The 229,758-nt window shown below is 62.3% G+C and carries 194 protein-coding genes, 1 other RNA gene and 4 pseudogenes (2 of these 199 cut by a window edge); 103 read left to right on the forward strand and 96 right to left on the reverse strand.

The window, feature by feature from the left end; translation table 11 throughout:
- From OC537_RS04515 to OC537_RS04535, 5 genes are all read right to left on the reverse strand, one after another.
- Positions 1–535, reverse strand: partial view of an amonabactin ABC transporter ATP-binding protein gene (locus tag OC537_RS04515; RefSeq protein ID WP_262109791.1) — the 5' portion only. Its footprint begins 293 nt before the window's first position; 535 of the gene's 828 nt are visible here — the first part of the coding sequence; the start codon lies at positions 533–535; the stop codon falls past the left edge of the window.
- A gap of 43 nt (positions 536–578) precedes the next feature.
- Positions 579–1,661, reverse strand: coding sequence for an amonabactin ABC transporter permease subunit 1 (locus OC537_RS04520; RefSeq protein WP_262109793.1), 1,083 nt, complete (start codon positions 1,659–1,661; stop codon positions 579–581).
- Positions 1,662–1,672: 11 nt separating this feature from the next.
- Complete coding sequence (locus tag OC537_RS04525; protein ID WP_262109795.1) at positions 1,673–2,689, reverse strand: amonabactin ABC transporter permease subunit 2; 1,017 nt, start codon at positions 2,687–2,689, stop codon at positions 1,673–1,675.
- Between the two features lie 75 nt (positions 2,690–2,764).
- Positions 2,765–4,738 carry a siderophore amonabactin TonB-dependent receptor gene (locus OC537_RS04530; protein ID WP_262109797.1) on the reverse strand — a complete coding sequence of 658 codons (1,974 nt, stop codon included), beginning with the start codon at positions 4,736–4,738 and terminating at the stop codon, positions 2,765–2,767.
- Positions 4,739–4,796: 58 nt separating this feature from the next.
- On the reverse strand, positions 4,797–6,032 hold the full coding sequence (locus OC537_RS04535; RefSeq protein ID WP_262109800.1) for an MFS transporter: 1,236 nt from the start codon (positions 6,030–6,032) through the stop codon (positions 4,797–4,799).
- A 287-nt stretch (positions 6,033–6,319) separates the two neighbouring features.
- On the opposite strand from OC537_RS04535, the gene OC537_RS04540 reads away from it, so the two are divergent.
- Positions 6,320–7,066 carry a hypothetical protein gene (locus OC537_RS04540; protein ID WP_262109802.1) on the forward strand — a complete coding sequence of 249 codons (747 nt, stop codon included), beginning with the start codon at positions 6,320–6,322 and terminating at the stop codon, positions 7,064–7,066.
- A gap of 18 nt (positions 7,067–7,084) precedes the next feature.
- Here the strand turns inward: OC537_RS04540 and OC537_RS04545 are convergent, their stop codons facing one another.
- From OC537_RS04545 to OC537_RS04555, 6 genes and pseudogenes are all read right to left on the reverse strand, one after another.
- Positions 7,085–7,546, reverse strand: coding sequence for a DUF2919 domain-containing protein (locus tag OC537_RS04545; RefSeq protein ID WP_262109804.1), 462 nt, complete (start codon positions 7,544–7,546; stop codon positions 7,085–7,087).
- Between the two features lie 132 nt (positions 7,547–7,678).
- On the reverse strand, positions 7,679–8,626 hold the full coding sequence (gene corA, locus OC537_RS04550; RefSeq protein WP_005332981.1) for a magnesium/cobalt transporter CorA: 948 nt from the start codon (positions 8,624–8,626) through the stop codon (positions 7,679–7,681).
- A 310-nt stretch (positions 8,627–8,936) separates the two neighbouring features.
- A pseudogene (locus tag OC537_RS20650) lies at positions 8,937–9,026 on the reverse strand (4Fe-4S dicluster domain-containing protein); the annotation flags it as partial.
- Between the two features lie 10 nt (positions 9,027–9,036).
- Entirely contained in the window at positions 9,037–9,207 is a 171-nt protein-coding gene (locus OC537_RS20655; RefSeq protein WP_410050457.1) for a 4Fe-4S dicluster domain-containing protein, read from the reverse strand.
- Positions 9,137–9,316, reverse strand: a complete 180-nt coding sequence (locus tag OC537_RS20660; RefSeq protein WP_410050458.1) for a 4Fe-4S dicluster domain-containing protein — start codon at positions 9,314–9,316, stop codon at positions 9,137–9,139. The genes OC537_RS20655 and OC537_RS20660 overlap by 71 nt, the downstream gene beginning before the upstream one ends.
- Positions 9,317–9,333: 17 nt before the next feature.
- Positions 9,334–11,004 carry an electron transfer flavoprotein-ubiquinone oxidoreductase gene (locus OC537_RS04555; RefSeq protein ID WP_262109806.1) on the reverse strand — a complete coding sequence of 557 codons (1,671 nt, stop codon included), beginning with the start codon at positions 11,002–11,004 and terminating at the stop codon, positions 9,334–9,336.
- Between the two features lie 126 nt (positions 11,005–11,130).
- Between OC537_RS04555 and OC537_RS04560 the strand changes: the two genes are divergently transcribed.
- The 5 genes from OC537_RS04560 to aroG all read left to right on the forward strand — a co-directional run bounded on the left by OC537_RS04560 (position 11,131) and on the right by aroG (position 17,084).
- Positions 11,131–11,883, forward strand: a complete 753-nt coding sequence (locus tag OC537_RS04560) for an electron transfer flavoprotein subunit beta/FixA family protein (RefSeq protein ID WP_262109808.1) — start codon at positions 11,131–11,133, stop codon at positions 11,881–11,883.
- Between the two features lie 103 nt (positions 11,884–11,986).
- Positions 11,987–12,916: an electron transfer flavoprotein subunit alpha/FixB family protein gene (locus OC537_RS04565; RefSeq protein WP_262109810.1), complete on the forward strand. Its 930-nt coding sequence runs from the start codon at positions 11,987–11,989 to the stop codon at positions 12,914–12,916.
- 224 nt (positions 12,917–13,140) lie between these two features.
- Complete coding sequence (serC, locus tag OC537_RS04570) at positions 13,141–14,229, forward strand: 3-phosphoserine/phosphohydroxythreonine transaminase (protein ID WP_262109817.1); 1,089 nt, start codon at positions 13,141–13,143, stop codon at positions 14,227–14,229.
- Between the two features lie 310 nt (positions 14,230–14,539).
- A complete protein-coding gene (gene aroA, locus OC537_RS04575) occupies positions 14,540–15,820 on the forward strand; it encodes a 3-phosphoshikimate 1-carboxyvinyltransferase (RefSeq protein ID WP_025326697.1) in 1,281 nt (426 codons plus the stop codon).
- 208 nt (positions 15,821–16,028) lie between these two features.
- A complete protein-coding gene (gene aroG, locus OC537_RS04580) occupies positions 16,029–17,084 on the forward strand; it encodes a 3-deoxy-7-phosphoheptulonate synthase AroG (RefSeq protein ID WP_106887042.1) in 1,056 nt (351 codons plus the stop codon).
- Positions 17,085–17,165: 81 nt separating this feature from the next.
- Here the strand turns inward: aroG and OC537_RS04585 are convergent, their stop codons facing one another.
- Positions 17,166–17,888 carry a TerC family protein gene (locus OC537_RS04585; protein ID WP_404835121.1) on the reverse strand — a complete coding sequence of 241 codons (723 nt, stop codon included), beginning with the start codon at positions 17,886–17,888 and terminating at the stop codon, positions 17,166–17,168.
- Between the two features lie 109 nt (positions 17,889–17,997).
- Here OC537_RS04585 and OC537_RS04590 point away from each other — a divergent pair, with 109 nt between their 5' ends.
- The 3 genes from OC537_RS04590 (at position 17,998) to OC537_RS04600 (ending at position 21,264) form a co-directional block, all read left to right on the forward strand.
- A complete protein-coding gene (locus OC537_RS04590; protein WP_163137017.1) occupies positions 17,998–19,113 on the forward strand; it encodes an ATP-NAD kinase family protein in 1,116 nt (371 codons plus the stop codon).
- Between the two features lie 108 nt (positions 19,114–19,221).
- The gene (locus tag OC537_RS04595) at positions 19,222–19,500 is read left to right on the forward strand and encodes a YfcL family protein (protein WP_111910930.1); all 279 of its coding nucleotides are present in this window, start codon (positions 19,222–19,224) and stop codon (positions 19,498–19,500) included.
- A gap of 99 nt (positions 19,501–19,599) precedes the next feature.
- Positions 19,600–21,264, forward strand: a complete 1,665-nt coding sequence (locus OC537_RS04600) for an AMP-binding protein (RefSeq protein WP_262109829.1) — start codon at positions 19,600–19,602, stop codon at positions 21,262–21,264.
- Between the two features lie 194 nt (positions 21,265–21,458).
- Here OC537_RS04600 and cdd read toward each other — a convergent pair whose 3' ends face one another.
- The 3 genes from cdd to OC537_RS04615 all read right to left on the reverse strand — a co-directional run bounded on the left by cdd (position 21,459) and on the right by OC537_RS04615 (position 23,612).
- Positions 21,459–22,340, reverse strand: a complete 882-nt coding sequence (cdd, locus tag OC537_RS04605) for a cytidine deaminase (protein WP_163149082.1) — start codon at positions 22,338–22,340, stop codon at positions 21,459–21,461.
- A 229-nt stretch (positions 22,341–22,569) separates the two neighbouring features.
- Complete coding sequence (locus OC537_RS04610; RefSeq protein WP_262109832.1) at positions 22,570–23,256, reverse strand: LrgB family protein; 687 nt, start codon at positions 23,254–23,256, stop codon at positions 22,570–22,572.
- Complete coding sequence (locus OC537_RS04615) at positions 23,253–23,612, reverse strand: CidA/LrgA family protein (protein ID WP_106887037.1); 360 nt, start codon at positions 23,610–23,612, stop codon at positions 23,253–23,255. Before OC537_RS04615 ends, OC537_RS04610 begins: the two co-directional genes overlap by 4 nt.
- A gap of 130 nt (positions 23,613–23,742) precedes the next feature.
- On the opposite strand from OC537_RS04615, the gene OC537_RS04620 reads away from it, so the two are divergent.
- A complete protein-coding gene (locus OC537_RS04620) occupies positions 23,743–25,458 on the forward strand; it encodes a glycoside hydrolase family 36 protein (protein ID WP_262109836.1) in 1,716 nt (571 codons plus the stop codon).
- A 58-nt stretch (positions 25,459–25,516) separates the two neighbouring features.
- Here the strand turns inward: OC537_RS04620 and OC537_RS04625 are convergent, their stop codons facing one another.
- The 6 genes from OC537_RS04625 to OC537_RS04650 all read right to left on the reverse strand — a co-directional run bounded on the left by OC537_RS04625 (position 25,517) and on the right by OC537_RS04650 (position 31,560).
- A complete protein-coding gene (locus tag OC537_RS04625; RefSeq protein WP_106887035.1) occupies positions 25,517–26,023 on the reverse strand; it encodes a hypothetical protein in 507 nt (168 codons plus the stop codon).
- A 147-nt stretch (positions 26,024–26,170) separates the two neighbouring features.
- Positions 26,171–27,598: an exodeoxyribonuclease I gene (gene sbcB / locus OC537_RS04630; protein WP_262109839.1), complete on the reverse strand. Its 1,428-nt coding sequence runs from the start codon at positions 27,596–27,598 to the stop codon at positions 26,171–26,173.
- 187 nt (positions 27,599–27,785) lie between these two features.
- Positions 27,786–28,499, reverse strand: coding sequence for a metallophosphoesterase (locus tag OC537_RS04635; protein ID WP_262109841.1), 714 nt, complete (start codon positions 28,497–28,499; stop codon positions 27,786–27,788).
- Positions 28,500–28,760: 261 nt separating this feature from the next.
- Positions 28,761–29,531 (reverse strand): ABC transporter substrate-binding protein, encoded by a 771-nt coding sequence (locus OC537_RS04640; RefSeq protein WP_262109842.1) that lies wholly within the window; start codon positions 29,529–29,531, stop codon positions 28,761–28,763.
- A gap of 53 nt (positions 29,532–29,584) precedes the next feature.
- A complete protein-coding gene (locus OC537_RS04645) occupies positions 29,585–30,400 on the reverse strand; it encodes a carbon-nitrogen hydrolase family protein (RefSeq protein WP_262109844.1) in 816 nt (271 codons plus the stop codon).
- Between the two features lie 8 nt (positions 30,401–30,408).
- Positions 30,409–31,560 (reverse strand): methionine aminotransferase, encoded by a 1,152-nt coding sequence (locus OC537_RS04650; RefSeq protein ID WP_262109846.1) that lies wholly within the window; start codon positions 31,558–31,560, stop codon positions 30,409–30,411.
- A 113-nt stretch (positions 31,561–31,673) separates the two neighbouring features.
- Here OC537_RS04650 and OC537_RS04655 point away from each other — a divergent pair, with 113 nt between their 5' ends.
- The gene (locus OC537_RS04655; protein ID WP_262109849.1) at positions 31,674–32,564 is read left to right on the forward strand and encodes a LysR family transcriptional regulator; all 891 of its coding nucleotides are present in this window, start codon (positions 31,674–31,676) and stop codon (positions 32,562–32,564) included.
- Between the two features lie 111 nt (positions 32,565–32,675).
- On the opposite strand, the gene araA is transcribed toward OC537_RS04655, so the two are convergent.
- From araA to OC537_RS04670, 3 genes are read right to left on the reverse strand one after another with little or no spacing between them, the layout of a single operon-like run.
- Positions 32,676–34,175, reverse strand: coding sequence for an L-arabinose isomerase (gene araA / locus OC537_RS04660; RefSeq protein ID WP_262109851.1), 1,500 nt, complete (start codon positions 34,173–34,175; stop codon positions 32,676–32,678).
- A 15-nt stretch (positions 34,176–34,190) separates the two neighbouring features.
- Complete coding sequence (locus tag OC537_RS04665; RefSeq protein ID WP_262109852.1) at positions 34,191–34,889, reverse strand: L-ribulose-5-phosphate 4-epimerase; 699 nt, start codon at positions 34,887–34,889, stop codon at positions 34,191–34,193.
- Complete coding sequence (locus OC537_RS04670) at positions 34,886–36,577, reverse strand: ribulokinase (RefSeq protein ID WP_262109856.1); 1,692 nt, start codon at positions 36,575–36,577, stop codon at positions 34,886–34,888. Before OC537_RS04670 ends, OC537_RS04665 begins: the two co-directional genes overlap by 4 nt.
- Positions 36,578–36,938: 361 nt before the next feature.
- Here OC537_RS04670 and OC537_RS04675 point away from each other — a divergent pair, with 361 nt between their 5' ends.
- The 4 genes from OC537_RS04675 (at position 36,939) to araC (ending at position 41,581) form a co-directional block, all read left to right on the forward strand.
- Positions 36,939–37,922: an arabinose ABC transporter substrate-binding protein gene (locus tag OC537_RS04675; protein ID WP_025326716.1), complete on the forward strand. Its 984-nt coding sequence runs from the start codon at positions 36,939–36,941 to the stop codon at positions 37,920–37,922.
- A gap of 66 nt (positions 37,923–37,988) precedes the next feature.
- On the forward strand, positions 37,989–39,485 hold the full coding sequence (araG, locus tag OC537_RS04680) for an L-arabinose ABC transporter ATP-binding protein AraG (protein WP_262109858.1): 1,497 nt from the start codon (positions 37,989–37,991) through the stop codon (positions 39,483–39,485).
- 50 nt (positions 39,486–39,535) lie between these two features.
- Positions 39,536–40,537 carry an L-arabinose ABC transporter permease AraH gene (araH, locus tag OC537_RS04685; RefSeq protein WP_111910947.1) on the forward strand — a complete coding sequence of 334 codons (1,002 nt, stop codon included), beginning with the start codon at positions 39,536–39,538 and terminating at the stop codon, positions 40,535–40,537.
- A 132-nt stretch (positions 40,538–40,669) separates the two neighbouring features.
- Positions 40,670–41,581 carry an arabinose operon transcriptional regulator AraC gene (araC, locus tag OC537_RS04690; RefSeq protein WP_163156424.1) on the forward strand — a complete coding sequence of 304 codons (912 nt, stop codon included), beginning with the start codon at positions 40,670–40,672 and terminating at the stop codon, positions 41,579–41,581.
- An 82-nt stretch (positions 41,582–41,663) separates the two neighbouring features.
- Here araC and ykgO read toward each other — a convergent pair whose 3' ends face one another.
- Together ykgO and OC537_RS04700 are read right to left on the reverse strand one after the other, a co-directional pair.
- Positions 41,664–41,789: a type B 50S ribosomal protein L36 gene (gene ykgO, locus OC537_RS04695; RefSeq protein WP_262109863.1), complete on the reverse strand. Its 126-nt coding sequence runs from the start codon at positions 41,787–41,789 to the stop codon at positions 41,664–41,666.
- The gene (locus OC537_RS04700) at positions 41,786–42,055 is read right to left on the reverse strand and encodes a type B 50S ribosomal protein L31 (protein WP_262109865.1); all 270 of its coding nucleotides are present in this window, start codon (positions 42,053–42,055) and stop codon (positions 41,786–41,788) included. The genes ykgO and OC537_RS04700 overlap by 4 nt, the downstream gene beginning before the upstream one ends.
- 257 nt (positions 42,056–42,312) lie before the next feature.
- Here OC537_RS04700 and OC537_RS04705 point away from each other — a divergent pair, with 257 nt between their 5' ends.
- Positions 42,313–42,567, forward strand: coding sequence for a DinI family protein (locus OC537_RS04705; RefSeq protein WP_025326722.1), 255 nt, complete (start codon positions 42,313–42,315; stop codon positions 42,565–42,567).
- 124 nt (positions 42,568–42,691) lie between these two features.
- On the opposite strand, the gene OC537_RS04710 is transcribed toward OC537_RS04705, so the two are convergent.
- The 5 genes from OC537_RS04710 to dcuC all read right to left on the reverse strand — a co-directional run bounded on the left by OC537_RS04710 (position 42,692) and on the right by dcuC (position 49,326).
- Positions 42,692–43,456 (reverse strand): DUF2927 domain-containing protein, encoded by a 765-nt coding sequence (locus tag OC537_RS04710; RefSeq protein WP_262110556.1) that lies wholly within the window; start codon positions 43,454–43,456, stop codon positions 42,692–42,694.
- 81 nt (positions 43,457–43,537) lie between these two features.
- On the reverse strand, positions 43,538–44,041 hold the full coding sequence (locus tag OC537_RS04715; RefSeq protein ID WP_106887006.1) for a M48 family metallopeptidase: 504 nt from the start codon (positions 44,039–44,041) through the stop codon (positions 43,538–43,540).
- A gap of 131 nt (positions 44,042–44,172) precedes the next feature.
- Entirely contained in the window at positions 44,173–45,816 is a 1,644-nt protein-coding gene (locus OC537_RS04720) for a hypothetical protein (RefSeq protein ID WP_162627260.1), read from the reverse strand.
- Positions 45,817–46,210: 394 nt separating this feature from the next.
- Positions 46,211–47,872 carry a bifunctional metallophosphatase/5'-nucleotidase gene (locus tag OC537_RS04725; protein WP_262109872.1) on the reverse strand — a complete coding sequence of 554 codons (1,662 nt, stop codon included), beginning with the start codon at positions 47,870–47,872 and terminating at the stop codon, positions 46,211–46,213.
- 101 nt (positions 47,873–47,973) lie between these two features.
- Complete coding sequence (gene dcuC, locus OC537_RS04730) at positions 47,974–49,326, reverse strand: anaerobic C4-dicarboxylate transporter DcuC (protein ID WP_163149057.1); 1,353 nt, start codon at positions 49,324–49,326, stop codon at positions 47,974–47,976.
- Positions 49,327–49,647: 321 nt separating this feature from the next.
- Between dcuC and OC537_RS04735 the strand changes: the two genes are divergently transcribed.
- Positions 49,648–50,253, forward strand: a complete 606-nt coding sequence (locus tag OC537_RS04735; protein ID WP_262109875.1) for a DUF922 domain-containing Zn-dependent protease — start codon at positions 49,648–49,650, stop codon at positions 50,251–50,253.
- 102 nt (positions 50,254–50,355) lie between these two features.
- Here OC537_RS04735 and mnmC read toward each other — a convergent pair whose 3' ends face one another.
- Positions 50,356–52,371: a bifunctional tRNA (5-methylaminomethyl-2-thiouridine)(34)-methyltransferase MnmD/FAD-dependent 5-carboxymethylaminomethyl-2-thiouridine(34) oxidoreductase MnmC gene (mnmC, locus tag OC537_RS04740; protein ID WP_262109877.1), complete on the reverse strand. Its 2,016-nt coding sequence runs from the start codon at positions 52,369–52,371 to the stop codon at positions 50,356–50,358.
- A gap of 90 nt (positions 52,372–52,461) precedes the next feature.
- Between mnmC and fabB the strand changes: the two genes are divergently transcribed.
- On the forward strand, positions 52,462–53,673 hold the full coding sequence (fabB, locus tag OC537_RS04745) for a beta-ketoacyl-ACP synthase I (RefSeq protein WP_111910965.1): 1,212 nt from the start codon (positions 52,462–52,464) through the stop codon (positions 53,671–53,673).
- A 62-nt stretch (positions 53,674–53,735) separates the two neighbouring features.
- Here fabB and OC537_RS04750 read toward each other — a convergent pair whose 3' ends face one another.
- The 3 genes from OC537_RS04750 to OC537_RS04760 all read right to left on the reverse strand — a co-directional run bounded on the left by OC537_RS04750 (position 53,736) and on the right by OC537_RS04760 (position 56,020).
- Positions 53,736–54,230: a GNAT family N-acetyltransferase gene (locus tag OC537_RS04750; protein ID WP_262109881.1), complete on the reverse strand. Its 495-nt coding sequence runs from the start codon at positions 54,228–54,230 to the stop codon at positions 53,736–53,738.
- 93 nt (positions 54,231–54,323) lie between these two features.
- The gene (locus OC537_RS04755) at positions 54,324–54,638 is read right to left on the reverse strand and encodes a DUF4377 domain-containing protein (RefSeq protein WP_262109883.1); all 315 of its coding nucleotides are present in this window, start codon (positions 54,636–54,638) and stop codon (positions 54,324–54,326) included.
- Between the two features lie 95 nt (positions 54,639–54,733).
- The gene (locus tag OC537_RS04760) at positions 54,734–56,020 is read right to left on the reverse strand and encodes a citrate synthase (RefSeq protein WP_041205909.1); all 1,287 of its coding nucleotides are present in this window, start codon (positions 56,018–56,020) and stop codon (positions 54,734–54,736) included.
- Positions 56,021–56,443: 423 nt separating this feature from the next.
- Here OC537_RS04760 and sdhC point away from each other — a divergent pair, with 423 nt between their 5' ends.
- The 8 genes from sdhC to sucD all read left to right on the forward strand — a co-directional run bounded on the left by sdhC (position 56,444) and on the right by sucD (position 66,026).
- Positions 56,444–56,833 (forward strand): succinate dehydrogenase cytochrome b556 subunit, encoded by a 390-nt coding sequence (sdhC, locus tag OC537_RS04765; protein WP_025326734.1) that lies wholly within the window; start codon positions 56,444–56,446, stop codon positions 56,831–56,833.
- Complete coding sequence (sdhD, locus tag OC537_RS04770; protein ID WP_005326929.1) at positions 56,827–57,171, forward strand: succinate dehydrogenase, hydrophobic membrane anchor protein; 345 nt, start codon at positions 56,827–56,829, stop codon at positions 57,169–57,171. The genes sdhC and sdhD overlap by 7 nt, the downstream gene beginning before the upstream one ends.
- Position 57,172: 1 nt before the next feature.
- Entirely contained in the window at positions 57,173–58,939 is a 1,767-nt protein-coding gene (sdhA, locus tag OC537_RS04775) for a succinate dehydrogenase flavoprotein subunit (RefSeq protein WP_106886997.1), read from the forward strand.
- 17 nt (positions 58,940–58,956) lie between these two features.
- On the forward strand, positions 58,957–59,673 hold the full coding sequence (locus OC537_RS04780; protein ID WP_025326736.1) for a succinate dehydrogenase iron-sulfur subunit: 717 nt from the start codon (positions 58,957–58,959) through the stop codon (positions 59,671–59,673).
- A 114-nt stretch (positions 59,674–59,787) separates the two neighbouring features.
- A complete protein-coding gene (gene sucA / locus OC537_RS04785; RefSeq protein ID WP_262109891.1) occupies positions 59,788–62,598 on the forward strand; it encodes a 2-oxoglutarate dehydrogenase E1 component in 2,811 nt (936 codons plus the stop codon).
- A gap of 92 nt (positions 62,599–62,690) precedes the next feature.
- Positions 62,691–63,881, forward strand: a complete 1,191-nt coding sequence (gene odhB / locus OC537_RS04790; RefSeq protein ID WP_106886994.1) for a 2-oxoglutarate dehydrogenase complex dihydrolipoyllysine-residue succinyltransferase — start codon at positions 62,691–62,693, stop codon at positions 63,879–63,881.
- Between the two features lie 106 nt (positions 63,882–63,987).
- Entirely contained in the window at positions 63,988–65,154 is a 1,167-nt protein-coding gene (sucC, locus tag OC537_RS04795; protein WP_106886993.1) for an ADP-forming succinate--CoA ligase subunit beta, read from the forward strand.
- Positions 65,154–66,026, forward strand: coding sequence for a succinate--CoA ligase subunit alpha (sucD, locus tag OC537_RS04800; RefSeq protein ID WP_042649072.1), 873 nt, complete (start codon positions 65,154–65,156; stop codon positions 66,024–66,026). Before sucC ends, sucD begins: the two co-directional genes overlap by 1 nt.
- A 121-nt stretch (positions 66,027–66,147) precedes the next feature.
- Here sucD and OC537_RS04805 read toward each other — a convergent pair whose 3' ends face one another.
- Entirely contained in the window at positions 66,148–67,005 is an 858-nt protein-coding gene (locus tag OC537_RS04805; RefSeq protein ID WP_262109895.1) for a DUF6236 family protein, read from the reverse strand.
- A gap of 454 nt (positions 67,006–67,459) precedes the next feature.
- Here OC537_RS04805 and OC537_RS04810 point away from each other — a divergent pair, with 454 nt between their 5' ends.
- Positions 67,460–67,927, forward strand: a complete 468-nt coding sequence (locus tag OC537_RS04810; protein WP_316044142.1) for a YcgN family cysteine cluster protein — start codon at positions 67,460–67,462, stop codon at positions 67,925–67,927.
- A 114-nt stretch (positions 67,928–68,041) separates the two neighbouring features.
- Here OC537_RS04810 and OC537_RS04815 read toward each other — a convergent pair whose 3' ends face one another.
- The 5 genes from OC537_RS04815 to phnR all read right to left on the reverse strand — a co-directional run bounded on the left by OC537_RS04815 (position 68,042) and on the right by phnR (position 74,444).
- Positions 68,042–69,448 (reverse strand): FAD-dependent oxidoreductase, encoded by a 1,407-nt coding sequence (locus tag OC537_RS04815; protein WP_262109897.1) that lies wholly within the window; start codon positions 69,446–69,448, stop codon positions 68,042–68,044.
- Positions 69,449–69,466: 18 nt separating this feature from the next.
- Positions 69,467–71,233, reverse strand: coding sequence for a putative 2-aminoethylphosphonate ABC transporter permease subunit (locus OC537_RS04820; RefSeq protein WP_262109899.1), 1,767 nt, complete (start codon positions 71,231–71,233; stop codon positions 69,467–69,469).
- Positions 71,230–72,324, reverse strand: a complete 1,095-nt coding sequence (locus OC537_RS04825) for a putative 2-aminoethylphosphonate ABC transporter ATP-binding protein (protein WP_262109901.1) — start codon at positions 72,322–72,324, stop codon at positions 71,230–71,232. Before OC537_RS04825 ends, OC537_RS04820 begins: the two co-directional genes overlap by 4 nt.
- Before the next feature lie 272 nt (positions 72,325–72,596).
- Positions 72,597–73,616, reverse strand: coding sequence for a putative 2-aminoethylphosphonate ABC transporter substrate-binding protein (locus tag OC537_RS04830; RefSeq protein WP_139744385.1), 1,020 nt, complete (start codon positions 73,614–73,616; stop codon positions 72,597–72,599).
- A 120-nt stretch (positions 73,617–73,736) separates the two neighbouring features.
- A complete protein-coding gene (gene phnR / locus OC537_RS04835; protein WP_262109907.1) occupies positions 73,737–74,444 on the reverse strand; it encodes a phosphonate utilization transcriptional regulator PhnR in 708 nt (235 codons plus the stop codon).
- Between the two features lie 229 nt (positions 74,445–74,673).
- Between phnR and phnW the strand changes: the two genes are divergently transcribed.
- Genes phnW through phnX form a run of 3 tightly spaced genes read left to right on the forward strand, consistent with a single transcriptional unit; the run spans position 74,674 to position 78,042 of the window.
- Positions 74,674–75,813 (forward strand): 2-aminoethylphosphonate--pyruvate transaminase, encoded by a 1,140-nt coding sequence (gene phnW, locus OC537_RS04840; RefSeq protein ID WP_262109909.1) that lies wholly within the window; start codon positions 74,674–74,676, stop codon positions 75,811–75,813.
- On the forward strand, positions 75,813–77,210 hold the full coding sequence (locus OC537_RS04845) for an aspartate aminotransferase family protein (RefSeq protein ID WP_262109912.1): 1,398 nt from the start codon (positions 75,813–75,815) through the stop codon (positions 77,208–77,210). The genes phnW and OC537_RS04845 overlap by 1 nt, the downstream gene beginning before the upstream one ends.
- Entirely contained in the window at positions 77,203–78,042 is an 840-nt protein-coding gene (gene phnX / locus OC537_RS04850; protein ID WP_262109914.1) for a phosphonoacetaldehyde hydrolase, read from the forward strand. The genes OC537_RS04845 and phnX overlap by 8 nt, the downstream gene beginning before the upstream one ends.
- A gap of 121 nt (positions 78,043–78,163) precedes the next feature.
- On the opposite strand, the gene pflB is transcribed toward phnX, so the two are convergent.
- The 3 genes from pflB to ycaO all read right to left on the reverse strand — a co-directional run bounded on the left by pflB (position 78,164) and on the right by ycaO (position 83,478).
- The gene (pflB, locus tag OC537_RS04855; RefSeq protein WP_163136952.1) at positions 78,164–80,446 is read right to left on the reverse strand and encodes a formate C-acetyltransferase; all 2,283 of its coding nucleotides are present in this window, start codon (positions 80,444–80,446) and stop codon (positions 78,164–78,166) included.
- Positions 80,447–80,487: 41 nt separating this feature from the next.
- A complete protein-coding gene (focA, locus tag OC537_RS04860; protein WP_262109917.1) occupies positions 80,488–81,336 on the reverse strand; it encodes a formate transporter FocA in 849 nt (282 codons plus the stop codon).
- A gap of 381 nt (positions 81,337–81,717) precedes the next feature.
- Positions 81,718–83,478 (reverse strand): 30S ribosomal protein S12 methylthiotransferase accessory factor YcaO, encoded by a 1,761-nt coding sequence (ycaO, locus tag OC537_RS04865; protein WP_111910979.1) that lies wholly within the window; start codon positions 83,476–83,478, stop codon positions 81,718–81,720.
- Positions 83,479–83,788: 310 nt separating this feature from the next.
- Here ycaO and OC537_RS04870 point away from each other — a divergent pair, with 310 nt between their 5' ends.
- Positions 83,789–84,487: a B3/4 domain-containing protein gene (locus OC537_RS04870; protein WP_262109918.1), complete on the forward strand. Its 699-nt coding sequence runs from the start codon at positions 83,789–83,791 to the stop codon at positions 84,485–84,487.
- A gap of 80 nt (positions 84,488–84,567) precedes the next feature.
- On the opposite strand, the gene sugE is transcribed toward OC537_RS04870, so the two are convergent.
- Entirely contained in the window at positions 84,568–84,882 is a 315-nt protein-coding gene (gene sugE, locus OC537_RS04875; protein ID WP_106886980.1) for a quaternary ammonium compound efflux SMR transporter SugE, read from the reverse strand.
- A 329-nt stretch (positions 84,883–85,211) separates the two neighbouring features.
- Here sugE and asd point away from each other — a divergent pair, with 329 nt between their 5' ends.
- Positions 85,212–86,324 carry an aspartate-semialdehyde dehydrogenase gene (asd, locus tag OC537_RS04880; protein ID WP_262109919.1) on the forward strand — a complete coding sequence of 371 codons (1,113 nt, stop codon included), beginning with the start codon at positions 85,212–85,214 and terminating at the stop codon, positions 86,322–86,324.
- A gap of 127 nt (positions 86,325–86,451) precedes the next feature.
- On the opposite strand, the gene cspD is transcribed toward asd, so the two are convergent.
- On the reverse strand, positions 86,452–86,670 hold the full coding sequence (gene cspD, locus OC537_RS04885; protein ID WP_005300025.1) for a cold shock-like protein CspD: 219 nt from the start codon (positions 86,668–86,670) through the stop codon (positions 86,452–86,454).
- 228 nt (positions 86,671–86,898) lie between these two features.
- Between cspD and clpS the strand changes: the two genes are divergently transcribed.
- Together clpS and clpA are read left to right on the forward strand one after the other, a co-directional pair.
- Positions 86,899–87,216: an ATP-dependent Clp protease adapter ClpS gene (gene clpS, locus OC537_RS04890; protein ID WP_005325410.1), complete on the forward strand. Its 318-nt coding sequence runs from the start codon at positions 86,899–86,901 to the stop codon at positions 87,214–87,216.
- Between the two features lie 60 nt (positions 87,217–87,276).
- Positions 87,277–89,529 carry an ATP-dependent Clp protease ATP-binding subunit ClpA gene (gene clpA / locus OC537_RS04895; protein WP_106886978.1) on the forward strand — a complete coding sequence of 751 codons (2,253 nt, stop codon included), beginning with the start codon at positions 87,277–87,279 and terminating at the stop codon, positions 89,527–89,529.
- Between the two features lie 69 nt (positions 89,530–89,598).
- On the opposite strand, the gene infA is transcribed toward clpA, so the two are convergent.
- The 3 genes from infA to aat all read right to left on the reverse strand — a co-directional run bounded on the left by infA (position 89,599) and on the right by aat (position 91,306).
- Positions 89,599–89,817, reverse strand: a complete 219-nt coding sequence (gene infA / locus OC537_RS04900; RefSeq protein WP_005300033.1) for a translation initiation factor IF-1 — start codon at positions 89,815–89,817, stop codon at positions 89,599–89,601.
- A gap of 68 nt (positions 89,818–89,885) precedes the next feature.
- Positions 89,886–90,602: an arginyltransferase gene (locus OC537_RS04905; RefSeq protein ID WP_262109920.1), complete on the reverse strand. Its 717-nt coding sequence runs from the start codon at positions 90,600–90,602 to the stop codon at positions 89,886–89,888.
- Entirely contained in the window at positions 90,599–91,306 is a 708-nt protein-coding gene (gene aat, locus OC537_RS04910) for a leucyl/phenylalanyl-tRNA--protein transferase (RefSeq protein WP_262109921.1), read from the reverse strand. Before aat ends, OC537_RS04905 begins: the two co-directional genes overlap by 4 nt.
- 17 nt (positions 91,307–91,323) lie before the next feature.
- Here aat and OC537_RS04915 point away from each other — a divergent pair, with 17 nt between their 5' ends.
- On the forward strand, positions 91,324–91,794 hold the full coding sequence (locus OC537_RS04915) for a glycine zipper 2TM domain-containing protein (protein ID WP_262109922.1): 471 nt from the start codon (positions 91,324–91,326) through the stop codon (positions 91,792–91,794).
- Positions 91,795–91,895: 101 nt separating this feature from the next.
- Here OC537_RS04915 and OC537_RS04920 read toward each other — a convergent pair whose 3' ends face one another.
- The 3 genes from OC537_RS04920 to ald all read right to left on the reverse strand — a co-directional run bounded on the left by OC537_RS04920 (position 91,896) and on the right by ald (position 95,442).
- On the reverse strand, positions 91,896–93,137 hold the full coding sequence (locus OC537_RS04920; RefSeq protein WP_262109923.1) for a diguanylate cyclase: 1,242 nt from the start codon (positions 93,135–93,137) through the stop codon (positions 91,896–91,898).
- 56 nt (positions 93,138–93,193) lie between these two features.
- Complete coding sequence (gene trxB / locus OC537_RS04925) at positions 93,194–94,144, reverse strand: thioredoxin-disulfide reductase (RefSeq protein WP_106886974.1); 951 nt, start codon at positions 94,142–94,144, stop codon at positions 93,194–93,196.
- Between the two features lie 182 nt (positions 94,145–94,326).
- On the reverse strand, positions 94,327–95,442 hold the full coding sequence (gene ald, locus OC537_RS04930) for an alanine dehydrogenase (RefSeq protein WP_106886973.1): 1,116 nt from the start codon (positions 95,440–95,442) through the stop codon (positions 94,327–94,329).
- Between the two features lie 150 nt (positions 95,443–95,592).
- Between ald and lrp the strand changes: the two genes are divergently transcribed.
- The 7 genes from lrp (at position 95,593) to purF (ending at position 104,750) form a co-directional block, all read left to right on the forward strand.
- Entirely contained in the window at positions 95,593–96,084 is a 492-nt protein-coding gene (gene lrp / locus OC537_RS04935; RefSeq protein WP_005300047.1) for a leucine-responsive transcriptional regulator Lrp, read from the forward strand.
- 192 nt (positions 96,085–96,276) lie between these two features.
- Positions 96,277–98,784: a DNA translocase FtsK gene (locus OC537_RS04940; protein WP_262109927.1), complete on the forward strand. Its 2,508-nt coding sequence runs from the start codon at positions 96,277–96,279 to the stop codon at positions 98,782–98,784.
- A gap of 69 nt (positions 98,785–98,853) precedes the next feature.
- On the forward strand, positions 98,854–99,462 hold the full coding sequence (gene lolA, locus OC537_RS04945) for an outer membrane lipoprotein chaperone LolA (protein ID WP_262109929.1): 609 nt from the start codon (positions 98,854–98,856) through the stop codon (positions 99,460–99,462).
- Between the two features lie 148 nt (positions 99,463–99,610).
- Positions 99,611–100,948 carry a replication-associated recombination protein A gene (locus OC537_RS04950; protein ID WP_262109931.1) on the forward strand — a complete coding sequence of 446 codons (1,338 nt, stop codon included), beginning with the start codon at positions 99,611–99,613 and terminating at the stop codon, positions 100,946–100,948.
- A gap of 288 nt (positions 100,949–101,236) precedes the next feature.
- Entirely contained in the window at positions 101,237–102,532 is a 1,296-nt protein-coding gene (serS, locus tag OC537_RS04955; RefSeq protein WP_262109933.1) for a serine--tRNA ligase, read from the forward strand.
- Between the two features lie 187 nt (positions 102,533–102,719).
- Complete coding sequence (locus OC537_RS04960) at positions 102,720–103,211, forward strand: CvpA family protein (protein WP_106886968.1); 492 nt, start codon at positions 102,720–102,722, stop codon at positions 103,209–103,211.
- An 18-nt stretch (positions 103,212–103,229) separates the two neighbouring features.
- A complete protein-coding gene (gene purF / locus OC537_RS04965) occupies positions 103,230–104,750 on the forward strand; it encodes an amidophosphoribosyltransferase (protein WP_025326767.1) in 1,521 nt (506 codons plus the stop codon).
- A 105-nt stretch (positions 104,751–104,855) separates the two neighbouring features.
- Here the strand turns inward: purF and OC537_RS04970 are convergent, their stop codons facing one another.
- Both OC537_RS04970 and ascF read right to left on the reverse strand, forming a co-directional pair.
- Positions 104,856–106,286, reverse strand: coding sequence for a 6-phospho-beta-glucosidase (locus OC537_RS04970; RefSeq protein WP_262109944.1), 1,431 nt, complete (start codon positions 106,284–106,286; stop codon positions 104,856–104,858).
- A 31-nt stretch (positions 106,287–106,317) separates the two neighbouring features.
- Entirely contained in the window at positions 106,318–107,772 is a 1,455-nt protein-coding gene (gene ascF / locus OC537_RS04975; protein WP_262109946.1) for a PTS cellobiose/arbutin/salicin transporter subunit IIBC, read from the reverse strand.
- Positions 107,773–108,022: 250 nt separating this feature from the next.
- On the opposite strand from ascF, the gene OC537_RS04980 reads away from it, so the two are divergent.
- Together OC537_RS04980 and miaE are read left to right on the forward strand one after the other, a co-directional pair.
- Positions 108,023–109,036 (forward strand): LacI family DNA-binding transcriptional regulator, encoded by a 1,014-nt coding sequence (locus tag OC537_RS04980; protein ID WP_316044143.1) that lies wholly within the window; start codon positions 108,023–108,025, stop codon positions 109,034–109,036.
- A gap of 128 nt (positions 109,037–109,164) precedes the next feature.
- On the forward strand, positions 109,165–109,923 hold the full coding sequence (miaE, locus tag OC537_RS04985; RefSeq protein ID WP_005325367.1) for a tRNA isopentenyl-2-thiomethyl-A-37 hydroxylase MiaE: 759 nt from the start codon (positions 109,165–109,167) through the stop codon (positions 109,921–109,923).
- A gap of 145 nt (positions 109,924–110,068) precedes the next feature.
- Here the strand turns inward: miaE and OC537_RS04990 are convergent, their stop codons facing one another.
- The 7 genes from OC537_RS04990 to pspF all read right to left on the reverse strand — a co-directional run bounded on the left by OC537_RS04990 (position 110,069) and on the right by pspF (position 117,340).
- Positions 110,069–110,854 (reverse strand): ATP-binding cassette domain-containing protein, encoded by a 786-nt coding sequence (locus OC537_RS04990; protein WP_111910994.1) that lies wholly within the window; start codon positions 110,852–110,854, stop codon positions 110,069–110,071.
- The gene (locus OC537_RS04995; RefSeq protein WP_262109950.1) at positions 110,851–111,192 is read right to left on the reverse strand and encodes a hypothetical protein; all 342 of its coding nucleotides are present in this window, start codon (positions 111,190–111,192) and stop codon (positions 110,851–110,853) included. The genes OC537_RS04990 and OC537_RS04995 overlap by 4 nt, the downstream gene beginning before the upstream one ends.
- A complete protein-coding gene (locus OC537_RS05000; RefSeq protein ID WP_005325353.1) occupies positions 111,189–112,187 on the reverse strand; it encodes an oligopeptide/dipeptide ABC transporter ATP-binding protein in 999 nt (332 codons plus the stop codon). The genes OC537_RS04995 and OC537_RS05000 overlap by 4 nt, the downstream gene beginning before the upstream one ends.
- 82 nt (positions 112,188–112,269) lie before the next feature.
- The gene (locus tag OC537_RS05005; RefSeq protein WP_005325348.1) at positions 112,270–113,163 is read right to left on the reverse strand and encodes an ABC transporter permease subunit; all 894 of its coding nucleotides are present in this window, start codon (positions 113,161–113,163) and stop codon (positions 112,270–112,272) included.
- A 242-nt stretch (positions 113,164–113,405) separates the two neighbouring features.
- Positions 113,406–114,365, reverse strand: a complete 960-nt coding sequence (locus tag OC537_RS05010; RefSeq protein WP_139746169.1) for an ABC transporter permease — start codon at positions 114,363–114,365, stop codon at positions 113,406–113,408.
- Positions 114,366–114,441: 76 nt separating this feature from the next.
- Positions 114,442–116,037: an ABC transporter substrate-binding protein SapA gene (gene sapA, locus OC537_RS05015; protein ID WP_106886963.1), complete on the reverse strand. Its 1,596-nt coding sequence runs from the start codon at positions 116,035–116,037 to the stop codon at positions 114,442–114,444.
- A 259-nt stretch (positions 116,038–116,296) separates the two neighbouring features.
- On the reverse strand, positions 116,297–117,340 hold the full coding sequence (gene pspF / locus OC537_RS05020) for a phage shock protein operon transcriptional activator (RefSeq protein WP_262109956.1): 1,044 nt from the start codon (positions 117,338–117,340) through the stop codon (positions 116,297–116,299).
- 195 nt (positions 117,341–117,535) lie between these two features.
- Between pspF and pspA the strand changes: the two genes are divergently transcribed.
- The 12 genes from pspA (at position 117,536) to hutW (ending at position 128,733) form a co-directional block, all read left to right on the forward strand.
- Positions 117,536–118,213, forward strand: a complete 678-nt coding sequence (gene pspA / locus OC537_RS05025; protein WP_106886961.1) for a phage shock protein PspA — start codon at positions 117,536–117,538, stop codon at positions 118,211–118,213.
- A gap of 3 nt (positions 118,214–118,216) precedes the next feature.
- Entirely contained in the window at positions 118,217–118,453 is a 237-nt protein-coding gene (pspB, locus tag OC537_RS05030; RefSeq protein WP_106886960.1) for an envelope stress response membrane protein PspB, read from the forward strand.
- 94 nt (positions 118,454–118,547) lie between these two features.
- Positions 118,548–118,949: an envelope stress response membrane protein PspC gene (pspC, locus tag OC537_RS05035; protein WP_106886959.1), complete on the forward strand. Its 402-nt coding sequence runs from the start codon at positions 118,548–118,550 to the stop codon at positions 118,947–118,949.
- A 76-nt stretch (positions 118,950–119,025) separates the two neighbouring features.
- Positions 119,026–120,432, forward strand: coding sequence for a YcjX family protein (locus tag OC537_RS05040; protein WP_262109961.1), 1,407 nt, complete (start codon positions 119,026–119,028; stop codon positions 120,430–120,432).
- Positions 120,433–120,462: 30 nt separating this feature from the next.
- A complete protein-coding gene (locus OC537_RS05045; protein ID WP_262109963.1) occupies positions 120,463–121,494 on the forward strand; it encodes a YcjF family protein in 1,032 nt (343 codons plus the stop codon).
- A 222-nt stretch (positions 121,495–121,716) separates the two neighbouring features.
- Positions 121,717–122,511, forward strand: a complete 795-nt coding sequence (phhA, locus tag OC537_RS05050) for a phenylalanine 4-monooxygenase (protein WP_262109965.1) — start codon at positions 121,717–121,719, stop codon at positions 122,509–122,511.
- 40 nt (positions 122,512–122,551) lie between these two features.
- Positions 122,552–122,890, forward strand: a complete 339-nt coding sequence (locus tag OC537_RS05055) for a 4a-hydroxytetrahydrobiopterin dehydratase (RefSeq protein ID WP_168234970.1) — start codon at positions 122,552–122,554, stop codon at positions 122,888–122,890.
- Positions 122,891–123,036: 146 nt separating this feature from the next.
- Positions 123,037–124,584, forward strand: coding sequence for a transcriptional regulator TyrR (gene tyrR, locus OC537_RS05060; RefSeq protein WP_262109969.1), 1,548 nt, complete (start codon positions 123,037–123,039; stop codon positions 124,582–124,584).
- A gap of 195 nt (positions 124,585–124,779) precedes the next feature.
- Entirely contained in the window at positions 124,780–125,328 is a 549-nt protein-coding gene (locus OC537_RS05065; protein WP_163149018.1) for a YfiR family protein, read from the forward strand.
- The gene (locus OC537_RS05070; protein ID WP_262109973.1) at positions 125,325–126,572 is read left to right on the forward strand and encodes a diguanylate cyclase domain-containing protein; all 1,248 of its coding nucleotides are present in this window, start codon (positions 125,325–125,327) and stop codon (positions 126,570–126,572) included. The genes OC537_RS05065 and OC537_RS05070 overlap by 4 nt, the downstream gene beginning before the upstream one ends.
- A gap of 34 nt (positions 126,573–126,606) precedes the next feature.
- Entirely contained in the window at positions 126,607–127,095 is a 489-nt protein-coding gene (locus OC537_RS05075) for an OmpA family protein (RefSeq protein WP_106887963.1), read from the forward strand.
- A 264-nt stretch (positions 127,096–127,359) separates the two neighbouring features.
- Positions 127,360–128,733, forward strand: coding sequence for a heme anaerobic degradation radical SAM methyltransferase ChuW/HutW (gene hutW / locus OC537_RS05080; RefSeq protein ID WP_262109977.1), 1,374 nt, complete (start codon positions 127,360–127,362; stop codon positions 128,731–128,733).
- 58 nt (positions 128,734–128,791) lie between these two features.
- Here hutW and xseA read toward each other — a convergent pair whose 3' ends face one another.
- Entirely contained in the window at positions 128,792–130,156 is a 1,365-nt protein-coding gene (gene xseA, locus OC537_RS05085; protein WP_262109979.1) for an exodeoxyribonuclease VII large subunit, read from the reverse strand.
- 153 nt (positions 130,157–130,309) lie between these two features.
- Positions 130,310–131,224: a DMT family transporter gene (locus tag OC537_RS05090; RefSeq protein WP_262109981.1), complete on the reverse strand. Its 915-nt coding sequence runs from the start codon at positions 131,222–131,224 to the stop codon at positions 130,310–130,312.
- Positions 131,225–131,279: 55 nt separating this feature from the next.
- Here OC537_RS05090 and OC537_RS05095 point away from each other — a divergent pair, with 55 nt between their 5' ends.
- From OC537_RS05095 to guaA, 4 genes are all read left to right on the forward strand, one after another.
- Complete coding sequence (locus OC537_RS05095; protein ID WP_262109983.1) at positions 131,280–131,402, forward strand: hypothetical protein; 123 nt, start codon at positions 131,280–131,282, stop codon at positions 131,400–131,402.
- A 629-nt stretch (positions 131,403–132,031) separates the two neighbouring features.
- Complete coding sequence (locus OC537_RS05100) at positions 132,032–132,667, forward strand: YitT family protein (protein ID WP_111911013.1); 636 nt, start codon at positions 132,032–132,034, stop codon at positions 132,665–132,667.
- A gap of 268 nt (positions 132,668–132,935) precedes the next feature.
- On the forward strand, positions 132,936–134,399 hold the full coding sequence (gene guaB / locus OC537_RS05105) for an IMP dehydrogenase (RefSeq protein WP_041205879.1): 1,464 nt from the start codon (positions 132,936–132,938) through the stop codon (positions 134,397–134,399).
- Between the two features lie 83 nt (positions 134,400–134,482).
- The gene (gene guaA / locus OC537_RS05110) at positions 134,483–136,072 is read left to right on the forward strand and encodes a glutamine-hydrolyzing GMP synthase (RefSeq protein ID WP_262109987.1); all 1,590 of its coding nucleotides are present in this window, start codon (positions 134,483–134,485) and stop codon (positions 136,070–136,072) included.
- A 459-nt stretch (positions 136,073–136,531) separates the two neighbouring features.
- Here guaA and OC537_RS05115 read toward each other — a convergent pair whose 3' ends face one another.
- Positions 136,532–136,747: a phage integrase N-terminal SAM-like domain-containing protein gene (locus OC537_RS05115; RefSeq protein WP_262109989.1), complete on the reverse strand. Its 216-nt coding sequence runs from the start codon at positions 136,745–136,747 to the stop codon at positions 136,532–136,534.
- Positions 136,748–136,974: 227 nt separating this feature from the next.
- Between OC537_RS05115 and OC537_RS05120 the strand changes: the two genes are divergently transcribed.
- The 3 genes from OC537_RS05120 to OC537_RS05130 all read left to right on the forward strand — a co-directional run bounded on the left by OC537_RS05120 (position 136,975) and on the right by OC537_RS05130 (position 139,604).
- Positions 136,975–137,799, forward strand: a complete 825-nt coding sequence (locus tag OC537_RS05120) for a hypothetical protein (RefSeq protein WP_262109991.1) — start codon at positions 136,975–136,977, stop codon at positions 137,797–137,799.
- Positions 137,800–137,900: 101 nt separating this feature from the next.
- Positions 137,901–138,998 (forward strand): hypothetical protein, encoded by a 1,098-nt coding sequence (locus OC537_RS05125; RefSeq protein ID WP_262109994.1) that lies wholly within the window; start codon positions 137,901–137,903, stop codon positions 138,996–138,998.
- A gap of 141 nt (positions 138,999–139,139) precedes the next feature.
- A complete protein-coding gene (locus OC537_RS05130; RefSeq protein WP_262109996.1) occupies positions 139,140–139,604 on the forward strand; it encodes a hypothetical protein in 465 nt (154 codons plus the stop codon).
- A gap of 129 nt (positions 139,605–139,733) precedes the next feature.
- On the opposite strand, the pseudogene OC537_RS05135 reads toward OC537_RS05130, so the two are convergent.
- A pseudogene (locus OC537_RS05135) lies at positions 139,734–140,018 on the reverse strand (methylated-DNA--[protein]-cysteine S-methyltransferase); the annotation flags it as partial.
- A 190-nt stretch (positions 140,019–140,208) separates the two neighbouring features.
- Here OC537_RS05135 and OC537_RS05140 point away from each other — a divergent pair.
- The gene (locus OC537_RS05140) at positions 140,209–140,790 is read left to right on the forward strand and encodes a GNAT family N-acetyltransferase (RefSeq protein WP_262109998.1); all 582 of its coding nucleotides are present in this window, start codon (positions 140,209–140,211) and stop codon (positions 140,788–140,790) included.
- Positions 140,791–140,930: 140 nt separating this feature from the next.
- On the opposite strand, the pseudogene OC537_RS05145 reads toward OC537_RS05140, so the two are convergent.
- Positions 140,931–141,086, reverse strand: a pseudogene (locus OC537_RS05145) (methylated-DNA--[protein]-cysteine S-methyltransferase); the annotation flags it as partial.
- A gap of 139 nt (positions 141,087–141,225) precedes the next feature.
- Between OC537_RS05145 and OC537_RS05150 the strand changes: the two are divergent.
- Both OC537_RS05150 and OC537_RS05155 read left to right on the forward strand, forming a co-directional pair.
- Complete coding sequence (locus OC537_RS05150) at positions 141,226–142,587, forward strand: leucine-rich repeat-containing protein kinase family protein (RefSeq protein ID WP_262110000.1); 1,362 nt, start codon at positions 141,226–141,228, stop codon at positions 142,585–142,587.
- Positions 142,588–142,801: 214 nt separating this feature from the next.
- Positions 142,802–143,449: a thiopurine S-methyltransferase gene (locus OC537_RS05155; RefSeq protein ID WP_262110559.1), complete on the forward strand. Its 648-nt coding sequence runs from the start codon at positions 142,802–142,804 to the stop codon at positions 143,447–143,449.
- Between the two features lie 313 nt (positions 143,450–143,762).
- Here the strand turns inward: OC537_RS05155 and OC537_RS05160 are convergent, their stop codons facing one another.
- Positions 143,763–146,537, reverse strand: a complete 2,775-nt coding sequence (locus OC537_RS05160; RefSeq protein ID WP_111912010.1) for an insulinase family protein — start codon at positions 146,535–146,537, stop codon at positions 143,763–143,765.
- Between the two features lie 162 nt (positions 146,538–146,699).
- Here OC537_RS05160 and sixA point away from each other — a divergent pair, with 162 nt between their 5' ends.
- From sixA to OC537_RS05175, 3 genes are all read left to right on the forward strand, one after another.
- Entirely contained in the window at positions 146,700–147,167 is a 468-nt protein-coding gene (gene sixA, locus OC537_RS05165) for a phosphohistidine phosphatase SixA (protein WP_025326806.1), read from the forward strand.
- A gap of 133 nt (positions 147,168–147,300) precedes the next feature.
- A complete protein-coding gene (locus OC537_RS05170) occupies positions 147,301–147,507 on the forward strand; it encodes a DUF1107 domain-containing protein (protein WP_005324080.1) in 207 nt (68 codons plus the stop codon).
- A 197-nt stretch (positions 147,508–147,704) separates the two neighbouring features.
- Positions 147,705–148,625, forward strand: coding sequence for a DMT family transporter (locus OC537_RS05175; protein WP_163136896.1), 921 nt, complete (start codon positions 147,705–147,707; stop codon positions 148,623–148,625).
- A 45-nt stretch (positions 148,626–148,670) separates the two neighbouring features.
- Here OC537_RS05175 and OC537_RS05180 read toward each other — a convergent pair whose 3' ends face one another.
- The gene (locus OC537_RS05180; protein WP_262110006.1) at positions 148,671–150,287 is read right to left on the reverse strand and encodes a peptide ABC transporter substrate-binding protein; all 1,617 of its coding nucleotides are present in this window, start codon (positions 150,285–150,287) and stop codon (positions 148,671–148,673) included.
- A gap of 360 nt (positions 150,288–150,647) precedes the next feature.
- On the opposite strand from OC537_RS05180, the gene fbp reads away from it, so the two are divergent.
- Positions 150,648–151,682 carry a class 1 fructose-bisphosphatase gene (gene fbp / locus OC537_RS05185; protein ID WP_025326809.1) on the forward strand — a complete coding sequence of 345 codons (1,035 nt, stop codon included), beginning with the start codon at positions 150,648–150,650 and terminating at the stop codon, positions 151,680–151,682.
- Between the two features lie 100 nt (positions 151,683–151,782).
- Here the strand turns inward: fbp and mfd are convergent, their stop codons facing one another.
- Positions 151,783–155,235: a transcription-repair coupling factor gene (gene mfd / locus OC537_RS05190; RefSeq protein WP_262110560.1), complete on the reverse strand. Its 3,453-nt coding sequence runs from the start codon at positions 155,233–155,235 to the stop codon at positions 151,783–151,785.
- Between the two features lie 40 nt (positions 155,236–155,275).
- On the reverse strand, positions 155,276–155,851 hold the full coding sequence (locus OC537_RS05195) for a PilZ domain-containing protein (RefSeq protein ID WP_171276060.1): 576 nt from the start codon (positions 155,849–155,851) through the stop codon (positions 155,276–155,278).
- 310 nt (positions 155,852–156,161) lie between these two features.
- On the opposite strand from OC537_RS05195, the gene OC537_RS05200 reads away from it, so the two are divergent.
- The 3 genes from OC537_RS05200 (at position 156,162) to lolE (ending at position 159,434) form a co-directional block, all read left to right on the forward strand.
- Positions 156,162–157,397, forward strand: coding sequence for a lipoprotein-releasing ABC transporter permease subunit (locus tag OC537_RS05200; protein ID WP_139745702.1), 1,236 nt, complete (start codon positions 156,162–156,164; stop codon positions 157,395–157,397).
- A 97-nt stretch (positions 157,398–157,494) separates the two neighbouring features.
- The gene (gene lolD / locus OC537_RS05205; protein WP_042650389.1) at positions 157,495–158,193 is read left to right on the forward strand and encodes a lipoprotein-releasing ABC transporter ATP-binding protein LolD; all 699 of its coding nucleotides are present in this window, start codon (positions 157,495–157,497) and stop codon (positions 158,191–158,193) included.
- Positions 158,193–159,434: a lipoprotein-releasing ABC transporter permease subunit LolE gene (lolE, locus tag OC537_RS05210; protein WP_262110011.1), complete on the forward strand. Its 1,242-nt coding sequence runs from the start codon at positions 158,193–158,195 to the stop codon at positions 159,432–159,434. The genes lolD and lolE overlap by 1 nt, the downstream gene beginning before the upstream one ends.
- 100 nt (positions 159,435–159,534) lie before the next feature.
- Here lolE and yfbR read toward each other — a convergent pair whose 3' ends face one another.
- Entirely contained in the window at positions 159,535–160,125 is a 591-nt protein-coding gene (yfbR, locus tag OC537_RS05215; RefSeq protein WP_262110013.1) for a 5'-deoxynucleotidase, read from the reverse strand.
- Between the two features lie 90 nt (positions 160,126–160,215).
- A complete protein-coding gene (locus OC537_RS05220; RefSeq protein WP_106886933.1) occupies positions 160,216–160,650 on the reverse strand; it encodes a YccF domain-containing protein in 435 nt (144 codons plus the stop codon).
- Between the two features lie 430 nt (positions 160,651–161,080).
- On the opposite strand from OC537_RS05220, the gene tig reads away from it, so the two are divergent.
- The 6 genes from tig (at position 161,081) to ppiD (ending at position 169,517) form a co-directional block, all read left to right on the forward strand.
- Positions 161,081–162,391, forward strand: coding sequence for a trigger factor (gene tig, locus OC537_RS05225; RefSeq protein WP_106886931.1), 1,311 nt, complete (start codon positions 161,081–161,083; stop codon positions 162,389–162,391).
- Positions 162,392–162,477: 86 nt separating this feature from the next.
- Positions 162,478–163,101 (forward strand): ATP-dependent Clp endopeptidase proteolytic subunit ClpP, encoded by a 624-nt coding sequence (clpP, locus tag OC537_RS05230; RefSeq protein WP_005324106.1) that lies wholly within the window; start codon positions 162,478–162,480, stop codon positions 163,099–163,101.
- Positions 163,102–163,171: 70 nt separating this feature from the next.
- Positions 163,172–164,446, forward strand: a complete 1,275-nt coding sequence (gene clpX / locus OC537_RS05235) for an ATP-dependent protease ATP-binding subunit ClpX (RefSeq protein WP_005324108.1) — start codon at positions 163,172–163,174, stop codon at positions 164,444–164,446.
- A gap of 140 nt (positions 164,447–164,586) precedes the next feature.
- Complete coding sequence (gene lon / locus OC537_RS05240; protein ID WP_043130769.1) at positions 164,587–166,941, forward strand: endopeptidase La; 2,355 nt, start codon at positions 164,587–164,589, stop codon at positions 166,939–166,941.
- Positions 166,942–167,181: 240 nt separating this feature from the next.
- A complete protein-coding gene (gene hupB / locus OC537_RS05245; RefSeq protein WP_005315375.1) occupies positions 167,182–167,454 on the forward strand; it encodes a nucleoid-associated protein HU-beta in 273 nt (90 codons plus the stop codon).
- Positions 167,455–167,603: 149 nt separating this feature from the next.
- Positions 167,604–169,517 carry a peptidylprolyl isomerase gene (gene ppiD, locus OC537_RS05250; RefSeq protein ID WP_262110021.1) on the forward strand — a complete coding sequence of 638 codons (1,914 nt, stop codon included), beginning with the start codon at positions 167,604–167,606 and terminating at the stop codon, positions 169,515–169,517.
- Between the two features lie 280 nt (positions 169,518–169,797).
- Here ppiD and OC537_RS05255 read toward each other — a convergent pair whose 3' ends face one another.
- The 5 genes from OC537_RS05255 to OC537_RS05275 form a co-directional block, all read right to left on the reverse strand.
- Positions 169,798–171,390 (reverse strand): ABC-F family ATPase, encoded by a 1,593-nt coding sequence (locus OC537_RS05255; RefSeq protein ID WP_106886930.1) that lies wholly within the window; start codon positions 171,388–171,390, stop codon positions 169,798–169,800.
- 212 nt (positions 171,391–171,602) lie between these two features.
- Positions 171,603–173,258 (reverse strand): cation acetate symporter, encoded by a 1,656-nt coding sequence (locus OC537_RS05260; protein WP_106886929.1) that lies wholly within the window; start codon positions 173,256–173,258, stop codon positions 171,603–171,605.
- On the reverse strand, positions 173,255–173,566 hold the full coding sequence (locus OC537_RS05265; RefSeq protein ID WP_163148230.1) for a DUF485 domain-containing protein: 312 nt from the start codon (positions 173,564–173,566) through the stop codon (positions 173,255–173,257). The genes OC537_RS05260 and OC537_RS05265 overlap by 4 nt, the downstream gene beginning before the upstream one ends.
- A 106-nt stretch (positions 173,567–173,672) precedes the next feature.
- Positions 173,673–174,299 carry a 3'-5' exonuclease gene (locus OC537_RS05270; RefSeq protein WP_262110025.1) on the reverse strand — a complete coding sequence of 209 codons (627 nt, stop codon included), beginning with the start codon at positions 174,297–174,299 and terminating at the stop codon, positions 173,673–173,675.
- 2 nt (positions 174,300–174,301) lie between these two features.
- The gene (locus OC537_RS05275; protein ID WP_262110027.1) at positions 174,302–176,089 is read right to left on the reverse strand and encodes a putative nucleotidyltransferase substrate binding domain-containing protein; all 1,788 of its coding nucleotides are present in this window, start codon (positions 176,087–176,089) and stop codon (positions 174,302–174,304) included.
- A gap of 160 nt (positions 176,090–176,249) precedes the next feature.
- Between OC537_RS05275 and OC537_RS05280 the strand changes: the two genes are divergently transcribed.
- Positions 176,250–177,056 carry a crotonase/enoyl-CoA hydratase family protein gene (locus OC537_RS05280; RefSeq protein WP_262110029.1) on the forward strand — a complete coding sequence of 269 codons (807 nt, stop codon included), beginning with the start codon at positions 176,250–176,252 and terminating at the stop codon, positions 177,054–177,056.
- Positions 177,057–177,129: 73 nt separating this feature from the next.
- Here OC537_RS05280 and OC537_RS05285 read toward each other — a convergent pair whose 3' ends face one another.
- Positions 177,130–178,626, reverse strand: coding sequence for an alanine/glycine:cation symporter family protein (locus tag OC537_RS05285; RefSeq protein ID WP_163136877.1), 1,497 nt, complete (start codon positions 178,624–178,626; stop codon positions 177,130–177,132).
- Positions 178,627–178,938: 312 nt separating this feature from the next.
- Here OC537_RS05285 and OC537_RS05290 point away from each other — a divergent pair, with 312 nt between their 5' ends.
- Both OC537_RS05290 and OC537_RS05295 read left to right on the forward strand, forming a co-directional pair.
- A complete protein-coding gene (locus tag OC537_RS05290; protein WP_262110032.1) occupies positions 178,939–179,370 on the forward strand; it encodes a GNAT family N-acetyltransferase in 432 nt (143 codons plus the stop codon).
- A gap of 19 nt (positions 179,371–179,389) precedes the next feature.
- Positions 179,390–180,199 carry a zinc-dependent peptidase gene (locus OC537_RS05295; protein WP_163136873.1) on the forward strand — a complete coding sequence of 270 codons (810 nt, stop codon included), beginning with the start codon at positions 179,390–179,392 and terminating at the stop codon, positions 180,197–180,199.
- Positions 180,200–180,277: 78 nt separating this feature from the next.
- Here OC537_RS05295 and OC537_RS05300 read toward each other — a convergent pair whose 3' ends face one another.
- The 9 genes from OC537_RS05300 to OC537_RS05340 all read right to left on the reverse strand — a co-directional run bounded on the left by OC537_RS05300 (position 180,278) and on the right by OC537_RS05340 (position 192,189).
- A complete protein-coding gene (locus tag OC537_RS05300) occupies positions 180,278–180,874 on the reverse strand; it encodes an acetate uptake transporter (RefSeq protein WP_005315399.1) in 597 nt (198 codons plus the stop codon).
- 842 nt (positions 180,875–181,716) lie between these two features.
- Positions 181,717–184,620: a DUF748 domain-containing protein gene (locus tag OC537_RS05305; protein WP_410050459.1), complete on the reverse strand. Its 2,904-nt coding sequence runs from the start codon at positions 184,618–184,620 to the stop codon at positions 181,717–181,719.
- Between the two features lie 319 nt (positions 184,621–184,939).
- Positions 184,940–185,353 carry a MerR family transcriptional regulator gene (locus OC537_RS05310; protein ID WP_111912089.1) on the reverse strand — a complete coding sequence of 138 codons (414 nt, stop codon included), beginning with the start codon at positions 185,351–185,353 and terminating at the stop codon, positions 184,940–184,942.
- 72 nt (positions 185,354–185,425) lie between these two features.
- Positions 185,426–186,397 (reverse strand): hydroxymethylglutaryl-CoA lyase, encoded by a 972-nt coding sequence (locus OC537_RS05315; RefSeq protein WP_262110040.1) that lies wholly within the window; start codon positions 186,395–186,397, stop codon positions 185,426–185,428.
- On the reverse strand, positions 186,394–188,355 hold the full coding sequence (locus tag OC537_RS05320; protein WP_262110042.1) for a biotin carboxylase N-terminal domain-containing protein: 1,962 nt from the start codon (positions 188,353–188,355) through the stop codon (positions 186,394–186,396). The genes OC537_RS05315 and OC537_RS05320 overlap by 4 nt, the downstream gene beginning before the upstream one ends.
- On the reverse strand, positions 188,352–188,489 hold the full coding sequence (locus OC537_RS05325) for a hypothetical protein (RefSeq protein WP_171276072.1): 138 nt from the start codon (positions 188,487–188,489) through the stop codon (positions 188,352–188,354). The genes OC537_RS05320 and OC537_RS05325 overlap by 4 nt, the downstream gene beginning before the upstream one ends.
- Positions 188,486–189,340, reverse strand: coding sequence for an enoyl-CoA hydratase-related protein (locus tag OC537_RS05330; RefSeq protein WP_262110045.1), 855 nt, complete (start codon positions 189,338–189,340; stop codon positions 188,486–188,488). Before OC537_RS05330 ends, OC537_RS05325 begins: the two co-directional genes overlap by 4 nt.
- A gap of 10 nt (positions 189,341–189,350) precedes the next feature.
- Entirely contained in the window at positions 189,351–190,985 is a 1,635-nt protein-coding gene (locus OC537_RS05335; RefSeq protein ID WP_262110047.1) for a carboxyl transferase domain-containing protein, read from the reverse strand.
- Positions 190,986–191,040: 55 nt separating this feature from the next.
- Positions 191,041–192,189 carry an isovaleryl-CoA dehydrogenase gene (locus tag OC537_RS05340; protein ID WP_262110049.1) on the reverse strand — a complete coding sequence of 383 codons (1,149 nt, stop codon included), beginning with the start codon at positions 192,187–192,189 and terminating at the stop codon, positions 191,041–191,043.
- A 275-nt stretch (positions 192,190–192,464) separates the two neighbouring features.
- Between OC537_RS05340 and OC537_RS05345 the strand changes: the two genes are divergently transcribed.
- The 13 genes and pseudogenes from OC537_RS05345 to OC537_RS05410 all read left to right on the forward strand — a co-directional run bounded on the left by OC537_RS05345 (position 192,465) and on the right by OC537_RS05410 (position 205,658).
- Positions 192,465–193,976, forward strand: coding sequence for a CoA-acylating methylmalonate-semialdehyde dehydrogenase (locus OC537_RS05345; protein ID WP_262110051.1), 1,512 nt, complete (start codon positions 192,465–192,467; stop codon positions 193,974–193,976).
- Between the two features lie 109 nt (positions 193,977–194,085).
- Positions 194,086–195,243: an acyl-CoA dehydrogenase family protein gene (locus OC537_RS05350; protein ID WP_262110053.1), complete on the forward strand. Its 1,158-nt coding sequence runs from the start codon at positions 194,086–194,088 to the stop codon at positions 195,241–195,243.
- A gap of 144 nt (positions 195,244–195,387) precedes the next feature.
- Positions 195,388–196,185, forward strand: a complete 798-nt coding sequence (locus OC537_RS05355) for an enoyl-CoA hydratase (RefSeq protein ID WP_262110055.1) — start codon at positions 195,388–195,390, stop codon at positions 196,183–196,185.
- A complete protein-coding gene (locus tag OC537_RS05360; protein ID WP_262110057.1) occupies positions 196,178–197,275 on the forward strand; it encodes an enoyl-CoA hydratase/isomerase family protein in 1,098 nt (365 codons plus the stop codon). Before OC537_RS05355 ends, OC537_RS05360 begins: the two co-directional genes overlap by 8 nt.
- A gap of 58 nt (positions 197,276–197,333) precedes the next feature.
- Positions 197,334–198,254, forward strand: a complete 921-nt coding sequence (gene mmsB / locus OC537_RS05365) for a 3-hydroxyisobutyrate dehydrogenase (protein ID WP_262110059.1) — start codon at positions 197,334–197,336, stop codon at positions 198,252–198,254.
- Between the two features lie 59 nt (positions 198,255–198,313).
- Positions 198,314–199,075 carry an SDR family oxidoreductase gene (locus tag OC537_RS05370; protein ID WP_262110061.1) on the forward strand — a complete coding sequence of 254 codons (762 nt, stop codon included), beginning with the start codon at positions 198,314–198,316 and terminating at the stop codon, positions 199,073–199,075.
- A 387-nt stretch (positions 199,076–199,462) separates the two neighbouring features.
- Positions 199,463–200,899, forward strand: a complete 1,437-nt coding sequence (gene arcD, locus OC537_RS05375; protein WP_042650365.1) for an arginine-ornithine antiporter — start codon at positions 199,463–199,465, stop codon at positions 200,897–200,899.
- Positions 200,900–200,991: 92 nt separating this feature from the next.
- The gene (locus tag OC537_RS05380; protein WP_111912060.1) at positions 200,992–201,780 is read left to right on the forward strand and encodes a sulfite exporter TauE/SafE family protein; all 789 of its coding nucleotides are present in this window, start codon (positions 200,992–200,994) and stop codon (positions 201,778–201,780) included.
- 102 nt (positions 201,781–201,882) lie between these two features.
- Positions 201,883–201,979, forward strand: an RNA gene (ffs, locus tag OC537_RS05385) — signal recognition particle sRNA small type.
- A gap of 97 nt (positions 201,980–202,076) precedes the next feature.
- A pseudogene (locus tag OC537_RS20665) lies at positions 202,077–203,237 on the forward strand (tyrosine-type recombinase/integrase).
- Positions 203,238–203,296: 59 nt separating this feature from the next.
- Positions 203,297–203,833: a hypothetical protein gene (locus OC537_RS05400; protein WP_262110066.1), complete on the forward strand. Its 537-nt coding sequence runs from the start codon at positions 203,297–203,299 to the stop codon at positions 203,831–203,833.
- A 358-nt stretch (positions 203,834–204,191) separates the two neighbouring features.
- Positions 204,192–204,995 carry a DUF5677 domain-containing protein gene (locus OC537_RS05405; RefSeq protein ID WP_262110068.1) on the forward strand — a complete coding sequence of 268 codons (804 nt, stop codon included), beginning with the start codon at positions 204,192–204,194 and terminating at the stop codon, positions 204,993–204,995.
- Between the two features lie 186 nt (positions 204,996–205,181).
- Positions 205,182–205,658, forward strand: a complete 477-nt coding sequence (locus tag OC537_RS05410; protein ID WP_262110070.1) for an FAD-dependent oxidoreductase — start codon at positions 205,182–205,184, stop codon at positions 205,656–205,658.
- 74 nt (positions 205,659–205,732) lie between these two features.
- Here OC537_RS05410 and yjfF read toward each other — a convergent pair whose 3' ends face one another.
- The 4 genes from yjfF to ytfQ all read right to left on the reverse strand — a co-directional run bounded on the left by yjfF (position 205,733) and on the right by ytfQ (position 210,317).
- The gene (yjfF, locus tag OC537_RS05415; protein WP_262110073.1) at positions 205,733–206,743 is read right to left on the reverse strand and encodes a galactofuranose ABC transporter, permease protein YjfF; all 1,011 of its coding nucleotides are present in this window, start codon (positions 206,741–206,743) and stop codon (positions 205,733–205,735) included.
- The gene (ytfT, locus tag OC537_RS05420) at positions 206,736–207,758 is read right to left on the reverse strand and encodes a galactofuranose ABC transporter, ATP-binding protein YtfT (RefSeq protein WP_262110075.1); all 1,023 of its coding nucleotides are present in this window, start codon (positions 207,756–207,758) and stop codon (positions 206,736–206,738) included. The genes yjfF and ytfT overlap by 8 nt, the downstream gene beginning before the upstream one ends.
- A 1-nt stretch (position 207,759) precedes the next feature.
- On the reverse strand, positions 207,760–209,268 hold the full coding sequence (locus tag OC537_RS05425; RefSeq protein ID WP_262110077.1) for a sugar ABC transporter ATP-binding protein: 1,509 nt from the start codon (positions 209,266–209,268) through the stop codon (positions 207,760–207,762).
- An 89-nt stretch (positions 209,269–209,357) separates the two neighbouring features.
- On the reverse strand, positions 209,358–210,317 hold the full coding sequence (gene ytfQ / locus OC537_RS05430) for a galactofuranose ABC transporter, galactofuranose-binding protein YtfQ (RefSeq protein WP_111912068.1): 960 nt from the start codon (positions 210,315–210,317) through the stop codon (positions 209,358–209,360).
- Positions 210,318–210,863: 546 nt separating this feature from the next.
- Between ytfQ and OC537_RS05435 the strand changes: the two genes are divergently transcribed.
- Positions 210,864–214,157, forward strand: coding sequence for an ImpA family metalloprotease (locus tag OC537_RS05435; protein ID WP_262110079.1), 3,294 nt, complete (start codon positions 210,864–210,866; stop codon positions 214,155–214,157).
- Between the two features lie 102 nt (positions 214,158–214,259).
- Here OC537_RS05435 and OC537_RS05440 read toward each other — a convergent pair whose 3' ends face one another.
- Positions 214,260–215,138: a LysR family transcriptional regulator gene (locus tag OC537_RS05440; RefSeq protein ID WP_262110082.1), complete on the reverse strand. Its 879-nt coding sequence runs from the start codon at positions 215,136–215,138 to the stop codon at positions 214,260–214,262.
- 161 nt (positions 215,139–215,299) lie between these two features.
- Here OC537_RS05440 and fdhD point away from each other — a divergent pair, with 161 nt between their 5' ends.
- The 3 genes from fdhD (at position 215,300) to OC537_RS05455 (ending at position 219,751) form a co-directional block, all read left to right on the forward strand.
- Positions 215,300–216,085 carry a formate dehydrogenase accessory sulfurtransferase FdhD gene (fdhD, locus tag OC537_RS05445; RefSeq protein ID WP_262110083.1) on the forward strand — a complete coding sequence of 262 codons (786 nt, stop codon included), beginning with the start codon at positions 215,300–215,302 and terminating at the stop codon, positions 216,083–216,085.
- Positions 216,069–218,366: an FdhF/YdeP family oxidoreductase gene (locus OC537_RS05450; RefSeq protein ID WP_262110084.1), complete on the forward strand. Its 2,298-nt coding sequence runs from the start codon at positions 216,069–216,071 to the stop codon at positions 218,364–218,366. The genes fdhD and OC537_RS05450 overlap by 17 nt, the downstream gene beginning before the upstream one ends.
- A gap of 260 nt (positions 218,367–218,626) precedes the next feature.
- Positions 218,627–219,751, forward strand: a complete 1,125-nt coding sequence (locus OC537_RS05455; protein WP_262110086.1) for a hypothetical protein — start codon at positions 218,627–218,629, stop codon at positions 219,749–219,751.
- A gap of 9 nt (positions 219,752–219,760) precedes the next feature.
- On the opposite strand, the gene OC537_RS05460 is transcribed toward OC537_RS05455, so the two are convergent.
- The gene (locus tag OC537_RS05460) at positions 219,761–221,335 is read right to left on the reverse strand and encodes a sensor domain-containing diguanylate cyclase (protein ID WP_262110094.1); all 1,575 of its coding nucleotides are present in this window, start codon (positions 221,333–221,335) and stop codon (positions 219,761–219,763) included.
- Between the two features lie 135 nt (positions 221,336–221,470).
- Positions 221,471–222,373: a LysR family transcriptional regulator gene (locus OC537_RS05465; protein WP_262110095.1), complete on the reverse strand. Its 903-nt coding sequence runs from the start codon at positions 222,371–222,373 to the stop codon at positions 221,471–221,473.
- A gap of 156 nt (positions 222,374–222,529) precedes the next feature.
- On the opposite strand from OC537_RS05465, the gene OC537_RS05470 reads away from it, so the two are divergent.
- Positions 222,530–223,963, forward strand: coding sequence for a glycoside hydrolase family 1 protein (locus tag OC537_RS05470; protein WP_139745877.1), 1,434 nt, complete (start codon positions 222,530–222,532; stop codon positions 223,961–223,963).
- Positions 223,964–224,076: 113 nt separating this feature from the next.
- Here OC537_RS05470 and OC537_RS05475 read toward each other — a convergent pair whose 3' ends face one another.
- Positions 224,077–224,835: an SDR family NAD(P)-dependent oxidoreductase gene (locus OC537_RS05475; protein ID WP_163148180.1), complete on the reverse strand. Its 759-nt coding sequence runs from the start codon at positions 224,833–224,835 to the stop codon at positions 224,077–224,079.
- Positions 224,836–224,965: 130 nt separating this feature from the next.
- Between OC537_RS05475 and OC537_RS05480 the strand changes: the two genes are divergently transcribed.
- On the forward strand, positions 224,966–225,889 hold the full coding sequence (locus OC537_RS05480; RefSeq protein WP_262110100.1) for a LysR family transcriptional regulator: 924 nt from the start codon (positions 224,966–224,968) through the stop codon (positions 225,887–225,889).
- On the opposite strand, the gene OC537_RS05485 is transcribed toward OC537_RS05480, so the two are convergent.
- Complete coding sequence (locus OC537_RS05485; RefSeq protein WP_262110102.1) at positions 225,869–226,879, reverse strand: helix-turn-helix transcriptional regulator; 1,011 nt, start codon at positions 226,877–226,879, stop codon at positions 225,869–225,871. The genes OC537_RS05480 and OC537_RS05485 overlap by 21 nt on opposite strands.
- Positions 226,880–227,110: 231 nt before the next feature.
- On the opposite strand from OC537_RS05485, the gene OC537_RS05490 reads away from it, so the two are divergent.
- Positions 227,111–229,147, forward strand: coding sequence for a glycoside hydrolase family 3 protein (locus OC537_RS05490; protein WP_262110104.1), 2,037 nt, complete (start codon positions 227,111–227,113; stop codon positions 229,145–229,147).
- Positions 229,148–229,325: 178 nt separating this feature from the next.
- On the forward strand, positions 229,326–229,758 hold the 5' portion of the coding sequence (gene nfo / locus OC537_RS05495; RefSeq protein WP_262110106.1) for a deoxyribonuclease IV. 425 nt of this gene lie beyond the right edge of the window; 433 of the gene's 858 nt are visible here — the first part of the coding sequence; it begins with the start codon at positions 229,326–229,328; the stop codon falls past the right edge of the window.

Raw genomic sequence — 229,758 nt, forward strand, 5'->3', positions numbered from 1 at the left:
CCATCACCTCGGTCTGGTGGCCTATGTCCAGGGCGCTGGTGGGCTCGTCCAGCAAGATGAGATCCGCATCCTGGGCCAGCACCATGGCGAGCCAGACCCGCTGGGCCTGGCCGCCGGACAGCGAATTGGCGCTCTGCTGCCAGATGGCATCGAGCTGCATCCGCTCCCGGGCCCAGTCCACCATGCGGGCGTCCTCCTCGCTCCACTGATTGAACCAGCCCTGATGGGGATGGCGGCCATACTGCACCAGCTGTTCGACCCGGATGCCAGGCGGCACCAGCGGCCGCTGGGGCAGGTAGGCCAGCTCCCGGGCCAGGGCCTTCATGCCATAGCTACCCAGGGGCTTGCCCTTGAGCAGTATCTCCCCGGACTGAGGCTGCTCCTGGCCTGCCAGTAGTTTGAGCAGGGTGGACTTGCCGCCCCCGTTGGGGCCGACTATGCCCACCAGCTTGCCCTGGGGGATGGAGAGGGAGATCTCCTCGAAGATGGCCTTGTGCTGGTAGCCGAAATGGAGTCGATTCACGGTGAGCGTCATCAGGCGGCCCTCGGTCTGTCTTGGAAATGGATGAATGTCATGGTCAGTCCGCCCGTTGTCTGTCTTTGATCAGGATGAAGAGCAGCAGCAGGCCGCCGAGAATGCGGGTCATGATGCCGGTGGCCACCTCGTGGGGGCTGGCCAGCACCCGCACCAGGGTGTCGCTGGCGAGCAGCATCAGGGCGCCGCACAGGGCCGCAATCCAGAGCGGCACTATGCGATCCCGGGAGAGCCAGGAGGCGAGTATGGGGGCCGCCATGGCGATGAAGACCACTGGGCCGCCGATGGCGGTGCCAAGGGCCGCCACCAGTATGGCCTGGGCCAGCACCCCGAGCTGCACCCGGTTCACGTTCACCCCCAGGGTTCTGGCGGTGACGGATCCTAGGCGCAGCACGCCGAGTGCGCGGGAGAGATAGACGACCCAGGGGCAGATGAGCAGGATCAGTATCCCCACAGGCACCACTGTGCCGTAACCCTGGCCGACGAAGTTGCCCATGTTCCAGAGATAGAGGCTGGTGAGGTGCACCAGGGACTGGGTGGACATGGCGAACTGGCCGATGGCGTTCATCAGCTCGGAGACGCCTATGCCGATCACCACGAACAGGTAGCCCTGCTCCCCCGGCTTGTTGCACAGGGCATAGAGTACGGCGGCGGCAAACAGGGCGCCGAAGGGGGCGGCCCACCAGGGCCAGCTGCCCAGGGTCAGGTATAGGGAGAAGATGATGATGGCAAGGGACGCCCCCTCGTTGACCCCTATCATGTCCGGGGTGGCGAGGCGGTTGCGGACCAGGGTCTGTACCAGGCAGCCGGAGAGGCCCATGGCGGCGCCGGCCACCAGCACGGCGACGATGCGCGGCAGCCGGATCTTGAACACAGTCACCTCATCGAGCCGGCTCCCCTCCCCAAGCAGTGTCTGGACGACCCCCATCATGGTGATCTTGCCTGAGCCCAGGGTCAGGGCCAGCAGGGAGAGCAGCACCAGTGCGACGATCAGCGCGAGGGTGATCAGCCAGGCGCGGCGCTCCAGCAGCAGGGTGCGGCGGCCGAGGCGCAGGCGCAGGGTGCCGGTGGGGAGTCGGGTCTCGGGCAGGGTGCCCGTCAGGGTGTCATTCATGGAGTTGTTCATGGGAGGGCACCTTATTTGACGGCCAGCAGGGAGCGGAAGCCGCCGCTGCGCACCACCAGGATGAGCACGGGGGCGCCGATCAGCGCCAGAATGACGCCGTTGGGCAGCTCGAACGGCTGCAGCAGCCAGCGCGCCAGTATGTCGGCACCGAGCAGGAACAGCACCCCGAACAGGGCGGAGAAGCGCACCTGGATGGCCAGGCGCACCGGCTCCACCAGGCGGGCGCAGTAGGCGGCGAGGAAGCCGACGAAGCCGATGGGACCGGCGATGGCGATGGCGCAGGCGGTGAACAGGGTGGCGGCCAGCAGCACGCCGATGCGCACCCGGGTCGGCCGTATGCCGAGCGCCTGGGCCTGGTTGTCCCCCATCTGCATCAGGGTGAGCTGGCGGCAGAGCGCCAGGGTCATCAGCAATCCTGCCAAGGCAAACGGCATGACGGTGAGCACGGCATCGAGATCCGAGGCGGCAAGGGATCCCAGGTTCCAGAAGCGGAACTGCTCCAGCACTACCCGGTTGGAGAGCAGCAGGAAGTTGGAGAGGCCGCCGAAGGTGGCGGAGAGGGCGACCCCCACCAGGATGAGCTTGAGGGGGTTGGAGCGCCCCACCATGAGGCCGAGACCCAGCACTATGAGGTTGCCGAGCAGGGCACCCATGCCGGACCAGAGCAGGTAACCGTAGGCGGATTCGACGCCAAACCAGGTCAGGCCTATCACCAGGGCGAACACGGCGCCGGCGTTGACCCCGAGCAGGCCGGGTTCGGCCAGGGGATTGCGGGTGGCGCTCTGCAGCATGGAGGCCGCCAGCGCGAGACAGACGCCCACCACCAGGGCCGCCAGGGTGCGGGGCAGGCGCAGGGTATTGACTATCATGGCGAGTTTTTCATCGGCCACCAGGGCGGGATCGCCCAGCAGGAAACCGGCGACCTCGCGGCCACCATAGACACCGGCGCCTGTGGCCAGTGACAGAGAAATCAGCAGTAAGAGGAGCAGCACTCCGAGCCAGAACAGCTGAGCTTGGTATCTGAGCACGCAACAACTCCTTTGAAAGGGGGCAGTAGAAACGCAAAAAGGGAGCCCCGATCTCGGGGCTCCCGCAGGGAGAGCTTACAGCTTGTAATCTACGCCAGCGTAGACGGTGCGTCCTTCCAGGATGAAGTCGGCGTCGGTGGCCACCTCATCACGCTTGGTGTTGGTGAGGTTGGTGATGCCGAGCTTGAAGTCCAGCGCCGGGGTGACAGTCCAGTTGGTGTTGACGTCCAGGGTCTGGTAGTGCTTGGAGGTGAACGCCTGGGAGTTGCGGGCCGGGACCTTGATCACCTGGCTGCCGACATATTGCCAGGCCAGGTTGGCGCTGACGAGCTCGCTCGCCTGCCAGTCCAGACCGAGGTTGCCGGTGTGATCCGGGGTCTTGGCCAGATCGTCCCCTGTGCTCCTGTCCACTGAGTCCAGCAGGGTGAAGTTGCCGGTCAGTGTCACGTTGTCCAGCACGTCAACCCAGCCGGTCAGCTCCAGACCCTTGATGCGGGCCTCCTTGACGTTGAGGTAGGTCATCACGGTCGGACGGTAGCCCGGGCCCCACTGATCGCTCTGGATCAGATCCTCGATCTCGTTGTGGAAGCCGGTCACCCCGGCGCCGAAGCGCGCGGACTCGTAGGCGGTGCCCAGCTCATAGCTGACGGCGGTTTCCGGCTTCAGATCCGGGTTGCCGATGACCTGGCAGGCGCCGCGGCAGGCGGTGGTGGAGAAGCCTTCGCTGGACTGGGCCAGGGTCGGGGCCTTGAACGCCTTGCCGGCGCCACCCTTGATCACCCACTCGTCGGTCAGGGTGTAGAGGGCATAGGCGCGCGGGCTGAACTCGGTGCCATAGGTCTCGTGGTGATCCAGACGACCGGAGAGGGTCAGGGCCAGATCGCCGAAGCCGAATTCATCCTGCAGGTAGACGGCGCTCTGGGTCGCATCCACGCTGCCATTGGCGATGTTGCGGCTGTGCTCCAGCTCTGTCTTGCGCAGCTCGGCGCCTGAGGTGAGCAGGTGATCACCCAGGTAACCGCTGACCTGACCGTCAACCGTGTTGTTGGTCTGGGTGACATCCGCGGCGCCGCCATTGAGCTGGGAGTCATCCATCAGATCGATTTGTTCGAAGTAGTAACGAGCGCGGCTGTCGAAGTGCTCCCAACGGCCGTTGTGGGTCAGCCCCAGGCTCAGGCGATCCAGATTCTGCACGTTGTGGGGGGTGGCCGGTGCGGTCGGTGCGCGGGGCACGTTGTTGAAGTAGCTGTCCATGTCGTTCTGGTTGTAACCCAGATCGAAGTCGATGTCCTGGTTGTCTGCCACCAGCCACTTCAGGCTGGTCAGCACGTTGACCACTTCCCGTTTTTCCAGGGCATCGGCGTCCGGGTTGTTGGACTGATCGCTCTTCCAGTTGTCGCGCTGATAGCCTTCCACCACCACGTTGCCCAGCAGCTTGTTGTCGATCAGGGCGCCGGAAACATAGGCGCTGGCCTGGTTGGCATCACCGCCATCACCCTCGGTGGGCATGCTGTGGGTGTAACCGACGGCGGCCTCTGTCTTCTCCTTGGCCTGGCGCAGGATCACGTTGACTACGCCGCCCAGAGCATCAGCCCCGTACAGGGAGGAGACGGGGCCACGGATCACCTCGATGCGCTCGATGGCGGCCATGGGGATGGAGCTCAAGTCGAAGTCGTTGCCGTAGGCGCTGCCCAGGGTCTCGCGGGCGTTGACCCGTTTGCCGTTGATCAGCAGCAGGGTGTAGTCACCCCCCATGCCGCGGATCTTGATCTCGTTGCGGCCGGTGGGGTTGGTGGAGACTATGTTGACCCCCGGCACGTGCTTGAGGGCATCGCCGATGTTGTTGACGTTCATCTTGTCCAGATCGGCACGGGTCACCACCGAGACGCTGGCCGGGGCGGACAGCTCGGTGTGCTTGGTCTGGGTGGCGGTGACCACCATGGTCTCGTTGGCCTTGACCGACTCTGCCTGGGCCAGGCCCGGTACGGCCAGCAGGCCGAGGGAGAGCAAAATCGGGTTCAAACGAAATACGCCATGCTGCAACTGCATTGTCAAAACTCCATGAATAAACAGAGGTTATGGGGTAGGGCGCTGTGGGCCCAAATGCTCACTGACTTCCTTGTCTGGCAGTACCAGAGGCAGGATTATTGTTATCTCTTGTCCGCTCCAGTCCCCGGATGAGGAACCAGACGCCGGCGCAGGCCAGCAGGCCGCAGCCGATGTTGATCCAGGCCAGGGTGGAGAAACCGTGCAGGGCGCCCCCCGCATCGGAGACCAGGTATCTGGCCGAAAGCAGGCTGCCGACCCCGGCCGCCACATTGGTGACGGTGCCCTGGAAGGACATGAAGGCGGCGCGCTGATGGGGGGCCGGAATGGCCGCCGTGACAGCTAGGGTGGTGCTGGCGCGGGCCGAGCTCAGGGCCATGAAGAGGGTAAACAGCAGGTAGACGGGCAGGCCGAGCGGCATGGCGAAGCCGAGCAGGGTGACCAGGGCCAGCAACAGGCTGGTGAGCAGTATGGCGCCCTGGGCACGACCCTGGTCTATCCAGCCGCCGCACAGGCGCATGGTGGCCATGCTCGCGAGGCCGCCGCACAGATAGAGGGCGGCGATCTGTTCCCGCGGGAAACCTAGGTTGAACTGGAAGTAGTTGGCAAAGTGCGGGATCAGCAGGAAGTGGCCGAACATCTGCAGGCAGAGGATGCACAGAGCCCCCTGACAGAGCGGCGAGCCCAGCAACTGGCGCAGCCCCTGGCCTTGCGGGGCTCGAGTCACCGGCAGTGAGGGCAGCAGCCGGGCGCAGAGCAGGGCCAGCAGCAGGCCGCTCGCACCAAACAGCAGGAAGGGGCTCTGCCAGCCGAGCCACTGGGCGAGCACCAGGGCGACGGGCACGATCAGGATGGCGGCAAGTGAAAACGCCATCCCCACGTAGGCGAGGCGGCGTCCGCGATCGCTTGGGGGCACCAGATCCAGCACGGCGGCCATCAGGATGGCGGCAAGGGGCCCTGCCACGCAGCCGGACAGGATGAAGATCACCAGCAGTTGCTGACTGTCTTGCACCAAGGCGCAGGCCATCAGCAGCAGAAAACGCAGGGTGAGCAGCACCAGCAGGGCGGGCTTGCGATTGACTCGATCGAGCCAGGGGGCGGCCAGGAGCCCCATCAGGGCGGCGCCCAGGGTGGCGCCGCCGCTGAAGTAACCGGTCTGCTCCGGGGCCATGCCGAGGCTTGTCACCAGGTCCGGCCCGAGGGGCATCACCATCATCATGCTGCCCATGGAGAGCATGTTGATCAGCAAGGCCAGATGGATGGCTGCAGGGGAGGAGACGACAGGTTCTGGCTTCATCAGAGGCTGACTCGAAAAAATGAGTCCGAATTGTATCCGAGGGATATTGTTGTGACAACAAATGATAACCATTTTTATTTGTATTGAGTGGTCTCTCAATGAGTCTTTTCTTTGGGCTCGAAAACGAGCCGGATAAGGACCTTCATGACTCCGTCATGGGCCCGGCAGTTTTGCCCCTTGCCATTGCAATCGGGGCGCCATGGCCCATGATGGCAAGGAGTGATGAGAGAGACGCCATGAGAGACGGCAAAAGGGACGGCAAAAGGGACGGCAAGAGGGAGACGAGGATGAGAGCTTGGTGTTGGGTGCTCGGGTGCTGCGTGCTTTGGGCCTTGCCCCTGCGGGCCGAGGTGAAGGTCATACCGGTGTTTGAGGCAGAAGGGATGGTGCAGACCCTCAAGGAGCTATACCCCGAGCTTGGGGTCAGTGCCATGGGCAACCAGCTGGTGCTGAGCGGTACTCCCGACCAACTGCAGGAGGCCGAGAGGGTGCTGGATCAGCTCAACCAGCCGCCCCAGAGCCTGCTTATCGAGTGGCGGGTGGCGGGGGCGTCCAGCAGCCGGCAGGCGGGGATAGGCATCGGCAATGACAACGCCAAGCGGCAGTGGCTGCTGGAGGGGGGCGCTGAGGATTACCAGCGCACCCAGCAGGACAACTGGCAGGTGCGCGGCCTCTCGGGGCGGCCCGTGCTGCTGCAAATGGGTTCCTATCAGCCGGTCACCTTCTATCGCTGGCAGGGGGGTCGGGTGGTGGGCATGATGCCGCTGATAAGCGGCCTCTACGCCACCGCCACCCTGATAGGGGACAGGGTACAGATAGCGCTCAGCAGCGAGCAGGCCAGACTGGAGCGCGGCGACATCAAGACCGGGCAGAGCGCCACCGAGGTGAGCGGCGCCCCGGGGCAGTGGCTGACGGTGGGGGAACTCTCCACCAGTCAGGGGGGTCAGGGGGCCGCGCTGTCCAATCCTTCACAGGTCGGGGTGGCGAGCGGCAGTGAACGCCAGACCCTGCAGATCCGGGTCACCCGTCAATGAGGCGGACGACGGCGGCCATTAATGGGGTTGATCCTGGGTGTAATCCCGCAACTGACGGCTCTTGAGCAGATACCAGAGCGCCCAGAGGCTGGCGACCAGCACCAGGGCGGTGGGCCAGCTAAATGACCACTTTTGCAGATTGAGGCTGTGCAACTGCATCAGCAGACCGCTCGCGGTGGAGCAGAGCAACAGGCCCCGGCTGTGGCGTCTGAGCCAGGCGCGCAGGCTGTTAGTCTGCTGATAGGTGCCGCCAAAGGCGAGCAGTGCCAGCATGGCGGGCACGTCCGTCAGCAGGCTGATGTAGAGGCTCATCTTGTCCGGGTAGAAGAGGGTCAGGATGGCGCTGCCGCTCTCCCGGGTGACGCCGGCCATCAGAAACAGCCAGACCGAGCGGGTCAGCAAGAGGGCGATGGGCCAGAACCAGAGCGGCGGGCGCAGTTGGCCGTGATCGTCATATCGATGTTCGGGGTAGAGGGTCATAAGGCCCGTTCCGGGGTTGAACTATAGATGCAGGGGATATGGGGCGGGGGGCGGCCCTTTGCAAGGCGGGGGAATTAATCGGGGGGCCAGTGCCCCCCAATCTCTGCTTGGCTTGTCTGATGCCGGATGGCGTTACAGCCAGCCCTTGCGCTTGAAGAAGAGGCCGGTGCCGAGCGACGACATCACCATCAGCACCAGGGACATCTGATAGCCGTATTCCCAGGCGAGCTCCGGCATGCGGCCGAAGTTCATGCCGTAGATGCTGGCGATCAGGGTGGGGGGCAGGAAGATCACCGCGGCCACCGAGAAGATCTTGATCACCTTGTTCTGCTCCAGATTGGTCACCCCCATGGAGGCCTCCAGCTGGAAGTTGATCTTGTCGAACAGGAACTGGGTGTGGGGCAAGAGGGACTCCACATCGTGCAGCATCTCGTCGATCCACTTGTTCTGCTCCCCTGTCATCCGCTGGCGCAGGCTGCGTTTCAGAAAGCGCAGGGCTCGGCGGGTATCGTGCAGGGAGAGACGGATCTGGCCGTTGGCCTCTTCCTGGGCCATCAGCTCCTTGAGCATGGAGTTGATCTGATCCGGCTCGAAGATCTGATCGGCGGTGTTCTCCAGGGTCTTGTAGCCATCTTCGATGAGGTCCGAGAGGTACTCCACCTTGAGGTTCTGCACCTCCAGCAGGATGTCGAGGGCGTTCTCCACCTCCAGCCTGTCCTGACGCATGTAGTGGCGCAGCAGGCGCACCAGGCCGATGTCATCCTCGCGAATGCTGATCAGCAGGTTGTTGCGCAGGGTAAAGGAGACGTGGACACCCTTGGTGTCGCGGCCGATCCGCTGGGGGAACAGGGAGTGGATGTGCAGACCATCTGTGTCCCAGTAGAAACGGGCGGAGGCCTCGATGTCGTCCAGCTCTTCCTTGTCGGGCACCTCTTCCAGGAAGAGGCCCGTCAACCATTCTCGCTCCGCCGTGTCCGGCTTGTAGGCATCCAGCCAGACGGTGTTGTCGGGGACTATGTCGTCCGGCCCGAGCGTGACTATGTCCAGCACCTTGTTATTGAGAATGTAGGCGGTGATCATCTGTCCCCCCTTAAGAAGTCGTGGGTAATCAGGGATGGTTGCACAGGTTCATGCGGCCCTAGATCGCACAGAAAGCGATCCCATGAAATAGCATAACGAGGCCGATGGACAACCTGAATGCGGCGAACTATACAGGGGCGGGCCCCGCTTGTCAGGGGCTATTCATCGGGGGTTCAGCCTGTTTGCTCAAAAAAACGGCGAGGTCGGAGCAGCTGCCGGCATCCCGTTACCGCTTTAAAGAATGCGCTGCCTCGCCTCCCCGGGACTGGGCATCTTTGGCGTTTCCAGACTCAGATCTGGGCCGCACTGGTCACATATTTGGGTAGTTGGGGCCAGAGCCTCCCTGGGGCGGTGTCCAGACGATGTTCTGGGGCTGAGCATCCTTGATGTCACAGGTCCGTTTGCCTATCTCACATATTGGGATAGTTGGGGCCGGATCCTCCCTGAGGCGGGGTCCAGGCGATGTTCTGGGGCTGCGCATCCTTGATGTCACAGGCCCGTTTGCCTATCTCACATATTGGGGTAGTTGGGGCCGGAGCCTCCCTGAGGCGGGGTCCAGGCGATGTTCTGGGGCTGAGCATCCTTGATGTTGCAGGTCCTTGCATCATCACATATTGGGGTAGTTGGGACCCGAGCCTCCCTGGGGCGGGGTCCAGACGATGTTCTGGGGCTGAGCATCCTTGATGTCATACATCCGTTTGCCCATCTCACATATTGGGATAGTTGGGGCCGGAGCCTCCCTGGGGTGGCGTCCAGACGATATTCTGGCTGGGATCCTTGATGTCGCAGGTCTTGCAGTGGATGCAGTTGGCCGCGTTGATCTGCAAACGGGGCTGCTGCTCTGCGTTCTGGGTCTCGGCCTCAATGATCTCAAAGACCCCGGCCGGGCAGTAGCGCTGGGCGGGCTCCGCCCAGGTGGGCAGGTTGACAGTCACCGGAATGCGCTCGTCCTGCAACTTGAGGTGGCAGGGCTGATCCTCGTCGTGGCTGGTGTTGGCCAGATACACCGAAGAGAGCTTGTCAAAGCTGAGCCGCCCGTCCGGCTTGGGGTAGTCGATGGGCTGGCAGCGGCTGGCCAGGCGCAGTTGGCGGTAGTCCGGCTCCTTGTCCAGCAGGGTAAAAGGAGAGGCGCGGGCAAACAGCCGCTGCTCCAGCCAGTTGAAGGCGCCGCCTAGCCAGGGGCCGAAGCGGTGCAGGGCGGCGCCGAAGTTGCGGGCCGCGATCAACTCCCGGGCCAGCCAGCTCTGTTGCAGCGCATCGCCATACTCGGCGAGATCCCGCCCGCCCTCATCGCCGCCGCGCAGGCTCATGGCGACAGTGCCGGCCGCCAGCATGCCGGACTTCATGGCGGTGTGAATGCCCTTGATGCGGGAGAAATCCAGGGTGCCTGCATCGCAGCCGATGAGCAGGCCGCCGGGGAAATGCATGCGTGGCAATGAGTGCCAGCCCCCCTTGGTGATGGCCCGGGCGCCGTAGCTGATGCGCTCCCCCCCCTGCAATGTTGCGGTGATGAGAGGGTGGTGCTTGAGGCGCTGGAACTCGTCGAAGGGGCTGAGCCAGGGATTCTGGTAGTTGAGATCGACGATGAGGCCCACCGCCACCTGATTATCCGCCAGATGATAGAGATAAAAGCCCCCCTGACTCTTGCTGCCCCGCTGCTCCCCGAGCGGCCAGCCGCTGCCGTGCAGCACGCGGCCGGGATGAGACTGGCTGGCGGGCACCTGCCACAGCTCCTTGAAGCCGATGGCATAGTGCTGGGGTTGGTGCTGGGGCTGGGCGGTGTTTTCCAGATGGAATTGGGCGATCAGCTGCTTGCCGAGGTGGCCGCGGGCCCCCTCGGCGAACAGGGTGTAGCGACCATAGAGCGCCATGCCGGGCACGTGATCCGCCTTGGGGTTGCCCTCTTTGTCGAGACCCAGATCCCCTGTTACCACCCCTCTTATCCTGCTCTCTTCCACTATGAGTTCGCTCGCCGCGAAGCCGGGGTAGATCTCGACCCCGAGCGCCTCGGCCTCCCGGGCGAGCCAGCGGCAGAGGTTGCCGAGGCTGATGATGTGGCAGCCGTCGTTGTGCATCCGCGGCGGCACCGTCCAGTTGGGCAGTTGCAGGGCGCGCGACGCGCTTTGCAGCAGATGGACCTGATCATCCGTAACCGGTACGCCGAGGGGCGCCTCTTGCCAGCGCGCCGGCAGCAGCTCCTTGAGGGCAACGGGATCGAGCAGGGCGCCGGAGAGCAGATGGGCGCCCACTTCCGCCCCCTTCTCCAGCAGGCAGACCGAGAGATCCGGGGCCTGCTGCTTCAATGCGATGGCGGCACTGAGGCCAGCCGGGCCGCCACCGACGATGACGACATCAAATTCCATTGCTTCGCGTTCCATCTTGCCTCTGCGCTCGACTTGGCCTAGGGTAATGCTGGTAGTTTACGTAAACGTAAACCATTTTGTCAGCATAAAAGTGTGAGAGTGCAAAATGGATTCACTCAACCGATACGAGGGATGACCGCCATGAAGCTGCTGGTCGCTGTCAAACGGGTCGTTGATTTCAACGTCAAGATCCGGGTCAAGAGCGATGGCTCCGATGTGGAGCTCGCCAATGTGAAGATGGGCATCAACCCGTTTTGTGAGATCGCGGTGGAGGAGGGGGTGAGGCTGCGCGAAGCCGGGGTGGCCACCGAGCTGGTGGTGGTGACCCTGGGCCCCGAGGCGGCGGCCGAACAGCTGCGCCATGCCCTGGCGCTGGGGGCGGATCGGGCCCTGCACTATGTCACCGACGAGACCCTGACCCCGCTCACCGTGGCCCGCGCCCTGCAAAAGGTGTGCGAGCGGGAGCAGCCCAGCCTGGTGCTGCTCGGCAAGCAGTCCATCGACTCTGACAACAACCAGGTCGGCCAGATGCTCTCGGCCCTCTGCGACTGGCCGCTCGCCACCTTCGCCTCCGCCATCAAGCTGGTGGAGGGGGAGCTGCAGGTGACCCGCGAGATAGACGGTGGTCTCGAGACCCTCGGTATGGGGCTGCCCGCCGTGGTGACGGTGGACCTGCGGCTGAACGAGCCTCGCTTCGCGTCGCTGCCCAACATCATGAAGGCCAAGCGCAAGCCGATTGAGATCGCCCCCTTTGCGGCCCTTGGGGTCGAGCCTGCCGGTCAGACCCGGCTGCTCGGGGTGATGGCGCCAGCCCCCCGGCGCGCCGGCATCAGGGTGGGCTCGGTGGACGAGCTGCTGGACAGGCTCAAGCACGAAGCCAAGGTGATCCCATGAACGCATGCAGGGTCACGGCCTATCTCGCGCGCCGGCTGGCTGCCGCCAGCCGGCGCGTTGGCGAACAGACAGGAACAACAACGGACGACATCAAGGTGCAGCCATGAGCGTACTCATTATTGCCGAACATCATCAGGGCCAGCTGGCGGACAGCGCCGCCCGTCTGGTCACGGCGGCGACCCGGCTCGACGCCGAGGTCCACCTGCTGCTGCTGGGCCAGGGGCTGGCGGAGGCGGGGGAGCAGGCGGCCTCCTTGCAGGGAGTCACCCGGGTGCTGCTGGCCGAACACCCCATGCTGGCGGAAGGGCTCAATGACGGTATCGATCGGCTGCTGACTCCCGTGGTGCGGGATTATCAGCACTGCCTGATGGCGGCGAGCAGCCACGGCAAGGATCTGCTGCCACGGGTGGCGGCCAGGCTGGGGGTGGAGATGATCTCCGAGGTGACGGACATAGAGGGGCCCGATACCTTCCTGCGCCCCCTCTATGCGGGCAACGCCATTGCCCGGGTGGCGAGCACGGCGCCCGTCAAGGTGCTCAGCATACGGGCATCGGCCTTCCCTTGCGCCGAGATCGGGGGGGCTGAGGCCAGGGTCGAGCACCTTCCCGTCCCCGAGCTGGCCTGCCGCACCCGGCTCATCGAGCGGCGTGCGGTGCGATCCGCACGGCCCGAGCTCGGCGCGGCGCGGGTGGTGGTCTCGGGGGGGCGGGCGCTCGGCTCCAAGGCGCAGTTTGCCCTGATTGACGCCCTGGCCGACAAGCTGGGGGCCGCGGTCGGGGCCTCTCGGGCCGCGGTGGATGCGGGTTTTGTCGCCAACGATCTGCAGGTGGGCCAGACCGGCAAGATAGTGGCCCCCGAGCTCTACATCGCCATCGGCATCTCGGGGGCCATCCAGCACCTGGCGGGGATGAAGGAGTCCAAGGTGATAGTCGCCATCAACAAGGACCCGGAAGCCCCCATCTTCCAGGTGGCGGACTATGGCCTGGTGGGAGATCTCTTCACCCTGCTGCCGGAGCTCACCGCCAAGCTGTAAATTTGCCAAAAAGGGGCACAGAAAGCCGTCTGTGCTGTCTCGCCCCCGTTTCCATGCATGTTCTCTGCAAGCCCTGGCCCGTTCAGGGCTTTTTTCATCATGGCCTGAGCCGGGGCGGGCGACAAAAGGTTGAGCCAGCTCCCAAAAAGCCTTTGATCCTGGGGCGGCTCTTGTGTAAAACCAGACAAGTCATCGATCACTCTCATCCATTCACGGAAAGCGTCATGAGCAAACAGATTTACAACTTCTGCGCCGGCCCCGCCATGTTGCCGGTTGAAGTCATGGAGCGCGCCCAGCGCGAATTTTGTAATTTCCAGGGGCTGGGAGCCTCGGTCATGGAGCTCTCCCATCGCGGCAAGCCCTATATGGCGGTCGCCGAGAAGGCCGAAGCCGATCTGCGCGACTTGCTGGCGGTGCCGGACAACTACAAGGTGTTGTTCATGCACGGTGGCGGTCGCGGCCAGTTCTCTGCCGTGCCCATGAACCTGCTCGGCGGCGCCAATAAAAAGGCCGATTACCTGCTGACCGGCGTCTGGGCCCAGAGCGCCGTGGATGAGGCCCAGAAATACGGGGACATCCAGACCTTCAAGGGGGTGGCGAAGAACGAGCAGGGGATAAGCCACCTGCTGCCGACCCCGGCGTTTCGCGCCGATGCGGCCTATGTGCACTACTGCCCGAACGAAACCATCGATGGCATAGAGATGTTCGACATCCCGGCCACCGGCGATGTGCCCCTGGTGGCGGATCTCTCCTCCACCATCCTCTCCCGTCCCATCGACGTGAGCCGCTTCGGCATCCTCTACGCCGGTGCCCAGAAGAACATAGGCCCGTCCGGTCTGGCTATCGCCATAGTGCGGGACGACCTGCTGAACCAGGCGAGAGCCGACGTGCCCTCGATCTTTGACTACCAGCTCACCGCCAAGAACGACTCCATGTTCAACACCCCCCCCACCTACGCCTGGTATCTGGCCGGCCTGGTGTTCGAGTGGCTCAAAGAACAGGGCGGGCTGGAGGCGATGGAGGCGCGCAACAAGGCGAAGGCCGACTTCCTCTACGGCTACCTCGACGACTCCAGCTTCTACGGCAACAAGGTGGACCTGGCCTGCCGCTCCCGCATGAACGTGCCCTTCCAGCTCAAGAACGAGGCCCTGGACAAGCAGTTCCTGGCCGAGTCGGAAGCCGCCGGTCTGCTGGCGCTCAAGGGGCACCGCATCGTCGGCGGCATGCGTGCCAGCCTCTACAACGCCATGCCGCTGGAAGGGGTCAAGGCCCTGGTGAGCTTTATGGATGGTTTTGCCAAGCGCCACGGTTGAGCCGCCGCTCACGCGCTGGCTGCGACGCCGTGATCAAGGCTCATGTGCTGCGCGGAACCTCATTGATGGGTATCAACTCCGGTTCCTGTGCTGCGCTTCACCTTGTTGACGACCTCTCGCGACAGAGCGTGAACAGCCAGGGTATTGCCGTTGATGCAAGGCGCCGGGGACTCCCCGGCGTCTGTTTTTCCAGAAGATCCTGACCGCCAGCCCGGTTGCCCCGGTTTTGTGCCACAGACGGTCTTGCCGCGCGGGGCGTGGGCTGTTAACGTCCGGTCAGGTGATTTACTTGAGATTGTACAGGAAGTCTATGAATTCGTTGCGTTTGGAACCCATTTCTAGCGTGGCCGGGGTGGTCAATCTGCCTGGCTCCAAAAGTGTCTCTAACCGTGCCCTGCTGCTGGCAGCACTGGCACGGGGCACTACCCGGCTGACCAACCTGCTCGACAGCGATGACATCCGCCACATGCTGGCGGCGCTGACCCAGCTCGGGGTCAAGTACAAGCTCTCCGCCGACAAGACAGAGTGCACCGTGCATGGCCTGGGTCGCAGCTTTGCGGTATCGGCACCGGTCAACCTCTTCCTCGGCAACGCCGGCACCGCCATGCGCCCGCTCTGCGCCGCGCTCTGTCTGGGCTCCGGTGAGTACATGCTGGGGGGCGAACCGCGCATGGAAGAGCGTCCCATCGGTCATCTGGTGGATGCCCTGCGGGAAGCGGGCGCCCATATCCAGTACCTGAAAAAAGATGGCTATCCGCCCCTGGTGGTGGATGCCAAGGGTCTGTGGGGCGGCGACGTGCACGTCGACGGCTCCGTCTCCAGCCAGTTCCTGACCGCCTTCCTGATGGCGGCCCCCATGGCGGCCGGCGACACCCGCATCCACATCAAGGGGGAGCTGGTCTCCAAGCCCTACATCGACATCACACTGCACATCATGAAGCAGTTTGGTGTGGTCATCGAGCACGACGACTACAAGGTGTTCTACATCAAGGGTAACCAGACCTATGTCAGCCCCGGCGACTTCCTGGTGGAAGGGGATGCCTCCAGCGCCTCCTACTTCCTCGCGGCAGGCGCCATCAAGGGCAAGGTGCGGGTCACCGGCATCGGCAAGCACAGCATCCAGGGGGACATCCACTTCGCCGACGTGCTGGAGAAGATGGGCGCCCGCATCACCTGGGGCGACGACTTCATCGAGGCCGAGCAGGCACCTCTGCACGGCGTCGACATGGACATGAACCACATCCCGGATGCGGCCATGACCATAGCCGTCGCGGCGCTGTTTGCGAAGGGGCCCACCGCCATTCGCAACATCTACAACTGGCGTGTGAAGGAGACGGATCGCCTGCACGCCATGGCGACCGAGCTGCGCAAGCTGGGCGTGGAAGTGGAGGAGGGGCACGACTTCATCGCCGTCACCCCGCCGGAGCAGCTCAAGCACGCCGAGATCGATACCTACAACGATCACCGCATCGCCATGTGCTTCTCCCTGGTGGCGCTGTCCGATACCGCGGTCACCATCAATGATCCGGGTTGTACCTCCAAGACCTTCCCGGACTACTTCACCAAGCTGGCCAGCATCAGCCAGGCTTAAGTCCGTCGGGCCCGCCTTGTGCGGGCCCGTTCGTTTCTGCCTCCCGTCTTCTCCCCCGGTTTGCCAACACCCCTAGCAGCATTATCCAAACTTGCAAGGTGCGCCGATAAAATTCCTTGTCCAAGAATGTAATTTTCTATTTACACCGTCCCGGTCGCGGGCTAGATTGAAGTTTCTTCATCGCAGTCATTTAGCAGGAAACTTGGTCATGCAGCATCAAACCGACGACGTTCGTATCAGTGAAATCAAAGAGTTATTGCCCCCGGTTGCGGTGCTTGAGAAGTTTCCGGCGACCGAGACCGCATCAAATACCGTGTTTGAATCCCGCCAGGCCATCCATCAGATCCTGGCCGGTGAAGATCAGCGCCTGCTGGTGGTGATCGGCCCCTGCTCCATCCACGATCCGGTTGCCGCGCTGGAATACGGCAAGCGCCTCAAGACCTTGCGCGACGAGCTCAAGGGCCAGCTGGAAATCGTGATGCGGGTCTATTTCGAGAAGCCGCGCACCACAGTGGGCTGGAAGGGGCTGATCAACGACCCCTACCTCGACAACAGCTGCCAGATCAACGACGGCCTGCGCCTGGGTCGCAAGCTGCTGCTGGATCTCAACGACATGGGGCTGCCGACCGCCTCCGAGTTCCTCGACATGATCACCCCGCAATACGTGGCGGATCTGATGAGCTGGGGCGCCATCGGGGCCCGTACCACCGAATCCCAGGTGCACCGCGAGCTGGCCTCAGGTCTCTCCTGCCCGGTGGGCTTCAAGAACGGCACCGACGGCACCATCAAGGTGGCCATCGATGCCATCGGCGCCGCCAGCGCCCCGCACCACTTCCTGTCGGTGACCAAGTACGGTCACTCCGCCATCGTCTCGACCGCCGGCAACCCGGATTGTCACATCATATTGCGCGGTGGCCGCGAGCCGAACTACAGCGCCGCCCACGTGGATGAAGTGGTGAAAGGGCTGGACAAGGCCGGTCTGCCCCAGAAGGTGATGATCGACTTCAGCCACGCCAACAGCAGCAAGCAGTTCAAGAACCAGATGCTGGTGGCCGAGGACGTGGCCGGTCAGCTGCGCGCCGGCAGCAAGGCGGTGTTCGGCGTCATGGTGGAGAGCCACCTGGTGGAAGGCCGTCAGGATCTGGTGGAAGGGTGCGAACTCACCTTCGGTCAGAGCATCACGGATGCCTGCATCGGCTGGGCCGATACCGAGGTGCTGCTGCGCAATCTGGCGGATGCGGTCGCCACCCGCAACGCACTCTGAGGCCGGGGCGGGGATGCCCCGCTCACGGCAATAAAAAAGCGCGACCCCAGGGTCGCGCTTTTTGTTGGCTCAAAGAGGGGCTTACTTGGCCCGCTCCTGATGACCGCGCAGGCGGATGTTGATCATCTCCACCACCAGCGAGAAGGCCATGGCGAAGTAGATGTAACCCTTCGGAATGTGCATGTCCAACCCCTCGCCGACCAGGGCAACCCCGACCAGGATCAGGAAGGCGAGCGCCAGCATCTTGATGGTGGGGTGCTCGTCGACGAAGTCACCTATGGCCTTGGCGGCAAACATCATGACGCCGACGGCGATCATGATGGCCAGCACCATGACGGGCACGTGATCCGCCATGCCGACCGCTGTGATGACGGAATCCAGGCTGAAGATGATGTCGAGGATGGCGATCTGCACCAGTGTCGACATGAAGCCGGCGGTCTTGCTCACCATGCCGGGCTCCTCGGCGGCGCCCTCCAGGCTCTGGTGGATCTCGTGGGTACTCTTGGCGATGAGGAACAGGCCCCCCACCAGCAGGATGAGATCCCGGCCCGAGATGGCTTCATCCAGCATGCTGAACAGCGGCTCGGTGAGGCGCATCACCCAGGCCAGGGAGAGCAGCAGCAGGATGCGGGTGCCCATGGCAAGCCCCAGCCCGAGGATCCGCGCCTTCTGGCGTTGAGCCTCCGGCAGTCGCCCCACCAGGATGGAGATAAAGATGATGTTGTCGATGCCCAGCACGATCTCGAGCAGGGTCAGGGTGGCGAGCGCCACCCAGGCTGAGGGGTCAGCAATCCATTCCAGCATGATTGAACCTTGGTTGAAAAATTTGAAGCAGCGCATTCTAGCAGGGGGTTATGGCTTGTCCCAGTAGCGCGAAAAGATAAAAATGGCAGCCATCCAACGGGAGGAAAACATGTTTCGATTAGGGCTCATCATCAACCCCATCGCCGGCATTGGCGGTGCGGTCGGTCTCAAGGGCAGCGACGGCATGGTGGCCGAGGCGCTGGCGCGGGGCGCCATGCCCAAGGCCCGGGAGCGGGCCCGTCAGGCCCTTCTGCCCCTGTGCTCGCTCACAGACCAGTTCGAGCTGCTGACGGTGGCGGGAGAGATGGGGGAGACGCTCGCCGCCGAGCTGCATTTGCCTCACCGCATCCTCTACCAGCCCGCCGGGGCCCAGACGTGCGCCGAGGATACCCGGGCCGCCGCCCTGGCCCTGCGGGAAGCCGGGGTGGATCTGCTGCTCTTTGCCGGTGGGGATGGCACAGCCCGGGACATCTGCGCGGCTGTGGGGGAGTCCTGCCATGTGCTCGGCATCCCGGCGGGGTGCAAGATCCACTCCGGGGTCTACGGCGTGACCCCGACGGCGAGCGGCCGGGTGGCGGCGCGGATGATAGCAGGGGAGCTGCTGAGCCTGGTGGATGCCGAGGTGATGGACATCGACGAAGAGGCGTTTCGGGCGGGCAAGGTGCGCGCCCGCCACTACGGCCAGCTGCTGGTGCCCGGGGATCTGCGTTACGTCCAGGCGGTCAAGCAGGGCGGGCGGGAGTCCGAGGAGCTGGTGCTCGCCGATCTCGCCGCCGGCGTGGTGGAGCAGATGGAGCCTGACACCCTCTATCTGATGGGGTCGGGGAGCACAGTGGCCGCTTGCATGGCAGAGCTGGGTCTGGAAAATACCTTGCTCGGTGTGGATCTGGTGGAAAATGGCCAACTTATCGGGCAGGATCTCAGCGCCGCCGAGATCCTGACCCGGATCCGCGGTCGTCGCTGCCGCCTGATCATTACCCTGATCGGTGGTCAGGGACATCTGTTCGGGCGCGGAAATCAGCAACTGAGTCCAGAGGTGATCCGGGCCGTCGGGCGAGACCATATTCAGGTGCTCGCCACCAAGTCCAAGCTGGCGGCCCTCGAGGGACGTCCGCTGCTGGTGGATACCGATGACCCGGCACTGAACCGGTCGTTACGTGGTTATCTGCGCATAACCACGGGATACAAGGATCAGGTCATCTACCCGGTGGCCAACCCGGAATAGGACATCAAGGATGCGGCTGGCCTGGCGCCAGAGAGCCGCGATCAACCGGATCGCGGTTCCACTCCCCCGAATTTTTTGCCGGCAATCCCGGAAATGAGGCTGCGTTAAATGACGATTCACGATTTTGAACACAAGTTGTTGGGACTGATCGACGCCATGGTCGCCACGGCCAGCGAGGACGAGCTGTTTGCGGGCGGCTACCTGCGGGGTCATATCTCGCTCGCGGTGGCGCGCGCCGAGCTGGAGGGCAAGACGCTAGTGCGGGACGTAAAGAGCTATGTGCTGCGCAGCCTGAACGAGGCCATCTTGCAGGGGGAGCTCTCCGAGCAGGATGAGGTGCTGGTACAAGCCATGTGGAAGCGGCTGCAGCAGCAGGCGGAAGCTTGATCCCATTCGCAATTCAAACAGAAGTTTAAGTAATCTGCTTCCCTGAGTGTTATCAAAAGGTTAATAATGAGGCTCGCCTTTTGTTTCAGGGATTAAACTATGGCCTCCACCTCACGCATTGCCACCAAACTGCCGCTCGAGATGCTCTATCACTGGGAGCGGCAGTGTCCTGACCGGATCTATCTTCGCCAGACCATCAACCGCGAATACGTCGACTTCACCTGGGGTGAGGTCGCCGACGAGGCGCGCCGCATGGTGACGGCACTGCGTGCCCTGGGGCTGGTCCCGGGGGACAAGGTGGCCCTGCTCTCCAAGAATTGCGCAGAGTGGTTTATCGCCGATCTCGCCATGCAGATGGGGCAGTACGTGAGCGTGCCCATCTATCCGACCGCCAACGTCGACACCATCGAATACGTGCTGCGCCACAGCGAGGCCAAGGCCATCTTCGTCGGCAAGCTGGACGACTGGAAGAGCCAGGAGGCGGGGGTGCCCGCGGATCTGCTGCGCATAGCGCTGCCCTATGACACCATGCCGGCGGCCCACCAGTGGGACGCGCTGCTCGATGCCCATGAGCCCATCCCGGACAGCCCGGCGCAGGTGCCGGACGCCCTGCTGAGCCTGGTCTACACCTCAGGCAGCACCGGCAAGCCCAAGGGCGCCATGCTGAGCGTGGAGCGCTACGCCTGGTCCTGCGAGAAGCTGATGGAAGCGGTCTCCCTGACGGCTGCGGATCGCGGCTTCTCCTACCTGCCCCTCGCCCACATCACCGAGCGGGTCTACATCTACGGCGGCAGCCTGTTCAGCGGCGCCACCATCGCCTTCCCCGAGTCCCTCGATACCTTCATCGACGACGTCAAGCGCTGCCGACCCACCGTCTTCATCTCGGTGCCGCGGCTGTGGGCCATGTTCCGCATCAAGATCCACGAGAAGCTGCCCCAGAAGAAGCTGGCGCTGCTGCTCAAGATCCCGCTCATCTCGGGTCTCATCAAGAGCAAGCTGCAAAAGGGGCTGGGGCTGGATCAGGCGCGGGTGCTGGGTTGCGGCTCGGCCCCGGTGGCCCCGGCGCTGCTCGAGTGGTATCACAGCATAGGCCTCGAGATCACCGAGGCCTGGGGCATGACCGAGAACCACGCCTACTCCACCCTCAACTACCCCTTCAGGGCCGACAAGATAGGCTCTGTCGGCAAGGCGGGCCCCGGGGTGACCCTCAAGATCTCCGACGAGGGGGAGATCCTCTGCCGCTGTGACGGCATGATGCTGGGCTACTACAAGGATCCCGAGCACAGCGCCGAGGCCATCGATGCCGATGGCTGGCTCCACACCGGCGACATGGGCAAGCTGGACAGGGAGGGCTACCTCACCATCACGGGCCGCATGAAGGACGTGTTCAAGACCGCCAAGGGCAAGTACGTGGCCCCCGTGCCCATCGAGGGGATGCTGGGGCAGGAGCCCATCATAGAGCAGCTGTGCGTCATCGGTTACGGCATGCCGCAGCCGGTCGCCCTGGTGCAGCTCGCCGAGAGCGCCATGAAGGGGGACAGGGGGGCGGTCGATGCCCAGCTGGAGGCCGCCCTGACCCGGGTCAACGGCCAGCTCGAATCCCATGCCCGCCTGCGCGGCATCCTGGTGGTCAAGAGCCCCTGGAATATCGAGAACGGGGTGTTGACCCCCACCATGAAGATCCGCCGCCACCTGCTGGAGCAAAAATACGCGGACATAGGCGAGCGCTGGTCCGGTGCCAGGACCATCATCTGGGAGTCCTGACAGGGGCGCGCACTAGTTGGAATATCAATGAAATCAGGGGAGCCAGCGGCTCCCCTGATACATACTGGGCGCAAATCAGCGCGTCGCGGCCAGTGCAGACCCATGATCCGGGGGGCCTGGCAGGGGTGAAGGTATTTGGAAAATTAATGCAAAAAGGGGAACCAGTGGCTCCCCTAATACATTCCGGCGCAGGATCAGACCGCCAGGTACTCCAGCTGGACGGATCCCAGGGCCTTGAGGGTCGACTGGGCCGAATCCCGCTGGCTGATCTGGCCATCCTTGCTCTCCAAGAGCACGGCGCGGCGGACTCTGGTGAGCTCCTCGCCACCCAGCACCGCGTGGGCGCAGGCCATCTGCATGGGGGGCAGGCTTGGGTTGAAGGCGGCGTTCTCGGCGTAGCGACCGCAGAAGATGCGGCCATCCTCGAACTGCAGCGCCACAGCGGCATAGCCCTGGCTGTAGGGGGCATAGCTCTGGCGGGCGGCGGCCAGCGCGGCCTGCCACAGGGGGTCGTCGCTCTCGAGCACCAGCTCGTCGTGGGCCTGGGGGCTCATCAGGGCATCGGTGATCTCGAGATCGGCGGGGCCGAAGGAGTGGGGCAGGAAGGACTGCAGCTCGCTCAGGTCGTCCGGCAGGGAGACTTTGAGGGTCTTGGCGGTGCTCAGCTCGTTCATGAACTGGCGGCAGTGACCGCAAGGGGTGTAGTTGACGGTGATTTCACTGATCCCGGTCTCGCCGCCGAGCCAGGCGTTGGAGATGGCGGACTGCTCGGCGTGCACCGAGTGGAACAGCCCCTGACCGGCAAACTCCATGTTGGCGCCAAAATACCAGCTGCCGCTCAGGCCGCAGGCGATGGCGCCGACGAAGAACCTGGAGATGGGAGCGACCGAGCAGGCGGCCGCCAGCGGCAGCAGGGCCAGGCGCAGGGCACGATCGTCGAGCCCGGTGGCGGCTTTCAGTGTCGCCACCTGCTCAGGGGTAAAACGGGCCTGGAAATCGTCCCCCAGCATGGGCAGCAGGGCGGCCTGGAGTGGGGCGGAAAGGGTCTCGAACGGCTTGGCAAAGCGGGGATGCATACTGTGTCCTCAAAGGCCAATTGGGGGGCCATTGTAGGGAGCAAGCGCGGCGAAATGTGTGAGCGCGCTCACGCCTTGATGGGCAAAGGGCCGGGGATGGTAAAGGAAACGTTTGTCTTTCGCAATCTGTGCACTTGCTCGCAGCACTGAGGGCATGGTGGCGTCGTATGGAGGGGCAAAGAGGCCATGGCCGCAGGGGGCGGCCATGGCAGAGGGCGTGGCGCCGGGCTCAGGTCAGCCAGTGATAGAGGGCAAACAGCAGGGGGGCGACGGCGGCGGTCAGCACGCCGCACACCACCATGGCGAGCGACGAGAAGGCCCCCTGGGTGACGCCCTGCTCGGCAGAGGCGGCGGTGCCGATGGCGTGGGCGCAGGCCCCCATGGCGAGCCCCTGGGCCTCGGGGTCGGTCACCCGCATCAGCCTGAGCAGGGGATAGCCTATCAGGGCCCCCAATATCCCCACCACCACCACCACGGCGGCGGCGATGGCGGGAATGCCGCCGAGGGACTGGCTGACGCTCATGGCGAGCGGCGTGGTGATGGACTTGGTGGCGATGGAGGCGAGCAGGGCCGGATCCGCCCCCATCAGGTGGCCAATGCCCAAGGTGGTGCAGACCGAGATGAGCACAGAGGTGAGGGTGCAGAGGACGATGGGCTTGAGCTTGTCCCGGATCTGGCGGGCCTGCTGGTAGAGGGGCAGCGCCAGCGCCACCACGGCGGGCTCCAGCAGGGCAGTGATGGGGGCGGTACCGCGCTGGTACTGATCCAGCGGCAGATCCAGCCAGAGCAGCAGGCCAATGATGACGGCGGTGGGGATAAGCACAGGATTGATGACGGGCCAGGGCAGGCGGCGGTAGAGGGCCCGGGTCATGAAATAGAGCGCCAGGGTCAGGGGAATGGCCAACCAGAACATCATTGTCTGTTCATCCTTTGGTAGAGATGGCCGACGGCGCCCAGGATCAGCACTATGCCGAGCACCACGCAGAGCATGATGAGGCCGAAGGATTGACGCAGGGGCTCGAGCCAGGCCACCAGACCGACGGCGACCGGCACGAACAGGACCCCCATGTGACGGAGCAGCAGGCCGCCCCCCTGCTCGACCCAGGAGAAGCGGATCAGCTGCAAAGAGAGCAGCACGAACAGCAGCAGCATGCCGATGATGCTGCCGGGGAAGGCGAAGGGTAGCAGGGCGGCCAGGACCTTGCCCGCCAGCAGGCAGGCGATGATGACCAGAAAATCACGAAGGTAGCGCAAGGCGCGTTGCAACAACACGGGGGCCTCATCTTGGCAACTGTGAGCGAGGTCGCAGTTTAACAGGCACGGGGGGCATGGAACAGGGTCAACTGACCCACAGGGGATACAATGGCCCCGGCATCATCCCCATTCACAAGAAGGAGCTCCCATGTCGTACCCCTCTTTCCTGGCCAGATTGCGCCAGTTGCCCGCCGATCCCGCCCTGCCTCCCCAACTGCTGCAAACCCGTCAGTGGGACGGCCCCCTGTGCCGGGTGAGGCTGGACAATACCGGGTCCAGTCCCGAGGCCGTTCGCCACTGGCGGCTGTTTGAGGGGGCGCTTGGCCTCTCCCCCGACGCGGCCATCTACGGAGAGGGGTTCCAGATGCTGGCCCAGACCATGGGCAGCTGGCAGGCCCCAGAGCCGGTGGGCCGCTGCCCCGACGCCAGCGTCTATCGCATCACCGACGACGACGGCTATCACACAGTCCACAACCTGTTGCTGGTGGCCTGCGAGGGGGGCTGGCTGCTGCTGGCGTTCGCGAGCTGCCAGCGCTTTGGCGGCGAGTTCCGCCTCTATCCGGACGGCCGCCTGGAGATAGTGATGAACGCCGAAGGGCGCACCCTCGCACCCGGCCAGCACTGGCAGAGCGAGGCGCTGATCTGCCTGGAGGGGCCGGACAGGGAGACCCTGTTGGGGTCGCTGGCGGACTATATCGAGGCCGAACACCCTTCGCTGGTGGCGGACCTGGCCGCGCGCCCGAGTGGTTGGTGCTCCTGGTATCACTACTATGCGGACGTGAGCGCCGCCGACATTCGCGAGAACCTGGCGGTGCGGGCGATGCGCTTCCCGGCTCTGCGTTACGTGCAGATAGATGACGGCTATCAGGCGAAGATGGGGGACTGGCTCACCCCTTCACCCAAGTTCGAGCAGGGGGTGGCAACCCTGGCAGGGGAGATCCGCGCCGCCGGCTGCGAGCCCGCGCTCTGGGTCGCCCCCTTTATCGCCGAGCCCGGTTCGCAAGTGTTCCAGCAGCACCCTGACTGGTTCGTGAAGGGGGAGGATGGCCTGCCGCTGCCCTCGGAGCGGGTCACCTACGGCGGCTGGCGCTGCACCCCCTGGTATGTGCTGGACGGCACCCATCCCGAGGTGCAGGCCCACCTCGAACAGGTGTTTCGCACCCTGCGCGAGCAGTGGGGCATCCACTACTTCAAGCTGGATGCCAACTTCTGGGGTGCCATCCACGGGGGCCGCTTCCATGACCCCGCCGCCACCCGGGTCGAGGCCTATAGACGCGGCATGGCCGCCGTGCTGCGCGGGGCCGGGGAGGGCGCCTTCCTGCTCGGCTGCAACGCCCCCATCTGGCCTAGCCTTGGCCTGGTCCACGGCATGCGGGTGAGCGATGACGTGGAGCGCCAGGGCCCCCGTTTTCGCCAGATAGCGCGGGAAGCCTTCTGCCGCGCCTGGCAAGGCGATCGGCTCTGGGCGCTGGATCCCGACTGTGTCTGCCTGCGGGATATCCCGGGCCAACACGCCAGCGAGTCCGAGTATCAGTTCCACCTGGCCGCCCTGGTGGCGAGCGGCGGCATGGTGCTGGCCGGCGACCGGCTGCAGGATCTGGACGAGGTGCAGGGGACGCACCTTGGCAAGCTGCTGGCCCTGTGCGCGGCGCGCACCCCGGCGGCCCGTTTCGATGACATGGGGTTTGGCCGCGGCCGAGTGGCCCTGCCCGGGGGCGGCGAGCTGCTCTGCCTGTTCAACTGGGGCGAGCAAGCTGCCCGGGTAGCATTGCCTTCGGGGGGCAGGGATTTCTGGGACGACACCCCCCTGGGAGAGACGCTGGAACTGGCGGGGGGCCAGGGGCGGGTGATCCGTTATCTTTGAGTGCCGCACTCAGCAAAAAGGCTCCCTCGGGAGCCTTATTATCGGGTGGGGTTGACCCCTAGAAGTGCCACTCCATCCCGATGGCGTAGTTGGCGGAGCCATAGCCCGGGATCTCGTTGCTGGAGGCGAGCGCCTTGAGGGTCAGGCGGGCGCCCAAGGGAATGCCGAGCCCCATGCCGATGGCGACCTCGTCGCTCTGATCCCCCATCATGTCGACCCGCAGGGTGCGATAGAGGGAGAGATCCTGGCTCATCTGGGCATAGATCTGGGACGACTTGTTGTAGAGCTGACCGAAGATCTCCATCTGGAAGCCGTTCTGGGGCGTGATGGCCAGGGGAATGCCGGCGAAGCGATAGAGGTCCGAGTGGTTGAAATAGCTGTTGGTGATCTGGGGGGTGAAGTCGGTCTGCTGATAGAGGGTGCTGAAGTTGCGCTCGATCAGCTGATAGGTCTGCTCCGGCAGACGCAGCAGGTAGTCCGGCACCTCGAAACGTACCCCGGCCAGGGTGGCCTGGGGCAGCAAGGCACAAGCGACAAGGGTGAGAGCAGGCAGTGCTGAACGCATATAAGGAAAGATCCCCAACAGTCGAGGCGCGGCATCCATGCCGGCAGCGCATGTAATCATCAAACTATCAGGAGCTTGGCTCCCCCTGCTCATTATGTCGCGGGCGCGGGGAGCCGACAGGGTTTTAAGTGTGAAATGCCTCACATCTCATAGATCTTCCAGATAGTGATAGAGACTCTTTAGGATCGCAAAGTTCCGTTCGTTACTCTGATTCTGCTCCGCCAGCGCCTCGAGACGGGGCACATAGTCCGGCAGACGGCGGCTGAAGTAGTCGCTGCAATGCAGGCGCCAGCGCTTCTGCTCCGCTTCGCTCAAGGTGTGAGGCCAGTTGCGGGCGCGGTAGCGGAACAGCATCTCCGGCAGCCGCGAGTCGCTGAAGGCAAACTCCCGCTCCCCCAGCAGATCCGCCGGGGTGGCGCGCACCAGATCCATGGTGGACTTGTCGCCGTGACCGAAGAAACCGGCGTAGAGCTGGGTATCGGGATCGCTGTCATTGCTGCCAGCAAACTCCTGATTGAACACCTCCACCAGTTTCTCCCGCACCTCGGGATGGGCTCGCAGCAGATCCAGGCTCTTGCGGCACTGTTCCCTGTCTATGCCAAGCTGGTCGGCCCGCTCCGGGGTCAGGGTGGCGGCCGGCGCCAGCACAGGGCACTTGTTGATGTGCACCAGCTTCACCGGAATGGCCGCCAGATCCCCGAGATCATCCTTCCTGGTGTAGAGGCGCTCGCGGATCTCCTCGCTCGTGAGCTCGATGAGCGGGGTCGGGTCACGGGTCAGATCCACCATGATCACCGCATTCTGGTTGGTCGGATGCCAGGCGAGCGGCGATACCCAGCTTGCGCACCCCTGCCAGGGGGAGAACATGCCGGAGACATGGACCAGGGGCTTCATGGTCACCACGTCGATGAGCGCCTTCACCTTGTTCTTGTTGCGCAGGGCAAACAGGTAGTCAAACAGCTTGGGCTGGGCTTTTTTCACCAGCTTGGCCATCTCTATGGTGGCCAGCACGTCCGAGAGCGCATCGTGGGCGTTGGCGTGGGCCACGCCGTTGGCCACCGTCAGCCTCTCCAGCTTGAAGCTCGGCTTGCCCTCGTCGTCGAGGGCCCACTCTATCCCCTCGGGGCGCAGGGCATAGCAGGCCCGCAGCATGTCGAGGATATCCCAGCGGGAGTTGCCGTTCTGCCAGGCGTAGGCATAAGGGTCATAGAAGTTGCGATAGAGGGTGTAGCGGGTCACTTCATCATCGAAGCGGATGCTGTTGTAGCCCAGCACGCAGGTGTTCGGGGTGGCGAATTGCTCGTGAATTTGGCGAATGAAGTCCGCCTCGCAGAGCCCGTCCTTCATCGCCTTCTGCGGCGTGATACCGGTGATGAGGCAGGCTTCCGGCTCCGGCAGGTAGTCCGCCGGCGGCTTGCAATAAATCACCAGCGGCTCGCCGATGATGTTGAAATCGGCGTCGGTGCGAATGCCCGCAAACTGCGACGGCCTGTCCCTGGCGGGGCTGATGCCGAAGGTCTCGTAGTCGTGGAAGTAGAAGGTGGGCTCGCTGCCGGGCTGTGCTGTTTTGCTCATGTTGCTCGAGGTGAGGTGTCCGATGGCGGCGCCATGGCGCCTGGGTGGGCAGTGCCATGCACCGCAGTTGCCAGCATGGTAAACCATAGCGCAGGCAGAGCGAAGCCCGGGCGCCCTGGCTGCCGGTTTATTGAACGCTCATGGGCGTTGGCTCAGGGGGCGGTGCATGATTGCGGCTGGATGGGGCTTATCGGGTTGTACCCGGCAGCGGCATCAGGGTATGGAGGTCGAGCAGGGTGAAGTAGCCGCCTTCGTCGGGATACCAGCCGCCGGTGTCTATGTAGTAGACATTGCCAAGGCGGGCCGGGCGGCCTACCGGGGTGTGGCCCACCACCAGGGCGACGAGATCCTCGACGCCGCTCTCGTCCAGCCGCTCGATGCGGCGCCTTGACCAGAGGCAGACGTTCTTGATGGCCCTAAGTTTCCCGCCGCTCACCCCCGCATCCAGTTGGTCCAGCAGCCCCTGCCAGGAGGAGAAGGGGCAATCGGCATGGAGCAGCCCGACCGGGCCGGCCGGAGTGGCCACTTCGATGGCGATAGGCAGGGTGCGGTAGTGGGCGGCGAAGGCCGCCTGCTCGCCCGGGGTCAGTTGCTGAAACCAGCTGCCGCCGTTCTGGATCCAGTTCTCCCGATCGCAGCTCTCGTAGCGGCAGACGTAGTCGTCATGATTGCCGCAGATAGGGTGAAACCAGGGCTTGGCCAGCCACTCGAGCACAGCTGTGCAGTCGGGGCCGCGATCCGTCAGATCGCCGACGGAGAAGAGGCGATCCCGAGCGGGGTCGAATCTCGCCTGGTTCAGGGTCTGTTCCAGCTGCGAAAAGTAGCCGTGGATATCGCCGACGGCGAGATCCCGCCCCAGAGGATTGCGGGAGAAGCGTCTGATCAGCGGGGTCGGGTTCATGGCTTGCCTCCTTGTCTGGTGTGACCGGCTCGCGGCGCCGCCGGATGACCTATGGGGGAGCCGGGGCTCGTGGACAAGTGCAGCATGGCATGCTCTGCCTCGCCATAGTAGAGGCAGATGGGGGGGCTTTCGTGTCGAGGTGACAGGCGCCTGCATAAAGGAGGGCAGTTTGCCCCGTTGCCGGCAGAGCCCGGGTAAAAAGATGCCAGTCGGTGTCGACTGGCATGCAAGGTATGGCCTGACGGATGCCCGTCGTCGGGATCAGAGCAGGTCTTCGAGCTGGTACTTCTTGAGCAAGGTGTCGAAGGTGCCATCGGCCTTGACGCTCTCGATGGCGGCATCGAACTGGCTCTTGAGCTTGTCATCGTTTTTGCGCAGGGCCACCGCTACCCCTTCTCCCAGGATCTTGTCCTGGGTGCCGTTGTACTGGGGACCGACGAAGGCGAACTGCTTGCCCATCTCCTTGTCGAGGAAGCCGACCTTCAACTGCACCATGTTGCCGAAGGTGTAGTCGGCGCGGCTGGACTGCAGATCCAGCATGGGGGACTGGGCGTTGACGTAGCGCTTGATCTTGGCCACGTCACCGTAGCGGGCGGTGATGAAGTTGTCCTGAGGTGTGCCCTCCTGCACCGCTATCACCTTGCCCTTGAAGTGCTCAGGGGTGTCGGCAAAGTCGGCCGCCTTGTCGCTGCGCCCCACGAAGCGGTTCTGCATCATGTAGTAGACCTGGCTGAAGGCGACCTTCTGGCGCCGCTCGTCCGTGATGTTCATGGAGGACATGATGGCGTCGTACTTGCGCACCTGCAGGCCGGGGAGCAGGGCATCCCAGGGCTGGTTGATCACCTCGCACTCCGTCTTCATGGCTGCGCACAGGGCATAGGCCAGATCCACTTCGAAGCCGCCGAGCTTGCCGCTGCTGTCGACCATTTCGAAGGGGGGGTAGGTGGCGTCGGTGGCGATCACCAGGGGTTTGGCGGCCGCCTGGCCGGCGGTGGCCAGGGCCAGCATCATCATCAGTGTGTTGAGTTTCATGGTCAGTCCCTTGAAGTGTGGTGTCATTCCTATGGTTCTAAATGGTGCCGGCCTCAAGGGCCGACGGCTATCTTGCGATGAGTGAGGGCCGGCAGCTGGCTGCGCACCTTGTGCTGGGCCGCCAGATCCAGAGTGGCGATGGCCAGTCCCTGACCCTCCTCTACCTGGGCCAGCACCCGGCCCCAGGGATCGATGATCATGCTGTGGCCGAAGGTGCGGCGCCCGCCGGGGTGCTCTCCCCCCTGGGCCGAGGCCAGCACGAAGGCGAGGTTTTCCACCGCTCTGGCCCGCAGCAGCAGCTCCCAGTGCGCCAGCCCTGTGGTGTGGGTGAAGGCCGCTGGCAGGGCGATGAAATCGGGGGCGGGCCCCAGGCGAAACAGCTCGGGGAAGCGCAGGTCGTAGCAGATCCCGAAGCGCAGCACGCCCCAGGGCAGGGGATGGCTCACCACCTCCCGGCCCGGGCTCATGGTCGCGGCCTCGTCATACTGCTCCTGCCCGGTGCAAAAGCCAAACAGGTGCAGCTTGTCATAGCGGCTCGCGAGCTGCCCTTGCGGGTCGATCAGCAGGCTGCTGTTGTGCATCTTGCCGGGCTCGTCGCTTTCAAGGGGCAGGGTACCCGCCAGTAGCCAGATCCCGAGCTCCCGGGCCAGCCCTTGCGCCCATGCCAGCAGAGGGTGCTCGCTCACGGGGGCGGCCAGGGCCACCCGCGCCCGCTCGTCGGCAGGCATCAGGTAGAAGTATTCGGGCAGCAGGGCCAGCTCGGCCCCCTCGGCTGCGGCCTGACGCAGCAGCGCCTCGGCCTGGACCAGGTTGCTGGCGAGGTCATCCCCTGAAACCATCTGCAGGACGGCAACGCGCACAGAATCCATGGTGCCTCCTAGACGCCGCACAGGCGCTCGGCGCCCGCCAGCAGGGTGTCGTCATCCTTGGAGAAGGAGAGGCGGATGACCCGCTGATCCGTGCCGTCGTGATAGAAGGCGGAGACGGGTATGGTGGCGACCCCGTGGTCGCGGATGAGGCGCTGCACGAAGAGGCTGTCCGGCTCGTCGCTGATCCGTTCATAGCTCGCCAGCATGAAGAAGCTGCCAGCGGAGGGGAGCAGGGTAAAGCGCGAATCCCCCAGGGCCGAGACCAGCAGGTCCCGCTTGTGCTGGTAGAAGTCCGCCAGCCCCTGGTAGTGAGCCGGTTGCTGCAACAGGTGGGCGAAGCCGTACTGCATGGGGGTGTCGGCGGCGAACATGGCGAACTGGTGCACCTTGCGGATCTCCTCCATCAGGGGGCGGGGCGCCACGCAGTAACCCACCCGCCAGCCGGTGACGTGGAAGGTCTTGCCGAAGGAGAAGACGGCGACGGAGCGCTCCACCAGCTCGGGGTAACGGATCACGCTCTGGTGCAGGGCGCCGTCGAACACCACGTGCTCGTACACCTCGTCCGAGAGGATCAGGATGTCGGTGCCGCGCACCAGGCGGGCGAGGTGCTCCTGATCCCCCGCCTGCCAGACGGTACCGGTGGGGTTGTGGGGGGTGTTGAGCACTATCATGCGGGTGCGCGGGGTGATGCGGGCCGCCACCTCATCCCAGGGGATGGCAAAGTCCGGAGCCTTGAGGGCGATCACCACAGGGGTGGCCCCCTGCAGCTGGATCATGGGGCGGTAGCTGTCGAACGCCGGCTCGAACATGATCACCTCGTCCCCGGGGTGCACCAGGGCTGTGATGGCGCAGAACAGGGCCTCGCTGGCGCTGGCGGTGATGGTTATCTCCTCGCCCGCGTCATAGTGGTGGCCATAGCTGGTCCCTATCTTGGCCGCCAGTTGCTCGCGCAGGGCGGGCAGCCCGGTCATGGGGGCATACTGGTTCTCCCCGGCCAGCATGGCCTCGTGGGTCACCCGGATGAGCTCGGGATCGCAGGGGAAACTCGGGGCCCCCTGGGAGAGGTTGATGCTGGGATGGCGGGCAGCCAGATCCCCGATCACGCTGAAGATGGTGGTGCCCACCTGGGGCAGTTTGCTGACAATGCGGGGGGAAGACATGGCGCCGTCACCGATGTGTGTGAAAGATGTCCCTTTTTAGCCCTCGCTTCCTTGCCGGACAACGGATTATTCGGCATGTTATGCATGAGTTTTTCTCAAGCATGGAGGCTTGTATGTTGTCCAGCCAACCCCGCAGCCAGTTGCCCCTGTATGGCTTGCAGGTTTTCGAGTGTTCTGCCCGCCATCTGAGTTTCACCCTGGCCGCCGACGAGCTGTGCGTGAGTCAGGGGGCGGTGAGCAAGCAGATCGCCCAGCTGGAGGCTCGCCTCGGCCACCTGCTGTTCGTGCGCGGCACCCGCTGCCTGGCCCTGACCCCGGCCGCCGAGCGCCTGCTGCCCTTCGTTCGCGAAGGGCTGGCCCGCATGGGGGAGGGGCTCAGCGCCCTGCAGACCCTGCCCCACGAGCAGGCCATCAGCATCAAGGTGCCCTCCTGCGCCAGCCGCTGGCTGCTGCGACGGTTGCAGGCGTTCGAGGGGGAGGCAGTCGAAGTGCGCGGCAGCCACAGCCACGGCATCGACTTCTCCCGGGAGTCCTTCGATCTCGCCATCGTCTATCAATCCTGTCAGGCCAGGTACCCTCATAGCCAGCCGCTGTTCCAGGAGCGGCTGACCCCGGTCTGCGCCCCCGCCTTTGCCGCCAAGCACCGCCTGTTCGAGCGCACCATAGAAGAGCTGCCCCGGCTGCCCCTGCTCCATGCCAGCGCGGATCGGCGGGACTGGCGCAACTGGTTCGCCGCCTTCCTCGCCACCCCCTGGCAGCCCCAGGGCGGCCAGCTGTTCGATACCCTGGACCTGGCGATGAACGCCGCCTTGCAGGGATTCGGCCTCTCCCTCGGGGATCCCACAATCGTGGCCGAGGAGCTGGAGAGCGGTGCCCTGGTGGCCCCCTTTGCCCCCGTGCTGGAGACGGATCACGAGTACGCCCTGCTCGCCCGCCCCGACAGCCAGCGCCAGGGGGTGGCCCGCACCTGTCAATGGCTGCTGGAGAGCCGCGACCAGCCCTGATCGCCGTCAGTGCCTCCCCTGACGAAGTGACATCTGTCTGCCTCATCAAAAAAACAACAGCCCCGCTGGCGGGGCTGTTGTCATTGTGGGGGCCGCTGGCCGAGTAAGGGGTCAGTGGCAGATCTTGTAGTAGACCTCGTTCCAGCGCAGGGTCTCCTTGAGCGCGGGGATCCGGGTGTGCTCGTCGATCACCACGAACTCTATGCCCATGATGTCGGCGAAGGTGCGCAGCTGCTCTATGTCCACCGCCTGGGTGAACACCGAGTGGTGGGCGGCCCCCGCCAGGATCCAGGCCTCGGCGCTGGTTTGAAGGTCGGGCATGGGTTTCCACAGGGCGCTGGCCACCGGGAGTTTGGGCATGGCCTCTGGCAAGTCCACCACCTCCAGCTGATTGACCACCAGGCGGAAGCGATTGCCCAAGTCGATGAGGCTGGCGTTGACCGCCTTGCCGGCCGGGGCCGCGAACAGCAGGCGGGCCGGATCGGCCTTCTTGCCTATCCCCAGGTGCTGGGCGTCCAGCACGGGTTTGTCGGCGGCAATGGAGGGGCAGACCTCCAGCATGTGGGCCCCCAGCACCAGGTTGTTGCCCGCTTCCAGGTGGTAGGTGTAGTCCTCCATGAAGGAGGCGCCGCCCGCCAAGCCATGTCCCATCACTTTCAGGGTGCGCAGCAGAGCCGCTGTCTTCCAGTCCCCTTCTGCCCCGAAGCCGAAGCCTTGCTGCATCAGGCGCTGGCAGGCGAGCCCCGGTAGCTGGTGCAGGCCGTGAAGATCCTCGAAGGTGGTGGTGAAGGCGCCAAAGCCGCCGTCGGTGAGGAATTTCTTCATCCCCAGCTCCTGGCGCGCCGCCTCATAGAGGGACGCACGAAGCGGCCCGCCCGCCTGCACCGCCTCGGTCAGGGTGTAGGTCGCTTCGTATTCGGCCAGCAGCGCCTCGATATCGCTGTCGGGCACGGCGTCGATCACTTTGACCAGATCCCCGACCGGGTGGTAGTTCACCTGATAGCCGAACTGGATCTGGGCCTCAATCTTGTCGCCTTCGGTGACCGCCACGTTGCGCATGTTGTCGCCAAAGCGGGCGATCTTGAGGTGGCGGCTGTCGTGGATGGCGGCGGCGACCCGCATCCAGTTGCCAATCTTCTGTCTGGCCTCCTCATCCTGCCAGTGGCCGACCACCACTGTGCGGGGCAGCCGCAGCCGGGCCCCCATGAAGCCGAACTCACGGCCGCCGTGGGCGGTCTGGTTCAGGTTCATGAAGTCCATGTCGATCTCGCTCCAGGGGAGATCCCGGTTGAACTGGGTGTGAAATTGCAGCAGAGGCTTTTGCAGCTGACTCAGGGCCGGGATCCACATCTTGGCGGGGGAGAAGGTGTGCATCCACACCATGAGCCCAACGCATTGCTCGCTGTGGTTGGCATCGCGAGCGACGCTGCTTATTTCATCGAGTGTGGTGCCTGTGGGCTTGAGCACTATCTTGAGGGGCAGCCCGGCCCCCTCGTTGAGCTGGTTGGTGATGGTGTGGGCGTGATCGGCCACCTGCTTCAAGGTGGTGGCGCCATACAGGTGCTGGCTGCCGACCAGGAACCACACTTCCAGCTGTTTCATCAATTCCATCTTGGTGTCCTCTTTTTACGCTTTTGTCTGGCCGTAATAGGCGTGTTTGCCATGTTTGCGCTGGTAGTGCTTCTCCAGCAGGTAATGGGGCAGGGGGCGGGCCGCGGGGTTGATCTGGCCGGTGAGCCAGGCCATGCGCGCCACCTCTTCCAGCACCACGGCGTTGTGCACCGCATCCTCGGGGTCCTTGCCCCAGCTGAAGGGGCCGTGGTTGGCCACCAGCACCCCCGGCATGGTGAGGATGGGGGTCTGTTTGAGGGTCTCGACGATGAGATGACCTGTCAGCCCCTCGTAGTCCTCCTCCACTTCCCCCGGGGTGAGCAGGCGGGAGCAGGGGATCTCGCCGTTGAAGTAGTCGGCCTGGGTGGTGCCGAAAATGGGAATGGGGCGTCCGGCCTGGGCCCAGGCGGTGGCGTGGGTGGAGTGGGTGTGCACCACGCCGCCCAGTTCGGGATAGGTGCGATAGAGCACCAGATGGGTGGCGGTGTCGGAGGAGGGACGCAAGGATCCTTCCAGCTGCTTGCCCGCGAGATCCAGCACCACCATGTCCTCGGCCCGCATCCGCTCGTAGCTGACGCCGCTCGGCTTTATCGCCACCAGACCCTGTTCCCGGTCTATGCCGCTCACGTTGCCCCAGGTGAAGGTCACCAGACCGTGGCGCGGCAGATCCAGGTTGGCGGCGAGTACCTGCTCCTTGAGGGTGTTGAGGCTCATGCCAGTGCCCCCCTGTTGTAGAGGGGTTCGGCGGCGGCACCCCAGGCGAGGTAGCGCTGGTAGAGCCGTTCATATTCGGCGACCCGCACCGGATCCGGCTGGTGGGTGCGCTCCACGGCGCTTGCCATATGGCGCTGGGCATCCGCCACATCGGCGTAGAGACCGGCCGCCACGGCGGCAAAGATGGCCGCCCCCAGGGCGCAGCACTGATCCGAGGCCACCACCTGGATGGGCCTGTTCATCACATCGGCGCAGGTCTGCATCACAGTCGTTGATTTGCGGGCTATGCCGCCCAGCGCAATCACTTGCTCCACCGGCACCTGCTGACTGGTCATGCACTCCATGATGCTGCGGGCCCCGAAGGCGGTGGACGCCACCAGGGCGCCGAACAGGTCTGGCGCATCCGTGCCGAGGTTGATGCCGGTGAGGGTGCCCTGCAGACGCTGGTTGGCATAGGGGGTGCGGCGGCCGTTGAACCAGTCGAGCACCACCGGCAGGTGGGCCAGATCCCGCTGCTGCTCCCAGGCGGCGGCGAGGCTGGGCAACAGCTCCCGCTTGTGGGCCTCGATTGCGGTACGAAGCTCGGGGTATTGGGCCGCGAGGCTCTCCAGCGGCCAGCCGAGCTGGCGCTGATACCAGGCATAGATGTCGCCGAACGCCGATTGTCCCGCCTCCAGCCCCACCATCCCCGGCACCACGCTGCCGTCCACCTGACCGCAGATCCCGGCAATGGCGCGCTCGCCTATGGTGGCCTCGTCGGCGATCAGGATGTCGCAGGTGGAGGTGCCTATCACCTTGACCAGCGCATTGTTGCCGGCCCCGGCCCCCACAGCCCCCATGTGGCAGTCAAAGGCGCCGCCGGCTATCACCACCTCGCAGGAGAGGTGCAGCCGCTCGGCCCACTCCGGGGTCAGGGTGCCGACCGGCAGATCGGCGGTCCAGCTGTCGGTAAAGAGGGGGAAGTCGAGATCCTCCGTCAACAGCGGATCCAGGGCGTTGAGAAAGTCGGCGGCAGGCAGACCACCCCAACTCGGGTGCCAGAGGGACTTGTGACCGGCGGCGCAGCGCCCGCGCTTGAGGGTCGCCGGGGCCTGGGTGCCGCTCAGTATGGCGGGCACCCAGTCGCACAGTTCGACCCAGTTGCAGGCGGCGGCGCGCACCGCCGGATCGGCACGGGAGACGTGCAGTATCTTGGCCCAGAACCACTCCGAGGAGTAGATGCCGCCTATGTAGCGGCTGTAGTCGGGGAACTGGCCGCCGTGACACAGGGCCGTGATGGCCTCGGCCTCCTCGATGGCGGTGTGATCCTTCCACAGCACGAACATGGCGTTGGGGTTGTCGGCAAATTCCGGGCGCAGGGCCAGCACCCGCCCTTCCTCATCGATGGGGGCCGGGGTGGAGCCGGTGCTGTCCACCCCTATGCCGCGCACCGCGGTTCGCTGGGCCGGGGTGAGCTGACTCACCACAGCCACCACCGCCTGCTCCATGGATTCGATGTAGTCGAGGGGGTGGTGGCGGAACTGGTTATGGACCGGCTGGCAGTAGTGGCCGGCCTGCCAGCGTGGGTAATAGACGACATGGGTCGCCAGCTCGGCGCCGTCCTGGCAGCGCACGGCGAGTGCCCTGACCGAGTCGCTGCCGAAATCGAGTCCGATGGTGATCTGCTCGGACCTGGGGTGCTCAGACATAAGTGCTCCTGACCATCAATGAGGGGTGACTGGGGAGGAACCATAGGAGATGCACCGGACGGACGGTTAGCCATTGGCTGCTGGAAATATGGATTTAAACGCTACAGGCGCAAGAGAGTGACCCTGGTCGAGGATTCCGTATGTAACGATTTTGCTAAATATATAGACAAAATGGCTGCAATCTCATGGCGTGATCCTGCTCTCCATTTTTCCATGTGAAAACGATTACAACTTGGTTCGCTCATCTAGCAACAACAATAACGTCATGTTTGGACATGTTTTTATGTGGCAGTCAGAGGAATGGACCCAATGGCTGCGTTTCATGGATACATGGATTGATGGAACATCTGGAGACACTCGCATGAACAAAATCGTTAAAGGCATGATCGCGATGGGGTTTGCCCTCGGTATGGCAAATTCTGCTTTCTCGGCCGAGGCGCTGAAGCTGGGCTACCTGGTCAAGCAGCCGGAAGAGCCCTGGTTCCAGACCGAATGGAACTTCGCCGACAAGGCGGGCAAGGATCTCGGTTTCGAGGTGATCAAGATAGCCGTGCCCGATGGGGAGAAGACCCTCAATGCCATCGACAGCCTGGCGGCCAATGGCGCCAAGGGTTTCGTCATCTGCACCCCAGACCCCAAGCTCGGGGCCGCCATCATGGCCAAGGCCAACAGCATGGATCTGAAGGTCATCACTGTGGATGACCAGTTCGTCAACGCCAAGGGGCTGCCCATGGAACAGGTGCCCCTGGTGATGATGGCCGCCACCAAGATTGGTGAACGCCAGGGTCAGGAGCTCTACAAGGAGATGCAAAAACGCCAGTGGGACCTGAAGGCCACCGGGGTGCTGGCCATCACCGCCGATGAGCTGGATACCGCCCGTCGCCGGGTCGAAGGCTCCTTGAGCGCGCTCAAGGCTGCCGGTTTCCCCGAAGGCCAGATCTACCGCTCTCCCACCAAGGCCAACGACATTCCGGGGGCGCTGGATGCCGCCAACTCCATGCTGGTGCAGCACCCCGAGGTCAAAAACTGGCTCATCGTCGGCATGAATGACAATACGGTGCTCGGCGGCGTGCGTGCCACCGAAGGGCAGGGCTTCAAGGCCGAAAACGTCATCGGCATCGGCATCAACGGGGTGGATGCGGTGAACGAGCTCTCCAAGTCCAGCGCCACCGGCTTCCTTGGCTCCCTGCTGCCAAGCCCGGACGTGCACGGCTACAAGAGCATCCAGATGCTCCATGACTGGGTCGTCAATGGCACCGAGCCTGCCAAGTTCACCGAAGTGACCGATGTGGTGCTCATCACCCGCGACAACTTCAAGGTCGAGCTGCAGAAGAAAGGTCTGTGATCGCCAACCCCTGATACCCATGCCGGCATGGTGCCCTGCGCCGTGCCGGCTGGCTGGAGTCATGTCATGAATCAAGTTCCATATCTGGAGTTTTGCGGCATCAGCAAGGAGTTCCCCGGCGTCAAGGCGCTGCAGAACGTCTCCTTCTCCTGCCAGCAGGGCTCGGTGCATGCGCTGATGGGGGAGAACGGCGCAGGCAAATCCACCCTGCTCAAGATCTTGAGCGGCTTTCAGGCGCCCACCACGGGGGTGGTGAAGCTGGCCGGCCAGGAGAAGGTATTTCAAGACACGGTCGACGCCCTGGAGAGCGGGATCGCCATCATCTACCAGGAGCTGCATCTGGTCCCCGAGATGACCATCGCCGAGAACATCTACCTCGGCCAGCTGCCCACCCGGCGCGGGGTCATCGACAGGGAGAAGCTCTATCAGGATGCGGCGAAACAGCTGGCGCGCCTCGGCATGGACGTCTCCCCCGAGACGCCGCTCAAGTACCTGTCGCTGGGGCAGTGGCAGATGGTGGAGATCGCCAAGGCCCTGACCCGGGATGCCAGTGTCATCGCCTTCGACGAGCCGACCAGCAGCCTGTCGTCTCGCGAGATAGATCAGCTGTTTCGGGTCATTCGCCAGTTGCGGGACGAGGGCAAGGTCATTCTCTACGTCTCCCACCGCATGGACGAGATCTTCGCCCTGTGCGATGCCATCACCGTCTTCAAGGATGGCCAGTTCGTGCGCACCTTCGCCTCCATGGCCGAGGTCAACCGGGATCTGCTGGTCAAGACCATGGTGGGGCGGGATCTGACCGACATCTATGGCTACAGCCCGAGGGCACTCGGCGAGGTGGGCCTCAAGGTAGATAACCTGATGGGGCCGGGACTCAAGGCTCCCGTGTCGTTTGAAGTGAAACGCGGCGAGATCCTCGGGATCTTCGGGCTGGTGGGGGCCGGTCGCAGCGAGCTGATGAAGCTTATCTTTGGCGCCAACAAGATGCGCAGCGGCGAGATTGCCGTGTTTGGCAAGCCGGTGCCCATCCGCAACCCCATCGACGCCATTCACAGCGGCATCATGCTCTGCACCGAAGACAGAAAGGCCCTCGGCATCATCCCCATTCACTCGGTGCAGGAGAACATCAACATCAGCGCCCGCCGCCATAAGGCGTGGGGGGGCTTCTGGATCAACCAGAAGTGGGAGGACGAGAACGCGAGGCTCAGGATCCGCGATATGCGGGTCAAGACCCCGTCCCCCCATCAGGCCATCATGAACCTCTCCGGCGGCAACCAGCAGAAGGCCATTCTGGGGCGCTGGCTCTCCGAGGACATGAAGGTGATTTTGCTCGACGAGCCTACCCGCGGCATAGACGTCGGGGCAAAAAACGAGATTTACAACGTGATTTACGATCTGGCCAAGGTGGGCATCGCCGTGGTGGTGGTCTCAAGCGAGCTGCCTGAGGTGCTGGGCATCGCGGATCGGATCATGGTCATGCGGGAGGGGGTGATAGCAGGGGAGCTCTCCCACGACGAGGCCGACGAGGTCAAGGCGCTCAATCTGGCCATGCCGGCCCGTTAATCCCCCGTGACTGCAACGGGATAGCACCCGGAATTTTTAGGAGAAATACCATGACAACAACTACCTCTGCCGGTCAGGCCGCGACCGTCTCGGCGGCCACCGGCTCAAGAGTGCAACTGGCCCGAGTCTGGGATCAGTACGGCATGCTGGTGATCTTCGCCATCCTGTTCCTGCTGGCCTGCGCGCTGGTGCCCAATTTTGCCAGCCTGATCAACATGCGTGGCCTGGGGCTGGCCGTCTCCATGTCGGGCATGGTGGCCTGCGGCATGCTGTTCTGCCTCGCCTCCGGCGAATTCGACATGTCGGTCGGTTCTGTGGTGGCCTGCTCCGGCGTCGCCTGCGCCGTGGGCATCAACGCCACCGAGAGCATCACGGTCGGCATCCTGGCCGGCATGTCGGTGGGGGTGCTGTTTGGCCTCATCAACGGCATCGTAGTGGCCAAATTCAAGATCAACGCCCTCATCACCACCCTCGCCACCATGCAGATGGCGCGCGGGGTGGGCTACATCATCTCGGACGGCAAGGCGGTCGGCATAGTGGAAGAGGGCTTCTTCGAACTCGGCAACTCAGCCCTGCTCGGGATCCCGACCCCGGTCTGGCTGACGGCCCTCTGCTTCGTGCTCTTCGGCCTGCTGCTCAACAAGACCACCTTCGGTCGCAACACCCTGGCCATGGGGGGCAACGAGGAGGCTGCGCGCCTCGCCGGGGTCAACGTGGTGCGCACCAAGATCATCATCTTCACCATGACCGGGCTGATTGCCTCCATCGCGGGCATCATACTGGCGTCGCGCATGACCTCGGGCCAGCCCATGACATCCATCGGCTTCGAGCTGGTGGTCATCTCCGCCTGCGTGCTGGGCGGGGTCTCCATGAAGGGGGGGATTGGCAAGATCTCCTACATCATCGCCGGTGTGCTGATTTTGGGGCTGATGGAGAACGCCATGAACCTGCTCAACATCTCCCCCTTCGCCCAGTACGTGGTGCGCGGCCTTATCCTGCTCGCCGCCGTGCTGTTCGACCGCTACAAGCAGGTGCGCAAGGCGCGCGTCTGAGCTGCTGCGCCCTCAGGCACCAGGTCGGCCCTCGCTGGTCTGGTGCCTCCTTCGAGCAAGCTGTGAGCCAGTTCAATAAATTCACATCAGGCCGCTTGCGAAAATAGGTTGTTCCAACGCCGGATCTCTACAATGGCCCAAGCCGATTTTTTTACCCAAGCGCTGTTTTCCGCCATGTCTTCGATGCAAAAAGAGAAGCCGAAACAACTCAATCCCCTGTTGCCGGGTTACGCCTTCGACGTCTTCCTGGTCTCGGGCATGACCCCCATAGAGCAGGGGAGCGCCCTCGACTTCATCATCGACCGCCCCCAGGGCATGAAGGGTTTCATCGTCAACCTGACCATCAGGGGCAAGGGGCAGATCTTTCAGGGGGATCAGGCCTTCACCGTGGAACCAGGGGATCTGCTGCTGTTCCCGCCGGCGGCCGTGCACTATTACGGCCGGGCGCCGGATGCCCGGGAGTGGTATCACCGCTGGGTCTATTTCCGGCCGCGGGCCTATTGGGCAGATTGGCTCAAGTGGCCCCAGGTGACGGAGCGGGTGGGGCGATTGCAACTGGCAGACAGCCAGTTGCTCGCCGAATTTGACGCCCTCTTCCTCGACATCGAAGAGACCCACCAGCAGCTCAGACCCATGTCGGAGCAGCTCGCCATGAACCTGCTGGAGCGGCTGCTCATCCGCTGCTACGAGGCCTCCTCCCTCAGTGCCTACCCCACCATAGATCACAGAGTTCACCAGGCGTGCCAGATCCTGAGCGAGTCGCTCTGTGCCGAGATCTCGGTGGAGGCGCTGGCGGAGCAGGTCTTCTTGTCCCCCTCGCGCCTCGCCCACCTGTTTCGCGAGCAGGTGGGGGTGAGCATAGTGCGCTGGCGCGAGGATCAGCGGATCATGCGAGCCAAGCTGCTGCTGCAGACCACCCCCATGTCGGTGGCCACCATAGGCCAGCAGGTGGGCTATGACGATCAGCTCTACTTCTCCCGGGTGTTCCGAAAGCGGGTCGGCGTCAGCCCCACCGAATACCGCAAGTGCGCCACCCCCCTGTGATGCCGGGCACGGCAAGCTCCCAGAGATGACAAAGCCCTCATGGTGAGGGCTTTTGTTATTCATGGACTGCAAGGGGTGGGGATCAGCCCTGGCGAGCCTTGAATCTGGGATTGCTCTTGCAGATCACGAACAGCTTGCCGCGTCGACGAACGATCTGGCAATCCGGGTGACGTGACTTGGCTGATTTCAGGGAGGTGAGCACTTTCATGATGTCTCTTTTCCTTTGTTGAAGAATTGACCGAATCGCTGACCGAAGCGGGCGACCTGTCCTTCCTTGCCGACCTGCTTCTGCTTGCCGGTATAGAAGGGGTGGGAGGCACTGGAGACATCCAGCGTCACGTAGGGATAGGTGTTGCCATCTTCCCCTTGCTTGGTGCGATCGGTCTGCAAGGTGGATCCGATCAGGAAGCAGGTGTTGCTGGCCAGATCGTGAAACAGGACCTTGCGGTATTCAGGGTGGATGTTGGGGCGCATGATTGTCTCTTTTTTGTTATGTTATAACACAAGATAATGATGCGATGGATGAGAATCAATATCAACCATTTTTTCTCCCGAGGTGGCTAGGCAGGATGCAACGCGCTCAACGAAGGGGGGCTGGAGGGAATGCAGATGTGGTCATGACAGGGGGGAACGATGGATTGTTGAGCGATGGAAGGGGAACGAGAAGCTGAGCCTTTACTTTTGGTTTTTACTGTATAAAAATACAGTTAACCATTATGGAGACCTATCCTATGCGCCTGGAAATCATCATCGACAGAAAACATCAGATCCCCACTGCGACCATGGAGGCGCTGCGCCAGGAGTTGCTCAAGCAACTGGGCGAGCGATTCCCTGATCTGCATGTGCGGGTCGCCCCGGGCAGTGCCATGGCTCTGACGGTCAGCCGTGCCAGCAAGGAGGACAGGGAACTGGCCGAGACCATGGTGCAGGAAGTATGGGAGAACGCCGAGAGCTGGATGCCGGAGGCAGAAGGCGCCGAGGCCTGATCAGGGGCAGGTTGTCAATTTGCCTGTCCTGGTGAGGCTCTCACCCCGATTTGAACGAAACGCAGCTCAAGGCTGCGTTTCGTGTTTGTGGGCAAGGGTCGGGCACTGAGCCAGGCCAGAAAAATCAGAGCCCGGCCCAGCGTTTGAGGCTGCCGCTCTGTACCCGCTGGTTGGCCTCCGCGATGTCCCCATTGGCGCGAAGCGCCTTGAGGGCAATGGGCAGGGCAGTGCGCACCTCGTCGGCCGTCATCCCTGCCTGGAGTGCGGGATGATAGGCGAGCTTGAGCAGCACATAGTCGAGGCCGGTGGGGAAGCTGTCGATGCTGTTGTCATTGAAGATGGAGGGAAACACCTTGTTCGAGTCGTTGGGCAGCCCCATTACCTGGGTGAGCTCTTCCACCACGCAATCCAGGAAGCGGCCCTTGGCCCGGCTGTAGTCCACCGGGATGATGATGGTGGCACGGGTGATCTCGTAGCGGGCATTGGTGGCGAAATTGGCCAGGCAGATCCCCTCCTTGAGGGCAATGCTGACAGAGTCATCCTGGCGCATGGTACGGCCAGCCCAGCTGGCCATCTGCTGGTGCCTTGTCATGATGAGGGTGAGATTGGGGTTGTCGTTAACGAGCTGTATGGGGTGGCCGGTGATCCTGGCCAGATGCTGGCTCTGCACCTTGACCACCTCGGCCTGCAGCGCCTTGTCGCCAAATTCGTTGATGAGCTTGAGGCGGATGGGGCCTTGCCAGCGGGAGAAGCGTACCTGGGCCTCATGCCCATATTCCCGCTTCATGGCGACTTCCATGAAGCTCTGGACCAGATAGTCGTTGCTCTGCCAGCGTTCGGCGGCCTGCAGGGAGCAGGGCAGCAGCGCGGCGAGCCACAGGGCCAGCATCCGGCCTGGCGTGATATGACGACGGCTGTGCCCTGAACGAGTGTGCCCTGGGATCATCTTGCCTCCTTGCAGTCGATAGGGTCAGCCCGAGGAGCGTTCGATGTCACGCCAGGTGAGCCAGAGCCTGAGATCGAACTCCAGTTGATGATAGTCCGGTTCCATGTGCTGACAGAGCTGGTAGAAAGCCTTGTTGTGATCCTTCTCCCGCAAGTGGGCCAGCTCGTGCACCACTATCATCTTCAGGAAGGCGGGATGCGCCTCCTTGAACAGGGCGGCGATGCGGATCTCGTTCTTGGCCTTGAGCTTGTTGCCCTGTACCCGGCTGACATAGGTGTGCAGGCCGAGGGCATCCTTGATCACATTGATCTTGCCGTCGAAGATCACCTTGGAGAGCGGCGCCGAGCTTTTCAGGTAGCGGTTTTTCAGCTCCATGGTATAGGCCAGCAGCGCCTTGTCACTCTGGACGAGGTGGCTCTCGGGGTAGCGTTTGGCCAGCATCTCGCCGAGTTTTCCCGCCGCGATCAACTGCTGTACCTGGCTCTTGAGCGGGTCAGGATAGCCCCCCAGATAGGTCAGTTCGGCCATGATGTCTCCCCCTTCACACTAAAAAAGAGCGCCATTGTAATCATGATGGGCTCCCTTGAACACACGTCTGCACACCAATGAAAGGGGCCGTCGCTGTTGCCAGCAACGGCCCCGACTTTCGTCAACCGGTCTCAGCGACGGCGATAGAGACCCGGATCCACCTCTTCGTAGCGGTCCGTCAGATATTGATAGAAGGCGAGGCTGGAGGGAGAGCTCGGCGTTTTCAGCTGCTCTGCCACCCGCTCCGGCTTGGCGATGATGAACTTGGGGTCCTGCCGCCTGATGTCGGCCAGCACCCGCTCGCGCACGTCATAGGGCGGGTTGACGTTGGCGAAGAACAGATAGGCGGAGGCGGGCTGGCGATCTGTCCACAGATAGTATTGCGGCTGTATGCCATCGACCCAGATCTTGTCGGCAGGCCCGGTCTCGGCCTTGATCCTGTCGACCCTTACCTGGGCCGGCGGATTGAACGGCTTGCCCTTGAGGTTGCCCTCCCAGGCGTTGTTGACCAGGAGTGCCAGCATGGCGAGCGACGCCAGCCAGGGGGTGGCGCTGCGTACATCCCAGGCGCGCCAGAGCGGCACCAGGATGAGCACCGGCAGGGCCCACAAGAGACTGTTGCCGAGCACTTCGCGCACTCGCGGCAGCGACCACTCCTTGGTGCTCCAGCCGTAACCGAGCTGCTGGGCCAGCAGCCAGCTCGCGGTCAGCACCACCAGGGAGATGCAGAGCAGACCCAGGGCATCGGACTGCTGCTCGCTGCGATCCAGCAGGCAGGCGAGTGGCAGCAGGCCAAGCTGCAGGTAGAGCACGTCGTAGTGATCGAACACATGGCCGGAGACGGAGTTGGCAATCAGGGTGAAGAGCACGCCGAACAGGGTGGCGCAGAGGGCGGGCAGATACCACTCCTGGCGGCGTCCCAGCATCAGCACAATGAAGGCCGGCAGCAGCATGACGAGGCCGGTACGCAGCAAGCCGACGGCCCCCACTTCCGGGGAGAAGCCGTTGCCGTAGCTCCCCTCGAAGAAGATGCCGAAGGCGTAGTATTTGAATTCGGCCAGCAACCCGTGGTGCTGGAAGTAGGCAAACAGCGGGCCGCCGATCAGGGCCAGCCCCAGCAGGCTGGAGCAGAGCAGACCGAAGGCGCAGCGCCACTGCTCACGCAGACACCAGTGGCAGAACAGCACCAGATACCAGGCCCCCCAGAAGGCGCCGTTGTTGGTACGCATCCAGGCCACTATGGCGAAAGTGAGGGCCGCCACCAGGGCCGGGCCCCAGCGAAACTGCTTGTCCAGCAGCAAGGTGATGAAGGCCCACTGGGCGATGAGGGCCAGGTGGAAGGTCCAGTCCTCGGTCATGTTGCCGTAGTAGTAGCGGGTGCTGTAGAGCGCGAGGAGCGCCAGCATGCTGCCGAGGCGGGCCCGCAGGGAGAGACCCAGCTGGGAGAAGGCCTGCCAGCTGGCAAGCAGGCCGAGCCAGCAGAGGACCCACTCCAGCAGCCAGATCCCGAAGAAGCCCCCCAGATGGTAACCGAGGGCGTCGAGGGCGAAGATCATGGGGCCCTTGATGTCGATCATGTCCCGGTAGAGCACGCCCCCCTCGCTCCACATCTTGCCCATCACAGCGAACAGGGAGGCATCAAAGCCGGGCGCCATGCCGTGGAACAGCGGGTTACGCAAGCAAAACAGCAGCGCCATCAGGGCGGTGAGCAGGACAACCAGCGGCTTGAGCCCGGGGTTGTAGCGCTGAGGGGTAAAACGGATGGCGTGATTCATGGATGACCTGTTCCTGCGGGAAAGACGTAAAAGCGGGCCTATCTTGCCGAGGCCGGCAGTCCGATGCAATGGGCTGGGGCGATGTGTTTGAAATAATGTATAAAAGTAACGTTTTCAGTGCCTGCATTGCACAAGACGAACGGCGGTGCCTGGTGTTGCCGAGGCCGGCAGTCCGATGCAATGGGCTGGGGTGATGTATTTGAAATAATGTATAAAAGTAGCGTTTTCAGCGCCCGCAGTGGGCTAAATGATCAGCGGGACCCGCTGTTGCTTGGTGTTGCCGAGGCCGGCAATCCGCTGCAATGGGGCTGGGGACTGTGCTCGAAAAATGTAATAAGCGCCGCTCTCACGAAGAAAAGCGGCGCCTTGACAGGGGATGGCCCGATGAGGGGCCTCAGGCCATGGGACTGGCTCCCTGGTATTCCACCAGCGGCGGCAGGGGGGCCAGCTCGGGCAGATGGCGGGCCCAGCGAATAAAGGCATCGGCCAGGGTGATGCCGAGCTCCTGATTGTGCTGGGTCAGGGTGCGGGCCAGGGCCGTGTAGCCCTCCTTGCCGGAGGCGGTGTAGGCGCTGGAGACCCCCCGATAGATGGCATCCATCTCGACGCTCTGCCACTGACCCGGGCTCGCCTCCCATTCGAGGCGGGTGATCCGGCTCCCCTTGGGCCTGTCGGCCTGATAACTGAAGCGCATCCCGGCGGTATAGGGGAAGCTGCCGCTGCCATTGCCGACCACGCCGTTGTTGGTGGCGTTGTCGATGGCCCCCTCCAGCGCCTCCGCCAGTTCATGGCCGTGCACCCGGTAGAGGGTGAGCGGGATGGCAAAGGGCAGCAGGCGCCCGGCGATGTCCGCCTCGCTTAAGGGCCCGGGCTCGAGAGAGCAGCGCACCCCCCCTGCGTTGTGCAGGGCAAAATCCACCTGACCCACCTGTTCGCGGGCACCGGCCAGCATGGCTTGGGCTACCAGGGGGGCGACCTGGCTGCCGGCGGGCAGGGCGGCATCGGGCAGGCGCTGATGGTGCAGTGGCCCGGCGAGGCGGGTAACTATGCGCCGGGTCATGGTCTCGAGCTCGGGCCGGTAACGTTTGGCCAGGTGCTGCTCGAGCTCGGGAGCTGGCTCGCAGAAATGGAGGCCTGCGGGCGGGGGCGAGGCAAAGGGCCAGGGCTGCCAGGGCAGCCACTCCAGCTGGCCGCGGCTTTGGCAAACTCGCCCGCGCTCATCAAATTCCAGCTCGCACACCCCGAGGCAGAGGGCGCTGTGGGCCGCATGCAGTATGGCGACCCCCTCGATCATCAAGGGGTAGCTCCCCTCGCTTATCAGCCCGAGCGGGGCCAGATCCCCCAGCTGGCTGTGGGTGTGGCCGCCGACAATCAGGCTGAGTTCGGGGAAGCGGGCCGCCAGCCGCTTGTCCTGCTCCAGCCCCAGGTGACTGAGCAATATGATGTGCGCTATTCCTTCGGCCTTGATCTCGCCGAGGGCGGCGCTCAGGGTCTCCTCTATGCCGTGGAAGCGGGTGTGGGGATCCGGGCTCGCGATGGCGGCCATCTGCGGCAAGGTGATGCCGAGCAGGGCGAAGGGGACGCCGTCGATGACGCGTCTGTGCCAGGGGCGGCTCGCATCGAACAGCTGTGGCAAGCCGTGCAGCCGCAGCGGGGCATCGGCCGGCTCCTGGCTGCTGTCGAGGTTGGCGGCCAGCACCGGATAGTCGAGCTGGCGCAGAAACTCCACCAGCGGGCCGTTGCCGAGATCGAATTCATGGTTGCCGATCACCATGGCATCCGGTCGCAGCAGGCCGAGCAAGTCGGCGTTGGCCCGTCCCTTGAAGCGGTTGAAATAGAGCGACCCCTGGAAGGTGTCACCCCCGTGCAGCAGCAGGCAGGTCTGGCCCGCGGCGGCGGCCTGCTGGCGCAGGGCGGTCAGCCGGGTCAGGATGCGGCCGTAGCCGCCACATTGGGTGCGCCACTCGGACTCACCCTCAGGGGAGAAGCGCATGGGCGCGCCATCGAAATGGGAATGGCAGTCACTGAAGTGGGCAAGTTGAACCGTAATACTCAAGGCTCGGTCCTCCTTAGGGAAAAAGAGCACCGAGTCTACTGCAAGGGGTGGGGGGGATGCCAGCCCGGCAGGCGCCGGGCTGGAAAAGAGTCAGACGGTACTCAGGCAGGCACCAGGATCTGGGTGGCCAGGATCACCACCAGCAGGCCGACGGCGACCGGCATAGAGGTGCGTTTGACCACCTCGAACGGGGAGAGGTTGCCCATGCCCGCACAGGCGACCACCACCCCGGAGACCGGGGATATGGTGCGACCCAGGTTCGAGGCCTGCAGCATGGGGATGACCAGGTAGGCGGGGTTGACGCCCAGACTGGTGGCCAGGTGCGGGATCAGCTCCACGAAGGCGTAGAAGGGGGCGTTGCCGGAACCCGTGGTGAAGGCAGCCAGGGTGGTGATGACCACCAGCACCAGCATGATGATGATGCCGCCTGTGCCAAAGCTCTGGGCCAGATCCAGGAGGTTGGCGATGAAGCCGAGCCCCATCAGCCCCTGGGCGAAGACCCCGGCACCGACCAGCAGCATGACCACGCCGGCGAAGGCGTCAGCCATGCTGCGCCAGCACACCTGCAGACCGTCCAGCAATTCCTTGCCGTTGCGCTTGCGCATCAACTCCAGCAGGGCGGCCAGCACCAGGCAGATGACGATGATGGTGACTATGTCGAGCTTGGGGCCAAGCTTGCCGTCAAACAGCAGCACGCCGATGATGGGGGTGAACGGCAGTATGGCGTAGAAGCCGGGGGCATCTGTGATGAGATCGCTCGGGGCAACCGCCTCGTTGTGCTCGCCGGACTTTCTGTCCAGATAGCGCTGCCAGAAGAAGTGGGTCACCGCCATTGCGGCTATGGCCGTCAGGGAGATGGGCAGGGTCAGCTTGAAGGCAAACTCGATGAGCTCCATGTTGGCGGCCTGGGCGGCCATCACCACGTCCCCCGAGGTGGGGGCCAGTATGATGGCGGCCGGGGAGGCGCACACCGCAGCCGCGGCGCCACGGGAGATCCCCATGTTGACCATCAGCGGGAACAGGGTCGCCATCAGCAGCACGCCAAGGCCGGTCGCCGAGCTCACCGCCAGCGACATGGCGCAGGCCACCAGGTAGGCGGCCACCAGCAGGATATAGGGAGACTTGATGATGCCGAGGGGCTTGCTGGCCAGTTTCACCAAGATGGTGTTGGCGCCGATGTGGCTCATGTAGCCGGCAAAGCCGCACAGCACCATGATCAGCATGCCGAGGCCACCGCCCCTGTCCACCAGCAGGAAGCGCACGTACTCGAACACGTCGGTAGCCACGTGGCCGGTGGAAGCGACGCTGGCAGGCAGCACCGCCTTGCCCATCAGGGCGGTGATCGCCAGCAGCAAGAGGCCGCCGCTGAGCAGCACCCCGGTCGCCGAATAGCCCTTGAAGATGTAGCGACCCACGGCCAGGGTGACCAGGGTGCCAATAAGGAGTTCCATCATAAATAGGTTCCTGAGTATGGAGTGACGTCGGGCATCTAGCGGGCTGAGCAGAGGGTTGGACTGGCTAGCTCGACATGTGCCAACAAAAACGCCGGGATTATTACCTCATAAGGAGTAATTCACCATGGGGATGGTGGCTGGCTGTGATCTCCCTTGCAAATCCCCATCCGGAACAGGGTCGGATCCCGCCCCTTTGCCGCCCCCGGCACCGAGAGCAGGTGACAGCGTCCCTGATCGCGGTTAATCTCCCACACTGACTATTAATTCATTGATTATTAATTGAAATTACGCCGGACTCACAAGGAGCAAGGCAGCACAACGATGGGATTCTTCAGCAAGACAGGGGCGGTGGCGGCCCTCATATATGCCGCCTCAATCGGAGCGGCACCCTCCCATTATGCAGGTATTCGGGTGGCGCCCGATATCAAGGTCGATTTCCAGTTCTATCGGGTGTCAGGGGCCGATGTGGCTGCCGTGATGCGCCAGATAGCCAGGCAGGCACCGGCCCAGGCCGATGGCCATATCGGCAGGGCCAGCTATCGGCTCTCCTGGCAGTTGCAGACCAGGGCGACCCCGGCGCGCTGCGAGCTGGATCAGGCCAGCGTGACGGCCCGCATCCAGGTCAGGGTGCCGAACTGGATGGACAAGGGCAGGGCGTCCGCGGTGGAGCGGCAGAAGTGGGACAAGCTGGTGGCGGCCATGTTCGACTACGAGAGCCGTCACAAGGACATATTGCTGGAGAGCGTCAGCCAGCTTGGCATCCGGCTCGCCCAGCTGCCCGTCGCCCAGGATTGCGCCGCCTTGCAGTATCAGGGCTGGCAACAGGGGCAGGCAGTGCTGGAGGCAACCCGCGATCGATTCGCCACCCTGGCGCAGCAGACCGATAGGGGGCGCAAGCTCGGGGTCATCTGGCCAGAGGGCAGTTGAGCGTCATCGCCAATAAAAAACGGGCTTCCCTGGGGAAGCCCGTTTTTTTATTGGCGCGCTGGATGGTGCGGCGGTCGGCAGCGGCCGCCGCGCCTCCTTGGCCTAGTCCCGTAGCGGCTTGCCCTTGCGCAGCCTGCGCACCCAGTAGCGGGCCGGATGGAGCGCCTCCAGCAGATCGGCGGCCAGTGGCAGTGGATCACCGCAAATTTCGCTCGCGACCAGCTCACCGCAGAGCGGCGCCGAGCACAGACCCCGGGAGCCGAGGGCGCCCAGCACATAGAGACCGGCGTGCAGGGGCAGCGCGCTCTGCTGATCCGCGGGCGCTTTAGGGTCGTGATCCGCCAGCGCCGCCAGCCTGGCGATTGACCCCACCACCGGCAGGTGATCCCGGCTGGCGCAGCGCACTCCCACTCGCGCCTCCTTGCCGCTCACATCCACCTCGGCAGGCCAGCTTTGATCCGGCAGGCAGGCTTGCAGCCGCGCCTGGTTCTGAACTTGCTCCTCGGCACTATACGCGAGGGTGCTCTGGTTGCGGCCATAGCTGGCCCCGATGCAGTGCGCTCCGTCGTGGGCCGGGGTGAGGTAGCCGTCGTAACAGAGTACCGTCCTGAGCTGGCTTAACCGCGCCGTGGTCGGCACATGGCTGACTTGACCGCGCACCGGGTAGAGCGGCAACTCCGCAAAGGGGATCAGGGCGGGCAGCTGGTGACCGGCGGCCACCACCAGGTTGGGGGCCAGCCACTGGCGGCCATCCTGGCTCTCCACCTGCCAGCCGTCCGCCAATTCGGTAATGGTGCTCACTGGTGTGTGGTATTCAAGGCGCAGCAGGCCGCTGGCTTGCGCTTCTTTCAGGGCGGCGCGGGTGAGATCCGCCGGGCAGAGCCAGCCCCCCAGGGGATAGCTGACACCACCATGACCGCAGGGCAGGCCGACCACCTGCTCAACTTCTGAGGCAGAGAGTGGGTGCATCAGCTCGGGGGGGAAGGGGCCCTGACCCATCTTGGCGAGCTTGGCGGCGGATTTCTCGTCATAGCCAAGCTGGGTGACGCCGCACAGGGAGAAGGCGACGGGATGGCGCGCGGCCAGGGCCTGCAGCCGCTGGCGGGCATAGCCGAAGGCCAGGGAATAGAAGCGCGACAGCGCATCGTGCTCCCCATTGAGCAGGGGATAGAGGGCCCCCTGGCGGTTGCCGGAGGCGCCGGTAGCGGGCTCGCCCTCTGCACACAACAGGGTCACCTTGCGGCCCCGTTCCACCAGCGACAGTGCCGTCATGGCCGAGGCGATGCCGCCGCCGATGATGAGCACCTCGTCGTCACGGCCGGCGGGGCGGGCATACCAGGGGGAGATGCTCTGCTCGGGCGATTTGCCCTCCCGCCTCCCTGCCAGCATCTCCCGCTTGCTGCCGTGCCCCTTCACCTTCTTCATGGCAAAACCGGCGTCAATCAGGCCGCGGCGCACGAAACCGGCGCAGGTAAAGGTGGAGAGGGTCGCGGCGGGGCGGGCGAGGCGAGCGAGACCATCGAACAGTGCTTGCGTCCACATCTCGGGATTCTTGGCCGGCGAGAAGCCATCCAGATACCAGGCATCCACCAGGCCCTGGGGCCCGTGAGGCACCTGGGGCAGCATCTCCTTGATGTCGCCAAGCCAGAGATCGAGGCGGATACGGCCGCCGGCAAACAGCAGACGGTGGCAGCCGGATACCGGCAGCGGCCACTGGTCGATGAGAGGCTGGCTTAAGGACGCCAGCTCGGGCCAGGCCGCCAGGGCCTTGCGCAGATCGGCCTGGGCCAGGGGGTATTTCTCGAAGCTGATGAAGTGCAGGCGCGAGCCGTCGCCGGATTGGGGCGCCTGTTCCAGGAAGGCGGCCATTGTCGCCAGAAAGTTAAGACCTGTGCCGAAACCTGTTTCGCCAATCACGAAACTGTCACTATCGTGGTGCGAAAATCGTGCCGGTAGGTGATTTTGCAATAAAAAGACGTAGCGGGTTTCACTTAGACCGTTATCATTGGAAAAGTACACATCCCCGAACTCACTGGAGACTGGAGTTCCCGCTTCATTCCAGTCCAATCGGGCATGATGTAAGGATGTTTGACTCACGTTTTCCTCTGCTCGCGTCATAAATTCGCGGGCATTCTACGTGAAAGCAGACCAGTTTGGCAGCCGAAAGCGGGTAGACTCGGTGCCAGTTTTTCCAGACGAGATGAATTAATGAGAAGAGCAGTGATCACCGGTATCGGCGTCATCTCCAGTATCGGCAACAACAAGGAAGAGGTGCTGGCCTCCCTGAAAGCAGGCAAATCCGGCATCACCTATTCCGAGCAGTTTGAACAGTACAACCTGCGCAGCCGTGTCTGGGGTAACATCAAACTCGATCCGTCTGAACTGATCGACCGTAAAGTCATGCGTTTCATGGGTGACGCCGCGGCCTATGCCTATTTGTCCATGGAGCAGGCCATCGCTGACGCGGGTCTGCCAGAGGATCAGGTCTCCAACGAGCGTACCGGCATAGTGGTCGGCTCAGGCGGCGCCTCCGGCAAGAACACCTCGGAGTCTGCGGACATTGCCCGTGAGAAAGGGGTCAAGCGCGTGGGTCCCTACATGGTGCCGCGCACCATGTCCTCCACCACCTCTGCTTGCCTGGCCACCCCGTTCAAGATCAAGGGTGTCAACTACACCATCAGCTCCGCCTGTGCCACCTCTGCCCACTGCATAGGCCACGCACTGGAGCTGATCCAGCTTGGCAAGCAGGACATCGTCTTCGCCGGCGGCGGCGAGGAGCTGGACTGGTCTTCCACCATACAGTTCGATGCCATGGGCGCCCTCTCCACCAAGTACAATGACACCCCGGAAAAGGCGTCCCGTACCTATGATGCGGACCGCGACGGTTTCGTCATCTCCGGTGGCGGCGGTATCCTGGTGGTCGAGGAGCTGGAACATGCCCTGGCCCGCGGTGCCCACATCTACGCCGAGATCACCGGTTACGGTGCCACCTCCGACGGCTACGACATGGTCGCCCCGAGCGGTGAAGGCGCTGTGCGTTGCATGAAGATGGCGATGAAGGACGTCGGCTCCGTGGACTACATCAACACCCACGGTACCTCCACCCCGGTCGGTGATACCAAGGAGCTTGAAGCCATCCAGACCCTGTTTGGCAGCAATGCGCCCAAGCTCTCCGCCACCAAGGCCATGACGGGTCATGCCCTGGGCGCCGCCGGTGTGCACGAGGCCGTCTACTCCCTGCTGATGATGGAACACGGCTTCATCGCCCCCAGCATCAACATCGAGAACCTGGACGAGAAGGCCGTGGGTCTGCCCATAGTGCGCGCCTACGAAACCGCCGATCTCAATACCGTCATGTCCAACAGCTTCGGCTTTGGCGGTACCAACGCCTCTCTGGTCTTCAGTAAGTTCAAGGCTTGATGAACCGATGAAGTGAAAAAAGGCGCCGAAAGGCGCCTTTTTTATTGGGCTTGAACTGGGCCTCAGGCCGGTTCGGTCAAAGGCAGCCGCATATAAACGGCGCCCTCGCCGTACTCCTCCAGCGACTTGGGGGTCCTGGCTGGCACGAAGCCCTGCTTGCGCCAGAAGGCCGGGGCATCCTGTACCGCCACCAGCCCGGCATGCTGGTAACCCTCATCGCTGGCAAAGGCGAGAGCGGTAGCGAGCAGCCGCTGGCCCACCCCCAGGCCTCGCGCCTCGCCACTGACCGCGAGATCGTGCAGGTAGAACTCCTCGTGGTCGGTGAGGGGCTGCAAGGGTTGCGAGAGCGGAGGAGGGCAGTGGGCGCGCCAGGGATGGCAGAGCAGGTAACCGAGTACCCGGCCCTGACGCTCGGCGACCCAGCAGCAGGCGGGGGCGAGCTCTGCCTTGTTGCTCATCACCTCGAGGGGCTCGGGCTCCAGCTGGTGGTAGCACTCGCTCTGAATGGCCATGATGGCGGGCCAGTCTGGGGGCCGTATGGTTCTTATCTTGATCATCGTACTGGAGGGCGTGCGCCCCTGGTCAACCCATGAAAGAAGGGGGTCAGCATAACCCAAGGGGCGCGCAAACTGAACCGCGGCCCTCAAGGCTCAGCGAACGGCCTGCTTGCTCACCACCTTGATCAGCTGATAGCGCACCGAGGAGGCGTCCGCCGGCACGTCGGTGAGCTGCTCGGTGCGCACTTCCAGCTGATAACGGAAACCGGGCTCGAAGGTGAAGCCTTCGATCTGCTGGTAGAAGAGGGTCCAGCTTTCACCGGGCTGGCTGCGCACCTGCATGCACTTCATGGGGGCGACACCGACGCAGTCGGCCAGCTTGTCCTGGATATAGAGGGTCTCTGTGGTCGGGGTGCTCTGGCAGGCGCCGAGCAACAGGGCGGCGCAGAGGAGCAGGGGAGCTTTCATGACGGGTGTCCTTGGCGTAAAAGGGCGCGATTAAACCCTCAAATGAAAAGGCGGTCAATGACCGCCTTTGTAACAAACCATGACAACTTGCCGGATCAGCGCTGATCGAGCGGAGTGAAATCCCGTTGGGCCAGGCCGGTATAGAGCTGACGCGGACGACCGATCTTCTGATCCGGGTCCGAGTGCATCTCGTTCCAATGGGCTATCCAGCCGATGGTGCGGGAGATGGCGAAGATCACGGTGAACATGGACATGGGGATGCCAATGGCCTTCATAATGATGCCGGAGTAGAAGTCCACGTTCGGGTAGAGCTTCTTCTCGATGAAGTAGGGGTCGGAGAGCGCGATGCGCTCCAGCTCCATGGCCACATCCAGCAGCGGATCCTTGATCTGCAGCTCGGTCAGTACCTCGTGGCAGGTTTCGCGCATCACTGTGGCACGGGGATCGTGGTTCTTGTAGACCCGGTGACCAAAGCCCATCAGGCGGAAGGGGTCGTTCTTGTCCTTGGCCTTGGCAATGTACTCGGGGATGCGATCCACGGAGCCAATCTCTTCGAGCATCTTGAGGCAGGCTTCGTTGGCACCACCGTGGGCCGGTCCCCACAGGGAGGCGATCCCCGCGGCGATACAGGCAAACGGGTTGGCACCGGAGGAGCCGGCCAGACGCACCGTGGAGGTGGAGGCGTTCTGCTCGTGATCCGCATGCAGGGTGAAGATGCGATCCATGGCCCGCTCGACGATGGGGTTGACCTTGTACTCTTCGGTCGGCACGCCAAACATCATGTGCAGGAAGTTGCCGGCATAGGAGAGGGCGTTGCGCGGCTGCATGAAGGGCTGGCCGATGGAGTACTTGTAACACATGGCGGCCAGGGTCGGCATCTTGGAGAGCAGACGGAAGGCGCAGATCTCGCGATGCTCTTCGTTGTTGATGTCGAGGGCATCGTGATAGAAGGCGGACAGTGCGCTGACCACACCGCACATGATCGCCATGGGGTGGGAGTCACGGCGGAAGCCGCGGAAGAAGAAGGCGATCTGCTCATGCACCATGGTGTGGCGGGTGACCAGGCGTTCAAATTCCGCGTATTGCGTCTTGGTGGGCGCCTCGCCGTACAGCAGTATGTAGCAGACTTCCAGGTAACTGGCCTGGGTGGCCAACTGGGCGATGGGATAACCACGGTGCAGCAAGACACCCTGATCTCCGTCGATATAGGTAATGGATGATTTGCAAGCACCGGTGGCCATAAAGCCGGGGTCGAAGGTGAAATACCCTTGCGCGCCCAGTTTTCTGACATCGATTACATCGGGTCCAACAGTACCGGACAGGATCGGTAGTTCTACCGGCTCTTTTCCGGGCAGATGTAGGGTGGCTATCTTATCAGCCATAGCACGTCTCCTTTGCTCTTTTATAATTTGGTTCCAGTCCTACTTTATTACGACTTTCATGACGCTGGCAAAGGTTCTTACCCGTACCACGGCGGCTGGAGCGCCTTATTTGAACCAGAGAACCACCTTCTTGTCAATTTTCCTGAATGATCATTAATGACTTGTTAAAGCGGTTGTGAGATCTGGTTTACGGTTTTGGGTTTTCTATGTAGCTAATTGATTGTCATTGGTTAAGGCCGCCGATATACTGCGCCTCGTGGGTGATGGCCGTCGGTGTTTGAAACGCTTTCGCAAAGCCAGATGTGATATCTAAAATGTTGTTTTTGGCTTTTCCGAGTTGTTTTGGTAACAAAAACCTAACAAATGCCACTCCTAGCCCTCAAAGCGTGTGAAAACAATAACTAACGTGCTCAATGGAGCTGAGTGGGCAAAGCCGTGAAAAATAAACAGAGACCTGTAAACCTCGACCTGCAAACGATCAGCTTTCCTGTCACCGCCATCGCTTCCATCTTGCACCGTGTCTCAGGGGTCATCACCTTTGTGGCGCTGGCCATCTTGCTGTGGATGCTTGGTACTTCACTCTCCTCTCCCGAAGGATTTGAAACCGTCGTTGCCATCATGGACAACTTCCTGGTCAAGTTCGTGTTGTGGGGGATCCTGACTGCGCTGGCATACCACATAGTGGGCGGCCTGCGTCACCTGGTCATGGACATGGGGCATTGGGAAGAGCTGGATTCCGCGAATCAGAGTGCCCGGGTGGGCTTCGTGATTACCGGGATTCTGGCGGTATTGGCGGGGGTACTGGTATGGTAACCAATTCTGCAACTTTCGGGCGCAGCGGTGTTCATGATTACATCCTGATCCGCGCCACCGCCCTCATCATGACGGCTTACGTCCTCTACCTGGTCGGCTTTGTCGCCTTCAACGACATTACCTACGAGGTGTGGACCGGCTTCTTCGCCACAACCTTCACCAAGGTCTTCACCCTGCTGACGCTCTTGTGCGTCCTGATCCACGCCTGGATCGGTCTGTGGCAGGTGCTGACCGACTATATCAAGCCGGTCGGGCTGCGCGGTGCGCTGCAGTTTGCGCTGGTGGTGGTGCTGTTCGTCTATCTGATGACGGGTTTCGTCGTGCTGTGGGGTGTGTAAGGTGACTATTCCAACTCGTGAATTTGATGCGGTCGTGATCGGTGCCGGTGGTGCCGGCATGCGCGCCGCGCTGCAGATTGCCCAGTCCGGCAAGAGCTGCGCACTGCTTTCCAAGGTTTTCCCGACTCGTTCCCACACGGTTTCCGCCCAGGGCGGGATCACGGTCGCCCTGGGCAATGCCCATGACGACAACTGGCAGTGGCACATGTATGACACCGTCAAGGGCTCCGATTATATCGGTGACCAGGAAGCGATTGAATACATGTGCAAGACGGGCCCCGAGGCCATCTATGAGCTGGAGAACATGGGCTTGCCCTTCTCCCGCTTCGACAACGGCTCTGTCTATCAGCGCCCCTTCGGCGGTCAGTCCAAGAATTTTGGCGGCGAGCAGGCGGCCCGTACCGCGGCTGCTGCTGACCGGACAGGTCACGCTCTGCTGCATACCCTGTATCAGCAGAACGTCAAGAACAAGACCACCGTCTTCTCCGAGTGGTATGCCCTGGATCTGGTGAAGAACCAGGACGGCCACATCGTCGGCTGTACCGCCATCGATATGGAGAGCGGCGAAGTCGTCTACTTCAAGGCCAAGGCCACGGTGCTCGCCACCGGCGGCGCCGGTCGCATCTACCAGTCCACCACCAATGCCCACATCAACACGGGTGACGGCGTCGGCATGGCACTGCGTGCCGGGGTTGGCGTGCAGGACATGGAGTTCTGGCAGTTCCACCCCACCGGCATCGCCGGGGCAGGGGTACTGGTGACCGAGGGTTGCCGTGGTGAAGGCGGCTATCTGCTCAATAAAGATGGCGAGCGCTTCATGGAGCGTTATGCACCCAACGCCAAGGACCTGGCCGGTCGCGACGTGGTGGCTCGCTCCATCATGATCGAGATCCGCGAAGGCCGTGGCTGTGACGGTCCCTGGGGCCCGCACATCAAGCTCAAGCTGGATCACCTCGGTAAAGAGGTACTGGAATCCCGTCTGCCGGGCATCTGCGAGCTTTCTCGCACCTTCGCCCACGTGGATCCGGTCAAGGAACCCATTCCCATCATCCCGACCTGCCACTACATGATGGGCGGCGTGCCGACCAGCGTGAACGGCCAGTGCCTGACCCAGGATAAAGACGGCAACGACGTCCCCGTGGTCGGCCTGTTCGCAGTGGGGGAGATAGCCTGCGTCTCGGTGCACGGTGCCAACCGCCTCGGCGGCAACTCCCTGCTGGATCTGGTGGTATTCGGTCGTGCCGCCGGCATGCACCTGGTGGAGACCCTGGGCGAGATGGATCATGGCCGCGATGCGTCCGAGTCCGATATCGCCGCGGCGCTGGCCCGCTTCAATCGCTGGGAGAACAACCGCGATGGCGAGGATCCCGCCGAGATCCGCCGTGACCTGCAACGCTGCATGCAGAACAATTTCTCCGTGTTCCGTGAAGGGGACGCCATGGCAGAAGGGCTGGCCGAGCTGAAACTCATCCGCGAGCGCCTCAAGAATGCCCGTCTGGACGACACCTCCAAGGAGTTCAACACCCAGCGCATCGAGTGCCTGGAGCTGGACAACCTGATGGAGACGGCGTTTGCCACCGCAGTTGCCGCCAACTTCCGTACCGAGAGCCGGGGCGCCCATAGCCGCTTCGACTTCCCGGAGCGTGACGACGAGAGCTGGTTGTGCCACAGCCTCTATCATCCGGACACCGAGTCCATGACCCGTCGCGCGGTCAACATGTCACCCAAGACCCGTGAGGCGTTCCCGCCCAAGGTCCGGACTTACTGATTGCGGAGCCAAGCACAATGAACGTCACATTCTCGGTATATCGCTATAACCCGGACGTTGATAACGTCCCGCATATGAAGGAATATCGTCTTGATATTCCTGAAGGTTCCGACATGATGGTGCTCGACGCACTGATCCAGTTGAAAGAGCTGGATCCCACCCTCTCCTTCCGCCGCTCGTGCCGCGAAGGGGTCTGTGGATCAGACGGTCTCAACATGAATGGCAAGAACGGTCTTGCCTGCATCACCCCGCTCTCCGATCTGCTGAAGAAGGGCAACAAGGTCGTCATCCGGCCCCTGCCTGGTCTGCCAGTGATCCGCGATCTGGTGATCGACATGACCCAGTTCTACACCCAGTGGGAGAAGGTCAAGCCCTTCCTCATCAACGATGAAAAACTGCCGCCCGTGCGTGAGCACCTGCAATCCCCCGAAGAGCGCGCCAAGCTGGATGGCCTGTACGAGTGTATTCTCTGTGCCTGCTGCTCCACCTCTTGCCCCTCCTTCTGGTGGAACCCGGACAAGTTCATAGGCCCCGCTGGCCTGCTCGCCGCCTACCGCTGGCTGGCGGACAGCCGCGACACCGCCGCCACTGAACGACTGGGCAACCTAGATGACGCCTTTAGCGTGTTCCGCTGCCACGGCATCATGAACTGCGTGAACGTCTGTCCCAAGGGCTTGAACCCGACCAAGGCCATCGGTCAGATCAAGTCGATGTTGCTCAACCGGGCTGTTTGATACCAGGGCCAGGGCGCCTTGCGCCGGGCCCGACCTCTGGATAGCCATCCCGTCCCGGGATGGCTATGACCCTACAAGCTGCGCTGCAGTGAACAAGATGTACAAGGGATAGAAATGCATAACGGCGTGATGAAGGCCTGGTTGGAGTCATCTCACCTGGCTGGTGCGAATGCAAGCTACATTGAGGATTTGTACGAATCCTTCCTGGAAAACCCCGACTCCGTGGCCGATGAGTGGCGCAGCCTGTTTAGCGAGCTGCCCCAGGTCAATGGCCATGCAGTTGAACAACCCCACTCCCAGGTTCGCGACTATTTCCGCCGCCTGGCCAAGGATCCCTCCCGTTACAGCGCCCCTGTCTCCGATCCCCAGGTGGATGCCAAGCAGGTGCGCGTACTGCAGCTGATCAACGCCTTCCGCTTCCGCGGTCACCAGAATGCCAATCTGGATCCCCTCGGCCTCTGGACCCGTGAAACCGTTGCCGAGCTCGACCCGGCATTTCACAACCTGCAGGGCGCAGACATGGAGGCCACCTTCAATGTGGGCTCCTACGCCATAGGTCGCGAGACCATGGTGCTCTCCGATCTCTACGCCTCGCTGAAGAAAACCTACTGCAGCAGCATAGGTGCAGACTACATGCACATCACCTCCACCGAGGAGAAGCGCTGGCTGCAAGACCGTCTTGAATCCATCGAAGGGAAGGGGAGCTACACCCTCGAAGAGAAGACCCGCTTCCTCGAGAGCCTGACCGCCGCCGAAGGGCTGGAAAAATACCTGGGTGCCAAGTTCCCGGGGGCCAAGCGTTTCTCCCTGGAAGGGGGCGATGCCATGGTGCCCATGCTCAAGGAGCTGATCCGCCGCGCCGGTGAGCAGGGCTGCAAAGAGGCCGTCATCGGCATGGCCCACCGGGGTCGCCTGAACGTGCTGATCAACGTGCTGGGCAAGCGTGCGCAGGAGCTGTTCGACGAGTTCGCCGGCAAGCATGGCGAATCCTGGGGCACAGGGGATGTGAAGTACCACATGGGCTTCTCCTCCGATTTCGCCACCCCGGGCGGCAACGTCCACCTGGCGCTGGCCTTCAACCCGTCCCACCTCGAGATCGTCAACCCCGTGGTCATCGGCTCGGTCCGTGCCCGCATGGACAGACGCGGTGACAAGGACGGCTCCAGCGTCTTGCCCATCACCATCCACGGTGACTCCGCCATCGCGGGGCAGGGTGTAGTAGCCGAGACCTTCAACATGTCCCTGACCCGTGCCTACGGCGTCGGCGGCACTGTGCGCATCGTCATCAACAACCAGGTCGGTTTCACCACCTCCTATCAACGTGACCTGCGCTCCACCGAATACTGTACCGACATCGCCAAGGCGGTGCAGGCACCTGTACTGCACGTCAACGGGGATGACCCGGAAGCCGTGGTGCTGGTGACCCAGATTGCGCTGGATTACCGCAACACCTTCAAGCGCGACGTGGTGATCGAGCTGGTCTGCTACCGTCGTCACGGTCACAACGAGGCCGACGAGCCGAGCGCGACCCAGCCCCTGATGTACCAGAAGATCAAGCAGCACCCGACGCCGCGCAAGATCTACGCCGATCAGCTGATTGGCGAAGGCACCATCACCCCCGAGCTGGCCACCACGCTAGTCAACGACTATCGCGATACCCTGGACAGGGGCGAGCGGGTGAGCAAGGAGTGGCGTCCCATGGAGCTGCACTCCGTGGACTGGACCCCGTACCTCGGTCACGACTGGGCCATGAGCTACGACAGCACTGTGCCCATGGATCACCTGAAATCCCTCGGCGAGCGCATCAGCCAGTACCCGGCGACCCATGTGCTGCAACGCCAGGTCGAGAAGATCTACGAAGACCGCCGCCTGATGGCCGCCGGCGAGAAGCTGGTGGACTGGGGCTTTGCCGAGACCCTGGCCTACGCCACCCTGGTGGACAAGGGCGCGCGCATCCGCTTCACCGGGGAAGACTCCGGTCGTGGCACCTTCTTCCATCGCCACGCCGTGCTGCACAACCAGACCGATGCGAGCACCTACACCCCGCTGTGCAACCTGCACGACGAGCAAGGTCCGTTCGAGATCTACGACTCCGTGCTGACCGAGAACGCGGTGCTGGCGTTCGAATATGGCTATGCCAGCGCCGAGCCGGCCGGTCTGACCATCTGGGAAGCCCAGTTCGGCGACTTCGCCAACTGCGCCCAGGTGGTGGTGGATCAGTTCCTCTCCTCCGGCGAGCAGAAGTGGGGCCGGATGTGCGGTCTGACCATGCTGCTGCCCCACGGTTACGAGGGGCAGGGCCCTGAGCACTCCTCCGCCCGTCTGGAGCGCTATCTGCAGATGTGCGCCCAGCACAACATGCAGGTGTGCGTGCCCTCCACCCCGGCCCAGGTGTTCCACATGCTGCGCCGCCAGGTGGTGCGCCCGATGCGCCGTCCGCTCATCGTGATGACGCCCAAGTCCTTGCTGCGCCACCCGCTGGCGGTGAGCAAGCTCGACGAGCTGGCGACCGGCACCTTCCAGAACGCCATTGGCGAGATCGATGCCCTGGATCCCAAAGCCGTCAAGCGGGTGGTCTTCTGCTCCGGCAAGGTCTACTACGACCTGCTCGATGCCCGTCGCAAGGCAGAGCAGCAGGATGTGGCTCTGGTGCGGATCGAGCAGCTCTACCCCTTCCCGGAAGAGGAAGTGCGCGCCATCCTGGCCGATTATGCCCACGTCACCGATTTCGTCTGGTGTCAGGAAGAGCCGCAGAACCAGGGAGCCTGGTACAGCACCCGTCATCACTATGACAGCGTGCTGCCAAGCAATGCCCGTCTGCGTTACGCCGGTCGCCCGGCCTCGGCCTCACCGGCCGTCGGTTACATGTCTGTCCACGCCAAGCAGCAGAAAGCCCTGGTGGAAGACGCGCTGACCCTGGAATAAACGAGTTGTGAAGGGGAGGGGGCTCCGTGAAGCCGACCCTCTCCGTCTCTGGAACAAGCCTGCTGGCCAAGAAGTAACAAGGAACTGATTACATGACTATCGAGATCAAGGTACCGGACCTGCCGGAATCAGTGGCGGACGCCACCATCGCCACCTGGCACAAGAAACCGGGTGATCTGGTTGCCCGTGACGAAGTGCTGGTTGACATCGAAACCGATAAAGTCGTGCTGGAAGTCCCCGCGCCCGAAGCCGGCGTACTGGGCGACATCCTGCAACTGGAAGGCGCGACCGTGCTCTCCCGCCAGCTGATCGCCATCCTCAAGGCGGCCCCTGTGGCCGGTGAAGAGACCAAGGAGAAGCCGGTGGAAGTGGCCGCCGATGACGCTGCCGACGGTTTGAGCCCCTCGGTGCGCCGCCTGGTGGCCGAGCACGACATCGACGTGGCCAAGCTGACCGGCACCGGCAAGGGTGGTCGCGTCACCAAGGAAGACGTGGATGCCTTCATCAAAAACCTGGGCAAGCCGGCAGCCCCCGTCGCCGCCGTGGCAGCCGCACCTGTTGCGCCCATAGCCCCGCTGGCCGGTCGCACCGAGAAGCGCGTGCCCATGACCCGTCTGCGCAAGCGCATCGCCGAGCGTCTGCTGGAGGCCAAGAACACCACCGCCATGCTGACCACCTTCAACGAGATCAACATGGCGCCCATCATGAAGCTGCGCAAGCAGTACGGCGAGATCTTCGAGAAGAAGCACGGCATCAAGCTCGGCTTCATGTCCTTCTACGTCAAGGCCGTGGTCGAATCCCTCAAGCGCTACCCGGAAGTGAACGCGGCGCTGGATGGTGATGATGTGGTGTACCACAACTACTTCGACGTCAGCATCGCCGTCTCCACCCCCCGTGGTCTGGTGACCCCTGTGCTGCGTGACTGCGACAACATGAGCCTCGCCGACATCGAGAAGGCCATCAAGGATCTGGCGGGCAAGGGCCGTGACGGCAAGCTGACCGTGGACGAACTGACCGGCGGCAACTTCACCATCACCAACGGCGGCGTGTTCGGCTCCCTGATGTCCACCCCCATCATCAACCCGCCCCAGAGCGCCATTCTGGGGATGCACAAGATCCAGGACAGACCCATGGCCGTCGACGGCAAGGTCGAAATCCTGCCGATGATGTACCTGGCGCTCTCCTACGATCACCGCATCATCGACGGCCGCGAGTCCGTGGGCTTCCTGGTCTCCATCAAGGAGCTCCTGGAAGACCCGACTCGTCTGCTGCTGGATGTCTGAGCAAGAGTGACTGAAAGATAACGAGGGGCCGCCCAGGCCCCCATTCACAGGGGATTGAGAAACACGAGCCCCGGACGGAAATACCTACAACACGGATAGAGCATCTATGAATCTGCATGAATATCAGGCAAAACAGCTGTTTGCCGAGTATGGCCTGCCGGTCTCCGAAGGTTATGCCTGCGCTACCCCGCAGGAAGCGGCCGAAGCGGCCGACAAGATTGGCGGCAATACCTGGGTCGTCAAGTGCCAGGTCCACGCCGGTGGGCGTGGCAAGGCGGGCGGCGTCAAGCTGGCCAAGAGCAAGGACGAGATCCGTGCCTTCGCCCAGAACTGGCTCGGCAAGAACCTGGTGACCTATCAGACTGACGCCAACGGTCAGCCGGTCACCAAGATCCTGGTGGAGTCCTGCACCGACATCGCCAAGGAGCTCTACCTCGGCGCCGTGGTTGACCGTGGCAGCCGCCGCGTGGTCTTCATGGCCTCCACCGAGGGTGGCGTGGACATCGAGAAGATCGCCCACGAAACCCCGGAACTCATTCACAAGGCTGCCATCGATCCCCTGGTGGGCCCGCAGGCTTATCAGGCACGCGAGCTGGCCTTCAAGCTGGGTCTGGTCGGCGATCAGATCAAGCAGTTCACCAAGATCTTCATGGGTCTGGGCCAGATGTTCCTGGACTGCGACTTCGCCCTGCTGGAGATCAACCCCCTGGTCATCACCGACAAGGGCAACCTGCATTGCCTGGACGGCAAGATCAACATCGACGCCAACGCTCTGTACCGTCAGCCCAAGCTGCGCCAGATGCACGATCCCTCCCAGGATGACCCCCGCGAAGCGCACGCCGCCCAGTGGGAGCTGAACTATGTGGCGCTGGATGGCAACATCGGCTGCATGGTCAACGGCGCCGGTCTGGCCATGGGCACCATGGACATCGTCAACCTGCACGGCGGTTCCCCGGCCAACTTCCTGGACGTCGGCGGCGGCGCCACCAAGGAGCGCGTGACCGAGGCCTTCAAGATCATCCTGTCCGACAGCAAGGTACAAGCCGTGCTGGTCAACATCTTCGGCGGCATAGTGCGCTGCGACATGATCGCGGAAGGCATTATCGGCGCGGTCAAGGAAGTGGGGGTCAAGGTGCCCGTGGTAGTGCGTCTGGAAGGCAACAATGCCGAACTGGGTGCCCGTAAACTGGCCGACAGCGGCCTCAATATCATCGCCGCAACGAGTCTGACTGACGCAGCTCAGCAAGTGGTTAAAGCAGCGGAGGCCAAATAATGAGCGTTCTGATCAACAAAGACACCAAGGTGATCTGCCAGGGCTTCACCGGCGGTCAGGGTACCTTCCACTCCGAACAGGCCATTGCCTACGGTACCCAGATGGTCGGCGGCGTCTCCCCGGGCAAGGGTGGCACTACTCACCTGGGCCTGCCGGTGTTCAACACCGTCCGTGACGCCGTGGAAGCCACCGGCGCCACCGCCTCCGTCATCTATGTTCCGGCCCCGTTCTGCAAGGACGCCATCCTGGAAGCCATCGATGCCGGCATCAAGCTCATCGTCACCATCACCGAAGGCATCCCGACCTTGGACATGCTGCAGGTCAAGGTGAAGCTGCAGGAAACCGGCGTGCGCATGATCGGCCCGAACTGCCCGGGCGTCATCACCCCGGGTGAGTGCAAGATCGGCATCATGCCGGGTCACATCCACAAGCCGGGCAAGGTGGGCATCGTCTCCCGCTCCGGCACCCTGACCTACGAAGCGGTCAAGCAGACCACGGACGAGGGCTTCGGCCAGTCCACCTGCGTCGGCATAGGTGGTGACCCCATCCCGGGCTCCAACTTCATCGACATCCTGGAGATGTTCCAGAACGATCCCAAGACCGAAGCCATCGTCATGATCGGCGAGATCGGCGGCAGCGCCGAAGAAGAGGCGGCAGCCTATATCAAGGCCCACGTCACCAAGCCGGTGGTCTCCTACATCGCGGGCGTCACCGCCCCTGCTGGCAAGCGCATGGGTCATGCGGGCGCCATCATCGCCGGTGGTAAGGGCACGGCAGCAGAGAAATTTGCCGCCCTGGAAGATGCCGGCGTAAAAACCGTGCGCTCCCTCGCCGATATCGGCAAGGCCCTGCGCGAAGTAACCGGCTGGTAAGTTATTTAGCCTGTTATCTCTAATAAAAATGCCGACCTGATGGTCGGCTTTTTTATGGATACAAGTAAGAGGTGGGTTTTGCAGGCTCAGCGGAATATCATCTCCGTTCCTAAACATCCTGTTATATGAGTTCTCGTTGAATTGATGACAGATAAGCGAAATGTGAAAAGTTGTCAGGTACAGCCTTTCCCACACTTAATTCTTTATATGCAAACTTGATGGCACAAGCTCCCAAAGCAGCGACATTCAGAGTTTGCACATATGGCTGATAATTTCTTGGTAAATAATCATTCGCTAAAACTATCGTATTTGCCACACCAAACCATGGGTCAGTAGCAACCGCAGTCAAAGAACGTTTTACTCTTTCAAATTTTGTCTCCTTCATTACTCGATTAAAATCGTTTAAGTCGCGGTGCAATTTACTTAAAGCCTTGTTTTTACGCTTTGGGATATCCTGTGAGCCTAGTACTGAATCTACAATGGTATCCATTGAATCGCGCAGAGCTAAAAGCTCATCTTTTCGGCGAGTTTTGAACTCATATACTTCTGGTAATGGAACATCACCTGTTGGAATCTGTATTGCATTGTAAAGTTCAAACTCAAGGCAACCCTGAGTTTTCGCATACTGCTGTGGTATTAACAATTGCTGCGTTGGTTGAGCAATGCTCCATTCTTGTTCAGGGTTTTTATTGTTTTCTTCATATGCAGCCATTTGTGTTGCCAAAAAAACAAACCCATTCTGATCCCCTCTCAGTTCACGAAATCGGATAGATGTTGATTTTGCCACACCTTCTTGAATAAGAAAGTCAATGTCATCCCCACCACCATAATGGATCATATTGTTTGTTGGATAGTCAATTTTGTCCCAAAACAATAGGTAGTTTCTCAAATTGATCGGTTCAACAGGTCCCTTGACCTCCAGTCCATGCCCATTATTTAAAATTGCATAGTTTGGAGTAATTACTATCCCTCGTTCCATTATTTCCCCTTAGAAGGTCATGGGTTGGCTTTTCAAATAAACCACCCATTATTTTCCGTTGTCATCAGGTAAGGTTCTTATCCCGGAATAACCACTTCTGATGACGTCTTAGTTGTCAACTGAGACATATTAACCAACAAGGCTTGGTTGGGATATGAAAGGTGAGCAAAAACCTGTCAAAGCTCAATAAACTGATGGTGGAGGTCTGGGCGGTGACAAGTTGGTATATCCACGTTATCTCGCGTTGGGCGAGTTCTAATCTCGAATGTTGGGCTTCTCAAGCTCAGCCACAACCTACAGGCGTTGTAGGTTGGCGCTGAGCGTAGCGAAGCCCAACGTTTAACCGCAGTTTCTGACCTTTCCGATTCTCTGGCATCTCCCCGTTTACCTTGAAAAATCGGACCATAAGGCGTATAACCACGCGCTTGTCAGCGTATTGAGTGAGCCCATTGCCATGCAGCAAAAAGTGCCGCAGTTAAACGAAGTGCAGACCGCCCCCTTCTGGCAGGCGAAGAGCCTGCAACAGATGACCACTGTGGAGTGGGAGTCTCTGTGCGACGGCTGCGGCAAGTGCTGCCTGAACAAGCTGATCGACGAGGACACCGAGGAGCTGGTGTTCACCAACGTGGCCTGCAACCTGCTCAATACCAAGACCTGCCAGTGCTCCGATTACGGCAACCGCTTTAAAAAAGAGCCGGACTGCCTGCAGATCACCTTCGACAAGATTGCCGAGTTCGACTGGCTGCCGTCGAGCTGTGCCTACCGCCTGCTGGCAGAGGGGCAGAGCCTGCCTGAGTGGCATCCGCTCATCACCGGCAGCCGCAGCGCCATGCATCAGGCTGGCCAGTCGGTGCGCGGCAAGGTGGTGCACGAGGCCCATGCCGGCGACTGGATAGATCACATCATTACCTGGGCCAGCTAACGCCAGATCCGTCTATCGGGCCATCCGCCGTACTAACTGCGAAGGGGCAGGGGAGTCATCACTCTCCTGCCCCTTCGGCTTTCTGGCTCTTTCCGCAGCTGTGTGCGAAGGCGCCTATTTGTCCGCCTTGCCCGCCGCATCCGCCAGCCGGGCCAGCTGCTTGTCATACCAGGGCACAGGGCGGTTTTCATCTTCCGCCCGCTCCTTGCGCCTGATGGCATTGCGTACCACCATGGCCCCCAGCCAACGCAAGGGCTCCGGCGGGAAATAGCCGCGCGGGCCGCTCACCAGGGCGCATTCTCGCCACGGCTTGTCTGCTTCCCGCACCTCATCTCTCACCAGGGCCGCCAGTATTTGACCGCCCATCCAGCTCTGGGCCACTCCGTTGCCCGAATAGCCGAGGCCATAGACGACGTTGGGCTGCTCGCGCCAGTGGCCGAAGAAGGGAAGGCCATCCACCGAGCGATCGGAGGCGCCGCACCAGCTGGCGGCGACGGGTACATCTTCAAGTGCCGGAAAGAAGCGGCGCAGGGTGCGGGTGAGGGGCGCAAGATAGCGGCTCGGCGCATCGAACTCGGCCAGATGGCGGTTGGCAAAGGCGAAGGTGTTGCCCCCCTTGCCCAGCATCAGCCGCCCTTGCGGGGTGGATCTGTAGTAGTGGACAAAGGTGCGGCCATCCACCACGGAGCGGCCATGAGCGAGCTGCTGGGCGGCAAGCGCCTGTGGCGCCGGGTCGGTTATCACCATATCCGAGGAGACCAGCACTATGCTGCGGCGAAACTCGCGAAAGTGCGCCGTCATGGCGCTGTTGAGGGCCAGCACCACCTTGCGGGCACGCACCTCACCCTGCGGCGTCTGCACCCGCGCAGGTTGGCCCGCCTCCAGGCGCTGCATGGGGGAATGTTCATAAACCTCGACCCCGAGTTCTCGCGCCACCCGCAGCAGGCCGCGCACCAGCAGCGCCGGTTGCACCGAGCCCGCGTGGGGGCTGTAGAGCCCCTCCAGATGAACCTGGGAGCCGCTCTGGCTCGCCAGTTCACTCTCTTCAATCGTCTGCCACTGGTTAAGGTCTGCTCGCTCTAGTTCCCGCAATACCGGATCCATCAGGCCGCGCTGGGCCTCGCTGGTGGCGGTGTAGCAGGTGCCCTCGACCCTCAGTTCCGCCTCTATCTGATGCGCCGCGCAGAAGCGGGCGATCTCGTGTACCGCCTGCTCGGAGCTTCGCACCAGCCAGGCGGCCTGTTGCTCCCCAAACAGGCGCTTTAACGTCAAGTACTTGGCTGACCAGGTGAGCAGGCAGCCGCCGTTGCGCCCCGAGGCCCCGTTGCCACACAGGTCTTTTTCCAGCACCAGGATGCGCAAGTGAGGCTCGGCCTGTTTAAGGGCGATGGCGCTCCAGAGTCCGGTAAAACCGCCGCCGACGATGCAGACATCCACCTCGTGCTGGCCTTGAAGGGGCGTGGGGGGGGCGGGTTGTTCTGCGGCGAGCGCTTCGGCCAGCCAAAAGGGGCGAGTGGACATAATGACTCCTCGATAAGGTTATTGATGGCGCCAGCGCTGGGTGCGATCCAGCAGGGCGCGGCTCAAAAAGAGCTGGAGCAGCTTGACGGTGGCGGCGGCCAGCAGGATCAGGGTGGCCATGGCGGCGGCCGCGGCGGTATCGCCGGAATCCTCCATGTTCAGCACTGCGATGGAGGCGAGCACGCTGTCACTCGAATAGAGGAAGATCACCGCCGAGGTGGTGGTCATGGCGTTGACGAACAGATAGATGAAGATCTCCAAGAGCGCCGGCAGGGAGGCGGGCAGGGTGACGCGCCAGAACGCCTTCCAGAGCGGAATGCGCAGGGAAATAGCCACCAGCTCCAGCTCCCTAGGCAATTGTTTGAGGCTGGTCAGCGCCGTCATATGACCCACCGTGTAGTAGTGGATGATGCAGGAGAGCACCATGAGCGGCAGGGTGCCATGGAGGCTGCCAAACAGCGGATTGCCGTTGAAAAAGAAGATGTAACCCAGCCCCAGCACCATGCCGGGCACCGCCAGTGACAGCATGGCGAGCAGGTGCAGCAACTGACGAAGCCATGCGAAGTGGCGCCCCTTCTCCTGTGCCCAGGCCAGCACCATCACCAGCACTGTGCCCACAAGGGCGGTATAGAGGCCCAGTTGCAGGGTGTTGGTAAAGGGCTGCCAGCCATAGACGCTGTTGCTGTCAAAGGCGTAGTGAGCGAGGGTCAGCTCAAGGTTGTAGGGCCAGAACTGCACCAGGGAGCCGTAGACCGCCATGCCCACCAGCGCCAGAAACAGCAGGGCCCAGAGAGTGCACCAGCCGAGCGCAAGCAGATCCCGCAGCCGATGGGGTGTGGGGCTATAGGGCACCGCCTTGGTGCTGCTCTGCTCCTGCATTTTGCTGCGTACCCTGTGCTCCAGCGCAAAGCTCAGCAGCGCAGGCAGCAGCAGGGTGACGCTGGCAACGGCGCCGAGGGAGAAGTTCTGCATCCCAATCACCTGCCGGTAGATATCGGTGGCCAGCACGCTGTACTGGCCGCCAATCACCTTGGCCACCCCGAAGTCGCAGATGGTGAGGGTGAAGACGGCGATGGCGGCGCTGAGCAGGCCATAACGGGCGGTAGGCAGGGTGACGGTGACAAAGGTGCGCCAACCGCTGCTGCCCAGCACCCGGGCCGCTTCATAGAGGCGGGCGTCGCTCTGACCCAGCGCCGTGATGAGGATCATCAGGGCGTGGGGGAAGCACCAGAAGCCCAGACCAATGACGATGCCGATGGGGCCGTAGATGCTCTCGCCGCCGAGCAGCCCCTTGGCGATCCCCTGATTGCCAAACCAGTAGACCAGACTGATGGCGGGCAGCAGGGAGGGCATCAAGAGCGGAATAAGGCCAACGAGGCGAAACAGGCTCTTGCCCGGCATGCAGGTGCGGGTGAGGGCATAGGCGTAGCCAAAGGCGATGGTCACCACCAGGGCGGTGATGAGCACCCCGAGCCAGAGGGTGTTGCCGAGGGTTTGACCCAGATGGGGGGAGTCGAAGTAGGCGCTGAAGTTGGCGAGCCCCACCCAGAGGCCGTTTTCGTCTTGCAGGCTCTTTTGCAGCATGGTGAGCAGCGGCAGCAGCAGGCCGCCGGTGAGCAGGGCAATACCTAGCAGAAGCAGCAGGAGTTGCAGCAGCTGATCCCGGCTCCAGCCGGAGCAGAGCCGCTGCCACAAGGGGTAGCGAGGCTGGGGCTCTTGGGTTGCCTGTTCTGATGTTGCCTGTGCTGGGGTTGCCAGTGCCGGAGTGGAGAGATGAGGGCTCATGGGCGCTCCCCTTCAAACAGCTGCATGGCCCCGGCGGGCCAGTGCAGGGAGCAGCGCATGCCGCTTCGCCAGCCACCCCGTTCGTGGTGGGGCAACTCCTGGGTGGGACGCTCCACCAGAATTTGCTGTGGGCCCAGATAGGTGTCGGCGGTGCAGATAAGGCGCTGGGCGGCACCGAGAAACTCCACCTGATCTATCTGCGCTTCTACGCCATGTTGACCTGGATAAGGCTCATGGGGGGCGCCCAGGCTGATCGCCTCGGGGCGGATCGCCACCTGCAATTTGCTGCCGGCAGCGGCCTGGTTGGCGAGCGTCAAGGGCTGTTCGTTGAGGCGCACCTGAGTGGGGCCTAGCACCAGGGTCTCGAGGAAGTTCATGGTGCCGACGAAGCTTGCCACGAAGCGGCTCGCAGGCTGGTGGTAGATCTCCTGCGGTGTGCCCACCTGCACTATGCGGCCGCTCTCCATCACTACTATACGGTCCGCCATGGTCAGGGCTTCTTCCTGATCGTGGGTCACCATGATGGTGGTGATGCCGAGGCGCTGCTGCAGGGCGCGGATCTCGCTGCGAAGGTGGGTGCGCACCAGGGCATCCAGCGCGCTGAGCGGTTCGTCCAGCAGCAACAGGCCGGGGGAGAGGGCCAGCGCCCGGGCCAGCGCCACCCGCTGCTGCTGGCCGCCGGAGATCTGGCTCGGGTACTTGTGGGACTGGGCATCGAGATCTACCAGCGCCAGCCAGTGATCCACCCGCTCCTTGATGGCATCGCGCGCCAGTCCCTGATTCTCAAGGCCAAATGCGATGTTCTGGGCCACCGTCAGGTTGGGGAAGAGGGCATAGGACTGAAACACTATGCCAAAGTCCCGCTCCTGGGGGGGCAGCAGGGAGATCTCCCGTCCCCCTTGCCAGATCCGGCCGCTGTCCGGCAGATCCAGACCGGCGATGGCTCTGAGCAAGGTGGTCTTGCCGCAGCCGGAGGGGCCGAGAAAGCAGATGAACTCCCCCGGATGGATGCTCAGAGAGATCCCCTTGAGGGCCTGGAAGGCACCGAACTGCTTGTTGAGGTGTTGAATGTCCAGATAGGGCTGGGTCATGATTCGACTCGCTACTGATTTGGTATATACCAGTTTGCCGGTGAAGTGTGACGGTCAGGTGATCGGGGGATGACAGCTCGATGACAGTCAGATGACGGCGGGCATTCGGCAGGTGGCTTGGCCGCGTGCGGAGAGGTGGGGTGCCGCCAATCGAGGGCGAAACAAAAACTGGGAGCGAAACCCAAAAAGCGAAGGCCAACACCTGTTGGCCTTCGACAAGGGCTTGATTGGCAGCGGTTTGTCTGGGGTGCACAAACCGCTCCTGTTCAGGATTACTGCTTGGCTTCCGACTTGCCGTCGAAGCTGGCGCTCCACTGGGTCAGGATGGCGTTGCGCTCGCGGGCAGCCCAGGCAAAATCGTTGTCGATCATCTGGCCCTTGATATCCGCCGGATAGCCCGCTCTCGGTTGGGCGACCCCAGGGATGGCGACCACGGCGAACGACTTGTTGTAGAGGGCGTTGGCCTGCTCGGTGGCGGCAAAGTCAAGCAGCTGCTTGGCCGCATCCAGCTTGGGGGTGCCCTTGATGATGGCGGCGGCTTCCATGTCCCAGCCCGAGCCTTCGCTCGGGAACACCACCTCTATGGGGGCACCCTTGGCCTTGAGGCTGGTGGCCGGGAAGTCAAAGGAGATGCCGATCACCGTCTCGCCGCTGGCGGCCAGCTTGCAGGGGGCCGAGCCCGAGTGGGTGTAGCGGTCTATGTTCTGGTGCAGGCCGTTCATGAACTGCCAGCCCTGCTGCTCGCCCATGGTCTGCAGCCAGCCCGCGACGCTCAGATAGCCGGTGCCGGAGGAGCTGGGGTTGGGCATGATCACCTTGCCCTTGTAGATGGGCTTGGTGAGATCGGCCCAGCTGGTCGGCGCCGGTATTCCTTGCTTCTCTGCCTCTACCTTGTTGAAGCAGATGGCGCTGAAGAAGGCGTCCAGACCAATCCAGTGGGGCTCGGCCTTGCCGTCACGAAAACGGCTGTCGAGCTTGTCCAGCCCCTTGGGGGCGTAACCGGTCAGCATCTGCTGCTGATCGAGCTGCATCAGGCTGGTGGCGGCCAGTCCCCACACCACGTCGGCCTTGGGCTGGGCTTTCTCTGCCAGCAACCGGGCTGTGACCACCCCGGTGGAGTCGCGCACCCACTTGATGTTGATGTCCGGGTGCTGGCGCTCAAACGCCGTCTTCAGCTCGCCGAGCTGCTCCGGCTCGAAGGCGGTGTAGACGGTGAGATCGGTCGCGGCCAGTGCCGGGGCTGTCATGGCGGCCAGCACGGCGGCGGCCAGCAAATGGGTTCCCTGTTTCATCCTCTTCTCCATTTTGGTTGGCTTGGTATAAACCAGATTGGTCGAAGCAGAGGCTAGGGGAACTTTATGACGGTACGGTGACGGCCCCGTGACGTTTTGCCGCACTTAACTTGTCTGTTCCTAATTCTGGGTATCCACCTCTATCTCCAGGCTGTCGTGGCGCCAGTACTCCAGATCGAAGTCGAGCACCCGGCCGTGCTGATCGAAGTTGAGCCGCTCCAGGCGCAGGGCGGGTAGCCCGGCGGTGGCCCCCAGCGCCTTGGCCACCTCGTCCGGCAGGGCGGTGGGGAAGAAGCGCACCTGCATGCGGGCGTAGTGAAGATCGTAATGGGCCTGGTAGATCTCGGTCAGGCTGCCGGCAAGATCCAGCTCCAGCAGACCGGGCACCCGCTCGGGCAGGCAGTGGTTTTCGCAATAGCAGATGGCGCGCCCGTTGGCATAGCGCAGCCGCTTGAGCAGAAACAGGCTGTCGAACGGTTTGAGCTGCAACTGCGCCATCAACGCGGGCGGCACCGCCTGGCGGCTTTTCTCCAGCAGCTCGGTGCGCGGCTCGCCCCCTTGTTCGCGCACTATCTGGTGAAAGTTGGAGGTGCGTCTGGGGTTGAGGCGAAAGCGCGGCGGGGTGACGAACCAGCCCCGGCGATCCTCCCGATAGATGAGGCCATTGGCCTCCAGCTGCACCAGCGCCTCGCGGATGGTGACCCGGGTGGTGCCGTAAAGATCCCCCAGCAGCCGCTCGGAGGGGAGCTTATCATTGGGGGCCAAGCCCCCCGCCAGGATCTGGTTGGCGAGGGCATCCTTGATCTGCAGGTATTGGGGTTTGCTCATGAAAATCCTTGGCTGGGCAGTGGTTGGGGTGCAGGTCCGGTCGCTAAATGGAGACGGTATAATGCATTGGTAGATACCAGTGTTGCCCCTGTTGTTCAGGCTTCCTAGATTATCGCGATCCCGGCGCTGAAAATGAATTTTTTGTTGCACGTGGCCCCACCCCTTTGACCTTGGCGGGGCAGTTACCCACAATGCGCTCATTCTGGTATATACCAAAAGGAGCGAAGTCATGACCCATATTCCTGCGGCCCCCGCCGCCGTCGATTACCTGCTGCTGACCCCGGGCCCCCTCTCGACCACCGCCACTGTGCGCGCCGCCATGCTGCAAGACAGCTGCACCTGGGATGCGGACTATAACCTCGGTGTGGTGGAGCCCATCCGCCGCGAGCTGGTGCGTCTTGCGACCGGTCCGGAACATGAAAGCGACTACAGCGCCGTGTTGCTGCAGGGGAGCGGCAGCTATGTGGTGGAGAGCGTGCTGGGCTCGGCCATCGGCGCCGACGAGTGTCTGCTCATCATCAACAACGGCGCCTACGGCGCTCGTATGGGTGAGATGGCCCGCTGCCTCGGCCTGCGCCATCATGAGCTGGACTGCGGCGAGACGACCCGCCCCGAGCCTGCCGCCATCGACGCCATGCTGGTGCGCCACCCCGAAATAACCCATCTGGCCATGGTGCACTGCGAGACCACCACCGGCATGCTCAACCCCCTTGAAGAGGTAGCTGAACTTTGCCAGCGCCACGGCATTCGCCTCATCGTCGATGCCATGAGCAGCTTTGGCGGCATCCCCATCGACATGGGGCGCCTTGGCATCGAGTTTCTCATCAGCTCCGCCAACAAGTGCATTCAGGGGGTGCCGGGCTTTGGCTTCGTCATCGCCCGTCGCGCCGCGCTCATGGCCTGCGCCGGTCGCGCCCGCTCTGTCTCCCTCGACCTGCACGCCCAGTGGCAGACCATGGAGCAGCAGGGGGGAAAGTGGCGTTTCACCTCACCCACCCATACCGTGCTCGCCTTTGCCCAGGCCCTGCGCGAGCTGGATGAAGAGGGGGGCATTGCCGCCCGCCATCAGCGCTACAGCGAGAACCAGCGCACGCTAGTGGCGGGGATGGCGGCATTGGGCTTTGCACCGCTACTGCCCGAGGAGTGGCAATCCCCCATCATCACCGCCTTCTGCTCCCCGGCTCATCCGGACTACCGCTTCGCCGACTTCTACCAGCGGCTCAAGGGGCAGGGCTTTGTCATCTACCCGGGCAAGGTCTCCCAGGCCGATTGCTTCCGTATCGGCAATATCGGCGACGTGACCCCAGAGCGGGTACGAGCCCTGCTCGCGGCCATGACCAGCGCCTGCTACTGGCAAGGGGAAGCGTGATGATGATGCGCGATGCTCTTCACGGCAGCGGCCGGGCCGACAGCGAAGGGGACATCAATCTGGGGGAGGGGCGCACGCGCTGGTGGGCAGACCAGAGCGAGGCGGTGCAGGCGGGATTGGCGGAAGATAGTCGCTACTTCCTCCATCAGGCCCTCTCCAGCCCCTGCCTCGATCTGCTTGAGGGGGCGCAGGGGAGTTGGCTGACCAGTGCATCGGGCGCGCGTTACCTCGATTTTCACGGCAACAGCGTTCATCAACTGGGCCACGGCCACCCCAAGGTGGTGGCCGCGGTGCAGCAGCAACTCGCCGATCTGCCGTTCGCGCCTCGCCGTTACACCCATCAGGTCGCCATCGACTGCGCCCGCACCCTGGCCGAACTGGCCCCCGGCGATCTCAACCGGGTGCTGTTCGCCCCCGGCGGCAGCGAGGTGGTGGGTATTGCGCTCAAGCTCGCCCGCTTTATCACAGGCAACAGCAAGGTGGTGTCCCTGTGGGATGCCTTTCACGGCGCCTCCCTCGATGCCATCTCGGTCGGCGGCGAAGCCTGCTTTCGCGCGGGCATGGGCCCCTTGATGGCCGGGGTGGAGCGCATTCCGCCCCCCACCCGCTATCGCGGTGTCTGGTATCGCGGGGAGGGGGATGACGTGCACTACGCCGATTATCTGGAGTACGTCATCGAGAAGGAGGGGGGGATAGGTGCCTTTATCGCCGAGCCCATCCGCAATACCGACGTGCAGGTGCCCTCGAAGGCTTACTGGCAGCGGGTGCGGGAGATCTGCGATCGCCACAAGGTATTGCTGATCGTAGACGAGATCCCCAATGCCCTCGGTCGTACCGGCCACTGGTTTAGCTTCGAAGAGTTCGGCATAGAGCCGGACATCATCTGCCTTGGCAAGGGGCTGGGGGGCGGGGTAGTGCCCTTTGCCGCGCTTATCACCCGGGATCGTTTCAATCAGGCAGCGGCCATCTCGCTGGGTCACTACACCCACGAGAAGAGCCCCATCGGCTGCGCGGCGGCCCTCGCCACCATAGCCACCATTCGTGAAGAGGGGTTGCTGGCCAAGGTGCAGGAGGATGGCCGCTTTATGGCCGCCGAGCTCGCGGCGCTTGCCGAGCGCCACCCGCTGATCGGCCAGGTGCGCGGCATCGGCCTCTTGTGGGCGCTGGATCTGGTGGTCGATCACCAGAGTCGAACGCGCAATAGCCGAGCCGCCGAGCGGCTGCTCTACCGCTGTCTGGAGCTTGGGCTCAGCTTCAAGGTCTCCCAGGGCAACGTCATCCAGCTCTCGCCCCCCCTTAATATCGCCCGCGCCGATCTGGTGCGCGCCATCAACATTCTCGATCGCGCCCTCGGCGAGATCGCCCTTTCACCGAAACAGGAAGATCACCATGACTGACTTGCAGATTGCCGTAGACCCGACCACAGACGTGGAGGCACTGATCCTCGACTGGGCCGGCACGGTTGTCGATTTCGGCTCCTTCGCCCCCACCTCCATCTTCGTCGAGGCCTTCGTCCGCGCCTATGACTTCCCTGTGAGCCTGGAGGAAGCGCGCCAACCCATGGGCCTTGGCAAGTGGGATCATATCGCCGCGCTGGGCCGTCTGCCCTCGGTGGATGCCCGTTGGCAGGCCCGCTTCGGCCACCCCATGAGCCACGCCGAGGTGGACCACCTCTATCACACCTTTATGCCGCTGCAGATTGCCGCCGTGACCCGCTTCGCCGCCCCCATCCCGGGCGTGCTGCCGGTGCTGGAGGCGCTGCGAGCACAAGGGATGCGGATCGGATCCTGCTCCGGTTACCCCCGCCCGGTGATGGAGGCGCTGGTGCCGGCGGCAGCCGAGTACGGCTATAGCCCCGATCACTGGGTTGCCACCGACGATCTCAAGGCGGGCGGGCGCCCCGGCCCCTGGATGGCGCTGGCCAACGTGATTGAGCTGGGAGTGAGTGCAGTGCATCGCTGCATCAAGGTCGATGACGCCGTGCCGGGTATCAGCGAGGGGCTGAACGCCGGCATGTGGACGGTGGGGCTGTCGGTTTCCGGCAACGAATTCGGCGCAACCTGGGAAGAATTTGATGCCATGAGCGAGGTGGAGATCGCCGCCAAGCGCGCACCGGCCGAGGCCAAGTTGCGGGCGGCGGGGGCTCACTACGTGATCGACACCCTGGCCGACATAGCCCCCGTCATCGCCGATATCAACCGCCGTCTGGCGGCTGGCGAGCGGCCCTGAACAAGGTGGTATGAGGGAAGGGTGGGTTGGGTTGTCATCGGCCTTGCAAGCCGCTGAGCCCTGAAGAGCTGACATAAAAAAACCGGCGCCTGGGCGCCGGTTTTTGTTCACCGAGATTCTATTACAGAGAAGCGGTGAAGGTACGGGTGATGACGTCTTGCTGCTGCTCTTTGGTCAAAGAGTTGAAGCGAACGGCATAACCGGATACGCGGATGGTCAACTGCGGATATTTCTCCGGGTTTTCCATGGCGTCCAGCAGCATTTCACGGTTCATCACGTTGACGTTCAGGTGCTGACCGCCTTCCAGGTTGGTCTCGTGATGGAAGTAACCGTCCATCAGGCCAGCCAGGTTGGCTTTCTGGGATTCCATGTCTTTACCCAAGGCGTTCGGCACGATGGAGAAGGTATAGGAGATACCATCTTTGGCGTAAGCGAACGGCAGCTTGGCGACGGAAGTCAGGGACGCAACGGCACCCTTCTGATCACGACCGTGCATCGGGTTGGCACCCGGGCCGAACGGCGCACCGGAACGACGGCCATCCGGGGTGTTACCTGTCTTCTTGCCGTACACCACGTTGGAGGTGATGGTCAGCACGGACTGGGTAGCCACGGCACCACGGTAGGTGTTCAGCTTCTGAATTTTCTTCATGAAGCGCTCGACCAGGTCACAGGCGATGTCATCGACGCGAGCGTCGTTGTTACCGAACTGCGGGTACTCGCCGTCGATTTCGAAGTCGATGGCAACGCCATCTTCGTCACGAACCGGCTTGACCTTGGCGTACTTGATGGCAGACAGGGAGTCAGCTGCCACGGACAGACCGGCGATGCCGCAAGCCATGGTGCGATAGACGTCACGGTCGTGCAGCGCCATCAGGGAGGCTTCGTAGCTGTACTTGTCGTGCATGTAGTGGATGATGTTCAGGGCGGCGACATACTGCTTGGCCAGCCAGTCCATGAAGTGATCCAGCCTGTCCATCACGTCGTTGTAGTCGAGGTACTCGGACTTGACCATCTCGGTTTTCGGGCCGACCTGGATCTTGAGCTTCTCGTCCATGCCGCCGTTGATTGCATACAGCATGGTCTTGGCCAGGTTGGCACGGGCACCGAAGAACTGCATCTGTTTGCCGACGATCATCGGGGACACGCAGCAAGCGATGGCGTAGTCATCGTTGTTGAAGTCCGGACGCATCAGATCGTCGTTCTCGTACTGAACGGAAGAGGTCTCGATGGATACCTTGGCGCAGTACTTCTTGAAACCGACCGGCAGCTTCTCGGACCAGAGTATGGTCAGGTTCGGCTCAGGGGACGGGCCCATGGTGTACAGGGTGTTCAGCATACGGAAGCTGTTCTTGGTGACCAGGGTACGGCCATCAACGCCCATACCGGCCAGGGTCTCGGTTGCCCACATGGGGTCGCCGGAGAACAGTGAATCGTATTCAGGAGTACGCAGGAAGCGAACCATGCGCAGCTTCATGACCATGTGGTCCATCAGCTCCTGGGCTTCTTGCTCGGTCAGCAGGCCTTTCTTCAGGTCACGCTCGATATAGACGTCCAGGAAGCTGGAGGTACGACCGAAGGACATGGCGGCACCGTTCTGGGACTTGACTGCCGCCAGGTAGGCGAAGTAGGTCCACTGCACGGCTTCTTTGGCGGTCTTGGCCGGCACTGAGATGTCGCAGCCATATTTGGCGGCCATCACCTTCATCTGGGCCAGGGCACGGTGCTGCTCGGAGATCTCTTCGCGCAGACGGATGGTGGCTTCCAGGTTGACACCGTTTTCCAGATCGGCCTGCAGGGACTTGAACTGGGCCAGTTTGTCGGCCATCAGGAAGTCGATACCGTACAGGGCAACACGGCGGTAGTCACCGATGATGCGGCCACGGCCGTAGGCATCCGGCAGACCGGTGATGACGCCGGATTTACGGCAGTTCAGGATGTCCTTGGTGTAAACGTCGAACACACCCTGGTTGTGAGTCTTGCGGTACTCGGTGAAGATCTTCTCGACCATGGGGTCAAGTTGACGACCGTAGACTTCGCAAGAGGTCTTGACCATCTTGATACCGCCGTTGGCGATGATGGCGCGCTTGAGCGGCTTGTCGGTCTGCAGACCGACGATTTGCTCCAGGCTCTGATCGATATAGCCGGCATCGTGAGCGGTAATGGTGGAGGGCAGGTCGGTATCAAAATCGACCGGCGCGTGAGTGCGGTTCTCGATCTTGATCCCTTCCATGACCTTGTCCCACAGCTTGGTGGTAGCTTCGGTCGCGCCAGCCAGGAAGGACTCGTCACCTTCATACGGGGTGTAGTTCTTCTGGATGAAGTCACGGGTGTTGACAGAGGTCTGCCATTCACCGGCCGCGAAGCCTTCCCATGCTTTTTGGAACTGTTCGTTAAGTTCTGCCATTTTCATTACCTCTCAAGGTATTTATGTGTCTGCCGCCATCCTTAATGATGGCGACGGAAGATAAACCAGTAAGTCAGACCAACCATGACGCCGCCACCAATGATATTACCAAGGGTGACCGGAATGAGGTTGTTTAGGACGAAGTTGGATACGGTCAAGTCGGCGAACGATGCCGGGTCCTGGCCGATGGCCTGCCAGAATTCCGGGCCTGCTACCGCATGGATGGCGATGCCGACCGGGATCATAAACATGTTTGCGATGCTGTGCTCAAAGCCGGAGGCCACGAACATGGCGACGGGGAGCAGCATCACCATCACCTTGTCGGTGGCAGTGCGGGCACCGAAGGCCATCCACACGGCGAGACACACCATGAGGTTGCAGAGGATGCCAAGGGCCAGGGCCTCGAAGAAGGTGTGGTGGATCTTGTGCTGGGCCACTTTCATGGCGTTCAGTCCCCACTGACCATCCGCCGCCGTGTATTCGGCCGACATGATGATGAGCGCGACTATGATGAGCCCGCCGATGAGGTTGCCAAAGTAGACCAGACCCCAGTTCTTGAACAGCTGAGACCAGCTGATGCGGTTGGCGGCCTTGGCCACCAGGGTCAGGGTGGTGGAGGTGAACAACTCGGCACCGAGCAGTACGCACAGAATGAGACCGAGGGAGAAACAGAGACCGCCGACCAGCTTGGACATACCCCAGGCCATGCCGCTCGATCCCGTGGTGACGGTGATATAGAAGACGAATGCGATGGCGATGAAAGCACCTGCCGTGATGGCCAGAGGAATGACCTTGTGGGCGGGCTTGGTTGCCTTGGCATAGGTAATGTCTTCGGCCAGCGCGGCTATGGCTTCGGGCTTCAGACAATCAAAGGGAGATTCTGCTTTCAATTCTCAGTACCTGCATATTTTGCCTGTGGAAATCATAACAAAGGGGCTGATCCCCAAAATTGACTCCGATCAAGAATTACAGATTGTGAATGTAATTTTACTACAGGTTTTTTCTTCATCCGGAAGCTTGACTTTACACCAGGTTTCAGGTGAAACAGAAATGGGTCTGTTTTTAATTTCATGATTTTTAAGAATTTATATCTTTCTCATCAAAAAAAGCACCGGCAATGCACCTTTACGCCTTCCGAACATGATGAACCTCTAACTGACAACCCCCTAAGAGGTATTTTTTGTTATTTATTTCATCTTTGAGTAAGGGCCCGCCAAAGCGTAGCCCATAAAACAGAAGGGGCCATCAGGCCCCTTCGTCACACTAGCATATCAGTTCCACGTATGGATTCGTTTGGCTTTTTGCAGTTTCTCGTAGGCCGCGAGCAATTTCTGATGCAGCGGGAACTGGGAGAGGGACAGATCGGCCGCCTCCAGCCCGTGGAAACGCGCCTCGCCGCGGGCATGGGCCCAGGCCTCGGCCAGGGTCTCTTCCCCGAACATGCGGGCGAACACCGGGCGGTACTGCTCGGGGTCACGCTCTTCATCCAGGAACAACTCGACGCAGGCGCGCAGGGCGCGGTAGTAGTTGGCGCGATCCGCCGGGAACACCGACTGGTTGAACTCCATGGTCCAGTCGATGAGATCCAGCGCGCTTTCCAGCTCACCGGCGGCCAGCGCCAGCATGGCCTTGAGCTCGCCCACCCGCAGGGTGTGCAGGGCTGTGCCCTTGGCGGCGGCGATGCCGAGCAGCTCGCGCACCCGGGTGCGCTCGTCGTGACCCTCTTCATCCAGCTGATCAAAGAGTGCCATGTACTGCTCCGCGTCCCACTCCAGAGACGGTAGGGCCAGGATGATTTCCCGCAGGTGGGCGCCCATGGTGTTGTTGGCCAGCAGCAGATCCTCGACCGGATAGATGTCGGACATGCCCGGCACCAGGATGCGGCAGGCGTAGACGCCCAGGTGCTCGTAGTCGGCGATGTAGACCGGCTGCTCCAGCTCGTGGAAGATGCCGATCAGGTGATCGAACTCCTCCTGGGAGGTGCCGCGGAAGTCCCAGTCGGCAAACTCGAAGTCAGACTCCTGCTTGAACAGATCCCAGCTGATGAGGCCGGACGAGTCGATGAAGTGGGTCTCGAGGTTGTGGTGATCCGCCACCTGCTCGTTGTCGAATGACGGCGGCACGAAGACGTCCAGATCCTTGAGGCCACGGCCCTGCAGCAGCTCGGTGACGGTCCGCTCGAAGGCCACCTCGAAGCGCGGGTGGGCGCCGAAGGAGGCAAAGCAGGTGCCGTTGCTCGGGTTGAGCAGCACCACGCAGATGACCGGATAGCGGCCACCCAGGGAGGCATCGAAGCTGTAGATGGGGAAGCCTTCGGCCTCCAGCGCATCGATGGAAGCCTTGATGCCGGGGTAGCGGGCGATCACCTCGCTCGGGATCTCGGGCAGGCTGATGGCTTCGGCGATGATCTTGTTCTTCACGTGGCGCTCGAACACCTCGGACAAGCCCTGGGTGCGGGCCTCGGTCCTGGTGTTGCCGGCGCTCATGCCATTGGAGACATAGAGGTTGCCGATGATGTTCATCGGGATATAGACGGTCTGATGATCGGACTGACGCTCGAACGGCAGCGCGACTATGCCGCGCTCTTCGTTGCCGGATTGCAAGTCCACCAGCATGTCGGCAGTCACTTCGCCATCCGGGTTGTAGAACTTGCGGGTGAAGCTGTCGAGCAGACCGGCAGGCAGTTGGTCACCCTGGATGGGGAACCACTTCTCGTTCGGGTAGTGGACGAAGTCACCGTTCGCCACCTGCTCGCCCAGATAGAAGTCGGCGAAGAAGTAGTTGGTGGAGAGACGCTCGAAATACTCCCCCAGGGCCGACGCCAGGGCCGCCTTCTTGCTGGCTCCCTTGCCGTTGGTGAAGCAGAGGGCGCACTCTTTGTCCCGGATGTGCACGGACCAGACGTTGGGCACGGGGTTGAGCCAGGAGGCCTCTTCGATATCAAACCCCAGGGCCTGCAATTTGGTCTGGAACCGCTCGATGGAGTCTTCCAGCGCCGCGTCCTTGCCGGGAATAAAAGTGTGGTCGGTCATCACAATATCCTGATTTTTAATGGCTCATGTTCGGTCGCAGATAATAGCATGAGTGGCGGGAAAAGCGGCCAGGACAATCCCCTTTCAGGTGCGGGTCAGGTTGCCGTCGGTGGCCGGCATAGTCTGGGTTATTAGCTCTCCTGAACAACATTAAGAAAAAGTAGATTTTTTTATGCCATGCCGCCGTCCATCATGGGGCCGACTTGTTTCTTCGTGGTGACAAGCATCACGTGCTAGCCCTCTGGGCACGGGTCACCTGGCCTCGTCTGCCGTTCTCGCCTTCGCCACGATTCACCCATTGGGAGTTGCTATGCCATTCATGACACCACAGATTGATGCCAGGGTGACCAGCCTGGCCCCGGGATTCCGGGCCCTGAGCATCCAGGTCGACGGGGCCACCATGGTCGATCGCAACGTCGGCGCACAGGCGCTGGCGCGGGCCTGCCAATACGTTGCGGCGGGCGGTGCTCCCTGGGCACAGGATCATCTGTCCGCCTGGGGTGAGGTGTTCAAACGCTTCGGTGCCAAGCCCCAGCGGACCCCCTGCTCGGCCCAGGCGCTGCTCAAGCGGGTGCAACGGGAGGGCTGCCTGCCCTGCATCGATCCCGTCGTCGATCTCTACAACGCCATCAGCATCGAATACGCCATCCCCGTCGGTGGGGAGGATCTCACCGCTTATGAGGGGTCGCCCCGGCTGATCATTGCCGATGGCACCGAGCTGTTTGACACCATGAAGGAGGGGGCCCCTGCCCACGAGACCCCGGAACCTGGGGAGGTGGTCTGGTGTGATGACAGAGGCGTGACCTGTCGCCGCTGGAATTGGCGTCAGGGGACCAGAACCCGGCTCAGCGCCAAGTCCGGGCAGATGTGGTTCATTCTGGAAAGCTTGCCTGAAATGCCGCTGGCGGCGCTGCAGGAGGCCGGTGATCGGCTGATCGAGGGGTTAATGCAGATGATGCCGGGCGCCCGGATAGAGAGCGTATTGATAGGAAACCCCGACGGGGCATGAGGAAAACATAATGGCCACCCTGGGTGGCCATTTTTTATACGCGCTGGTGGGGCGCCGCGGGCTGCGCTTCCATCTCGTTATCAGCCGATAAACTTGAGCCCCAGGATACCGCCGATGATCAGCAGCAGGCAAAGCACCCGGGCCAGGGTGGCCGGCTCGTTGAACAACCAGATCCCCATCAACACCGTGCCGACCGCGCCTATGCCGGTCCAGACCGCGTAGGCTGTGCCAAGGGGCAGTTGCTTGACCGCCATGGCGAGCAACAGCACGCTCACCCCCATGGCAGCTAGGGTCAGCAGGGTGGGGAGGGGACGGCTGAAACCGTCGGTGTACTTGAGGCCGATGGCCCAGGCGACCTCGAACAGGCCGGCCAGTAGCAGGAGTAACCAGGGCATATGAGTATTCCACGCGGGGCAGGGTCGTCCCTGCGAGTCAAGAAGGCCTTGGGGTCGTCCCCAGGGGGCAGTGGTTGCCAGTCGGACATCATGATGCCTGAGCGATGGGGAGTCCGCCAAGCGCGGTAGCCCGGAACCCATGGTTATTGCGGCAAATGACACAGATTATTGCGCAATTCGACTTGCGCCCGTCGCCACAATCCGTAATGTGGACAGACGCATTAATTACACATCATGCTTGTGGCCAATTTGTGAACGGACCCGCGTCCGGCAAGGGATCACGGCGTATGAGACTTCATTTTTACAGCAGCTATCCAGGGTAGGACATTATGAAAAAAGTTGGTTTGGTCGGTTGGCGTGGCATGGTGGGTTCGGTACTGATGAGCCGGATGCAGGAAGAGAAGGATTTTGCCCGCATTCAACCCACCTTCTTCACCACCTCCCAGGCCGGTGAGGCCGCCCCCAATTTCGGCGTCGATGCCGGCACCTTGCAGGACGCCTTCGATATCGAGGCACTGGCCGCGCAGGAGATCATCATCACGGCCCAGGGTGGCGACTACACCAAGGATGTCTATCCTCGTCTGCTGGCCTCCGGCTGGCAGGGTTACTGGATTGATGCCGCCTCTTCCCTGCGCATGGAGAAGGACGCCGTCATCATCCTGGATCCGGTCAACGGCGACGTGATCGACGAGGCGCTGGACAAGGGGATCAAGACCTTCGTCGGCGGTAACTGCACCGTCAGCCTGATGCTGCTGGCCCTGGGTGGCCTGTTCAAGGCCGATCTGGTGGAGTGGGTGAGTGTTGCCACCTATCAGGCCGCATCGGGCGGTGGCGCGCGCCACATGCGCGAGCTGGTCACCCAAATGGGGCTGCTGCGCGACGAAGTGGCGGTGGAGCTGGCGGATCCTGCCTCCGCCATCCTCGACATCGAGCGCAAGATCACCGAGAAGACCCGCTCCGGCACCCTGCCGGTGGACAACTTCGGCGTGCCGCTGGCCGGTGGCCTCATCCCCTGGATCGACACCAAGCTCGACAACGGCCAGAGCCGGGAAGAGTGGAAGGGTCAGGCCGAGACCAACAAGATCCTGGGTATCGAGAACGCCGCCATTCCGGTGGATGGCCTCTGCGTGCGGATCGGCGCCCTGCGCTGCCACAGTCAGGCCTTCACCATCAAGCTGAAGAAAGATGTGCCGCTCCCCGAGATCGAGGCCCTGCTGGCCGCCCACAACGACTGGGTCAAGGTGATCCCGAACGATCGCGACATCACGGCCCGCGAGCTGACCCCGGCCGCCGTCACCGGTACCCTCAGCATCCCGGTAGGCCGTCTGCGCAAGCTCAACATGGGCCCGGAATACCTGGCGGCCTTCACCGTGGGTGACCAACTGCTGTGGGGCGCCGCCGAGCCGCTGCGCCGCATGCTCAACATCCTACTGGCTCGCTGACAGGGGATAGCTCGCAAGGGCACACAATAAGGAAGGCCCGGCCTTTCTTATTGTGTCGGCACAACGAGCGACATAAAAAAACGGCATCCTTGCGGGATGCCGTTTTTTAATTGATCCAGTTTGACTCTTACATGTTTTGTGCTTCGTTTGGCACGATGACAGAGGCGTGATTTCCTTTCGGCCCCTGCTGCAGTTCAAAGTTGACTGCCTGACCCGCTTTCAAGGTCTTGTAACCTTCCATTTGAATCGTGGAGTAGTGAGCGAAGATGTCTTCACCACCGCCTTCCGGACAGATAAACCCAAATCCTTTTGCGTTGTTGAACCACTTGACTGTTCCGGTTGCCATACATCTACATCCTTTTATTGATTACCCTGAAGTCGTTGAGTAACCTGCGCCAGCCTTATATAACTAGAGCATCACCCCGTAGCAGACGGGCGCCGATTAGCAAGTAACCAATCTAGTCCAACTTTTAAGCGAGTCAAGAAGTTGTTAACAACCGATGTGATCTGGTTAACAAGTCTATTGACAATCTTGAGCGAGACGGTAGTAATCTAGAGGTACCAAAGCGCAACTATGAGCAAGCAGAAAGAACTCTTTGCTAATGAAGAGATTGCAGAAGCAGAGAAAACGAAGCTGCAACCGCCACCCATGTACAAGGTCGTCTTGAACAACGATGACTACACACCGATGGAATTCGTGGTGGAGGTGCTGCAAAGGTTCTTTGGTATGGATCTGGAGAAGGCCACTCAGGTCATGCTGAGCGTGCATTATAGTGGTAAGGGAGTCTGCGGCACATTTACCGCCGAGATTGCCGAGACCAAAGTGGTCCAGGTCAACACCTATTCACGTAATAACGAACATCCACTGCTATGTACCATGGAAAAGGCTTGAATCTGATGACTTGATGGCGATAACGACACCGCATTGTTGCTGTACTGAGGGGAGGTGCCTATGTTGAACAAAGATCTAGAAAAGACGCTGAACGAGGCTTTCAAACTGGCCCGTGACGAGCGCCACGAATTCATGACCGTCGAGCACCTGTTGTTAGCCCTGCTGGATAACAGCTCAGCCCATGAGGCGCTGAGTTCGTGTGGTGCGGATGTGGAGCAGATGCGCAAGGAAATTCGCGCATTCATCAATCAAACGACCCCGCTCATCCCCCGCGATGACGAAGACAGAGAAACCCAACCGACCCTTGGTTTCCAGCGCGTGTTGCAACGTGCCGTGTTCCATGTCCAGTCGTCGGGCAATACCGAGGTAAGCGGCGCCAATGTGCTGGTCGCCATCTTCAGCGAGCAAGAGTCCCAGGCCGCCTACTTCCTGAAAAAAGCCGAAATAAGCCGCCTGGATGTGGTGAACTTCCTCTCCCACGGGGTGCGCAAAGACAGCAAGCCCGAGAGTGGCGGCAACAATGCCGAGTCCGATGATGAGGTCTCGTCAGCCCAGATCGAGAGCTTCGCCACCAATCTCAACCAACTGGTGCTGGAGGGGCGCATCGACCCGCTGATCGGTCGCGATCAGGAGCTGAGTCGCACTATCCAGGTGCTCTGCCGTCGTCGCAAGAACAATCCCTTGCTGGTGGGGGAGGCTGGCGTGGGGAAGACCGCCATCGCCGAGGGGCTCGCCTATCGTATCGTCAAGGGTGACGTGCCCGAGGTGATAGCTAACAGCACTATATATTCCCTGGACATGGGCTCCCTGCTGGCAGGCACCAAGTACCGCGGCGACTTCGAGAAGCGTCTCAAGGTGCTGCTCAAGCAGATCGAGCGCCAGGAAGGGGCCATCCTCTTCATCGACGAGATCCACACCATCATCGGGGCGGGTGCAGCCTCCGGCGGTCAGCTGGATGCGGCCAACCTCATCAAGCCACTGCTCTCCAATGGCCTGCTGCGCTGTGTGGGATCCACCACTTATCAGGAATATTCCCAGATCTTCGAAAAAGATCGGGCTCTGGCGCGCCGTTTCCAGAAGATCGACATCGTCGAGCCGAGCATAGATGACACAACCCGTATCCTGATGGGGCTCAAGAGCCGCTATGAGGCGCACCATGGCGTGCGTTACACCGTCAAGGCCATCCGTGCCGCGGTCGAACTCTCCGCCAAGTACATCAACGACCGCCACCTGCCGGACAAGGCCATCGACGTGATCGACGAGGCGGGGGCGGGGCAGCGTTTGTTGCCGGTCAGCAAGCGTAAAAAAGTGATTAATGTGCCGGAAATCGAGGCCATAGTCGCGAAGATTGCCCGCATCCCGGAGAAATCAGTCTCCTCTTCCGACAAGGAGGTGCTGAAGAACCTGGAGCGTAACCTCAAGATGGTGGTGTTCGGTCAGGACAAGGCCATCACTGTATTGACCGATGCCATCCGGCTGTCACGCTCCGGCCTTGGCAACGAGCGTCGCCCTGTGGGCTGCTTCCTGTTTGCCGGCCCGACCGGGGTGGGCAAGACCGAAGTCACCCAGCAGCTCGGCAAGGCGCTCGGGGTCGAGGTGCTGCGCTTTGATATGTCCGAATACATGGAGCGCCATACCGTCTCCCGGTTGATTGGGGCACCTCCCGGCTATGTGGGCTTCGAGCAGGGCGGCTTGCTGACCGATTCTGTGCTCAAGCATCCCCATTCGGTGGTGCTGCTGGACGAGATCGAGAAGGCGCACCCGGATGTCTTCAACCTGCTGCTGCAGGTCATGGACAACGGCACCCTGACGGACAACAACGGGCGCAAGGCAGATTTTCGCAACGTGATCCTGGTTATGACCACCAACGCAGGGGTGCAGGAAACCCAGCGCAAGTCCATTGGCTTCCAGCAGCAGGACATGAGCCACGATGCCATGGCGGTGATCAACAAGACGTTCAGTCCGGAGTTCCGCAACCGGCTCGATCACACCATCTGGTTCAACCATCTGGACATGACGGTGATCCATCAGGTCGTCGACAAGTTCATCGTCGAACTGCAGGTACAGCTGGATGCCAAAGGGGTATCACTTGAGGTATCTGAAGAGGCGCGCCACTGGTTGGCCGAGAAGGGGTATGATCGGGCAATGGGTGCAAGACCCATGGGACGGGTCATTCAGGAGCACCTCAAGAAGCCGTTGGCCAATGAGATCCTGTTCGGCTCACTGGTCGATGGCGGAGTGGTGAGAGTGGAGCTGGTAAATAACAGCCTCAGCTTTGACTTCCAGGTCAATGTTGAAGCTGTCTCTCACTAAATGTGATTGAGGCCAGAAACGACAAAAAACCCCAGCCGAGAGGCTGGGGTTTTTTGCTGAATTCCTGGCTTAGCGAGAGCGGAAAACAATACGTCCCTTGGAGAGATCGTACGGAGTCAGAGCCACCGTTACTTTGTCCCCAGTCAGGATACGGATGTAGTTTTTGCGCATCTTGCCGGAAATATGAGCGATAACCACGTGACCATTTTCCAGTTCCACACGGAACATGGTATTGGGCAAGGTTTCGAGAATGGTACCCTGCATCTCAATACTGTCTTCTTTAGCCATTGAATCCTCTTGATAAGCCACAACAAAAAACCGCTGGATCATGCCGGATTTAAGGCTATGTGTAAAGTTTACTCGGGCTTGGTGTCGATATTTTTCCATTCTCCCTGCATCAGCAGCTCGTGGGGCAGGTATTGGCGTTTGTAATTCATCTTGCGACAGGCCTCCACCAGATAGCCCAGATACAGCCAGCTGCGACCCGTGCGCCTGGCCAGTTCCAACTGGCTCAGAATGGCAAAGGTGCCCAGAGAGCGGTCGGCATAGTCAGGATCGAAGAAGGTATACATGGCGCTCATGGCGTGGGGGAGCAGGTCCGTGGTGGCCACCCCGATGAGGCGTCCCTCCTTGCGTATCTCCATGTAGAGCGGTGGCATCCAGTCGCAGTGCAGGAATCCCTTGTACTGGCTCCGACTCGGCGGGTACATGCTGCCATCGTGGTGGCGCTCGCGGATGTAGCGCTCATAGAGCTGGTAATACTCGGGTTTGTCGTCGTAACTCAGCACCAGCTCGAGATCCCGATTCAGCTGACGAACGCGTTTCTGGCTGCGGTTCGGCACGAAACGCTCGCTGTGGATGCGCAGGGACTGGCAGGCACTGCAGGCCGGGCAATGGGGGCGATAGATGTCGTTGCCACTGCGCCTGAATCCTGCCGTCAGCAGTCGCTCATAACCGGCCGCATTAAGCAGCTCATGATCCATCAGTACCAGCAACTGCTCCTGCTCATGGCCGAGGTAGCTACACGGGTGTCTGGGGGTCAGGCCTACCTTGAGGATCACTTCTTCTGTCATAGGCTGATTCTCCTCTGCTGCCAGCAACCGTCCTGCAGTGGTTGCCTGGTCAGGCTCGCCAATGTGGTCAGAAACCGGCTTCTTGGCCACTCCTGGACCCCCAGGGTGGCCAGGAAGTCGTTCTGCATCTGGCAATCGATGAGGGCCCCCCCATGGCGGGAAAAATGACGACAGAGCGCCACCATGGCCAGTTTGGCGCCGTTATCGATGCGGCTGAACATGGATTCGCCGCAGAAGAGGCGGCCAAGGGAGAGGCCGTAGAGCCCCGCCTGCAACTCCCCGTCCTGCCAGATCTCGACGGAGTGGGCATGGCCCAGGCAGTGCAACTGCCGATAGGCGTCGATCATGGGGGCGCTAATCCAGGTGCCGCTGGCGCTGCGACGGGGGGCGGCGCAGGCCGCTATCACCTCATCGAAGGCACTGTCGACGGTAATGTCGAAGGTGGTGCGGCGCAGATACTTCTGCAGGCTGCGCCCTATGTGTAGCTCATCGGGCACTATCACCCCCCTGGGATCCGGCGACCACCACAGCAGTGGCTGGTGCGGCTCATTCCACGGAAAGATCCCGCTGTGATAAGCTGCCAGCAATCGAGCAGGAGAGAGATCTCCCCCGATCGCCAGCAGGCCATTGGGCTCTTCCAGCGCATGGCTGGGGGAGGGAAACCAGCACAGCTCATCATCCAGTTCGGTGAGATAGCGAGACATAAGACAGAGGTTCACAGATGAAGGCCATTATCCTGATAGTATCCAGCTTGCTGGGCTTTGTCACGGCGCCCGCCTGGGCTGTACCCTATGAGCGCAATACGGCGCGCCCCGTCGATCAGGTGGTGTTTGGCCAGGTGGATACGGTGCGCAATATCACCCAGCGCCAGGTGCTGGAATCCGAGCATACCGGCTGGAAAACCCTGGGGGGCGCCGTGCTGGGGGGGCTGCTCGGCAACCAGTTTGGCGGCGGTCATGGGCGGGAGATAGCCACCGCCGTGGGGGCATTGGCGGGGGCGGCCGCGGCGCAGCACTACCAGTCCGGTGGCAGCGTGGTGGAGAACAAGCTGGTGGAGCTGCTAATCCGCAACGAGCAAGACGGGCTTATCAACGTGATCCAGGATTACGATCCGGCCATGGTGTTTGCGAGGGGGGACAAGGTGCGCATCCTCTATTTCAGCGATGGGGTGCGGGTCGACAAGACCTATTGAGGAAACCCGTGGCGGCAGGGATGGCGTGCTGAGAAGGAATAACCCGGCGGCCGCAAGGGGCGCCGGGCGGTACTACACGAAGCGTCTCACTCGAGACGTGCTCAGGCGTCCTGGGAGACTATCTTGTCACGACCCGTGTTCTTTGCCTGATACAGCTGGCGATCTGCCTCGCAGAGCGCCTCGTCCATGGAGAGCCGCCCGACATTGATGACGCCAAAACTGGCGCGCACGAACAGCGGCACTTCCCGTGACAGCGGCTGCTGACGCAGCTGTTGGCGCAGCCCTTCCAGCCGCTTGAGCAGCACGGGAACCGGGCAATGGGGCACCATCAGGGCAAACTCCTCCCCGCCAAAGCGGGCTATCATGGCATCCGGGAAGAATTGGGAGAGCAACCGGGTCAGGTGGCAGAGCAGCTCATCGCCGATGGCATGGCCCCAGTGATCGTTGACCTGCTTGAAATGATCCACATCGAGCACGCACAGGGCGAGCAGTGCCTGCTGACGCTGATGCTCCTCGAACCACTTCTGCCCCTCGTTGAACCAGTAACGCCGGTTGTAGAGCCCGGTCAGGTAGTCGCGATTGGCGGATTCCTGGATGCTGTTGAACTGCTCAAGGGCCTCCAGATTGTGGCTGACCCGGCACTGCAGCTCCTCGGGCTCGAACGGCTGGTTGAGAAAATCGTTCGCCCCTTGCTTGAGGTAGCGGGCGGAGAGGCCGTGCTTGTCCGACACCGAGATGCCGATGATGGCGAGCTGCTGCTTGCTATAGCGCTCCCGCAGCATCCGCACCAGGCTGATGCCGTCGATTTCCGGCATGTAGTAATCCACCAGCATCAGGCGAATGGCCGGGTGTTGCTCGAGCAGGGCCAGGGCATCCCGGGCGCAGGTTGCCTCGTGCACCAGCAGCAGTTGCTTGCGCAGCTGGGCGGCGGTGCGATGACGGGAAGTGAGCGAATCATCGACCACCAGCACCTCTATGGCCTGGTTGAGGTAGAGGCGGTGCACCAGGCTGACGGCGTATTGCAGGGAGTGCCGTGAATCCTTCATCACGTAATCCAGCACTCCGGCCTCCAGCCAGGCTTCCCGTTTCTCCTCGCTGATGTCGGCGGTGAGGATCACCACGGGCAACCCTCGCGCCAGCAACACGTTGACGGCTTCTCCGCTCGGGGCATCCGGCAGGGTGAGATCCACCAGGGCGACCACGTACTCTTCTCCCTGGCAGTCACGGGCGCCCTCCAGGGTATCGAACGCATCTATCTCCAGCCCGGTTTGCTGCGCAATGGCCTGGGTCAACATGCGGCGCACCGTCAGGCTGTCTTCCACAATCAATATTTTCCGTTTCATCCGGCTCCTTAAAAGAAAAGGGCATGCCACTTGGCATGCCCTTTATATCCTTGTGCTTATTGTGCGTCCAGATATCGCTCGGCATCCAGGGCCGCCATGCAGCCGGTACCGGCTGAGGTGATCGCCTGACGGTAAACGTGGTCGGCCACGTCGCCGGCGGCAAACACGCCCGGGATGCTGGTCTGGGTCGCGAAGCCTTCCAGGCCGCCCCGCACCTTGAGGTAGCCGTTTTCCATTGCCAGCTGGCCTTCGAAGATCTGGGTGTTGGGCTGGTGACCTATGGCGATGAAGACCCCCATCAGCGGCAGCTCGGAGGTGGCGTCGTCCCGGGTGCTGCGCAGGCGCACGCCGGTCACGCCCATGTTGTCACCCAGCACCTCGTCCAGGGTCTGGTGAGTGTGCAGCACTATGTTGCCGCTCTCGACCTTGTCATTGAGGCGCTTGATCAGGATCTTCTCGGCGCGGAACTCGTCGCGGCGGTGGATCAGGTGCACCTTCTTGGCGATGTTGGCCAGATAGAGCGCCTCTTCCACGGCTGTGTTGCCGCCGCCGACCACGGCCACTTCCTGATTGCGATAGAAGAAGCCGTCACAGGTGGCACAGGCGGAGACGCCACGGCCCTTGAAGGACTCCTCGGAAGGCAGCCCCAGGTACTTGGCGGAGGCGCCGGTGGCGATGATGAGCGCGTCGCAAGTGTATTCACCGTTGTCACCCTTGAGACGGAAGGGGCGCTGGGTCAGCTCCACTTCATTGATGTGATCAAAGAGGATGCGGGTATCGAATTTTTCCGCATGCTCTTTCATGCGCTCCATCAGGGCCGGGCCGGTCAGCCCTTCCGCATCACCTGGCCAGTTTTCCACCTCTGTGGTGGTGGTCAGCTGACCACCTTGCTGCATGCCGGTGATGAGCAGGGGATTGAGGTTGGCGCGGGCGGCGTAGACGGCGGCGGTGTAACCCGCCGGGCCTGACCCCAGGATCAGCAGTTTGCTATGAATGACTTGGCTCATGATGTGATTTCCGAGACGTGATGAGTTTGCGCGATTGTAGGTAATTCGTGATCCGGGGTCAAAGGCCAGGGCATCGATTGTGGCAATCGCCAAAGAGGGGGAGGGGGGCCGGATTGCGCCATAAAAAAACCGCCCATCGCGGGCGGATTTTCACTCATCGACGCACCCTTGCGGGGGCGGGATCAGTTCAGCAGGGTCAGGGGATCCGTGTAGGCCAGGTTGTGCGCCACGGCGACCTCCTTGCAGGTGATCTTGCCCGCCATCACGTTCAGGCCGTGCAACAGGTGGGGATCGCTGAGCAGTGCACCGCGATAGCCCTGTTCCGCCAGCTTGATGATGAAGGGCAGGGTGGCGTTGTTGAGGGCCACGGTGGAGGTGCGGGCCACGGCGCCTGGCATGTTGGCCACGCAGTAGTGCACCACCTCGTCGACGATGAAGGTGGGATCCTCATGGGTGGTGGCGTGAGAGGTCTCGACGCAGCCGCCCTGATCGATGGCCACGTCCACGATGGCGGAGCCCGGCTTCATGCGTGCAATGTGGTCACGGCTGACAAGTTTTGGCGCAGTGGCGCCCGGCACCAGCACGCCGCCGATGACCAGATCCGCCGCCAGCAGGTGGCGCTCCAGGGTCTCGCGATTGGAGTAAACCACCTTGGCTGCCCCTTGGAACTCGCTGTCGAGACGGCGCAGGGTGTCGATGTTGTTGTCGAGTATGGTCACGTCGGCACGCAGGCCGATGGCCATGCGGGCTGCGTTGGAACCCACCACGCCACCGCCGATGATCACCACCTTGGCCGGTTCGACTCCGGGTACGCCGCCGAGCAGCATGCCGCTACCCCCGCGGGACTTCTCCAGCGCTTGGGCACCGGCCTGAATAGACATGCGCCCGGCCACTTCCGACATGGGTGCCAACAGGGGCAGGCCGCCACGGCCATCGGTGACTGTCTCGTAGGCGATGCAGACGGCGCCGCTGTCGACCAGCTCCCGGGTCTGGGCCAGGTCTGGCGCCAGGTGCAGGTAGGTAAAGAGGGTCTGGCCCGGACGCAGCATGGCGCGCTCGACCGCCTGGGGTTCCTTGACTTTGACGATCATCTCCGCCTTGGCGAAAACGTCTGCTGCGGAGGCCAGGATCTCGGCTCCGGCAGCCAGATAATCTGCGTCACTGAAGCCAATGCCATTTCCTGCGCCGCTTTGGACGAAAACGGTATGGTTTCGTGCTGTCAGTTCACGTACACTGGCCGGAACCATGCCTACGCGATATTCATGGTTTTTTATTTCCTTAGGTACACCGATAATCATGCTATCCCTCGTCTATCGATTGGTGGTTTATGTTGCCCAGATGTTAAGCAACATTTGCGCCTAGTATATTCAGGTATTGACAGGATTTGTGACCATTATTATAAAATGACTGGTGATTCTTACCAAAAAATAGCCAAAGGATGGAATTAAATGATGGAAGCTAAGAGTCGGCTAAAGGATTTGGACAGGATTGACCGCAACATTCTGAATGAACTGCAAAAGGATGGCAGGATTTCGAACGTTGAGTTGTCCAAACGAGTTGGCCTGAGTCCCACACCGTGTCTGGAACGGGTTCGTCGCCTCGAGCGTCAAGGCTATATCGAAGGATATGCCGCTATTCTGAACCCTCATTATCTGGATGCGTCTCTGCTGGTGTTCGTGGAAATTACCCTCAATCGTGGCGCCCCCGACGTGTTCGAACAGTTCAACAAGGCTGTTCAGGTGCTCGAAGAGATCCAGGAGTGCCATCTGGTGTCCGGTGATTTCGACTATCTGCTCAAGACCCGCGTCAGCGACATGTCGGCCTATCGCCGCCTGCTGGGGGAAACCCTGCTGCGTCTGCCCGGCGTCAATGACACCCGTACCTATGTGGTCATGGAAGAGGTCAAGCAGAGCAGCCGTCTGGTGATCAGCACCCGATAAGCGGGATTGTGCTGTGACTTGCAAGCACCACGACGAGTCACGATAGTCAGAAACGAGCGGCCGGTCCGCTCGTTTCTTCTTATTACTGTATTCATGGCCCCGCCCTCAGGCACTGGCTGACAATCGGTGGGCTTTTCAGGGATACTAGGCCCCCTATCCCCGCATTACATGTTTTCAGAAAGGAGCCGGAGTTTGGCCGATAAAAAGCTGTTTACTCCTTTGTCAGGTACGCAACGGATCTTCGAGGCCGTCTTGATCGCCATCACGCTGATGGCTGCCTATCTCTTGCTTGCCCTGTTGACCTACCATCCCGCCGATCCAGGTTGGTCCCAGACCTCCTGGCAGGGAGAGGTGAAGAACCTGGCGGGCAGCGCCGGGGCCTGGCTCGCCGACATCACCATGTTCACCTTCGGGGCCTTCTCCTATCTGGTGCCTCCTCTGGTGGTGCTGCTCGGCTGGAGCCTGTTCTGGCGCCCGAGCCGGCTGCTGGAGGTGGACTATCTCACCCTGTCGGTGCGGATCATCGGCTTCGTGCTGACGGTGCTCGGCATGTCGGCCATTGCCAGCATGAACTTCAATGACTTGCAGAATTTCTCAGCAGGCGGCCTGGTGGGGGACGTGATAGCGTCCGCCGTGGTGCCCCTGTTTGGCGGGGTCGGGGCCAACCTGATGCTGCTCTGCTTCGTGGCAACCGGCATCACCCTGTTCACCGGCTGGTCCTGGCTCACCATAGTCGAGCGGATCGGTGCCACCTGCACCGGCAGCGTCAGCGCCATCTACCATTTCCCGACGACCCTGGGCCGCTGGCTGACCGGCGGCTGGCGCCAGCCCCGTTTTGAGGGACCGGACCCCCTGCTGGAAGGGGGCGTGGGAGCCCTGGATCTCGACGAGGAAGAGGACGAGCCTCATAGCAGCTGGACGCGCAACCCCAAGGCCAAGGGGAGCCAGAAGTCAAAATCTGACGAATGGCTGCCGGAGCTCGATGACGATACCTTCCAGTTCGATCCGCAATTCGATGATGAAGAGGACGAGCCGGCGCCCGTGGCCAGACCCAAGCGCGCCGCCGTTGCCCATGCCCGCCGTCAGCCGGCCCTGGCCGATGACGGGGATGACGAACTCGATCTGCCCTGGGTGGAAGGGGAGGAGGCAGCCGCCGCCCCTGCGGTCGCCGCACCGGTCAAGCTCAAGCGTCGCCCCCAGCCCGCCATGGCGCCGCTGCCGAGCATAGATCTGCTGGACAGGCCACCCGCCAAGACCCAGATGATGAGCAAGGACGAGCTGGACCGCATGGGCCGGCTGGTGGAGGCGAAACTCGCCGACTACAACGTGCAGGCCAAGGTGGTCGGTGTCTATCCGGGCCCTGTGATCACCCGCTTCGAGCTGGATCTGGCGCCGGGCATGAAGGCGAGCAAGATCACCAACCTCTCCCGGGATCTCGCCCGTTCGCTGTCCGCCAGCAGCGTGCGGGTGGTGGAGGTGATCCCGGGCAAGACCTTCGTCGGCATCGAGTTGCCCAACCGGGTACGCCAGACCGTCTACCTGCGCGAGACCCTGGACTGCGAGGCCTTCTCGGGCAGCCACAACCCGCTCACCATGGGGCTGGGGCAGGACATCGCGGGGGAACCCGTGGTGGTGAACCTCGCCAAGATGCCCCACCTGCTGGTGGCCGGTACCACCGGCTCGGGCAAGTCTGTGGGGGTGAACACCATGATTATCTCCATGCTCTACAAGTCATCCCCCGATGATCTGCGCTTCATCATGATCGACCCCAAGATGCTGGAACTCTCGGTCTACGAAGGTATCCCCCATCTGCTGACCGAGGTGGTCACCGACATGAAGGACGCAGCCAACGCCCTGCGCTGGTGCGTAGGAGAGATGGAGCGTCGCTACAAGCTGATGTCCGCGGTCGGGGTGCGCAACCTCAAGGGTTACAACGACAAGGTGCTGGCCGCGGCCGCCGAGGGCGAGCCCCTGCGGGATCCCCTGTGGCGTCCGGGTGACTCCATGGATCAGATGCCGCCTGAGCTCGAGAAGCTGCCCCACATAGTCGTAGTGGTGGACGAGTTCGCCGACATGATGATGATCGTCGGCAAGAAGGTGGAAGAGCTCATCGCCCGTATCGCCCAGAAGGCGCGGGCGGCCGGTATTCACCTCATCCTGGCGACCCAGCGCCCCTCTGTGGATGTGATCACCGGCCTCATCAAGGCCAACATCCCGACCCGGATCTCCTTCCAGGTGTCGAGCAAGATCGACTCCCGTACCATCCTGGATCAGGGCGGTGCCGAATCCCTGCTCGGCATGGGTGACATGCTCTACATGCCGGCCGGTACCTCCAACCCTACCCGGGTCCACGGCGCCTTCGTCGATGACCACGAGGTGCACAAGGTGGTGGCGGACTGGAAACTGCGCGGCGAGCCGAACTACATCGAGGAGATCCTCTCCGGTGAGTCGGACGGCGAGGGCGGTGGCGGCGAGTACGGCGGCGGTGGTGACGAGGAGCTGGATCCCCTGTTCGACGAGGCGGTCGCCTTCGTGGTGGAATCCCGCCGTGGCTCGACCTCCAGCGTGCAGCGCAAGTTCAAGATTGGTTACAACCGGGCGGCTCGTCTCATCGAGCAGATGGAAAACCAGGGCATCGTCAGCTCTCCGGGGGGCAACGGCCAGCGCGACGTGCTGGCACCGCCTCCGGTGCGTGATTAAGCCTTCATATCATCCTGGCCATGTCTGCGGACATGGCCTTTTATCTGACCCTCTTCAACGGGAATCGCGATGAAAAAAGCATTATTGATGGGTTCTGTACTGTTGCTCGCCAGCAGCCAGGTGTGGGCCGATGCGGCCAGCGACCTCAAGCAGAAGCTGACGGGCGTCAGCCTGTTCTCGGCCAAGTTTGCCCAGACCGTCTATGACAGCAAGGGCAAGGAGCTGCAGAAGGCGAGCGGCGATCTGCTGGTACAGCGCCCGAACCGCTTCAACTGGCACACCACTGCCCCGGACGAGAGCCTGATAGTGGCGGACGGCAAGGATGTGTGGGTCTATGACCCCTTCGTCGAGCAGGTCACCGCCCTCAAGATGAAGGATGCGGTGCTCAACACCCCCTTCGTGCTGATCGCCGGCAACGATATTGGGCTCTGGAAGAACTACGACGTGACCCAGCAGGGGGACGTCTACACAGTCACCAGCCGCAACAAGGATGAGCTTATTGCCTCCTTTCGCATCACCTTCGACCGTCAGAACAACATCAGCCGGTTCGACGTGAAAGAGGCCCAGGGGCAGTGGAGCGAATTCACCTTGAGCAGTTTCAACCGCAAGCCGGTGCTCAAGGGCAACGAGTTCGTGTTCAAGATACCCAAGGGGGTCGCACTGGACGATCAGCGCTGATGAGCCCTCCCTCTTTGGATCTCCGGTCGGGCCGTCATCCGCTGACGGCCCCTCGGGGGCTCTCAACCAAGATGAGCAAGCGCTCTTTGGAATCATCGTCGGAGCGCCTCTCACCGGCGGCCGGCGTGGCACTGGACGGTTAACGCAGATGAGCAATTTATCCCTGGATTTCTCGTCGGACTTTCGTCCGCTGGCGGCCAGGATGCGGCCGCAGAACCTGGATCAATACATAGGTCAGCAGCACATCCTGGGGGCCGACAAGCCCCTGCGCAAGGCGATCCTGGCGGGGCACTGCCACTCCATGATCCTGTGGGGACCGCCCGGCACCGGCAAGACCACCCTCGCCGAGCTGATGGCCCACTACTGCCAGGCCGAGGTGGAGCGGCTCTCCGCAGTCACCTCCGGCATCAAGGAGATCCGCGCCGCCATCGACAAGGCGAAGGAGAACAGCTGGCGCGGGGTGCGCACTATCCTCTTCGTGGACGAGGTGCACCGCTTCAACAAGAGCCAGCAGGATGTGTTCCTGCCTCACATCGAAGATGGCACCATCACCTTTATCGGCGCCACCACCGAAAACCCCTCGTTCGAACTCAACAACGCACTGCTCTCCCGGGCCCGGGTCTACCTGCTGAAAAGGCTTGAGGAAGACGACATCCTCGCCATGCTCGATCAGGCGATGCAGGATCCGCGCGGTCTCAATGACCCCAGTCTCACCTTTGCCCCCGGGGTGAAGGCGGCGCTGGCCAAAGCCGTGGATGGGGACGGGCGCAAGTCCCTCAACTATCTGGAGCTCCTGGCCGACATGGCCGAGGCCAATGGGGCAGGGGAGAGGGTGATCGACAGCGCCCTGCTTGCCGCCGTGGTGGGGGAGCACGTGGCCCGCTTCGACAAGGGGGGCGATCACTTCTACGACCTCATCTCGGCGGTGCACAAGTCCATTCGCGGCTCGGCGCCGGATGCGGCCCTCTACTGGTATGCCCGCATGGTGAGTGCCGGTTGCGATCCCCTCTATATTGCCCGCCGATTGCTGGCGATTGCCTCGGAAGACGTGGGCAACGCCGATCCCCGCGCCATGCAGGTGGCGCTGTCAGCCTGGGACTGCTTCCATCGCATAGGCCCGGCGGAAGGGGAGCGGGCCATCGCCCAGGCCATCGTCTACCTTGCCTGCGCCCCCAAGAGCAATGCGGTCTACACCGCCTGGAAGGCGGCGCTCAATGACGCCAGGAACCTGCCGGACTTCGAGGTGCCGCCGCACCTGCGCAACGCGCCGACCAAGTTGATGAGCGAGCTCGGCTATGGTGCCGAGTACCGCTATGCCCACGACGAACCCGGCGCCTATGCCGCCGGCGAGGAGTACTTCCCCCCTGAGCTTGCCGGCAAGCACTACTACCAGCCCACCGAACGGGGTCTCGAGAAGCAGATCGCCCAGAAGCTCGACTATCTGCGCGAGCTGGACCGCCAAAGCCCGCGCCAAAGAGAGAAGTAAGGGCGCCTTGCCCGGGCAGCATGGCGATCCCTCGGATCGGCGAAGATAAGCCTGCCGATGCCGTCAAACTTGGCAAAAACGACAGCAATACGCCCTGTTCGGGCGGGGGGGCGGTCTGCTACACTGCCCCTCTGACCCCGCTTGTCTTGGCCTTGCACCATCTTCTTGATTTAGAAGGCCCGATTCCGAAGACATAGGGGTGCGCCAACCGATGTTAACTTCCGGATCTGTTTTCTCGCCAGGGCGGATGACCCAGGCCCAGATCCCATTAAAAAAAGTAGGTAAACCATGCTGGATCCCAAATATCTGCGCAGCGATATCGAAGAGGCCGCCGCTCGTCTGGCTGCACGTGGCTACACGCTGGACGTAGCGGCTGTCAACGCTCTGGAAGAGAAACGCAAGGATCTGCAGTCCCGTACCCAGGAGCTGCAGGCCGAGCGCAACGCCCGCTCCAAGTCCATCGGTGAGGCTGCCCGTCGCGGCGAAGATGTGGCTCCGCTCAAGGCCGAGGTGACCAAGATCAACGACGAGCTGGAGACCAGCAAGGTCGAGCTCGAGGCACTGCTGGCCGACATCAAGGCCATCTCCGACGCCATCCCCAACCTGCCGAGCGACAGCACCCCGGTGGGCCGCGACGAGAACGACAACGTTGAAGTGCGCCGCTGGGGCACCCCGCGTGCGTTTGACTTCCCGGTGCGCGATCACATCGATCTGGGCGAAGCGGCCAAGGGCGTGGACTTCAAGAACGGCGTCAAGCTCTCCGGTGCCCGCTTCGTGGTGATGAAGGGTCAGATTGCCCGCCTGCACCGCGCCCTGGCGCAGTTCATGCTGGACCTGCACACCCTGCAGCACGGCTACACCGAATGCTACGTGCCCTACCTGGTGAACCCGGACAGCCTGTACGGCACCGGCCAGCTGCCCAAGTTCTCCCAGGATCTCTTCAACACTGGTATCGAGGGCGAAGGGGAAGACGAGGGCAAGGTGCGCAAGTTCTCCCTGATCCCGACCTCCGAAGTGCCGCTCACCAACATGGCCCGCGACGAGATCTTCGACGAGCAGGAACTGCCCATCAAGATGACGGCCCACAGCCCCTGCTTCCGCTCCGAAGCCGGCTCTTATGGCCGTGATACCCGGGGTCTGATCCGCATGCACCAGTTCGACAAGGTCGAGATGGTCCAGCTGGTGCACCCGGAAAAGTCCTGGGATGCGCTGGAAGAGATGGTGGGTCACGCCGAGAAGGTGCTGCAACTGCTGGAGCTGCCGTATCGCGTGATGGCGCTCTGTACCGGTGACATGGGCTTCTGCGCCGCCAAGACCTACGATCTGGAAGTCTGGCTGCCGGCCCAGAACACCTACCGCGAGATCTCCTCCGTCTCCAACTGCACCGACTTCCAGGCGCGCCGCATGCAGGCTCGCGTGCGTGTCGATGGCAAGCCGCAGCTGCTGCACACCCTGAATGGCTCCGGCCTGGCGGTGGGCCGCACCCTGGTGGCGGTGATCGAGAACTACCAGCAGGAAGACGGCCGCATCGCCATCCCGGCGGCGCTGCAGTCCTACATGGGCGGCCTGACCCACATAGGGTAAGCGCCTCTTGCTGAACACAACGCCATGGCCATGCCATGGCGTTGTGCATTTGGGCGCCAGTCGCCCCCCGGCAGGGGAGAGGAGCAGTCTCCTTCGGCGCTCCATTGAACCTTTAACACATTTTTATCAAGCATTGCGCAATCGTTTTTGTTAGACTGCGCCGCAATTTCGCAGGACATCTTTTTCTATGGTCTGGATTGATTACGCCATCATCGGCATCGTCGGTTTCTCTGCCCTCATCAGCCTGGTGCGCGGCTTCCTGAAGGAAGCCATGTCCCTCGTCACCTGGTTCGTCGCCTTTTTCATTGCCAGCCATTTCTATCCCGATCTCGCCATCTACTTCACCTCCTTCTCCGACGCCATGGTGCGCAACGGCCTGGCCATCGCCGCCCTCTTCGTGGCGACCCTGATCCTGGGGAGCGTGGTCAACTACGTGGTGGGCCTGCTGGTGGAAAAGACGGGACTCTCCGGCACGGATCGGGTGCTGGGTGTCTGTTTTGGCGCCATTCGCGGGGTACTGATCGTCAGTGCCCTGCTGTTTTTTATGGATACCTTCACCAGCCTCTCCCAGAGCGACTGGTGGGTGGCGTCCAGACTGGTTCCCGAGTTCAAGCCGGTGATCCAGTGGTTTTTCGGGTTCATGCTGAACTCGTCCAGTTTTCTTCAACAGGTACAGTGACTTCGAGGTAGCAAAGACATGTGCGGTATTGTCGGTATAGTTGGCACCACCCCCGTCAATCAGGCCCTCTACGACGCCTTGACGGTGTTGCAGCACAGGGGACAGGATGCCGCCGGGATCGTGACCATTGACAGTGGAAACTTCCGGCAACGCAAGGCCAACGGCCTGGTGAAGGATGTGTTTGAAGTGCGCCACATGCAGCGACTGAAGGGGCATATCGGCATAGGACATGTCAGATATCCCACCGCAGGCAGCTCCAGTGCCGCTGAAGCCCAACCTTTTTACGTGAACTCTCCCTACGGCATGGTGCTGGCCCATAACGGCAACCTCACCAACGCCAAGGATCTCAAGGAGCAGCAGTTCAAGGTGGCCCGCCGCCACATCAACACCACCTCGGATTCCGAAGTGCTGCTGAACGTGCTGGCCCACGAGCTGGATCTGTGCGACAAGATGGCGCTGCGGCCGGAGGACATCTTCTCTGCGGTGCGCAAGGTGCACCAGCAGATCCGCGGCGCCTATGCCGTGGTGTCGCTGGTGATAGGCCACGGCCTCATCGGTTTCCGCGATCCCAACGGCATTCGTCCGCTGATCCTGGGTCGTCGCGTCGACGATCAGGGCCAGGTGGAGTACATGCTCGCCTCCGAGAGCGTGGCGCTGGACGCCATCGGTTTCGAGACGGTGCGTGACGTCGCCCCGGGCGAGGCCATCTACATCACAGAGCAGGGCCAGCTCTTCTCCGAGCAGTGTGCGGAGAACCCCCAGATGAGCTCCTGCATCTTCGAGTACGTCTACTTCGCCCGTCCCGACTCCTGCATCGACAAGGTCTCCGTCTATGCCGCCCGCCTCAACATGGGTCGCAAGCTGGGCAAGAAGATTGCGCGGGAGTGGGAAGATCTCGACGTGGATGTGGTCATCCCCATCCCCGAGACCTCCTGCGACGTGGCGCTGGAAATCGCCCATACCCTGGGCCTGCCTTACCGTCAGGGCTTCGTGAAGAATCGCTACATAGGCCGTACCTTCATCATGCCGGGCCAGACCCAGCGCAAGAAGTCGGTGCGTCGCAAGCTCAACGCCATCAGCTCCGAATTCAAGGGCAAGAAGGTGTTGCTGGTGGATGACTCCATCGTCCGTGGCACCACCTCGGAGCAGATCATCCAGATGGCACGTGAAGCGGGGGCGGCCAAGGTCTATTTCGCCTCGGCGGCACCGGAAATTCGCTTCCCCAACGTCTACGGCATCGACATGCCCACCGCCAACGAGCTGATCGCCCATGGCCGTGAAGTGGAAGAGGTGTGCAAGCTGATCGGCGCCGATGGCCTGATTTTCCAGGATCTGGAAGATCTGGAAGAGGCGGTGCGGGAGATCAACCCCGAGCTGCGCCACTTCGAGACCTCGGTGTTCAACGGCCACTACGTGACCTCGGACGTGGATCAGGGGTATCTGGACCACCTGAACGCCCTGCGCAGCGACGACAACAAGGCGGTGCGCGAGTGGCAGGAAGGGACCAGCAACCTGGAGATCTTCAACGAAGGCAGTTAAACGTTTTCCGATTGCCGTCGACATGAAACAGAGATGGGGGCCCAGGCCCCCATCTCTGTTTTTGTCTCTGCCTCAAGCCGCCGCCCTCATCGGGGGCGGCCCTCGTCACGCCAGATCTTCCCCGTTGCTGGCGATCACCTGTCGGTACCACCAGAACGACTTCTTGCGCCTGCGTGCCAGGGTGCCCTGGCCGGCATCGTCCCTGTCCACGTGGACGAAGCCGTAGCGCTTGCTCATCTCGCCGGTGGAGGCGGAGACCAGATCGATGCAGCCCCAGCTGGTGTAGCCCAAGAGCGGCACCCCGTCGGCGATGGCATCCCCCATGGCGCTGATGTGCGCGCGCAGGTAGTCGATGCGATAGTCGTCCTCTATCTCGCCATCGGCGTTGATCTCGTCGATGGCCCCCAGGCCGTTCTCCACCAGGAACAGGGGCTTCTGGTAGCGATCGTACAGGCTGTTCATGGTGATGCGAAGGCCGAGCGGGTCTATGCCCCAACCCCATTGGCTCTGCTGGATGTGGGGGTTTCGCAGGGACTTGACCACGTTGGCGGCGCTGGTGTTGTCCTGATTCATGTCGGCCGAGGCGCAGCGGGAGGCGTAGTAGCTGAAGGAGACGAAGTCGACGCTGTGTTTGAGGATGTCATCATCCTCCGGCGCCTTGACGAGCTGGATCCCCTTCTCGCGAAACAGGCTGGCAGCATAGGCCGGGTAGGCCCCCCGGGCCTGCACATCGATAAACAGCAGGTTCTCCCGCTCCTTTTGGAGCGCAGCCCAGACATCTTCCGGCTTGCAGGAGTAGGGATAGAAGCTGCCCCCCGCCAGCATGCAGCCCACCTGGTTGTGCGGGTTCACCTCGTGGGCTATTCGGGTCGCCAGGGCGCTCGCCACCAGCTCGTGGTGGGCGGCCTGGTATTTGACCTGCTCCCTGTCTTCCCCTTCCTCAAACACCAGCCCGGCCCCGGAGAAGGGGCTGTGCAGCAGGATATTGATCTCGTTGAAGGTGAGCCAGTACTTCACCAGGCCGTCGAACGCCTCGAAGCAGGTGCGGGCGTAGCGGGTGAAAAAGTCCACCATCTGGCGATTGCGCCAGGAGCCGTACTCCACCACCAGGTGCATGGGCACGTCGAAGTGGCACAGGGTCACCAGGGGCTCGATGCCGTACTTGCGGCACTCCTCGAACATCGCCCGGTAGAAGGCGATGCCCTCGGGATTGGGTTCTGCCTCATCCCCTTTGGGATAGAGCCGGCTCCAGGCGATGGAGGTGCGAAACACGGTGAAGCCCATCTCGGCCATCAGGGCGATGTCTTCCTTGTAGCGGTGATAGAAATCTATGGCCTCATGGCTTGGGTAGAACTCGTCATTTCGCAGGGTGAAGCGCTGCTCCTGGCCAAGTTTGACCGCCATGCGGTTGGCGCCATGGGGGATCATGTCGACCGTAGTCAGGCCCTTGCCCCCCTCGAGATGGGCGCCTTCCGCCTGGTTGGCGGCCAGGGCGCCACCCCACAGGAAGCCTTGTGGAAATCTTGCTAACGACATTGGTTACCTCTTGTCATGTCTGATAGGGGAGTCACGCGCCGGCGGTGGCCTGCGTCTGGCTGGCCGCGACGGGCTGGGGTGCGGCGCTCTCGCCGGGTACCTCCACCGGTATGTCCTCAAAGCCCATCACCAGGGTCAGCACGAAGGAGAGCACCACCGAGAGCGCCATCACGGCGAACACCCAGGCGATGCTCATGGGGTTGGCCGGATCGAAGAACTGCACGCTGGTAAAGAGCCCTGGGGCCGCCATGGAGTGGCTGGCGAGCCCGGCAATGCCTGCCACTGCGCCGCAGATGAAACCACTGATAAGGCTGGCGATGAGGGGCCGCTTCAATCGCAGGGCCACCCCGTAGAGGGCGGGTTCGGAGATCCCCGCCATGATGGCGGAGGCGGCGGCCGCCAGCGCGGTCTGGCGCAGTTCGGGGTTTCGGGTACGCCAGGCCACCGCCAGGGAGGATCCGCCGAGGGAGAGGTTGGCGCCAATCTCGGAGGGCATCACCATGCCTTCCTTGCCGGTCTCGGCGATGGTCTGGATGATGGTCGGGGTGAAGACGCGGTGCATGCCGGTCATCACCAGCAGCGGCCAGAGCGCGCCCATGATGGCCACCGACAGCCAGCCGAGGTAGTCGTGAACCGTGTAGACCAGGCCCGAGATGGCGGTGCCAATCCAGATGCCGATGGGGCCGATGAGCAGGATGGCGAGCGGCGCCGCGATCAGCACTATCAGCATGGGCTTCAAGAAGTTCTTGGTCACCGCCGGGGTGATGCGGTCGACCCAGCGCTCTATGTAGGAGAGGCACCAGGTCATCACCAGGGCCGGGATCACGGTATAGGTGTATTTCACCGCGGTGACCGGGATCAGCGCGAAGGTCACCTGCTCCCCCTGGGCGGCCCTGGCCATCAGCTCGATGAAGCTGGGGTGCACCAGCACGCCGGCGATGGCGATGGCGAGCGACATATTGGTCTTGAACTTGACGGCGGCGGAGGCGGCCACCATCAGGGGCAGGAAGAAGAAGGCGCCGTCCCCGGCCACAGTGAGTATGGTGAGGGTCGAGGATCCTTTCTCCAGCACCCCTGTCATCTCCAGCACCATGGCCAGCAGTTTGAGCATGGAGCCGCCGATGATGGCCGGGATGAGGGGCGACATGGTGCCGATCAGGGCGTCCAGAATGGCGGCGCCCATGCGGCGCAGGCTGAAACCTGGCTTGGCCGCTGGCACCTCTCCCTGTGCGCCTTCCGGTAACTGGGCAAGCACCTCGCGATAGGCGTGGGAGACCATGTTGCCGATGATCACCTGGCACTGGTTATCACTGCTGACCACCCCAAGTACCCCGGCAGTGGCCTTGAGCGTTGGACTGTCCACCAGGGTGGGATCTTGCAGCACGAAGCGCAGGCGCGTCATGCAGTGGGTCACGGCGACTATGTTGCCGGTTCCGCCGAGGGCCGTGATGACCTTGCCGGCCAGGGCCGCGTAGTTCTTTGACATCTAGTCGTATCCTTTTTACCAAATGAGGCCTGTCGAACCCCGTCATTGACGACGGGAAGAACGGGAATGAAACTGCATTGTGGAACCGGTTCCACATAGCATGCTCAGTTTCATACTCACAGACAAGACGGCCGCACCGCCATTGTGCAGAAGCGTGAATGGGATCACTGAAAGGGGGGGCTTGCGCCCATTCTCGTTAGCACAAGCGGGTCCCGTGCAGTACACTGCGGCCCGTCGAGAAGAGGGGAAGATGATGACGACTATGCTGGAGGTGGCGAAGCGGGCAGGGGTGTCGAAGGCGACTGTCTCCCGGGTGCTGTCGGGCAATGGCTATACCAGTCAGGAGACCCGGGATCGGGTGTTCCAGGCCATAGAGGAGAGCGGCTATCGCCCCAACCTGCTGGCGAGGCAGCTGGCCACCAAAAACACCCAGACTCTGGGACTGGTGGTGACCAACACCCTCTATCACGGCGTCTATTTCAGCGAGCTGCTCTCCCATGCGGCGCGGTTGACCGAAGATCGGGGCCGGCAGCTGATCCTGGCCGACGGCAAGCACAGCGCCGAGGAGGAGCGACAGGCCATCCAGTACCTGCTCGACTCCCGCTGTGACGGCGTCATCATCTACCCGCGTTTTCTCAGCGTCGAGGAGATGGACGAGATCATCGAGCAGCACTCCCAGCCCATCATGGTGCTCAACCGCAAGTTACGGCGCCACCCGGCGCACTGCGTCTACTCCGATCAGCAGGCGGCCGCCGCGGCCGTGGTGGATAAATTGGTGGAGATGGGGCACAGCGACATCGCCTTCATCACAGGCTCGGCGGATTCCCCTACCGGTATGGAGCGCCTCGCCGGCTACCGCGAGGCCCTTGCCCGGCACGGCATTCCCGTGCGAGAGGCACTGATCGCCCCCGGCAAGTGGACCCCCGCCTGCGGCGCGGCCGGGGTTTCGACCCTGCTGGCGCGCGGGGTGAGCTTCAGTGCCCTGATCGCCAGCAACGATGACATGGCGATCGGTGCCATCAAGCAGTTGCACGAGAGCGGCCTGTCGGTGCCGGAACAGGTCTCTGTGGTGGGGTTCGACGACATCGCCCTGGCTCCCTACGTCATTCCTTCGCTGGCCAGCGTCAAGATGCCGGTGACCGAGATGATCCAGGAGACCATCAGCCGGCTGATCACCATGGTGGAGGAGGGGGAGGCCGAGGCGCTGCCCTCTTTCAGTGGCAAGCTGATCCGGCGCGACTCCCTCAAACGGCTGCTGGAGTGAGGCCGCCTCTGCGCTGGGCAGGCGGGGCGGGATCCGTTAGCATGGGCCCCCTTCGCGGGCTTCGCCCGCCGTATCAAGCCGCATCAATATATGCCAATCAAGACTAACCAGAGAGCACAAGAGTTCAGATGGATGACCTGCTAGCCCCCGTTCGTCAGTTCCTGCATTGTGAGACCCCGGATGAGTGGGTGGAGATGGCGCGGGATCCCGCCCAGTTGCCGACCCTGCTCATCGATCACGCCAACTGCGAGAACAAGGCCGCCCTGACGGCCCACAGCCTGGTGCGCCGCTACTGCCTGCCCAAGGAGAAGCGCCACCTGCTGCCCAAGCTTGAGTTTTACCGTGAGCTGGATGCCATCCCCGAGAAGGCCGAGATCCTCGGCAAACGTACCATGGGGGAGTCAGACAGAAGCGTGTTCGCCGAGCTTGAACGCAATCCCCTGCTGTTCCCCATGGTGCGGCTCATCCAGGAGGAGCTGCACCACTTCGAGCAGGTGCTGGAGATAATGCAGGCCCGCGGCATCCCCTACGGGCCCGTCACCGCCTCCCGCTATGCCCGCAGCCTGCTGGCCCACGTGCGTACCTACGAGCCGGCGGCCGTGGTGGACAAGATGATCATCGGCGCCTACATAGAGGCGCGCTCCTGCGAGCGCTTTGCGAAGATTGCCCCCCACCTGGACGAGGAGCTGGGCCGCTTCTATGTCTCCCTGCTGCGATCGGAGGCGCGCCACTACCAGGATTATCTGGCACTGGCCGAGCAGTACGCCGGGGAGGATATCAGCGAGCGGGTCGCCTATTTTGGCCGGATTGAAGCCGAGCTTATCTGCTCGCCGGATCCGCAATTCAGGTTCCATAGCGGCCTGCCTGTCAGATCTGACAGTTGTTGACCCCAGAGGGGCTGCCTACTATCTCGGTGTTCCTACTACGAGCGACGCAATCACTTTTTTGAGCGCAATCCCCCGGCGACTGATGCGACATCAGGCCGGTTTTTTTTATGCCCGGCCCATGGGCCGGAGGGGGAACGGCTGGGGATCAGCGGCGATATTCGTTGTTGTAGTTCTGGATCAGGCGGCGGGTCACGTCGTGCTGGGGATCGGCAAACACCTTGAGGGTCTTGCCGCGCTCCACCACCCGGCCCTCGTGCATCACCAATACCTCGTCGCTGATGTGGCTGACGATGCCCAGATCGTTGGCCACCAGCACATAGCTCAGCCCCGTGGTCTCCTGCATCTCCAGCAGCAGGTTGATGATCTGGGAGCGCACCGAGATGTCCAGGGTCGAGAGCGCCTCATCTGCGACCACGATTTTCGGGTTGAGGATAAGCGCCCGCGCCAGCCCCACCCGCTGCTGCTGACCGGCGGAGAGCATCTGGGGGTAGAAGAGGGCGTGATCCGCCAGCATGCCCACCATGCGCAGGGTCTGGACCACCTTCTCCCGGCGCTCCTCCTCGCTCAGGGCCGTGTTGAGGCGCAGCGGCGTCTCCAGGATCTGGCCGACCCGGATCTTTCGGTTGAGCGAGGTATTGGGGTCCTGGAAGATCATCCGCAGCAGCTTGCAGCGGGTCTGATAGTCACCGTGGACCAGGGGCTGCCCCTCGATGGCGATCTCGCCGCCGCTCGGCTCTATCATGCCGGCCAGGATCCGCGCCAGTGTGCTCTTGCCAGAGCCGGCCTCGCCGACGATGGCCAGGGTCTGGCCCACTCCGAGATCAAACGACAGGGGCTTGATGGCCTCCACCGCCTGGCGCCGGAACAGGCCGGTGCGGTTCTGATAGGTCTTGCACAGGCCCCTGACCTGCAACAGGGCGGGTTCGATCACTGGCTGGGCTCCTTTATGGCGGCATTCACGGTCAGGCTCATTTCTTCGATTCTTCCATGTTCGGCGGGAAGTGGCAGCTGGGAAATGGATGTCCCTTGGCCTTGCCGATGGGACATGGGCTGGTGATGACTCGGGTTCATTTCTTCGGCTCTTCCATGTTCAGCGGGAAGTGGCAGCTGGGAAATGGATGTCCCTTGGCCTTGCTGATTGGACATGGAGTGGTGATGACTCGGGCTCATTTCTTCGATTTTTTCATGTTCAGCGGGAAGTGGCAGCTGGGAAATGGATCTCCCTTGACCTTGCTGATTGAGCATGGGCTGGTGATGACTCGGGTTCATTTCTTCGGCTCTTCCATGTTCAAGGGGAAGTGGCAACTAAATTGATGTCCCTTGACCTTGCTCATCAGCGGGGTCTGCACGCACTGCTTCTGGGCGTAGGGGCAGCGGGGGCCGAGGCGGCAGCCGATGGGCAGGTGCTGCAGGGGGGGGATCACCCCGGGCAGGGTCTCGAGTCGGGACTTGTGGCGCACCAGCTTGTCAAAGTCGGGAATGGACTTGAGCAGGGCGTCCGTATAGGGGTGGCGGGGGGATTCGAGGATCTGATCCCGGGTGCCCACTTCCACCATCTGGCCGCAGTACATGATGTTGATGGTGTCGGTCAGGTTGGCGATGGCGGCGATGTCGTTGCTGATGATGAGGATGGTGGTGTTGCCCAGCTTGTTCATCTTGTCCAGCAGCCGCAGGATCTGGGAGTGGGTAGTGGACTCCATGGCACTGGTGGGCTCGTCCGCCACCAGCAGCCGCGGCTGGTTGGCGATGGCCATGGCGATCATCACCTTCTGGCACATGCCATCCGACAGCTCGTGGGGATAGGCCCGCATCACCTTGCGGTGATCCTTGACGCCGACTCTGTGCAGCAGGGCGATGGCCCGCTTCTTGCGCCACTGGAAGCGCTGCCAGAACTTGCCGGCGAAGGCGCTGGTGGGGATGGCCTCTTCCAGCTGGGTGCCTATCTCCTCGGAGGGGTCGAGGCAGCTGATGGGATCCTGGAAGATCATGGCGATCTCCCGGCCCATGATGCGGCGTCGCTCCTTGGGGGCCATGGTCAGCAAGTCCATGTCGTTGAAGCGCATCCGGTCGGCGCGCACCGTCCAGTTGTCCTTCTGGATGCCGACGATCACCTTGGCCACCAGGCTCTTGCCCGAGCCCGATTCTCCTACCAGGCCGCGGATCTCCCCCTCGTTCAGGGTCAGGCTGACCCTGTCCACCGCCTTGACCTTGCCCTGGGGGGTGTCGATCTCTATGGTCAGGTTGCGTATGTCGAGCAAGGGCATCAGTGGCGCTCCTCATGAGGGTGTGACAGGGCGTGCTGCATCTGGGCCATGCCGTCCTTGATGGTATAGAGCCGCAGTATCATCAATCGTTCCCCTCTTTGAGCGCTTCGCGGATCCCTTCGCCCACCAGGTTAGTCACCAGCACGCTGAACAAAATGGCCATGCCCGGCAGGGTCACTGTCCAGGGGGCCAGATAGATGAGATCGCTCGAATCCGCCAGCATGGCGCCCCACTCCGGCTGGGGAGACTGGGCACCGAGGCCGAGAAAGCCCACCGCCGAGATATCCAGGATGGCGGCAGAGAGGGTCCGGGTAGTCTGAGTCACCAGGGTTTCCACTATGTTCGGCAGTATGGCGAGGCGCATGATCCGCAAGGGGGGCGAACCGTCGAGGCGGCTCGCGATGATGTACTCCTTCTGCATCTCGGCGTGGACGGCGTTGTAGGTCGCCCGGATGAAGGGCGGGATCAGCGCCAGCGTGATGGCGATCAGGGTGTTGAACAGCCCTGGCCCCAGGATGGCGACCACTATGATGGCCAGCAGCAGGGAGGGGATGGAGAGCAGGGTATCGAGCAGGTGATGGAGCACGCTCGACTTCACCCCCTTGCTCATGCCGCCCAGGATGCCGATGGCGGAGCCGACGAGGAGCGCTATCACCACCACCAGCAAGGCGTTGCCGAAGGTGAGGCGGGCCCCCACCACGAGACGGGAGAGGATGTCGCGGCCCAGATCGTCGGTGCCGAGGAAGTAGTCTATGTTCCCCGTGCTGGCCCAGGAGGGGGCCAGCAGCAGGCGGCCGCTGTGCTGATCATCGATGCCGTAGGGCACCACCAGGGGGCCCACCAGGGTGATGAGCAGCAGCAGGCCGAAGCACCAGAGCCCCCCCATGGCCAGCGGATTGCGGCGGTAGGAGGCCCAGGTCTGCTCCAGGGGGGAGAGGATCTTGAGCTCCGGATAGATGTTCGATTTATCGTGCATGATGCAGGCTCCAGCCCTGGCCATGAGCGGGGTCAGTCTTGTTTTGCATGGTGTTCTTTACGCCGTGCCGGATACAGCATGAAGGCGGTGAGCAGCGCGAGGCCGACATGCTGGCGTGCGTGCCGCTGTGGGCGTACTCAGTCTTGTTTTGCATAGAGTTCTTTGCGCCGTGCCGGATACAGCATGAAGGCGGTGAGCAGCGCGAGGCCGACATGCTGGCGTGTGTGCCGCTGTGGGCATACTCAGTCTTGTTTTGCATAGAGTTCTTTGCGCCGTGCCGGATACATTATGGTGGTCAGCAACTCGGTGCTGACGCTGATGAAGATGACGAAGCTGGCCACCACCAGGAAGGCGCCGCGGATGGCGGCATAGTCCTGCAGCGCTATGCTGCTCACCAGCCAGCGGCCGATCCCGGGCCAGTCGAACACTACCTCGGTGATCATGGCGGAGGTGAGCACGCTGCCGAGTTGCAGGCCGAGCAGGGGCAGCACGGGGGGCAGGGCATTCTTGAGGCCGTGGCGCCAGACGATCTGGCGGCGGGAGAGGCCACGGCTGGCGGCGGCCTTGATGTAGTTCTGCTTCATCACGTCGATGAGGGAGCTGCGCACGTGGCGGATCACCTCTGTGGTGGGTACCACGGCCAGCACCAGGGACGGCAGCACCAGGTGGCGCAGGGCGTCATGGAGTGCCGCCTCGCGCCAGGGCTCCTGGCTCATCAGCACGTCGACGATGGCGATCCCCGTGATGGAGGGAACGTCGTAGAGCAGGCTGATCTGACCGGAGGAGGGTAGCCAGCCGAGATCCAGGGAGAAGAACATCACCATCAGCAGCGCCAGCCAGAAGACGGGCACGGCGTAGCCGATGAGGCCGGCGGCCATGATGGAGAGATCCAGGCCGCGCCCCTGGTAGAGGGCCGCCAGGGTCCCGAGCGGGATCCCCACCAGCAGCGAGATGGCAAAGGCCGCGAGACAGAGGGTCAGGGTCGCCGGGAAGTAGTGACGGATCTCGTCCAGCACCGGCAGGCCGGAGACGCTGGAGAGGCCGAAATCTCCCTCGACGATGCGCTGCAGGAAGTCCGGGTAGCCATGCCAGAAGTCCAGCACCTGGCCGATGAGGCGAAACTCCAGCAGGTAGGCCCCCATGGTCAGCACCAGCAGGGTGATCACCAGCAATGTGATGCGACGCAGAATATAAAAAAACATGCTTATGCCTCCGCGCAGGGGTGCGTCGATGGGAAGGGAGGCCAGATGCCACCGATGGGATGGATGCCAGCCATGTTCACTCCCGATAGGCCTGGTTGAAGGTGGTGCCGCCAAAGGGCATGAGGGTCAGTCCCTGGATGTCACTGCGGCTCACCTGGGTGCGCAGGGCATGGGCCAGCGGGATGAGCGGCAGCTGTTCGTTGAGCAGCGACTGGGCATAGTAATAGTTGCGCAGGCGGAAGGCGAGTTGCGGTGTGGTCACCGCATCGTCCAGCAGCTGATCGAAGGCGGGGCTGCACCAGCGGCTGTAGTTGTTGCCCCGCTCGACGGCGGCGCAGCTCAGCAGCTGGCGGAAGAAGTTGTCCGGATCCGCGTTATCGGCGATCCAGCCGGAGAGCAGGCTGTCATATTGCCCGTGGGCGAGCCGGGTCTCGATGACCGGCCAGGCCTGCTGCACTATCTTGAGCTTCACCCCTATCTTGGCGAGATCGCTGCGCATCAGCTGGGCCGTCTTGAGACCGTCCGGGTTGTAGGGGCGGGCGCCGGGCTGCACCAGCACCTGCATCTCGAACCCTTGCGGGTAGCCGGCATCCCTGAGCAACTGACGGGCGAGCTTCAGATCGGGCTTGCGCTGGGTCAGGGAGGGGTTGTAGCCCCAGGAGAGCGGCGGCAGCAGGCTGGCGGCAGGCTGACCGGTCTCGAAATAGACCGCCTGCAGCAGGTTTTGCACGTTGATGGCACTGGCCAGCGCCTGGCGCACCTGCACCTTGTTGAAGGGGGCCTTGCGGGTATTGAGGGCGAGGAAGGCCACGTTCATGCCCGACTGCACCGACAGATTGAGGTGGGAGTCCTTGTCTATCACCGACAGCTGGCTGGCGGAGGGGGTGCTCATCACGTCGCACTCGCCGGTCAGCAGCTTGGCGAGCCGCTTGGACGACTTGGGGGTGATGTCGTAGATGAGCTGCTCAATCTTCGCCTCGCCGCCCCAGTAGCCGGGGTGGCGCAGGTAGCGCACGAACTCGTTGTGACGGTACTCCTTGAAGCTGAAGGGCCCTGTGCCTATGGGGCGGCTGTCGAGCAGCTCGGGGGTGCCAGCCTTGTCCATCTGCTCGCCATATTCGGCCGAGAGCACTATGGCGTAGTCGCTGGCCAGGGTCGCGAGGAAGGAGGCATCCGGCCGGTTCAGCTCGAACACCACCTCATGGGGGCCCTTCTTGTAGACCCGCTTGATGAGACTGCTCAGCCCCAGGCTGTGAAAATAGGGGTACTCGCCACCCGAGATGCTGTGGAAGGGGTGGTGCTCGTCCAGCAGGCGATGATAGGTAAAGAGCACGTCGTCGGCGTTGAAGTGGCGCGTCGGATTGAACCAGGGGGTGCGATGGAAGGTCACCCCCTTGCGCAGGGTCAGGGTATAGGAGAGGCCGTCCTCGCTGCTGCGCCAGTGGGTGGCCAGGCCCCCCTCGATGCTGAGGGTATTGGCATTGACCTCGAGCAGGCGATCGTAGAGCGGGCGGGCGCTGGCATCCAGGGTCGCCTCTGAATTGGCAAGCTGCGGGTTGAAGGATCTGGGCGCCCCATCGGCACAATAGATGAGCCCGGTCCTGGAGGCATCGTCTTGTTTCTGACAGCCGGTGACCAGTACCAGGAGGCCGAGCAGCAGTGGTGTGAGCATTCTCATGTTGGAACCATGTTTTCAGACAGAGTTGCCCGCCAGAGGGCGGGCGCGTTGCGGGATCCTGCCGGGCAGGGTGTCCCATCGGGGTGTGCAAACATCCCCCTCGTCAATTCCCTCGAGCAGCGGGTATTTGCCTGGCATGTCTCGACGGGGGTGATGGCAGAGGGTCAGTCGTTGTCCATGTTGCCATTGTTGTCATCCCCCTCGAGCAGCTGGTATTTGCACAGCATGCTTCGGAACGGGTGGTGGCAGAGGGTCAGTCGTTGTCCATGTTGCCATTGTTGTCATCCCCCTCGAGCAGCTGGTATTTGCGCAGCATGCCCCTGAACTGGTGGTAGCTCAGGGTCAGCAATTGGGCGGCTTTGCGCTGATTATACTGGGATTGCTGCATCGCTTGCTTGAGTAAATTAATCTCGTATTCCGCGACCGCCCCCTTGAGATCCAGTGGCAGGCTCATGGCCTGGGGGCCGCTTGCCGAGGTCGCCTCGCTGGCAACCGGGGACGGGCTGCCGGTACGGGGGCGCCAGGGGGAGTCGAAGGGGTTGATCACCAGCTCCGAGAGCGGCAACTGCGGATTGCCCTGACGGTAGAGGCTGCGCTCCACTACATTCTTGAGCTCCCGCACGTTGCCGGGCCAGGGGTAATCTTGCAGCAACTGGGTCGCCTTGCGGGAGAAGCCGGCAAACAGCGGATACCCCAGCTCCCGGGTCATGCTGTGGGCGAAGTGCTCAGCCAGCATCAATATGTCTTCTCGCCGCTCCCGCAGCGGGGGCAGGGTGATGACGTCGAAGGCCAGCCGGTCCAGCAGATCGTGACGAAACTGTCCCCGGGCCGCCAGCTGCGGCAGATCCTCGTTGGTGGCGCACACCAGGCGCACATCCACCTTGAGTGCCTTGGCGCCGCCCACCCGCTCGAATTCACCGTACTCTATGACCCGCAGCAGCTTCTCCTGCACCCGGGCGCTGGTGGTGGCCAGCTCGTCGAGGAACAGGGTGCCGCCATCGGCCCGCTCGAAGCGACCCTGATGACGCTTGGCGGCGCCGGTGAAGGATCCCGCCTCGTGGCCGAACAGCTCGGTTTCCAGCAGGCTCTCGCTCAAGGTGGCGCAGTTGATGGTGACAAAGCTTTGATCCCAGCGATCCGAGAGATAATGTAGGCGGTGGGCAATGAGCTCCTTGCCGGTCCCCCGCTCGCCGATGATCAGCACGGGTTTGCGCAGAGGGGCGAGTCGCGAGGCCTGCTCGATGATCTCTAGAAACGCGTTGGACTCACCCAACAGACTTTCCGTGGCCGTGGTCATCCTGATCCCTGTTCGTTGAAAAATCTGGTTAATCTTACCAAAAGTTGGTTATTTTAATCATCTCTTGTTCCGGGCGTCTTGAAACTCATGGAGAGTGCCCATATAAATCAACAAGTTAATTATTGTTCCAGATTGGCACACAAGTTGCCATTGTCAATGGAGAAACAACCCAATGCCCATCACAGGAGTACAACCATGAGTATTTTTTCCCGCCTGGCCGACATCATCAATTCCAATCTGACGTCCCTGCTCGACAAGGCCGAGGATCCCCAGAAGATGGTGCGCCTGATCATCCAGGAGATGGAAGATGAACTGGTGAAGGAGCGCTCCAACCTGGCCCGCTTCCTCGCCAACCAGAAAGAGATCGGCCGTCAGGTCAGCCGCCATCAGGAGCGGGTGAACGAATGGCAGGCCAAGGCCGAGCTGGCCCTGACCAAGGGGCGCGAGGATCTGGCCCGTGCCGCCCTCATCGAGAAGAACAAGCAGAGCGAGCTTGCCGAGGCGCTCTATCGCGAGCAGCAGGCGGTGGACAGCGGCATCGACAAGCTGGGCGACGAGATCCGCCAGCTGGAAGCCAAGCTCGAAGACGCCCGTGCCCGCCAGAAGGCGATGGCCATTCGCAGCGAGGCCGCCAGCAGCCGTTTGAACGTGCAAAGCCAGGTGGCCCGTGGCGACAGCCAGGCCGTGGTCAGCAAGTTCGAGCGCATGGAGCGCCGCATCGACGAGATGGAAGCCCGCGCCGATCTCGGCCAGTCCGACAAGGCGCTCGCACAGCAGTTTGCCGAGCTGGAAGCGGACGATCAGATCAGCCGCGAGCTCGAGGCCATGCGCCAGAAGCTCGGCCAGAGCGACACCGCCTCGAAAGGAGAGTGATGAATGGAAGACATTCTTGGGATATTGGCGACGCCACTCATCGTCTTCATGGTCATAGTGGCCCCCATCTGGCTGGTGCTGCACTATCGCGCCAAGGGCCGGATCGGTGCGGGTCTCGCCGACAATGAGCGGGAGCAGTTGCAGGGCCTGCTGGTCCGAGCCGAGAAGATGCAGGAGAGAGTAGGGGCCCTGGAATCCATTCTGGATGCCGAGGTCCCCGGTTGGAGGAACAAGGTATGAATGCCATCTATGGCTGCCATGGCGTGAGGTCTGCGTCGGTCGGTACACAGGGTTTCATTGCGGATGCGGAAGTCTCCGGCTGGAGGAACAAGGTATGAGCGCCTCGAACAACTCTCGCAATCTCTACCGGGATCCCCAGAAGGGCAAGATAGCCGGCGTCTGCGCCGGTCTTGCCGACTACTTCGGGGTGGAGACCTGGATAGTGCGGCTGCTGGCCATCACAGGCCTCATCTTCGCCGGTTTCATCACCTTCACCGCCTACATAGCCGCCTGGTTCCTGCTCGACAAGAAGCCGGTCACCCTCTACGGGGAGCAGGAGGCGGATTTTGCCGAGGTGCGCATGAAGGCGCGCAGCTGGCAGGCGGGGGTCACCCCCCATCAGGCGCTCGGCCGCATCGCCCAGGAGCTCGACACGCTCGAGCCCAGACTGCAACGCATCGAGAAGCTGGTGACCTCCAAGGAGTTCACCCTGCAGCGCGAGTTCAGCAAGCTCTGAGTACCGCAAGGGCGCGGGGCCCTGGCCCCGGCCCTTATCCCCATGGTTCGGCTGTGACAGGAGAAAAAGACCCGCCTTGATACGCAACAAACTAGAGCAGAAGTGGTCTGTGCTGCAGCACAAGGCCTTTGAGGTGGTGAACCGGGCTCGGGATCGCCACATCCGGCTGGCGGTCACCGGCCTGTCCCGCAGCGGCAAGACCGCCTTCATCACGGCGTTGGTCAATCAGCTGGAGCACGCCGCCATCGACGGTCGTCTGCCCCTGTGGGATGCCCAGCGCCAGGGGCGGATCCTCGGCGCTCGCCGGGTTCCCCAGCAAAATGCCCACATTCCCACCTTCCCCTACGAGCGGGGCCTAGACGCCCTGTTCGGCGAGCCCCCTGCCTGGCCCGAGCCGACACGTGGGGTGGCCGAGGTGCGCCTGGAAATCCGCTACCGCACCCGCCACCCCTTGCGCCGGCACTTGGGGGAGATCTCCACCCTCTATGTGGATCTGGTGGACTACCCCGGCGAGTGGCTGCTGGACTTGCCGCTGCTGGATCTCGACTACGAGCAGTGGAGCGAGCAGGTGGCAAACCAGTTGCGTCGCCCCGAGCTGCAGGCCCTGGCCGCCGACTGGCTGACCCCCGGCTGGCAGGCCGAGCAAGCCTTCGAGGAGCGGCCGGCGAGCCAGCTGGCGGCGCGTTACACCGACTATCTGCACGCCTGCAAGCGCGAGCTGGGGCTGCACCTCATCCAGCCGGGCCGTTTCGTGCTGCCGGGGGAGTATGCCGGGGCGCCGCTGCTGCAATTCGTGCCCTGGGTCTGGGACAAACCGGCCCAGGAGCCCGCCGATGGCAGCCTCTACGCCACCTTCAAGCAGCGCTTCGAGCAGTACAAGCAGCACCTGGTGCAGGGCTTCTACGAGCAGCACTTCGCAGGCTTCGATCGCCAGATAGTGCTGGTGGACTGCCTGGCGCCCCTCAACGCCGGGGCCGCCAGCTTTGGCGACATGCAGCAGGCCATAGCCCGCATCATGGAGAGCTTCGCCTATGGCAAGAGCAACTGGTGGCGCCGCCTGTTCTCCCCGCGCATCGACAAGCTGTTGTTCGTGGCGAGCAAGGCCGATCACGTCACCCCGGAGCAGCATGGGCCCCTGGTCTCCCTGCTCCAGCATCTGGTGAGCAGCGGCCGGGGCCAGGCCCGCTTCGAGGGGATAGAGACCGAATGCCTGGCACTGGCCGCCATCAAGGCCACAGAGGTGGGCAAGGGGCAGGCCAATGGCCGCGAGTTCCCGGCCATCCGTGGCACCAGCCTGGCAGGGGAGCCGCTCTTGCTCTTCCCCGGGGAGGTACCGCCCCAGATCCCGCCTGCCCAGTGGTGGCAAAGCCAAGGTTTTGATTTTCAGGCATTTCGCCCCATGCCCATGAGCGCCCATCAGGCGCTGCCCCATATCCGGCTGGACGCGGCACTGGAGTTCTTGCTCGGGGATCACCTCGAATAACCGGCGCCGCACCAAGGAGCAGAGAACAAGATGAACGATCAGACAACACAGACGATGCCGCTGCAAGGCAAGGTGATCCTGGAGCCGACCCTGTCGGTGGCGAGCGAGGCGCCGCCCCCGGCCCCGGCCCAGCGGCTGGAAGAAGAGAGCTTCGAGCGCCTCGAGGAGCTCGATGAGTTCACCGAGGTGGCCCAAGCCCTGACGGTGCGGCCCCGTCGCCGCCATCGCTTCTTGGGCTGGGGGCTGGGGGCGGTCGGCCTGCTCTCCCTGGGCCAGTTTGGCGCCTTCCTCTACGACCAGTTTCTCACAACCCCGCTCTGGGGCGGTGCCTGGTTGCTGGCTTCTGGCCTGGTGGCGGTGGGCACGGCTGGCGTGGTCGGGCGCGAGTGGCTGCGGCTGCGCACCCTCAAGCGGCGCCAGGATGTGCGCTCCCGCGCGGAAGATCTGCTGGCCCATCAGGGGGTGGGGCAGGGGCAGGCGTTCTGCGAGGCCCTGGCCGAAAAGAGTGGCGACAAGGGGCGGGAGGGGTATCAGACCTGGCTCGGCCAGCTCGATGAGAGCCACAGCGATCGGGAGGTGCTGACCCTCTACAGCCAGCTGGTGCTTGGCGAGCGGGACAAGCTAGCCCAGGCCCGGGTCGCCAAATGGTCGGGGGAGGCCGCCGTGCTGGTGGCCCTGAGCCCGCTCGCCACTGTCGACATGATGCTGATGCTGTGGCGCAATCTGCGGATGATAGAGGACATCGCCGATGTCTACGCCATCGAGCTCGGCTACTGGAGCCGCATTCGCCTCATCCGCCAGGTGTTTCGCAACATGCTCTATGCCGGCGCCACCGAGCTGGTGACAGAGGTGGGCATGGATCTGCTGGGGGCCGAGCTCACCGCCAAGCTCTCCGCCCGCGCCGCGCAAGGGGTGGGGGCCGGCCTGCTCACCGCCCGCCTGGGGCTGCGCGCCATAGAGGCGTGCCGCCCGCTGCCCTGGTGTGCGGACGAGAAACCCAAGCTCGGTGAGCTGCGCAAGCGGCTTGTCGGCCAGCTGGCGGGCTATCTTCGCAAGTCATAGGGGCCATTCAAGGGCTGTGATCTCCCTGCCTGAGCCATCCCCCGGGCGGCTTGCCTCAACCACGGCAGCGCCCCGGGAAAGCATATCGAGATGTCACAAATTATTTACATCTGTGGCAGGCAGCCGACCTAGGGGTCGGCTGCTTTTTTGATGGGCAAGCCGTTACAGTGATCCTGAAGAGCAACGACAAGGGGCCTTTAGGGGCCGAAGATGGCAGGGATCATGGCAAGTAGCTACACAGCACACCAACCGGACGATCAGGGTTGCATCCACTACTCGGAGGAAGAGCAGGGGACCTGGCAGATCCTGATCGCGCGCCAGCTCGCGGCGCTCGAGGGCAAGGCCTGCGACGCATACCTGGCGGGGCTGGATAGGCTGGCACTGCCCCGGGATCGTATCCCGCAACTGGGGGAGATCAACGCCGCCCTGACCCCCACCACCGGCTGGTCGGTGGCCGCCGTGCCGGCGCTCATCTCCTTCGATCGCTTCTTTGCCCTGCTGGCGGATCGCCAGTTTCCGGTGGCTACCTTCATCCGCCGCCGGGACGAGCTCGACTATCTGCAAGAGCCCGACATCTTCCACGAGATCTTCGGCCACTGCGCCATGCTGACCAACCCCGCCTTCGCCCACTTCACCCACCTCTATGGCCAGCTCGGGCTGAACGCCAGCAAGGAGGAGCGGGTCTATCTGGCGCGGCTCTACTGGTTCACCGTGGAGTTTGGTCTGGTGCAGGAGGGGGAGGGGCTGCGCATCTACGGTGGCGGCATCCTCTCCTCCATCGGCGAGACCGCTTATGCCCTTTCCGGCAAGCCGGTGCTGCAACCCTTCGATCTGCTGGAGGTGCTGCGCACCCCTTATCGCATCGACATCATGCAGCCCGTCTATTTCGTGCTGCCGAGCCTGGATTGCCTCTACCGCCTGGGGCCGCAGCAAATCATGGCGGCGGTGGCGGAGGCCCGTCGCCTCGGCCTGCGTCCGCCCCGCTTTGCCCCGGCCTCTGGCCGGCAGGCGAGTTGAATCCGTTTCCAACCCATTCCATTGATGAAAGGAGTCCCGAATGTCTGAACTGGCAAACCAGCGGTGCGAAGCGTGCCGCGCCGATGCCCCCAGGGTGACCGAGCAGGAGCTGAGCGAGCTGATGCACGCCATCCCCGACTGGCAGCCCCTGGTGGTGAACGGCGAGCTGCAACTGAGGCGAGAATTTGCCTTTCGCAACTTCAAGGAGGCGCTGGCCTTCACCAACCGGTTGGGCGAGCTGGCGGAGGCCGAGTTCCACCACCCGGCGATCTTGCTCGAGTGGGGCAAGGTAACAGTGAGCTGGTGGACCCACAAGATAGGTGGATTGCATCGCAACGACTTCATCATGGCGGCACGCACGGACGAGCTGCTGAGCTGAGATCCTGCGCCTCTGCATCTCCATTGAGAGGGCCTGCCCGGTGAAAACGGGGCGGGCCCGCATTTTTATGGGGGAGCGCTCGCACTGGCGGGATCGAGTCTGTATCATCCGGCTATTCAGAATGTTAGCTAGGAAGTGTGTGCCGAATGCGTCTTGAAGTCAGCTGTGAAGACCGTCTGGGCCTGACCCGGGAACTGCTCGACCGACTGGTGGAGCACAACATCGATCTGCGCGGCATCGAAATCGATACCTCAGGCATCATCTATCTCAATTTCCCCGAGCTGGAGTTTCGCGATTTCCAGCATCTGATGCCGGAGATCCGCCGCATTCCCGGCGTCTATGACGTCAAGACCATCCCCTACATGCCCTCCGAGCGGGAGCACCACGAGATAGAGGCCCTGCTCAAGGCGCTGCCGGATCTGGTCTTCTCCCTCGACAGCAAGGGGCGGGTGACCCAGGCCAACCAGGCCGCCCTCACCACGCTGGCGCTGCCACCGGAAGAGGTGCGCGGGGTGGCGCTCGGCTCCCTGGTCAAGGGCTTCTCCTTCGCCCGCTGGCTGGAGGCGAGCGAGATCAAGCCCCAGACCTGCAAACTCAGCCTCGGCGGCGAGGAGTACCTCGGCGATCTGATGCCGCTGTTCGTGGCCGAAGAGAAGGGCAAACAGGCCCTGGCCGGCGCCGTTGTGGTGCTCAAATCCGCCCGCCGGGTCGGCATGCACTTCAGCGCGCTCCATGCGGTGGAAGTGGGGGGCTTCGAGCACCTGCAGGCCGAGAGCCAGAAGATGAAGGAGGTGCTGGCCCAGTCCGCCAAGCTCGCGATGCAGGATGCCCCCTTGCTCATCGTGGGGGAGACCGGCACCGGCAAGGAGTTGCTTGCCCGCGCCTGCCACGGCGCCAGCCTGAGATCCAGCCATCCCTTCATGGCGCTCAACTGCGCCGCCATGCCGGACAACGTGGCCGAGAGCGAGCTGTTTGGCTACGCCCCCGGCGCCTTTGGCAACAACACCGAAGGCAAGCGCGGCGTGCTGGAGCTGGCGAGCGGCGGCACCCTGATGCTGGACGAGATAGGCGACATGTCCCCCCATCTGCAGACCAAGTTCCTGCGGGTGCTGCAAGACGGCGTCTTCCGCCGGGTCGGGGACGAGCAGGAGGTGAGGGTCAATGTGCGCTTCATCTGTACCACCCAGAAGCAGTTGCTGGATCTGGTACACGAAGGCAAGTTCCGCGAAGATCTCTACTACCGCCTCAACGTGCTGAGTCTGGCGCTGCCCCCCCTGCGCGAGCGCAAGGCGGACATCATGGCCCTGGCCCAGCAGTTCGTCTCCCGCTTCGCGAGCGAGTTGCAGCGCCCACGCCCGCGCTTTACCCGCAACATGGCCGAGTACCTGACCGCCTACCGCTGGCCCGGCAACGTGCGCCAGCTGCGCAACTGCCTCTATCGGGCCATGACGTTGCTGGAAGGGGACGAAATAGGCCCCGAGCACGTGGACCTGCCGGTGGCGGCCGACGCCATGCCCCTTATCGACGAGTGGTTCGAGGGGGGGCTCGACGAGGCGGTGAAGCGCTTCGAGAGCCGGCTGCTGGAGCGGCTCTACCCGGCCTTCCCCTCTACCCGCCAGTTGGCCAAGCGGCTCGGGGTCTCCCACACCGCCATCGCCAACAAGCTGCGTGAATATGGGATTGGCAAAAAGTAACCCTGAAGGCGTGCCCCCGGGGCGCCCGTCCTGGTCTGTGGCGTTGCCCTCGCTGCGTCGGCCGCTGACGCAGCCGATGCCAGTACGGATAGGCAGCCGCTGGGCGGCTGATAAGCTCGGTGCGACTCCTCTCTGGCACTCCCTCCATGGGCGTCGGACCACCCAGGTACCGATGTGGGCATAAGCGCGGGCATCATGCAGTTTTTCTCCTCTTTTCGGATCCTGGCGTGGCTCACGCCCCTGTGCTGCCTCTGGGTGCTGACCTGCGAGGCGGCGCCGGCGACCTCGGCGGAAGTGCGCAGCGAGCTGGTGCGGCAAACCGTGCTCGATATCCTGAGCTACACCCGCTGGCCCAGCGAGCCTGCCAGGTTGCGGCTCTGCGTCGCCGCGCCCACGGAATATGCGGCGTCGCTGCTCACCATACGCCAGCAGGCCAATGGCCGCCCGGTCGATGTGCATCGCTACGAGGTCGACGACGAGGCGCTGATCCAGCGCTGCGATGTGATCTATCTGGGGGTGCTGGTCCCCGAGCAGCGGCTCTCCCTGTTCGAACGTCTGCGGGGGTACGCCATCCTCAGCATCAGCGAGCAGAGCCGCGAGTGCATCGCCGATGCGGTGTTCTGCCTGCAGGCCGGCAAAGAGAGGGTCCGTTTTCGGGTCAACCTGGATGCACTGGCCCGCAGCGGCGTGCGGGTACACCCGGCCGTGCTCAAGCTCGCCAGAGCGGATGAGGAGGCGCGATGAGCTTCAAGTATCACGCCGTCGCCCCGCGCCTCACCCTGCGCCAGAGTCTGGGGCGCACCCACATGATGATCTCCCTGACCGCCGTCTGCATGGCGGGCCTCTTCCTGACCATCACGGCGCTGCTGGCGCTGCGCCTCTATGCGGATCACAACCTCAAGCTGGTGGCACGGGCCATCAGTTACACCGCGGAAGCGGCCGTGGTGTTCGATGACAAGGATGCGGCCAAGGATGCCCTGGAGGCCATCACCTCCCGGGAGGACGTGGCCAGCGCCCGCATTCTGCTGCCCGGTGGTCAGGTGCTGGCGAGCTGGCGCCGGGACATTACGACCCCCTGGAGCAGTCTGGAGCAACATCTGGCCCATCTTATTCTGCCGGTACCTGTGGAGCAGCCCATAGTGCGGGAGAACAAGGAGATAGCCCAGGTTCACCTGGTCGGTCACGGCCAGCACCTGCTGCGCTTCCTGTTGCAGACCCTGATGGCTACCCTGCTGTGCCTGCTGCTCAGTATCCTGGGGGCGCTCTATGTGGCGCGCCGGATGCAGCGTTCCATCACGGCGCCCCTCAAGGCCCTGACCGAGGTCGCCTACAACGTCAGCCGCCAGCGCGCCCTCAAGCAACGGGTGCCGGCGGCCAACATCGCCGAGCTGCACGAGCTCGGGGAGGACTTCAATTCACTGCTCGACGAGCTGGAAGCCTGGCAGGCCCACCAGAAGCGGGAGAACGCCACCCTGCTGCACCAGGCAACCCATGATCCCCTCACTGGTCTGCCCAACCGGGCGCTGTTCGAGGCGCGGCTGGAGCAAGCCATCCTGGCTGGGCGCACCCGGCAGGAGCGCTTCGCCCTGCTCTATCTGGACTGTGATCGCTTCAAGCAGATCAATGACAACCTGGGCCATGCAATCGGTGACGAGGTGCTCATCACCCTGGCGCGGCGGGTGCAGCATCAGCTCAGGCCCATGGACCTGGTGTGTCGGCTGGGCGGGGATGAGTTTGTGGTCCTGCTCTTTCCGGTGCATCAGGGGAGTGAGGTGCAGGAGGTGATGATGCGGATCCAGCAGGCGATGAGCACCCCCGAGGTCTTGAGCGATGGCCGTCATCTGGGGGTCGGCATCAGCGTCGGCGCAGCCCTCTACCCCGAGCAGGGGGAGACGGCGGATGCCCTGTTGCAGGCCGCCGACGGTGCCATGTATGAATCCAAACGACAACGCAGGGAGGGACACAGAGACAACCAGACAACCACGTGAAATTGATATGGAAAATAATGAAAGGACCAGAATGATGACGTTTTTCAACCTGATGAGAGCAGGTCTGTTCGCACTCTTGCTCGGTGGGCTGGCGGCTTGCCAGAGCGCTCCCCAGGGCCTTACGCAGGCGCAGATCGCCGCACTCAAGGAGCAGGGGTTTCACCTGACCGACGAGGGCTGGACCCTGGATATCTCCAACAAGGTGCTCTTTGCCAACAACGTGGGGGCCCTCAATCCCGGCACCCGCCAGGTGGTGGAAGCCTTGGGCAGGGCCCTGATTGAGGTGGGGCTGAACCGGGCCCGGGTGGACGGTCACACCGACTCCAACGGCGAGGCGGCCTACAACGAGCAGCTCTCGTTGAAACGGGCCCAGTCCGTGGCCGAGGTGCTGGCGTCTGTGGGGATGCCCGCGGCCAACCTGGACATCCGTGGACGCGGTGAAGAGGCGCCGATCGCCGATAACGGCACCGCCGCCGGACGGGCGGAGAATCGCCGGGTCGCCATCATCATAGACAACGGCTGATCTGCCCAGCCCAGCGTCAGCGCCCTGATCCCGCCGCCGGGATCCTTCCTCTGGCCTGATCGCGTGTGTGCCACCACTCTCCCGCCGGAGAGTGGCTCTCTTCCTGCCACGCCTCCTGCATTATCTCGCTTTACATCGGCTCTCGCGCCCAGGCAGAGGGGGAGATGACGTCCTCTCAATGCCCCTGACTTGATCCAGCACAACACAGGGCTTAACTGATATTCGTTATCATTTGTATTATTTCCAGACGGTAACCTGCCAGTGATGACGCCACAGTTCACCCCGACCATGACGGGGCTCGCCACCCCGGAACCCCTGAAGTTCGCCTTCACCGCCAAGACCTCGGCCCATGCCAGCCGGGGCGGCGCAGGCCCCCTGACGCTGGACGCCGCCGGCTGGCAAGCCTGGTGGCAACGGCCGAGCGAGGCCCAGGAGCGGGCGCTCTATATCCATGTACCCTTCTGCCGCAAGCGCTGCAGCTTCTGCAACTTCTTCGAAAATGGCGCCAACCCGGCGCGCATGAGCCGCTATATGGCGGCCCTGTGTGACAGTCTGCACCGGGCCGCCGACTCTCCCTTTGGCCAGAGTCACCCCTTCTCGGCCGTCTATGTGGGGGGCGGCACCCCCACCGACATGGCGGCGGACGATCTGGCGCGCCTCGCCGAGGCTATCCGCCGTTTTCCGCTGATGGCCGATGCGGAGATAACCCTGGAGGGGCGGCTCAACGGCTTTGATGATGAGAAGTGGCAGACGGCTCTCGAGGGGGGTTTCAACCGCTTCTCGTTTGGGGTGCAGAGCTTCAACACAGAGGTGCGCCAGCAGGCGGCCCGTTTCGACGACAGGGAGACACTGCTCGCCCGGTTGGAGGAGCTGACCCGGGATGACGCCGCCGTCATAGTGGCGGATCTCATCTTCGGCCTGCCGGGGCAGGATGACGCCCTGTGGCGCCAGGACATCGCGGATGTGATGACCAGCGGCGTGCACGGGGTGGATCTCTATCAGCTCATCCCCATGCAGGGCACCAATCTGGATCGGGTGCAGGAGAAGGGCCGGCTCGGCTGGTCCGCCGATGGTCAGCAGCGGGCGACCATGTATGCCTATGGCGCCCGCACCCTGGAGCAGGGGGGCTGGCAACGGCTCTCCTGCAGCCACTGGCGGCGAAGCGAGGCCGAGCAGAGCCGCTACAACCAGATGGCCAAGCGCGGCGCCGAGATCCTCCCCTTCGGTGCGGGGGCGGGGGGCAGCATTCATGGCCACGGCCTCATGTATGGCCGGGATCTAGGGGCCTGGCACCAGGCGCTGGCCGCCGATCTGCGTGCCCCCGGCATGGTGATGAGGCCCAACCCCAACGCGTCCATGGACGGCTTGCTGCGCGGTGGCCTCGATACCGGCTGGCTTGCCCTCGGGCGCTTGCCATCCCCCTTGCGGGCGCATCTGTTGCCGCTCTTTGAGCGCTGGCAGCAGCATGGCCTGGCCGAGCTGACCGGGGAGGCACTGGCGCTGACCCTGGCGGGGCGCTTCTGGAACGTCAATCTGCAGGCGGGCTTGTTCGAATATCTGCAGTCAAATCCCCTGGGAGGGGAGGCGGCAACCCCCACCACTCATCCGGGCGGGGCCCGGCATCATTCGCGGGTGTAGCGGGCAGGGGCAAGACTAAGGAGGGAACGAAAGGGTGCCGCCTGACGCCCACCCTTAGTTATTGGTTGTGCACTTCCTCCACCCGCACCCGCAGCTCCCCCTCTGCGAGCATGGTGACCAGTTGCTGGCCCGGGCTCACCTGGGCGGCGCGGCTTATCACCTCGCCACTTGGCGTGCGGGTGATGGAGTAACCCCGCCCCAGGGTGGCCAGCGGGCTTATCCCGTCGAGCCGGGCACTCAACATGGCGAGGCGGTGGGCGGCCAGATCCTGGCGCTTGCTCATCAGGCTATGGAGCCGCTCCTCGGCCAGCTGGTGGCGGCGCTTGCCGGCGGCCAGCAGCGTTGAAGGGCTCCTGGCCTGCAGCCGCAGCTCGAGGTTCGCGAGGCGCCGCTCCCCCTGATGCAGGCGCAGATTGAGCAGTTGCTGCAGGCGGCCGGACAGCTCGTCCAGACGCTGGGACTGCTGCTCCAGCCGGCGCTTGGGATCCTGGTGATCGAGCCGCTTTTGCAGCAGTGCAAATTGGTGGCTGGCGGCGGTCTGGCGCCGGGAGATGGCCTGTACCAGACGCTGCTTGAGGTGAACCAGGCGCTGGGCGCGGGCGCTTCTGTCCGGTGCCACCAGCTCGGCGGCGGCGGAGGGGGTGGGGGCGCGCAAGTCGGCGGCGAAGTCGCTGATGGTGACGTCCACCTCGTGGCCCACGGCGCTCACCACCGGGATGGCGGAGTGGGCGATGGCGCGGGCCACCGCCTCCTCGTTGAAGCACCAGAGATCTTCGAGCGACCCGCCGCCGCGCCCGACGATGAGCACATCCACCTCGGCGCGGCGGTTGGCCAGGGCAATGGCAGAGACGATCTGGCCGATGGCGGCGCTGCCCTGCACCTGGGTCGGGTAGATGAAGACCGGCAGATCCGGGGCGCGGCGCCCCAGTACCGTCAGCATGTCGTGCAGGGCGGCGCCGGTGGCCGAGGTGACCAGCCCCACGGCGCGGGGTTCGCGGGGGAGCGGGCGCTTGCGGCCCTCGTCGAACAGCCCTTCGGCGTCGAGGCGGCGCTTGAGCTCCTCGAAGCGCAGGGCCAGCATGCCGTCCCCGGCGGGCTGCATGGATTCGATGATGAGCTGGTAGTCGCCGCGGGGTTCATAGAGGGAGACCCGCGCCTGCACCAGTACCTGCATGCCATCTTGCGGCCGGAACGGCACCCGGCGGTTGTTGCCCTTGAACATGGCGCAGCGCACCTGGGCCGAGATGTCTTTCAAGGAGAAGTACCAGTGGCCCGAGCTTGGCATCGCCAGGTTGGAGAGCTCCCCCGTCAGCCACACCAGCCCCAGATCCTGCTCCAGTATCATGCGCACGGCGCTGTTGAGGCGGGTGACGGTGAAGATCTGCTGTTGCCTGCTCTGGCTGGATTCGTCGAGGTGGTTCAAGGCTGGCCCTGCTGCTGTGTCCGCCGGAGCGGGGAGAAAACGATGGGGCACATCTTACCCCAGTTCAGTCCATCCGCCGAGTCCGTGTCTATGGCAGCAGCGGTCCAGTCTGCCTGTGCTATCTGCCGAGCCACGGGGCCCGGCAGATAGCGTTCAGCCCTGTGGCTGCGCCTTGGCCGGTTTGGTGGCCCTGCTCGGGCTCACCACCAGCCAGACCGCGAGACAGACGATGGCGCCGCCCGCCACGAAACCGCCGGTGAGGGTTTCGCCCAGCACCAGATAGCCCCACAGGATGCCAAAGGGCGGGATCAGGAAGGTGACCGTCAGGGAGCGCAGGGGCCCGATATCGGCGATCAGCCTGAAGTAGATCAGATAGGCGAGGGCGGTGCAGATGAAGCCGACCGCCAGCACGCTGGCCCACACCTCGGGGAGGGCCCAGTTGACGGCGGGGCCTGTCACCAGGGTGTAACCGAAGAAGGGGAGCAGGAAGAGGCAGGCACCGAGCTGGCTGCCAAAGGCCACCAGCTTGGCATCGAGGCCGCCCCGCTCGCTGATCCAGCGCCGGGTCAGGAAACCGGCACAGCCATAGCAGGCGGTGGCGATGAGGCAGGCCAGCACGCCGGTGACGAGATTGCCGGTCAGGCTCACCTCCCCCGTGGTGGTGATGAGGGCTATGCCCATCAGCCCCAGCATGACGCCGCTCCACTTGCGCAAGGTCAGCGTCTCGTTGAAGAAGGAGAAGCCGATGAGGGCCCCCATCAGCGGGGTGGTGGCGTTCAGGATGGCCGAGTAGCCGGCGGGCAGCCAGAGAGCAGCGATGGCGTACATCAGGAAGGGCACGCCCGAGTTGATGATGCCGAGCACCATGATGGATTTGAGCTTGCCCTGGAACTGCATGGGGGTGCGCAGCAGCAACAGCATGGCGGCGAGCCCGACCAGGGCGAAGAAGACCCGCAGGAAGGTGGTGTTGACCGAGCCAAAGGCGGGCGCCGCTATGCGCATGAACAGGAAGCTGGCGCCCCAGATGGCCGCCAGCACCAGCAGCCGCACGTAATCCGATGTTCTCATCTCCACTCCCTTGGATGCTCGTCCTGCCCGACATGAGAAGGAGAGGCTCTGCATCATGGCGGCAAGCTCCCCGAATGGCAACGGCAGCCTGAGCTTCCAGGTGCCCGCCTACTCGGCACGAGTCTGGGTGCTGAACGGCCCCGGTAAGGTGGGGGCAGACGGCAAGTACCTCAAATAAGGGGCGCCTGTGATGGTGTGCAGCGAGTCGGCCTTGGGGCCGACTTTTTTATGGCGCCGAGGCATGAAGCGGGGGATGAGGGCCGGCGCATCCCACCCAAGTCGCGCCGGGCGAGGCAAGCGCAGGGCCCCAAATTGCACACATTTGGTGCGCACGCCCTAATATGGTGCATTTCCTTGTTGTTTGTCCTTGGGCCCAATCCCGCAGAAACATGCCAGACAGCCCCATGGCGCCCTCCTGATGGGCATCTTCCATGCTGTAAAGTGACATTTTATCGGCATGATCAACCGAATAAACGAGTTTATCAGGAAGGACCACGACACGTTTTGTGGTTAATTGGGTAAACATGCTGATCCTGCACGGGAGTCGATCCCTGGATTGGTATGATCCATCTGTTTTCTGATGGCTATGCGGTATTTAAATTCGATTTTTGATGGTATCTCGGACTCTTGTTTTGATTGGCGCTCTTTTTGCTGTGACTTGTCATGTCCATAATGGCGATGTCAGGGGCAGGGGGCCGCAAGGTCGGGGGCTGGTGCCAGCAGGCTGAATGCACCGCCGCCATCCGTACCGGAACGGCCTGGTTTTCGGGCAAGGGACGCCACAATCAATTCGTGTCAAGGAGTCATATGGAAGGTGAAATGACCATGCAGCCGGCGGCTGTGGGCAGAGGGTTGGCCCACACCCTCAAGGACGACGTCTACGGTATGATCCTCGGGGTCATGTTCATCGCGGTCGGCCTCAACCTGCTCAAGTGCTCCGGCATGATCACCGGCGGCATCGCGGGCATAGCCCTGCTGCTCGCCCACGTCAGCAGCCTGCCCATAGGGGTGCTCTTCTTCCTGGCCAACCTGCCTTTTCTGGTGTTCAGCTACTTCACCATGGGGCGGGGCTTCATGCTCAAGACGCTGGTGGTCAATGTGGCGCTCTCGGCTGCCACCCAGGGGGTGCCGCTGCTCTTGACGGTGAGCTACATCCACCCGCTGTTTGCCGCCCTGGTGGGGGGCACCTTCCTCGGCATGGGGGTGTTATCCCTCGCCCGCCACAACGCTTCGGTGGGGGGCATAGGCGTGGTGACGCTCTGGTTGCAAAGGCGCACCGGCATCAACGCGGGCAAGAGCCAGATGGTGCTCGATGTGCTGGTATTTGCGCTCTCCCTGCTCACCCTGCCGCTTTCCCTGCTGCTCTGGTCCACCCTGAGCGCGCTCGCCATGAACGCCATGCTGATGAACTGGCACAAACCCGGTCGTTATCAGGGGGGCTGAGTGGCGGTCCCGAGAGGGGGAGGGGAATTGTTAAAAAGTGACCCGAGGGGCGCCTGGCGGGCATTTGGCTGCCAACGGCAAAAAAGATCATCTTGTCGCGAAAAAAGGCATGGTTACGCCTGAATTTATTGGTTTTTTGCCCCGTTGGCGGCGTTAAACCGGGCTACACCATAAAAAATTCAAAAAACTTCTTTACCAGTGACCAATGCATGAGTAAAATTTGTCGGCAATATTTTACACCCCCACTCCTCAACGGTGAGATATTGCCATGCTCAGGATTGCCAAAGAAGCGCTGACCTTCGACGATGTACTGTTGGTTCCAGCACACTCCACTGTTCTTCCGAATACCGCCGACCTGCGTACCAAGCTCACGTCTGCTATCTCCCTGAATATCCCGATGATTTCCGCTGCCATGGACACAGTGACCGAAGCCCGTCTGGCTATCGCACTGGCCCAGGAAGGCGGTATCGGCTTCATTCACAAGAACATGTCCATCGAGCAGCAGGCTGCCGAAGTGCGCAAGGTCAAGAAGTACGAGAGCGGCGTGGTCTCCGACCCCGTCACCGTACGCCCTGACATGACCATTGCCCAGGTCAAGGAGCTGAGCCACAAGAACGGTTTCGCCGGTTACCCTGTGGTCACTGACGGCAACCAGCTTGTCGGCATCATCACCGGCCGTGATGTGCGCTTCGTGATCGATCTCTCCCAGACCGTTGAACAGATCATGACCCAGAAGGATCGTCTGGTCACCGTGCGTGAAGGGGCCCCTCGCGAAGAGGTGGTTGCCCTGATGCAGAAACACCGTATCGAGAAGGTGCTGGTGGTGAACGCCGACTTCAAATTGAAGGGCATGATCACCGTCAAAGACTTCCAGAAAGCCGAGCGCAAGCCGAACGCCTGTAAAGACGAGCGCGGCCGTCTGCGGGTCGGTGCCGCCGTCGGTGCCGGTGCCGGTAACGAGGAGCGCGTCGCCGCCCTGGTGGAAGCCGGTGTGGACGTGCTGCTGATTGACTCCTCTCATGGCCACTCCCAGGGCGTGCTGGATCGCATCAAGGCGACCCGCGATGCCTATCCTGAGCTGCAAATCATCGGTGGCAACGTGGCCACTGCCGCCGGCGCCCTGGCGCTGGTCGCTGCCGGCGTCAATGCCGTCAAGGTCGGCATAGGCCCTGGCTCCATCTGCACTACCCGCATCGTGACCGGTGTCGGCGTGCCCCAGATCACCGCCATCTCCGACGCCGTTGACGCCCTGGAAGGTACCGGCGTGCCGGTGATTGCCGATGGCGGCATCCGCTTCTCCGGCGACGTGGCCAAGGCCATCGCCGCGGGCGCAAGCTGCGTCATGGTGGGGTCCATGTTTGCCGGTACCGAAGAGGCGCCGGGCGAAATCGAGCTCTATCAGGGCCGCTCCTTCAAGTCCTACCGCGGCATGGGGTCCCTCGGCGCCATGTCCAAGGGCTCCAGCGATCGCTACTTCCAGACCGACAACGCCGCCGACAAGCTGGTGCCGGAAGGTATCGAAGGGCGCGTGCCGTACAAGGGCCGCCTGAAAGAGATCATTCACCAGCAGATGGGCGGCCTGCGCTCCTCCATGGGCTTGACCGGCTGCGCCACCATAGACGACATGCGCACCAAGGCCGAGTTCGTGCGCATCTCGGGCGCCGGGATGAAAGAGTCCCACGTCCATGACGTGACCATCACCAAAGAAGCCCCCAACTACCGGATGGGCTGATGAAACGGGGCTCTGGCCCCGTTTCTTTAACACGTTTTTATCCCCACGCTTTTTGTGATAAATCAGCCTGATGCAGGAATAAAATGACTAAAGACATTCACCAGCACCGCATCCTCATCCTGGATTTCGGTTCCCAGTACACCCAGCTCATCGCCCGTCGTGTCCGTGAAATCGGCGTCTACTGCGAGCTGTGGGCCTGGGACGTAACCGAAGAGCAGATCCGCGAATTCAATCCGAGCGGCATCATCCTCTCCGGCGGCCCGGAATCCGTGACCGAGGCGGACAGCCCCCGTGCCCCCGAGTACGTCTTCAACGCCGGCGTGCCGGTGTTTGGCATCTGCTACGGCATGCAGACCATGGCCGAGCAGCTGGGCGGCAAGGTGCAATCCTCCACCCTGCGTGAATTCGGTTATGCCCAGGTCGAAGTGCTGGGCCACTCCGGCAAGACCAGCGCCCTCTTGCGCAACATCGAAGACGCCATCGCAGAGAACGGCCACGCCCTGCTGGACGTCTGGATGAGCCACGGCGACAAGGTCACCGAGATCCCCGCCGGCTTCACCACCATAGCCCAGACCGCGACCTGCCCCCATGCGGCCATGGCCGATGAGGCCCGTCGCTTCTACGGCGTGCAGTTCCACCCGGAAGTGACACACACCCGTCAGGGTGCCCGCATGCTGGAGCACTTCGTCAAGGAGATCTGTGGCTGCGAATGCCTCTGGACCCCGGCCACCATCATCGACGACGCCGTCGCCCGCATCCGCGAGCAGGTGGGTGACGATGAAGTGATCCTGGGCCTCTCCGGCGGCGTGGACTCCTCCGTGGTCGCCATGCTGGTGCACCGCGCCATCGGCGATCGCCTGACCTGCGTCTTCGTCGACAACGGCCTGCTGCGCCTGAACGAAGGCACCCAGGTCATGGAGATGTTTGGCGATCACTTCGGCCTCAAGATCGTCAAGGTCGATGCCGAAGAGCGCTTCCTCTCTGCCCTGGCAGGTGAAGACGAGCCGGAAGCCAAGCGCAAGATCATCGGCCGCGTCTTCGTGGAAGTGTTCGACGACGAAGCCAAGAAGCTGAAAAACGCCAAGTGGCTGGCGCAAGGTACCATCTACCCTGACGTCATCGAATCTGCCGCCAGCAAGACCGGCAAGGCCCACGTCATCAAGTCTCACCACAACGTCGGCGGCCTGCCGGAAGAGATGAAGATGGGTCTGGTGGAGCCGCTGCGCGAGCTGTTCAAGGACGAAGTGCGCCGCGTTGGTCTGGAACTCGGTCTGCCCTACGACATGCTCTACCGTCACCCCTTCCCGGGTCCGGGTCTGGGCGTGCGGGTGCTCGGCGAGGTGAAGAAAGAGTACTGCGACCTGCTGCGCAAGGCAGATGCCGTCTTTATCGAAGAGCTGCGCAAGGCCGACCTCTACAACCAGGTCAGCCAGGCGTTCGCCGTCTTCCTGCCGGTGCGCTCCGTCGGCGTCATGGGCGATGGCCGCAAGTATGACTGGGTTATCGCCCTGCGCGCCGTCGAGACCATCGACTTCATGACAGCCCACTGGGCCCACCTGCCGTACGACTTCCTCGGCCATGTGTCGAATCGCATCATCAACGAGATCAACGGTATCTCCCGCGTGGTGTACGACGTCTCCGGCAAACCGCCCGCAACCATCGAATGGGAATAAGCGGCTAACGCTTTTCTTGCCGATAACGCAAAACTGTCAAAAAGGCGCCCTTGAGGCGTCTTTTCTTTTTCCAATCGTTTGCGAGAAAATTTTGCTCCTGGCACAGGGGATGGAGGCCCTGTTGCCAACGTTGTCGTGGTGAGTGCCTGGGGCGATCGACAGAGCGTCATCCATCGCGTCCACACATGGCGGCAGGCTGTTGTTTATCCAGACAGGGGAGGGGGGGGGCTCCCCCTGTCCGCCAGGTGCCATGCGGCAATGGCTCAGGATACCCGCCGCTTCGATACCCCATGGTCATACGAGATGCTGATACATTCTTCCAAGAAGGGGTAATTTCTTGATCTGGCTTGGGAAACGGCCATGTCCCTCTTTTTCTTATCTCTTTTGCCCGCTAGGATAGTCGTTTGGAAATGTCCTCTTTGGAGTCACCTATGAGTCAGGCCAGAGACATCGCGTGGATCACAAGCAGCAGACTGGAGGCTGTCGAGCGGTAGCTTGGATGCAATTCAGGAATGGCACGAGGACACCGAGATCCAGTGGGTACCTCAGTGGATGGAAGCGTATGAAATAGCGGATCCAGTGCCAGTAAAACTTTTCTGTACGGATGCTGTAGTGATGCAAGTGCATTGCAGTCCTGACTTGTTCACGCAGGCGGGGCTTGGTGGCGCTTTCCACGGCTGACTCATTGGTTGTTTTTTATACAGCGGAAGTGGTAGGGCTAAAAAGGAAGCCAGGCAAATACGCTCAGATTCCAGAGACAGACTGGTAATATTATTATTTAAAATGAATTCTTGTGGTGGCTATGAAGGTAGATCGGGGTTATACGGTAGACTCTGGTATTGGATCCGTACCGCCTTAAATTTAATAACTGTTAAATTCCTCTTAAATAAAGGAGTGTGTTTTTGACACCGACAAAAATTGTAACAGGGTCTTTAATAATTCTTATATTTATTTCCCTGTTTACGAGCGTAATAGGAATTAATTGTCCTTTGTTAATCCTAAACGAAAATCAGATATTTTATTTGTACTCTACTTCTGCGCAAGTGTTGGCGGGGATTTATGGATTGACATTGACAGGATTTATATTTTTTCGAAATGAACTGAGTCGAGAAGAGTTTGAAGATGATACATTGACAGTTGCTGTTGATAGCCTCAAGGAAAGATATTTCAATATACTTATCTTTGTGACGGCATTATCAATTTTTACTCTAGTAATATCAAATCTTGTAATTTCATCTGAAAGCAGTGAAAGAACAACTCTAAATACTATTCTGATGAATACAGCACAATCAGCATTTTTTATAAATTTGTTGGTTATTGCTTATTTCATGTTTGATGTAATTGCGCCGAAGAGAATCGAAAAAGAAAGTAAAATTATCCAACAAAGAGTTGACCCAACTACTGATACAGCAGACAAAGGAAGCCTTGAAAATTTCTTAACCAATTACAATCGACTCGAATATATACTCCATAAATATGGCCAAGCATATCAATCGGAGTTTGAAGGTGAGCATCGTCCAAGAAGAAGGATCTCGAATGTAAAACTGGTCGAATTTATATATCAAGCTAAAAAAATTGATCAAGGTCTTTTTGGTGATATAAAAAACCTTATCTCCTTAAGAAATTCAATAATTCATGGTGCTGAGCCGGTTGTAAGTAAATACATGGTTGAGTTGTCCGAAAGGATTTTGAAGGAGCTTGCTTCAGCTCTGAATGTAGGAATCTAACAAGCGCATATTGCCAGACCAGCTTTCCGCTGCGAGTCAAACCAGCCTAAATTTTGGTGCTATATATTTTATTAAATTTGTTCATCAGGGAGGAAGTTAAAATGGCACAAGGTATTATTGCGGACAATTGGTCTCTTCAAGATATATCTAGCTTGTTTGTGTATGGTATGGAAAATTCGTCTGCGGACGAAATTACTATAAAAAATGGTGAGCATAGTTATAAGAAAGTTAGTTATCCATCAATCCAAACAGAAGCTTTGTTCGATTTTTTAACTGATTTGGTTTTAAGGGATGAGATCTTAGTTGAGGCTAAATTTGAACATGCATGGGTACAAACAAGTAGTCCTATACTAACTGCCAAAACTTTAGGTGTAGTAAGAAGTTATCCATTTTTAGAAGAACCTTACAAACTAGTTGAACCACGGGATCGTATCATTCAGCATATGAGCTCAACGGAGTCGTTGAAGTTAGCTCATAATGAAAATGTATTAAGCTGGAAAGAAACTAAAAGAGCTCAGCATCCACTTTTATCAGCAACAATGTGGGGCGGCGCAGGAATGTGTGCTCGAAGCTTTGTTTATGAAAAGAGTTATACTCCTCATCCTCTGAGAAAGAGATTCTTTGTTAACTCAGGGTTCATGCTGCCTGCGGGTGATGCTCTGCATCAACTTACCTCATTTTTAAATGATGAACAGATGAAGGTGTCAAAAAAAGCATTTGGAACAGATTCATTATATTCGCTATTTGTAAATATACCGGCTATTCCTGTTCGAGTCATTCAGGAATCATCCTATCCGAACCAACTTATTGATGTTGCTCTACAAATGAGGCAAGATTTTGCAAAATTGAGAGAATGGTTAAAGTTGTTTCAGAATGCATTATCTGAAGACAATTTGAAGGAGATTACTAACTATCGCAGTCAATTAGATTCTGTTTCGGAGTATGTGAATTCAAAAATCGGGTTAGGTTCTGCACACAAACCAGTAACTATGGAGGCGGGGATGGGAATTTTTAAAATGGTTGCGCCAGCTAATCCAGTTAATACTCTTAAAAATCAATTCGGTATCAGGGCAACATTAAATAGCTTGATTTTTGGTTCTAATGGTAAGCAAGAAATAAAGAAGTACATCAACATGTTTGAGCAAAGAGGATCTGCTGTTGGGTATGATATAGAGCGGCACTTCACAAAAAGTGCATAACAATTTAAGAGTGACTTGCAACGCGTGGAGTTTTTACCATGCGTTACGTTTAGTGTGTAAAGCGGCATGCGGTAGCATTGGTATTGCGTTGCTTGCATCTTAATAAGGCGCTATAAATATGGTTAAATCATGATATATTCATTGAAAGTAGAAGTTTTATTTTCATTCTTGTTAGGCTCAGTACCAATGATTTTAGCTAGAAATCAACCAGATTTTTCAGCGATAAAAACACTTGCAAGCTTAAATCCTGGAGATCTTATTTTTAATTATTTTTTATATCTCCTATGTGTCCATTTTGTTGTTTGGTTTGTAAATCGCCAGGTGCTAAAAACCAATCAGTTATTATCAAGTGTTTTTCAAAAGTTACATGAGTTTACACACCAGCTTGGTTTTGCTATTCATGGCATATACCGAGCATTAGCTGGGGCGGTGCCGGTAGCGATGGTCTTTGAGCTAGAGAAACACGGATTAATTCAAGGTTGGCAGAAAATTACGATGTTAAGTAACGTCTTGGCTTTATCTTGTTTGTTTGCAAGCTTAATTTTGTCTAAAGCTACTGAATATACTGCTCCGAGAACCTTACTATTTGGTAAGGGGGGTTTATAATAATTTACTGGATCAGATATGTTTTGTTTTTGGTATTTTCCAAGCTTTGTTTAAGTTAAGTGTGTGTAGTTATTAAGGGGTGATGAGGTGTGCTTATTGTCCCCTATCAGGAGAGCATAAAAGGTGAACTCACTCGTACCTTGCCGCCTCCCAGGCGTGTATCGCCTGTTTGCGGGTCTCGCCCCAGTGATAGCCGCCGAGTTTGCCGTTTTGCTGAATGACTCTATGGCAGGGGATCATCAAGGCGACGGGGTTGGTGCCCACCGCCAACCCCGCGGCGCGGGCGACCTTGGGGTTGCCGATGGCGCTTGCTACCTGGGCGTAGCTCACCACTTTGGCTGGCGGGATCTCGAGCAGCGCCCGCCAGACGCTGATCTGAAAGTAGGTACCGCTCACATGCAGGGAGGTGGGGCGTTACCCTAACAACGAGTTCAAATCGCTCGCCTGCCTCACTAAGGCTGGCTAAAATCCGCCCCTTAACCAAACGTGGGGGCTGGGCAATGGGAGCCGCATAGCTATGGGTATTTCAATCACGTTTCCAAGCCAGGTCGGTGCTCTTCTTTGCCGTTCAATGTTCATGAGATATCTGTCGGGGATTAAATAAGTGAAAGGATCAGAAGAGAACGAAAACATCAGCCTCCTAGAGGCTGATCCTGGCAGCCTTCCCGAGTTCAAGGTCGCCTTGCAGGATGCTTTTCGTGTGGCGGCAGAGGCAGACTTTGGACACCCACTTGAAGAGCCCATTCCTTCTGACGAAGATATTGAACAGTCATTTCACACCAAGGGGGCCGTTACATACTGGATCATGGCAGCCGAACAACGTGTTGGCGGAGCCGTGGTAGTGATAGACCAGATGAGCGGTCGCAACTCACTGTCATTCTTTTTCATCGCGACGAGCCAACAGAGCAAAGGCTTGGGCCTTAAAGCCTGGCATGCGATTGAAAACGCGTTTCCTCTCACTAAAGTCTGGGAAACGGTGACGCCATATTTTGAGAAAAGGAATATTCACTTCTACGTGAATAGATGTGGTTTCAAAATTGTCGATTTCTACAACAAGTACCATCCAGATCCTCATCAGGTCTCACACCATATTGATGGCAAAGGAGATGACGATGAGATGTTCCGGTTTGAGAAAATAATGGAAGGTGCGAGTGCTGGTAAACGCGAAAGCCAACCAGGCGATTGACCTCGCTTGCTTCGCTCTCTGTAGGCTGTGCGATACATCCGTACGGCCCACGTGGCTTCAAAGGTGAAGGCGGCTTTCGAAAGATAGACCAGGTCAAGGCGGTATTCGTCGCTACCGCTATCAGGTGAATACCCTCTCCATTCATACCTCGCCGCTTCCCTGGTGTGTATCGCCTGTTTGCGGGTCTCGCCCCAGTGATAGCCGCCGAGCTTGCCATTTTGCTGGATGAGTCTGTGGCAGGGGATCATCAAGGCGACGGGGTTGGCGCCCACCACGAGGCCGATGGCACTGGCGGCCATCTGTAACAAAACAGGCGATCTCGATCCCAATTCTCTATAATGCCCCCCCTTTAAACCGCCGGGCTTATGTCCGGCGGTGCCATATGGTCTGCTTTAGCGCCGCTAGGCAGGGCCACGACAAGATTGAGAAATGGTTATGCATACCCTGGAACAGCTGCGCGCGGGTGAACTGTGCGGCGCTCGCCACCTTAAGCTCGCTGAAAATCTGACGGTTTTCCCCCCCGAGATTTTTAGCCTCAAGGAGACCCTGGAGGTGCTGGATCTCACCGGCAACCAGTTAAGCACGCTGCCGGACGAGTTGGCCGAATTCAAGAAGCTTCGCATCATATTCTGCTCCGAGAACCGCTTCACCGAGCTGCCAGAGGTGCTGGGGCGCTGCCCTGCACTCACCATGGTGGGGTTCAAGGCCAACCGGATCGAAGTGGTCTCCCCGACATCACTGCCCACCAGACTGCGCTGGCTTATTCTGACCGACAACGTCATCGAACGACTGCCGGACGAGCTAGGCCAGTGCGCCGCCCTGCAAAAGCTGATGCTGGCGGGCAACCGCTTGACCGCCTTGCCAGAGACTCTGGCCAATTGCCATCGACTCGAACTGCTGCGCATCGCCGCCAACCGGCTGGAGGCACTCCCCGAGTGGCTGCTCGATTTGCCGCGCCTCGCCTGGCTGGCCTATGCAGGCAACCCCTTTAGCGACGAGCAGGAGCGCCGACTCGACGAGACGGCAGTTGCGGCCGAGATCCCCTGGCAGGCGCTGACGTTGGGGGAGCAACTGGGGCAGGGGGCGTCCGGGATTATCCACAGCGCAGCACTGCGCTCCGATGAGGGGACGCAGGGGGTGGCGGTCAAACTCTTCAAGGGGGCCGTGACCAGCGATGGCCTGCCTCGCTGCGAGATGGCGGTGTCGCTCGCCGCAGGCAGGCACCCCAACCTCATAGGGGTGGCGGGCCGAGTCAGCGATCACCCCTCCGGCATGCCGACCCTGGTGATGACGCTGATAGACCCCCGGTTTGTCAATCTGGCCGGGCCGCCGAGTCTGGACTCCTGCACCCGGGATGTCTATCCGGCGGATCTGACCTTCACCCCGAACGCCCTGATTGCCATGGTGCAGGGGGTGGCCGCCGCCGCCCGGCATCTGCATGAGAGGGGGATACTGCACGGGGATCTCTACGCCCACAACATGCTGCACTCTCTGCTGCACTCTGTTCAGGAACAGGGCCGGGTGCTGCTCGGGGATTTCGGCGCCGCCTCCTGTTATGACAGTGCCGACCGCAAGCTGGCTGCCCGGCTCGAGCGTCTGGAAGTCAGGGCCTTTGGCTGCCTGCTGGAGGAGCTGCTGGCGCGCTGCCACCCCAGGGTCGAGGCGCTTGGGGCGCTTCACTCACTGGCCGAAGAGTGTTTCCTGGAGGCTGTGTTGCAGCGCCCCTCGTTTGCAGAGATTGTTGCCCGGATAGACGCCGTGGCGACCACCATGACGGCGCAGCCTGCCTGTGCCTGAATGAGGCCGCTTAGGTGTCATCGAGCTGTTGCTCCCGGAGCAGGGCCTTAGTCCTTGGCCAGGAGATGAGCATCTTGGAAATGACTCCTCGCGGCCCCCGCTGAAGTTGCAACCCTCTGTTTTGCAAAAAGGCGGAGCAGGGGGCAACAAGGGTTGCGCCGCCCCGATGAAGTTGTGATATTGATGCATCATTGCAGATGACGAGGGGATGATGATGGAAGCGGCGTTTTGGCATCAGAAGTGGAAAGAGAACCGGATTGGCTTTCATCAGGCAGATTTCAACCGCTGGCTGCAATCCTGGTGGTCGGCCCAGCAGCAGGGTGAGCCCGTTCTGGTGCCCCTGTGTGGCAAGTCCCGCGACCTGCTCTGGCTGAGCGGTCAGGGGCATCCGGTGGATGGTTTCGAACTCTCGGCCCTGGCCATCAGCCAGTTTTTCAGCGAAAACGGCCTGACCGAGGCACTGACCGAGGTGGGCCCCTATCAGTGTCACCAGCACGACGATCTGCGCATCTATCAGGGGGATTTTTTCGCCGCCCCCGAGCTTGGACGCCGCTACCGGCTCGCCTATGACAGGGCCGCTCTCATCGCCCTGCCGACGGCCATGCGCCGCCAGTATGCGACCCTGATGAGCCGCCTTATCGAGGCGGGTGGTCAGGTGCTGCTGGTGACCCTCGAGTATCAGCCGGAGCAGCAGGTGCAGCCGCCGTTCTCGGTGGGAGAGATGGAGGTGCGTACCCTGTTCGAGCGCGACTTTAGCGTGGAGGTGCTGGGGCGCGCCGCCGAGCTGGATCACCCCAGGGTGCTTTCGGGGCAGCTCTCCTATTTCGATGAGGTGGCTTATCGCCTGATCCGTCGGGGCTGAGGTGACAGTGTGATCCCGCCACTGAAGAGGAGAAGCGAGCTTCTTTACCTCCTTTGACATAGATCAACGTGACAAATCGGGGGAATGCCTAAGATGAGGCTGTTTCTCAATCACTGCAGGTGTCGACCGATACGCTCTGGTTTGAACCATTCGGCCGTTCATCGACTCAGTGTCTGATTTTCACGCTCATGTTCACTTTTGGCGGCCCCGGTCGCAATTGATTATGGTTTTTCCAGCCGACCCCCAGGGGTCGGCTTTTTATTGTCTGCAATCTGTCGTGGGGCGGGGAAATGGGACGGGTATCGAGGCCCGATCAGGCCTCGAAGGTGGCGGCATTGAGCCGGAACGCCTTGGGATCGTCGATGAACTGGCCGGTGATCCGCTCGTCGTGCTCGTGGCCCAGGCCATAGCTGCAGAGGATCAGCCGATCCGAGGTACGCGAGCGCAGCTGGGTGATAAAGCGCACCAGATCGGCGCGGCTGAGCCTGCCCACCTCCTCGCGTACCCGCTCCCGCTGATCGAAGCCCAGATCCTTGTTGCCTATGCTGACCCAGAGCCGCTGGCCACGGCTGCGCAGGTTGGCATCCCGCTCGCTGAGCTGGGCCTGCAAGCCCGCCTTGCTGTCCTGCCACTGCTGCTCGGTGAACTCCAGCATGGCCAGCGGGAAGAGATCGATGAACTCCTCCACCGCGTCCAGCAGGATCTGCGGCCCGGCCACTGGCGACTGTATATAGAAGATGAGGCCGGGATGACGGTTGAGGGGCAGGTTGCCGGCCCCCACCACGTAGCCCAGTTGCTGGCGGGTGCGCAGCTCGTGGAAGAAGGTGGAGGACATGATGTGGTTGGCCAGGGTGAAGCAGGCGAGATCCCGCGCCCGGGTGGTGCGGGACTGGTAATAGACCAGCAGCGCCGAGTCTTCGTGATCGCACCCCTGCTCGCGAATGAGGGTCCCCCTGTCCTGAATGGAGATGAGAGGGCGGCGGGTCTCGGCGCTGGGCTGGCTGCTGACGCCGAGGTGACGCTCCAGCAGGGCGGCCAGCTCAAGCGCCTCGGCGGCGGTCCAGTCGCCGTGCACCAGGGTCTCTATGTGCACCTCGGCAAAGAGTCGGGCGACGAAGTCGGGCATTTCGTCGAGTGCTATGGTGCGCAGGTGGCGCAGCAACTGCTCGAACGGCGGGTTGTTCGGTTGCAGCAAACTGGTGAGCTGGTTGAACAGCTGGGAGATGGGTCTGGTCTTGGACTGGTTCTCCCAGTTGCGGATGAGCTGCTCCTTGATTTCGCTGAAGCGCGCCGGATCCGGATAGCCCAGGGTACGGTTGCCGAGGATCATGTCGAGCAGCAGCGGCAGCTTGTCGGCAAAGCCGCTCAGGTTGATGGTAAAGCCCCCCTGATGGGCATAGATCTGGTAGCCGAGCCCGGCGAGCTCGGCCGGGTAGGTGAGGGCATTGAGGTGATCCGTGAGCAGCTCCACCGCCAGCCTGGCCATGGCGATGTGGCGCGGGCTTCTGACCGCATGCTCGCTGTCGATGGAGATATAGAGGCTCCCCTTGGGCACCCCAAATAGATGCTCGTGCAGGTGCCAGAGGCGAAAGCCGGGGCGGTCGACCAGGCAGGCCGGCATGTCGGCACTGAGGGACGGCGTTCTGGCGTCGAGGCGGTTGCTGATAAAGGGGTTGGGGGAGGGCAGATGCAAGGCGGGATCCGGCTCGCTCTGCTGCCAGCGGATCTTCTCGGCCTCGGTGATGGCCTGGACGCTGTAAGGGGTCTGATACCAGCGGGCCAGGCGATCCGTGCTCACCTCCGGCGCCTGTATGGTTACGCGCAGGTTGTGGGGGGTCAGCTTGGCGAGGAAGCGCCGGATCAGGGGCTCATCGTACTCGCGCATCATGTAGTCGCCGTGGAGCAGATCGTCCGGGGCATAGCTGAACAGATTGAGCACCAGCCCCGAGACGGTGTCCAGCGCCCGGCCCCGCTCCTGGAACCGGAAAGCGGATTCCAGCACGCTGCGCTTCTCGTCATAACGCCAGGCCTGCAGGCCATGGCGTTCGATGAGTTTCAGGTAGCCGAACAGGGCGGCGATGATGTCGTCCACATGGGCAAGCCCGAGGGGCGTGAGGCCGAAGCTGATGCCAAAGTCCTTGAAGTTGGCGCCGCTGATGCCGCCTCCGGCGGCGAGCTGGTTGACCCAGCCTCTCGCCTTGAGCAGGGAGAGCAGGCTGCCTTCCCCTTCGTAGCCGATGAGGTGGCTCAGGAAGGTGAGGGGCTTCTTGTCATAGAGGGCATCCACGCTCGGCAGCGGGAAGGTCAGCGCCAGCTTGCGGGTCTCCTTGACCGGCGCTATCTGGATGCGGATGCCGAGATCATCGAGCCGGTAGAGGGGCGCCGAGAGGGCGGGGGGGCCCAGGCGACGATCCGGAATTGTGCTGAAGAAGCGATCACACCAGGCCAGCTGGGTTTCAATGGATGCCGGAGAGAGCATTACCAGCGCCATGCGATCCGCACTGTAGTGGGTTTCGTAGAACGCAATAAGGTCGGAGCGCAGATCCCGGCCGGGCAAGTCCGCCAGGGTATCCAGGTTGCCGACCGAGAACTTGGAGAAGGGGTGGGCCGGGTTGACCGTCTCCTTGTGCACCTGATAGCTGCGGCGCACATCGTCCTGCAACTTGAGGCGGTATTCGGAGTCGACCGCGTTGCGCTCCTTGTCGACCCACTCGGGGGCGAAGGTGGGGCAGATGAAGAACTGGGAGAAGCGATCCAGCCCCGCTTCGAAGAAGCCGTTGTCGATGTCGAAGAAGAAGTTGGTGAACTCGGTGCCGGTCCAGGCGTTGTTGCTGCCCCCGTGGCGGCTCATGAACTGCTGGTACTCGCCGGGTTTGGGATAAGTACGAGTACCGAGGAACAGCATATGCTCAAGGAAATGGGCCATGCCCTGGCGATCGACAGGGTCATCGAAGTGGCCGGTGTTGACGGCCAGGGAGGCGGCCGATTTATCGGTCTCGGGATCGCAGATCAGCAAGACCCTGAGCCGGTTTGCCAGCTCCAGATAGTGATACCGCCGATGGTCGTTGGGACTGGCATATGGGCTCATTGGGGCGTGACTCGCGGTGAATTTATTTGAATTTAAACATGATTATCGACCCCGCTATCTCACGAGGCAAACCCTTTTCTGAGAGGTAGCGCAATTGTTTCCCCCTGCATGGCGGGGTAAGATCCCCCCGCTATTTAAACAGGCCCCCTGGGCGAGGTTGTAATGAAAATCTACATCATGCGTCATGGCCAGGCTGGCATGAACGCAAAGACTGATGAACAGCGTCCACTGACCGAGCAAGGCATCGAAGAGTCCATCCACATGGCGAGCTGGTTGGCCCCTCAGCTGGCCGGCTCCCTGAGCCTGGTGATCCACAGCAACTACCTGCGTGCCAGACAGACCTGGCAGGCCATCTCTGCCGAGCTGCCCGAGGCCCTCAAGGTCGAGGAGAGCGGCGAGATCACCCCCTACGGGGATCCGGCCTTCGTGGCGAGTTATCTCACCGCGCTGGCGGCGACCCACGACAACATCCTGATGGTCAGCCACCTGCCTCTGGTCGGGTATCTGGTGCAGAGCCTCTGTCCGGCGGCGGGTGCGCCCATGTTTGCTACCTCGGGCCTGGCCTGCATCGAGTGGCAAGATGGCAAGGGGGCCTTGCTCTGGCTGGAAGGACCGCATACAATACGGTAAAAGTTAATAAAAAGTTACAAATTGGTTTTTTGGGGAAGAGAGAGTCGATTTTTCCGGTTTTTTATACAAATTTAACGGAATTATCTCGCATAAGCTGCTGTCATACGGATACAACTGCAAGAGGTTGCAAACGATGAGAGTGTTCAAGAAGTACCTGCCACTGATGGTGGCAAAGCATGTAAAAACCTTCTTCAAGGGACGGATATACATCCACGGCAGGGGGCGCTTCGATTTCCAGTCGGGCCTGCTGATGATGCCATTGCAAGCCGATATTCCCCACCGTCAGACGGTGCTCGAAGTCAACGAGCTGATATCGAGGCTGCACATGGATGCCGCTTGAATCGCATCTATGGTGTCATCTCCCCCTCATGCCCGCCCAGTGCGGGCATGATTGCATCTGGGCCTCTGTGACACCTCTCAGGCCTCTTGAATCGATTTTCGGATAAGGTTGCCGCGTCCCGCATCAGGGTGCTTGCTTATCCTGTTTGCCTCTCTATACTCCCGCGAAATATCCGCCCCCTTTCTCTGGACATAGCGATGCCCCTTGCTTTCCTGTTCCCCTTCTCCTGCATGGCCATCTGGGCCGGCAACGGCATCGTCAGCAAGCTGGCGGTGGGGGTGCTCTCGCCGGCCGCCCTGGCCTGGTCGCGCTGGATGGTGGCGGCCCTGGTGCTGACCCCCTTCCTCGCGCGGCGGGCCTGGCGCATGCGTGACAAGCTGCGGGCCGGTTTCTCCCGGCTGGCCATGCTGGCCCTGCTCGGCATGGTGCTGAACCAGACCTTCGGCTACTACGCAGCCCAGACCCTGGGGGCCACCGAGATCGGGCTGATGATGGGGCTGACCCCGCTGATGACGGTGCTGCTCAGCATCTGGCTGCTGCGCGAGCGCCCCACCTGGGGTGCCCTCGTCGGCGGTGTCATCTCCATCCTGGGGCTCGCCATCTTGCTGGGGCAGGGGGATCCGACCCGGCTCTTCACCCAGGGCATTCACATCGGATCCGTCTACATGCTGCTGTCGGCGGCCACCTATGCGCTCTACAGCGTGCTGCTCAAGCGCTGGGATCTGGGGCTCGACAACTGGTCCATGCTCTACGGCCAGGTGCTCTGCAGCCTGCTGTTCCTCACCCCCTTCTACCTGTTGGTGGATGGCAAGTGGCCGGATGGCAGCGCGCTCTGGCTCATCCTCTATGCGGGGATCCCGACCTCGGCCCTCTCCCCCTGGCTCTGGATGCAGGGGATAGCCCTGCTCGGGGCCAGTCGCACCGCCATCTTCATGAACCTGCTGCCTGTGATGACGGCGGCCCTGGCCATCAGCTGGCTGGGAGAGACGCTCACCAGCTATCACCTCATCGGCGGCGGCATGACACTGCTGGGAGTGCTGCTGGCACAGCTGCTGGTCAAGCCCGTGGTCGTGCGGCGGCGGGCCCGGCTCGCGATGGCCGGCTGCCAGGAAGATTGAACGAAAAGACCGCCTTGGAGGCGGTCTTTTGCTATCTGGGGGGGCTTATTGCGCTGTCAGATAGAGGTCCTTGGCATAGACCAGATCTTGCGGGTTATGGTAGGGGTAGCCCTTGACGAAGGGCTTGAGCAGCCGTGACTTCACATAGAAGTAGACGGGGGCTATGGGGGCCTCTTCGTCGATCAGTGCCTCGGCCTGCTGATAGAGCCGGTTGCGTTCGGCCGGATCCTTGGCGTCATGGGCCTTGGCCAGCAGGGCGTCATAGGCCTTGTTGAACCACTTGCCGCTGTTGGCGCTGCTGCTGGAGGTCATGATGTCGAGGAAGGTGGAGGCATCGTTGTAGTCCCCGTTCCAGGAATAGCGACTGACCCCGAAATCCCCTTCGTTCAGGGCCGAGACCATGGTCTTCCACTCCATGTTGTTGAGCTCTGCCTTGACCCCCAGGTTGTGTTTCCACATGGAGGAGATGGCCAGCGCTATCTTCTTGTGCCCCTCGTTGGTGTTGTAGAGGATGTCCACATCCAGCGGGTTTTGCGGCCCGTAGCCCGCTTCGGCGAGCAGCGCCTTGGCCTGCTTGATGCGCGCCTCCTTGCTCATCAGCTCGCTGGCCGGGCGCTTGAGCTCGAAGCCATCGACGCTCGGCGGGGTCAGGCTGAACGCCGAGAGCTGCCCCTGTCCCAGGATCTTCTCCGTGATGGTGTCTCTGTCGATGGCAAGGGAGAGCGCCTTGCGCACCCTGACGTCGTCGAAGGGTTTGCGCTGGGTGTTGAACACGTAGTAGTAGGTGGCGAGCATGGGGGCGCTGACCAGATCGTCCGGGCTCTGGCGCTTGATCTGCTGATACTGCTCCAGGGGATAGGTGGTGTAGTGCAATTCGCTCGCGCGATAGCGGTTGTAGGCGGCGGTATCGGAGACGATCTCCAGATAGATCACCTTGTTCAGCACAGTGTGCTCATTGTCCCAGTAGTGGGGGTTGCGCTCGGCGATGAGGCGCTCGTTCGGAGTCCACTCCTTGAGGGAGAAGGCGCCGTTGGAGACTATGTTGCCCGGTTTGACCCACTCGTGGCCGAACTTCTCTATGGTGGCCCTGGGGGCCGGGAAGGTGGTGTAGTGGGATAGGGTCTTGAGGAAGAAGGGGACCGGGGCCTTGAGGGTGATCTGCAGGGTGTGATCATCGAGCGCCTTGATCCCCAGGGCATCCGGGCTCTGCTTGCCCTGCACCACCTCGCTGGCGTTGGCGACGCCGGTCAGCTCGATGAACCAGGCGTAGTTGGAGGCGTTTTTGGGATCCGCCGCCCGTTGCCAGCCATAGACATAATCCGCCGCCGTCACCGGCTCGCCGTTGGACCACTTGGCATCGGGTCTGAGCTTGAAGGTGTAGATTGTGCCTGTGTCATCTAGCTCGTAACCGAGTGCCCCGGCCGCCTGCAGCTTGCCGTCGCCATCCAGGGTGTAGAGCCCCTCGAACAGATCGTTGACTATGTCGCTGCCCGCACTCTCTTCCACCATCTGAGGGTCGATGGAGGCGGGTTCTGTGCCTATGTTGCGCACGAAGGTTTGCTGGGCACTGGGTAGCAACTTGGTGCCTGCGGGCACCTGGGCCGCCAGGGCGGGGAGGGAGATCAGGGCGGCAACCGCGCCGGCAATGAGAGTCCTTTTCATTGAATATCCTTATGTTTTTTTGCTTCCAAAGCCGAGCCAGTGTGCTGGATTGAGGAGGAGATCTCAAGAGGGGGCCGGCTGGCGTCGGGGGAGAGAACCGGATGGGGAGGGGCGGGGTGAAATAGCATTCTTGTCACGAATTAACATGATGAAAGACGCCGATTGAAGCCCGGTTTTCAGCGCTAAGCCCCCTGCTGACGGGGTTTTCTGGCGATTTATACGGCGGCTTAATTCGCTGCAAAAACAAAAAACAGGCGTTACATTAGGTTACAAAACAACGCTGCCGAGGATCGGCACTTTTTTTGCCGACACTTGCAAACGTTTTCAACGGCCAACGGAAACGATCTTAAAGGAACAAGAATGCGAAACATGATCACCATGGGCGAGTTCATCGTCAAAAAGCAGGCGGACTACCCTACCGCGACCGGCGAGCTGACCTCCTTGCTCAGCTCCATTCGTCTGGCTGCCAAGGTGGTGAACCGGGAGATCAACAAGGCGGGGCTGGCGGACATCATCGGCTCCATGGGGGCCGAAAACGTGCAGGGGGAGGTGCAGCAGAAGCTGGATGTCTACGCCAATGAGCGCTTCAAGGCGGCGCTGGAGGCCCGTGGCGAGGTGTGCGGCATGGCGTCCGAGGAGGAGGAGGACTTCGTCTCCTTCGATTCCGAGCTCTCCCGCCACTCCAAGTACGTGGTGCTGATAGACCCCCTGGACGGCTCCTCCAACATAGACGTCAACGTCTCGGTCGGGACCATCTTCTCCATCTATCGCCGGGTCAGCAAGCCGGGCGCCGGGGTGACCCTGGAGGACTTCCTGCAACCGGGCAACCGCCAGGTGGCCGCCGGTTACGTGGTCTATGGCTCCTCCACCATGCTGGTCTACACCACGGGCTTTGGGGTCAACGGCTTCACCTATGACCCTTCCATCGGCTGCTTCTGCCTCTCCCACGAGAACATCCGCATCCCGGAGGAGGGCAAGATCTACTCCATCAACGAGGGCAACTACATCAAGTTCCCGGACGGGGTGAAGAAGTACCTGAAATATTGCCAGGAGCGGGACGAGGCGACCCACAGGCCCTACACCTCCCGCTACATCGGCTCCCTGGTCTCCGACTTCCACCGCAACCTGCTCAAGGGCGGCATCTACATCTATCCGTCCGGCACCAACTCCCCGAACGGCAAGCTGCGCCTGCTCTATGAGTGCAACCCCATGGCCTTCCTGGTGGAGCAGGCCGGTGGCAAGGCGTCCGACGGCTTTGGCCGCATCATGGACATCCAGCCCACGGCGCTGCACCAGCGTACCCCCTACTTCGTCGGCTCCACCAGGATGGTGGAGCGGGCCGAGGCCTTCATGCGCGAGTTCTCCGCCCACGAGGATCCGGCCAACCAGGGCTGATAGTACGCAGCTGACAGATAGCAAATAAAAAACGGGAGCCGATTTGGCTCCCGTTTTAGTTGGGGTTATCTGTCTGGCCAGCCGCCAGCACTGCATACACTCACAGGCTGTTGTTGGCGAGATCCGTCAGCAGGGCATCCACCAGTTTCAGGCGCATGGCCCTGTCCTGGTTCGGTACCTGGAAGCGCAAACGGGTAGGTCCATCCATTTTATAGATACGTGGCTGCTCGGAGAGCAGTTTTACCAGATAGGTCGGGTTGACCCTGGTTTCCTGGGTGAAGTCCAGATAGCCGCCGCGATCGCTCATCTCCACCCGGCGAATGCCCAGCGCCGTGGCCCGCTGGCGGAAGGCCGCGATCTCCATGAGGGTCTTGGTCGGCTCCGGCAGCAGGCCGAAGCGATCGATGAGCTCCACCTTCAGCTCGCGCAGCTCCTGCTCGTCGGCGGCGCTGGCGATGCGCTTGTACATGGAGAGGCGCATGTTGACGTCCGGGATGTAGTCGTCCGGCAAGAGGGCGGGCAGACGCAGCTCCACCTCGGTATGCTGGCTCATCAACTGCTCGAGGGACGGCTCCTTGCCATGTTTGAGGGCCTCCACCGCCTGCTCCAGCATCTCCATGTAGAGGGTGAAACCGACCGATTCGATCTGGCCACTCTGATCGTCCCCCAAGAGCTCGCCCGCGCCCCGGATCTCCAGATCGTGGGTGGCGAGCGCAAAGCCGGCCCCGAGATCTTCAAGGGAGGCGATGGCTTCCAGCCGCTTGGCGGCATCCTTGGTCATCAGCTTGGGATGGGGGGTGAGCAGGTAGGCATAGGCCTGGTGGTGGGAGCGGCCGACCCGGCCCCGCAGCTGGTGCAACTGGGCCAACCCCAGGTGATCCGCCCTGTCCATGATGATGGTGTTGGCGCTCGGCACGTCTATGCCGGTCTCTATGATGGTGGTGCACACCAGCAGGTTGAAGCGCTGGTGGTAGAAGTCCGACATGATGCGCTCAAGATCGCGCTCGCGCATCTGGCCGTGGGCGATGCCGATGCGCGCCTCAGGCACCAGCTCGGCGAGATCAGCCGCGCACTTCTCTATGCTCTCGACGTCGTTGTGCAGGTAGTAGACCTGACCGCCCCGTTTGAGCTCCCGCAGTACCGCCTCGCGCACCACCGCCGGCTCGTGCTGGCGCACGAAGGTCTTGATGGCGAGCCGCTTGGCGGGCGGGGTGGCGATGATGGAGAGGTCCCGCATGCCGGACATCGCCATGTTGAGGGTGCGCGGGATCGGGGTGGCCGTGAGGGTGAGGATGTCCACGTCGGCGCGCAGCGCCTTGATCTTCTCCTTCTGACGCACCCCGAATCTGTGCTCCTCGTCGACGATGAGCAGCCCCAGATCCTTGAAGGTGAGGTCGGAGCCGAGCAGCTTGTGGGTGCCTATGATGATGTCCACCTTGCCATCGGCCAGCTCCTTGAGCACGGCCGTCTGCTCCTTGGCGGAGCGGAAGCGGCTCAGCACCTCCACCCGCACCGGCCAGTTGGCGAAGCGATCGCGGAAATTGTCGTAGTGCTGCTGGGCCAGCAGGGTGGTGGGCACCAGCACGGCCACCTGCTTGCCGCCGTGCACCGCCACGAAGGCGGCGCGCATTGCCACCTCCGTCTTGCCAAAGCCCACGTCGCCGCACACCAGCCGGTCCATGCTCTTGGCCTGGCACATGTCGCCGAGCACCGCATTGATGGCATTGAGCTGATCCTCTGTCTCCTCGAACGGGAAGCTGGCGGCAAACTGGCGGTAGCTCTCCTTGTCGTGCTTGAAGGCAAAGCCGGCCCGCGCCGCGCGTATGGCATAGACATCGAGCAGCTCGGCGGCCACGTCGCGCACCTTCTCCGCCGCCTTGCGCCGCGCCTTGACCCAGGCCTCGCCGCCGAGCTTGTGGCTGGGGGGGTTATCCGAACCCGTGTAACGGCTGATGAGGTGGAGGTTGGTGACCGGCACGAACAGCTTGTCGCCACCGGCGTACTCCAGGGTGAGGAATTCGGTGGGCAGGCCGCCGGCATCCAGGGTCTCGAGCCCGAGATAGCGGCCGACCCCGTGATCCAGATGCACCACGGGCTGGCCCTGGGTCAGCTCGCCGAGGTTGCGGATCACCGCATCCGAGCTCAGGTTCTTGCTCTTCTCCCGCTGCCGCTTGCTTCTGATCTTGCCGCCGAGCAGCTCGGTCTCTGTGATGAGGGCCAGGGCCTCTGCCCCGGCGGGTTCGAGCAGGAAGCCCCGCTCCAGCGGGCTGACCAGCAGGCCATGACGCGCCTTGCTCCCGACGAACTCCTCGAGGGAGGCGAACTCCTTGGGTTGCAGGTTGATCCGCGCGAGCAGATCGCCGAGCCCCTCGCGCCGCCCCTCAGACTCCACCGCGAACAGAGTGCGGCCGGCAAAGCCTTGCAGGAACTGGCTGAGGGCCAGCAGGGGTTGCTCCTTGCTGTGATCGAGCTGCAAGTCGGGCAGGGGGGCTATGGGCAAGTCGTGCTGGCCCGCGCCGCCGTCGGTAGCCGCCTCCTGCAGGCGCACGGCGCCGTACTGGCCGAGGGCGGCGAAGAGCTGCTCTACCGGCAGGTAAATTTGCTGGGGAGGCAGCAGGGGGCGGGTATTGTCCCAACGCCTGTCTTCATAGCGCTGGCCTATGTCGTTCCAGAAGCGCTGGGCCGCCGGGTAGATCTCCCCCACGGTGAGCAGCAGGGTGTTGTCTGGCAGGTAGTCAAACAGGCTGGCGGTCTGGCTGAAGAAGAGCGGCAGATAGTATTCGATGCCGGCGGGCCAGCGCCCCTTGCTCACCTCCTGATAGACGGATCCCTCCGCCCGCGACAGCTCGAACTGCTCGCGGAACTGACCGCGAAACAGCTCGATGGCGGCCTCGTCGGTGGGAAATTCCCGGGCGGGCAGCAGGCTGACGCTCTTGACCGGCTCGCTGGAGCGTTGGCTCTCGGGATCGAAGGGGCGGATGGAGTCCACCTCGTCGTCGAAGAAGTCGATGCGATAAGGGCGGCTGCTGCCCATGGGGAAGAGATCCAGCAGGGAGCCACGGGCGGCGAACTCGCCGTGCTCCAGCACCTGCTCCACCGCCACATAGCCCGCCTCCGCCAGCCGTCCCCGCAACTGTTGCAGGTTGAGGCGCTGGCCGCTGGTCACCATCAGGCTGTATTTGTCGAGATAGGCCTGGGGCGCCGTGCGCAGCATCAGGGTGGAGATGGGCACTATCAGCACGCCGCTGCTCATCTGCGGCAGCGTATAGAGGGTCTCGAGCCGCTGGGAGATGATGTCCTGATGGGGGGAGAAGGTGTCATAGGGCAGGGTTTCCCAGTCCGGGAACATCAGCACGGGGCAACCCTGATCGGCCAGCAGGAAGCTGAGCTCCTGTTCGAGGCGCAGGGCGCTCGGGGTATCGGCGGTCACCAGCAGGACGGGGCGGTTGGCCTCCCGGGTGAGGCGGGCGGCAACCAGCGCCAGGCTGCTGCCGACCAGCTGGCCCAGGGTTATTTTCTGGCCCGCTTTGGCGGGCAAGGCGGGGAGTTTCATTGGCATCGTTCGATTCTTTTAACGTTGACGTTGGCTGTGATTAGCGCTGACGCTCTTGGGCACGCAGTTTGAGCTGCTTGGATTGCACATGCAGGCTGGCACGCACCAGCAGCTCCCTGTCATCCTCGCGGATCCGCACATAGTCGAGCACCACATGGGTGCCGTGCTCGCCGGACTCCCGCTGCTTGACTTCGCCATAGCAGTAGACGGCGGAGGCCTCCTCCCGCAGGAAGATCTTGAGTCGTACCAGCTGGTGCAGTTGCGGCGGCTCGCCGTGCCCCTGGCGCGGGTGCAGGTAGGTGAGCTGGCCGGCACCAAAGCGCAGGGTGTGGAAGCGATGTTCGGGGTGATCCTGCGCCGCCAGCACGAAGCCCATGATCATGTCGATCTTGCGGGACTGCTGATTGATGATCTCCACCAGATCGTGCATGGATTCGTTCTGGTTGCGCAGCAGGCGGCTGCTCACCAGATCGATGGAGGTGATGGCGGAGGCGATGCGAAAGGGCTCGGGCAGCTCGGCATCAAGGGCCTCCAGCGTCGGCAGGTGAAAGTCGGCCGGCATGGGGATCACATTGACCGGCGTGGCATGGGTGACGCTGAAGAACTGTTCCTGCATGGAGGCTATCCCTTGTTGTCATAGACGATTTTTAACGGCGCTGTTGACCTTGCCCCGCGGCGGCGTCCCCGGCCTGGCGCGAGCCAGGTCCGGTCATCCCCCGGGGCCCTCCCGTCACGGCGGGGCGCGCAACATGGCGGCGGGGGCCTGCGCATTGGGCGAAACATGGCGCCATGGGCTGCCTTTAAGGCTCTGGAGAATGGGCCATTGCGCCTGCCCCGGCGTCATCTGCTGCGGCAACGCGGCTTGCGTTGAGGCGTCAACAGACCCTATTATCCGGCATCTTATTTTGTTGGCAACGTAGATATCCTTGAAGACTGGACTTTTTCAGCCACTCTCGCTGGCCATAGGCCTGCGTTATGCAGGCTCGCGACGCAGTAACCGCTTCGTCTCCTTTATCTCCCTGTTTTCCACCTTTGGCATCGCCATCGGGGTCGCGGCCCTGATGGTGGTCATTTCGGTGATGAACGGGTTCGAAGGGCAGCTCAAGGGGCGCATTCTCGGGGTGATCCCCCACGTGGTGGTGACCAATCCGGCGGGGCGCATCGATGCCCATCCGCCAGGCCTGCCCGATCTCGACAAGCTGCCCCACGTGGTGGCCACGGCCCCCATGCTCGACAGCGAAGGCATGTTGCAGAGCCCGGGCCAGCTCACCGGGGTGAGCGTGCAGGGGATAGATCCGGCCCGCTGGCCCAAGGATGACATCCTCCATGCCCAGATGCTGGGGGGACGGCTGGACAGCCTGCAACGCGGCCAATACCACATAGTGCTGGGGCAGGGGGTGGCCAACCGCCTCAAGGTCTCCATTGGCGACGAGGTGCGTCTCATCCTGACCGAAGGGACCCGCTTCACCCCCTTTGGCCGGGTGCCGGCCCAGCGGCTCTTCACCGTCTCCGGCATCTTCGGGGTCGGTGCCGACGTGGACAGCCAGGTGGCGCTGATTGCCCTTGGGGACGCCCAGCGCCTGCTGCGCCTGCCCGAGGAGACGGTGGGCGGCATCCGCCTCTGGCTCGACGATCCCTTCGCCGCCGACGAGGTGGTGAAAACCGCGCTGCCGGACGGGCTGGAGTGGCAGGATTGGCGCCGGGAGCGAGGTGAACTCTTCCAGGCCGTGGCCATGGAGAAACGCATGATGGGGCTGATGCTGGTGCTGATCATCGCGGTCGCCACCTTCAATATCCTCTCCGCCCTGGTGATGGTGGTTACCGACAAGGAAGGTGAGGTCGCCATACTGCGTACCATGGGCATGAGCGAGTCGGGGATAGTCAAGATTTTCATGGTGTTGGGGGCGTCGAGCGGCGTCATCGGCGCCCTGTTTGGCGGTCTGGCGGGGCTGGCCCTGTCGTTCGGACTCAACCCCCTGCTCGATGCGGTGGGGCTCAACCTCTATATGGCGGCGGGGGGCAGCGGTCTGCCGGTCATCGTCGAACCCGCCCAGGTCATGACCATCTTGCTGGGTGCCGTGCTGCTGAGCTTCAGTGCCACCCTCTATCCGGCGGCCCGTGCGGCCCGGGTCAAACCGGCCGAGGCATTACGTTATGAATAGCGCCGTGAATCCATCATCTTCTGTTGTTACCTCCGGTGCGAGTGCCGGCGTTGTGACCGGTGCCAATGTTATCACCGGTATAAGTGGAGCCCCTGTTATGAATGAACCCCAGTCCTGCGAGCCTCTGCTGCGCTGCCAGGCCCTCAACCATGTCTATAAAGAGGGCAATCTGGAGACCCAGGTGCTCAAGGGGATAGATCTCTGCGTCGCCCCCGGCGAGATGCTGGCGGTGGTGGGGAGCTCGGGCTCGGGCAAGACCACCTTGCTGCACCTGATGGGGGCGCTGGACAACCCCTCGAGCGGCGCCGTGCTGTTCAAGGGGCAGGACATCCACCACTGGGACAGCAAGACCCAGGCCCGTTTTCGCAATCAGGAGCTGGGCTTCGTCTACCAGTTCCACCACCTGCTGGCCGAGTTCACCGCGCTGGAGAACACCGCCATGCCGCTGCTGATCGCCGGCGAGTCGGTGGCGAGCGCCACCGACAAGGCGACCCGCATGCTGGGACGGGTGGGGCTCTCCCATCGTCTCAATCACAGGCCTTCCGAGCTCTCCGGTGGCGAGCGCCAGCGGGTGGCCATCGCCCGTGCCCTGGTCAACGAGCCTAGCCTGGTGCTGGCGGACGAGCCCACCGGCAACCTGGATCACGCCAGTGCCACTGCGGTGTACGAGCTGCTCTGCGAGCTCAACCGGGAGCTGGGTACGGCCTTCGTGGTGGTCACCCATGACTTGAGCCTCGCCGCCAAGCTGCACCGCCGGGTGACCCTGGTGAGCGGCATCATGGCGGAGGTCGCCTGATGTTCAAGCCGCTGCCCCTCTTTCTGGGCCTGCGTTACAGCCGCTCCCGCCGTCGCAACGGCTTCATCGCCTTTATTTCCGCTTCTTCCCTGATTGGCATAGCCCTCGGGGTGATGGCCCTCATTCTTGGCCTCTCCGCCATGAACGGCTTCGAGCGGGAGCTCAAGAACCGGGTGCTCTCGGTGGTGCCCCACGGGGAACTCATCGGCATGGAGGCGCCGCTGCCCGACTGGCCGAGGCTTAGGGACTACCTGCTGGCCCAGCCCGGGATCGAGGCCGCGGCCCCTGTCATCCGCCTCGATGGCCTGCTGGAGCACGGCTCCGCCATCAAGGGGGTGCAGGTGCGTGCCGTGCTGCCCGAGCTTGAGGCGAACCTGTCGGATGCGGGCAACTACATGACGGGGCTGGGTTTTCGTGAACTGCAGGCGGGCGAGCACGGGGTGATCCTCGGCAAGACCATAGCCGACAAGCTGGGGGTCAAGATAGGTGACCCCGTGACCCTGCTGCTGCCCCAAGGGGGAGACGAGACGGGGATCAAGAATCCCCGGCGGGAGACACTGACCGTGGTGGGGCTGCTGGAGATCGGCGGCCAGCTCGACGGCGTGCTCGGGTTCATGCACCTGGCCGATGCCCAGTCCATCACCGGCATGGGCAGCGCTGTGGAGGGCTTCAGCCTCAAGGTGAACGACGTGCTCAAGGCCCAGCCCATCACTGTGGCGGCCGCCCGCAAATTCCCGCACTACGTCTACATCAGCAGCTGGATGAGTCGCCAGGGGTATCTCTATCAGGACATCCAGATGGTGCGCACCGTCATGTACGTGGTGATGCTGATGGTGGTGGCGGTGGCCTGCTTCAACATAGTCTCCACCCTGGTGATGGCGGTGAACGAGAAGCGCAGCGAGATCGCCATCCTCAAGACCATGGGGGCTAGCCCGGGCCAGATCCGGCTCACCTTCGTCATCCAGGGCATGGTGAACGGGGTGGCGGGCGCCTTGCTCGGTGCCCTGCTGGGGGGCCTGCTTTCGAGCAAGCTGACCCAGATCCTGGGCGTTATCGAGAAGCTCATCGGCCATCGCTTCTTGAACCCGGACATCTATTTCATCGACTTCCTGCCGACAGAGCTGCACATGCAGGATCTGGTGATTGTGACCAGTGCCGCCATCCTGATGAGTCTGCTGGCCACCCTCTATCCCGCCTGGCGGGCGAGCGGTCTGGTGCCCTCCCGGGAGCTGGGCCACTGATCCTAGGGCCAGGTTTGCCAAACCTGGCAATATGCTGAAAAAGAGGGGCCCGCCGGTGCAGACCGGCGGGCCCCTCTGTCTTCTGGTCGTTCGGGCTGGCTCAGTGGGCGTTGAGCTCATCCAGCGGCAGCGAGAAGCTCGCCACGAACACATCGATAAAGTAGCGCATGGCCGGGTTCATCCTGGCCTCCAGCATCTGCTCGAGGCGCTTGCGCGCGGGCTCGAACTCCCGGTTGCCGACACTCAGCTCCTCCAGACACTTGGTATAGGCGCAGAGGGTGTCGGCATCCTTCACCAGCCGGGCGAGGGCGTCGTCCTGGGCACCGGAGTCGAGCAGGGGGCGAAAGTCTTCCATCAGCTCGGGGGGCAGCATGCCGAGCAGACGCTGCTCGGCGGCGAGCTCTATCTTCTTGTATTCGCGGGCTATCTCGGGGTTGAAGTATTTGACGGGGGTCGGCAAGTCGCCCGTCAGCACCTCGCTGCTGTCGTGGTAGAGGGCCATGACGGCGGCATGGTTGGCATCCACCTTGCCCTCAAACAGCCGGTTGCTGATGACGCCGAGGGCGTGGGCCACCATGGCGACCTGCAGGCTGTGCTCGGCGATGTTCTCCGGCTGTATGTTGCGCATCAGGGGCCAGCGGTAGATGAGCCGCATGCGGGCGAGGTTGGCGAAGAAGTGGCTGGGCAGCATGGGGGACCTCGAACTGGGGCAATGAAAAAGGGCAGACCCTAGTCTGCCCTTTTTTGACATCCCAGGCATAGCCTGGCGATGCATTCTTGTTTAGCGGATATAGCGACCGGATTCGGCCTCGTGGTTGGTGACTATCATCTGGCCTATGGGGGCCAGGGCAATCAGCGCCAGCTTGAGGTGCTGGATGCCGAACGGGATGCCGATGATGGTCACAAAGCAGGCCAGGGCCGAGGCGATGTGGCCTATGGCCAGCCAGACTCCGATCACCAGGAACCAGAGGATGTTGCCAATCATCCCGAGGGCACCTGTGCCTATGTCGCTCTGCCCCGTCATTGTCTTGCGGTTGACCGCCTGCTTGCCGAACGGGAAGAAGGTAAAGGTGCCGATGACGAAACAGGCGCGCCCCCATGGGATCCCTATCAGGGAGACGAAGCAGAGCAGCCCGGCCAGCCACCAGGCCAGCCCCATAAAGACGCCCCCCAGTACAAACCAGAGCAGATTGAACAAGAAGCGGAAAAAGGACATGTGGGTCTCTCCAGACTCATAAATTGGCAGTCACCATAGCGAGCGGCGCCGAGGGACGCAATGGCTGATGCGAGAAGGCGGACAATTTGGGTCGCAGACCCCCTGACCGCACCGCTCCCGGCGACGCCGGGAGATGAAAAAAGCATAGGGTGGCGTGCAAAAGGGTGAGCAAGCGCAAATTATTGCGAACCTGACGCTTGAACTCGGCGCAAGGCTTCCCCATATAGGAGGCAGTCTTGCGCAAATTGTGCTGTCTGTGCCCCGGATGGGGGATGTGCGGCTCGACGCGACCAATGTGCGCCGCTATAATGTCGCGTCATATTTTCTCATCACAAAGACAGTCGTTGTCTTTATAAACAGGAAGACTCCGGGCTTTGCCCAGGGGTAATAAAGGGTCAGCACACAGTGCTGAGTTGAACGAGGTAAAAGAATGCAAGTTTCTGTAGAGACAACCCAAGGTCTGGAACGCCGTCTTACCATCACTGTACCGGCTGCTACCGTTGACGCTGCCGTGCGTAAAGAATTGAATGGCCTGGCCAAGACTCGTCGCATCGACGGTTTCCGTCCTGGCAAGGCTCCGGTTGCCATCATCAAGAAGATGTTCGGCGCCATGGCCCATGCCCGCGTTGCCGATGAAATGATGCAGAACAACTTCATCAAGGCCATCATCGAGAGCAAACTGAGCCCGGCCGGTGCGCCGACCATGGATCCGAAAGAGATCAAGGAAGGCCAGGATTTCGAATTCACCGCCACTTTCGAAGTGTACCCGGAGTTTGAAGTTGCCGGTCTCGAGAGCATCAAGGTTGAGAAGCCGGTTGCCTCCGTCAAGGATGCCGACCTGGCCAATATGATCGACACCCTGCGCAAGCAGCACGCCACCTGGTCTGACGTCGATGCCGCTGCCGCCAATGGCATGCGTGTCACCCTGGACTTCGTCGGTTCCATCGACGGTGAAGAGTTCGACGGCGGCAAGGCTGAAGGTTTCACTCTGGAACTGGGCGCTGGCCGCATGATCCCTGGCTTCGAAGACGCCATCCTGGGCAAGAAAGCGGGCGACGAGTTCACCATCGAGGTGACTTTCCCGGCTGACTACCACGCCGAAGCCCTGAAGGGCAAAGCGGCCAAGTTCGCCTCCAAGCTGAACAAGGTTGAAGAGCAGGTGCTGCCTGAGCTGACCGAAGAGTTCGTCAAGCGTTTTGGCATCGAGAGCGGCAGCGTTGAAGAGCTGAAAGCCGAAGTGCGCAAGAACATGGAGCGCGAACTGGCTCAAGCCCTGAAAAACAGCGTGAAAGAGCAAGTGCTGAACGGCCTGGTTGAAGCCAACCAGATCGATCTGCCGAAGGCTGCCGTTGCCCAGGAAATCGACACCCTGCGTCAGCAAGCCCTGCAGCGTTTCGGTGGCTTCCAGGGCGGCAACGCTCCCGAGCTGCCGGCCGAGCTGTTCCAGGCGCAAGCCGAGCGTCGTGTACGCGTCGGTCTGCTGCTGGGTGACGTCATCCGCACCAACGAGATCAAGGCTGACGACGCCCGTGTGACCAGCATCATCGAGTCCATGGCCACTGCCTACGAAGATCCGAAGGAAGTGATCGAGTACTACCAGAAGAACGAGCAGATGCTGAACGGCGTTCGTAACCTGGCTATCGAAGATCAAGCCATCGACCTGATCCTGTCCAAGGCGCAAGTGACCGAGAAAGAAGTTGCCTTCGACGAAGTGATCAACAAGTCCGGTGCCGCTGCCTAAGAACATTTGACTTAAGGTCAAAACTGTTAAGTATAATGGCTCGTGTGATCTCCACTCGGGCCATTTTATTTTAGGGACAATGCCTTATGTACAAGAACTATAACGATGTGACTGAATCCCCACGCAATGCGCTCATCCCTATGGTGGTCGAGCAGACGGCGAAAGGGGAGCGTTCCTACGACATCTATTCCCGTCTGCTCAAAGAGCGGGTGATCTTCCTGACCGGTCAGGTTGAGGATCACATGGCGAATCTGGTGGTGGCTCAGCTGCTGTTCCTGGAGTCCGAGAACCCGGATCAGGACATCAGCATCTACATCAACTCGCCGGGTGGTGCCGTCACTGCGGGGATGTCCATCTATGACACCATGCAGTTCATCAAGCCGGACGTCAGCACCGTTTGCATGGGGCAGGCCTGCTCCATGGGCGCCTTCCTGCTGGCTGGCGGTGCCAAGGGCAAGCGTTTCTGCCTGCCTAATGCTCGCGTGATGATTCACCAGCCGCTGGGCGGCTTCCAGGGCCAGGCATCTGACATCCAGATCCATGCCCAGGAGATCCTGAAAATCAAGAATACCCTGAACGATCGTCTGGCTTTCCATACCGGACAGGACATGGCCACCATCGAACGCGACACCGACCGTGACAACTTCATGTCGGCCGAGCAGGCCGTGGCCTATGGTCTGGTTGACGGCATCCTGAGCCAGCGCGGCTGAGCAGGGTATCCCGTCCTGTTGTAAACTCAACAGGACGATCCATCCTCTATTGATAAAACGAGGTCGCTGAATGACAGAGAAACGCAAGGGTGAGGGCGACAAGCTGCTTTATTGCTCTTTCTGCGGCAAAAGCCAGCATGAAGTGCGTAAGCTGATCGCTGGCCCTTCCGTCTACGTATGTGATGAGTGTGTCGAGCTGTGCAACGACATCATCCGCGAGGAGATCCGCGAGATCTCTCCCAAGCGCGATGGTAGCGAGCTGCCGACCCCTCATGAAATCCGCGCCCATCTGGACGATTACGTGATCGGGCAGGAGTACGCCAAGAAGGTGCTGGCAGTTGCCGTCTACAACCACTACAAGCGTCTGCGCAGCGGCAGCGAGTCCGGTGGTGTGGAGCTTGGCAAGTCCAACATCCTGCTGATTGGTCCGACCGGCAGCGGCAAGACCCTGCTGGCCGAGACGCTCGCCCGTCTGCTGGATGTGCCCTTCACCATGGCCGATGCCACCACCCTGACCGAAGCCGGTTATGTGGGCGAGGACGTGGAGAACATCATCCAGAAGTTGCTGCAAAAGTGCGACTACGACGTGGAGAAGGCCCAGCGCGGCATCGTCTACATCGACGAGATCGACAAGATCTCCCGCAAGTCGGACAACCCCTCCATCACCCGCGATGTCTCCGGGGAAGGGGTGCAGCAGGCACTGCTGAAGCTGATCGAGGGCACCATCGCCTCAGTGCCGCCGCAAGGGGGCCGCAAGCATCCGCAGCAGGAGTTCCTGCAGGTTGATACTTCCAAGATCCTCTTCATCTGTGGCGGCGCCTTCGCCGGCCTGGACAAGGTGATCGAGCAGCGTTCCGTCAAGGGGACCGGCATAGGCTTTGGCGCTGACGTCAAATCCAAGAATGCCAAGGCGACCCTGAGCGAGAACTTTGCCAAGGTGGAGCCGGAAGATCTGATCAAATATGGTCTGATCCCCGAGTTCATCGGTCGTCTGCCGGTAGTGGCAACCCTCACCGAGCTAGACGAAGCGGCCCTCATCCAGATCCTGAAAGAGCCGAAGAACGCGCTGACCAAGCAGTACGCCGCGTTGTTTGCCCTGGAAGAGGTGGAGCTGGAGTTCCGCGACGACGCCCTGAACGCCATCGCCCGCAAGGCGATGGAGCGCAAGACAGGTGCCCGTGGTCTGAGATCCATAGTCGAAGCCGTGTTGCTCGACACCATGTATGACCTGCCCTCCCTGGAAGGGGTCAGCAAGGTGGTGATCGACGAGACGGTGATCAAGGGGGACTCCGCGCCCCTGATGATCTACGACAATCCCGAGACACAGGCCGCAGCGTCAGAGTAACTGACTGATTTTTAATCACATAAAGGGGCATTTTGCCCCTTTCATGCTTTTTACGGCCAAGGCGATTGAATCTCATCTTTGCGCCCCCATATACTCAGCCACGTGCTTTGCCAACGGTATAACAAGCCGAGAGGACATATATGAACCTAGAGCGTTCAGAACGCATCGAGATTCCCGTCCTGCCTCTTCGTGACGTGGTGGTTTACCCCCACATGGTCATTCCACTCTTTGTGGGGCGGGAAAAATCCATTCGCTGTCTGGAAGCGGCCATGGAGCAGGACAAGAAAGTCCTGCTGGTGGCCCAGAAGGATGCGTCAACTGACGAGCCGACGGTGGAGGAGATCTTCTCCGTCGGGACAGTGGCCAACATTTTGCAAATGCTCAAGCTGCCTGACGGCACCGTCAAGGTGCTGGTGGAAGGGGGCCAGCGTGCCCGTCTTGAGCGGATGATCGATGACAAGGACTTCTTCGTCGGTGAGGCGCAGTACATAGCGTCTGCTCCCATCGAGGAGAAGGATCAGGATGTGCTGGTGCGCTCCGCCATCGGCCAGTTTGAAGGCTACATCAAGCTCAACAAGAAGATCCCGCCCGAGGTGCTGACCTCGATCTCGGCGATCGACGATGCGGCGCGCCTGGCTGACACCATGGCTGCCCACATGCCGCTCAAGCTCGAAGACAAGCAGAAGGTGCTGGAAATCGCCTCTGTGTCCGAGCGCATCGAGTTTCTGATGGCCATGATGGAGTCGGAGATCGACCTCTTGCAGGTCGAGAAGCGCATCCGCTCCCGGGTCAAGAAGCAGATGGAGAAGAGCCAGCGGGAGTACTATCTCAACGAGCAGATGAAGGCCATCCAGAAAGAGCTGGGTGAGCTGGAAGACAGCCCGGACGAATTCGAAGCCCTCAATCGCAAGATTGACGAGGCGGGGATGCCGGACGATGCCCGTGAGAAGGCCCTGGCCGAGCTTGCCAAGCTGAAGATGATGTCCCCCATGTCCGCCGAAGCCACAGTAGTGCGCAGCTATGTGGACTGGATGGTGCAGGTGCCGTGGAAGGCCCGCTCCAAGGTCAAGAAAGATCTCGCCAAGGCACAAGAGGTGCTGGATTCGGATCACTATGGCCTGGACAAGGTCAAGGATCGCATCCTCGAGTACCTGGCGGTACAGGCACGGGTGAACAAGCTCAAGGGCCCCATTCTCTGTCTGGTCGGGCCTCCCGGTGTGGGCAAGACCTCGCTGGGTCAGTCCATCGCCAAGGCGACCGGTCGCAAGTACGTGCGCATGGCGCTCGGTGGCGTGCGTGACGAGGCTGAGATCCGCGGTCACCGCCGCACCTATATCGGCTCCATGCCCGGCAAGCTCATCCAGAAGATGGCAAAAGTCGGCGTGAAGAACCCGCTGTTCCTGCTCGACGAAATCGACAAGATGAGCTCGGACATGCGCGGTGATCCCGCGTCCGCCCTGCTGGAAGTGCTGGATCCCGAGCAGAACAGCAGCTTCAACGATCACTATCTGGAAGTGGATTATGACCTGTCGGACGTGATGTTCGTGGCCACCTCCAACTCCATGAACATCCCAGGTCCCTTGCTGGACCGGATGGAAGTGATCCGTCTGTCCGGTTACACCGAGGACGAGAAGCTCAACATCGCCAAGCAGCATCTGCTGGCCAAGCAGATCCAGCGCAACGGTCTGAAAGAGTCCGAGATCACCATCGAGGATTCTGCTCTGGTCGGCGTTATCCGCTACTACACCCGCGAGGCGGGGGTGCGTAGCCTGGAGCGCGAGATCTCCAAGATCTGTCGCAAGGCGGTCAAACGCATCCTGCTGGACAAGAGCATCAAGCATGTTCAGGTCAATCAGGAGAACCTCAAGGAGTTCCTCGGGGTACAGCGTTTCGATTACGGCAAGGCCACCGATCAGAACCAGGTAGGCCAGGTGTGCGGGTTGGCGTGGACCGAAGTGGGGGGCGATCTGCTCACCATAGAGACCACCAACGTGCCGGGCAAGGGCAAGCTCACTTACACCGGTTCCCTCGGTGACGTGATGCAGGAGTCCATCCAGGCCGCCATGACGGTGGTGCGGGCCCGTGCCGAGAAGCTGCGCATCAACGCCGACTTCTACGAGAAACGCGACATCCACGTGCACGTGCCGGAAGGGGCGACCCCGAAAGACGGCCCGAGCGCCGGTATCGCCATGTGTACCGCCCTGGTCTCCAGCCTCACCGGCAACCCGGTGCGTGCCGACGTGGCCATGACGGGGGAGATTACCCTGCGCGGCGAAGTGCTGCCCATCGGGGGTCTCAAGGAAAAACTGCTGGCGGCTCACCGTGGCGGCATCAAGCGGGTGCTCATCCCGAAAGAGAACGAGCGAGATCTCGAGGAGATCCCGGACAATGTCAAACAAGACCTTGAAATTTATCCGGTTCGCTGGATTGATGAGGTGCTTGCACTGGCGTTGCAGGACAATCCGCAGGGTTTCGAACGCGTTTCTGTCGTGTAAATGTTGATGCGCCGCAAATTTGGCGCATTCGGGGGGTGGTTAAGGCTTGCATGCGCCGGATAACGGAAGTAGCCTTGACCACCGATCGGGTACTCATGATGAGTCGCAATGCGTGATGTGGCGCGGGTTTGCGCCAGATTGTCACTTGCAACTGATCAGGAGGCTTGTTATAAAACCTCCACTTGTTGTGGCCAGGGAAATCAGTGCCGCAGCGATGTTCGATAAAAGGGGAATATAAGAGTGAATAAATCTCAACTGATTGACAAGATTGCAGACGGTGCTGATATCTCCAAAGCTGCCGCTGGCCGTGCGCTGGATGCTTTCATTGACGCCGTGGGCGAAGCCCTGAAAGAGGGTGACCAGGTTGCTCTGGTTGGCTTCGGTACTTTCGCCGTTCGCGAGCGTGCCGCTCGTTCTGGCCGTAACCCGCAAACTGGTGCGACCATCGAAATCGCTGCCGGTAAAGTTCCTGCCTTCAAAGCCGGCAAGGCCCTGAAAGACGCGGTCAACTAAGCCGGGCGCTGATTCTCATCGGCTCCGACCTTGGTCGCTGACCAGACAAGTGAGAGGGCTCTCCCTCATACTGATTGACCAAGGCGCATCGCAATCGGTGCGCCTTTTCATTATTCATGCCCATCGAGTTCGGGAGCATAAGTACAAACATGATGTTGGATAAACTACGCGAAGGGGCGCAGGGCAAGGTAGCCAAGGTTATCTTGGGCCTGATCATCCTCTCCTTTGCCTTGGCCGGTGTAGGCAGCTACCTCAATGGCCCGGCACGTACCGCCCCCGCTACCGTCAACGGCAATGACATCAGTGCCCCCGCACTGGAGAATGCCTATCGCAACGAGCGGGCCCGCATGGAATCCCAAATGGGTGAGGCCTTCAACCAGCTGGCCGCCAACCCCGACTACATGAAACAGTTCCGCCGCGGCGTGCTGGACAGGCTGATCGATCAGGCGCTGATCGATGACAAGGCCCGTCAGCTCGGCCTGCGGGTCAGTGACGAGCAGATCAAGCAGGCCATCGTGGAGATGCCGGAGTTTGCCGAGGACGGCAAGTTCAACAACGATCGTTACCTGCAGCTGATCCGCCGTGCCGGCATGACCCCCGAGATGTTCCGCGACTCCCTGCGCCAGGACATGGTGCGCCAGCAATTGATGGGCGCCCTGCTGGGCTCCGAGTTCGCCCTCAAGGGCGAGGCCGAGCAGCTCGACAAGCTCTACAACCAGACCCGGGACCTGCGCCTGGTGCGCCTGGCTGCCTCCGCCTACATGGGTGAGGTCGAGGTGAGCGACGCCGAGGTGGATCAGTTCTACAAGGCCAACAGCGGCCGTTTCATGAACGACGAGAAGGTCAAGGTCGACTACCTGCTGCTCGATGCCGCCAACCTTGGCAAGAACATCAAGGTGACCGAACAGGATGCCCAGGATTACTACGATCAGCACCAGGACCTGTTCCAGCGTGCTGAGCGTCGCCAGGTGGCACACATCCTGATCCCCTTTGGCAAGGATGAGAAGGCGGCCCAGAAGCAGGCCGACGAGCTGCTGGCCAAGGTCAAGGGCGGTGAAGACTTCGCTACCCTGGCCAAAGCCAACTCCAGCGATACCTTCTCTGCCAAGAAGGGCGGCGAACTGGACTGGTTCGAGAAAGGGGTGATGGATCCGGCCTTCGAGCAGGCTGCCTTTGCGCTGGCCAAGGCGGGGGATCTCTCCGCTGTGGTGAAGAGCCCGTTCGGTTTCCACATCATCAAGCTGCTGGCCGTCGAGCCTGCCAAGACCAAGCCGTTCGTGGATGTGATGAGCGAAACCATCACCCGTCTGCAAGCGGACAAGGCCAAGGAGCTGTTCTTCGCCGAGCAGCAGAAGATGGCCGACAGCAGCTTCGAGAACCCGGATTCGCTGGACTTGACCGCCGAAGCCATGGGTATGAAGGTGGTCTCGTCTGATTACTTCAGCCAGGCCGATGCCCAGGCGCCCCTCAATGATCCCAAGGTGCTTGCTGCCGCCTTCTCCGAGCAGCTGCGCGATGACAACACCAACTCCGACGTGATCGAGCTCGCCGATGGCAAGGCGCTGGTGCTGCACATCATGGGTCACCAGCCCAAGGCGGCCAAGCCGCTGGCGGAGGTGAAAGACCAGGTGATTGCGGCCATCAAGCATGAGAAGGCCAGCGAAGTAGCCCGTGGCAAGGCCCAGGGCCTGCTCGACAAGCTGCACGCCGGCGAGGACATCCAGGCCGATCTGACCGCCCTCGGGCTGAAGGTGGAGAGCCACAAGGGTGTCTCCCGCTTCGCCCAGGAGATGGATCAGAACCTGCTGGCCCAGGCGTTCCGCATGCCCCATCCAAAAGATGGCAAGCCGAGCGTCGAGCTGGTGGCCGAAGCCAATGGCGATCGCGTGGTGGTGGCGCTGGACAAGGTCAATGTGACCAAGGAGCCGTCCCAGATGGTGAGCCTGCTGCAAGGCCAGCTCGGTCAGGGCAAGGCCCAGGCAGACTACAAGTCGCTGATCGACGAGCTGCGCAAAGCGGCCAAGATTGAGTACTTCACCGACGTGGAGGCGACCGTCGAGTAATCGACCCTCGCCCTCAACTGAAAACGGCTCCTTGATGGAGCCGTTTTTTTATGTCCCGCACATCGGCAAGCGCGGGCGGGCTGAAGAGGGAAGGGGACTGGCACGGGCTTGTGCTGCCTATCCTGGCAGGGGATAAGCCGGATAGGGCATAACAACGCGCCTCACTCTGGTCCCCATCCTCAGCCCTTCTCTCGCAGTGGGAGCCGCTCGCAGAGGGGGCTGAGAGGCATAAAAAAACCGGCGCCACTGGCGCCGGTTTCATGATGGAAGACCCGGGGGGTTACACCACGCCCTGACTGCGCAGGTAATCCTCGTAGGTGCCGCCAAAGTCGCGGATACCGTTCTCGGTCAGTTCCATGATGCGGGTCGCCAGGGACGACACGAACTCACGGTCGTGAGAGACGAAGATCAGGGTGCCTTGGTACATCTCCAGCGCCAGGTTCAAGGATTCGATGGATTCCATGTCCAGGTGGTTGGTCGGCTCATCCATGATCAGGATGTTGGGACGCTGCATCATCAGCTTGCCGAACAGCATGCGACCCTGCTCGCCACCGGAGAGCACCTTGACCGGCTTCTTGATGTCGTCCTGGGTGAACAGCAGACGACCCAGCACTGAGCGCACCGCCTGTTCATCTTCGTTGGCCTGTTTCCACTGGGCCATCCAGTCGAACACGTTGAGATCGGTGTCGAAATCGTCGGCGTGATCCTGGGCGTAGTAGCCGATTTGGGCGTTCTCGGACCACTTGATGGTGCCGCTGTCCGGTGCCAGCTCGCCCATGAGGGTCTTGATCAGGGTGGATTTACCTATGCCGTTGGTACCCAGGATGGCGACCTTCTCGCCCACTTCCAGCATCATGCTGAGGCCCTTGAACAGGGGCGCCTCACCATAACCCTTGGACACCCCTTCCACTTCCAGGATGTTGCGGTACAGCTTCTTGTCCTGCTCGAAGCGGATGAAGGGGTTCTGACGGCTGGAGACCTTCACTTCCTCAATCTTGATCTTGTCGATCTGCTTGAGGCGGGAGGTGGCCTGGCTCGACTTGGAGGCGTTGGCACTGAATCGGGAGACGAAGGATTGCAGGTCGGCAATCTGGGCCTTCTTCTTGGCGTTGTCGGAGATCAGACGCTCGCGGGCCTGGGTGGCCGCCGTCATGTACTCGTCGTAGTTGCCCGGGTAGACGCGCAGCTCGCCGTAGTCCAGATCCGCCATGTGGGTGCAGACGGAGTTCAGGAAGTGACGGTCGTGAGAGATGATGATCATGGTGCTTTCACGATCGTTGAGCACCTGCTCCAGCCAGCGAATGGTGTTGATGTCCAGGTTGTTGGTCGGCTCGTCCAGCAGCAGGATGTCGGGGTTGGAGAACAGCGCCTGTGCCAGCAGCACCCGCAGTTTCCAGCCCGGGGCCACTTCGCTCATGGGGCCGTTGTGCAGCTCGATGGGGATGCCGGCACCCAGCAGTAGCTCGCCGGCACGGGCCTCGGCGGTGTAACCGTCATACTCGGCGACGAGGCCTTCCAGCTCGGCGGCCTTCATGTAGTCGTCGTCGGTGGCTTCGAGGTTGGCATAGATGGCATCGCGCTCGGCGATGGCGGCCCACAGCTCGCTATGGCCCATCATGACCACGTCCAGCACGCGCATCTCTTCGTAGGCGAACTGATCCTGGCGCAACTTACCGATGCGCTCGTTGACGTCCAGGCTCACATTACCGCCAGTGGGCTCCAGATCGCCGCCGAGGATCTTCATGAAGGTGGACTTGCCACAGCCGTTTGCGCCTATGAGGCCGTAGCGGTTGCCGCCGCCAAACTTGACGCTGATGTTCTCAAACAGCGGCTTGGCGCCGAACTGCATGGTGATGTTGTTGCTGCTTAACAAAGGAGATGTCCCAGGTTGTCTGTCAAATGGCGCGCATTATGGCACAGATCCCCCGAAAGTTTTAGCAAGAACTGTGATCGGGGCCCATTGCACCGGGGGTCAGCTGGCGAGAAAGCCGCCACTTGCCGGGAGGACGGGAAGGGGGAGGCGAGAGGGGAGGCCCGGAATAAGAAAAGCCGGCACAGGGCCGGCTTTGGGGTGGTCAGACAAGCTTAGTGGGCGGAGGCGCCGGAGGCACCGAGCCCGGTCTGGGAGCGGACGAATTGCGGGAAGAACTTCTGGTGTTCCTCGCTGGCGTTCTGGGACTTGTCGGTGACCGAGAAGAACCAGATCCCGACGAAGGCCAACCCCATGGAGAAGAGCGCCGGGTACTCGTAGGGGAAGATAGCCTGGGCATGGCCCAGCACCTTCACCCACACGGTCGGGCCCAGGATCATCAGGGTCACGGCGCTGATGAGGCCCAGCCAGCCACCATAGACGGCGCCGCGGGTGGTGAGGCGGGACCAGAACATGGACAGGAAGAGCACCGGGAAGTTGCAGCTTGCGGCGATGGAGAAGGCCAGGCCCACCATGAAGGCGATGTTCTGCTTCTCGAACAGTATGCCCAGACCGATGGCGACCACACCCAGCACTAACGTAGTCATCTTGGAGACGCGCAGCTCGTCGGCTTCGTTGGCCTTGCCTTCCTTGATGACGCAGGCATAGAGGTCGTGGGAGACAGCAGAGGCGCCCGCTAGGGTCAGCCCGGCAACCACGGCGAGTATGGTGGCGAAGGCCACGGCGGAGATGAAGCCGAGGAACAGGCTGCCACCCACGGCGTCGGCCAGATGGACGGCCGCCATGTTGGTGCCTCCCAGCAGGGCGCCGGTGGCGTCCTTGAAGTCCGGGTTGGTGCTGACCAGCAGGATGGCACCGAAGCCAATGATGAAGGTCAGGATGTAGAAGTAGCCGATGAAGCCGGTGGCATAGAACACCGATTTACGGGCTTCCTTGGCGTCGCTCACGGTGAAGAAACGCATCAGGATGTGGGGTAGACCGGCGGTGCCGAACATCAGTGCCAGCCCGAGGGAGATGGCGGAGATGGGATCGGCCACCAGGCCACCCGGGCTCATGATGGCGGCGCCATTGGCATGGACCTTGACCGCTTCACTGAACAGGGCGCCGATGTCGAAGTTGACGGACTTCATCACCATGATGGCCATGAAGGAGGCGCCGGAGAGCAGCATGACCGCCTTGATGATCTGGACCCAGGTGGTGGCCAGCATGCCGCCGAACAGCACGTAGAGCACCATCAGTATGCCGACCAGCACCACGGCCACATGGTATTGCAGGCCGAACAGCAGCTCGATGAGCTTGCCGGCACCCACCATCTGGGCGATGAGGTAGAGGGCCACTACCACCAGGGAGCCGCTGGCGGAGAGGCTGCGTACCGAGGTCTGCTTGAGACGATAGGAGGCGACGTCGGCGAAGGTGTACTTGCCGAGGTTGCGCAGCCTTTCCGCTATCAGGAACAGTATGATGGGCCAGCCCACCAGGAAGCCGATGGAGTAGATGAGGCCGTCATAGCCCGAGGTGTAGACCAGGGCGGAGATGCCGAGGAAGGAGGCGGCGGACATGTAGTCACCGGCGATGGCCAGACCGTTCTGGAAGCCGGTGATGCGACCGCCGGCTGCATAGTAGTCGGAGGCCGAGCGGTTGCGCTTGGAAGCCCAGTAGGTGATGAACAGGGTGGCGGCCACGAAGGCCACGAACATCACTATGGCCGAGATGTTGAGGGGCTGGCGTTGCACCTCGCCGGTCAGCGCATCGGCCGCCAGCAAGGGAGTGGAGACCAGGCCGGTGAGCAGCAGCAGAGACTTGCCTTTCATGATTGCACTCCCTTGAGGATCTTCTGGTTCAGCTCGTCAAATTCGCCGTTGGCCCGGAACACATAGATGCCGGTCAGCACGAAGGAGGAGACGATGAGGCCCACGCCAACCGGGATGCCGCGGGTGATGCTGGAGCCTTCGCTGAGCGGGGTGCCGAGCCAACCCGGGGCGAAGGCGATGAGCAGGATGAACGCCAGGTAGAGCCCCAGCATCAGGATGGAGAGGGTCCAGGCGAAACGCTGGCGTTTGCTGACCAGCTCCTGGAAGTTGGGATCTTGCTGGATCCTCAGATAACGTTGCTGTTCCATTGCAGTTCTCCGTGACGGTTGTGTCAGCTGTGATTGAAGGGTGTCCCTACCGAGCAGGGGGCTGCTCATGTAATCAAAATGTGAAGCAAATGTTATTTTCGAACAATTAGACTTTGGGATAAGCCAGGGGGCCGCCCTGATGCAGGCGCAGAAAGATGAGGGCGGCGGCGGTGGCGTCACTCAGGGCGTCGTGAAGGGGCAGGGGCGGCAACCCCAGGTGCTGGCAGATGGCGGCCAGATGCAGGTCGATGACGGCGTCGGGATAGCGCCGATAGAGGTGGTCGTGATAGCGCCGGCTCACCTCTATGCCACGCTGGGGCAAGGTCAGCCCCCACAGTTTCTGGCAGGCCAGATTGAGGATCCGCAGATCATAGGCGATGTGGTAGCCCACCAGTTCGCGGGGCCCGATGAAGGCCAGCAGCAGGCGCAGCGCGGCTTCCAGCGTCAATCCCTGTTGCAGATCCTGATGGCGCAGGCCGTGGATCACCACGGACTGCGCACTCAGACTGGCCGGTGGCTGCACCCTGATGGTGAGGGCTTCGCCGGTCAACACCCGGTTGCCCTGGATGCGCACCGCCCCGATGGAGACAATGTCCGCCTTGGCGGGATCCAGGCTGGTGGTCTCGAAATCGAGCGCCACCCACTCCTCCTTTGGGGGCGTCGCAAAGAGCGGGGCAAACTCCCCGTCCCAAAAGCCCCGACCCAGCCAACGACGTCGCCAGTGGTGCCACATGCCTATTGCCTAAGACGAAAGTGCAAGGTGAGCCACTGCTGGAACTTCTTCACCTGATGCAGGGCATGGCGCAGCAGATCCCGCTCCCCGTGAGCGAGTTCGGCGACCTGTACCCGGCTGTCGCCATCCTTGAGCTGGCTACGCAGCCGCAAGCGGATGAAGAGCCGGAAGGCTTCCGCCAGGTTGGCGCCATAGTCGGGGCTGAGGCGCCCCGCGGCCACCAGGGCGTCGATCCGCCCCAGGGTCGAGGTCTCCAGCACTCCTGCCTCCAGGGCCAGTACACGCAGGCCGTGCACCAGGGGGAAGAGGCCGCCACGCTTGAGATCCAGCCCCTCGGGGGCCTGCTCCAGCCGGCCAAAGAGGGTGAGGGGGGTGTGGAAGGCGACCGCCGCCCGGGCCATCTCCGCCAGCAGATCCGGCCTGTCGGCCAGGCGCTCTCTCAGGTGGCGGGCGAGGGGGGCGAGCAGGGGGCGATCCCCCATGATGGCCTGGGCATCGGCCAGGGTGGCGAGCCACAGCAGGTCGGCCTCGCTGGCGCGCACGCACGCCTGCTCTATCTCATCCCGCCACTGGCGGGCGCCCTTGACCCACTCCGGATTGCTGACCATCACCTTCCCCGGGCAGGGGGGATAGCCGAGCCGCGCGAGCAGGGCGCTGAAGGCGGCCAGATCGGCCTGGCGGTCTGGCCAATGCAGGCCATCTGGCAGGATCAGGGCGTTGTCCTGATCGGTTTTCTGGATCTGCTCGCCGCGCCCCTCCGAGCCCAGCATCAGCAGGCACACCTGCTCCTGCACCTCGGGGGGGATCACCAGGGCGAAGGCCTTGGCGATCAACTGCTCGTTGATGGTGGCGATGAGCTTCATCAGAAACAGGGTATGGATCCCCTGGGCAAACAGGGAACGAATGAGTTGCTGCTGCTCCCTGGCTACCGCCTCCAGGGCCACCTGGCTGTCTGCCCGGGCGATGCGCAGGGTCAGTACATGGGAGTGGGCGGAGAAGAGTCCCAGCACCTGGGTCAGGTGCAGTATCCCCGCCACCTCCTGCCCCTGCCAGATGACCAGCCGCTTGATCCGGTGGCGGGTCATCAGCAGCAGGGCGTCGAACAGATAGCTGCCTTGCGCCAGACCGATCAGCGGCGCCGGGGTCAGCACCGCCAGCGGCGCCGTCAAGGGCAGCCCCTTGAGGGTCAGGGCATGGAGCAGGGTCTTGCGGGTGGCGAGGCTCAGGCTGCCGTCAGCGGCGGGATAGAGCAGGCAATCTGTGCCCCGGCTGGCCATGGCTTCGCTGGCGGCAAGCAGACTGGTCTGGCTCTCCAGCTGCAGGGGCGGCTGCAGGTGGTTGGGGTCGATGCGGGTCAGGATGAATTCCGCCAGGTTCTGTTGCCCGAGCTGGCCGCGGCGCTCCTGCTCTCGCTGACGCTCGGCCAGGGTGGCGGTGAAATAGTGTGCGAAGGTGGGGTGCGCGTCGCACAACCCCTGGAAGGTGTCGCGGGGGATCAGCTGGCAGAGAGTGTCCTCCAGGGCGTTGAAACGATGGCGGCAGCGGCCGTCGAACTGGGCGCGCACATCGAACATGTCCCCCACGCCATAGTCGCCGAAGGGCTGATGGGGCCCCGACTCTTCCACCGCGCCCTTGATGACGAGGTAGAGGCCGGCGGGCTCATCCCCGGGCTGTTGCACCGTCTGGCCGGCGCGAAAGTAGCAGATGCTGAGGCGCTGGCCGAGCCGTTCACGGGCCGCCTCGCCCAGGCAGTCAAAGGGCGGGCGGGCAAAATCGAACAGAAGTGACATGAAAACTCTCGGCCTGTGGGCATGGGGCCAGTCTGGCAAAGGGGCCAGGGCGGGGCCAGCCGACTTTAGTCGCAGAGCCGGGCTGGCCTCCCTGTACCTGCCGATAACACTCTGGTAACGTTGTGGTATGACCAGTGTCGGCACAAGGAAGAGGAAGGAAATGGACAAGCCAAGGATCAGGTGCGAGATCCGGGACGGCATCGCCGAGGTGATGCTGACCCGGGGGGACAAGCTCAATGCGCTGGACAGGGCCATGTTCGGCGCCATCGACGAGACGCTGAACCAGCTTGCGCGCCACAAGGGGCTGCGGGCTGTGATCCTGCACGGCGAGGGGCGGGCGTTCTGCGCCGGGCTGGATGTGAAATCCATGCTGAGGCAGCCGGTGGCGGCCCTGGACATATTGAGACGCGAGGCGGATGAGGCGACCAACCTGGCCCAGCGGGTCGCCTATGGTTGGCACCAGTTGCCGGTGCCGGTGATCGCCGTGACCCAGGGGGTCTGTTTCGGCGGCGGCCTGCAGATAGCGCTCGGGGCCGATTTTCGTTTCAGCACCCCGGATTGCCGCTTCTCGGTGATGGAGATCAAGTGGGGCATCATCCCCGACATGAGTGGCAGCGTCACCCTGCGCAATCTGATGGGGGTGGACACCGCCATGGAGCTGGCCATGAGTGGCCGCGAGCTGGATGCCCAGGAGGCCAGGGCGCTCGGGCTGGTGAGCCGGGTCTGCGAGGATCCCCTCGACGCTGCGCGGGAGTTCGCCAGGACACTGATCACCAAGTCGCCGGATGCGCTGGCGGGGATCAAGCAGCTCTACCATCAGGCCTGGGCCCGCAGCGATGAGGTGATGCTGAAGGAGGAGACCCGGTTGCAAAAGCAGATCCTGGGGCGCCCCAATCAGTGGCGGGCGACCCTCAACAGCCTGTTGCGCTGGCGCCTGCCGTTCGGACCCCGCCGCAACGCGCTCTGAACCGGCGCTCACTCTCAAGAGAGCACAAATAAAAATGGCAGCCTAAGCTGCCATTTTGCATTGTGCCGTCTGATTATTTGACGGTATCCGGGTCCGCCTCGAAGGGGTGGCCGGTTTGTTCGCGCATCAGGTTGACCTCGGCGCGGTTGTCAATCCAGTAATCCGCGTTCTTGATGCCGAGTTTCTCCGGGTGGAACACGGGATCAACCCCCTGTGCCAGCTGTGCCTCGTAATCCTTGAGGCAGGCGAAGGCGGGTTTTTGCAGCATCAATATGGCACCGATGTTGAGCCAGGCCATCAGGCCGACCCCGATGTCACCCAGACCCCAGGCCAGATCGGCGGTCTTGACGGTGCCATAGACGGTGGCAGCCATCAGCGCAATCTTCAGCAGGAAGGTGAGCCAGGGACGGTTAATCTTGCGGTTGATAAAGGCGATGTTGGTTTCGGCTATGTAGTAGTAGGCCACTATGGTGGTGAACGCGAAGAAGAACAGGGCGATGGCGACGAAGTAGTTGCCAAAGCCGGGCATCATGCTCTCCATGGCGGTCTGCACATAGCCGGGGCCTGCCGCGATGCCGGCGATGCCGGTGTAGATGGCGGCGCCGTCCGGTCCCTGCACGTTGTAGAGGCCGGTGATGAGCAGCATAAAGCCGGTGGCGGAGCAGACGAACAGGGTGTCGATGTAGACGGAGAACGCCTGCACCAGGCCCTGCTTGGCCGGGTGGCTCACTGCGGCGGCGGAGGAGGCGTGGGGGCCTGTGCCCTGAGCCGCTTCGTTGGAGTAGACGCCGCGTTTGACGCCCCACATGATGGCCAGACCCAGAATGGCCCCGAAGCCGGCTTCCATCCCGAAGGCGCTCTTCCAGATCAGCAGGATCACACCAGGCAGCTGGCCGATGTTGAGGGCGATGATGACGCAGGCGACGATGATGTAGCCCAGCGCCATGAAGGGCACCACAGTACTGGCGAAGTTGGCGATGCGCTTGACGCCACCGAAGATGATGAAGCCGAGCAGCAGCGCCAGACCGGCGGCGGTGACGTTCGGGTCGATGTCAAAGGCGGTCTGCAGGCTGGAGCCGATGGAGTTCGCTTGCACCCCAGGCAGCAACACGCCGCAGGCGAAGATGGTGGCGATGGCGAAGGTCCAGGCGTACCACTTCATGCCGAGCCCTTTCTCGATGTAGAAGGCCGGGCCGCCGCGGTATTCACCGTTGATCTTCTCCTTGTAGACCTGACCCAGGGTGGACTCCACGAAGGCGGAGCTGGCGCCGAGGAAGGCGACCATCCACATCCAGAACAGGGCGCCCGGGCCCCCGAAGGTGATGGCGGTGGCGACGCCGGCGATGTTGCCGGTACCGACCCGACCGGCCAGGGTCATGGAGAGTGCCTGGAAGGAGGAGACACCGGCATCGTTGCCCTTGCCCTGGAACATCAGGCGCACCATCTCTTTCATGTGGCGCAGTTGCAGGAAACGGCTGCGCAGGGAGAAGTAGAGGCCCACCCCCAGGCACAGATAGATGAGCGCTGGGCTCCAAATCACGCCATTGATGGCATTGACGATCTCATTCATGTACAACAACTCCTTTGTTGCGCTGTCTTGGCGAGGTCTATATGCCTCGCTCCCTTAACATTGAAATATGCGGTGACCAAGGGGGCCACTCAGTATTGTGCGGGACTTTCGACTGGTTAGTCCGCGGGATTTAACATATCGGTTTGTATCGGCCCTTCCTAGTGAAAAGTGTTGTCACTTTGTTAATTTGTGAATTGACATTAACAAATGGTGCGTGGAACTGGACAAGATTCGGAACTTACCCATCAGGTGCATCTTTTCCAGATCCAGGGGCCCGCTGGGCACAGTGCAAATAGGAGGCCAGGAGTGACAATGAGAGAAGATAACTGCACCATTCGTCTCGCCGAGCGGGGGGATGGCGCCCTGTTGTCGGCGCTGTTCACACAGCTGGGTTATCCCACCCCGGGCGAGGAGGTGGACGGACGGCTGGCCGAGCCGGATCCCGCTCGGGAGGTGCTGGTGGCAGAGCGCCATGGAAACATGGTAGGGGTGCTGATCTGGCATCGGCTGCAACCCATGCACCTTGCACCAGCCTGGGGCCTGATCTCGGCGCTGGTTATCGATGAAGGTGCAAGGAGCGGCGGCATTGGCGCCCAGCTGCTGGCGGAGGTCGAGGCGCGGGCGCTGGCCTCGGGTTGCAGCCAGCTGGAGCTCTCCAGCAGCCTAAAGCGCGAGGGGGCTCACCGCTTCTACCAGGCGCAAGGGTATGGCGAGCGACCGAAACGGTTCGTGAAATTATTCTGATGTGGCATGAGGAGTCCCTGTGTTCTGGTCCAGGTTGAAAGCGGTATTCGGTCTTGCATCCCCCGGGGAGCGTCATGCCCCGCAGGCGCTGGAGTGGCAGCAGGCCCTGGCGGCCGTGCCCATCTTGCAGGGCTTCTCCCAGGATGAAGAGCAGCAGCTGATTGAACTGGCCCGCCACTTCCTCTCCCGCAAGACGCTGACCCAGCTCGGGGTCGAGCTCAGCCCCCGTCAGCAGGGAGTGCTGGCCCTGCAGGCGGTGCTGCCCATCTTGCATCTGGGGCTGGAGTGGTATCGCGGCTTTCACGAGGTGATCATCATCCCCGAGCCCGTTACCCGCCGCCAGGAGGTGCAGGACGAGTTCGGGCTGGTGAGCGAGTGGGAGGAGGAGAACGCCGGCGAATCCTGGCCTCAGGGGCCCCTGGTGCTGGCCTGGAGCGAACTGCAGCAGGATGGGGACTGGGATGGCTTCAACCTGGTGATCCACGAGCTGGCGCACAAGCTCGACATGCTGGGGGGGGATGCCGACGGGGGGCCGCCGCTCCCGAGCGGCATGGATCAGCGGCAATGGACCCAGGCGCTGCAGAGCGCGTTCGATGAGATGAATGCAGAACTGGCCAGGGGAGAGGTGACGCAGATAGATCCCTATGCCGCCACCCACCCCGCCGAGTTTTTCGCGGTGTGCAGCGAGAGCTTCTTCACCGAGCCCCTGCGCCTGCGGGCCGTCTATCCCGCCGTCTACGAACAGCTCGCCCGCTTCTATGGTCAGCAGCCTGCCGCCCGCTTCCCGGCCACCCGGTTGCTGGCGGGAGATGCCGAGCAGCACAGCTGACCGGCGTCCCGGCGACAGAAAAACAAAAGGCACCCGAGGGTGCCTTTTGCATGGGCGCGAGCGCCAGGGCGCGGCAGATTATGCGGCAGCCTTGAGCTGGACTGCGGCGGCTTTCTTGTGATCGCCAATCGGCAGCACAGTGCGGCCGAACTGCTCGTTGATCACTGTGGCCATGGCCAGGTAGATGGCGCTGGCGCCGCAGATGATGCCTTCGAAACCGGCGATGGTGCCGATCAGGGTGCTGCCGGTGAAATCACGGGCGGCCAGCAGGAAGAACAGCACAGTCAGGGAGGCGAACACGAACTGCTTCACGCGCGGGAAGTTGACGGTGCCAACCAGCATGAAGAGGGTGAACATGCCCCACATCAGCAGGTACCAGCCCATGTAGGCGTGGGGAGTGGCTTCGGCCAGACCCATGGTCGGCATCACCAGCAGGAACACCAGGCTCCACCAGAAGGTGCCGTAGGAGATGAAGGCGGTGACACCGAAGGTGTTGCCACGCTTGAACTCCATGATACCGGCGATGATCTGGGCCAGACCGCCATAGCACAGGCCCATGGCCAGGATCATGGCGCTGATGGGGAAGAAACCTGCGTTATGGATGTTCAGCAGAATGGTGGTCATACCGAAACCCATCAGACCCAGAGGGGCAGGGTTGGCCAATTTTTCGCTCACGTGGCGTTCTCCAAAAATAGAGGTGGGGGTTGATAAAAGACGCGCGATTTTAGGCAGGCTCTTGGTCCCGAGCAAGGGGGGAAGGGGGCTAAATGGTAAAAAAATGACACGAAATTTTAAGTGACCAACCATTCGTGCCATTCAGGTAGACGACAGGTGAATGGATAACGTTTTCAATGTTGCTTTTTTGTATGCTTGGCTCCCGAAATGAAAGCGGGCAACAAAATACACCTCTGCTGCTATGACAGGGTTGCGGGCTCCGCCGAGAGCTTGAGCAAGTGACGCCCGGGTGGAAAATTCATCTCATATGCCATCAGACAAGCGTTGTTCAACTCCCTTTGATGACCCCGAACCTTCCGCTGCATGGTGTTGCCAGCGCCCTGTTTCGCAGGAAATACGTCCCTGGGGCAGGGTTGAGGCCGGAGTTGCGTTACTGGTCCCTACGCCAGGCAGGGGCGTACTTGGGACCGGACAGAGGCTGGATAGAGGAGAGTGTGGCGCTGCTGGTCCCGACACAGGGATCCGGCCAGCGAAGCCGACAAATCTCCTTCAGGAGGCGCGGGACAAGAAGGAAGGTCCTCGTATTTCTCGCCCATCAGCTTGAGGGGAGGGCGCGGGCACACAGAGGCGGTCTGCCCACCGCCAGGGAGGAGGCCGGTGTGGCGCGCAGGGTTTGCCCATCTTCCCATGGGGTGGACAGGTGCCGGCTTGTCAGCCTCTTCACTGGGGAGGAATGGCGCAAGGCTAAGGGCGAGTGGATGGTAAAGATAAGAGCTAAGCGGTGATCAGAGAGGGCGAGCCAGAAGGGGGAAGATCCCCCTTCGCCGGGCCATCACAGCGGCTCAATTATCCAGGGTGAGGACCACCTTGGCTTCCTTGTCGGTCTCCTTGACCTGGCTGTCGAGCACAAACAGGCGATCCGGTGTGATGCCCTGGGTATCCACCAGATACTCCTTGGTGTTCTGGGCTCGGCGCATGGCGAGGTTGCGCAGGGACTTGGCGGTGATCAGCTGCTGGTCCCGCAACAGGATCACTGCCTGGGCGCGCAGAGCCGGGCTCTGCGCCGGGAGCGTCAGGCGATCGGCCAGGGTGCCGAGGTTTTCGCTGAACTTGGCCTCATAGGCCTCGGCCAGGGCACTCTGCAGGGCGGGGTCCTGCTCCAGCAGGGCGAGATCCACCGGGCTGCCGGTGATCTTGGCCAGCACCCGCTCCAGCTTCTGGCGCTGCAATAGGGGGCGCTCCTGGTTGAAGTTGACCTTGCCGCGGATGTTCATGCTGAGCCTGGGTCTGTCTTTCAGTGCCTGGGCCAGGGTGGTCAGCTTGCTCTGCTGGGTCGGGGTGAGGGTGGGATCGCCTGGCAGGAAGGGGAGCTCATCGAGATCCTTGGTGCCGCCGGTCAGGGAGGCCAGCAGGGAGAAGGGGGAGGTGATGGCCTTGCCGAGGGTGTTGCCGAGCACGTCCCAGAAGATGTTGCCCAGGCTGAAATCCGGCTGATCCAGGTTGCCCTTCACCTTGAGGTTCATCTTGATGACGCCGCTGGCATCGCTCAGCAGGGCGATGGCAAGACCCAGAGGCAGATCCTTGGCCTGCTCGCTCTTCACCTTCTCGCCGAGCTGCAGCTTCTTGATGGTGATGTCGTTGTCCCCCTCCAGCCGGTTGCCCTGCAGCTTGTAGTTGAGCTTCATGGAGAGCTGCCCCTTGTCGATGGCGTAGCCGGCATAGGTGCTGGAGTAGGGGGTGAAGGTGGTGAGCTCCAGATTGTTGAAGGCCACGGCGACGTCGAGCACGGGATCGTCGATCAGCAGGTTGGCGCCGCCCCTTATGGTGACGGGGGCGTATCTGTCCACCTTGCCGTTGAAGTCGAGCTCGGAGCGCTGCCCCGGGACATTGGTGATGTGGCGGCTCTGGCCCGCGAGGGAGGCGATGTCCACCACGAATTCCGGGCTCAGGCTGCGATCGGCAAAGCGCAGGTTGCCCTGGGTGGTGCGGACCTGGTCGATGAGAATGTGGGGTGCGGGCGCGCTCTGCTTGCTGGCCGGTTGCGGCAGCAACAACTGCTGGACGTTGGTGACCCCAGTTTCGCTTATCTCGATGCGGGCGAAGGGTTTGCTCAGCAGTATGTCGGCTATCTTCAGCTGCTGGCTGATGCCGTCATAGTGCAGGCCGCTCAGTTGCAGCTTGTCTATCTGCAGCAGCCGCTGGTTGTCGGCCCGATCCAGCACGTCGAGCCCCTCGATGTCGAGCCCGCCGCTGACGTCCAGCTTGCTGAGGGCCCCCTTGTCATTCGTGGTCAGGGCCAGTTTGGTGTGGCTGGCAAGCTGGCCGTCCCGCACGCTGATGCGCAGCAGATCCTGCAGATAGGGCTGGGCCAGGGTGAGCGGCAAGCCCTGTTGCTTGAGGGTGCCGTTCAGAGCGAAGGGGCTGAGATCCAGGGTGCCATCAAAGGCCACAGTCGCCTGGGGATGCAGGGTGCCCTTCAGGGTGAGAGGGCTGCTCTGGCCGGGTTGGCTGCCGAGGGGCCCCAGGGTGAGCTCCAACCCCGAGAGATCCCGCAGCAGGGGCTTGCCGCTGCTGGACTCGGTTAGCTTGAGCGCCCCCTGGCTGATGCGGGCCTGCTTGAGCTGCCAGCGCCAGGGCTTGCTCGCTTTCTGCTGTTTGACCGCCGCTTTGGTGCTGGGCGGCGAGATCAGCAGCGCGGCCAGGTCCAGTTGCTGCTTCTCATCGAGCACGGCGGTGACGGCGGGTGCCTTGAGGGTGAGGGCCCCAACCTCGAGGGACTGCTTGTTGCCATCGACCCGGATCCCGGTCAGGGCCAGCTGGTTGAAGCGGGCGAATTCGCTTCCCTTGTTTCTCTTGAGCTGCCAGTTGGCCAGGGTCAGCCTGCCTTTGGAGATCTGCCATGCCAGCCCCTGCTTGCCTGACGTGAGCCGGTACGCCAGCTCGGCGCTGGCCTCTCCCTTGGCCAGTGTGGCCTTGACATAGGGGGCCCAGAGCGGGGCCAAGGGGGCGAGGGCCAGCTTGCCGAGGCTGAGCTGCCCTTTGCCGGCCCCCGTCATGATGTTGAACTCACCGTCGGCCTTGAGGGGGCTCTTCTCATTGAGGGTCGCACTCAGCCGATAGGGGTTGAGGGCCGTCGGCGTGCTGGAAAAATCGGGCAGTTGCAGGGCGATCTTGCCCAGCGTCAGGGGAGGTACCCAGCCCGGGCTGTGCTGCTTGCGGCTATCCCGGTAGTGGAATTGCCCCTGGACCAGGGCCAGCTTGCCGATGCTCACCACGACGGGCTCGGTGGTCGATGCCGCCGGCTCCTTGGTCTGCAGGGAGTCGAGCAAAGGGGTGAGCGCCTCGGTCAGGTTGAAACGAACCTCTCCCTTGTTGTCCGCCAGGCGCACCAGATCCACTTTGGGTGCGGTCAGGGTCAGCTCCTCCAGCACCAGGGCCCTCTGGCGCCAGCTCTCCTTTAGTCTGGGTATGAGCCGCAACCCGTCGAACGACACCAGGGGGTGTTGCTGCTCATCGAGCAGGGCGCTGGGCCCCAGGGTGAGGGAGGGGGAGCGCAGCCCGACCTCTATCTTCCCCAGGGTGAGCTGCAGACCATAATGGGTGGCGAGCCAGCCCGGCAGGTGGCGCTGGATGAGGTTGGGGGCCTGCCAGAGCAAGATGGAGACGCAGATGAGCAGACCGGCGCAGAGATAGAGGGCGTAACGCAACAGGCGAGCGGGCAGAGGCTTGAGCATGATGGTCTCCATTTGATGCGCACATGGTAGCAATTAATCGCCGTTCGATCATGGTCTGGCTCTCGGGCTGCGCCTTGCTCTGTCCGGGTTAGCCGAATTATTGAGCAAGGCTCGGCCTCCCGCGCCAGAGTGGGGCCCTGCCTCTTTGTTCGGGATGGGTGGGAGATTGAGCCGTCGGCAGCCTTTCACACCCGCCTGGATGGGCTGCGGGCAGGTCAGCGGTGCTTAGGGAGCCGGGCAGGCGACCCCTGCCAGGGCGAGGCTCGCCAGCCGGTACCCTGGCCCCATCTGTGCCATGACATACTTCGGGGCGAGCGGCCCCCAGAACCCGTCAATCCGCGTCTGTCTTCAAGCCGCTCAGGGAATGGATGCAGCGCTGCTCGGCGGCATCCAGCTCGGCCATCACCATCTGGATATCTTCGAGCTGCTGGCGCAGGGAGTGGCGCCGCGCCTCTATGAGCTGGATCATGGAGTGCAACTGCATCCGGCTCGAGCGGTCGGTGTCATACATGTCGAACAGCTCGCGGATCTCCGCCAGGCTGAAGCCGAGCCGCTTGCCACGCAGGGTCAATTTCAGGCGGATCCTGTCCTTGTGGCTGTAGATGCGGGTCTGCCCCTCCCGGGCGGGGGTGATCAGCCCCTCGTCCTCGTAGTAGCGGATGGTGCGCGGGGTGATGTCGAACTCCTGAGCCAGCTCGGAGATGCTGTAGGTTCGCTCCTTGCCGCAGAAACTGCCGGCTCTCATGGCCTGATCCTGCATGGGTCAACCTCCTGACATGACGACATGCTGCCGCTCTTTTCTCTGGCGGGTGCGCTTTCAGGGGGCATGGCACTCTCCTTGTGCTATCTCATCGAGTCCTGGCTGCTGCTGTCTGGCCCTGGCATGGAGCGCCTGCCCGACCCGGGAGCCGTTGGGGCGGCCGAGCTGCTCGCTCACCCACTGGCCGGTGGCGGCCAGCTTGTCGAGGTTCACTCCTGTGCTCATGCCAAGGCCGTGCAGCAGGTAAACCACCTCCTCCGAGGCGACGTTGCCGGAGGCGCCTGGGGCATAGGGGCAGCCACCGAGCCCGGCCACAGAGCAGTCTATGGTGCGGATGCCGCGCTCGAGCGCCGGCAGCAGGTTGGCGAGCCCCTGGCCATAGGTATCGTGAAAATGCACCGCGAGCCGGCCGGCCGGGACTTCGTGCAGCACAGCATCCAGCATGGGCGCCACAGTGCCCGGGGTGCCGACTCCTATGGTGTCACCCAGGGAGATCTCGTGACAGCCGAGATCCAGCAGCCGCTCGGCCAGGGCGGCGACCCGTTTCGGGCGGGTCGGACCGTCATAGGGGCAGGCGATGACGGTGGAAAGGTATCCTCGCACCTTGATGCCGAGGCAGCGCGCTTCCGCCACCAGCGGGGCGAAGCGGATCAGTGACTCTTCGACGCCGATGCCGATGTTGGCGCGGGTGAAGCCGTCTGAGCAGGCGGTGAAGAGGCCAATCTCGTCGACCCTGGCCTGGATCGCGGCCTGCAGACCCTGCAAATTGGGCACCAGGGCGCCATAACGGGTCGCTCCCTTGCGGGGCAGGGCCTCAAAAAGTTCGGCGGAGTCCGCCATCTGCGGCACTCGCTTCGGGGAGACGAAGGCCCCCACCTCGATCCGTTGCAGGCCGCTCTCGGCGAGGCGGTTGATAAGCAGAAGCCGCTGCGCCAGCGACAACAGGCGGGGTTCGTTCTGCAGCCCATCCCGCGGTCCCACCTCCACCAGACTGACCCTGTCGACGGGCATGCCATGATCCTTGCTCATGCCGCACCTCCCTGAGCCTTCTCTGCGCTCGGGTCGGCAAAGTGCACCAGGACGGCGCCCTGACTCACCTGCTCCCCCTGGCGGCAGCAGAGGGCGGTGATCACCCCCTCCTTGTCTGCTTTCAAGACGTGCTCCATCTTCATCGCCTCCAGCACCAGCAGGGGTTGCCCCTTGCTGACGGATTGCCCGACCTCGACCAGCAGCGCCACCACAATGCCGTGCATGGGGGCCAGGGCGCCCTGGGCCGTTTCGTGATCATGGTGTGGCCTATGGCGTTGATCATCGGCGGCGAAGGGAATGCGCCTGCCATCCAGTTGCAGCACTAAGGCGGCCTCTGCCGCCGGGGTGACGGGGCAGCGCACCCAGCGGCCCGCCCGCTGCAGGCGGATATGATCAGTGCCCAGCTCGTAGGGGTAGGTTTCCCCCTGCCAGGTGAGCCGACCGGCGCGCTCGGCCAGGGTCAGCACTCGGGCCTCCTTGCCGATCCGCACCGCCGCCGTCAGGCTGCTGCTCTCGCCCAGCCGAAAACCGGGGGCCTGCTGCCAGGGAGAGGGGCCGGTGCGACTGGTGAGCCAGAGGGTGGCCAGCGGCCAGGCGAGGTCCGGGGTGCCCAAGGGTTCGGTGGGAATGGGCCACTGGGTGTGGTGTGCCATGGCCAGCACGTCCGGCTCCTCACACAGGCGCAGCAGCAGTGGGCCGTTGTGCACCAGGGGGCCGAGACTCAGGGCCGCCAGGGCATCGGCCAGCCTGGCAAAGGCCTCGGCGCGGCTCTGGCCGTGGGCGACCAGCTTGGCGATCATGGGATCGTAATAGGGGCTCACCTCATCGCCGGCTGCGACCCCGGTGTCGATGCGCACCCCCTGTGGCCAGCGCAGCCAATGGATGGGGCCGCTGGCGGGCAAGAAGCCTGCGCCTACGTCCTCGGCATAGAGGCGCGCCTCCACGGCATGGCCGCGCAGCACCACTTCCTCCTGGGTGAGCGGCAGGGGCTTGCCCTCGGCGACCGCCAGCTGCCAGGCAACCAGATCCTGGCCGGTGACGGTCTCGGTGACAGGGTGCTCCACCTGCAGCCGGGTGTTCATCTCCATGAAGAAGAACGCCTCCCCGCACAGCAGAAATTCGATGGTGCCGGCCCCCACATAGTCGATGGCCCTGGCGGCGGCCACGGCGGCCTCGCCCATGGCGTGGCGAAGCGCCGGGGCTATGTTGGGGGCGGGGGCCTCTTCGATCACCTTCTGGTGGCGGCGCTGCAAGGAGCAGTCCCTGTCCCCCAGGTAGATGGCGTTACCGAGGGTATCGGCGAAGACCTGCACCTCCACGTGACGGGCGCGGGCGAGATAGCGCTCGAGCAGCACGTTGTCATCCCCGAAAGCGGCCAGGGCTTCCCGTTTCACCGCCGCCAGGGCGGCGTCAAACTCGTCTATCTGCTCGACCCGGCGCATTCCCTTGCCGCCGCCGCCGCTGGCGGCCTTGATAAGGAGGGGGAAGCCGACCTGGTGCGCCTGATCACGCAACAGGGCCGGCGTCTGATCCGCGCCGTGATAGCCGGGCAGCACGGGAACGCCGGCCGCCTGCATCAACGCCTTGGCGCCGGATTTGTCCCCCATGGCGAGGATGGCGGCGCCGCTTGGGCCGATAAAGCGCAGCCCCTGTTGTGCACAGGCGCTGGCAAAGTCGCTGTTCTCCGACAGAAAACCGTAGCCGGGGTGCACGGCATCGGCCCCGGCCTCGCGGGCAATCTTCAGCACCTTGGCGGCATCGAGGTAGCTCTCCCGCGCGGGGGCAGGCCCCAGGTGCCAGGCCTCGTCCGCTTCCCGCACATGCATGGCGCGGGCGTCGGCGTCCGAGTAGAGGGCTATGGTGTGAATGCCGAGGCGGCGGGCGGTCTGGATGATGCGCACGGCTATCTCGCCTCTATTGGCGATCAGCAGGCGCTTGATGGGAGCCTGATCTGTCATGTCTGCTCCTCGTTATTCATAAAGGCACACTCGTTCATGAAGAGATCGAGGGGGGCAAGGCGTTGATCCTCCCCCCGGTTATCCTCGCCGTGGTTGGCGACAAGAGGGCGCTTGATGGGCCGGTATTGAGTCATGTCTCATCCTTGAAACGGGGGCGCCAGCTGGGGGGGCGCTTGTCGAAGAAGGCCTGCATCCCCTCCTGGGCTTCGAGTCCGACCCGCACCCGGGCTATGGTCTCGACGGTTATCTCTTCGTGTTGATGGCCGGGCTGGTGCTCGATGGCGGCCAGCAGCCGCTTGGTCTCCTTCATCGCCTGGGGGCCGTTGCGGCACAGACGCATGCCTAAAGCCCTCCCCTCAGAGAGCAGCTTCTCCGGCGCACAGAGCCGGTGCGCCACGTTGAGGCGGCAGGCGGTGATGGCATCGAAGGGCTCGGCGCTCAGCATGTAGCGGCGGGCCTGGCGCATCCCCATGGCGCGCACCACATAGGGGCTGATCACCGCAGGCACCAGCCCCAGACTCACTTCTGAGAGGCAGAAGCGAGCGTCGTCGCTGGCCAGCACTATGTCACAGGCACAGAGCAGGCCGAGCGCTCCGCCATAGGCCGCCCCCTGCACCAGGGCCACGGTGGGGAAGGGCAGCTCATCCAGGGCTTGCATCAGCCTGGCCAGCACCCGTGCATCCTCCCGGTTCTTTTCAAACGAGCTGGGATCGAAGTCGCCATTGAGCTGGTTGCGCATCCAGTTGAGATCGGCACCGGCGCAAAAATGCCTGCCCTCTGCCCGCAGCAGCAGGACATGGGGGCGTTCGGCCAGTGGCTGGCCGTGGCGATGGGCCAGATCATCCAGGCAATCGAGCAGCTCCTGCATCAGATCGGCATCGAGGGCGTTGTGGCGGGCGGGGCGCGCCAGCACCAGCTCAACCAGCGGACCGTGGCGCTCAAGCCGACAGCCAGCCAGGGGGTCATTGCACAGTGGATCGGACATGTCGAACTCCTTACATCCTGAAGATGCCGTATTGCTCGGGCCCGGGCTTGGCCCCTTGGCAGGCGGCCAGCGCCAGGGCCAGCACGGTGCGGCTCTGGGCGGGATCGATGACGCCGTCATCCCAGAGCCTTGCGCTGGCGTAATAGGGGTGCCCCTGGCGTTCATATTGCGCGATGACGGGGGCGCGGATGGCGTCCGCCTCCTGCTCCCCCAGGGTCTTGCCGTCGGCCGCCAGCTTGTCCCGGCGCACCTGCACCAGCACGTTGGCAGCTTGCTCGCCCCCCATGACGGAGATGCGACTGTTGGGCCAGCTGAACAGAAAATCGGGCTCATAGGCGCGGCCGCACATGCCGTAGTTGCCGGCGCCAAAGCTGCCCCCGACGAGCAGGGTTATTTTGGGCACCCTGCTGCAGGCGACGGCGGTGACCAGCTTGGCGCCGTGCTTGGCGATCCCCTCCCGCTCGGCTTGGCTTCCCACCATAAAGCCGGTGATGTTTTGCAAAAACAGCAGGGGAATGGCGCGCCTGTTGCAGAGCTGGATAAAGTGGGCGCCTTTCTGGGCGCTGTCGCTGTGGAGCACGCCGTTGTTGGCGAGTATCCCCACCGGCATGCCCTGGATGCGGGAGAACCCGGTGACGAGCGTGGTGCCAAATAGTGCCTTGAACTCGTCGAACACGGAGCCATCCACCAGGCGGGCGATGAGCTCCCGGGCGTCATAGGGGCGCTTGAGGCTGGTGCCCACCAGGCCGTAGAGCTCCTCTATGGGGTAGAGGGGCTCATCGTAGCTTGGTGCTGAGCTTGCGAAGCCCAACACCGGAAAATCTCTCGATTGCGAGGTGGGATCCCCAAGATTGCCAACCAGAGTGCGGGCTATGGCCAGGGCATGGGCATCGTCTTCGGCCAGGTGGTCGGCCACCCCGGAGTGGGCGCAGTGCACCAGGGCGCCCCCCAGGGCCTCGGCGCTGATCTCCTCGCCGGTGGCGGCTTTGACCAGGGGCGGGCCCGCCAGGAAGATGGTGGCCTGTTCCCTGACCATGATGGACTCATCCGCCATGGCGGGCACATAGGCGCCCCCTGCGGTGCAGAGTCCCATCACCACGGCGAGCTGGGGTATGTTCTGGGCCGACATGCGGGCCTGGTTGTAGAAGATGCGGCCAAAGTGCTCCCTGTCGGGGAACACCTCGTCCTGCATGGGGAGGAAGGCACCGCCGGAATCCACCAGATAGAGGCAGGGGAGGCGCAGCCGCTCGGCGATGGCCTGGGCCCGCAGGTGCTTTTTCACCGTGAGCGGGTAGTAGGTGCCCCCCTTGACGGTGGCGTCGTTCACCACCAGCAGGCAGAGCCGGCCCGCAATCTGGCCGAGCCCTGTGATGATGCTGGCGGCGGGCACGGGTTCCTCATAGACCTGCCAGGCAGCAAGGGCCGAGAGCTCGAGGAAGGGGGAGCCCGGGTCCAGCAACTGATTGATGCGCTCGCGGGGCAGCAGCTTGCCACGGCCCTGATGGCGGGCGTTGTTGGCCGCGCCGCCGCCCTGGGCTATCTCGGCGAGGCGGGCGTTGAGATCGGCCACCAGGGCCTGCATGGCCTCCCGATTGGCGGCAAAGTCGGCGCTCGTGGTATCCAGGCGGGAGTGGATCTGGCTCATGGGTTCTCTCCCATCTGGTTGTTGTTGCCGATGGCAGGTGACAAAGGGAGAAGCATCATGCGTTATCTCCCATCAGCTCGCGGCCGATAAGCCAGCGGCGGATCTCCGAGGTGCCGGCGCCAATCTCGTACAGCTTGGCGTCCCGCAGCAGGCGGCCGGTGGGGTATTCGTTGATATAGCCGTTGCCGCCGAGCAGTTGGATGGCATCCAGCGCCATCTGGGTGGCATTCTCGGCGGCAAAGAGGATGGCGGCGGCGCAATCCTTGCGGCTGGTATGGCCCAGATCGCAATCGCTCGCCACCGAATAGACCAGGGCGCGACTGCTGGCGAGCCGGGTATACATGTCGGCGAGCTTGCCCTGCACCAGCTGGAAGTCGCCGATGGCCTGGCCGAACTGCCTGCGTTCGCGCACATAGGGGAGCACCACGTCCATGCAGGCCTGCATGATGCCAAGGGGGCCGGCGGCCAGCACCACCCGCTCGTAATCCAGCCCGCTCATCAGTACCCGGGCCCCGCCGTGCAGGGTGCCTAGCAGGTTCTCTGCCGGTACGGGGCAGTTGTCGAACACCAGCTCGCAGGTGCTGGAGCCGCGCATGCCGAGCTTGTCGAGCTTCTGGGCCGTGGTGAACCCCGGGGTGCCCGCTTCGACGATAAAGGCGGAGATCCCCTTGGCCCCGGCATTGGCATCCGTCTTGGTATAGATGACGAAGGTGTCCGCATCCGGGCCGTTGGTGATCCACATCTTGTTGCCGTTCAGCACATAGTGATCATTCTCGCGCACCGCGGTGAGCCGCATGCTGACCACGTCGGAGCCGGCCCCCGGCTCGCTCATGGCGAGCGCCCCCACGTGCTTGCCACTGACCAGATCGGGCAGGTAGCGGGCCTTCTGATCAGGGGTGCCGTGGCGGTGGATCTGGTTGATGCAGAGGTTGGAGTGGGCGCCGTAGGAGAGGCCGACCGAGGCGCTGGCACGGCTCACCTGCTCCATCACCAGCACATGGGCGAGATAACCCAGATCCACCCCCTCATACTCTTCCGCCACAGTGATGCCGTGCAGCCCGAGCTCACCCATCAGGGGCCAGAGGTCGCGAGGGAAGGTGTTGCTATGGTCAATCTCGGCGGCGCGCGGGGCGATCATTTTCTGGCAGAAGGCCTCGACCTGCTCGGTCAGGGCGCGGAGGGTTTCATCCATCAGGGCATGCATCCTTGCTCTCCTTGGTCTCTGGTGCTCACCTGTCTCGCGCTCTCGAAACGGAGGGAAACTGGTCAGTCCATTCGTGATTTAAGTTTACGTTAGCGTAAACGTAAATGAGTTGTTAGTCTAAGGTAAATTCGTTGAGTGCCGACTGCAAGGGGCATAGCCCCGAGCGGGCAAACGCAAGGAGTGAGCAAGATGATCAGCGAGTGCATCCGGTCTGCCGGCCTGCCTGAGGGGCTCTGGCACAGTGCCAGCCACCGGACAGCCAAGGAGAGTGCGGCATGAGCCAACACCATACCCAGTACGGGGATCTGCCGCTTTATATTGGCGGCGAGGCGTACCCTTCCGCGAGCGAGCAGTGGATCGAGGTAACCAACCCGGCGGATCAGAGCCTGCTGGCGCGGGTGCCGAGAGCCACCCCGGCCGAGGTGGAGCTTGCGGTGCGCCGCGCTCACGACGCCTACCTGCTGTGGCGGGAGGTGCCGGCCCCCGAGCGGGCCCGGGTCATGTTCAACTATCAGCATCTGCTCAAAGCCCATCACGACGAGCTGGCAACCCTGCTGGCCCAGGAGACTGGCAAGAATCTGGCGGACGCCAGGGGAGATGTGTGGCGCGGCATCGAGGTGGTGGAGCAGGCCTGCGGCGTCGCCAGCCAGACCATGGGGGAAACCATGGGCAACGTGGCGCGCCGGGTGGATGGCCACTCCTGGGTGCAGCCGCTGGGGGTCTGCGTCGGCATCACGCCGTTCAACTTCCCGGCCATGATACCGCTCTGGATGTTCCCCCTGGCGGTAGCCTGCGGCAATGGCTTCGTGCTCAAACCCTCGGAGCAGGATCCCCTGACCCCCATGCGGCTGGCCGAGCTGTTCACCGAGGCGGGGGCGCCAGCGGGCATCCTCAGCGTGGTGCACGGGGGCGCCGAGCAGGTGGATGCGCTGCTTGCCCATCCCGACGTCAAGGCGGTGAGCTTCGTGGGCTCGGCCCGGGTCGGGGCTCACGTCTATCGCACCGCCACCGACCACCTCAAGCGCGCCCAGTGCTTCGTCGGTGCCAAGAATCACATGGTGATCATGCCGGACGCCAACAAGGCGCAGGTGCTGAGCAACCTGGTGGGGGCCGGGGTGGGCGCTGCCGGTCAGCGCTGCATGGCCATCAGCGTGGCGGTCTTCGTGGGCAGCGCCCGCGACTGGATCCCGGATCTCGCCGCCGAGTTTGCCAGGGTCAAGCCGGGTGTCTGGCACGATCCAGAGGCCGCCTATGGCCCCCTTATCAGCCCTGAAGCCAAGGTACGAGTCGAGGGGCTGATTGAAGCAGGCATGGCCGAGGGGGCCCAGTGTCTGCTGGACGGGCGTTTTTGCGACGTGCCCGGCTACCCGGTGGGCAACTGGGTGGGGCCGACCCTGTTTCGCGGCGTGACCCCCGAGATGCGCATCTATAAGGAGGAGATCTTCGGCCCCGTGCTCGCCTGCCTGGAGGTGGAGAGCCTGGACAAGGCGCTCGCCCTCATCAACGACAACCCCTATGGCAACGGCACCTCCATCTTCACCGGTTGCGGTGCCGCGGCCCGCAAGTTCCGCCATGAGGTGGCGGTGGGTCAGGTGGGGATCAACGTGCCCATCCCGGTGCCGCTGCCCTTCTTCTCCTTCACCGGCTGGCGCGGCTCCTTCTACGGTGATCTGCACGCCTACGGCAAGCAGGCGGTGCGCTTCTACACCGAGACCAAGACGGTGACGGAACGCTGGTTCGATGAGGACATACCGACCGGACCCAACATGACCATCCACCTGCGGTGAGGTGTGGCCGATGGGCTACGGTATTCCCACCGACGCCCACCATGGCTATCCCCCTGTGGTGAACGGTGGATCTGCGACAAGTAATCGAGATAACGAGGAAGCGAACAAGATGGATTTTACCCTGACCGAATCCCAACGGGCCTGTGTCGAGTCGGCCGGCGCCTTCGCCGATCTGGCGCTCAAGCCCCACGCCGCGCGCTGGGACAGGGAGCACGAATTCCCCATCCCCACCATCAAGCAGGCGGCGGCGCTGGGGCTGTGCGGCCTCTACACCCCGGAGCAATATGACGGCCTGGGCTTGAGCCGACTCGACGCCAGCCTCATCTTCGAGCGCCTGGCCATGGGCTGCACCTCCACCACGGCTTACCTGACCATACACAACATGGTGAGCTGGATGCTGGGCAGCTGGCTGCCGGCCGAGGTGGCGGCAGAGTGGGTGCCGAGGCTGGCCAGCGGCGAGCTGCTGGGCTCTTACTGCCTCACCGAGGCGGGGGCGGGATCGGACGCCGCCGCCCTCAAGACCCGTGCGGTGCGGGACGGCGATGACTACCTTATCGACGGCAGCAAGGTCTTCATCTCGGGGGCGGGCAGCACAGAGGTGCTGGTGGTGATGGCCCGCACCGGGGGCGAGGGGGCCAAGGGGATATCTGCCTTTATGGTGCCCGCCGAGACGCCGGGTGTGAGCTATGGCAAGGCGGAGGAGAAGATGGGCTGGAACAGCCAGCCGACCCGGGAGGTGAATTTCAGCGCCGTGCGCATTCCCGCTCGCTACAGGCTGGGGGAGGAGGGGGAAGGGTTCAGGTTCGCCATGCAGGCGCTGGATGGGGGGCGCATCAATATCGCCAGCTGCTCGCTGGGCACAGCCCAGCAGGCGCTGGACGACGCCCTGGCCCATGTGCAGCAGCGCCAGCAATTTGGACACCCGATCAGCGAATTCCAGAGCGTGCAGTTCCGCCTCGCCGACATGGCCACCGAACTGGCCGCCGCCCGTCTGCTGGTGCGCCAGGCCGCCGCCAAGCTCGACAGCGGCAGCCCGGACAAGAGCGCCTGGTGCGCCATGGCCAAGCGTTTTGCCACAGACGTGGGTTATCGCGTTTGCGATGAGGCCCTGCAACTCTTTGGTGGCTATGGTTATATCCGCGAGTACCCGCTCGAGCGCTATCTGCGCGACACCCGGGTGCACCGCATTCTGGAAGGCACGAACGAAGTGATGCGACTCATCATCGCCCGCCGCCTGCTGGGTGATCCCGGTTTGTCGCTGGAATAGAGGGCGGTGGCTGCCCGTTTTCCTACTTCTGCCGGGGGATGGCTGACAGGTGCCGCACCGTCGTCAGGCTTTGTGAGCCAGCCGAATTTCGGCTCCCTTCAACCCTGTCATCATGGCGGCAGGTTTAATGACAAGGACAGTGCAATGACAAGGATCAGGCTCGAATATCACGGTCACGTGGCCTACATCACGCTCGACCACCCGCCTGCCAACACCTGGACTCTGGCCAGCCTGCAGGCCTTCTTGCAGATGATGGTGGAGCTCGACAGCCGCCCCGATGTGGTGGCACTGGTGATCCGCGGGGCGGGGGACAAGTTCTTCTGCGCCGGCGCCGATCTCAAGATGTTTGCCGACGGCAATGTGGAGCACGCCCGCGAAGTGGCAGAGGCCTTCGGTCGCGCCTTCGAGGCGCTGGCCCGCTTCCACGGGGTGAGCATAGCCGCCATCAATGGCTTTGCCATGGGGGGGGGCCTCGAGGTGGCGCTGGCCTGCGACATTCGCATCGCCGAGCAGCAGGCGCTGCTGGGGTTGCCTGAGGCCTCGGTGGGCTTGCTGCCCTGCGCCGGTGGCACCCAGCGTCTCACCGAGCTGGTGGGGCCGGGCTGGGCCAAGCGAATGATCCTCTGCGGCGAGAAGGTGAGCGCCACCCTGGCCTACGAGATGGGGCTGGTGGAGGAGGTGGTGACCGAAGGGCACGCCTGGACAGCGGCGCAGCAAATGGCCCAGCGGGTGGAGCGCCAGAGCCCCAGCGCCCTGCGCGCCTGCAAGCAGCTCATCAACCAGGGGCGCAGCGGCCACAGGGATGCGGCCTTGCCCCTGGAGCGCAGCCTGTTCCTCGCCCTGTTTGACGATGCCAACCAGCGCGAGGGGGTGGCGGCCTTCCTCGAGAAGCGTGCCCCGCGCTGGCGTTATGACAAGAGCGCGGGAGAGTCCCATGACTGAACCCGTGCGCCTGGCAACCCATCCCACGGCGGACGGGCACCTCATCGGCATCCTGACCCTGGACAGCCCCGCCTCCCTCAACGCCCTGAGCCTGCCGATGATCCAGCGCCTGCAAGGGGCGCTCACCGCGTGGGAGCAGGACCCGGCCGTGGTCTGCGTGCTGTTGCAGGGGGCCGGAGAGAAGGCATTCTGCGCCGGTGGCGACATTCGCTCCTTCTATTACCGCCAGCAGGAGGAGAGCAAGCAGGCGCTCTTTGCCTATGCCCGCGACTTTTTTGAGCAGGAATACCGGCTGGATCACCATATCCACAGCTACAGCAAGCCGCTCGTCTGCGTGGCGGACGGCATCTGCATGGGGGGCGGTATCGGCCTCTTTGCCGGCGCCGACTTTAGGGTGGTGACCGAAAAGAGCCTGTTCGCCATGCCGGAGGTGACGATCGGCCTCTACCCGGATGTGGGGGCCAGCTGGTTCTTGAGCCGCATGCCCGGGCGACTCGGGCTCTGGCTTGGCCTCACCGGTGCCCGTTTCAACGGGGCGGACGCCCTGGGGCTGGGGCTCGCGGATCACGCCATGGCGAGCCGTGAGCGGGCCGAGCTGCCGGCGCGGCTCGCGGCCCTCGACTGGGCCGATCAGGGCGATCCGCGCGAGCAGATAGATAGGCTGCTGGGCGGGCTGCACGCCGAGGCCGGCGAGCAGCTGCCGGCTCCCGTGATCCTGCCCCATCAGGCCAGGATCCATGCCCTGCTGGCCGGACGTACCCTGCAAGGGGTGCTGGACAGGTTGGACAGGGCCGAGCTGGACGAACCCGACCTGGCCCGGGCCCGCGACACCTGCCGCACCGGCAGCCCCATCAGTCGCGCCATCCTGTGGCGCCAATACTGGACGGCGCGCCGCCAGTCACTGGCCGAGGTGTTTGCCGACGAGCTGGCGCTCTCGGTCAACTGCGTGCTCAAGGGGGATTTCGTGGAAGGGGTGCGGGCCCTGCTCATCGACAAGGACAAGTCCCCCCGCTGGCAGTCGCCCCGGCCCGGCGCTGACTGGCTCGACGATTTCTATCGCTGGCCCGAGGGGACCAACCCCCTGGCCTAGCGTTGCCAAGGGCGCGCCGGCCGAGCTGCCGGATAACGAACGGAGCAAGGAGCAAAGAATGACAAGGATTGGATTTATCGGGCTCGGCAACATGGGGGGGCCCATGGCCGCGAACCTCGCCAGGGCGGGCCATGCAGTGCAGGTCTTTGATCTGGTGCCCGAGCACCTGGATCGGGCGATCAAGGCCGGTTGCATCGTCGCCGGGGATGCCCGGGAGGCGGTCACCGGCTGCGATCTGGCCATCAGCATGCTGCCTGCCGGGGATCATGTGCGCGGGCTCTGGCTGTCGGAGGGGGGCGGTCAGGATCTGCTGGGGGCCTTGCCGACGGGGGCCCTGGTGATCGACTGCTCCACCATAGACGTGGCCTCGGCCCGCGCTGTGGGTGCGGCGGCGAAGGCGCGGGGCATTCGTTTTCTCGATGCCCCCGTCTCCGGCGGGGTGGCTGGCGCCGCGGCGGGCACCCTCACCTTTATCGTCGGTGGCGAGAGCGCCGATTTCGAGGCGGCCAAACCCATCCTGGCCAGCATGGGGCAGAACCTGTTCCATGCCGGGGCGCTCGGGGCGGGGCAGATCGCCAAGATGTGCAACAACATGCTGCTCGCCATCCACATGGCGGGCACCGCAGAGGCCCTGGCGCTCGGGGTCAAGGAGGGGCTGGATCCGGGCGTTCTCTCCACCATCATGGGCAAGAGCTCGGGCAACAACTGGAGCCTGGAGCGCTACAACCCCTGGCCCGGGGTGATGGAGAATGCCCCCGCGTCCCGCAACTATGAGGGGGGCTTCATGACCCGGCTGATGGTCAAAGACCTGGGGCTCGCCATGGCGCTGGCCGAGCACGCCCACAGCGCCGTGCCCATGGGGGCGCTGGCCCGCAACCTCTTTAACCTGCACGCAAGCCAGGGTCAGGAGAGCAAGGATTTCTCCAGCATTCTCGAACTATATCTGGATAAACCCCAGGACGAGCCCGGCGCTATGTGATGCGGGAGCCTGCCATTCATTCTTTCCCGTCATCCGGGTCCAGGCAACAAGGAGCATTTATGGATATCACAGATAAAGTCATCGCCATCACGGGAGCGGGACGGGGGCTCGGTCGCGCCATCGCCCTGCGTCTGGCCAGTCAGGGGGCCATATTGGCCCTGGTCGACGTCAACCGCGCCGATCTGGAGGTGACCGAGGCCGAGGTGCGCAGCCGGGATGGTCGCTGCGCCCTGTTCGTCTGCAACGTGGCGGACGAGCCCGAGGTGGAGGCGACCTTTGCCGCCATGGAGGAACAATTGGGCGCCTTGCATGGCCTGGTCAACTGCGCCGGCATATTGCGGGACGGTATGCTCATCAAGGTCAAGGAGGGGGCGCTGGTGGAGAAGATGAGCCTGGCCCAGTGGCAGGCCGTCATCGACGTCAACCTCACCGGCACCTTCCTCTGCGGCCGCGAGGGGGCGGCCTTGATGGCGAAAGGGGGGCAGGGGGGCGTCATCATCAACATCTCCTCCATCGCCCGTGCGGGCAATATAGGGCAGAGCAACTATGCCGCCAGCAAGGCGGGGGTCGCCTCCCTGGTGGTGACCTGGGGGCGGGAGCTGGCCCACCACGGCATCCGGGTGATGGGCATAGCCCCCGGGGTCTTTGCCACCGACATGACGGCGGCCATGAAGCCGGAGGCCATGGCCCGGATGCAGCAGGCCATTCCGGTCGGCGCCCTGGGGCAGGGGGAGCAACTGGCCCAGACGGTGCAATTCATCCTCGCCAACGACTACCTGTCCGGGCGTATCATAGACCTCGACGGCGGTCTGCGACTCTAACCCCGGAGGCGATCCACGGATGCCCCTTGCCACTGGCACAGGGGCATTTTTATGGCTGTTTAATCCAAAAGACCTGCCTGACGCCCAGGGAGGCCCGCTGCATGGGCATGCAGGGCTTCTGTGAAAAACAGGGCTGACATCATGGAAAAACGTGAAAGATCAACGGGTCTTTCTGAATTTGAACCAGCTCACAGGCCGGGTGAGTGAGTGCTGTAGAATTGCGCGCGGTCAAGGCGGTGCATGATTGGCACTGCGAAGGATTGCGGTCGGAATAGTCATGCAATATAGTTGCCGCCTTTTTCACGGGGTACGGATTTATCGCCCCTCCCATGTCGCGCGCTGTATGAATACGGATGCTCAGCCGCCGCTTAATAAAACAGGTTTGAGATGGACAAGAAACTAGGGCTCGGCGCCCTCATTTCGCTGGTGATCGGCTCCATGGTCGGTGCCGGGGTCTTCAGTCTGCCACAAAACATCGCAGCGCACGCCAGCGCCGGGGCCGTCGCCCTGGGGTGGGCCATCACCGGGATCGGCATGATCTGCCTCGCCCTGGTCTACCAGAACCTCTCCATGCGTCGCCCGGATCTCGATGGGGGCATCTTCAGTTACGCCAAGGCCGGTTTCGGTGATTTCGTCGGTTTCAACGCCGCCTGGGGTTACTGGCTCTGCCAACTGCTGGCCAACGTCTCCTACGCCATCGTCGTGTTCAGCGCCCTGAGCTACTTCTTCGACACGCCGGACAACGTCATCTTCGGTGACGGCAACACCCCGGTCGCCATCACCCTCGCCTCCCTCCTCATCTGGTCGGTGCACGCCCTGGTGCTGCGCGGCATCCAGGTGGCGGCCCTGGTGAACATAGTCACCACCATCGCCAAGATGGTGCCCCTCATCGTCTTCTGCGTCGCCGTCCTGCTCGCCTTCAACATGGAGACCTTCACCCTGGACATCTGGGGGCAGGGCAACACCGAGCTGGGTTCCGTGATGGATCAGGTCAAGTCCACCATGAAGGTGACGCTCTGGGTCTTCATCGGCATAGAGGGGGCCGTGGTGGTCTCCGCCCGTGCCCGTCATCGCAAGGACGTGGGCCGTGCCACAGTGCTGGCGCTGCTCGGCGCCCTGGCGCTCTACGTCATGGTGACCCTGTTCTCCCTCGGTGTCATGAACCAGCCGCAGCTGGCGGCCCTCAAGAATCCCTCCACCGCCATGATACTGGAAGCCGTGGTCGGCCCCTGGGGTGCCTGGCTGATCAACATAGGCCTGGTGATCTCGGTGATGGGGGCCCTGCTGAGCTGGACTGTGCTGGCGGCGGAAGTACCCTACATAGCGGGCAAGACAGGGGTCTTCCCGGCCTGGTTTGCCAAGGAGAACAAGAACGGCTCGCCCCAGGTGTCGCTCTGGTGCTCCACCTGTCTGGTGCAAGCCTTCCTCATCATCATCTACTTCCAGAGCAGCACCTATCTGGCGCTGGTCAACATCGCCACCTCGGCGGCCCTGGTGCCTTACGTCTTCTCCGGCGCCTATGGCCTCAAGCTGGCGCTGCAAGGCACCACCTACGAGCACCAGCCCCATCAGCGCAAGCGTGACCTGCTGCTGGCCCTGGTGGCCACCGTCTACGGCTGCTGGCTGGTCTATGCCGCCGGGGTGGAGTACCTCCTGCTGGTAGCGCTGCTCTACAGCCCCGGCATCTTCATCTACTGGAAGGCGCGCCAGCACCATGGCCTGCGCAGCCTCAACCGGCTGGAGCGCGGGATGACGGCGGCCCTGCTCGGTTGCGCCGTGCTGGCCTTCTACAAGGTGATGGACGGTACCATTCCCCTGCATTAATCGGCACAATAAAGAGATGGCATGACGCCATCTCTTTTTTTATGGGAAATGGCGGTCAACTAGACCGCCATTTAGCTATATAAGGAATTTTTATGCTGTTTGTGGGTTATCTGGTGTTGGGGGCCTTCGCGGGCATGCTGGCGGGACTGTTCGGGATCGGTGGCGGGCTCATCATAGTGCCTGTGCTGGTACTCAGCTTTCATGCCCAGGGGGTGGCCCCGGAGATCATTACCCACCTCGCGCTTGGTACCTCCCTGCCAACCATGATCTTCACCGGCTTCAGTTCCCTGCGGGCACATCAGGAGGCGGGGGCCGTCGACTGGGTGATGATCCGACGCCTGGGGGCGGGCATGTTCATCGGCGCCTGGCTCGGTGGCCTCACCGCCAGCCAGCTCAGCGCCAGCACCCTCAACATCATCATCGGCTGCTTCGCCTGGACCATGGCCCTGCAGATGGGGCTGAACCTCAAGCCCAAGGCAGAACGCCAGATGCCAGGGCCGGTCGGCACCGGCATCGCGGGCACCGTCATCGGCTGGCTCTCGGCGCTGTTTGGCATAGGGGGTGGCTCCATGACGGTGCCTTACCTCAGCTGGAACTCGGTGCCCATGCGCAACGCCGTGGCGGCCTCCGCCGCCTGCAGCATGCCCATCGCCCTGGCGGGCAGCCTGAGCTACCTCTATGCCGGCTGGGGTCACGCCGATCTGCCCGAGTGGAGTGTCGGCTACATCTATCTGCCGGCCCTGCTTGGCATAGTGCTCACCAGCACCCAGTTTGCCCGCGTCGGCGCCAAGCTGGCCCATCGCCTCTCTCCCAAGCGGCTCAAGCAGGCGTTCGCCCTGCTGATGCTGGTGGTGGGGGCCAAATTCATGCTGTTTAGCTGATCCATTCGGCAGATTGTTGAAAAATAAGGCGAACGGTTCGCCTCCTGGCAGAAAGCCATTGCATTGGCAGGCTAGTTTGCCTATTCTCCTCGCCGGTGGTCCCATTGGTCCTCTCGCATTGATAACTCGTCAACCTGGTCAGGACCGGAAGGTAGCAGCCAAGGCGGGGGACTCGAGTGCCGGGATGTGGCTGGTGGGGCCACCACCTGTTTCTGAAAATCAATAAGTTACGACTAACAACCCCCTTCAGACCTCTTGGTAATCCACTTTGTGTGGATGGATCAGGAGTCTTCATAGTGAATCTCTGGCTCAGTCCTCAAGGTATCTGGTACTACCGCAAGGTGACAGTGCTCCCCTGTGGTCGCCGCAAAGACATCAAGAAATCTCTCCGCACTCGGGACAAGCTGGTCGCTCGTGAACAGGTGGCTAAGATGCTTGCCTGTGCGCGTTCTCGGGTAAAACCTGAGTCTGTCCAACCAGAACCCCAGCCAAACTCCCTGCCGGAGCCTCAGCAGCTACCGCAACAGACACCCTCAGCGGCCAATCCTGTCCCTAAGGCAGTCTCTGCGACTCCTTCTGCCATTTCATCCCCTGCACTCTCAGAACTCAGTGAGCGTTATCTGAAAGAGAAGGCGCTCTCGTGGGCCCCCAAAGAACTCAGCAATCAGAAGAACTACATCGGCTACTTCATCAAGTCGCTAGGGGATAGACCTCCCACGGCATACAGCAAGGCCGATGTGGTCAAGTTCAAGGACGAATTGCTGAACTCAGGCAAGAGCCCGACGACTATCAACAAGTACCTCCAGAAGCTCTCTCTGTTGTTCGTTTGGCTCGGCAATCACCACGAAGGCATCGTTAATCACTTCACTGGGCTCAAGCTACAGCGGGTCAAAGAGGTAAATGTTCGTAGTGGGTACACATCTGCGTAGAAACAGCGGCTGATCCAGTGGGCGAAGCAGCAGGAGCCATACCGCAAGTGGATAGCGTTGCTCGGCTTGTATACCGGAGCGAGAGCCAATGAGATTTGCCAGTTGTACGCAGATGATGTGCAGCAGGTCGGCGAGGTATGGTGCCTGAACATCAGGGACAGCCGCCCAGACCAGAAGCTCAAGACGGTCAACAGTGCTCGCCTGATCCCTATTCATTCCTCGCTGATTGCTGGTGGCTTTATCGACTTCGTGCAGGAAAGGGCAGGAGGACGGTTGTTCCCTGAGTTACCTCATCGACAAGACGGTTACAACCATCTCTGGGGGCCGTGGTTTAGTCGTCATCGCCCTGTAGGCAAAGACTTCCACAGCCTGCGGCATACCGTGGCAACAGCGTTAAAAGATCATGGTGTACCGCTACAGTACGCGGCGGCGATCTTGGGGCATACCAATGGTGCCATCAGTTACGACAGGTACGGTGGTGGAGTAGCAGCCGAGAAGCTACAGGCTGCTATCGAAGTTGCACTATGAACGCGTTACATTGGAGACCATGTCGTATGTATTTCAACTGAGCACAAGGAAGAGCGCGATTGGAACACCACAAAACTGACAAGGCACCGCCTGATTTAAATGAATTAAAAGAGCAAATAGCGTTGGAGTACGGGCGATCTCTCCTCCAGTTGCAGCAGTTTGAATTGACGCTCAAAGCAACCATGCCCACTCTGAAGGTAAGCGGATTTTCCGATGAGTTGGCTGGTAACATAGAACGCGACCGCCAACTTCTGGGCGGAAAGACGCTGGGGCATTTGGTTAGTCAGTGGAGCCAAAGAACGACGTTGGAGGATGAACAAGAAATTGATGATGATACTCTGAACGGCCGAGCTTACTTCCGTTTCAGTTTTGGCCTGGAGAACGGGGAGTGGATGAACGAAAAGCTCAAACAGCTGGTCGAGTTGCGAAATGAGTTGGTGCATCATTTCCTGTCACGCTTTGCGTTGAACTCTGAGGCCAGTTGCCAAGAGGCAATCTGCTATCTGGCGAGTGCAGCCAACATCATCAAGGACAACAGAGATGCGTTACATTCCCTCCTGATTAATGCCGAAAAAGCCAAGAGTGAACTGTTTTAGTTTATGAACTCACCTGAGGGAGAGCATTTTTTAATCTCCGGACTCTTACCTGGTGAGCATGCTGAAAATAGGGAAAATACCACTATTATCCAACCACCGAAAGTGGAAGAATGCTCAATAAGTTCGCCATGTTTGACCCCCAGTACGTCACTAAAACATCCGAGGAAGGGGGGATAATGAGAATGCGTGAGAGATCCTACTGGTCGGTGAGTACCTGAAGGCTGACCGTATTCAGGGCAGGAAAGATGGCCTGAGGTTTAGCTGTCAAGATTCACAGAATCCTTTCATTTTAATTGCGCCGTATTCAATAGTGGTGACATAATGCCAATTTGACTTTCACTAAATTGGTGTAGAGAGAATGGAAAAATTAAACATTGGTTATAATGGGCCAATGTATAAAGATTTTTATGACGAGTTTTCTGTACTATTAAATACAGCAATTGCTCTGTCTGTAAAATACAGCAGAATCCCTGCGCCTGAGGGGAAGCATTGGTACGCATCAGCATTGTTCACGAAATTATGTGTGACAGGCAAGTCAATGCAAAAAATCCTTCCAAACTCAAACCGTAAGCTCGAAATACAGCATTGGGATTTTTCATCTGTTGCATCCCTAAGTAGAGTGTTTCTTGAAAACTATCTGATGTTTTTCTACTTGTGTATCGATAATGTATCAAAGGACGAGTGGGATTTCAGGTGGCGACTTCTTAACCTGCACGACCATGTTTCACGGATTAAATTCACATGTGACTTGGAAGCAAATGAAGAGAAAAAAGCAGAATTATTAAAAGATAATGAAGTTCTGTTAATCTGTAAGAATGAGTTAAATGCTAATCCAATTTTTTCCGCATTACCTGAGAAGAAGAGAAATCACTATTTACGTGGGGTTGAAGCATTCAACATGTCCCAAGATGATCTTGTAACAAAAATAGGCATCTCAACTCCATCATTTAGAGCGATCTACCGATTTCTATCTTCTCAAGTCCATACGTTTCCAATGGCATTCTATCGGCTTGCAGAACATGAGAGAGGGAAAGGAGTTTATTGTGCTCAAGAATTGTACTATCACATTATGATTCTCGAATGGTTGGTTCCAATTTTTAGCATGGCAAATAACAACTTCTCTGTTCTTTTTAATGGTCTTGAGCATCTCAAAATTAAATAACCGTTAAAAAGACAATGTTGGTGACTTTTTTTAAAAAAAATCAATAGGCCCTTTTAAGGAATCACCAGCATTTCCATTTCCCCCCCTTGGGGACATGCTGGCGTGTCATCCATGAAACTTCCAGCTGTCTTCCCTGTCATGTGGCTCTAATGATCTGCCACCTTCACTCTGGGTTTATCTACAGATTTGTCTAACTCTACCTTCTATCAGCCCGACCGTCCCAATTGGTACACCCGGCATCACCGCATTCTGATCCGCCAGCATGTTGCTCATGCGCCGACGCTGCACAGCGATGGCAGGGCCAGGGAGGCCATAGTGCGGCGTCACCGCCAGCTGTTTTTGTCTCGCTTTCCCGAACTCGGGGAGGTGGCCTTCGCCCACAGCTGGTCCGGGCTCATCAGCGTGAGTCGCAACGGGGCGCCGTTGTGGGGCCAGTTCGGAGCAGATCTCTACGCTGCGTTGGGATGCAACGGTGCCGGGATCAGCAAGCAGACCATGGCGGGCAAGGCGCTGGCCGATCTGGTGTGCGGGGTGGAGAGCCCCTGGGGCGAGCAGATGCGCGCCCTGGGCACGGCAAACTATCTCCCGCCACGGCCCTTGCTGGATCTGGGGGTGCAGGGCTATCTCTGGAAAGAACGGCTGCTGGGGGCGGGGGAATACTAGCGCCTGGCCACCATAAAGGCGTGTTATCGCGGGGCCTGTGCCTGGGTTGACCGGGCGCAGGCCCCGCGATGTTGTCACTCAAGGGGGGTGACGGGGACCTGCCGCTTGAAGGGGGTGGCGTTGTTGGCCTTGCGGTGTTCCGAGACCAGGATCAGCAGGCGCTGCAGGGCGATGAAGCAAAACAGCAGCAGACCTATGATGATCTTGGTCCACCAGGAGCTGAGGGTGCCGTCGAAGTTGATGTAGGTCTGGATCAACCCCTGGATAAGCACCCCGAACAGGGAGCCGAACACTGTGCCCACCCCGCCGCTCAGCAGGGTGCCGCCGATCACCACGGCGGCGATGGCATCGAGCTCCACCCCGACGGCGGCGAGCGGATAGCCCGCCGAGGTGTAGAGCGCGAATACGATGCCCGCCAGGGTCGCCAGTGTGGTGGAGAGCAGGTAGATGCGGATGGTGGTGTGGCGCACCGAGATCCCCATCAGGGCCGCCGAGGTGGCGTTGCCGCCGATGGCATAGACGTTGTTGCCAAAGCGGGTGCGGTTGGCGAGCAGTATGCCAAACACCACCACCGCCAGCATGATGAGGGCCAGCAGGCTCAAGCGACCGCCTCCCGGTATCTTCCACGACAGGCTCGACAGGTAGGTGAAGCTGGGGTGATCGATGGGCAGGGACTGCTCCGAGATGAGGAAACTGGCCCCTCGCAGGAAGAACATGCCCGCCAGGGTGATGATGAAGGCAGGGATCTTCAGGGTGTCGATGAGCCAGCCCATCAGGGCGCCGAAGCCGGCGCCGAGCACCAGCACCAGGGGGATGGCCAGCAGCGGGCTGACCCCCAGATCCCCGATGAGCTTTGCCAGCAGCACGCCGGTGAAGGCGATAACGGCACCCACCGACAGATCTATGCCCCCCGAGAGGATGACGAAGGTCATGCCGACCGCCACTATGCCCAGAAACGCGTTGTCCGTCAGTATGTTGCAGATGATGCGGGTGGACATGAAGGCGGGGAAGGAGGCCAGGCAGAGCAGATAGCCCAGCACGAAGACCATGATGGTCACCATCAGGGGGAGGTTGCGTTTAAACATGGCGAGTCCCTCGCTGGAACAGGTGGTTGAGGGCCGGCGACTGCATGACCAGCACCGCCAGCACCACCATGGCCTTGACGATCTGGTTCCACTGGGGCTGGTAGCCGGAGAGCAGGATACCTGTGTTCACCCCCTGGATGATCAGTATGCCGACCAGGGAGAGGGCGAGGTTGAAGCGCCCCCCCATCAGGGAGGTGCCCCCTATCACCACCGCCAGGATGGCGTCCATCTCCAGCCAGAGCCCGGCGTTGTTGGCATCGGCCCCGCGGATGTCGGCGGCGACTATCATGCCGGCGACGGCGGCCATGAGGCCGCTCAGCAGGTAGGTGGCGATCACCACCATGGGGGTGTTGAGGCCGGCATTCTTGGCCGCCTTGATGTTGATCCCCACCGCCTCGATGAAGAGGCCGAGGGCGGTGCGCTTGGTCAGCAGCCAGAGCAGCAGCGCCATCCCCAGGGTGATGATGACGGGGGTGGGCAGATAGAAGAGGGCGCCGCTGCCGATCCAGGCGAGGGCCTCGTTGTTGAAGGTGATGATCTGCCCCTCTGTGATGAGCTGGGCTATGCCCCGGCCCGCCACCATGAGGATCAGGGTGGCGACTATGGGCTGGATCTTGAACACCGCCACCAGCAAGCCGTTCCACAGGCCGCACAGCAAGCCCACCCCAAGCACTGAGGCGACGATGACCGGCAGGCTGTGACCGCCGGTGGCCAGGCTGGCCATGGTGGCCCCGCTGATGGCCATCACGGCCCCCACCGACAGATCGATGCCGCCGGTGGCGATCACCAGCGTCATGCCGAGGGAGAGCAGGGCCACAGGGGCGCAGCGGTTGAGTATGTCGATGAGGCTGCCAAACAGCCGCCCATCCTGGACATGGATGGCGAAGAAGTTGTCGGCAACCAGGGCGTTGATGAGCAGCACGCAGAGCAGGGCTGTGCACTGGGCCGTGCCCGTGGGCAGGGCTCTGCGGGGGCGCGCCGGCCCGCCAGGAAGGGGGAGGGTGGATGACGTCATATCAGGCCTCGCATGCAATGGCGTTCATGATGGCAGGGACGCTGAGGGCGTCCGTCGCAAGTTCTGCCACCTGTTTTCTGTCGCGCAGGACTATTACCCGATCGGCATAGCCCACCAGCTCTTCGAGCTCAGAGGAGATGACCAGCAGGGCCAGCCCGTTGGCGCAGAGGGATTCGATGAGGCGGATGATCTCGGCATGGGCCCCCACGTCTATGCCCCGGGTGGGTTCGTCCAGGATCAGGAACTGCGGCTTGGTCAGCAGCCAGCGGGCCAGCAACACCTTCTGCTGGTTGCCCCCTGACAAAAACTGGATGGGCTGCTCCGGCCCCGGGGTCTTGATCGCCAGCTGCTCGATGAGGCGGGCGGTGATCTCGTCCTGCTCCTTGCGGGGCAAGGGGCGCAGCCAGCCCCGCTGGGCTTGCAGGGCCAGCATCATGTTTTCGCGCACCGAGGCCGAGGCGATGATGCCGGCGTTCTTGCGATCCTCCGGGCAGAAGCCAAAGCCGTTGGCGGCGGCCTGGCGCGCAGAGCGGATGGTCACCGGCTTGCCCCGCACCCGGCACTCGCCACTGTCCCTTGGCACTATGCCGAACATCAGCTCGGCGGTCTCGGTGCGACCCGAGCCGAGCAGGCCGGCCAGACCCACTATCTCCCCGGGCATGACGTCGAGACTGAAGGGGGCTATGACCCCGCGCTTGCCATAACCCCTGAACGACACCGTGGGCTGATTGCTGCGCAGTGTCTTGCCCGCCCGCTTGAGGGCGTTGTCGTCAAGCTCGTGCCCCAGCATCATCTTGACCAGATCCAGTTGCGGCAGCGCGGCCGTGTCGCGGGTGCCGACCAGCTCGCCGTTGCGAAGCACAGTGATGCGATCGCTGATGGCGTAGACCTGTTCGAGAAAATGGGTGATGAAGATGAGGCTCACCCCCTGATCCCGCAGGTTCCCCATGAGGGAGAAGAGCATCTGCACCTCGCTGGCATCCAGGCTGGCGGTGGGTTCATCGAGGATGAGGATCTTGGCCGACAGTGAGATGGCCCTGGCGATGGCCACTATCTGCTGCATGGCGACCGAATAGTGGCCGAGGGGCAGGGAGACATCCATCTCGAAGCCGTATCCCGCCATGATGGTCTGGGCCTGCCGGGCCATGGCGGCTCTGTCGATGAAACCGAAACGGCGGGGCTCGTGGCCGATGAAGAGGTTGTCTGCCACCGACATGTTGGGCAGCAGGTTGACCTCCTGATAGACGGTGCCAATCCCCAGGCGCTGGGCATGGGCGGTGTCCGTGGGGGAGATGGGGACGCCATCGAGTTCGATGCGCCCCCCGTCGGGCTGATAGACGCCGGTGAGGGTCTTGACCAGGGTGGACTTGCCGGCGCCGTTCTCGCCGAGCAGCGCCATAATCTCCCCCCTTCGCAGGGAGAAGTCCACCTGATACAGGGCACGCACCCCGGGAAAGGTCTTGCAGATCCCGCGGGCGTTCAACAGGACATCCTGAGTGTTTTCTGACATGAATAGGGGCTCTCCGATATAAGACGCCATATCGCAACCCAGCCGATATGGCGTCTTATTCAACTGGCAGGCTCAGCGGGCGAGCGGCATTAATATCCCATGTCTTTTTTCAGCTCGAGCTGGGCCTCGGCACTCTCAGGCTCGAACAGAATAGACTCCGTCTTGATATGTTTGGGAGGCAGGGCGCCATCCTTCTTATAGGCCAGCAGGGCATCGAAGGCGGGGCCCGCCATATTTGGCGTCAACTCCACCGAGGCATTGGCTTCGCCGGCCATCATCGCCTTGAAAATATCAGGCACCCCATCGATGGAGATGATCTTGATATCCGTGCCCGGTTTCAGCCCGGCTTCTTTAATTGCCTGGATGGCGCCTATGGCCATGTCGTCGTTGTGGGCGTAGACGGCGCAAATATTCTTGCCGTTATTTTCCGCCTTGATGAAGCTCTCCATCACCTCCTTGCCCTTGCTGCGGGTGAAGTCGCCGGACTGGGTGCGGATGATCTTGATGGTGGGTACGGCCGCGACTGTGTCGAGGAAGCCCTTCTTGCGATCCAGCGCCACGCTGGCCCCCACTGTGCCTTGCAGTTCAACCACATTGCAGGCCTTGCCATCCTGCTGCTTGATAAGCCACTGGGCCGCCACTGCCCCTTCGTGGACGCTGTCTGCGGCGACCCCGGTCATGAAGAGGGCGTCATCTTTCACCGTGATGTTGCGATCCAGCAGGAACACCGGGATCTCGGCCTCTTTCGCCTCCTGCAATACAGGATCCCAGCCGGTCTGCACCACGGGGGCAATAAAGATGGCATCGACCCCCTGGGCAATGAAGGAGCGGATGGCCTTGATCTGGTTCTCCTGTTTTTGCTGGGCATCGGCAATTTTCAGGGTGATGCCGCGTTTCTGTGCTTCCGTCTTGGCGACCGAGGTTTCCGCGGCCCGCCAACCGGATTCAGAGCCTATTTGAGAGAAGCCCACCGTCATCTCGGCAGAATATGCAGAGGCAGAGAGAATAAGGGTGCTGATAATACCCGCCAGTTTCACTTTCTTATACATGTGACACTCCTTTGTGATGCATGGTGAAATAAACCGGAACGCGTCATGTTTTTATTGTACGGGTCAAGGTTATAGGCTCTTGGGTTTAACGACGGGAGGTGGCTCACAGAAAAATTTCAGCAGCATGATGCTTCATACAAACAGCAGACAAGTTCATATATGGCGCCATGCTTATGCTGATTTATATGCATATTTATTCCGGAATCCATAATGTTCAGCCCGTCATTGAAGGGGCTGTCATTCTCTTGCGGGGTAGACCGCCCCGGGGGAATGAAGTGCCGCCAGGCGAGGGAAGGCGATCCCGGTCGGTCGGAGCCTAAAATGGGATTCGTTCAGGGTTGAAATTACGCAGCACGCCCCCTACACTGCCCGCCCCAAACAGCCTGGTAGAGAGGAGGATAGAAGATGAGAAAAGTCATTCTCACACCCTTGCTGGCCCTTGCCATGAACGGATGCGGGGGTGGAGAGGGCGGGAAAGACGATGCCATTCCCCCCACGATAACAACGTATTTTGAGGCATCCACCCAGAGCACCCAGGGTGGGCAGTTGAGCCCGGCCAGCCTGCGCCTGAGCGCCGGTGAGCAGGGCAGTTTCACCCTAGCACCCGACACCGGTTATGTGTTGGCGCAGATTGCGGGTTGTGAGGGGACGCTGGACGGCCACACCTATACCACGGGCCCCATGCGCGGCGATTGCCAGGTCTCGGCGAGCTTCACTCAGGAGACGGCCCCCGTTTATTTCGAGGCCACCACCCAGAGCAGCCAGGGTGGGCGGCTGAGCCCGGCCAGCCTGCGCCTGAGCGCCGGTGAGCGGGGGCGTTTCACCCTGGCGCCCGACGCCGGCTTCGTGCTGGAGCGCATAGAGGGCTGTGACGGCACCCTGCAGGGTCACGACTACATCACAGGCCCCATGGGCGCCGATTGTCAGGTGTCGGCTCGCTTCATCAAGCATGCCGCCCATGCCATTGCCCGTGAGGATCACGCCCTCGCCAGCGACGTGGAGCTGATCGCCCATGCCCGTGGCGCCATCGCCGACAGCGAGGCGCGTCGCACCGAATTGGTCCGCACCCTCTATCAGGGTCTGGGGGCCATCAGCTGGAACCCGAGTCACGACTCCATCACCTTCTCCAGCTTCCAGCCCGAAAACACAGTGACCCTGCTTCCCTCCAACATCAATGGCAAGGGGGAGAGCGAGATCCGCGGCCTGGTGATGGTCTCCGAGCAAGATGACTATCGCCGGGCAGCCATGGGGGCGAATCTGTTTGCGGTGGATCGCACACCCCAGAGCGAGGCACTGCTCAAGGGTCTGATCGGCTGGCTGACCCGGGGGAGGGATAGTGATGACGATGGCCTTCGCATCCTGACCGCCCAGGTGCCGAGTCGCGCCGACAGCTGGTATTTCCCCCATAACGAGGGGATCCGGGACTGGCTCAAGGCCATGTATCCGGACGCGCACAGCATCAACCAGGCCGATGAATGCGATTATCAGGCCCTCGGCGCCTGCATCGACCGCATGGCGCCGGATCTCATCGTGATAAGCGACCTCGATCGCCAGGGGCTGGGATACCAGGGCATAGCCCAGGCCATCGCCAAGGCGAAGGCCGCCGGGATCCCGCTGCTGCTCTCCAACTACCGGCGAGAGGCGAGCCCCCTGCTGGCGCCCCTCTATCTGGAGATGGGGCTGGTGACCTGGGGCAACTACTGGTCGAAGCTCAAGGTCAGCAATCTGGCGGCGAGCACCATCATGGCGCCAGATCCCCAGCTGATGGCGGTCGATACGCTGCTGAGCAACCTCAAGGAGGGGGAATTCAGCACCCAATGGCTGGATGCCTGCAGCGGCAACTTCCTCAATTGCGGCGGTGTCGATGAGTTCAATCTGCAGTTCAAGAATGGCGCCGACTGGCTCAGGAATGCCGCCATCACCCTGGACAAGGCGGGGATCAGCCCCTTCGCCCGCGACGGCTTGGCACTGTTGCCGGCCAGCCTGCTGCTGGCCGACAAATACCGCGCCGCCATCGATTACCCCATCGCCTGGGACGAGCATCAGGCCTGGCAGCGGGCGATGTTTGCCGACTGGCTGGTGAGCTATGCCCGTGTTCGCAACCTGGCCCAGCCGGATCTGGGGGAGTACGTCGTCGATCGCAGCCAGGTGTTCAAGGGAGATCTGGCCCATTACGCCTATCCCGCCGTCATCAGCGACAGCCGCCGCATCTCGGTGCCCTATTCCGGGCAGTGGACCTCGACGGGCTGGTATGCCCTGCCAGGGCAGCGTATCACCCTGAGTCGCACGGATACTGCGGATGTTTCCGCTACCATTCGGCTCAATTACCACAGACCCAACACCAACAGGGCCTATGAGCAGAAGGTCTATCGGGCGCCGCTGGAGTTGGCCAGCGGGCGGCTTCCTCTGAACAAGGGCGGCAGCGTCAGCTTCACCTCGCCCTATGGGGGCCCTGTCTATCTCTACCTGGAGGGGGGAGACGGGGCGCTGCAAGTGGAGGTGACCGCCACCGGCGTGACCCACCATCCGGCCATCCTGGACTTCAGTGATGAGCAGCAGATCCGGGACTTCAACGAGCGGCTGGATCAGACCGAGCTGCCCCATGTCGATCTCAGGGCCGATGGCGCCGAGCAGCATCTGCGGCGAGATCGCTTCACCGGGGCCATCGGGGGGACCATTGCCGACACCGATGCCCTGCTGGAAAGCATCTCCCGGGATCATATCAACAGCGTCTATACCCTGGCGGGCTTCAAGATCCAGGGCAAGCGCCTGGAGGAGTCGCTGCCTGACGAGGTCAGGCGCGCCTGTGTCGCGCTGCTGGGGGATCAGTGTCTCGACGAATCACTGCATACCCGCACTATCATCCAGCATGCCAACTATGACCAGAATGCCCATTGCGGGGTCGGCTGCAGCGGCAACCCCTGGGACTCTTCCGGCAGCATCAGCCCGACCGGTTGGCTGGACAATCACGAGCTAGGGCACAACCTGCAAACCCAGCGCCTGAATGTGCATTATGCCGCCGCCAGCGATGCCGACAACTGGCGCGGCTATGGCAGCCGGGCCGGGGAGAACTCCAACAACATCTTCCCCTATGTGGTGAAGTGGCAGGCCCACTATCTGCGCGACGGCAACCAGGCGCCCATCAAAGATGGTCACATGAACCACAAGGATCTGTTCTACGCCTTCATGTCCGACGCGGCCGGGGTGAAGGATAAGAGCGGCAACCGGGTGGTGCTGGGGGCCAATTGCAGGGTGCTGGATGCGGGGGAGAGTCGCTACGAGGCGCCCTGGCAGAGCAATGCCTATGCGGTCCACAACGGCTATCGCATGGCATTTTATATCCAGATGGCGCTGCGCGCCCACGGCATGAGGCTGGCGGACGGCACCCGCCTGAGCAACGGCTTCAATATCTTCACCCTGCTCTACCAGCATTCACGGATCTTCGGCGCCGTTGCCGACAACGAGAGCGACTGGAATGCCAACAGGGACAGGCTCGGCTTTGGCCTCTTCCCCTTCCAGGGGCATGGGGTCTATGGCGGCAAGCAGGTGAGAGACATACCGGGCAACGACTTCATGCTGGTCGCCCTCGGCAGGCTCACCGGCCTGGACTGGCGTAGCCACTTCGATCTGCTGGGTCTGCGCTACTCGACGCTTGCCGCCGCTCAGGTGGAGGCGAACCAGCCCTCGGGCGTCCTGCCCATGGGGATGTACGTGCTGGAGGACGATCTCCCGCCCGCCAACATGAGCGAGGGGCTGACATTCCTGCCCCTCTCAAGTACGGATGGCAGCACCCTCTGGCCTCGCGACCAGGGATCGCCGGCCAGCTGTCCTATTCCCTAATAAAGAAAAAACGCCCTCAGGGGCGTTTTTTCTTGGTCAGCGCAGGCTTGTCGGAGCAGGTGGGCGGTACTCGCGTTTTGCCTCGTAGCCCTGCGGGGGGACTCAGGTCTTCAGCAGGCCGAGAAAGGCCTTCATGGCGGGGGTGACGCTGTGTTTTCGGGTGATGAAGGCGATGGTGCCGGCGCTCGCATCGCTCAAGGGGTGGCAGGGCAGCTTGAAGAGCTGCTGGGCGGTGGCGGCGATGCCGGCACTGACCACGGCGCAGCCGAGGCCGTGGCTCACCCCGTTGGCCAGGTGGAACAGGGAGTCTGTCTCCAGCACCACCCGCAGGCTGAGCTGTTGGCGGGCGGCGGCCTCGTCGAAATAGCGACGAAACTGCATGGTGGCGCTCGGCAGTATCAGGGGGAGATCCTCCAAGTCCGCCAGCCTCAGGGGCTGGCTCGGGGAGAGGTGCGGGGGCAGGGGCCCCAGCAGCGCCATGGGGTTGGGGTGGCGCAACTGGACGTCGAGGGCGCGGCGCTGATGCTCGGTGAGCAGCTCGTCAAAGCCAAGGCCGATGTCGGTCTGGTGCAGATCCAGCTGCTCGAGCAGGGTGCCGTGGGTCATCACCGACAGGCGCAGGCTGACCTTGGGGAAGGCGTCGTTGAAGCGCTTGAGCAGCGGCATGATGTCGATGCTCGACTGGGGCACCATGCCGATGCGCAGGACCCCCGAGAGCGCGCCGCCAAACAGGCTCAGCTCCTGGCGCATGGCGTCCTGCTCCAGCAGCATGCGCTCGGCGTGGCGCAGCACCACTTCCCCCGCCTGGGTCAGCGCCACGAACTGGCTGTTGCGCACCACCAGCTCGGTGCCGAGGGATTTTTCCAGCGCCGTGATGCTGGCGGACAGGGTCGGCTGGGTGATGAAGCAGGCCTTGGCCGCCTTGGCGAAGTGGCGGTGCTGGGCCAGTTCGTAGAAATAGTGCAACTGCTTGATGTTCATCGAAGAGGAAGCGCCTGGCGTGGAGGATGGCTGACAAAGTTAATCAATCGACATCGCCATGGCAATAGAGGTTTTCTATCGGTGAATAGATTTGTTTCATTGGTTTTGGGGGAGCGACTTATCTAAACTTGAGGCCCGAATACACGTTATAAGCGTCTCGCATGATCCCATTCAATTCACGGTTACCCAGGCTGGATGAGCTGGTGGAAGAGGTGGCCGTGTCCGTCAACATCAATGGCATCAACCACGCCGTCATGATGGCCACCCCGGATGATCTCGACGACTTCGCCATCGGCTTCCTGTTTGGCGAGGGCATCATAGGGGGCAATCACGACGTGCACGACATCCAGAGCACCCTCTCGGAGCACGGCGTCGTGCTCGACATCACCATCGCCAACCGCTGCCTGGCAGCGCTTGGCCAGCGCAAGCGTCGCCTGGCCGGGGCGAGCGGCTGCGGCATCTGCGGGGTGGAGGCCATAGAGCATGCGCTGCCCGCGCTCACCCCCCTGACCCCGGGCGCCCCCTTGGATACCGAGCGTCTGCGGGACTTGCGTAATCGCATCGCCCCCTGGCAGAGCAAGGCCCGCCAGAGCGGCGCCCTCCATGCCGCCCTGGCGCTGGATGATCGCGGCGAGATCCTGGCCTGCCGGGAGGACATAGGCCGCCACAATGCCCTGGACAAGCTCATCGGCATGCAACTGCGCCAGCCCGCGCAGGCCCACACCCTGGTCATCACCAGCCGCTGCGGCAGCGAACTCATTCACAAGGCGGTGCAATTTGGCGCCGCCCACCTCATCAGCCTTGCTTCTCCCAGCCAGCTCGCGGTGCGACTGGCCCTGAAATACAACCTGACCCTCATTCATGTGCCCAGATCCGATGCCCCGGTCTGCTATGCCAGCCCCCGCGCCCAGGATCAGTTCGGAGACTCCCATGTCCAGTCATATTGAGAAACCGGCCAAGGCCGGCGGCTTTTCCTCCCTGCAGTCCACCTTCAAGCAGGTGCTGCGCAGCCAGAAGACCCGGCAGAACATCAAGAACCTGCTGCGGGTCAACCAGACCGACGGCTTCGACTGCCCGGGCTGCGCCTGGGGTGACAACAAGCAGGGGGCCTTCCAGTTTTGCGAGAACGGCGCCAAGGCGGTGGCCTGGGAGTCCACCAGCAAGACGGTGGGGGCGGCCTTCTTCGCCGAGCATTCGGTGCGCCGCCTCTCTGCCCAGAGCGACTACTGGCTGGAATATCAGGGCCGTCTGACCGAGCCCCTGCGCTACAACCCGGCCACCGATCATTACGAGCCGATAAGCTGGGAGCAGGCCTTTGCCCTCATCGCCGACAAGCTCAAGAGCCTGGCCAGTCCCGACGAGGTGGAGTTCTACACCTCGGGCCGTGCCAGCAACGAGGCCTCCTACCTCTATCAGCTGTTCGGCCGTCTCTATGGCACCAACAACTTCCCGGACTGCTCCAACATGTGCCACGAGGCGAGCGGCGTTGGGCTCATCCAGTCCGTCGGGGTGGGCAAGGGCACTGTGGTGCTCGATGACTTCGACGCCGCCAAGGCCATCTTCGTCTTTGGCCAGAATCCGGGCACCAACCACCCGCGCATGATGAACGCCCTGCGCAAGGCGGCGCGCCAGGGGTGCCAGATAGTCACCTTCAACAATTTGAAAGAGGTGGCCCTCGAGCGCTTCGCCAGCCCCCAGAGCCCGGCGGAGCTGCTGACCCCGGCGGCCACCCGCATCAGCCACCAGTACCTCACGCCGAAACTCGGCGGCGACATGGCGGCGATTCGCGGCATGGCGAAATACATTCTGGAAGAGGAGGGGGGCCGCATCGATCTCGCCTTCATCGAGCAGCACACGGCGCACTTTGACGAGTATCTTGCCAAGGTGAAGGCGACTGAGTGGGCGCAGATCGAGGCGCAATCCGGGCTAGATCGCGAGGCGATCACTCAGGCGGCCAGGATCTTCGCCCGGAGCGAGAGCGTGATCAGCTGCTGGGCCATGGGGATCACCCAGCACAAGCACTCGGTCGACACCATCCGCGAAATCGTCAACCTGCACCTGATGTGCGGCCAGATTGGCAAGCCGGGGGCCGGGCTCTGCCCGGTGCGCGGCCACAGCAACGTGCAGGGCAACCGCACCATGGGGATCAACGAGAAACCCAACGCCGCCTTTATCGACCGTCTGGAGCGCCGCTTCCCGGTTGGCCTCAAGCGCACGCCGGGGCACAACGTCTACGAGGCGCTCAAGGCCCTGCACGGCGGCAAGAGCAAGGTGCTCGTCTGCCTTGGGGGCAACCTGGCGGCCGCTGCGCCTGACACCGACTTCACCTATGAGGCGATGCGCAAGAGCGAGCTCAACGTGCAGATCAGCACCAAGCTCAACCGCAGCCATCTGATGGTGTCCCAGGATGCCCTGATCCTGCCCTGCCTCGGCCGCACCGAGCTCGATCTGCAGCGCAGCGGCATCCAGAAGATCACAGTGGAAGATACCTTCAGCATGGTGCACGCCTCCACCGGCATGAACGAGCCGGTCTCGCCGCTGTGTCTCTCGGAGATCGACATAGTCGCGCGCATGGCCGAGGCGACGCTCGGCAGCGAGCGGGTGGACTGGCTGGCGCTGCGGGACGACTACGCCCTGCTGCGCAACCTCATCGCCGAGACCATAGCCGGCTTTGACGACTTCAACCGCCGCATCGAGGAGCCCAGCGGCTTCCACCTGGAGAACAGTGCCGCCCTGCTGCGCTGGAACACCCCAAGCGGGCGCGCCGAATTTCGGGCGAACCGCTTGCCGGACTCCATACTGCCCGAGTGCACCAGCCACGCCGAGCAGATGGTGGGCGAGCCCGTGCTGCTGCTCCAGAGCCTGCGCTCCCACGATCAGTACAACACCACCATCTATGGCATGGACGATCGCTACCGCGGCATCAAGGGGCGGCGCAACGTGGTCTTCATGAACGAGGAGGATGCCCGTCGCCTGGGGCTGGCCGAGGAGCAGCAGGTGGACATGACCGCCATCTGCGACGACGGACGCGAGCGGGTGGTGCGCGGCTTTAGCGTCATCTTCTACGAGATCCCCAGGGGCAACATCGCCGCCTACTACCCGGAGACCAACCCCCTGGTGGCCATCGACAGCATAGGGGAGGGCTCCTTCACCCCGACCTCCAAGTCGGTGCCCGTGCTGGTGACCCCAAGCCAGGCACAGGCCGCCAGCCTCGCCGTCAATCTGTAAGCGTCCGCGCCCCGAACCCCTGCCCAGGCAGGGGTTTTTTCATGCCCGCAATTCGCCAGGCCCTCTCGTTTGCCGAAGCTGTACGGCGATTGTATGGCGCACCATCTTGCTGTGGTCGGGGTCGGGGGATGCCGCTATGCTGCGGCCCTCTTCCGGCCCCTGATGCAAGGCGGCCGGCAACCTGAACCCCGACGTGCCTGCCGAGCAGGGTGGCCCAGCGCCGCCGGTTTGCCGTGCGCGATCCTGTGCGGAACCCACACATGCGCAATGCAATCTCCCCCCTGATGGCCGGCCTGGCCTTTATCCTGGCGGCCAGCCCCGCAATGGCGGCGGATCCCGCCAAGGAAGAGGCGCAGACGCGCGGTGACGAGCGAAAGGCAAAGGCGGCCAAGGAGGGCGAGCGCTCCCCCTGGCTGTTCGTGCCCCTGCTGAGCTCCAGCCCCAAGCTGGACACGGCGGCGGGCCTGATGGTGGGTTATCTGCACCAGTTCGATGAGGGCTCGCGCCCGTCCCTGTTCACCCTGTCCGGCAAGTACACCACCTCGGCGTCCCTCATCACCAGCGCCTTCGCCAAGACGTCGTTCGGGGCGGATCACCACCGCATCGTCGGTGGCGTCATCCTCGGCGACATCAACAACAGCTACCAGGATTACCTCGGCACCGGCCGCGCCCTCGAGACCAACGACAACTTCCGCTCCGCCTTCCTGCGCTACCTCTATCGGGTGGAGGGGGACTGGTTCGTCGGCGGCATGGCGGCCTACTCCAACTACGAGGTGCAGGGACAGGATCTGGAGTCGGATCAGATCCTGGACGAGCTGGGGCTGGCGGGGTTCACCTCAGGGGGGCTGGGGCTGGTGGTGCAGCACGACTCCCGGGACAGCGACTTCAGCGCGACCAGGGGCTGGTATTTGAACGTCAACAACCTGGCCTACCGGGAAGGGCTGGGGGGAGAGGGGGACTTTGACATCTATCGGGTCGACTATCGGGGCTACTGGAGTCACGGGGATGGCAATGTGCTCGCCTGGCGCAATCGCAACCAGTTCTCCCACAACGCGCCGAGCGGCTCCTATTCCCCCATCTATCTGCGTGGCTACACCCCGGGGGAGTACCTGGGCCAGCACATGTCGGCGGTGGAGGTCGAGGAGCGCTACCAGCTTGCCGAACGCTGGACCCTCACCGCCTTCGCCGGGGTGGCCTGCCTCTACGGCGACGCCGTGAACGGGGAGTCCCTCGACTGTGGCGACAGCGACAACATCTATCCCGCCTGGGGGGCGGGGGTGCAGTACTTGCTCAAGCCGGAGGCGGGCATAGTCGCCAACCTCGAGTATGCGATGGGCAAGGACGACAACGCGGGCATCTACCTCAAGATGGGCTACAGCTTCTGACGCCGGGCCTCAGGCACCGGCCACCACCACGCAGTTGCGGCCCCTGTGCTTGGCCTGATAGAGCGCCTTGTCCGCCTGCTTGAGCACGGCACCGAGAGCGCTGGCATCCCCCGGCCAGTGGGCGACCCCGAGGGAGATGGTGATGCACCCGGCCTGCTCCATCTCGTGGTTCGCCACCGTCTGCCGCAGCCGCTCGGCGATCCGCTGCGCCTGCACCAGGGAGACCCCGGGCAGCAGCAGCAGGAACTCCTCGCCGCCGCTTCGGCACAGGGCGGCATCGGCGCGCAGATCCCGCTGCATCAGGGTCGCCAGGGCGACGATGACGGCGTCCCCGACGTCGTGGCCGAAGTGGTCGTTGATGGCCTTGAAGTGATCGATATCGAGGGCGATGACCGCCAGCGGCCGGGACTGCGCCTGATAGTCGTCCAGCATCTGCTGCATGGCCCGCCGGTTGAAGAGGCCCGTCATGGGGTCTGTGTGGCTGTCGGTGTGCAGCTGGTCAATCTTGGTGTTGAGCAGCCCCAGCCCCTTGAGGATGGCCTGCTTGAGCTGGGCTGCCTCGAAGTACCAGGCGCGGATGCTGGAGATGTTGGAGGCCGCCTCCTGCTGATCCATCAGCCTGGCCCTGTTGGCCAGCTGCCGCAGGGGGCGGGAGATGATGGTGGCCGAGAGCCAGATGACGAAGAGGATGAAGAGGGTGACCGGGATCATCCCCTTCAATATGTCGAGCATCTGCTCATCCAGCCCGGCCAGGGTGGCGCTGCGGGGACGCTGGGCCACCACTCCCCAGCCCGCACCGGCCACGGGGGCGAAGCCCGTCAGCATCTCTATCCCTTGGGAGTTGAGCACGGCTTGTGCCCCCTGCCGCCCCTGCAACACCTCGTCCACCACCGCATTGTCACTTATCTTCTGGCCGATGCGCTTGGGGTCTGGGTGGTAGATCAGCGTCTTCTCCCGGTCGACCACGTAGAGGTAGGAGCCATCCTGGTAGTAGTGCTGGCCCAGCAGGCTGGAGAGCACGCTGGCGGATTCCAGGTAGATGGTCCCGGCGACATAGCCGAGGTAGCGCCTGTCCGTCGAGAACACAGGGTAGGAGAGGCTGATGAGGTAGTTGCCCGAAAGGGAGATAAGAGGATCAGAGATGGTCGGCTGCTGGTTGGCGAGGGTCTGGCGGGCGCTGCGGGAGCTGAGCTTGGCCCCCTTCACCTTCAGGGTCTCGGGGGAGACGGCGACTATGGTGGACTCGGTGTTCACGACGGCCACCGAGTTGAAGGTGTTGGTGCGCTCGCGCAGCTGGGTCACCTCCTGCTCCAGCCCCGCGATGTCGTTGGCCTGCAGCAGCGGCGCCAGCAGGGTGGCGCTGTAGGCAAGCTGCCCCTGGGCCGCATTCAGCATGGCCTCGGCGGAGGCGGCCAGCTTGGTGGCATAGACACGGTTGGCCTCCAGAGTACTGTCGATCAGCAGCTGTCGCTGTGCCTGATGGATGGCGTAGAAGCTGTTGCCGAAGGTGGCCAGCACGCCGAGCACGGCCAGGGCCAGGATGAGGCGATGGAGATCAAACCTCAGCAGCCAGTGAGATAGCATTGGAGAAACGAGTCCTTGTCGGTTGGCGCCGGGCGCCGGAGCCATGGTGCAATTTTACGGGGGCTGGCTGCGCAAAAGCTACCGTTAATGTGGTTCTCGAACGATGCCGTGTCGTGAATGACAGCCATGGCCGCGTCATGTTCCTGCACTGCCCTGATCACCCAGGGCGGTGAGGGCGGGATCACCGAGCTCGGCCACCGTCTGCCAGAAGGGGGCTATGAGGGGGTTATCCCCTCCCGGCGGGCGAATGAGCCCTATGATCCAGCTCGCCTCGGCCTCCGCCAGTGGCAGGGTGATGACATCCGGGTGCTCTATGGTGGTGGAGGAGGGCACCAGGGTCCAGGCGATGCCCGCCGCCGCGGTGGCGATGCCGGCGGCGAAGTCGTTGACGTACTGGATATCCCCAAAGCGCAGCCCGCTCTGGGCCAGGTAGTGCACGAACTGATCGTGGAAGGAGGGGGCCTTGTCCCGGCGCAAGATGGCGAGGGGCTTGTCCAGCAGATCCGAGAGCCCCGTCACCCCCTGGTAGCCGGCGGGCAGCACTGCGACGAAATGGGCGCGCACCACGGGCAGCACCTGCCAGCCCTTGGGGGCGGGCAGGCGGCAGAAGCCGAGATCCAGTTTGCCTTCACTGAGCGCCAGCAACTGGTGATGGGTGGAGAGATCGTTGAGCTCTATGCCGACCCCGGGGCGGCTGGCCCGAAAACGGGCGATGGCGGCGGGCACCAGCAGCTTGGTGGCGACCCCGAAGCCGATGCGCAGGGTGCCGCCATTACCCGCCAGCACGTCGCGGGCGGTGCGACCGAGCTGCTCGCTCTGGGCCACCAGGGCGCAGGCATCCCCGTAGAGGGCGCGCCCGAGGGGGGTGAGCCGGGTGCTGCTGGCGTTGCGCTCGAACAGCTCGCCGCCAAATTCCCCCTCCAGCCGCCGGATCTGCTTGCTCAGGGCCGACTGGGTGATGTGCTGGCGCGCCGCCGCCTGACCGAAGTGCAAGACCTCCCCCAGGGTGACGAAGGCCTTCAGATCCCGCAACTCCATCACGACTCCTTCATTCCTGATTGGAATATTGAATGGCAAAAATTGTCATTGGACGGAATTCTAGAACTGTTCGATGCTGATGCCAATTCGTTTTGACCCCCGCCCATGCCCTAGGGGAGAGGCGGCACCATCCTCAAGCAGCAGGAGACAAGCCAGATGCACCATCCCAAGTTCAACGACTTCCCCGCAGATTTCCTCTGGGGGGCCGCCTCTGCCGCCTACCAGGTGGAAGGGGCCTGGAACGAAGACGGCAAGGGCCCCTCGGTGTGGGATCTCTTCACCAAGTTGCCGGGCAAGACCTTCGAGGGCAGCAACGGGGACGTGGCGGTGGATCACTACCACAGGGTGGAAGAGGACGTGGCGCTGATGGCCGAGATGGGGCTCAAGGCCTATCGCTTCTCGGTGAGCTGGCCGCGCATCTTCCCAAGCGGGCGCGGCGAGGTGAACGAGGCGGGGCTCGCCTTCTACGAGCGGCTCATCGACGCCCTGCTGGCCCACGGCATAGAGCCTGTGCTGACCCTCTACCACTGGGACCTGCCCCAGGCCCTGCAGGACGAATACGGCGGCTGGGAAGACAGGCGCATCATCGACGACTTCGAGCACTACTGCGTCACCCTCTATCAGCGCTTCGCCGGCAAGGTGAAGTACTGGGTCTCCCTCAACGAGCAGAACTACAACCTGACCAACGCCTACCAGCTCGGCACTCATCCCCCTGCGGTGCAGGACAGGAAGCGCTTCTTCGCCGCCAACCACATCGCGTTCCTGGCCAACGCCCGTGTGATCAAGGCGTTCCGCCAGCATGTACCAAACGGCCTCATAGGCCCGAGCTTCGCCTATTCCCCGGCCTATCCGGCCTCCTGCGCCCCGAGTGACATGCTGGCGTTCGAGAATGCCGAGGAGTTCACCAACCTCTGGTGGCTGGATGCCTACTGCTTCGGCCGCTACCCCCAGGCGGCGCTCGCCTACCTGAGAGAAACCGGCGAGGCCCCCGAGATTCTGCCAGGGGATCTCGAGTTGCTGCGCGAAGGCACTCCCGACTACATAGGCGTCAACTACTACTACACCCTGACCTTCACCGACAATCCCCTCGGCGGCCAGACCATGCAGCGCATCAACACCACGGGGCAGAAGGGCACAACGCCATCGAGCGGTGTCCCCGGTCTCTACAAGACCACCCCCAACCCGCACCTGGAGACCAGCAACTGGGACTGGGCCATAGATCCCACCGGGATGCGCATCGCCCTGCGCCGCCTCTCGTCCCGCTACGGCCTGCCGCTGATGATCACCGAGAACGGCCTCGGCGAGTTCGACAAGCTGACCGCGGACGGCCGGGTGCAGGATGACTACCGCATCGCCTATCTGCAAAGCCACCTGAAAGCCTGTCAGGAGGCGATGCAGGACGGGGTCGAGCTCATCGGCTACTGCGCCTGGTCCTTCACCGACATACTGAGCTGGCTCAACGGCTACCAGAAGCGCTACGGCTTCGTCTATGTGGAGCGCGACGAGCAGGGGGGATCCTTGCGCCGCATCAAGAAGGAGAGCTTCCACTGGTACAGCCAGGTGATCGCCTCCGGTGGCAAGACGCTGTAAAGCGTTGACTTAAGGTGCGTGCGCATGGCGCCGCCCCAATGCAAAGGCCCCCTCGGGGGCCTTTTTCGTGGCTTTTTCATGGCGGCGTGCAAGCCTTTGGCGCCCATCCCGGCCTAGATAAACATGCCCCCCGAGGCCTCGATGCGCTGGGCGGTGATCCAGCGGTTGTCATCGGAGAGCAGGGCGGCGATGACACCGCCGATGTCGTCGGGCTGGCCGACTCTCCCCAGCGCCGTCTGGCTCGCGAGGAAGGCGTTGACCCCCTTGTCGTCGCGCACCACGCCGCCGCCAAAGTCGGTCTCGATGGCGCCGGGGGCCACCACGTTGACGGCGATGCCGCGGGGGCCCAGCTCCTTGGCCAGATAGTGGGTCAGCACCTCCACGCCCCCCTTCATGGCGGCGTAGGCGGCGTAACCCGGCATGGCGAAGCGAGTCAGGCCGGTGGAGAGATTGATGATGCGCCCGCCATCACGGATAAGCGGCAGCAGCTTCTGGGTCAGGAAGAAGGTCCCCTTGAAGTGGATGTTGAGCAGGGTATCGAACTGCTCCTCCGTGGTCTGCTCGAAGCTGGCATGAATGCCGATGCCGGCGTTGTTGACCAGGTAGTCGAACTGCGGCCGTTGCCACTCCCGGGCGAGCAGTTGCTTCACCTCCTCTGCGAAGGCGACAAAGGAGGCGCTCACCCCCACATCCAGCGCCAGGGCATGGGCCTGGACCCCGAGCGCTCTGGCCTCGGCCACCACTGCGGCCGCCTCGTCGGCCTGGCTGCGGTAGGTGATGATGAGATCCACCCCCTTGGCCGCGAGGGCGAGGGCGCTGTGTTTGCCAAGGCCACGGCTGGCGCCTGTGATGAGGGCTATGGGTCTGGTCATGGTGTGACTCCTGTCTGGGTGAATGACAAGGGCTCGGTGCGAGCCGACCGGATCACTGTATTGTTCCTTTAATGCCGGATAAATAGCGTGATAATGAAATCACTGTTCCGTTTGAAGAGACAATCAGGCCATGGATCAACTGGATGCGATGAAATTGTTCGTGCGGGTCGCCGAACTCGAGAGCTTTACCCGCTGCGCCGAGCAACTGGGCATCCCCAAGGCGACCCTCTCCGCCGCCATCCGCCGGCTGGAGGAGCGCATGGGCACCCGGCTCCTGCTGCGTACCACGAGACGGGTGCAGCTCACCACGGATGGCCAGCTCTGCTACGCCAGGTGCCGGGATCTGCTGGCGGACATGGAGGAGTTTGACGGCCTGTTTCGCCAGGGGGGCCAGATCTCGGGGCAGTTGCGGGTAGACATGCCGAGCCGGATGGCGCGCCATCTGGTGATCCCGGCGCTGCCCGCCTTCCTGGCCCAGCACCCCGACTTGCAGCTGATGTTGAGCAGTACGGACAGGCGGGTGGATCTGGTGCGCGATGGCTTCGACTGCGTGGTGCGGGTCGGGGCGCTGGAGCCCTCCAGCCTGGTGGCGCGCCCCCTGGGTCACTATCGCCAGATCAACTGCGCCAGTGCCGCCTACCTGGCCCGTCACGGGGTGCCGCAGACCCTGGCGGATCTGGCCGGGCACCGGCTGGTCCATTATGGGTCGGGGCAGGGGCGCAGCGAGCCGGGCTTCGAGTACCAGCAGGCGGATGGCAGCCGCGCCCTCTTGCCGATGGCGGGGGCCCTGATGGTCAACGACAGCGAGACCTACCTTGCGGCGGCGCTGGCGGGGCTTGGCATCATACAGATGCCGAGGGTAGGGGTGGAGGGGCTGCTCGGGCGCGGCGAGCTGATAAGCCTGCTGCCCCGGTGGCAGGCACCGCCGCTCCCCATCCACGCCCTTTATGCCCATCGCCGCCAGCTGGCGCCCAGGGTCCAGCTCTTCATCCACTGGCTGGCGGAGCTGCTCGCCGGGGCCCTGGCCGGGGAGTCAGAGCCGGCTGCGCCTTGAGCGGTATTCGCTGGGGGAGAGGGCGAACGCCTCCTTGAAGAAGCGGGTGAAGCTGCTCTGGCTGGCAAACCCGAGGCGCCCGCCCACCTCCTGCAGCTGCAGCCCGGGATCCTGCAGCAGACGGCAGGCCTCTTCTCTTCTGACCTGCTCCAGCAATCCTGAGAAGTGGCACCCCTCCTCGCGCAGGTGGCGGTTGAGGGTCCAGCGGGTCAGCCTGAGGGCCTCGCAGATCCCCGCCAGCAGGGTGGGGGAGTCGACGCTCTCCTGCCAGAGCCGCTGGCGGATGAGCCCGAGCACCCGCTCCCTGTAGTGGCTGCTCGGGCGCAACTGCCGCATCTGGCCGTCGAGCTCCCCCAGCAGCAGAGGTTGCAGGGGGCCGTTGCAGCCCCCGTGGGCGAGATCGAGCAAGGCCGCGGGGAAGCGCAGCTCAAAGGCTTCTCCCCGTTGCAGCCGATCCCCCAGCCAGGCCCCCAGCTCGCGCCACAGCCTGGGCCGCACCGGGGTGGGCAGCACCAGCCGGCCCTGGCCGGGGTGGTAGAACTGCAGCAGGGCATAGAGGTGACCGAGGTTGGCCAGGCTGCTCATGGCGATCACGTCCGGGTGATCGGACTCCGAATGGTAACTGAGCCTGGCCTGTCCCTCTTCTTCCCGCAGCAGTATCCGATCGCACTCGCCGATGAGGGGGCGGTAGGCGAGGAAGAAGTGCAGGGCCTGGCGCAGGGTGGCGGCGTTGCAGCAGAGGCTCGCCAGCGGCAGGTAGTCGGCGAAGAGCCCCGAGAGCGAGGGGGGCGACCACTTGTGGGCCATGTCCACATGGGGGGCGACCTGGGTCAGCAGCCGGAAGTGGCGCTGGGCGTCGATCCGCCCCTGGGGGAGCAGCAGCTCTTCTCTGGCAATACCGGCACCTTGCAGGAGCTGGGCCGGATCCCGTCCCTGTCTCTGCCAGTGGTTGAGGCAGTGCAGGGCTATCCGGTTGGAGACTGTCTTCACGGCGAAAATCCTTGTCGGCGGTGGCCCACCATCATCCGCCATTGGCCATGAATTGCCGTGAGCCAGGTTCGGCTTCATGTTTCAGAAATGTAACCAAGGGTAACCCTGCAACCCTTTTCACACTTTTCGAACGTGCTCCCAACCGGCAATTCCCTGCACCCGCAGGGCAAGTGAGGCGGGCCGATTTTGCATAGAGTGGCCACTCCTACACACACATGGAAGATAACAATAATGACATATCCCCCCTTCGCTCTGACCCGTCTCACCCTGAGCATGGGCGTCCTGCTGCTGGCAGGGTGCAATGGCAACGACTCCAGCCCCAAGCCGGAGCAGCCCACCCTGGGGCACCGCACCGTCAGCCTGATCGAGCAGGATGGCCTGCAATTCAAGGATCTCGATGGCAGCGGCGCCCTGACCCCCTATGAAGACTGGCGCCTTGGCGCCGACGAGCGGGCCCGGGATCTGGTGGGCAGGCTCTCCCTGGCCCAGAAGGCGGGCCTGATGATGCACGGCACCCTGGTGCTGGACGCAGACGGGCGGGTCAACCTCACCGCCATGGAGAAGATGCTGCGCGAGGATGGCGTCAATACCTTCATCACCCGCATGGCAGGGGATCCGGCGGCCATCGCCGAGGACAACAACCGGCTGCAGGCCCTGCTGGAAGGGGTGGGGCTCGGCATCCCCATGACGGTGAGCACGGATCCCCGCAACCACTTCACCCATGATCCCAACGCCACCAGCATAGGCGCCGGGGCCTTCTCCCAGTGGCCCGAGACCCTGGGGCTCGCCGCCATCGGCGATGCCGCTTTGGTGCAGCGCTTTGGCGACATCGCCCGCCAGGAGTACAGGGCCGTCGGCATTCACGAGGCCCTCTCCCCCCAGGCGGATCTCGCGACCGAGCCGCGCTGGGGCCGCATCAACGGCACCTTCGGTGAAGACAACCTGCTGGCCAAATCCCTGGTCAAGGCCTACATAGAGGGCTTCCAGCAGGGGAGCGACGGCATAGGCAAGGAGAGCGTGGTCACAGTGGTCAAGCACTTCGCCGGGGCCGGTCCCCAGAAAGATGGCCTGGATGCCCACAACCCCTGGGGCAAGGAGCAGGTCTATCCCGGCGGCCAGTTCGCCTATCACCTGGTGCCCTTCGAGGGGGCCTTCGAGGCCAGGGTGGGGGCCGTGATGCCCTATTACGCCCTGCCCGAGGGGCTGACCCATGAAGGCCAGGCCATCGAGGAGGTGGGCTTTGGCTTCAACCGCCAGATCCTCACCGACTTGCTGCGGGGCCACTTCAAGTTCGACGGCGTGGTGCTGAGCGACTGGGGCATAGTCAACGACTGCAACGCCCGCTGCGAGCAGGGGCTGAGCCAGGATGAGGTGACGGCGGGCGTCAGCCCCTGGACTGTGCCCTTTGGCATGTCCTGGGGCGTGGAGAAGCTCACCAAGGCCGAGCGCTACGCCAAGGCCATCGATGCCGGGGTGGATCAGTTTGGCGGCGTGGAAGATCCCGCCCCCCTGCTGGCGGCGGTGCAGAGCGGCCTGGTGACCGAGGCGGCCATCACCACCTCGGCCGAGCGCATCCTGGAGCAGAAGTTCGCCCTGGGTCTGTTCGAAAACCCCTATGTGGATACCCAGGCCGCGGTGGCCCTGGTGGGCAAGGCCGAGTTCCAGCAGGCCGCCCAGGCCGCCCAGGCGGCGTCCCACGTGTTGCTGAAAAACGAGGGGGCCCTGTTGCCGCAGAAGGCGGACGGCAAGCGGGTCTACCTGCACAACGTCAATGCCGAGGTGGCCACGGCCAACGGCTATACGGTGGTGACGGATCTGGCCCAGGCCGATCTCGCCATAGTGCGGGTCAATGCCCCGGGCGAGCAGGATCCCCGCTTCCCGTTCGGCAGCATCCACTTCGGTCAGCTCGGTTTTGCCAGCGCAGATCAGGTGGTGCAGGAGACTGCCCACGAGGGGATCTACCGCGGGGCAGACGAGTACGCCGCCATCCAGGCCGTCGCGCAGGCCGGGGTGCCCATGGTGCTCTCCGTCTATCTGGACAGGCCCGCCATCCTGACCGAGGTGGCACCGGCGGCGCAGGTGCTGCTGGCCAACTTCGGGGCCCTGGATCAGGCGCTGTTCGACGTCATCAGCGGCAAGGTCAAGGCCAGCGGCAAGCTGCCCTTCGAGCTGCCCTCCAGCTGGCAGGCGGTGCAGAACCAGCACCCGGACGTGGCGAAGGACTCCGCGAACCCGCTCTACCCCTATGGTGCCGGTCTGGCCTATTGAGGGCGAGCCCGACATCCATGATCACCAAGGCGCCTGCGGGCGCCTTTTCCATTGCCGCCATCGACAATCCCGGTTTGGCGCAAGGGGCTGGCTTGGGCATAATGACGCCCCATCAGGGTTGCCGCGCCTCGCGACCGCGAGAGGCGAGCGAACCCAGCAAGCGCGCAGAGGAGACAAGATGAAATTTATCGGAGCCCACGTCAGTGCGGCCGGCGGGGTGGAGAACACCATAGCCCGCGCCCAGGCTATCGGGGCCAACGCCTTCGCCCTGTTCACCAAGAACCAGCGCCAGTGGCAGGCGGCGCCACTCTCCGAGGCCAGCATCCGCGCCTTCAAGGCGGCCTGCGACAAGGGGGGCTTTAGCCCCGAGCAGATCCTGCCCCACGACAGCTACCTCATCAACCTGGGCCACCCGGATCCTGACGGCCTCGCCAAATCCCGGGATGCCTTCCTGGACGAGATCAAGCGCTGCGAGCAGCTCGGGCTCTGCTATCTGAACTTTCACCCCGGCAGCCACCTCAAGCAGATCCCCGAGGCGGCGAGCCTCAAACTGGTGAGCGAGTCCATCAACTGGGCGCTGGAGCGAAGCCAAGGGGTCACGGCGGTGATCG

This window comes from Aeromonas sp. Marseille-Q5825 (genome assembly GCF_946892685.1).
Taxonomy (GTDB): domain Bacteria; phylum Pseudomonadota; class Gammaproteobacteria; order Enterobacterales; family Aeromonadaceae; genus Aeromonas; species Aeromonas rivipollensis.

What these genes read in the sequence shown, in the direction of transcription:
- OC537_RS04520 (WP_262109793.1), bottom strand. Translation starts at nt 1,661, where the DNA reads ATGAACAACTCCATGAATGACACCCTGACGGGCACCCTGCCCGAGACC.
- OC537_RS04530 (WP_262109797.1), bottom strand. Translation starts at nt 4,738, where the DNA reads ATGCAGTTGCAGCATGGCGTATTTCGTTTGAACCCGATTTTGCTCTCC.
- OC537_RS04535 (WP_262109800.1), bottom strand. Translation starts at nt 6,032, where the DNA reads ATGAAGCCAGAACCTGTCGTCTCCTCCCCTGCAGCCATCCATCTGGCC.
- OC537_RS04540 (WP_262109802.1), top strand. Translation starts at nt 6,320, where the DNA reads ATGAGAGCTTGGTGTTGGGTGCTCGGGTGCTGCGTGCTTTGGGCCTTG.
- OC537_RS04545 (WP_262109804.1), bottom strand. Translation starts at nt 7,546, where the DNA reads ATGACCCTCTACCCCGAACATCGATATGACGATCACGGCCAACTGCGC.
- corA (WP_005332981.1), bottom strand. Translation starts at nt 8,626, where the DNA reads ATGATCACCGCCTACATTCTCAATAACAAGGTGCTGGACATAGTCACG.
- OC537_RS20655 (WP_410050457.1), bottom strand. Translation starts at nt 9,207, where the DNA reads ATGCTCAGCCCCAGAACATCGCCTGGACCCCGCCTCAGGGAGGCTCCG.
- OC537_RS20660 (WP_410050458.1), bottom strand. Translation starts at nt 9,316, where the DNA reads ATGACATCAAGGATGCTCAGCCCCAGAACATCGTCTGGACCCCGCCCC.
- OC537_RS04555 (WP_262109806.1), bottom strand. Translation starts at nt 11,004, where the DNA reads ATGGAACGCGAAGCAATGGAATTTGATGTCGTCATCGTCGGTGGCGGC.
- OC537_RS04560 (WP_262109808.1), top strand. Translation starts at nt 11,131, where the DNA reads ATGAAGCTGCTGGTCGCTGTCAAACGGGTCGTTGATTTCAACGTCAAG.
- OC537_RS04565 (WP_262109810.1), top strand. Translation starts at nt 11,987, where the DNA reads ATGAGCGTACTCATTATTGCCGAACATCATCAGGGCCAGCTGGCGGAC.
- serC (WP_262109817.1), top strand. Translation starts at nt 13,141, where the DNA reads ATGAGCAAACAGATTTACAACTTCTGCGCCGGCCCCGCCATGTTGCCG.
- aroA (WP_025326697.1), top strand. Translation starts at nt 14,540, where the DNA reads ATGAATTCGTTGCGTTTGGAACCCATTTCTAGCGTGGCCGGGGTGGTC.
- aroG (WP_106887042.1), top strand. Translation starts at nt 16,029, where the DNA reads ATGCAGCATCAAACCGACGACGTTCGTATCAGTGAAATCAAAGAGTTA.
- OC537_RS04585 (WP_404835121.1), bottom strand. Translation starts at nt 17,888, where the DNA reads ATGCTGGAATGGATTGCTGACCCCTCAGCCTGGGTGGCGCTCGCCACC.
- OC537_RS04590 (WP_163137017.1), top strand. Translation starts at nt 17,998, where the DNA reads ATGTTTCGATTAGGGCTCATCATCAACCCCATCGCCGGCATTGGCGGT.
- OC537_RS04595 (WP_111910930.1), top strand. Translation starts at nt 19,222, where the DNA reads ATGACGATTCACGATTTTGAACACAAGTTGTTGGGACTGATCGACGCC.
- OC537_RS04600 (WP_262109829.1), top strand. Translation starts at nt 19,600, where the DNA reads ATGGCCTCCACCTCACGCATTGCCACCAAACTGCCGCTCGAGATGCTC.
- cdd (WP_163149082.1), bottom strand. Translation starts at nt 22,340, where the DNA reads ATGCATCCCCGCTTTGCCAAGCCGTTCGAGACCCTTTCCGCCCCACTC.
- OC537_RS04610 (WP_262109832.1), bottom strand. Translation starts at nt 23,256, where the DNA reads ATGATGTTCTGGTTGGCCATTCCCCTGACCCTGGCGCTCTATTTCATG.
- OC537_RS04620 (WP_262109836.1), top strand. Translation starts at nt 23,743, where the DNA reads ATGTCGTACCCCTCTTTCCTGGCCAGATTGCGCCAGTTGCCCGCCGAT.
- OC537_RS04625 (WP_106887035.1), bottom strand. Translation starts at nt 26,023, where the DNA reads ATGCGTTCAGCACTGCCTGCTCTCACCCTTGTCGCTTGTGCCTTGCTG.
- sbcB (WP_262109839.1), bottom strand. Translation starts at nt 27,598, where the DNA reads ATGAGCAAAACAGCACAGCCCGGCAGCGAGCCCACCTTCTACTTCCAC.
- OC537_RS04635 (WP_262109841.1), bottom strand. Translation starts at nt 28,499, where the DNA reads ATGAACCCGACCCCGCTGATCAGACGCTTCTCCCGCAATCCTCTGGGG.
- OC537_RS04640 (WP_262109842.1), bottom strand. Translation starts at nt 29,531, where the DNA reads ATGAAACTCAACACACTGATGATGATGCTGGCCCTGGCCACCGCCGGC.
- OC537_RS04645 (WP_262109844.1), bottom strand. Translation starts at nt 30,400, where the DNA reads ATGGATTCTGTGCGCGTTGCCGTCCTGCAGATGGTTTCAGGGGATGAC.
- OC537_RS04650 (WP_262109846.1), bottom strand. Translation starts at nt 31,560, where the DNA reads ATGTCTTCCCCCCGCATTGTCAGCAAACTGCCCCAGGTGGGCACCACC.
- OC537_RS04655 (WP_262109849.1), top strand. Translation starts at nt 31,674, where the DNA reads ATGTTGTCCAGCCAACCCCGCAGCCAGTTGCCCCTGTATGGCTTGCAG.
- araA (WP_262109851.1), bottom strand. Translation starts at nt 34,175, where the DNA reads ATGGAATTGATGAAACAGCTGGAAGTGTGGTTCCTGGTCGGCAGCCAG.
- OC537_RS04665 (WP_262109852.1), bottom strand. Translation starts at nt 34,889, where the DNA reads ATGAGCCTCAACACCCTCAAGGAGCAGGTACTCGCCGCCAACCTGGAT.
- OC537_RS04670 (WP_262109856.1), bottom strand. Translation starts at nt 36,577, where the DNA reads ATGTCTGAGCACCCCAGGTCCGAGCAGATCACCATCGGACTCGATTTC.
- OC537_RS04675 (WP_025326716.1), top strand. Translation starts at nt 36,939, where the DNA reads ATGAACAAAATCGTTAAAGGCATGATCGCGATGGGGTTTGCCCTCGGT.
- araG (WP_262109858.1), top strand. Translation starts at nt 37,989, where the DNA reads ATGAATCAAGTTCCATATCTGGAGTTTTGCGGCATCAGCAAGGAGTTC.
- araH (WP_111910947.1), top strand. Translation starts at nt 39,536, where the DNA reads ATGACAACAACTACCTCTGCCGGTCAGGCCGCGACCGTCTCGGCGGCC.
- araC (WP_163156424.1), top strand. Translation starts at nt 40,670, where the DNA reads ATGGCCCAAGCCGATTTTTTTACCCAAGCGCTGTTTTCCGCCATGTCT.
- ykgO (WP_262109863.1), bottom strand. Translation starts at nt 41,789, where the DNA reads ATGAAAGTGCTCACCTCCCTGAAATCAGCCAAGTCACGTCACCCGGAT.
- OC537_RS04700 (WP_262109865.1), bottom strand. Translation starts at nt 42,055, where the DNA reads ATGCGCCCCAACATCCACCCTGAATACCGCAAGGTCCTGTTTCACGAT.
- OC537_RS04705 (WP_025326722.1), top strand. Translation starts at nt 42,313, where the DNA reads ATGCGCCTGGAAATCATCATCGACAGAAAACATCAGATCCCCACTGCG.
- OC537_RS04710 (WP_262110556.1), bottom strand. Translation starts at nt 43,456, where the DNA reads ATGCTGGCCCTGTGGCTCGCCGCGCTGCTGCCCTGCTCCCTGCAGGCC.
- OC537_RS04715 (WP_106887006.1), bottom strand. Translation starts at nt 44,041, where the DNA reads ATGGCCGAACTGACCTATCTGGGGGGCTATCCTGACCCGCTCAAGAGC.
- OC537_RS04720 (WP_162627260.1), bottom strand. Translation starts at nt 45,816, where the DNA reads ATGAATCACGCCATCCGTTTTACCCCTCAGCGCTACAACCCCGGGCTC.
- dcuC (WP_163149057.1), bottom strand. Translation starts at nt 49,326, where the DNA reads ATGATGGAACTCCTTATTGGCACCCTGGTCACCCTGGCCGTGGGTCGC.
- OC537_RS04735 (WP_262109875.1), top strand. Translation starts at nt 49,648, where the DNA reads ATGGGATTCTTCAGCAAGACAGGGGCGGTGGCGGCCCTCATATATGCC.
- mnmC (WP_262109877.1), bottom strand. Translation starts at nt 52,371, where the DNA reads ATGACGCGAGCAGAGGAAAACGTGAGTCAAACATCCTTACATCATGCC.
- fabB (WP_111910965.1), top strand. Translation starts at nt 52,462, where the DNA reads ATGAGAAGAGCAGTGATCACCGGTATCGGCGTCATCTCCAGTATCGGC.
- OC537_RS04750 (WP_262109881.1), bottom strand. Translation starts at nt 54,230, where the DNA reads ATGATCAAGATAAGAACCATACGGCCCCCAGACTGGCCCGCCATCATG.
- OC537_RS04755 (WP_262109883.1), bottom strand. Translation starts at nt 54,638, where the DNA reads ATGAAAGCTCCCCTGCTCCTCTGCGCCGCCCTGTTGCTCGGCGCCTGC.
- OC537_RS04760 (WP_041205909.1), bottom strand. Translation starts at nt 56,020, where the DNA reads ATGGCTGATAAGATAGCCACCCTACATCTGCCCGGAAAAGAGCCGGTA.
- sdhD (WP_005326929.1), top strand. Translation starts at nt 56,827, where the DNA reads ATGGTAACCAATTCTGCAACTTTCGGGCGCAGCGGTGTTCATGATTAC.
- OC537_RS04780 (WP_025326736.1), top strand. Translation starts at nt 58,957, where the DNA reads ATGAACGTCACATTCTCGGTATATCGCTATAACCCGGACGTTGATAAC.
- sucA (WP_262109891.1), top strand. Translation starts at nt 59,788, where the DNA reads ATGCATAACGGCGTGATGAAGGCCTGGTTGGAGTCATCTCACCTGGCT.
- odhB (WP_106886994.1), top strand. Translation starts at nt 62,691, where the DNA reads ATGACTATCGAGATCAAGGTACCGGACCTGCCGGAATCAGTGGCGGAC.
- sucC (WP_106886993.1), top strand. Translation starts at nt 63,988, where the DNA reads ATGAATCTGCATGAATATCAGGCAAAACAGCTGTTTGCCGAGTATGGC.
- sucD (WP_042649072.1), top strand. Translation starts at nt 65,154, where the DNA reads ATGAGCGTTCTGATCAACAAAGACACCAAGGTGATCTGCCAGGGCTTC.
- OC537_RS04805 (WP_262109895.1), bottom strand. Translation starts at nt 67,005, where the DNA reads ATGGAACGAGGGATAGTAATTACTCCAAACTATGCAATTTTAAATAAT.
- OC537_RS04810 (WP_316044142.1), top strand. Translation starts at nt 67,460, where the DNA reads ATGCAGCAAAAAGTGCCGCAGTTAAACGAAGTGCAGACCGCCCCCTTC.
- OC537_RS04815 (WP_262109897.1), bottom strand. Translation starts at nt 69,448, where the DNA reads ATGTCCACTCGCCCCTTTTGGCTGGCCGAAGCGCTCGCCGCAGAACAA.
- OC537_RS04820 (WP_262109899.1), bottom strand. Translation starts at nt 71,233, where the DNA reads ATGAGCCCTCATCTCTCCACTCCGGCACTGGCAACCCCAGCACAGGCA.
- OC537_RS04825 (WP_262109901.1), bottom strand. Translation starts at nt 72,324, where the DNA reads ATGACCCAGCCCTATCTGGACATTCAACACCTCAACAAGCAGTTCGGT.
- OC537_RS04830 (WP_139744385.1), bottom strand. Translation starts at nt 73,616, where the DNA reads ATGAAACAGGGAACCCATTTGCTGGCCGCCGCCGTGCTGGCCGCCATG.
- phnR (WP_262109907.1), bottom strand. Translation starts at nt 74,444, where the DNA reads ATGAGCAAACCCCAATACCTGCAGATCAAGGATGCCCTCGCCAACCAG.
- phnW (WP_262109909.1), top strand. Translation starts at nt 74,674, where the DNA reads ATGACCCATATTCCTGCGGCCCCCGCCGCCGTCGATTACCTGCTGCTG.
- OC537_RS04845 (WP_262109912.1), top strand. Translation starts at nt 75,813, where the DNA reads ATGATGATGCGCGATGCTCTTCACGGCAGCGGCCGGGCCGACAGCGAA.
- phnX (WP_262109914.1), top strand. Translation starts at nt 77,203, where the DNA reads ATGACTGACTTGCAGATTGCCGTAGACCCGACCACAGACGTGGAGGCA.
- pflB (WP_163136952.1), bottom strand. Translation starts at nt 80,446, where the DNA reads ATGGCAGAACTTAACGAACAGTTCCAAAAAGCATGGGAAGGCTTCGCG.
- ycaO (WP_111910979.1), bottom strand. Translation starts at nt 83,478, where the DNA reads ATGACCGACCACACTTTTATTCCCGGCAAGGACGCGGCGCTGGAAGAC.
- OC537_RS04870 (WP_262109918.1), top strand. Translation starts at nt 83,789, where the DNA reads ATGCCATTCATGACACCACAGATTGATGCCAGGGTGACCAGCCTGGCC.
- sugE (WP_106886980.1), bottom strand. Translation starts at nt 84,882, where the DNA reads ATGCCCTGGTTACTCCTGCTACTGGCCGGCCTGTTCGAGGTCGCCTGG.
- asd (WP_262109919.1), top strand. Translation starts at nt 85,212, where the DNA reads ATGAAAAAAGTTGGTTTGGTCGGTTGGCGTGGCATGGTGGGTTCGGTA.
- cspD (WP_005300025.1), bottom strand. Translation starts at nt 86,670, where the DNA reads ATGGCAACCGGAACAGTCAAGTGGTTCAACAACGCAAAAGGATTTGGG.
- clpS (WP_005325410.1), top strand. Translation starts at nt 86,899, where the DNA reads ATGAGCAAGCAGAAAGAACTCTTTGCTAATGAAGAGATTGCAGAAGCA.
- clpA (WP_106886978.1), top strand. Translation starts at nt 87,277, where the DNA reads ATGTTGAACAAAGATCTAGAAAAGACGCTGAACGAGGCTTTCAAACTG.
- infA (WP_005300033.1), bottom strand. Translation starts at nt 89,817, where the DNA reads ATGGCTAAAGAAGACAGTATTGAGATGCAGGGTACCATTCTCGAAACC.
- OC537_RS04905 (WP_262109920.1), bottom strand. Translation starts at nt 90,602, where the DNA reads ATGACAGAAGAAGTGATCCTCAAGGTAGGCCTGACCCCCAGACACCCG.
- aat (WP_262109921.1), bottom strand. Translation starts at nt 91,306, where the DNA reads ATGTCTCGCTATCTCACCGAACTGGATGATGAGCTGTGCTGGTTTCCC.
- OC537_RS04915 (WP_262109922.1), top strand. Translation starts at nt 91,324, where the DNA reads ATGAAGGCCATTATCCTGATAGTATCCAGCTTGCTGGGCTTTGTCACG.
- OC537_RS04920 (WP_262109923.1), bottom strand. Translation starts at nt 93,137, where the DNA reads ATGAAACGGAAAATATTGATTGTGGAAGACAGCCTGACGGTGCGCCGC.
- trxB (WP_106886974.1), bottom strand. Translation starts at nt 94,144, where the DNA reads ATGAGCCAAGTCATTCATAGCAAACTGCTGATCCTGGGGTCAGGCCCG.
- ald (WP_106886973.1), bottom strand. Translation starts at nt 95,442, where the DNA reads ATGATTATCGGTGTACCTAAGGAAATAAAAAACCATGAATATCGCGTA.
- lrp (WP_005300047.1), top strand. Translation starts at nt 95,593, where the DNA reads ATGATGGAAGCTAAGAGTCGGCTAAAGGATTTGGACAGGATTGACCGC.
- lolA (WP_262109929.1), top strand. Translation starts at nt 98,854, where the DNA reads ATGAAAAAAGCATTATTGATGGGTTCTGTACTGTTGCTCGCCAGCAGC.
- OC537_RS04950 (WP_262109931.1), top strand. Translation starts at nt 99,611, where the DNA reads ATGAGCAATTTATCCCTGGATTTCTCGTCGGACTTTCGTCCGCTGGCG.
- serS (WP_262109933.1), top strand. Translation starts at nt 101,237, where the DNA reads ATGCTGGATCCCAAATATCTGCGCAGCGATATCGAAGAGGCCGCCGCT.
- OC537_RS04960 (WP_106886968.1), top strand. Translation starts at nt 102,720, where the DNA reads ATGGTCTGGATTGATTACGCCATCATCGGCATCGTCGGTTTCTCTGCC.
- purF (WP_025326767.1), top strand. Translation starts at nt 103,230, where the DNA reads ATGTGCGGTATTGTCGGTATAGTTGGCACCACCCCCGTCAATCAGGCC.
- OC537_RS04970 (WP_262109944.1), bottom strand. Translation starts at nt 106,286, where the DNA reads ATGTCGTTAGCAAGATTTCCACAAGGCTTCCTGTGGGGTGGCGCCCTG.
- ascF (WP_262109946.1), bottom strand. Translation starts at nt 107,772, where the DNA reads ATGTCAAAGAACTACGCGGCCCTGGCCGGCAAGGTCATCACGGCCCTC.
- OC537_RS04980 (WP_316044143.1), top strand. Translation starts at nt 108,023, where the DNA reads ATGATGACGACTATGCTGGAGGTGGCGAAGCGGGCAGGGGTGTCGAAG.
- miaE (WP_005325367.1), top strand. Translation starts at nt 109,165, where the DNA reads ATGGATGACCTGCTAGCCCCCGTTCGTCAGTTCCTGCATTGTGAGACC.
- OC537_RS04995 (WP_262109950.1), bottom strand. Translation starts at nt 111,192, where the DNA reads ATGAACCCGAGTCATCACCAGCCCATGCTCAATCAGCAAGGTCAAGGG.
- OC537_RS05000 (WP_005325353.1), bottom strand. Translation starts at nt 112,187, where the DNA reads ATGCCCTTGCTCGACATACGCAACCTGACCATAGAGATCGACACCCCC.
- OC537_RS05005 (WP_005325348.1), bottom strand. Translation starts at nt 113,163, where the DNA reads ATGCACGATAAATCGAACATCTATCCGGAGCTCAAGATCCTCTCCCCC.
- OC537_RS05010 (WP_139746169.1), bottom strand. Translation starts at nt 114,365, where the DNA reads ATGTTTTTTTATATTCTGCGTCGCATCACATTGCTGGTGATCACCCTG.
- sapA (WP_106886963.1), bottom strand. Translation starts at nt 116,037, where the DNA reads ATGCTCACACCACTGCTGCTCGGCCTCCTGGTACTGGTCACCGGCTGT.
- pspF (WP_262109956.1), bottom strand. Translation starts at nt 117,340, where the DNA reads ATGACCACGGCCACGGAAAGTCTGTTGGGTGAGTCCAACGCGTTTCTA.
- pspA (WP_106886961.1), top strand. Translation starts at nt 117,536, where the DNA reads ATGAGTATTTTTTCCCGCCTGGCCGACATCATCAATTCCAATCTGACG.
- pspB (WP_106886960.1), top strand. Translation starts at nt 118,217, where the DNA reads ATGGAAGACATTCTTGGGATATTGGCGACGCCACTCATCGTCTTCATG.
- pspC (WP_106886959.1), top strand. Translation starts at nt 118,548, where the DNA reads ATGAGCGCCTCGAACAACTCTCGCAATCTCTACCGGGATCCCCAGAAG.
- OC537_RS05045 (WP_262109963.1), top strand. Translation starts at nt 120,463, where the DNA reads ATGAACGATCAGACAACACAGACGATGCCGCTGCAAGGCAAGGTGATC.
- phhA (WP_262109965.1), top strand. Translation starts at nt 121,717, where the DNA reads ATGGCAAGTAGCTACACAGCACACCAACCGGACGATCAGGGTTGCATC.
- OC537_RS05055 (WP_168234970.1), top strand. Translation starts at nt 122,552, where the DNA reads ATGTCTGAACTGGCAAACCAGCGGTGCGAAGCGTGCCGCGCCGATGCC.
- tyrR (WP_262109969.1), top strand. Translation starts at nt 123,037, where the DNA reads ATGCGTCTTGAAGTCAGCTGTGAAGACCGTCTGGGCCTGACCCGGGAA.
- OC537_RS05065 (WP_163149018.1), top strand. Translation starts at nt 124,780, where the DNA reads ATGCAGTTTTTCTCCTCTTTTCGGATCCTGGCGTGGCTCACGCCCCTG.
- OC537_RS05070 (WP_262109973.1), top strand. Translation starts at nt 125,325, where the DNA reads ATGAGCTTCAAGTATCACGCCGTCGCCCCGCGCCTCACCCTGCGCCAG.
- OC537_RS05075 (WP_106887963.1), top strand. Translation starts at nt 126,607, where the DNA reads ATGACGTTTTTCAACCTGATGAGAGCAGGTCTGTTCGCACTCTTGCTC.
- hutW (WP_262109977.1), top strand. Translation starts at nt 127,360, where the DNA reads ATGACGCCACAGTTCACCCCGACCATGACGGGGCTCGCCACCCCGGAA.
- OC537_RS05090 (WP_262109981.1), bottom strand. Translation starts at nt 131,224, where the DNA reads ATGAGAACATCGGATTACGTGCGGCTGCTGGTGCTGGCGGCCATCTGG.
- OC537_RS05095 (WP_262109983.1), top strand. Translation starts at nt 131,280, where the DNA reads ATGGCGGCAAGCTCCCCGAATGGCAACGGCAGCCTGAGCTTCCAGGTG.
- OC537_RS05100 (WP_111911013.1), top strand. Translation starts at nt 132,032, where the DNA reads ATGGAAGGTGAAATGACCATGCAGCCGGCGGCTGTGGGCAGAGGGTTG.
- guaB (WP_041205879.1), top strand. Translation starts at nt 132,936, where the DNA reads ATGCTCAGGATTGCCAAAGAAGCGCTGACCTTCGACGATGTACTGTTG.
- guaA (WP_262109987.1), top strand. Translation starts at nt 134,483, where the DNA reads ATGACTAAAGACATTCACCAGCACCGCATCCTCATCCTGGATTTCGGT.
- OC537_RS05125 (WP_262109994.1), top strand. Translation starts at nt 137,901, where the DNA reads ATGGCACAAGGTATTATTGCGGACAATTGGTCTCTTCAAGATATATCT.
- OC537_RS05150 (WP_262110000.1), top strand. Translation starts at nt 141,226, where the DNA reads ATGCATACCCTGGAACAGCTGCGCGCGGGTGAACTGTGCGGCGCTCGC.
- OC537_RS05155 (WP_262110559.1), top strand. Translation starts at nt 142,802, where the DNA reads ATGGAAGCGGCGTTTTGGCATCAGAAGTGGAAAGAGAACCGGATTGGC.
- OC537_RS05160 (WP_111912010.1), bottom strand. Translation starts at nt 146,537, where the DNA reads ATGAGCCCATATGCCAGTCCCAACGACCATCGGCGGTATCACTATCTG.
- sixA (WP_025326806.1), top strand. Translation starts at nt 146,700, where the DNA reads ATGAAAATCTACATCATGCGTCATGGCCAGGCTGGCATGAACGCAAAG.
- OC537_RS05170 (WP_005324080.1), top strand. Translation starts at nt 147,301, where the DNA reads ATGAGAGTGTTCAAGAAGTACCTGCCACTGATGGTGGCAAAGCATGTA.
- OC537_RS05175 (WP_163136896.1), top strand. Translation starts at nt 147,705, where the DNA reads ATGCCCCTTGCTTTCCTGTTCCCCTTCTCCTGCATGGCCATCTGGGCC.
- OC537_RS05180 (WP_262110006.1), bottom strand. Translation starts at nt 150,287, where the DNA reads ATGAAAAGGACTCTCATTGCCGGCGCGGTTGCCGCCCTGATCTCCCTC.
- fbp (WP_025326809.1), top strand. Translation starts at nt 150,648, where the DNA reads ATGCGAAACATGATCACCATGGGCGAGTTCATCGTCAAAAAGCAGGCG.
- mfd (WP_262110560.1), bottom strand. Translation starts at nt 155,235, where the DNA reads ATGAAACTCCCCGCCTTGCCCGCCAAAGCGGGCCAGAAAATAACCCTG.
- OC537_RS05195 (WP_171276060.1), bottom strand. Translation starts at nt 155,851, where the DNA reads ATGCAGGAACAGTTCTTCAGCGTCACCCATGCCACGCCGGTCAATGTG.
- lolD (WP_042650389.1), top strand. Translation starts at nt 157,495, where the DNA reads ATGAATGAACCCCAGTCCTGCGAGCCTCTGCTGCGCTGCCAGGCCCTC.
- lolE (WP_262110011.1), top strand. Translation starts at nt 158,193, where the DNA reads ATGTTCAAGCCGCTGCCCCTCTTTCTGGGCCTGCGTTACAGCCGCTCC.
- yfbR (WP_262110013.1), bottom strand. Translation starts at nt 160,125, where the DNA reads ATGCTGCCCAGCCACTTCTTCGCCAACCTCGCCCGCATGCGGCTCATC.
- OC537_RS05220 (WP_106886933.1), bottom strand. Translation starts at nt 160,650, where the DNA reads ATGTCCTTTTTCCGCTTCTTGTTCAATCTGCTCTGGTTTGTACTGGGG.
- tig (WP_106886931.1), top strand. Translation starts at nt 161,081, where the DNA reads ATGCAAGTTTCTGTAGAGACAACCCAAGGTCTGGAACGCCGTCTTACC.
- clpP (WP_005324106.1), top strand. Translation starts at nt 162,478, where the DNA reads ATGTACAAGAACTATAACGATGTGACTGAATCCCCACGCAATGCGCTC.
- clpX (WP_005324108.1), top strand. Translation starts at nt 163,172, where the DNA reads ATGACAGAGAAACGCAAGGGTGAGGGCGACAAGCTGCTTTATTGCTCT.
- lon (WP_043130769.1), top strand. Translation starts at nt 164,587, where the DNA reads ATGAACCTAGAGCGTTCAGAACGCATCGAGATTCCCGTCCTGCCTCTT.
- ppiD (WP_262110021.1), top strand. Translation starts at nt 167,604, where the DNA reads ATGATGTTGGATAAACTACGCGAAGGGGCGCAGGGCAAGGTAGCCAAG.
- OC537_RS05260 (WP_106886929.1), bottom strand. Translation starts at nt 173,258, where the DNA reads ATGAAAGGCAAGTCTCTGCTGCTGCTCACCGGCCTGGTCTCCACTCCC.
- OC537_RS05265 (WP_163148230.1), bottom strand. Translation starts at nt 173,566, where the DNA reads ATGGAACAGCAACGTTATCTGAGGATCCAGCAAGATCCCAACTTCCAG.
- OC537_RS05270 (WP_262110025.1), bottom strand. Translation starts at nt 174,299, where the DNA reads ATGTGGCACCACTGGCGACGTCGTTGGCTGGGTCGGGGCTTTTGGGAC.
- OC537_RS05275 (WP_262110027.1), bottom strand. Translation starts at nt 176,089, where the DNA reads ATGTCACTTCTGTTCGATTTTGCCCGCCCGCCCTTTGACTGCCTGGGC.
- OC537_RS05280 (WP_262110029.1), top strand. Translation starts at nt 176,250, where the DNA reads ATGGACAAGCCAAGGATCAGGTGCGAGATCCGGGACGGCATCGCCGAG.
- OC537_RS05285 (WP_163136877.1), bottom strand. Translation starts at nt 178,626, where the DNA reads ATGAATGAGATCGTCAATGCCATCAATGGCGTGATTTGGAGCCCAGCG.
- OC537_RS05290 (WP_262110032.1), top strand. Translation starts at nt 178,939, where the DNA reads ATGAGAGAAGATAACTGCACCATTCGTCTCGCCGAGCGGGGGGATGGC.
- OC537_RS05305 (WP_410050459.1), bottom strand. Translation starts at nt 184,620, where the DNA reads ATGGAGACCATCATGCTCAAGCCTCTGCCCGCTCGCCTGTTGCGTTAC.
- OC537_RS05310 (WP_111912089.1), bottom strand. Translation starts at nt 185,353, where the DNA reads ATGAGAGCCGGCAGTTTCTGCGGCAAGGAGCGAACCTACAGCATCTCC.
- OC537_RS05315 (WP_262110040.1), bottom strand. Translation starts at nt 186,397, where the DNA reads ATGAGCAAGGATCATGGCATGCCCGTCGACAGGGTCAGTCTGGTGGAG.
- OC537_RS05320 (WP_262110042.1), bottom strand. Translation starts at nt 188,355, where the DNA reads ATGACAGATCAGGCTCCCATCAAGCGCCTGCTGATCGCCAATAGAGGC.
- OC537_RS05325 (WP_171276072.1), bottom strand. Translation starts at nt 188,489, where the DNA reads ATGACTCAATACCGGCCCATCAAGCGCCCTCTTGTCGCCAACCACGGC.
- OC537_RS05330 (WP_262110045.1), bottom strand. Translation starts at nt 189,340, where the DNA reads ATGTCCGATCCACTGTGCAATGACCCCCTGGCTGGCTGTCGGCTTGAG.
- OC537_RS05335 (WP_262110047.1), bottom strand. Translation starts at nt 190,985, where the DNA reads ATGAGCCAGATCCACTCCCGCCTGGATACCACGAGCGCCGACTTTGCC.
- OC537_RS05340 (WP_262110049.1), bottom strand. Translation starts at nt 192,189, where the DNA reads ATGCATGCCCTGATGGATGAAACCCTCCGCGCCCTGACCGAGCAGGTC.
- OC537_RS05345 (WP_262110051.1), top strand. Translation starts at nt 192,465, where the DNA reads ATGAGCCAACACCATACCCAGTACGGGGATCTGCCGCTTTATATTGGC.
- OC537_RS05350 (WP_262110053.1), top strand. Translation starts at nt 194,086, where the DNA reads ATGGATTTTACCCTGACCGAATCCCAACGGGCCTGTGTCGAGTCGGCC.
- OC537_RS05355 (WP_262110055.1), top strand. Translation starts at nt 195,388, where the DNA reads ATGACAAGGATCAGGCTCGAATATCACGGTCACGTGGCCTACATCACG.
- OC537_RS05360 (WP_262110057.1), top strand. Translation starts at nt 196,178, where the DNA reads ATGACTGAACCCGTGCGCCTGGCAACCCATCCCACGGCGGACGGGCAC.
- mmsB (WP_262110059.1), top strand. Translation starts at nt 197,334, where the DNA reads ATGACAAGGATTGGATTTATCGGGCTCGGCAACATGGGGGGGCCCATG.
- OC537_RS05370 (WP_262110061.1), top strand. Translation starts at nt 198,314, where the DNA reads ATGGATATCACAGATAAAGTCATCGCCATCACGGGAGCGGGACGGGGG.
- arcD (WP_042650365.1), top strand. Translation starts at nt 199,463, where the DNA reads ATGGACAAGAAACTAGGGCTCGGCGCCCTCATTTCGCTGGTGATCGGC.
- OC537_RS05380 (WP_111912060.1), top strand. Translation starts at nt 200,992, where the DNA reads ATGCTGTTTGTGGGTTATCTGGTGTTGGGGGCCTTCGCGGGCATGCTG.
- OC537_RS05405 (WP_262110068.1), top strand. Translation starts at nt 204,192, where the DNA reads ATGGAAAAATTAAACATTGGTTATAATGGGCCAATGTATAAAGATTTT.
- yjfF (WP_262110073.1), bottom strand. Translation starts at nt 206,743, where the DNA reads ATGTTTAAACGCAACCTCCCCCTGATGGTGACCATCATGGTCTTCGTG.
- ytfT (WP_262110075.1), bottom strand. Translation starts at nt 207,758, where the DNA reads ATGACGTCATCCACCCTCCCCCTTCCTGGCGGGCCGGCGCGCCCCCGC.
- OC537_RS05425 (WP_262110077.1), bottom strand. Translation starts at nt 209,268, where the DNA reads ATGTCAGAAAACACTCAGGATGTCCTGTTGAACGCCCGCGGGATCTGC.
- ytfQ (WP_111912068.1), bottom strand. Translation starts at nt 210,317, where the DNA reads ATGTATAAGAAAGTGAAACTGGCGGGTATTATCAGCACCCTTATTCTC.
- OC537_RS05440 (WP_262110082.1), bottom strand. Translation starts at nt 215,138, where the DNA reads ATGAACATCAAGCAGTTGCACTATTTCTACGAACTGGCCCAGCACCGC.
- fdhD (WP_262110083.1), top strand. Translation starts at nt 215,300, where the DNA reads ATGATCCCATTCAATTCACGGTTACCCAGGCTGGATGAGCTGGTGGAA.
- OC537_RS05450 (WP_262110084.1), top strand. Translation starts at nt 216,069, where the DNA reads ATGTCCAGTCATATTGAGAAACCGGCCAAGGCCGGCGGCTTTTCCTCC.
- OC537_RS05455 (WP_262110086.1), top strand. Translation starts at nt 218,627, where the DNA reads ATGCGCAATGCAATCTCCCCCCTGATGGCCGGCCTGGCCTTTATCCTG.
- OC537_RS05460 (WP_262110094.1), bottom strand. Translation starts at nt 221,335, where the DNA reads ATGCTATCTCACTGGCTGCTGAGGTTTGATCTCCATCGCCTCATCCTG.
- OC537_RS05465 (WP_262110095.1), bottom strand. Translation starts at nt 222,373, where the DNA reads ATGGAGTTGCGGGATCTGAAGGCCTTCGTCACCCTGGGGGAGGTCTTG.
- OC537_RS05470 (WP_139745877.1), top strand. Translation starts at nt 222,530, where the DNA reads ATGCACCATCCCAAGTTCAACGACTTCCCCGCAGATTTCCTCTGGGGG.
- OC537_RS05475 (WP_163148180.1), bottom strand. Translation starts at nt 224,835, where the DNA reads ATGACCAGACCCATAGCCCTCATCACAGGCGCCAGCCGTGGCCTTGGC.
- OC537_RS05480 (WP_262110100.1), top strand. Translation starts at nt 224,966, where the DNA reads ATGGATCAACTGGATGCGATGAAATTGTTCGTGCGGGTCGCCGAACTC.
- OC537_RS05490 (WP_262110104.1), top strand. Translation starts at nt 227,111, where the DNA reads ATGACATATCCCCCCTTCGCTCTGACCCGTCTCACCCTGAGCATGGGC.